This is a genomic window from Fluviispira sanaruensis (genome assembly GCF_004295685.1).
Taxonomy (GTDB): Bacteria; Bdellovibrionota_B; Oligoflexia; order Silvanigrellales; family Silvanigrellaceae; genus Silvanigrella; species Silvanigrella sanaruensis.
Window position 1 is genome coordinate 3,155,320 of the sequence record NZ_AP019368.1, and the last position, 172,181, is coordinate 3,327,500.

The window sequence follows — 172,181 nt, forward strand, 5'->3', positions numbered from 1 at the left end:
CAAATGCCAAAGAACCAGCGACTGTTAAATCAAAATTTATAGTTGAGCCTGTGAAATTTCCTCCTCCTCCCATTTTTAGATAGAGAGGAGTTCCGTTAGCTAGAGTTTTTTTCCCAGTAGAGTCATAAACCAATTCAGTCAGAGGTCTAAAAGTAATTTTATCGACTGGTAATAACGATATTTTTATATTTGGAGCATATTTTGTTTTATAAATCCTAATATAATTTATTTCATCACTGGAAAATCCAGCAATAATATTTGAAGTTAAAGAACCTCCATTCGAAGAAACTATCTGAGCTGTTGTTTCACGAATTCTATAATTTGTTGTCTCGATTGGTTCATTATCTGGGAGATTAAACGGAAAGCCTGCATATGAAAATAAATCAGATATTTTATTATTCAATGTTTTAACGAGTCCAACTGGTAATAAACTCGTATACTGATTATTTTTAATATTAATTGTATTTAGCTTATCTTCTGCCTCTTTCAAGTAAACTTTAAATCTATCAATTTTATCTTGATTATTTTCTCGTTTTGCTGCATCTAGTGCTAATTGCCACTGATCTCTTGAATTTAATGCCGTAAAGTATTCATCAACAATAATGCTACTTTTTTTGTCTGATATTTCTTTTATTTGTGAATAGCTTGAAACAGATTCTACATTATTTGTATAGGAAAGTGAGCCGTCTTCATAGTTAACCGCTTTAAATTTTGGAACATAATAATATTGATTTGGATCGCTTGAATCTTGATGAACCGAGAGACCTACTATAAAATTTATTGCCAATTTATCAGTCTCATCCATTTTTATATTTGTTGGCAATGGTAGTGAGGTTGTTTCAAACTTTGGTATTGCAAAAGACAAAGTCGGTATCAAAGCAAATATAGAACAAAACGTATAAAGCTTCATTCGGCTCTCCTATAAATTTTTAAAATAAAACTGTGAATAGATCATGCTAATATTGAAACAAAATTTGTCAACTAAAAGGATATGATTTATATAAATAAAATTTGGAAAAAATATTTAATAATTCATATAATTTTTTTTATTTAATTTTTAATATTTAAAAATTTATTGTTAATTTATCAATAAATATATACTAGAATAGTTTTAGATAAAAGTAATTGAACAATACTTGAAATAAAATCTTTTGCACTTGAATGTGCATGAAAAAAACCTGACCTACACCCAAGACTGTGCCCAGACAGAACGGAGCCTGCATTTATCAAAAGGCAAAAAGATACTTAAAAAATTAAATATATTTGTAATATTTAAAAATTTTCAGTTCTTTCTAAAATAAAAAATTTTTTAAATCTTTTTTCTTAAAAATATTTAAAGATTATGTGCAATATATTTATCCATAACCAGAATTTTTTCTTCGTGAAATAAGAGAAAAATTACAAATAAAAAAATTAGTGCTAAAACGAAATTAATAGTATGTGTTGGGCAGTAACAACTCTCTCATATTTTGCAACAGCTCACGAGGACGCAGAGGAATGAACCAACTATGAAGATTATAAAAAAACATTATATATTAATTTCTTTTGTTTTTTTAGCTCTGATTTTTTTCATTGTAAAAGCAAATATAAGCAATAGCAACCGAGAAATATTGACTATAAATATGTGCGGAGCGCCCTCTATTCCATGGCTTGACAACGAGACTCCAGTCCATGTGCTTGAGACTTTTGTCGAGGCTGTGCACGGCAATCTTATCCCTTTTGGTGATTTTAACATGGAAAATGCCGTCAATCAAAATACTTTAATGAGTGGTTCTTTTTGTACTGAAAAAACCTGTTATGCCAACGTCAAAAAGGGTATTTACTTTCACAATGGGCGTGAAGTTTCAGCTTATGACGTAGAGTTTTCGTTGATTAAAAATCTTTTTGCAAAAGCAGAAAATTCATTCACCCACGCTTTGTTAGAAGACTTAGAAGGCTTAGAAGATGCAAATGGAAATCAAATGAGTGCTTTGAAACGACAAGAGCCTGTGCAGAAAAATAACATACTGTACCCGACAGGACTGTTAAAAAGCATTGAGGTAATAGATAATTACAATATAAAATTTCATCTTAAGCGCAAGAATAAGTTTTTTTTCCAAAGAATATCATCTGCGCGTTTGCCCATAGTGCCGATTGAAGAATTGACTGACGACTATAAAAAGTGGAAAAAATACCCAGTTGGTTTTGGTAAATATAAAGTTGTCAATGCTAATATCACCAACCACGAGTATTTTTTAAAAAAGGTCAATCCTAATGAAAATATACCAAGCAATATAAAGTTATTTTACAGTGACAATGACATTGGCGACATAAAAATGCTCTTGGGTGGGACGCAACGCGGCGCTCAAGCAAATGATAAAGTCATTATTTTTCCAAATATATACTCCAATGGCGGCTTTCTTTTTAATTATCAAACAAAACTAGGGCAGGATCCAAACTTCCGCAAAGCCATTTCTCTTTCTTTAGACAGGGAAAAAATAGCTGCAAAGGGAATACATAAGGAACTTATTCCGGAAGATCAAATGTTACCCAATTTCGGTTGGCAAAAGAATTACCGCGCAGATATTCCTGTCCAGCAACAAGATCTTGCGCAAGCAAAGGAATTACTAAATAAAGTACCACATGAATTGTGGCAAAATAAAGTCTTAACAATCCCAAGCTATTGGGAAGATGTAAAGGATATAAATACTCTGCCATATATTCAAGAGATCAAAGCGGAATTAACAGATTTGGGATTGAAGGTTGAATTTCAAAGCAATGTGGAAGGCTATGATAAATTCAAGGATGGTGATGAAAATGTTCTCTGGTTCACAGGTTTTGCTTTTACCAGTGATGACCCTAACAAAAGTTTTGCCAACTTCCGCAATGGCTCTTACTTTGCCCATGAGTTCCCAAAGGATCCTGAATACGAAAGACTTTTTCAAGAGTCCTCAGCCAATTCTTCGAAAATTTCCGAACCAACTAAAAAATTGAGCGAGTATTTCACAAAAAATAATATTATGGTTATTTTATTTAACCAGAGAGTTTCCTATGCCTACGATAGTAAAAAAATAGCTTCCCTTGGCGAACAGTACAGTGGTATCAAGTTTGAAATTTGGAAGGTGAAGATGAATGATTAGATTGAAATTCCGTTTAATAATACTTTTGATATTTTTAGCTTTGACTTTAATTGCTGGATTAATATATTTTACAAACAAAAATAAAAGTAATTTATATACAGCCTTCGCTCAGACAAATAATAATGAAGTGATATCAGTCAATATGTCTGAATTTCCCCAAGTCCCTTGGGGGGATGATAACTCCATTACAGTGCATGTTTCAGAAACTTTTAGCACTGCTGTGCATGGGACATTAGCTAATATAAATTATTTGCGTAATATAGATAAAGCCAATGAAACGACTCTATTAAAAGACTATATCTGTGACTCCAAAAATTGTTTTGCTACTCTGAAAAAGGGAATGCGTTTTCACAATGGCCGCGAAGTCACCGCCTATGACGTAGAATTTTCTTTCTTAAGACAGCCGTTGATTAAAAAATTCGATTTTGCTACATCCATCTTAAATGACCTGATAGATATTGAAAATACAGCGAAGAACAAAATAAATTATATATTAGTAAACGGTATTCGCTACCCCTCGGGTATTATAAAAGGAATAAAGGTCAAAGATATCTACAATATTATTTTCTACTTCAAAAGAGAGAATAATTTCTTTTTTCAAAAAGCTTCGGAGGGTAGAATACCTATTGTACCCATTGAAGAATTCGATGATAAATACATACACTGGAAACACTTTCCTGTAGGTTTTGGCAAATATAAGGTGGTCGCCGCCGATTATAAAAATTACATATTTTCCTTAGAACGTTTTCAAAACGAAGAGAATATTCCAAAATATATTAAATTAATTTTCACCGATATGAATATCGGCGATGTTAAAATGTCACTTGAAGGCCCCAAACATGGATTCTCACCCTATGATAAGAAAATTATCTTTCCAAATATAAGTTCAAATATGGGTTTTATCTTTAACTACCAATCGGAACTTGGAAATAATCCCAACTTCCGCAAAGCCCTGTCTCTTGCCCTTGATCGTGAAAAGATAGCGCACCTTTCCCTGCATGGAGAGATGACTCCTGAAGATCAAATGCTTCCAAATTTTGGTTGGCACAAAGAGTACAGAGCAAAAATAGATATCCAAAAACAAAATGTAGCAGAAGCAAAAAAACTGCTTGAAAGAGTGCCCCACCATCTGTGGAAGAATAAAATAATAGCTATTCCAACTTTTTGGGCAAATATTAATTCATTAGATTATATTCTTGAAGTCAAACGACAACTCAGTAAAATAGGGCTCAATGTGGAATTTCTAGAAACCGATCCAAACTACACTGAGTTCAGAGAAAATGATCCGAATGCTATTTTTTGGTCGGGTTTTGCTTTTGCCAGCGACGATCCTAATCGTAATTTTGCCTTCTTTTATAAAAGCCCTATTTATGTGCGAGAATACCCGAACGATCGCAAATTCGATGAATTGTTCTTGGCATCCACACAATACATGAGCAATGGGCCTCTTTACACACAAAAACTTAGCGAATACTTTACCAAAAATAATATTATGGTCATAGTAGCAAATACTCGTATGGTGGTTTCATACGACACCCGAAAAATTGCGAGCCTAGGCTTACAACCCAATGGATCAAAGTTATTACTTTGGGAGATTAAAGCACACGATTAAAGAAAATAATCTAAAGGTATTGAAAATTTATGAGATTTAACATTCTCTATTTCATATACATATATATACCTTCGTTTGTTATTTCTGTCATAATTGTGGTTATGAATATTTTTTTCACATCCTCGCAGTTAAAAGATTATTATCTTTCAACCTATGGCTACACTGAATATCTCATGCAAAATAACTACTCCCTCGAAGCGTATAAACGCTTAGTTGAAGTGGCTTCATCTATCAATGTTTACGAAAGAGTAGAAAAGAGTAAATATTTTGCTGCAGAAATTTGGGAGTGCGAGCCTTGCGTGGAAGGAGATTTTCCTCTCTGGCATACGAATACTTCTTCTCTATATGAAAATGTTAAATATATTTTTGATTATGACTTTAGAAAAAAATATCCCTCAATGCTTATCTACAATGATTTCCTTATTATTTCTGTAAATTTTCCAATTTATTCTTATAAAATAAATGCTGATAAAGTGAGTAAAAATAAAAAATACACGCTTAAATTCTATAAAAAAATCTTAGATTTTGACTTCATAAAACATGACTCAACATTTATTGAAGCCTTTTTTATTTTGAATATTTATGTTTATCTGATATTACTAGCTATCTTACCCATCCCTATTTTTCTTTTCAAACGAAAAATTGAACGCAATACAGCCCGCGACCTTGCTTCACAAACACTTGAAAACGTAAAAAATATGATTGAACATGAGCTGATCAATCAAGAAAATATCTTAAAGTACCCATCTGACTTTGACACAACGATCCAAGCTGTCTTGCATCACAACAAAGTAGCTCAAATCACGTTAAAATCTATTTTAATTGAAAGTTTAAATCCACTTGATATTTTACAAAATGTTTGGAATGGAATAGGTAACAGTAAAATCAAACTCACTTGCAGTATTGCCATCAGAAATAAATTACGTTTTGATAAAACAACCTTATACTTAATTTACAATACGATTTTAAAAAATGCGACTCACGATAGCCTTGGCACAAAAAAAATTCATGTCGATATTAAGCAGTGCAGTTTTTTGCGCACTCATAAAAGAATTATTTTCAAAATAAGCAATGATGGCATACCCATTGAGAAAAAAAATCGCGAAAAAATATTTCAAGGATATTCGAACAAAAAAGAAGGACATGGAATAGGCTTGAAAAATTTAAAAGAGATATTAAAAAAATCTGGTAGTGATTTAATCTTATCGAAACAAGAGAAAACCTGTTTTATTTTTGAATTAAATGTTTCGGATGAAAGATTTATTCTAACAAAATCTCTAACTATCCCTTGCCTGTTTGAAAAAGAACTGCCTGTCGTTAATCCATTGATTTCCGAGAATTTACCTTGGGTCGTTATTCTCGAAGACAACGAAATGATATGGCGTGGATGGGAAAAACGTATGTCCGATGCAAAAGTTTTTTTATTTAAAACACCGGATGAATTCTTTTATTTTCTTGATGAAGAAAAAGTAAATGAACGTCCCTTTCTTTCGAAAGTAAAAGCAATAGTATCAGATTTTGATTTTGGCAACGGGGTTAATTTTATAAATTCCAATTTGATCGGCGGACTCGAAAATGAAGAAGAAGAATTTATTGGAAAGCTTATATTATGCACAGGATTTAATGAAAAAATACAAGAAAGTATTCCTATATACATGAGAGAAAAAATAGACTTATTTTTTCAGAAAAAACATATTTCATACTTTGAATTGAAAGCTATGATCGACGAGCAAGAGAAAGAAAAGATTTAGAAATTATCAACTAAATTTTTGATTCGTGTAAAGCTATCACCAAAAAAGCATTTTTTATGAATCATTTTTCGGGCAATTAAAGAAAACTTTTCCATAGGAATTTTAAGTCTTCTGATAAGAACCAAAATACGGACGAGCTCTCTCCGTGATTCTATAGATAATTCTTTATCAATTTGGATAATTTCCTTTAAAAACTCGGAAGTATTTTCGTTTAAATGTAACTCTTGATTTGTCGTTATGAAAAAAATTTGAATCAGTTCTGGATACGTGATCCCAAAATAATCACTTAACTTTGTCACAAGAATATAATCATCCAGAATTTTAATAGGGTTTTCATAGATCCTTTGTAAGGTCTTTAAACTGATTCCAAGTTTATGCGCCATTTCCTCTCGAGATTCTAAAGAAAATGTTAGAAAATATTCAACTTGCGAACTTGATTCCTTAAGGGCTTTAATTTTAAATTGATTGTCTGAGTTTCCCGAAATTACAAGCAGCATTTGGTTTAATTTATGTACAATATTGTTAGCGACAATTATTTCCATTTTAAACTCATATTTAGAATAATATTTGAAAAACGCGATTTAAAAGATAATCTCCAATCGAGAAAAAGCTATTTTTCTTACTCAGATTAAAACACAGACTTAACAAAAATACAAATATTTTTCTCCTTTATTGTAATACTACACGAAATAATTCAATTGATTTTTGTATTAATTCTTTTTGCATAGTCCAAGAAATGATCGATTTTCGATCATTTTGTATTTGTCGGTTCTTTAAAAACTACTCCTTGCAGTTCTCAATTTCATTCTTAAGATTTATACTTATAAAAATTTTTAATTTTTTGACAAATAAAGTGAATACAAAAATGGCTTTTTAATTTTACCTATGATTAAAAATAAATTTAAAATTTAATTTTTAATAAAGCCAAAATACTTTTTTTATATTTTAACCATATTAACCCTAGAACAGACAACTTTGTCTCCAACCTTACATATTCACTGATGAATTCTTGCTAACATTCGTCCTCGCAATTTATATTCTCAACAAAGGTAGACTTAAAAATTAAAATTTAAGTCCACCACAATAAATTCATACAGGATCGATACGCTTAGTAAGCCTATTGATAGAATTAATTAATAAAATACTTTTTAATAAAACATATTTAAATTTGATTTGTATTTAATATTGCCTTTAGGAGAATATAGTGGAAGCTTTAATCAATAAAATTTACGAAGATACTATTTGCTCTTTAAAAAATTTATCAAACCTGCAGCTTGATTATTTTTATAATTATTTTAAGCATGAGTATTTTTATCAGTCACATTACTCAAGCCAAGAATGCTTTAAAGATAAAAAGAAAGTGCTAAAAATTTATCGTTCAATTAAAAAAGAAAAGCTTAGACGTTTACCCGAAGCAATTTAATACACAATTAATTTACCCAAACTTCTCGAAGTACTTTAAGAGAAAGTTCTGCAATAATAGTTTCAAAAGAGTGTTCGCCGGAAACAACGAGATCGGCTTTATTCTTTCCTGGTTCTACGAAAATATTGTGCATTGGACTCACAGTGGCTTTGAATTGATTTTGCACAGACTCAGCAGTTCTTCCTCTTTCTCTCACATCTCTTTTTAAACGTCTTTCAAACCTCACTTCTTCAGGTGCATCAATAAATATTTTATGATTTATTCGTTTCTCAGTATCAGAATCATTAAATAATAACACTCCCTCAACAATAACGATCGGTTTAGGAGTTACAATTTGATTGCCAATTAAACGACAATGTTTGGCAAAATCATACATTGGCAAGGTCACACATTTGCCAATTGAAAGTTCATCTAAATGGGAAACTAACAGAGGAAATTCTATAATATCTGGATGATCAAAATTAATTTGTTGACGCTGTTCAAAAGAAAGGTGGGTTAAATCTTTATAATATGCATCTTGGCTGATATGTAAAACATGATCCTTTCCCAAAAAATTCACTAACTGACGACAGAAAGTGGTTTTACCACTGCCGGATCCCCCACAGACGCCAATTACATAGGGTTGAGAAATGCCACTATCACTTGCGTGCGTCATCCCCTTCGCTTTTCGCACTTTATGCTCAAGAGAATGCAGTTTGTATGCGTGTTTTTGCCACATAATTCAACTTCCTTTGTAAATATTTTCCAAAACAGCAGATTTTTAGCCCCAAATGCTTACAAATGCAAGTGACCTTTCTAAAATGTTGCAAAAATCAAATCAATAACTACACTTACCTTTGTACTCAGCTTTTATAGTTACTCAATACAGGGATCTTTATTTATGAAGTCAATCCTCTGCTCTACAGCAAAGTTTTCTCTGCAAGTATGCGCAAACCATGAAGATAATTCAGGAACTCATATTTTGGGTGGTGTTTCATTTAGCAAAATCCCACGTATTCTCATTGCCAAATGTGGACTTGATGGACATGATCGAGGAGCAAAATACATAGCCCGCGCTCTCCGTGATGCTGGCATGGAAGTCATTTACACAGGAATTCGTCAATCACCTGAAGATGTTGCAATGACCGCAGTGCAAGAAGACGTTGATCTCGTCGGTCTTTCCCTTCTCTCAGGAGCGCACAATACTCTTTTTCCTAAACTCCTCGCAGCTTTAAAATTGAATGGTGGTGAAGACATACCTGTATTTGGTGGCGGAGTGATTCCAGACTCTGACATTCCTCATCTTAAATCCTTAGGGATAAAGGCAATTTTCACCCCTGGCACCCGCGTCGAAGATGTAATTATTGAAATTAAAAAAATTCTTGAAGGATAAAAAAATGACACTTTCAACAGAAGGATCCATAAAAAAATTGAGAGAAGTTCGCGTTAAAACTTTTGAAGGCGGTGGGGCAAAAAGAGTCGATGCCCAGCATGAAAAAGGTAAAATGACCGCGAGAGAGCGTATTTATGAGTTGCTCGATCCCAGCTCTTTTGTTGAGCATGGTGCATTTGTAACCCACAATTGTGATCAATTTGGCTTAGAAAAGCAAAAGTTTTTAGGGGATGGAGTGATCACGGGTTACGGCACGATTGGAGGACGCGCTGTATATGTTTTTGCCCAAGATTTTACAGTTTTAGGCGGTTCTCTTGGTGAAATGCATGCAAAGAAAATCTGTCAGGTTATGGAGCTTGCCATCCAAAATGGAACACCCATTATAGGTTTAAATGACAGCGGTGGGGCACGCATTCAGGAAGGTGTTTCGAGTCTTGGTGGGTATGCAGACATTTTTTATCGCAACACACTTGCAAGTGGTGTCATTCCGCAAATCAGTGCCATACTTGGGCCATGTGCGGGTGGAGCAGTCTATTCACCTGCTATTACTGATTTTATAATCATGACCCAAACAACTTCACATATGTTCATCACAGGCCCAGATGTGATTAAAACCGTAACAGGGGAAGACGTCGATTTTGAAACGCTTGGAGGAGCGGATACGCATTACAGCAAAAGTGGTGTGGCCGATGCATCGTGTATAGATGAATATCAAACAATTTCTTTTATAAAAAAATTATTAAGCTATATCCCACAAAATAATTTAGAAATCCCCGCAATTATTCCAACAACTGATCCTGTCGATCGAGCCGATCCTGAGCTCAATTCTTTGATTCCAGATAATCCAAACCAACCATATAGCATGCGAGAAGTCATAAAAAGAGTTTGTGATATTGACTCATTTTTAGAGTTACAAACCTCATTTGCAAAAAATATGATTATTGGCTTCGCACGTTTGAGCGGAAACTCGATCGGAATTGTGGCAAATGACCCAATGAACTTAGCAGGTGTGCTTGATATCAATGCAAGTATAAAAGCTGCTCGATTTGTGCGTTTCTGCGATGCATTTAATATTCCACTTATTGTCTTCACCGATGTCCCAGGCTTTTTACCAGGGACAGATCAAGAATGGCGAGGGATTATTAAGCACGGAGCAAAATTACTTTATGCGTTTAGCGAGGCCACCGTTCCACGTTTTACTGTCATAACCCGTAAAGCTTATGGTGGCGCTTATGATGTTATGAATTCAAAACATATTGGTGCAGATTACAATATTGCTTGGCCGACAGCTGAAATTGCAGTGATGGGGCCAGAAGGTGCATGCAATATTATATTTAAAAATGAAATTTCTAAAGCATCCAATCCTGACGAAAAAAGAAAAGAATTAATTCAAAATTATAAAGACACCTTTGCCAATCCATACGTAACAGCACAAAAAGGATTTTTAGATGACATAATTGAGCCTAAGTTAACACGAAAATATCTTATAAATGCTCTTTCTGTAAATAAAAATAAAAGAAAAATATTACCTAAAAGAAAGCATGGCAATATTCCTCTTTAATAATTTTATAAATTTTCATTTTAATAAAAGGCAAAACGAATGAGTCAGAAAAAAAATTATGATCTAAAACATAAACCTTTTAAAAAAGTACTGATAGCAAATAGAGGAGAAATTGCAGTTCGTATTATCCGCGCATGTCGAGATTTGGATTTGAGCCCATTGGCTGTCTATTCCACAGCAGATCTCAACTCGCGCCATGTTGCACTTGCAGATGCCGCAGTCTGCATTGGTAACGGACCTAGCAACGAAAGTTATTTAAACATTGAAAATATTCTGAATGCTGCAAAAGAATTGGGCGCCGAAGCTGTTCATCCTGGATTTGGTTTTCTTTCAGAAAACTCTGAATTTGCCAATGCCGTTCTTTCTGCAAATCTTATCTGGATAGGTCCATCCCCCCTCGCAATTCAAACGATGGGCGATAAGACTGTAGCAAAAAAAAAGGTAACAGAAGCGGGAGTGCCTTGTTGCCCAGGAAAAAATGATCCTCTAAAAGAGATAAAGGAATTAAAAGAAATTGCGCAAAAAATTGGATATCCAATGATCTTAAAAGCCGCGGCGGGAGGGGGCGGAAGAGGAATGCGTGTCGTTCGTTCAGATAAAGAGCTCAGTGAAGCTTTTAACTCCTGCCAAAAAGAAGCATTAAGTTACTTTGGTAATGCAGATGTTTTTTGTGAAAAATATATTGAACACCCTCGGCATATTGAATTTCAAATTCTTGCTGATAGCTATGGAAATGTCGTGCATTTATTTGAAAGAGATTGCACGATACAAAGAAGACATCAAAAATTAATAGAAGAAGCTCCTTCGAGTTATATCAGCGAAGAAACTAGAAAAAAAATGGGGGAAATCGCAGTTAAAGCTGCAAAAAGTGTTGGATATGTTAACGCTGGAACGGTTGAATTTATTTTGGAATCCCCTACCCAATTTTATTTTATGGAAATGAACACTCGCATTCAAGTAGAGCATCCAGTGACTGAAATGATCTCAGGAGTAGATCTTTTGCAAATGCAATTAAAAATTGCGATGGGAGAAAAAATTCCCTTTGAACAAAAAGATCTCACAATAAGAGGTTGGGCATTTGAAGCGAGAATTAACTCTGAAGATCCCTATAATAATTTCAGACCTGACCCTGGTACAATTGAGGAAGTCGAATTCCCAGCAGGTCCTGGTATTCGAGTAGATTCGCATATTTACTCTGGATATAAAATTCCTGAATTTTATGATTCTATGATTGCAAAACTGATTGTATGTGGTTCCAATCGATCTGATGCCATGAATAAGTTGAAACGTGCATTAAATGAATTTCACATTGATGGCATCCAAACTACAATACCTTTTCATCAAGCTCTCCTAGAAAATAAAGATTTCCGTGCAGGAAATTACACAACAAGATTTATTGAAGAAAACGGACATCTACTAGAAGAAATTGAAGAAAAAAGAGATGACATATCTGTGTTTGAAGCATGTGCAATAGCCATAAAAATTGTTGAAAATAAAACACATGGCGAAGCCAGGCCACATACAATAATTGAAAGTCAAGAACCGTGGAAGATTGCTTTTCTTAGTGAAAGCACACGAAGATAAATGGAGTTTAATAAATGAAAATGAATGTGCAAAAAAATTCTAACACAAAGAATTTTCAAGTAGAGATTTCTTGTACAACAGATCTTACTCACTTAGCGAATGGCGACTACTTTAGTGTTTCTTTATCCGAAGAAAATGATAATCCTAAAAATTATTCAGTCTGTCTACTTGCTGACGGACGAAGTTACTTAATCAATAATAAAATAGTGCGCATAGAAAAAATTAAAGCAAAAAAAAGAAATGATTTTTATCGTATTGCTGTTAAGAATCAAGGTTTACTCACACACAATCATTTCCATGTCACTCCTATTAGAGCTGTTAACCCAAAAGTCACAGTTAGCAATTTTGGGGGTGGAGAGATGAAATCGCCCATGACTGGAAAAATTATTTCTATTCTTATTCAAAATGATTCATTTGTAAAAGAAGGGGATACTTTAGTTATTATTGAAGCAATGAAAATGGAAAATCGCATTCTTGCCGAATGTGATGGTAAAATAGCAAATTTAAATATAATTGCAGGTAATAATGTCAATGCAGGAGACTTACTTTTTAGTATTGTTCCTGCAAATTAAGGTTACAAAATGAAGATACAGCAATCCATAGAATTGAATTCACTTGTTGAACTGCTGATTGGTAAAAAAGCGTTACCAAATGTGGAATTATGGCGCTCACGTATCCGAGCTTTGAGCAAAGCAATTACTTTTGTCGAAAATGATCCATTGCTTGCGCCTAAGCTCCTTTCACACGCTGGCATTCAACTTGCAGAAAATAAATCTTCCAAAACGCGAGTTGTTGGTATAACGGGTTTACCCGGCGCAGGAAAATCAACTTTAACGAATCTATTTGTCAGAGAATTACGTGCGCATAATAAAAGTGTGGCTGTACTCGCCGTTGATCCTTCTTCCACTCTTTCAGGTGGAGCGATATTGGGCGATCGGATTCGCATGCAGGATCACTTTCGCGACACGCACGTTTTTATCCGATCGATGGGTTCGCGCGGTGCTCTGGGCGGAGTAGCAAAAGCAACCCGCAGCGCTATCCGTTTAGCAACTCTGCTAGAATTTGATTATATATTAGTAGAAACGGTCGGAATCGGTCAAAGTGAAAGTGATATCATCAATCTCGCCGACACCACTTTGCTTGTTCTTATGCCAAATAGCGGCGATGAAATTCAGCTGATGAAAGCTGGTATTTTACAATTAGCAAATATTTATATTATTAATAAGTGCGATTTATCGGATCCTTCAAGAATGGTGCAAGAAATTAAAGAAAATACTATGCCTCTCGACTCAGAAGTATGGTGCCCCCCTGTGTTAAAAAGTTCAGCTTCTCTCAATCAAGGGATTAAAGAAATAACTGAGCAAATATTCTTACATTCAGAATATGAAAATAAGCATAATAAAGGCAAAAATCTGCGCAATTTAAGATTAAGAAGAGAGATATTACAAAATATATTAATTTTGACAGAACTTAATTTCAAAGAGGAAACAGATAAAATCCCCGATTCTGAAATTGATGAGCTTGCTCAAGGGAAAACAACTGCTATGGCTTTGGCTCAGAACCTTTATACAAAATATATTCATAAATAAAGGATTAAATATGTTAATTAAAAGGATTAGTCATTTAGGAATTGTGCCAAAAGATGTAGAAAAGTCAGTAAAATTTTTCCATGGAATTCTGAATTTAGTCAAAGAGGGTTCAGAAATTGTTGAAGAACAAATGGTGAGTGTGCAATTTATCAGAGCTGAAAATTCGCGACTTGAGATTCTTGAGGCCACGTCAAGTGACAGCCCAATAGCTAAGTTCCTAGAATCAAGGGGTTCTGGCGTACAGCACGTCGCTCTTGAAGTTGATAACTTAGATGAGTGGATTGATCATTTGAAAAAAAACAATATTCGTCTTATTGATGATGTTCCACGATATGGCGCACACAACACACGCATCATATTTATTCACCCTCATTCAACCGGAGGGGTGCTCGTAGAGCTTGTCGAGGAACAAAATAAATAATTAATAGGCGTAGCTTATTGTCATAAGAAAAGAACTGAATATGAAAATCCGCAATTTAATAACTCTCATAGCTTTAAGCACTTCTGTACTTATCTTAAATGCCTGCCAAACGATCCCAATTGGGGAGATGTCACAAGATGAAGGTTTCACTCTTATTCGCAATTCATATAAAAGCGAATCGTGGACAGATGTTATTACAAGTGTAGATGAATATAAAATCCGTTATCCTTATTCAAAGTTTAATGTAGAAGCGGATCTCATGCAAGCCGATGCATATTATCAAGCGGATAGATACCCAGAAAGTATTGTTGCTTATGAAGATTTTATTCGAAAAAATCCAAATAACCCAAGCGTAGTTCTTGCCCATTACCGCATTGCTGTCGCATACGATTTCCAAGCACCTACCGCGGTTGACAAAGAACAACTCAATGCAAAAAAATCCATCGCGAAATATTCATTCTACGTTAAGAATTTTCAAAATGCCGAACATGTAAATGATGCTAAAAATCGCATTGAAGTCCTTACCCGTAGATTGGCTGAACATGAAAAATTTATTGCAGACTTTTATTTGAGAAAAGAACAATATTCAGCCGCGCTAGAAAGATATTTATCTTTAACAAAAAGTTACAGACAATATGCTGATCTCATAGCAGAAGCAAATGAAAAAATTGTAGAATGCTACGCTAATTTAGCCACTCAACTGGAGAAAGATCCTAAGTCCGAAGAGTATATTACCTTTAAAAATACCTCTCCTGACGAGCTCAGGAAAAAAGCTGAAGAGTACAAAAAGAAAATTTAACTCAAAAAATTGCGAGTGATTTCATGAAAATTTTACACACCTCAGATTGGCATTTAGGCGCTTCTTATGAAGGTGTCAGTAGAGAAGAGGATCATAAATTTTTTTTGAATTGGTTATTAAATACATTAAATGAACAAAAAATAGATGTTCTTTTAATTGCGGGTGATATTTTCGATCAAACTCAACCCTCTTCAGAATCTCTCAGAAGTTATTATCAATTTTTATTGCATATTTCTCAGTCGACAACTGTAAAAAAAGTAATTGTATTGGGTGGAAATCACGATTCTCCCTCACGTCTCGATGCACCCGCTGAGTTATTAAAACTTCTAGATGTTTTCGTTGTGGGAGGGATGACAAATGATCTTAATAATTTAGAAAAATATCTTTGCCCTATTTATTCTTCTGATAATAAAATTGAAATGATTATTGCTGCTGTGCCTTATATTCATGAATTTCGTCTAGGGGTAAGAACAGCTTTTTTATCTGAAAAAGAAATTCAAGCAGATTTTAAAAATAAATTCTCTGAACTTTATCGAAATTTAGCTGACAAAGCCGAAGAAATTGCTCAAAATGTTCCGCTCATTGCCACTGGACATTTGGCTTGCACTGGCAGTGAAAAAGATGACTCACCGCTCGAAGTTCATTTGGTAGGCACCATTGGCAGTTTACCCAGCGATATCTTCGACCCGCGCTTTTGTTACGTTGCTCTTGGACATGTACATAGGAGTTATAGGGTTGAAAAGTCAAACGCATATTATAGCGGTTCACCAATACCACTTTCTGTAAAAGAATCAAAAACAGATCGCGCTGTTTATGTTCTCAATTTCAATCAAAGACAAACAAGTCCAGAAGTAGAAAAAATATCGGTTCCTGTTCTTAGAAATATTGTAGAAATATCAGGAGAGCTAGAAGAAGTTTATGTAAAAATTAAACAATTGAAGTGGACAACTCCACTTCCACCCTTCTTAACTTTACAAATAAATGTGGAGTCTTTTTCTATTGGCATAGATTTTCAAATTCGTAAAGAAATTGAATCCTATTTTGCAAAAAAAATGGATAATAATTCTACACAGGATCAGTTTTCTATATCTTCATTTTCAAAAAATATTCCAATTATTTCACAAATAAAACAATACCCAATTCATAAAAAACAAAAAGCAAATATATTTGAGCACAATAAATCGTTAAAAGAATTAAGTGTTGAAGATGTGTTTGTAAAAATGTGTGAGCTAAAAAATCAAGCTCTTGATGAAAACTTACTCACAGCATTTAGAAGTTTAATTTCCAAAGATAATAAATAAAGGTAATTAAATTGAAATTGTTAAAAATTGAACTCGAAAATCTAAATTCTCTTTATGGACGCCACAGTATAGATTTTATCAAAGACTTACAAAGTGCACCTATTTTTCTTATCATGGGAGCAACAGGTTCTGGAAAATCTACATTAATGGATGCTATGTCTTTGGCATTATTTGGTCAAACTCCTCGCTTAGCTAAAAATAAAGCAGAGAAGGATCTTGAAAATGACAGCCGCCTAGTCATGTCAAGGGGCACATATTCTGCTTATGCACAATTGACCTTTCAAAAAACGGAACATGGGCAGATTAAAATCTATCGAGCCACATGGCAATGTGAGCGTGCTTTTAAAAAAGCAGATGGAAAGTTTAAAGATCCAAGAAGAGTTTTAGAAATATTTGATCCAATTTCAGAAAATTTTCTTGAACTCATTAGTGATCACAGACCTAAATTTTACGAGCCTTATTTTGAAAAGGTCTTGGAGAATTTAAGCGTCCATGATTTTAAAAGAATGGTTTTACTTGCACAAGGAGAGTTTGCAGCCTTTTTAAAAGCAAATGAAGACGAAAGAGCCGAAATCCTAGAACGCTTGACCAATACAGAGATTTATAAAGAAATTGGCAAAAAAGCTGCTGATAAAAAGAAATATCTTGAAGAAAAAGTACATACATTACGATCAAGTTTAACTGATTTAAACATCTTGTCGGAAGAAGATGAAGAAGTTTTAAAAAGCAATAAAATAAAATTAGAATTAGATATCGAGAATTCAGCCCAAGAATTAAAATCTATTGAAAACGGAATCAACTGGTTTCTGAGAGAAGAAGATCTCAAGCTGAGAGTCGAGCAAGCATCTGAAAAATTCAAAGAAATATTAATGGAAATCACTGACAATCAATATAATTTCGATCGCGTTGATTCCTATCAGAAAGCTAAAAAAGCAATTGATCTTATTTTAAGTGAAAGAAAATTATCCGAGAAAATCTCTGACTCTCAAGCAGATATTACTGATAAAAAACAACTTTTTTCCGATTTAAATACCCAGATTAACATGCTTAAATTAAAAATCGATTCATATAAAAGTAACTTTGTTCAAAACAAAAAAAAATATACTGAAATAAAAGATGAGATTTTAAAATCCCGATCACTCCATCAAGAAAAACAAAGAATCATCGAAGAAAATAAAACTAAATCCACTATGTTTTCCGATGTAATTTTAGAAAAAAATAAAAAACAAACCCAATTTTCAATTTTTTTAACTCAAAAGAATTTTCTTGAGCAAGAAAAATTAAAATTATTAGAATTTCTTAAAAGTGATCTCATCATAACCTATTACTCACAAAAGAATTCTCATCTTGAACTTGATATGGCAAGTGAAGCATTTAATCTTGTTAAAAAAGAGATTTTTGAAATTATATCTCCATATTCTCATCCAAATGAAAAAATGAATTCTTATGAACTTGAAAAAAATAATCTAATCCAGCTGCAAAAAAAAATATCAACACTTATTTGGGAGCAAAAAAATTTAGATGAAAAATCAGCGAAAATCCCAAAATACATCGATGAAATATCGAGCTTAGAGCAATTATGCAAAGATGAAAAAAGTAAAACAATACAATTAAAGAGTCTATTAAACGAAAAAGAAAGCGAAATTAAAAACTTAAATGATGAAATTTCTAACTTATCTTGGGCTATGGAAATCGCAAAGAACAGGAGACTGCTTCATGACAGTCAAGATTGCCCCCTCTGTGGAAGCAAAGAACATCCCTATTTTTTGCAGAAGACATTTGCAATCGTCGATCAAGCTGTTCTTGAAAAACATCAAAAATTATTGGCTATAAAAGAAAAATCTGAAAAAAATTATCTTGAATTTGTTGCAAAAATAAATTTTGTAGAAGCCACCCTAAAATCTCAGGTTCTAAATAAAAATAAGCTGAGTCTAGAACTCAATCAATTGACTGAACAAATCAGTTTACAATGCAGAGCAATCAAGAACTTTGCATTTGACACTTTGAAAGTACAGATAATGGGACAAGAGAATTTTCTCGATGTCTTATACAAAGCGGAAGTGGAAAATAAAAAACAATATGAATCCATTGAAAAGCTTCACAATATCCTTGTTAAAACCTATCACAATTATAATACGCAAAAAGACATTTATACTGAAAAAAAAGAAAATCATAATAAAAATTTAACTAAATATAATGAAATACTTGAAACAATTACAAGTCAGTGTGAAGATTTTGTTTTAGAATCTTTTCTACATGAAACTAGCGATAATCTTCACAATGATAAATTATACTTTAATTCTCGTAATTCTTTTTTGGAATTCAAAAAAGCAGACGATACCCTTAAATTATTAAATAATAATATTTTGAAAACATCTCTTGAACTTGACAATCTTAAAAGCAGAGAAAATAGCCTTGAACAAGAAATTCAAAGTTTACAAAATAGATTAAAAGATATCGAAATAGAATTAACAAAATATCTAAGCGGCGAAGATCCTGATAGTTTTGAAGCAAACTTAATCACTATGATCGAGGAAAGTGAAAATATATTAAAAACTGCTGAGCAAGATTTTGCAGAGCTAAATAATAAAATTTCCATTCTCAATTTTTCAATTGAGAATTTAACAAATTCTCTCTCAAAGCTTAAATTTGAAGAAAAAGAACTTGAAGAAAAAATTGAATCTGAACTTAAAACAATTCATATTCAAACAAAAGAATCTGCAATATCGCTCCATATTTCCGAAGAATTCAACCAAAATTATTCGAACTTAAAAAACAAGCTTGAAACTGAAAAATTTTCATTAAACGAAAATAAATTACAAAGAGAAAAAGATCTTAAAGATCATAATGTAAATTATCCATTTATGAATGATCAGGAGAATATGCTTACTTTGCAAGAGAAGAAAAATAGATTGGAACAATCCATTCTTTGTAAGCGCAACGAATACACGGATTTACATGCAAAAATGATAAATAATGATGTAAATAAATCCAAAATTTCGAGCAAACAAAAAGAACTTGAAAAAATTCAAGTTGAATATAATACTTGGCTCAAACTCCACCAACTTATTGGAATAGGCGAAGGCAATCAGTTTAAAAAATTTGCGCAGATTTTAAATTTAGAAGAACTGATCACAAAAGCCAATGCACACCTTGCTCGTTTTGAAAAGCGTTATTCCCTTGCCCCCGCTCTCGATGCCAATGGTGTCCCTCGTCTCGCCTTTGCAATTAAAGACGGTTATCATGCTGATGAAGCACGATCCTTTAAAACATTATCAGGTGGTGAAACTTTTTTAGTTTCGTTAGCTCTGGCACTTGCACTTGCTGATTATCGATCCGTAAAAATGCCTGTTGAAACGATATTACTCGACGAAGGCTTTGGTACACTTGATCCCATCACTCTGCAAACGGCTATGAGCGCGCTTGAGTCACTCCACTCAACAGGCACTCAAGTAGGCATTATCAGCCACGTAGAGGTGCTTAAAGAATCGATTGCTTCACGTATTATAGTAGAAAAGCTTGGGAATGGGCATTCCTGTTTACGAGTTGAAGTTTAGAACAAGGATAAAAAATGAATATCAATGAATATTTAAATAAAAAAATCATTTCTAGAGCTTGGTTACCTGGTTTTGGTGTTTTTGAACGAGAAGTGAGGCGTTTTTTTGCCGTGCCTGCTCAGACAATTCTAGCCCCGTTTGGCAGCTCGATCCTCTATTTTGCCCTGTTTGGATTATCAATTGGCAAGCTTCTCGCAACAGGCCATAACTCTATTTTAACTCATGGTTTTAATTATATCACTTTTTTAATTCCTGGCATTATGGCTATGGAAATCATCAATGCTGCTATCCAAAATCCTATGAGCAGTATAATGATTGCAAAATGGACCGGAACTATTGTCGATATGCTCATGGCCCCTCTATCTCCTTTTGCATTGTGGCTAGCTTTTGTCTCAGGAGCTATTATCAGAGCACTTATAGTTGGTATTGCTGTATTTCTATCAGGGGCATTGTGTGCAGGTACTTTTATTTTCTTTAACCCTTTTCCTTTAATCTTGGCAATTATACTTGCAGTTGGTATTTTTGGCAGCCTAGGAATAGCGGCAGGTGCAATATGCAAATCATGGGAACAAATTGGTGTTATTCTTTCATTTATAGTGCAACCTCTTGTCTTTTTCTCTGGAGTCTTTTTCTCTTTCAATTCCTTTCCAGAATGGATTCAACCTATCCGTTTTTTTAATCCTATTTTTTACATTGTAAGCATGTTTCGTTATTCTATTTTAGGTGTTTCAGACACAACACCTCTTATTTCTTATGGTATATCAACTGTATTTTTAATTATTTCCTCTATTTTTGCCATAATCGTGTTGAAATCTGGTTTTGGTTTGAGGTCGTAAAATGTTAAATCAATCAATTGCTATAGAATTAAAAAATGTTTCTAAAACCTATAAAATGCCAAAAGGTGAATCCTTTCAAGCTTTAAAACCTCTCAATTTATCTATAAAAAGTGGAGAATGTTTTGCGCTATTGGGACACAATGGAGCTGGCAAAACGACAATTATTAGTTTACTTGCTGGTGTAAATAAACCAACTTCAGGAGATGTTTTTATCAATGGTTTGAGCGTAACAAATCAATCAGAAAAAACAAAACGTATGATTGGCGTCGTTCAACAGGAATTGATTGCTGATTCCTTTTTTAATTTACCGACGATGCTAAATATCCAAAGTAAATTATCTGGTGTTATTCCTGATAAACACTGGATCGATTTTTTATTAGATAAGTTACAGCTTCAAGAACATAGTAAGAAAACTACTCGTGAATTGAGTGGAGGAATGAAACGGCGCATGATGATAGCGCGTGCACTTGTCCACAAACCAAAAATTTTAATTTTAGATGAGCCCACTGCTGGAGTTGACATTCAACTCAGACAAAGTATGTGGAAATTTATTGAAGAACTCCATCTCAATGGTCTAACAATTATTCTGACAACTCATTATTTACAAGAAGCGGAAGAATATTGCAGCCGAATTGCAATTATGAAAAGTGGAGAGATAGTGACTTTAAAAGAGAATAAGGAACTCCTCGCCCTTGGCGGAAAGCACAAAGTGTCCTGTCTTATTGAAGTACCAAATGTTCATCAATGGCTCGATAAGCACTCTGCCTACCTAAAAGAAAATTCTATCGGGTTTGAACCTGTTAAAAAAGTTTCAAACAGCACAGGAGATCTCAAACTTTCTCTCAACTATGAAAAGGGAGAAATGTCTTCGTTTATATCCTCTTCAAAAAAATTGAATGAGGTCTCTCATAAACTGTCCTTGAAAATTTCAGAAATATTCACAGAATCTCCGGGTCTTGAAGAAGTTTACATGAAAATCAATGAAGGGAACCTCAAGGTCTAACCCCACCCACCGATAAGCTCTTAGACTTAATATAGGAGCTTAATTTTATGAGAATATTTCGTACATTTTATATTTTTACCGCGCTCTTTATTACTTCCTGTGGTAAAGAAAAATCAGATACACCAGATAGCATGAGCGCTAACCGCTTAAAAGCATTTGGCACATTCAGTTCAAACATGCAGAAAGCAAATATTGATGGGGACTTTAATCGCCTCGATTCCGTGGGTAAAGGCTTTAAAAGCATCACAGGAGTCTCTGCAAACCGTTGTTTAGAAAACCAAACATCTTATTTCACCTTTGACCCCTCTGCAAATATAGACTATCAAACAGACCTAAGCCAACAACAGCTTCTCAATAAAATTGGTGTGGGCGTAAGTGCAACGATTCCCGTAAATGTGTCTGGAGTGCCTGTTACAATTTCACCAGAAGCAGGTTACGCAAGAGAAGCCAGTGTTGACAACCTTTCCCGCACAGGAACAGTGACTATCAAAATAGTTAAAGGGAAATATTCTTTAGGAAAAGTAAATCAAGCTAATCCATATAAGTTAAGTGATAAATATACACAAAGTCTTAATAATCATTCCGGTGAATTCTTTATGCTTTGTGGAGATAAAGTGATTACTCAACAAAATGCGGAAGCAAGTTTAGTGATTACAACAGTTTTTCGTTTTAACAACTCACAAACAAAAAATACTTTTGATGCTTCTTTAGGGGCAAAAATACCAATTCCATTCAGCTTTGGTGGTAAAAAAGCAGATTTGAAAACAGGAGACAAAACTGAAAGCAAACAAGTGGACTCATCTCCAAAAACTGCTGATGCATCTACAAATACAAATACTAAAAAAGTTGATGCATCTACAAATACAAATTCTAAAAAAGTTGATGCATCTACAAATACAGATGCTAAAAAAGTTGATGCATCCACAAATACAGATGCTAAAAAAGTTGATGCATCCACAAATACAGATGCTAATGACCAAAAGCCTAAAGGAAAAATCGCCGGAATAATAGATAAGGTTAAAGAAAGCGGAGTTATCGATAAAATTAAAGAAATGATTAGCCCCTCCAAAGAAGGTGGTGGAGGTATGTCTCCAGAATTGAAAATTAAATTTTCAAGTATGAGTCAAGAAACCTTAAAAAATGTCTCCATCGAAGTGAAGGCGATTCAAATTGGGGGAGACCCACGCGATTTACCAAAGATCATCGCTTCAGCTTGTTCCCCTGCCGATATGAATAGCTGTGATAAGATGTTTGCTGAGATCCAAAATTATGCAGCAAATAGCTTCCCCGCACAATTGGAAAATATCAGCACATACACCGATGAATCCAGCAATAATAAGTTCACACGCGGCGGGTATGTTGTTGCTAAATACAGCGATCTTGAAATAATTGATTCTTCTGGAAAACTTATAAGTGAATCCTTGAACAAATACACTCAAGACAGTCAAAGCTTTATCAGTTTAAAACACGATATTAGTGAAATTAGTCAAAGTATTGTAACAGAATATAACTTTGCACAAGGTATTAAAAATAAATCTTCATATGAAAGCTTAACAATTGATGAAAAAGAAACCGTTGTCAAAGCAATTAATATCACGCAAAGAGAAGAAGAATTAATCCAATTTGTTTCAGATTCTTGTTACCAAAATAAAGGAAGTTGCCAAAATAGTCTCGATGAATTTAAAAATAGAAGTAAAAATCAAAAAGAACAAGCTCACTACCTCACAGCAGATTTAAATAGCATAAAAGCTTGGAATTTAATTGCTTCTACTGAAGCTAATTGGAGACCTGTAAGATACGTACTTGGAGTTTATTCATCCGATCGAATGACAAGTGACTTTTTCTCTCCAAGCAATTTACGTGGATATAAGAAATTCTTTATCAAGTATGTTTACAATAATGGAGAAAAAAAAGGAATCAAAATTACTAAAGCGAATTCAAATGGAATTAGATTAAATACCTCCTTCAGATGCTACAACTGGTTCAGCGATGCGATTGGGACACTTTGGCTCCATGAAAGAGAACCAAATGAAACTATTGACCTTGGTAAAGGTGATGAACTCGTTAATCTCTGTGGCTCAAAAACTGCCTTTGCTTGTACATTTAACAGTGATTTACAACAAATAAGTCCATTTTTAATCCAGCTTTGGGCAGAATGAATTAATATACTTAGAGAAAATCATTCTTTATAGGCAGAGTTTCCGAACTCTGCCTATTTATTTTTACTTTACAACAAAAAGGACAAGACCCGACGACCAACTCATACCTACAGAGTGTACTCCACTTAAGTCTTTTAAACTTTCATAGACATCTTCTAAATTTTTAGTGTGTTCTTCCGTCCAAAAAGGCTGTGGGAGCATATCATCAATGATATAAAATCCACCTGGTTTTAACAAATTTAGAGATTCATTAATAAGATCGTATTTACCTGGAAAGGCATCTGCGAAAATAATATCAAAAGACTTTGGTTCTTGTTTTTTTAAAAAAACAAAGCCATTTTCATGGATAAGTTCAACGCGCTTATCGCCAATAAAGGCCTCGCGTGCTATGGATAAAACTTTATCGTCACAATCGACACTCAGTAATTTAGATTGATCATCCATCCCTTCTAACAACCAAGCTGCGCCGTATCCGGTGCCTGTTCCAAGCTCTAAAAATCTGCCTCTTGGCTTTGAAGCAGACAAGAGGCGAAGTAGGGCACCTGTTTGTGGATGAGAAGATCTGTCAAAACCTATTTCTTTTGACTTTCTTTTAATGAAAGAAATTATTTCTTGAGCATTGCTCTTGTTAAAATTCTCTAATTTAATATCCATTAAGCATTCTCCATGAAACTTATTCTAAATGAATTACATTATTTATTTTGAAATTCTGATTATAATTTAAAACAAATTATAATGCGGCTATTCAAATAGAAATACATTAGGTTCCTTACTCTGTCAAGGGGAGATTATACGTAAGGGTTTATAATTACTTTTAATTTTAAAAAATTTAAATTTTTCATTGGTAAAAGAAAATTTTTATAAATTTATTATTTTATTCAATATTATTAAATACAAAAATAGGAAAATCACTTTTTCGTATTCCTACCCAATTTGCTTGAGCAAAAACTTTTTATTACTGAAAAATTTTTTTTAGCTTATAGATCCCATGTTATTTTAAAAAGCTCTCTCTCTTTGAAAGGAATTTCAATGCGATTCACATATCCGGCTCATAATAGCCAAGAACTCAATGCCAAAAAAGTGCCTAAACCTAAAGAAAATCTTTTTATAGCAATCATCTTTAATGTAATCATCCCATTTTTTATCTTAAATAAGATGAGCGCCACTTTTGGTGCAGTCAATACTTTTTTTATTGCCCTGGCTTTCCCTCTTATTTATGCTGTTTATGATTTAGTCAAAAGGAAACAATTAAATCCTATTTCAATTCTTGCCATAGTGAGTATTGTGATTAAAGGAATTTTTGTTATTTATAAAGTTGATGGGTTTTGGTTTGCAGTAAAAGAAGCTGCTATTCCTTCCGTACTCGGAATTATAACGATTGTATCTGTATGGATTGGTCGACCCTTAATTAATTATTTTATATATAATGAAAATATCTTTAATATTGATCTTCTAGAAAGTAAACTCAAAGAGAATAATTCAGAGTCATTATTTAAAAAATTAATTTGGCAGGTCACTTTTATTTTAGGATTTGCCTTTTTCTTAGGCGGAATCTTGAATTTCTTTTTAGCGCTTAATATTATTGTCAGTCCAGCGGGAACTGAAAACTTTAATAAAGAAATTGCTGAAATGACTTGGAAGGGTTACCTTGTGGTGGCATTGCCAAAAACGCTTATTACCATATTTGGGTTATGGTGGTTTATAAAAAGATTAAAGGTAATTACAGGATTAGAAGTTAGCAAAATATTAAAGACTGAGTGAAACAAATTCTTTATGTAATATTTGAACCGCTTTATTTATGCATCCTCTATATATAAGGCAGCCTATTTTTATTTCAGAGGTTGTTACAAGTAAAACTTCGATATTATTTTCAGCAAGACAACGAAACATGCGTGCAGCAACACCTGCATGTGTGCGCATGCCAACACCTACAATTGAAATTTTTGCGACATCATTATTAACGTTTAACTCTAGGTTTTTAAATTCATTTTTTAACACTTCAGTAGACGCTGAGCAATCAGCTTGCGCAACTGTGAAGTGAAATTTATTACCTTTTTCGCAGACAATCTGATTGATAATATCAACATTGATTTTTTTCTCTGCAAGAGTTGTAAAAACATTTGCCAAATTAAATTGAGGATCCCTTGATGGGCCTGCAGTGATCCACGATTCATTTTGACTTGCTGCAACTCCTGACACGATTTCACCTTCTAAACTAGATTCTGACAATACCATTTCTGTTCCTTCATCTTGGCTGAAAGTATTTTTAACTACGAGCTTAATTCCCCATTTAGCCGCAAGTTGTACACTTCGAATATGCAAAACCTTTGAACCTTGACTCGCCATTTCAAGCATTTCTTCGTAATTTATTTTTCGGATAATATGCGCCTCGGGACAAATGCGCGGATCGGTGCTATAAACACCATTAACATCTGTATAAATCACACATTCTTTCGCACCAATGCCAGCAGCTATTGCTACAGCAGAAGTGTCAGAACCACCCCTTCCAAGCGAAGTCAATTGACCATCTTCAGTTACACCTTGAAATCCAGCAATGACGGGCATTTTCCCGCTCGTAATCGCTGCGTGAATTGAGCCACCATTTACCTTTAAAATACTTGCTTTTGAAAATTGAGCATCGGTTAAAACACCTGCTTTCGAAGCAAGCATAGGGGCTGGTACAATTCCGCGCTTTCGGAGTGCCAAACTCAGCAAAGAAACTGCAACTTGTTCGCCACTCGCAACCAACATGTCGTACTCTGGAACATCGATTTTAGTGGTGATTTTATTTGCCAATTCAATCAATCTATTGGTCTCACCTGCCATTGCAGAAACCACGATGGCAGAAGGTTTTAATCTAAGACAGATTTCTGCAACATGTTCAATGCGTTCCACTGAACCCATACTCGTGCCACCAAATTTGAACACAGGACCGACTGGTCTCTTTATGTTTTGGCTAAGCATTTCTGTTGAGTTTAAATTCATAAAAACTCCTTTTTATTGAATATTTGATATAACATAAGACTTATTGATTGTCAGTTGATGATTTGCTCAATTCATTATTGACTCTTATTTATTTTCATGATTTATATAAAGCAGCGCCGATTTGAAAATCAGCTTGCGGGCGCTTTTATTTTACAAGGTAAAAACAGCTAAAGCGGGAATAACTATGCCTCTTATTTTTTGTTTCAATAATCAATCCAAAAAATCACAAATACACTTCTTAAAAAGAATTCACATATTTGTCTGTTGTTGTTACATGCAAATCATTTATTATTAATTGAATTCAATTTTATCTTTTTTTTAGTTTCTTATTATTTTTTATTAGGTAAAATATATGATTAAACTCCTTGGTATTAAAAAATATTTTAACAGCAAGCAAGGTATTGTCCACGCACTGAAAGGCATTGACCTTGAAGTTTCAAAAGGTGAAATTTTTGGAATAATCGGGAAAAGTGGTGCAGGCAAAAGCACCCTTCTGCGCTGCGTTAATCTACTTGAACGTCCAAGCGAAGGAGAAGTCCTTGTTGACTCTGTTTCTTTATCATCTTTGAAGGAAGCCGATTTACGTTTTCAACGCAGAAAAATAGGCATGATTTTTCAACATTTTAATTTGTTATCTTCTGCAACAGTCTTTAAAAATATTGCACTGCCTTTAGAACTAGCAAATATAAGTAAACAAGAATTAGAACAAAGAGTCGATTATTTATTAGAAGTCACAAGTCTCAAAGACAAAAAAGACGCCTATCCTAGTCAATTGAGCGGTGGACAAAAGCAAAGAGTCGCAATAGCAAGAGCATTGGCATCGAATCCTAAAGTCTTATTGTGTGACGAAGCCACATCTGCTCTCGATCCAGAAACCACAAAATCTATTTTAAATTTATTAAAAGAAATCAATCAAAAATTTAATTTGACAATTCTTTTAATTACCCACGAAATGGAAGTTGTAAAAGCTATCTGCGATAAAGTAGCAGTGATAGAAAATGGAGAAATAATTGAGAGCTCTTCGATGGTAGAACTCTTTAGTAAGCCAAAAACAGCTTCTGCCAAAGCACTTGTCAGCTCAGCTTTTCACATAGCTTTGCCAGAGAGAATTGAAAGACAATTGCAACCAGAGCCTGGTATTGGCTTAAACCCGATTTTAAAATTCGTGTTTGTTGGAGAATCATCGACCGAGGCTATTATTTCTGCACTCGTAGTAAAATTTAATCTCCGCATAAATATCCTACAAGCTCATCTCGATGTCGTTAGCAATTCACCTATGGGTATTATGCTTTGTCAAATTCACGGAGAACAAAGTAACATTCATGCGAGTGTTCAATATTTAAATTCAACAAATATTTCTACTGAGGTTATTGGATATGTTTCAGGAAACATTAAGTCAATTGCTTGATTCCACTCTGGCCACAATCGTAATGGTTGCCATTTCTGGTTTCGTAGCCTTTATTCTTGGCTTACCTATAGCAATTGGCTTAACAGTCACTGCAAAAGGCATGTTTTATGAAAATATCGTCATTCATAAAATATTAAGCAGTATTGTTACGGTTGGCCGCTCTGTGCCGTTTGTTATTTTAATGGTCGCAATCATCCCGTTCACGCGCTTTATTGTAGGCTCATCAATTGGCACGGCCGCAGCGATTGTGCCTTTAAGCGTGGCTGCCGTACCTTTTTTTGCCCGCATTGTTGAAGGTAAATTTGCCAGTATCAACTCTGGGTTAATTGAAGCGGCTCAAGCTATGGGCTGCTCCCCTTTTCAAATCATTTATAAAGTTCTTCTGCCTGAGGCTGTTCCTGGAATTGCCAATTCATGCACAATTCTTTTCGTCAGCCTTGCTGAATACTCTGCCATGGCAGGTGCTGTGGGAGGCAGTGGCCTTGGTAATATGGCTATCCAATATGGCTACTATCAGTTCAATACGCCTGTCATGATGCAAGCTCTTGTTGCCCTTGTTCTTTTGGTACTCATCATTCAATTTACAGGCGACTATATCACCCGTAAAATTTCTCACCACTCAATTTGATTTGAAGGAGTTATATTAATGAGATCTATCAAGTTATTAGGCCTCTTACTAGGCTTTTTATTAGCACTTGTTTTGGGATTCATATTTTTCAATAAGTCTTACAATGAAAGATCGATTAAGGTCGGAATTTCAGCTGGCTCTTCTGTACAAGTTCTTAACGTCGCTAAGAAACTTGCAAAAGAAAAGTACGATCTTGACATTAAAGTAATCACTTTTGCTGATTACCAAATTCCAAACGAAGCTTTGAATTCAGGCGATATCGATGCAAATATTTTTCAAACTCGTTCTTTTTTAAAGCAGGCTGTTTTAAAAAAGAATTACAAAATTGTAGAAATTGGTCAAACTTTTATTTATCCAATGGGAATATATTCAAGAAAAATAAATAATATATCCGAAATTGGCGAGAATGCATCAATCGTTATACCAAATGATTCAAGTAACCAAGGCAGAGCGCTTATTCTGTTACAAAACGCTAAATTGATAACACTCAAAGCTGATGTTGGAGAGACTCCTACACCACGAGATATTATTGAAAATCCTAAAAAACTTAATATTCAGACTGTCGATGCGGCTCAAGTTGCAAGATCTGTACAAGACGTAACAGCAGTGGTTTTAAACAATGATTTCGTCCTCAATGCCAAATTCAAACCTTCGGATGCACTATTTAAAGAAAATCCAGATAGCGCTGAACCTTACGTCAATATAATTGTTGTAAAAGAATCTGAAAAAGGTAAGAAAGAATTTAAAGAACTTACGGCAGTTATGAACTCCGCTGAAGTTCTTAAAGAAACAGAAAAACTCTTTCCCGGTGCTGTTAAAGCTTGGAAATAGTTTTGCTTTAAGAATATTACAATTCTTGTTTTAAAGACCTGCTCCCTTTCTTTAAAACAAGAGTTTTTTATATGAGGAATATTTTATGGGATTGATGCGCATTTGTCTTATTTTAACAGGTATTCTTTTTCCAAGTTTGGCCCAAGCCGAAGCTCCATTAGGCTCTAGAAATAACCCTTTAAAAATAGCAATTATCCCTCAAGCCCAGGCCAGCAAGGCCATCGAAAACGCCAAACCCGTCATCAAATGCATTGAGCAGAAAACCAAACTCTTTATTCAAGTAGAAGTTCCAAATAGTTATATTGCTGTAACTGAAGCGCTTGGATCTAAACAAGTGGATGTCGCATTTAGCAATATTCTAGGTTATTTTTTAATGGCACAAAATTATGGGGCGGAAGCACTTTTTAAAGTCGCTCGCTTTGGCACAACCGATTACCAATCATTCCTCATTGTAAAAAGCGACAGTAAAATAAAATCTTTCTCAGACCTCAACGGCAAATCATTTGCTTATGGTGACGCGGGTTCTTTAACGGGCTATATTCTACCTAAGCTTGAAATGAAGAAAAACAAAATCAATTTCTCACAAGAACTTCCTACAGGCAGTATGGATGCTTCTATTATGGCACTCATGCAAGGTAAGGCCGACGCTGCCGCAGCCTTTTTCAATGATCCTGACCCAAAAACAGGAAAAATTCGCGATGCACGCGAAAGACTTCTCAGCATTTATCCTGATATTGTACAAAAAACAAACATCATCTGGAAATCAGAGCTTATCCCCAATGAACCAGTTGTTATCCGCAAAGGCATTCCAAAAGAAATTAAAGACAAACTTATAGCCTCTATGCCTGGTTGTATGCGTGAACACGCTCTACTGATCAATGATATAGACGATCTTTTGCCGATCCTTGAAAGCGACAAGAGCTATAAAGATCTTATTGAAACACTAAAAAAGTCAGATCTCGATGTAGCAAAAGTGTTAGGTAAAACTAAGAAAAAATAAAGAAACAACAACTCACTCAGCTTCAATCGTTTGAGAGGATTTATTTATGTTAAACAAAAGAATTTTATTTGCTCTATTTGCACTCTTTTCAATCACCAGTTCAAATGCGGCAGAGTCAACATCAAACACAAAAGCAAGATCAGAAGTCAAACTGGGTACACGAAATAATCCATTTAAAATTGCAATTGTTCCTTCTGGACAAGCAGCAAAAGCACTCGACAGCGCAAAACCTGTTGCCAAATGTATTGAACAAAAATCGAAAATCTTTGTCGATGTCCAAGTCCCTAATAGCTATATAGCAGTAGTTGAAGCCATTGGTGCGCAAAAAGCCGATCTCGCTTTTGGAGATATCGTTAGCTTTTTGATTGCAAAAAAACGCTTTGATGCCGAACCTTTTCTCGAAATCACCCGTTATGGTTCAACAAGCTATCAATCCGCTATTTTTGTCAAAGCAAATTCAAAAATAAAATCAGTGAGTGATTTAAATAACAAAAAGTTTGCTTATTCAGACGCAAGTTCTGCTTCAAGTTATATTTTCCCAGCTATTCTTATGAAAAAGAACAACAAAAAATTCTCACAAGAGCTTGCTACGGGCAGTATGGATGCATCTATTATTGCACTTATGCAAGGACAAGTAGACGCTACTGCTGCTTATTATAATAATAAAGATCCCCTGACTGGAAAAGAAAACGATGCTCGCGTGCGCGTAGAAAAAATCTATCCAAACATTTATAAAGAAACACGCATTATTTGGCTCTCATCCCTTATCCCGAACGAGCCTGTTTATTTAAGAAAAGGTATTTCCGAAGATATCAAACAGAAACTAGCGATAGCTATTCCTGAATGTATTAAGGAGTTCCCTAAGTATATAAACAATATCAGCGAGCTGAATCCTATCACTGCAGACAATAAAAACTATGAAAATTTTGTCAAAGAAGTGGAAACTTCTGGACTCGATATTTCAAATATTTTTAGTAAGAAATAAATACTGATTTTAACTTAAATACATCACTCTTATAATATTTAGAACTGATGTATTTTTTTTGTTCTAAATAAATCTTCCGATATATCTGCATGAATTATTATTATATTTTAACGTCCTTTTTATTTATGAATATCAATACACTTAGATACGGCCCCTAGACTAAGCCTCCTTAGACTCTATTTGTCATCACTAATTTCGCAATACTGTTAACGATCGCAAGAGTTCCTTCTTATTTAATCCTTTTTTCATCACTGCGAAAACCAGATCGCCACTTTTTATTAGAAAATAAAAACTCAATTTTAAGTATTTTCGCAAAGCACTCGGCCGTTTTTTAGAAAAAGACTCTCCTCCATTAAGCAAGGATCGTCTCGCAATATTCTTCCCAATTTTTTTACTTATTGTAGCTTTTTGTATTTTCCAAAGAATAATCTCTTTGATCTCATTTGGTATCCCATGAATAAAGCATCGGTGATGGAATATCGAGATCTCCGTCTACTAAGAAACCCCAGATTTTTCTATTTAACTACCACTTCAGATTAAAACAAATTTATGATTTTACTTATTTTCTCTATTTTGAGATAGATCCTAAATTTTATTTTTGCAACTATTTCATTTCTGAAATTTTTTTATCAATAATTTTTGAAGTTTCATTTCTGATTTCAACAATATTTTTTACTTGATTTTTAGTAAGAATAAACTCCTCAGCTGTAAGATACCAGCCATATATCTCAAAATAATTATTATATAAAATTATCTCACTAGCCTTGCTATAATTGCTTATAGAGTTTATCTTCTTGATAAGATCATTGTCCTTTTCTCTGGATGGATCATATTTTATTCCAGTTAAATGCTTTGACGCACCAGAGGAAAATGGGATTGATATAAGTTTTCCATCACTTGTAGTATATGATAAATTTTTATTTGCATAAATATATGATTCGATATTACTTTCCAATGGAATAAGTTTATATATAAAAGAGTTAGAATTTACCGTGTTATTCTTTTCAATCCATAATTTATCTTTATATTCAAAACTAATATCAATTCCTATTCTATAGTTTGGATTTTTATCATACTCAGTTTCTTCAGGTCTAATATTTTCAAAATCCCCGACAAGATATATTTTTTTTGTAAAATTATCTAAAAATAATAAATTATCTCCATTTCTATCTATTAAATTTATATCCAAAATTTTGTTTTTCATTCTAATATCAAATCTATCGCTAGAATCAACTTTAATTACGTCAGCATAAATATTTGGGATATTTATAAATTCACTATTTTTAACATCATACCATGCTCTATGCATAACATGACTTATGCTTTTGCTATATTCAATAGAAATAAATCCATCATTTTGTCCAAAATCATCAAGCATTTTTTTCATAAGATTTAAATTATATTTATCACTAAAATCAATAGAAATCATTGTTTGCTTCTTTGTAACAAAATCATATTTAGTCAGAATATTCTCTGGATGTCTTAATATAATAGAATAAGGTTTTCCTTCAAATTTAATATTGGTTTTGCCAATATTTATTAAATTATAATCAAAAATTAAATTTTTTTCTTCTGCATGACCATATGCTGATAAGTCTAAAATCCACGTTGATTTATCATTTTCATTCGCAATTATATGATAGGTAGCTGAGTTTTGAATTTGAATTTGATAAATAGGGCTATGATCTGCATATTTATTAGAGTCATTGGGACCATAGAATTTATAATTAATTACAGGCCCACGCCACAATTGCTTTTCAATATCTTTACTCCCTGAATAATAAGGATTTAATATTGCATTCATTATACTTTCTACATGTTCTTCTCGAGTTGGAGCATAGAAAACTCTATCTTTATTGTCTAAAATAATTTCAATATCTGTTTTTAAAAGTTCTGGAATAAAATACTTAACAATATCATTTTGAACGAAGGTACGCTCATGCTCAAATTTGAAACCACTATTGCTTTCTAATAATCTGACTGTGTGCATTTCAGCATCATTTCGACTCGTTAACGTAGGAGCTGTTCCGTATTCATAATCTAAATTCATTTTTGGTATCGTGGGAAGTACTAAGGGTTTATTAATCTTCAAAAAACTATAACCTTTCATAGATCTTTCACAACGTGTATTAAATAGAGTTCCACTTTCTGCAAAACAAATTTCTTTTCTTACACTCATCGGATCGATCTGTTTATTTGAAGTTGCTGGAGAAAGTCCGTGAAACATATCTTTAGGCGGAATTGATTTGTAAATATAATAATCTCCTAAATTAAAAATAGGAGTATCAAAATCAAATCGTATGGAATTGATGACAAGTTTATTTATTCCTTTAGCTGTAAAATTAATGAATTCCTTTTCATCAATTATATCATTTCGTTTTTTATCATTATCAACATTTTGTGTTTGCATATTATAGTCATTGAGGAGGGCGGCAGTATAAAGAGACTTATCTACTTCATTTTCGAAAGTATTCACAAGACCCGAAATCCCAATCCCCAATCCTGAAACAGGGACTGCTAAACTTCCAAGAATTGACCCAGCCGAGCTTGCCCCAATATACCCTGATATTTCACCCCCAACCGTCAAGCCTAAAGATGCAGTATCGAATCCAAGTTGTGTTCCGTAAATCGCTTTTTCATGACTTGTTCGTGCATTAAAAAGATTATAAATATCAATGCCAACATTTACTGTAGTAAGTCCCCCATCGACTGCTGAACTTACTTTAGCTAATTGAGTTATAAATAAAGGTACTTTTGCGTTTTTTAAAGATGAAACCGCGCTTAATGCAGAATGCACATCTGAAAAAACTCCAAAAGAAGATTGTGCAATATTTAAGCCCGATTGTATTTTAAAAGCTAAACTTAAGTGTGGATCTGAAAAAGTTTTATTTTTAATTGCTCCATATATACTCATAAAAGTAAAAGCAGAATTCAAAGTACTAATTTCTGAAGTATTAATAAATTCGAGAGAATATTTATTTAAATAAGGGCTTATATTATTTAAACTTTTAATATACAATTCCCTAAAGTTTTTGATGGCCATCTCTTGTTCCATACTTCCAATATTAACTATCTTTTGAACTTCAGGATTTCTTGGATCATAAAAAATCACTGCATTTGGTTCATTTTCTATATTTGCGAAAAATGGCACATAATCTTTGAATAACAGATTAGAAGTTTTCATTTCACTTATGGCCGATAAAAAATTTTCTGTTTTCATTTCAACTTCAACAGAGTTTACTATTTTATAAAGTGAAGATATTTTATCTGATGAAGTTAATTCTTTATAATCTTTATATATTTCAGATAATTTTTCAATTAAACCATCTAAATCTTTGTCAACTACAAATTTTGGGTAATTTTTATCATAACTTAGAGCCTCTTCTAAACGCTTAGGACCATCCGTAATTTTTTGTTTAAATTTATCATAAATATTATTATTTATATTTTTCATATATTCTAAAATCATTTCTACATGAGCAGAATTTAAAATTATTGCGTAACCTTTAGAATTTCTGAAATGTTCATAATTACTATCTTTAAATGTTTTATTTAATTTAAGAAAAAATTTTTCATCCAATTTTTTATATAAAGAACTAAAATAAATATCATGTATTTTAGTTACATTTTTGCCTTGTCCTATAACTGAAAAATAATAGCTCTTAAAATCTCTACTAGTATATTTAGCAATTTTATCTAAAAAAGATCTTGCTTCTACCTCATTAAGATTTCTTAAAAAACCGAAGCTAGGATCAAAAATATTATACTTAATGCTATTATTATCTCTTACTAATTGTAATGAAATTGCATGACCATATTTTTCCTTTACATCATAATATTCTTTGCGTATTTTATCAAACTTTTGATTTTCAAAGCCAAAATTAATACTATAATATTTCGCACTTTCTTTTCTATCACTCACTCTCTTGATATGAGCTAATATATCTTCTGAACTACTTAAACTTTTAGATCTCTTTTCTAACATTTGCATATCTTGCATGCCCTTAATAAGTTTTGCTTCATTAATAAAAACATCTTTAAGATATGTGTTTTTCTTTGATTTAAACTTATTTGATAATACATTAAGGTTATGTAAATATTTAAATCCACTATCAGTTTCTTCTCTTTCCATAAAATTGTAAATTTGTACTAATCCAGCACATACTCCTCCTCCTAAATATTTTTTCATTTCGGGCGAATTTTTTTGAAACAAAGAGTGAAAAACGTTATCATATACTATACCTTGTTTGAAACTTTTAAAATCTATATCAGAGGATGCAACTTTTGGATATATTTCCATAGTATTTTTTATTAATTTAATAGTATTTTTTCCTCCCAAGAAATATTTTTCTTTCTCTAATATTGCATATATTTTAGGGCTTCCAATATCAGGATTATTTATAATTTTAGTAACTATATTTTTAACATTTTCAGGTGATTTTTTTAATTCATCCAAATATTCTTTTAATGTTTCATTTAATTTTGTAACTGATTCCCTAGCATCTATAAGATTTTTATCGTTATCAAACATAATGAGATTTTTATCAATATATTTAATATAGCTATTATTATCTTGAATTATATTTATAATATTACTTCTTAAAATATTACTAATTTCTTTAAATTCTTTTTTCCCAAGATTAAATTCATCTGTAAAACTGAGATATCCCGCATCATTATCTGGTAAACTCTGAGAAGTCTGTACAGTATTATTAATATCTAAACTATCTGGTTTTTTACATCCTTCTACTATAATTATACTTAGTAAAGAAATAATTACGAATTTTAATTTATTTTGTGAAGAATTAACTTTCATATTGTTTCCTTTAAAAATAGTTTTTTACTCAATTATTGTTTCTTAAAGTATTGGTGAATATGTATAGCGACCCGAAAATAACATATAATCTACAAGATTTTCTTTAATTGATATGAATCGTTAAAATTAACTTAAACAATTATCTTTAATATTTAGATAGAACATTTATACTACAATATTCCTAATTTATTTATATTCTTATATTAAGTTTAAAGGTAATAAGGCTCCATCCAATCTTAAAGATCTCTCTACACTATATGAAACACCGGAATAGGTAGACATTGTAATCTTTTAAATTCAATACAGTTATCTTTTAAAAAATCTAAAACTTAATATATTTTTGTTTGCTGATTGATAATCTCCACTACTAGGAAAGATGCTTTATAAATTTATGACTATCATGGAAATAAACTAGCAAATAAAAAACTACTTCCCATTAAAAAAAATCGTATGCCGATTAAATAAATCATTTTTATGAGTTGATCATAACCCCCTTTCAAGTTGATACTTCTCAATTCTTCTTTGCAATTGGAAAAATAAAATCGAGAGGAGAGGTTCTCAATCTTTTTAAAATAGCCGCTCTCACACGTTTTCTTCCTAGGCTCTGCACTTTTCTTGCGCGAATAGCGACAGAAAGAGCAAGGGAAAAGCTCACAACTACGTTTAAAAAGCCGATTGCAGCTATACCTAAACACGCAAAAACAACATCTATCGTTTCGAAATCGGTAAATCCAAGTGAAGAAAGAGCAAAAGCAAATGACCCCGTAGATAACGTAACGTGTCTGACTTCAAGCGGAATACCAAAAAACATCCCAAAGACAGGTGTCATACCAAGCAAAAATCCCAATGAGATATTACCACCAAATCCAGAGATATTATGGACAAAGTAAGAAGATAATTTGCGAGTATTTCGTTTTCCCATCACATATATAAGACGTTTATTATTCGCAATGGCTTCGGGCAGTCTTCTATAAATAAACCAATTTTGTACCCAACCTGCAATTATGCTCGACACCCAAAGTAAAAATCCAGTTAATATTGCATAAAAAATACTTGGGCCAAAAATAGAAATAGAAAAGATAGAACTTATCGCTTTATCTTCATTTATAAAATGTGTGCCTGTGATCAATTTATAAATAAAATCGATCAAAAGACTGATAGGAAAAACCAAGGCTAAGTTACCAATGATAGCAGCAAACTGAGATCGTGTTAACTTAACAACTTCATCGACGAATTCATTTAATGATTCTTCATCATAGGTATTATTTAATTTTCCAGCCATACAGGCAGCGGTCATGGATGGCTGTTTTGTAGCTACAGTAAAGCCAAGCATTTGTATAAAAACAAATGTACTTGCGTAATTGATTGATGCAAAAAATCCTTCAAAAAAATGTGGCAAACGAATAGATACAATGATAAATTTTATGGCTGTCGCAAATGCCATTAAAATACCACCGCCGCTCGCAGATTTTAACAGTTCATTATATTCTTCTTTATTACTCGTTATATAATGCTCACCTGTTTTGCCAGATTGTTCCGCAATTTTTCGCGACATCTGGTTGAGATTTGTTTGAATGAGTGCTCTTACACTTTTTTTACCTAAACTTTCACGAATCAAACGGGATAAAAATACAGGTATTATTTCAATATTATCTTGTTTTTCTGCAGGATTTAAGAATGCCAATAATACTTCAAGTCGCGACAAATGAAAGGTCATTTTTTCTAATTGATAAACAAGAGCAACGCTCACACCATATTCATCAAGATGCTGAAAAACCTCTTGTACTGATTTCTTGCATTCTAAAATATACTGACTATAAAGTTGAGCATATTCTTTCATTTTTTCTTTATTTTTTTTATGGAAAAAATGAAGAAAAATATCGATACTATCACTCAAACCAATGAATGGAGAATCCTTTATTATTTTGTTATTTAATCTTCTTCTTATACCATCTGACAAACCCATCGCATGGATTTGACTGACCAGAACATAAATTGCATCTTCAATATCTTCTTCAATTGCTTGCCAGATTTTCTCACCTTCTTCAGCTTCAAATTGAATAAGTTCCTTAATTTTTTCTATGGTTTCTCTTGTTAGATTTCCAACCCAAATAGCATCTTCTTCATTGGGAAATATTTTTAAAAAAAGCTCAGAAAGCTCGGTATCATCGGGTGGAGTTGGGATAATTTTATTAACCACTCGGTCAGTCGCTTCTTGAAGAAAACCTCCTTCTTGAGGTAGTCCCGTATGACAAAAAAGCTGCAAAGATTTTGTTTCTTTTATGACAGAACGCAAAGTTGCTGAAACATTTTTTTTCCATTCAATATTTCTATCAAGTAACTGCAAAATAAAACGGACGCGCGCTGTATGAATCTGACCTGTTGTTGGATCGAACTGTGTGGGAATATGTTCTGTAGAACGTATCCAAACAAGAAGATTTTGTATCCAGTCAACCCTTTCTTCTAAACTTAAACTTGGATTTGCATTTGAAAGAATTGTATTGAGATCATATTTTAAATTACCTTGATTGAAATACTTCTCAACTCCTTTTATAAATTTTCTAATAATAATCAAAACTCCCCCCTTTTACTTCCTATCGCATTTCCGCAAATATATGATATACCCTATTGGGCTCTTGTAAATGAGGTTGTTTCCCTATGAATAAAGTGTTTAAAGAAATAAGATCGATATTAACTATTATAGCAGTTATTTTTATTTTTAGATCGTCCATTTTAAATTGGTATGTCATACCGACTGGATCATTAATGCCTACATTAAAAGTAGGAGATCACGTTGTTGTCAATAAACTTTCTTATGGCATAATGTTACCGCTCATGCAAACCCGTATATTCAGCTGGGATCAACCTAAAAGAGGTGATATCGTTGTCTTTGAAGGGCCTGAAACTGAAAAGAAAATCACATTAATTAAGCGGGTTGTAGGAGTAGGTGGCGATAGGGTCAAGTTTACAAATGGCATATTAACAGTTAATGGCATTCTCGCCAAACAGGAATTGCAAGCGGATCGCTCCATTCTTGAACGACTTGGCGGAAATGAAAACCCAGACAATTTAAATTTATATATTGAATCCGGTTTCAGTAAATATCCACACTTTATTCTTAAAAAGAAATGGGGTGGAATAACAGACAGTCAAACTCAAACTTGGGTTGTGCCAGAAGGTAAACTTTTATTAGTGGGTGACAATCGCGACAATTCTGAAGATGGACGTTTCTGGGGCTTTGTTGACGAAAAAAATATTTATGGCCGTGCTTTTGCCATTTCCTACTCCACTTATGACAAACCAGGATCATTCTTACCTGAATTTCGTAATGATCGTTGGTTTAAAGAAATCACGAATTGATTTCTTTTCTTAGAGACAAAATAAATCCATCCAAAGATCCTTATTGTTACCTTTTATTCAAAGTTGCAGCGCCGCGACCAAGGCTAAAAGAAGAGAAAGTCAAAGTAAGTAGAAGAGCCTGATCAAAAAGTCTTCTTGCTCAGCAGCAAGAAGACTTTCCAGAACCTGGAAGCGTCTCGTTTGACAAAATGCTTAAAATATATCTTATAGTATATTCATTCCTATTCAATAAGTTGAAGCACAAAACCTAAAATAATAAATGAACTTTAAGGTTTATCGAAAGAAACCCGTAGTAAATTTGGCGGTAACGTACTTGTAACGAGACTGGTAGATGGTAAATTTAAAGTCATAGAAGTTTTGAACTCATAAAAAAATTTACGATTAAGATATTACTAAAATAAAAGAATTAATATATGCAAATAAAAGCAATTAATTACACATTAAAATTCACATTCATAACGCATAAATTAATGTTTGAGTAACTATATTTATTTGTAAATAAATAATTTCGAGGATTATTTATCTATGCTCAATGATAATCATATGAACGAGAGTCATATTAACGAAACAGATACAGAAGGTTCTATCGATAATCGTTATCTTTGCTTCAGTCTTGGCCATGAACGATTTGCCATACCTCTTTTGCAGGTGCGAGAAGTCATTGGAGTGCCTGAATTTACTCGTATCCCTTATGCACCTAAATATTTCTGCGGAATTATGAATTTGCGTGGGAAAGTAATCAGTGTCATAGACTTAAGGGAAAAGCTCAATATCCAAAGCCGTGGAAAAGAAGAAAATTGCGTGATAGTTTGCAATTTAGATCATATTTTAATGGGTGCGCTTGTTGATTCCATCGATTTTGTTGCTAATATAAAAAAAGAAGAAATACTTGAAAAGCCAGAAACTCAAACAACTGTGCGAACCGATTTTATAAAAGGTTTGTACAATTATAAACATGAACTCATCGTCTTTTTACATTTAGCCAAGACATTAAGTATAGAAGATATATTACAAATACAAAAATCTAATGGAACTGAGCAAATATAGGAAATTTATGGAGCAGGCAGAAGAGCTCATCATACATGGAATATTAAAACTCACCCATGCAGAAACGGGAATGGTGTTAACTGAAGAAAATAAAAATATGCTTGAATCACGCATTAAAAAAAGAATGATAAATTTAGGAATTGATACGCTTTATCAATATGATCTTTACCTTAAAAAGAATTTAGAAGCTGAAAAACCATCGCTTATTTCTTTACTCACAACTCATCATTCTTACTTTTTTAGAGAATATTTTCATTTTGAAGAAATTGAGACGAAATATCTTGATAGTTTACTCGAAAAAAATAATCAACAAGAATTACAAATTTGGAGCGCAGCATGTAGCCAAGGACAAGAGCCTTATTCAATCGCAATGCTGATGGAGAAATTAAAAAAACAAAAAAAATACAGTAACTTAAACTATAAAATCTTAGCGAGTGATATTGATCAAGAGTCAATTAATTTTGCTAAAAATGGGGTTTATTATTTTAAAGATATTGAGAAAATTCCAAAAGTTTATATAACAGGTAATTGGCAAAGAGGCATAGGTGAATTAAGCCCGTATGTTAAAATTAAAGATCATATTAAACAAAAAATTGAATTCAAGAAAATTAACTTGCTTGATTCAATGTCATTATTTTCTAACAAAATTTTTGACATAATATTTTGTAGAAATGTTTTAATATATTTTAATACCGATCAAATAAATAAAATAATAAAAAGCATTTTAAAGTATCTCAAACCTAATGGTATTCTTATTCTTGGAATTAGCGAATCTATAAATAAAAATGAATTAATGCTAAACTTAATAGACAAATCCATTTATATGCATTTAGAGTTTACAAACTCATTGAGTGAAGAAGAAATAATAGCTATCCCTGAAAAAAAACTTATTCGTGTTTTCTGTATCGATGATTCCGTAACAATTCTTAGACAACTAGAAAGAATATTAACAAATGAACGTGGATTCAAAATTGTAGGAACAGCTTCCTCTGCAGCGGAAGCTCGCTGCTCTATAAGCAACTTGCCAACTATTGACGTCGTTATTTTAGATCTCTATTTACCAGATGAATCCGGTATTGACTATCTGAAATCGATTCCTAACATAGACAAACATCCCCCCGTACTTATTATGAGTTCAGTAGAACGTGATAGCAATCAAATGGCACTCGAGGCTCTCAAATATGGAGCTGTCGACTATGTCGAGAAAATTGGCCTTGAAAACATCAAGAAATTGAGTGATGAGTTGTGTTTTAAAATTGAAACAATTTATATTGAAAACAAAGATAATAATAAAATTATTCAAAAAAACACCCATTCTAAAAAAGAAAAAATAAAAATATTAATAGTTGAAGACTCAGAAACAATTCGTTATCAAATCAAAAAAATGCTTTCTGCAAATAATGATTTAGAAGTTATAGCAGAACTCAGCGATCCTTTACTAATTGAGGAAACTATTGAAAAATATAAACCCGATGTCTTAACACTTGATATTAAACTCCCAAAAATGAATGGGGTTGAAGTTCTAAAAAAACTGATACCTAAAAGAAAAATACCGACAATAATTGTCAGCTCACTCAATATGAATGAAGGCTCTTTGGTCATGGATGCTTTAGCATATGGAGCTGTTGATTATTTTCAAAAGCCTGAGCTAGCACGAATGGAAGAAGAGGCAAATATATTAATTGAAAAAATTCTCAATGCAAAAAATGCGCGAATTCGGGTTTATGATAAAAAAGGCACAGCAAAATCAAAATCTCAAACTGGAATAGTTGATAAAAATTTCTTGATTTGTATTGGTTCTTCTACAGGCGGAACAGAAGCAATCAAATATATTTTACAGGATTTACCTGAAAATATTCCGCCTATTCTTATTGTCCAACATATTCCAAAAATCTTTTCCGCCGCCTTTGCTCAAAGTCTCAATGCGCTTTGTCCATTTGAAGTGGTAGAAGCCAAAAATAACGATATCATTTATGCAAATAAAGTTTATATCGCTCCGGGCAGTTTCCAAATGAAAGTTGAACGAATACAGGATAAACTCGTTATTAAAATCTTTGACAGTACAAATGGACTCATCCACAGACCCTCTATCGATGTACTCTTTCACTCAGTTGCTAATCTTGGCCTTAGAAAAACAATGGGCATAATTCTCACGGGTATGGGCTCTGATGGAGCTAAGGGCCTTAAACATCTTAAAGAAACAGGTGCCATTACCATTGCGCAAAATGAAGCCAGTTGCGTGATTTTTGGCATGCCGAAAGAAGCAATCAATTTGAATGCGGTAGATTATATTGAGCCGCTAGAAAGTATTTCAAATAGAATTACAAATATAATCTCATCAAAGCAGCAGAGTGCTAGAATTATTAAAAACTAGTTTTAGTTGGAGAGCAATTATGGTCAAAAAAAGCAGTAAATCAAATAAAAATGATGACAATATCGATAACGAGATGCATAAAATTTTCTTCCAAGAAGCAGCTGTTAATTGTGAAGAATCTGAAAAGAATTATTTAGCTATGTCGACAGATCCTACAAATGAAACAATAGAGCAAGCAATGCGTTTATCGCATAATCTAAAAGGCAGTGCAAAAGCAGTGGGCTTTTATGATATCTCCGATATTCTTCATAATGTTGAAGAAGTATTGTTATTATTTAAGAATAATTTAATCGGATTCAGCCAAGAGTTTATAACATTACTACTCGAATGCAATGATAGAGTTAAATACATTGTTGAAAAACTAAAAAACGACCCTTCATACAAAGCAAATTATGAAGATATTTTATTAAAAATAAATGAATATAAAACAAAGTCTCCTTCTCTCCCTGTAGACAATGTTCTAGTCGATGACATAACATTTCTAGACGAAGTTGAAATAGAAAAAAAAGAAAATGTAGAAGAAATAGTTCTCAATACAACAAAAAGAAAAGCTAAAAAAATAGAAGATGCGGATGAAATGATTCGGGTTTCAATTGGAAAAGTCAATCAATTGCAAGAATATATTGGTGAATTGGTGATTTTAGAAAGCATGTTAAAGGAGCAGTTAAAAATTGACTCTTCAAATGCATTGAAAAATCTTTTTCGCCAGATGGACAAAATAACAAAGGAAGTGCAAGACAATGTCATGAGTCTCCGCTTGGTTCCTATACTGCCTGTTTTTCAAAAACTTATGCGTACCTCACGTGATATTTCAATTGAAATAAATAAAAAAATAATCACTGAATTCAATGGAGATAATACAGAGATTGATAAATCTATTTTAGATGAAATTTCCGATCCACTTATTCATATGATGCGCAATGCCATAGATCATGGAATAGAAAATGCTGAAGAGAGAGCTGCAAAAGGGAAAGATCCTGAAGGAAAAATTACTGTTTCTGCAATGCACGAAGGACGTTTTCTGGTGATAAAATTTGCCGATGATGGCAAAGGGCTCGATCCTGCATTAATAAAACAAAAAGCTATCGAAAAAGGGTTAATAGATAAAGACACAATTTTAAGTACTGACAAATGCTTCGATCTCATATTTTTACCCGGTTTTTCAACCAAAGCGATCACAACAGATATCTCGGGCCGTGGATTTGGCATGGATATTGTGAAAAATAATATTGAAAATATAGGTGGGAATATACAAATAATCTCCGAAATAAATAAAGGAACAGAGTTCATAATAAGAATACCTTTATCAATTGGTATCCTCGATGCATTTATTGTTCAAGTTAAAGAAGAAAAATATGTTATCCCTGTTCAGCAGGTCAGAGAAAGCATCAGTTTTAAAAAAAGTAATATTAATCATGTCCAAGGATTGGGCGATATTCTCACCCTCCGAGAAGAAGAAATACCTATTTATCATTTAGGCTATGGCCTCAGTACGCCCAAATACCAGCAAAATACGAATGAAGAAAAAGTCATCATGATTTTACAAAATAGAGATAAAAAACTAGGTGTTGTTGTAGATAATATCATAAACATACAATCAGTCGTAACAAAAACATTTGGTGATGAATTGCGCTGCGAACAAGGAATAACAGGCGGAGTTATACTTGGTGACGGAATACCTGTACCCATAATTGAAATCGCTGACTTGATTGAAGGAAATGAATTCAAGAAAAATATTGCAAAATTCTCATCAAACAATTCACAAAAGGATAATTGATTTATGTTTAAAACTTCATATGGACTCAAAGTAAAAATAGCATTTATCTGTATTAGCATAGCTGTGATCAGTTCTGTATTCTCTTTATTTTTAATATTTACGGGTTTAAATGACCAAGAAGATCTTATTAAAGATCAACTTATGCTTATTTCTAAGTCGATTAGCAATTCTATCCAGGATCAATTCTATGAGCGTTACTTAGGGACAACAGCAATTTCTGGGCGAGTGAATGGTTTTAAACTTAATAGCTCGGAAGCAATCGATCAACTCAATAAATATGTAGACAATTATCAGATATATGAATTGGTTTTAATCTGCGATTTTAATGGTAATTTACTCGCTGCAAACTCTAAAGATAAAGAAGGAAAACCTTTAAATGTAGAATATTTGTATAAATATAATTTTCGAAGTGAAAGTTGGTTTAATGCTGTATTACAAAAAAAATGGACCGAAGATAAAAGTAAAGGACTTGAAGGTGTGCATTTTGAAGATCCGAACTTTTATTCATATATCGATGAAACTTTTAAAGGAAAAAAGTTTTTCAATGCTTTATCCACTTATATTTATAATGCAAATGGCCAACCCATTGCGATAGTCGCTAACTTTGTCAATTTCGAATGGGCAGAGAATTCACTTCTTCGCTTGTATGCTGATTTCGAAAGAACCAATTGGAAAAGTGCGCAAATAAACTTATTAGATAAATCAGGAACGTTGATAATTGACTATTCACCTGTTCTGAACAATTGGAACAAAGAAATTCTCCACGATGACAAAGTCCTTAAAAAGTTAAACCTCGCAGAACGAGGCAATGTGGCTGCAATTGCAGCCCAAAAAGGGGGTGAAGGGAGCACGGAAACGCTCAATGTCAGAAGGCAGGTCAAACAGTTAGCAGGATTTACCCAAGTCACTGGCAAGAAATTTGTTGATGATATTGGTTGGAAAATATTGCTGCAAATTGATCGGAGTGAAATATATTCCAATATCAATTTTGTAAAAAATCTATTTATGACACTTTTTGCTATTGTTGTCACAACCACGATTATAGTGAGCTTACTTTTTAGCACACGATTAAGTAAAAGATTACTCGATCTCACACAATTGCTGAGCAGCAGCAATAATGTTTTAAATAGAACTGCACAAGAGATGGCTTCCTCGAGTGAACAACTCTCAACTTCTGCCAACGAACAAGCCGCATCCTTGCAAGAAACAGTTTCAAGTTTAAATGAAATCAACTCGATGGTGACAAAGACATCGGATATGGCCAATGTATCGAAGAATAAATCTGAAATAAGTAAAAACACAGTCAATTCTGGGAAAATCGCCATTGATAAAATGCTCAATGCCATTCAAAATATTAAAGTAAGCAATGACGCTGTCTTAAACACGGTTAATCAAGGTAACAGAAAAATTGCAGATATTGTAAAGGTGATCAGCGAAATTGAAAACAAAACGAAAGTAATTAATGAAATTGTTTTTCAAACTAAACTCTTGTCTTTTAATGCCAGTGTCGAAGCTGCGCGTGCAGGAGAACATGGCAAAGGATTTTCTGTCGTTGCCCAAGAGGTTGGGAATTTAGCACAGATGAGTGGTAATTCTGCCAGAGAAATTTCACAAATGCTCGACTCGAGCATCAGTAAAGTCAAAGCAATCTCCGACGAAATCGAAACAGAAATCGAAAAAATTATTCATGAATGTAAATTACGCGTTGATGAAGGAGAAAACGTCAGCCGCGATTGTGCAGATAAATTTGAAAAGATATTAACCACAAGTGAAGAGATAAACTCTTTAATAAATGACATTGCCTCATCCGCTAAAGAACAAGCCAAAGGTCTCACAGAAATAAATAAATCGATGCATGAAATAGATGGAATCACTCATCAGAATGCAATGGCAGCCCAGGAAACTTCGAAAGCGTCTCTTGCGCTCATAAAACAAGGTCAGGAGATCCATGATATCTCAAATGATTTACATGAAATCATCCAAGGATACACAATTGATAAAGTCAACTCAAAAGTAAATTATCCACCGAATTCTGGTGGAGAGTCATTTCGGCAAAGTGAATATAAAGTTGAGCATGAGAAAAAGCAAAAGAAACACACACCCATACCTGAAGATAAAGTACCATCAGCGAGTGATCCGCGATTTGAAGACTTGTAACTTTAACTTAGAAAAGCATTGTCTCTGAATGAAAAATTCAAAATCTTACTTTGCTCAATGCCTTTAATGAAAATAATGAAACAATTAAAAAGAGCGCAGAGGACACTATTACTAATTCGCGAAAATACTCTGCTGATCCACCAAATAGGGCAAGAGCTAAACCTGAAATAGGCATAAAAATAAAATTAAGTAACAGTATAATACCAATTGCACTTGAAAAAACATCTTTTGGTATGAGAGTGACTCGCACAGTCCGCATATACACTGTATAAAATCCATCTGCTAGAAAAAGACCCGCATATAATAAGCCATAAAGCCAAAAATTATGAGCCATCGGAATACTTATATTACAAATAAAGAATAAAACTACTCCCAAAAATCCTAAAGAGATTAAACTAAACTTTTTTAAATAATAAGGGATAATAATAAAGCCAATTAATCCTAACACACCGGCTGCGGTTCCGAGCACCCCTGCCATTTGAGCCGTACTGCCAAGCCCTTCTTTTAAATACCCCGCACTGCCTGACAGAACGATGCCAATGGAAAAATTCATTGCAATAGAAATTGCAATCAATGCCAAGATATTTTTTGATTTTAAGACAAACAATATCCCTTCACTTAATTGTTGCAAAGTTAACTTATGTAAAATTTTAAAGTCAATATTTTTAATATCATCAAGAGAAGCATTTTTTATCAGTTTACTTTGACTCGAAAATAAAAAACTGCTGAGAAATATAAACGATAAACATAAAATAAATGCAGTTGGACTAAAAATAATTAAGAGAAGTGCCGCAAGCCTGGGTGCTATTATTTGCGTGCCAAGATCGAGACCTTGTAAAAGAGTGTGTAACTTTGGCAAATCATGTAACGACACCAAACGAGGCGCTAAAGATTCAAAAGAAACAAAAGCCATTTCATGAAAAAATCCAACAGCACCGCCTAATATTCCAAAAATCAATGCAATTGTTGAGATAGAATTGAGGGGAAATAGCAAAATAAAACCCGCCAGTAATGTAAGCATAAAGCGAACAATATCTGAGCTTAAAAGCAATCTTCGTGGCCCAAAAATATCTGCGGCGGCTCCACTCAACGGCATAGCAATCAAGCGCGGAATCCATTCGATGGCAAATGCCATACCAGAAGCAGACATACTCCCTGTCAATTGAAAAACCAAAATGGGGATACCATAAACCAAAGCTTGATCCCCAAGAGAACTGCAAAACCTAACTGTTAATATAGGGAGAAGTTTTTTCATAGATGCTTTCATTCATTGCATAAATAGGTCTAAAATTTTCAAATGTCTTCTGAATGGCTGCTATTAAACTTTCGAGATTATTACTTTTGTATCTAAAACTCGCAAGCATTTTTTCATTTTCACCCGAAAAGCAATGAATATTTTCAGCTGACATTATTTTTGAGCTATAAATTTCTTGAATCCCATCATCGTTGAATTGCACCTCGATTAATTTTTTATCTTTTGGCAATGGAATCATAAGAAATCCAGCTACTGTATTCTGTGTGTTTTCTTCACTCACGATATTTTCTTTTTTTAAGAGAATTCGCATCCAAATATCAAATAAATTTACCTTAAAAACATCGCGCATCACCCAAGGAATTTCTCCTCCACCTATTCGCATACCGACTTCGAGAAAGATGGGTTCATCGGCAAAAAAAAGCTCCAAATGAAAAATATTGTTTTTTGCCTTTAAATGCTTCAAGCATGAACTCGCAAATTCAATTATTTTATTTGATTCTTTATTATTATCTAAAGTATATGAAGCTAAAGAATTTCCTTCTTGATAGGATAAACAGGTGCCAATATATTTACTGACTTTGGCAAATTTAACTTCACCCTCTTGAATATAACCATCCACATGCCCAATTGGCGCTGATATAAATTCTTCTACTTCATACTCTAAAAGATGCTCTTCAATTTTAGGATAGACATTTCCATTTTGGCACACGGATGCCAAATTTAGAGAGCTGTTCCTTCATTAAGTTTTTATCCCGCCAGAGGAGAACCTTCTCCAAATGATCGCCAGGAATATTAAAATAATCTCTTAATTGGGCTGCAACAATTAAGTCATATTCTGAAAAAGCAATTAACTCAGAAAAAATATATTCTTGTTTATTTATTGTATTTTTTATTAATAAATCTTCTATAAGATCTTTGCACGTATCAAAACTCAAATCAATTGCCAGGCGAAAATCAGTTGGCATATTGATCTCAATTGATTTTTCATTGCCAATTAAAATGAGCATGTAAATATCATATTGATCTTCTGAAAAATGCTTTCTATAGTCAGAAAATTCATCATCCCAACGATTTATGATCAGAATTTTTTTTTTCATATGCTCTACTTTTATAATTGATTCAGTTCATAAAATTGTTTCATCTCATGTTCAAGTTCAATAATATTCTCGCCATAAAAGCGAGCTGTACAGATACGATCTCTAAAATCACCGTGTATCTGAGTGTCGTGGGCTACAGTCCAATGCATTTCTTTTAAATATTTCCAATCTATACAGTCTAATTTCTGTTCAATTTTAGCAGTTAACTGATCCTGATTTCTTAATAAAAAGCAAATACCAGAAGCACCCTGCCACAATTGAGGTTTCTCAATATCTTGCATTAATAATGAGTTGAGTGCGGATTTAAAAAAAGATGTTCCACGCGCTTCGGAAATCAGTTCAGGTAAATGATCCCCCGCAAGACGAGCCCCAATTTCCATTAAAATGGGTTGTTTGCGCTTCTTACAAAAACTTAACTCTGCATGAAAAGGACCTTTGTCAATCCCCAATGCCAACACAACTTGTTTGGTATACGCAATCATCTGATCGGCATTGTCGAGCTTGCTAAAGTCGCTCACAATATGACCTATTTCCACAAAGCCAGAAGCTCCGCCTAAAAGTTTCCTTGTGACGGACCAAATATGAATTTCACCATTTAATGAATTTACGATTCCTTCAACACTAAATTCATCACCATCGATATATTCTTCAATTAGAAGTTCTTTTGAAACTGCGAGATCGAGATCATTGTCATTTGAATTTATTATTATTTTTATTTTTTCAGCTAATTCAGCACGGGAATAAACTTTATAAACATGCATGCTGCCTGACATATTTACAGGCTTAATGATTGCTGGAAAAGGAAACTCACTTGGGATGTCCTGTTCTGTTTGCTCTGATTTTAAAAATATAAAATCTGGGACATCGACTTTATTCTGCTTTAATCGCTCTCTCATTAAGTTTTTAAGTCGGCAGCATCTTGCATTTTCTACATCTAAGGAATTTAAACTCAAATCTTTAGCAACTTTTGCACACACATCCACATAATATTCAAATCCAGGAATAACAGCTTCAAAGTTTATGCCCTTCTCAACAGAAATTTTTTGCACTTCCTGAAAAATATTATCGGCTGACATAGAATCACAATGAATTATTCCTGCAATTTTATTTTTAAATGAATCTGGAATATTTCTCTCACCTATTTCAGCCGAGGCAAGCCACACTTGATATCCTTCTTCAAGGGCTTGTTCAACAAGTTTAAGTCCTGACGATTGTGGTTCTACAATAATAATATTTCTCATAACTTTATCTTTCTAAATTCGAACTGTTAATTCCAACCGAAAGAGCCAATTCATCAAAATACATGCCAATAAGTTTTATGCAGTTAACGATAGTATCTTTTGCTATTTGCGCATCTTCTTCGCTTTTAATCGCCCGTGAAACAATTTTATACATTAGTGCAGGATGATCTTCATTGATATCAGTATTTAAATGACTCTTAGCCCCTTTTGTCTTTTCTTTTCCGAGATTACTCATAGCTTTATCTGTTATAAAACCATTGTAACTTTGTCCATAATACTCTAATACCCAATCCCCAAGCGATGGCGGGCAAAGCGCCATATTTTGAAACCTGTAAATTAAGGTAACCCATCAATAAATCCGTTGAAAAAAATGTCTTTGTCTTTAACGCTTCATCACGGGACAATCCCATTTCTTTTAGATCATGTAAAAAGAGATCATCATGACAAAACTCATCATAAAGATAATATGTAAAATCTTTCGTAAGAATGTTATCTTTATTAATACGCTTTCCAATTGCGTAATTATCAAGTTCATTATTCATATTAATTCTATTGACACATTCAACCATATGCCTTCTATAGTATTCAGAATTGAATGTGTCTGCAGTATGAAAATCGTAGGTATACTTATTATTTTTAAACAGAATAGAAAACTCATTTTCAAACAACTTCTTAGCTTCTTCAAAGGTAAAGTATTGCATAAAACATCCCTTCTGCAATTGGTTTTTTCAGTTCAAGTTTTATGCCGTTCTCTTAAAGTTTGTCAATCACTTATCCTAATTTATTTTTACTATTTTATATTTAATCACAACTTTACAAAAAAGATATATGTTTGAATTACTTATAAAAAAATATTTCGAAACTAAAGTATAAGTGGATTTATGTATTTTATGATTTAATTTTTTTAATATTTCATTTTTAAAATTATAATATTCAGCAAAGATCAAACAATAAAAAAGAACAATTTCCTTCTAACGCTTCGAGCAAAAGTTCTTTTTCATCACTCATGGCAAGACCATCTCCTTGTGCAAGTTGCTGCCCATTTACAGTTAAACTGCCAGAAGCAAGTTGGAGCCAAACATGGCGAGAGGGCATAATTGTAAATTTTAAATTGTCACTTCTTGCAAAAATGCCTCGGTAAAGTTTCACATCTTGTTTTATAGAAAGAGAATCCTCTTCTCCGTTTGGGGAAACTACGAGTTTTAATTTTTCTTTGCACGCAGAAAAATCTTTTTGCGCATAACTGGGCTCTTTGCCATTGATAGATGGCTCAATCCATATTTGCAATAAATGCAATAAATTTTCTTTGGAATGGTTGAATTCGGAATGCTGAATACCTTTGCCCGCGCTCATAATCTGAACTTCACCCGGGCGAATCACCGAGCCTGTCCCCAGACTGTCTTTATGTTCAAGTGCGCCTTCAAGAACATAAGTGATAATTTCCATATTACGGTGCCCATGGGTTGGGAACCCTTGGGCTGGTTCCACAATATCTTCATTGATCACTTTTAAATTTCTAAAACCCATGTGCTCTTCATCATAATAGCTGCTAAAAGAAAAGGTGTGTTTGGCATGCAGCCAGCCGTGCTCAGCGCTGCCTCTGTCCTGACTTTTTCGCACACGCAGCATAGTTTGTTCCTAAGTGAGAGTTGCAAGCATAATGGCTTTTATAGTGTGCATTCTATTTTCCGCTTGATCAAACACCGCACTGTTTTTTGACTCAAAAACCTCTTCCGTAACTTCTAGACCTTTTACTGCTGGTAGGCAGTGCAAAAATAAAGTGGAATCTTTATCTGTAGCATGTATAAGTTGTTGGTTTATTTGATAGGGTTTTAAAATTTCTATTCGTTCTTTACAGTCAGGATTGTTTTCTTCACCCATTGAGATCCACACATCGGTATAGAGACAATCTGCATGTTTAACAGCACACTTTGGATCCGTTAAAAATTCTAATTTCGCCCCTGTTTCCTTAATTATTTTTTCGCATTGAATGATAATATCATCTGCTGGTCTCCGTGATTTTGGTGAACATATGACAAAATGCATGCCCATTTTGCAAGCTATAATCATAAGTGAATGGGCAACATTATTGGCTGCATCGCCTAAGTAAACAAGTTTTTTTCCCTGCAAATCGCCAAATCTTTCTTGCAAAGTCATAATATCTGCAAATGCTTGGGTGGGATGATGATCATCCGTTAAGGCATTCCACACGGGAACTTGTGAATATTGGATTAAGTCATTTAGAGTATCCTGCTTAAAACCTCTAAACATAATTCCATCATACATCCTGCCAAGCACTCTTGCCGTATCTTTTGTGCTTTCTTTTTTGCCAAAGTGAATATCATTTTTATTTAAAAATTCAGGATGCGCTCCTTCATCAAACGCAGCAACGGTAAAAGCACTGCGCGTGCGCGTACTCGATTTTTCAAAAATAAGAGCAATATTTTTATTTGCAAGTCGTTTGGGAAATATATTATTCATTTTTTCCATTTTAACTTTATGCGCTTGAGTCAAAATATATTTTATTTCATCGACTGAATAATCTAATAATGTTGATAAAGAGCGGCCTGTTAATTTCATATTAACTCCTTTTAGCTAGAAAAAATGTGGCTTCTGCAAATGCTTCAACTGAGCGCAGAGTAGAAAGGACAGACACTTTATGCTGAATTGCGCATTTAGCAATTTCAGAGTGCACCTGTGTGTTCTCACATATTTTCCTATTTAAAGGAGCGATGATCATTGCTATTTTTTGTGCTTTCATATTTTCTCTAATTTCATTTACTCCGTATTTATTTTCTGCAAAGGAAATAAACTCAAAGTTCTCAATATTTTTTCGATTAAAAATTTCTTTATAAAGTGCAAGATCTTTCTCCTCACCTAAGTAAAGAACAATCCCTTTGCTAGAAATATGTAAACCTGCAGATAAATAACCTTTATATAACATTTCAGCAAAACTGTTGGCGCTGGCCATCACTTCACCGATGGAGCGCATTTCTGGGCCCAGTATAGGAGTAAAATTCGGGAATTTTTGAAAGGGAAATACGGGAACCTTAAAACAAAATTTCTCTGCATGAGAATTATTAGAAATTAAATTTAACTCGTTTAATTTCTTTCCTAAACAAATATAAGCGGCAAATTTTGCCATGGGAATAGAAGTTGCTTTTGCCACAAAGGGCACAGAACGCGAGCTGCGTGGATTCACTTCAAGTACATAAATTTCATTCTGAAATAAAGCGTACTGAATGTTCATCAAACCAATCGTATTTAATTCTATGGCTAGATCTTTAGATATTGAATTAATTTTTTCAATATCTTTCTGACTTAAACTGTAGGGTGGAATGACACAGGAACTGTCACCGGAATGAATCCCAGCTTCTTCAATATGCTCCATAATTGCGGGAATAAAAATATCCTTTCCATCGCAGATTAAATCCACATCAAACTCAATTGCATTTTCTAAATATTTATCAATTAAAACTGGCTTAGTAGAGTCAATGTCAATTGCTGTTTTAAAGTAACTTAATAATTCTTTATCATTAAAAACAACTGCCATTCCCCTGCCGCCTAAAACAAAGGAAGGGCGCACTAAAACGGGATATGCAATTCTACTTGCAATTATTAAGGCATCTTCAATACAAGTTGCTGTACCAAAGGCAGGCGCTTTTATATTTAATTTATTTAATATATTGCCAAACAGTTTACGATCTTCTGCAAGTTCTATGGCAGAATAAGATGTGCCTAATATTCTATAGCCTTTTTGCTCAATTTTTTTTGCTAATTTTAACGGACTTTGCCCACCAAATTGAATAAAAACTCCATAAGGATTTTCTTCTTGGAGAATATCGAGAACATCTTCTTCAACAAGTGGTTCCATATAAAGTTTATCTGATATATAAAAATCTGTACTCACAGTTTCGGGATTTGAATTGATTAAAATAGCTTCATAGCCTAATTCCTGCGCAGCTTTTACGGCATGCACACAGGAATAATCGAACTCAACCCCTTGACCGATTCTATTTGGTCCACTCCCCAGAATGACGACCTTTTTATTTTGCGAGATCCGATTGTCATTTTGCTCTTCATAAGTTTTAAAATAATAAGGAGTTTGTGCTTCAAATTCTCCTGCACAGGTGTCAACCATTTTAAATGTCGGTTTGATTGCATATTCTACTAATATTTTTTCTATTTCTTCTGTCGTATTTTCTGTTAATTTAGCAATCTGCCCATTGCTAAACCCATTCTTTTTTGCTTGATGTAATTGAGATTTTTCTAAATTTTTTCCAACAGCTCTTAATTTAACTTCTTCCAGAATAAGATCTTTTAATTGATATAAAAACCACTTACCAACCCCAGTTAATTCATGAATTTTTTCAACAGAGAAGTCTAAATAAAAAGCATCTTTTATATATGAAAATAAGTTTGGAGTCGGTGTTTGTAATAATTTTTCAAGTTCCGTTTTTGAATATTTATTTTTTGAACCCTGCCAACCGTCGATATTTTTTTCAAGGGTTCTCCACGCTTTTTGAAAAGCATCTTTGAATCCTCTGCCAAAAGCCAAACCTTCTCCCACAGATTTCATTTGAATACCTAGGGTATTGTCTTTTTCATTGTACTTTTCAAAATCCCATCGAGGTACTTTAACGACCACATAGTCGATTGTGGGTTCAAATGCTGCCGATGTGACTTTAGTAATTTCATTTTTAATTTCATCTAAAGTGAATCCGACTGCAAGCTTTGCTGATATTCTTGCAATGGGATAGCCTGTCGCTTTTGAAACCAAGGCGGAGCTTCGCGAAACTCTCGGGTTCATCTCGATCACAACCATTCTTCCATTGAGTGGATTGATTGCAAACTGAATATTAGCTCCACCCGTTTCCATGCCTATTTTTTCAAAAATAATTTTAGAACATTCACGGAGCTTCTGATACTCTTTATCCGTTAATGTCATACAGGGTGCAACAGTCACGGAATCGCCGGTGTGCACACCCATCGGATTTACATTTTCAATTCCACAAATAACGACAAAGTTACCTACTCTGTCACGCATAACTTCGAGTTCATATTCTTTCCAACCTATGATCGATTCTTCAATAGAAATTTCAGCATGCTCACTGGCTGAAAAAGCCGCATCGACGAGTTGCACAAATTCGTTTTCGTTATAAGCAATTCCGCCTCCTGTTCCCCCTAATGTAAATGAGGCGCGAATAATAAGTGGAAAAGAAAGTTCTTCAGCAAGTTTCGCGGCATCTTTCTTTGTTGAAACGAGATCTCCACGCGCAACATCAAAACCAAGAGAGGTCACTAAATTTTTAAATTCTCTCCGGTCTTCTGCTTTGTCTACAGTTGCAGCTTGCACACCAATTGTTTTTATACTGTATTTTTTAAGGTCACCTTTTTTATGCAAATCCATAAATAAATTGAGTGCAATTTGTCCACCCATTGTAGGTAAAAGAGCATCGGGTTTTTCTTTTTCTATTATTTTGCAGATAGAATCCCGCGTCAGCGGCTCTATATAAACTTTGTCTGCTGTTTCTTTATCAGTCATAATTGTCGCAGGGTTCGAATTAATAAGAACCACTTCATAACCTTCATCCCTGAGGGCAAGACAAGCTTGTGTGCCAGAATAATCGAATTCACAACCTTGCCCTATTTGAATAGGACCTGAGCCAATAATAAGAATTTTTTTAATATCGTTAAATTTAGGCATTGATCACATCCTTCGTTTTATTCTTATTTATATTCATTGCATGGATAAAATCTTGAAAAATATATTCTGCATCCCTGGGGCCTGGGTTTGCTTCAGGGTGAAATTGCACTGAAAATATCGGCAAATGCTTATGCTGAATTCCAGCAAGAGTTCCATCATTTAAATGCACGTGCGATATAGAAAAGATTTCATTTATATCTTCTATATCTAAAATATAGTTATGATTTTGTGATGTGATTAAAACACGGGAATCATTTTTACCAAGAACTTTCACAGGGTGATTGGTTGCATGATGACCAAAATTCAATTTTTTTGTTTTGCCACCAAAAGCAAGACCTATCAATTGATGTCCTAAACAAATACCAAAACTGGGATAAAGCGGTAAAAGTTTTCTCATGACATTTAATATATTTGAATCTTTTGCAAGTTGCTCAGGATCTCCTGGTCCATTGCTAAAAAAAATGCCATCCGGTTGGATGGCATTGATATCTTCAACAGAACAATTATACGGAAATAAAACGGGATCACAGTTCAATGCAACCAAGGAATCGAGAATTCCTTGCTTAATACCAAAGTCGAATACAGCAATTTTATACTTCTTATTTTTATTTGCCACATTCTTTATAGATTTAATATTATTATTGCTATATATTTTGACAAGATTTTTTTGACTCAGCACAGGCGATTTTTCTAATTTCACTTTGAGGGAATTTATATCGTGATCAATATTTGAAATGATACCTTTAAGACATCCTTCATTTCTTATTTTTTGTGTCAGAAAACGAGTGTCAACTCCATAAAGAGCACATTTATTTTGTTTCTTTAAATATTCATCTAAAGATAATTTTGCCCGATAATTATCCGGAATTTGTGAAATATCTTTGCAAATAAGAGCTTCTGCTTGCATTTGACTGGATTCTAAGTCTTCAAAATTAATTCCAGTGTTACCTATATGACTTGTGGTAAAAATGACTATTTGTCCCAAATAGGAAGGATCCGAAATGACTTCTTCATAACCTGTCATAGCTGTATTAAAAACAATTTCACCAATAACTTCACAAGCCGCCCCTAAACTTTGCCCGTGCACGACCGTACCGTCCTCCAATAGAAGAATCGCTTGCATATTGACTCCAAATTTTCTGATTATTAATAAAGAGAAAGCCTTTTAGCTCAAGGGGATTGCAAATTCCAGCGAGCCAAAAATTGGAGTATTCTTACATCAACTATTTAAATAGTCAAGTTATTCCTTTTTAAATTTTCTTTTAAACTGGATTATAAAATCGGATAGTATTTTTAAAAGTATAGGCAAGAGTGCTAAAACAATAAGTAACAAAAAGAAATTGGGTGAAACAATATTGTTTAAATTTTGTATCTCTTCAATCTTACTTCCTGCATAAACATAGGCAATCACGTGCGGTAAAGTTCCAATTTGCGTCACTAAATAAAACTGCCATGTTGGAATTTGCGTGATTCCCATTCCTGTGTTCACCACCACACCAGGTATAATTGCTGAAAAGCGAATGGAAAGAAGATATATCCAACCATCTTTTTCAAAACCTTTTACTATTTTATGGATCTTAGACTGCGTTTTCGCTTTAAAAAACTTATAAAAAAGAATGCGAGTTAAAAGAAATGAACACGTATAAGCTAAAGTTAATAAAAAAGTAAAAAGGATGACTCCTTTATAAAAGCCAAACAAAGCTCCTGCAAATAAAACGTATGCGGACGCTGTAAAAGGAAGATAAAGAACGGTTAGAACAAAAAATGATAAACTAAATACGATTAAAACAGTTATTGGATTCTGCTCAAAAACAGATTTGAGAGTAGCAACACTCTGTTTGAATGATTCCATAATAAGCTCATTGAATTCATTATTTTGCCCACCAGTAGAATTTAAAAGATGGCTTAATGCAAAAAACATCAACAATATAATTATAAAATAAATATTTTTTTTCACTGCTTTTCCTTTGCAAAATTTTTGGGTGCATTCTTAAATTGACGATTGTATAGTTTAGGTTCATACGCAAGGAAAAAATATTTTCCTTGCGCAATAAGAATTATACTTAGAATTAAGGGAAAAATAATGTCGAGCGCAAAGCAATCCGATTCTTTTGACAAATGGCAGTCCCCCATTACAGCAGAAATGATTGCAAGTAAATCAATTTCTTTCAATGATATTCATATGGATCAAGGGATTCTCTATTGGTGCGAATCACGCCCGACCGACAAAGGGAGAAATGTGATTGTATCCTATAATGAAAACAAATATACCGATGAAACTCCAATTAATTATAATATTGGAACATCCGTCCATGGCTATGGTGGAGGTGCTTTTTACATTAAAAATGATACACTTTATTTTGCCGATTTAAAAACAGGTCTTGTTTATCAAAAAAATATTAAAACTCAAGAAATAAACCCCATCGTAAATCTTGGCGAATATCGCTATGCTGATTTCTGCTCTGATCCTAAGCATAAATATTTATATTGCATTCGCAAAGATGTCACTGGCAAAAGTCAATTTCCACCTACTGAGATCGTAAGAATTTCCGTCGCAGCGAAATCCGTAGATGTCTTATTAACAGGGGCTGATTTTTATAGCAATCCTACAGTCAGTCCCGATGGCAAAAAAATAGTCTGGTTACAATGGAATCATCCAAACATGCCTTGGGATGCCACGGAATTATGGCTTGCCGATCTATCGGAAGAGGGAACCCTTCTCAATAAAAAAAATATTTCCGAAGGACAAAATCAAGCCTATTATCAACCAACATGGTCACCTGACAATGAACTCTATGTCTCTTCAGACAAAACAGGATTCTGGAATATTTATCATTATACAAGTGAAAGTTTTATCAATATATATGAAAGAAAATGCGATTTTGGACGACCCATGTGGATCATTGGCACCCGCTGTTTCCAATTTTTATCGGTTGAGGAAATAATCTGCTGCTACTCTGAAAAAGGCATATGGCAGACAGGTATTGTTAATTTAAAAAATAAAAGCTTTAAAGAATATAATAATTCACTCACATGTATTTATAATATTGTTGGAGAAAATAATAAAGTTGGTTTTATAGGTGGAAACCCTACTTTAGCACCAGCTATTATTTTATCAGATAGAAATAACCTAGAAAAAATAAATATTCTCCGCAATTCCATAGATAGTTCTATTGATAAAGAATTTATTTCTCAGCCAGAATTAATTGAGTTCCCCACCCGTGATCAAAAAAAAGCTTATGCTTTTTATTATCCGCCAAAAAATCTTCATTATAAATATACAGAGAATGAACTCCCTCCACTGATTGTTAAAGTGCATGGAGGGCCAACAGCAAATGCAGATTTTATGCTCACGCCTAAAATCCAATATTACACCAGCCGTGGTTTTGCTTTTGTTGAAGTAAATTACAGAGGAAGTACGGGTTATGGGAAAATATATAGAGAGCATCTCAAAGGTCATTGGGGAATTATGGATGCAGAAGATTGCATAGATTGTGCTCTTTATTTATGTGAATTAAAAAAAGCCGATAGAAATAAGCTCATTATTTCAGGTAGCAGTTCTGGTGGGCTCACTGTTTTAGCGTCACTTGCTTTTCAAAATATTTATAAATGTGGTTCGTGCACATATGGTATTGCAGATTTAATTGCAATGACCGAACATATTCATAAATTTGAAGCTTACTATGATCAAGGTTTACTTGGCGGATCTGTCAAAGAATCAAGAAACATTTATTTCGATCGTTCTCCTATCAACTCAGCAGATAAAATCACAGCTCCTGTGATCTTTTTCCATGGCGACAGTGATTCTGTAGTGCATGTCAGTCAGACTTATAAAATTGCAGCGGCTCTGAAAAAAAATAATATATACAATGAGGTATATATTTTTGAGAATGAAGGACATGGATTTAAAAATGCAGATAATATTGTAATAGCTCTTAAAAATGAACTCACATTTTTTGCAAAAGTATTGAGATAAGGCTTGAGTTGCTTCCGGGAAGAGTGAGCTGTGCTCACTCTCTTTAAATTCTGATCTTATCCCTAGCATTTATGTATTAATTACTACTATAAAATATTTTATTTTACAAATAAAAATATGATAAAAAAAGAAGATTTCCTCATACATCTATTTAGATTAGGATTTATTTTATTTTCATAATAAATCTTATTTTAAATAAAAAATCATAAAGATCGGTTCTATAAAAATTTTTAAATTATATAAAAATAAGCAATTTATATCGAAATAATTAAGTATTTGCATTGATAATTTTTTTAATCATTTATATTTAAAAATAGAAAGAAAGAATACCAAAAATAAGTGAACATTTTCTTCTTAATGATTTATAAAATCGTTAGACAGACTATGGCTAAAGCAGTGTATGGAAGAGATCCTAAAAATAAATACAACGGACTTATTCCGTCTTCACCACAACTTTTATTTAATATCCCATAACCAATAGGATTGGGCGCATTGGCAATAACAGTCAATCCCCCTCCTGCAACGGCACCCGCCACTAAAGAATATTTAAATTCATCGGATAGGTTAGGCACGAGCGTTCCCAAATAAGTTAATGCTGCATTATCAGTAACAGCTGTCAATGCTGTTGCCCCAAAAAATAGAGAGGTTGGATTTAAATAATTCATCAGAGGAATCAACCACCATTGTTGCAAAGCTCCTAAAGTTACAATTCCACCTAAAAAGAAACCAACCAACAGACTTTCTCTAATTTTTAATGAATCTTGGTATTCTTTAGTAACTTCAAACCAACCAATAAAAAGTAAGAAGAGCGGAACTAAAAATGATACATATTTATGATAAACAATACTTAAAACAAGAAAACCGACATTGACACCTACTATCCAATAGGGAGTTCTTTGTTTCCGCTCACTCGTATTTGGAAATTTATTCGTCCTAATAATATCTTTGCGAAAATAAACTGCCGTTAAAAGAGTTCCTGTGACTATGGCAATAGCAGATTTCCAGCCAAAATTCATAAACATAAACGCAGCGTCCCAATCCCAATGCGCTGCTACAATTAAAACAGGAGGTGCAGCAAAATGAGTTAAGGTACCACCAATGGAAACATTAACAAATAAAAGACCTAGCATGGCATATTTAAATTTTGCATTATTTGTTTTTTGAAAAAAATGCTCATGCAGCAGCAATGCAGAAACTGTCATCGCCACTGGTTCTGTTAGAAGAGAACCACTTAAGGTACCAAAAATAAAAATAGCAGAAAATAATGCCAGTTTATATGGGACGAAAAATATTTTTGAGAAAAATTTTGAGATAAAATTAATTCCTCTATCTGCCATAAACATAACAGGTTTTGTTGCAGACATACACATAATTATAAAAACAAATATGGGTTCTTTAAAATCAATTCCATTTAAATAATCGAGCGAGGATTGCATCCCTAAATAAGCGGATAGGAGAGCAAGAAAAACAAAGGCCCAAAAACCAAAAACAACTTCCACTTCACCCAGGAAGTCGAGAACTTTTTCGGACATAGAACCCTTAGGTCTTTTATGCGCCAAAGCTACGATACGACTTGCACAAAATGTATGGATAACAGCCAGAACAAAAATAGTTGTTACTGAAAAAAGCACAACATTATTTTCAAGTAAAGTCGGTATGATAGAAGTTTTGTCAACACAATCAATAGTCATTCTGAAAAACTTTCCTTGCAGATTGAAAAGATCTTTGTAATCTAGGTATTCACTTTGACTTAACAAAGGATCTTTTGATGAAATACGATTTTATTCTTTTTGACGCTGATGACACTCTCTTTGATTTTAATAAATCTCAAGAAATTGCCTTTCGTGAAACCGTCTCACATTTTGCCATCAGTTACCATACCGATGTACTCTGTTCGGAATTTAAAAAAACAAATCGAGCTCTTTGGAAAGAACTTGAAAACAGATTAATTAGCGAAGATGATTTGAAAATTTTACGATTTAAAAAAATTTTTGACGCTCATAATATCAAACAAGATCCGTCTGAAGTGAGTAAAATTTATTTGCAAAAAATCTCTCAAAGTACTCATTTAAAGGCAGGAGCGCTCTCAATCTGTCAATTTTTAAAAGAAGCAAAAATAAAAATTGGAATCATAACAAATGGTTTTGAAAATATTCAAAAAAGCAGATTCTCACTGTCTGAACTCAATCCTTATTTTGATTTTATAACTATATCTGAAGAATGTGGCTATCGAAAACCTTATGCTGAGATTTTTCAAATTGCTTTGAATAAATTTGGCAATGCACGTAAAGATAATACTCTCATGGTTGGTGATAATTTAGAGGCAGATATTATTGGCGCACAAGAATTTGGTTTGGATAGTTGTTGGTATCATCCGCATGGTGGAAATCCACACAAGGATATTATTCCAACTTTTATTATTCATGATTTAATGGAAATTAAAAGAATTATAAACAAAAAATAAGAGATTAAAATTTAATCTCTTATTTTACGAAGTGCTAAACAAACATTGGTTCCACCAAACCCAAATGAATTTGAGATGGCCACATTCACTTCACGCCGGACGGCTTTGTTGGCAGTGAAGTTGAGATCACACTGCTCGTCAGGATGATCGAGGTTAATAGTTGGTGGGATAATCCCTGTTTTAATAGCCATCGCTGAGAAAACAGCTTCTATTCCACCTGCAGCGCCTAATAAATGACCTGTCATGCTTTTTGTTGAACTTACATTTAACTTATAAGCATGATCGCCAAATATGGTTTTGATAGCTTGTGTTTCGCACAAGTCACCTTGGCCAGTAGATGTACCATGAGCATTTATATAATCTACGTCCTCAGGTTTCAATCCAGATGTGCTAAGTGCTTGCTGCATAGCGCGCGCTCCACCTTCTCCGCCTGGAGCTGGTGAAGTAAAGTGATAGGCATCCCCAGATGCACCAAAGCCAACAAGTTCACAAATAATATTTGCTCCACGCGCCTTTGCATACTCGTATTCTTCAATAATAAGTATTCCAGAGCCTTCTCCCATAATAAAACCAGAGCGATCTTTATCGAAAGGGCGTGATGCTTTTTCTGGATGATCTGAAAAATCTGAAGAAAGAGCTTTCATCTGACCAAAACCAGCAAAAGCAACGAGGCTCAATGCAGACTCCGCTCCTCCGCAAATCATGGCTTTGGCTCTGCCTGTTTGAATGTACATTAGAGCATCGCCAATGGCGTGTCCTGCACTTGAACATGCTGTTGCTGTGCAAACATTTGGTCCTTTAGCTCCCGTTTCCAAAGAAACGACACCTGCAGCCATATTGCCAATGAAGCCAGGGATTGTGAATGGTGAAACTCTCTTAATCCCTTTGGTACGAGCGGTGAAGGATTGATCTTCAAGATATCCTAGAGCACCAATACCAACTCCAATAGCAACCCCAATGTCATTTTGATTGCTTAGGTCGAGCTTCAATTGAGCATTTTCTAACGCCATTTTTGACGCCGCAACGGCAAGATGAACAAAGCGTTGATTTCTTTTAGCTTCTTTTTCATCCATGAAATCAGCTGGATTAAAATTTTTGACCTCACCCGCAATTGTCACGCAATTTTCTGGGGGCTCAAACGTAGTAAGCTTGCCAATTCCACTTTTTCCTGCAATTGCATTCTCCCAGCATTCCTCTAAATTATTGCCGATTGGACATACGATTCCAAGACCAGTTACGACGACACGTTTCATCAAGCAAACCTCTCAAATAAAAAAAGGACTTATAAATCCTGACTAGATCATCATAAATAAACATGCTAGTTATCCATAACTGTAAGCCAGCCAGAGTACCAACAACTGTCGGTATACACTATAACAACTCTATGTGAAATACGCAGAGCAAGGAACTCACCAATGCTAAATCTAAAACACAAAATACTTTCCAAAAAGGCAATACTTTGGGATTTTGACGGATGCCTATGCGACTCTGAACGCATACACTTTTTAGCGTACGCAAAAGCATTTGCACATATCGGGCACACACTCAATGAATATGAATACTATGAGACGTTCACACACACAGGAGCAGGTGTCGCAAAGGAAATCGAAACATATAACATAAGTTGCAATCTTGAAGAAATAAGAACGGACAAAGCAAAACACTATTGGGAACTTATTTCAAAAGGAGCCGCTCAGATATATACTGAAATTCCAGAAATTCTATCTATCTTAAAAAGAAACGGCCATGTCAATGCTATAGCGAGCAATAGTCCTGCGAGTGAAATAAATCTTATCCTTTCTCAACAAAAAGAAAAATTATGTATTGACCACGTGATAGGTATTGAACCAGGTATGCGCAAAAAACCATACCCCGATCTTTACCTGAAAGCACTTGAGGTCTTAAAGATTTCGCCGAGCGAAGCACTCGTCATTGAAGACTCTGAACGTGGGCTCCTTGCAGCACAAGCCGCCGGTTGTGATGCTCTTTGGATAAAAACCAACTTAAACGAACGTTTTGAAACAAAAGCGGATCATCTTTCTCGCTTAACCCACGAACAATTACTCCAAATAATAAAGTGATCGCAAATATATGTGGATGGACAATTGGGTATTAAATTTACCTAAGAAATTATGGCCTGAGTTCTCACTCGATGCTGCAAATAAAGCACCTTTTCTCATTCGCTTTTTTGAGACTCAAAAAAATGTTGTTGTTTTATCGAGCTCAAATAAAGCAGAAAAAGAAGTAAACGAAATTGAATGCGTAAAAAATAATATTCCAATTCTGCAAAGAAAAGGAGGAGGAGGAACTGTTGTCTTAGGAAACGGATGTCTAATCCTTACGTTTGCATTTTATGGAAAAGATGTCTTTGGAAATAGTAAATATTTTCAAATGATAAATAACTTGTGGATCGATTCTCTCGAAAAAGCAGGGTGCCCAAAATTAAATCAACAAGGAATTAGTGATATAAGTTATATAAATAAAAAAATTGCAGGCACAAGTATTTTCCGCAAGAAACATTTACTTGTTTATCAAGGAAGTTTACTCGTAAATCCAAATTTGGATCTAATTTCTAAATTACTCTGCCATCCATCGCGCGAACCTGAATACAGAGAAGGTCGTTCCCATGAACAGTTTTTAACGACCACACAGACTTTAGGATGCCCTTTATCTGCTTCTGAACTTGCTTTGTTTTGCCAAAAATATTTTGAAGAAAATGTAGGGCAATATTTTAAAAATGATGTTCTAATATGAAGCAATTTTTGAAAGCCCAGAGTTAAAGATATCAACGCTTGGTTTTCCTTTGTAACGAATATGACAATTACCATATGCAGTGCCAACGAGTGTTTGTTTTGCACATAAGCTGATCTGTGAAGAATGATTGCATGATAATGAAATTGATTGAGCCTCTAATTCAACAGCATTAATATTTGCACTGCCAAACGCTGTTACCTTGAAGTTATCAACAAACCCGCTCATATAACATTCGCTTGCATCAGTTCCTTCAAAGACAAATCCCCCGCCATGTAAATCAAGTACACTTGCTTGAACGGTGTCCCTGATAAACAAGGAATTTAATACATGAGTGTGTATGATAACATGCGTTCTCGTAGGATGAGAAAAACCATCCTCCATATGGATAAATAGTTTACCAAAAGAGTTGACCTCAGTAACTATCCTTGGCAAAAAATCAGCCTTAGCTTTAACTTCTAACCCTTGTGCTTTGCCGACAAATATTTCTACATCAAAATTATTTGCAATAGCAATTGATGAAAAATATCGGACAACACGACTTTGATTAAATACATTCATTTCAATATCCTTCAATAATATTTATTAATAATTATTTATATAACTATTTATTTTTAAGAAGAGCTTATTAAAAAAACGGGTGCGTGCAGTCTGCATTACTAAGGTAACAAATGCTATTTTGATGTCAATAGCTTCTCCAAAATTTCTTAAAGGACACTCAATTAGAAGTTGACTCTCTTCTTTTCATTTGCTACTAGATTCAATCTTCGGATGCCGTCAATCACGGCATGAAGTTCATCACGCAAGTCGTACAAAAGCGTAAGCTATTACTAATACTGAGGTTTTTTCATGAAAGAAAACATTCATCCTAAATTTGGTCCATGCGAAGTCATTTGCGCTTGCGGTAGCGTATATCAAACTCGCAGCACAAAAAATACATTAAAAGTAGAAACTTGCAGCGTATGCCATCCATTCTGGACAGGCAAGCACAAGGTTCTCGACACAGCGGGTCGTATTGAACGCTTTAATCGTAAATACGCTTCTAAAACAGCGGGTCAAACAAGTAAGTAAAATTTACGCTTGCGTGTGCAATTAAATAGGGAGCATATCCATTAGTGGAGGCTCCCTTTTTGCATATACAGTAAATAAAGTCTCTTTTTTTAAATCCTTTATCATTTCTGACTGGAATTTTATCTTATGATGCTTCAACTTGCTAAAATTGAACGTAGATTTCTTGAACTGGAAAACCTTCTCTCCCGTCCTGAAATCATTTCAAACAACAATGAATTTCGCAAACTCAGCAAAGAACGCTCAGAACTAGAGGAAACAGTTAGACTTTATAGAGAATTTAAAAAAATAGAAGAGGATTCTAAGGCTACCGAGGAGCTTTACCAGGAGTCCACGGGCGAAATGCAAGATCTCGCTTTTGAAGAGCTCAAAGAGCTCAAAAAACGCTTTGAGGAGCTCGAAAAAACTTTATCTATCCACCTTCTCCCAAAAGATCCAAACGACTCCAAAAATATTTTCCTTGAAATCCGTGCCGGCGCAGGCGGAGACGAAGCCAGTCTTTTTGCAGGACAGCTCTTCCGCGCATATATGCGCTATGCCGAACGCAAAAGGTGGAAAGTCGAAATCATGTCGTTAAACGAAAATGAACTCGGCGGAACCAAAGAAGTGATTGCACTGATTGAAGGTGAGGGAGTTTATAGCATTCTCAAATACGAAAGTGGCGTCCACCGTGTGCAACGCGTGCCACAAACCGAAGCCCAAGGACGTGTTCATACATCCACAATCACTGTAGCCGTTTTGCCTGAAGCGGATGACGTTGATGTCACAATCAACGAAAATGAACTGCGCGTTGATACCTACCGTGCGGGTGGGGCAGGGGGGCAACACGTCAATAGAACAGACTCTGCTGTGCGTATTACTCACATTCCTTCGGGAATTGTTGTGGCCTGCCAAGATGAACGCTCACAAATAAAAAACCGCTCAAAGGCGATGAAAATTCTCCAAGCCAAACTTCTTGAAGCTGCTGAAATCGAGAAAGAAAAAGCCTTTTCCGAAGAACGTCGCTCGCAAGTGGGAAGAGGGGACAGAAGCGAACGCATACGCACCTATAATTTCCCTCAATCCCGCGTGACGGACCACAGAATTAACCATACCATTCACTCTATCGATGCATTTATGGAAGGCGACATTCAAGAAATGCTCGATTTATTGCGCCAACATTACCAAGCTGAAGCACTCAAGCTACAAGCTGAAGGCAATTGATATGCAAGTTGAGCAGGAAAAAAAAGAAAAACTCTGGACAATTCGAGAAATCCTCAATTGGACGAGCAAACATTTTCATGAAAAAAAGATAGAGACACCTCTTCTCGATGCTCAACTTCTCCTCTGTAAAGTTCTCAATTTATCCAAAGTTCAACTTTATATTGAAATGGATAAACCGCTCAATGAAACAGAAAAGCGAGACTATCGCGCTCTTGTCAAAAGACGCTTAAATGGTGAGCCCGTTGCTTATATTCTGAACGAAAAGTACTGGCATAATTTAAAATTATACGTCGATAAAAGGGTCTTAATCCCTCGTCCCGAAACGGAATCCATGCTCGACTTTGTCTTGCAAAATAAAAAGAACTGCGATCTAAAATATATCCTTGATTTATGCACAGGATCAGGCTGTCTTGCCATAGCTCTTGCCAAAGCATTTCCCACAACCATAGTGATTGGGGTTGATATTTCTACTGAAGCTTTGGCTGTGGCAAAAATAAATGCCGAACTCAATTCTGTCCACAATGTTGAATGGCTCCTAGCCGATTTAACCCAATTAGAAATATTTCAAGAATTAAAAACAAAATACAAAGCTTTCGACATAGTCGTAGCGAACCCACCTTACGTAACAGAAAAAGAATGGCATTCACTTGAACACACCGTGAAAGAATTTGAACCAAAATTGGCTTTAGTTGCTGCGGATGAAGGCCTCTTTATTGGCGAACAGATAGTAAAAAATATAGAAGATTTTTCTTTACTCAGTTCGAATTCCATTTTTGCCATGGAAATGGCCGATAAGCAGCCACAAAAAATAAAAAGCGAATGCAAAAAAATTATTCAGCACAATCATCCTATTTGGGAAATTCCAAAAAATGAATGGTTCACACTCTGCGATTGGGAAAGAAAAGAGAGGTTTCTGGTTAAGAACGTTGTGTGATTTTCCATTAATCACAATTTCTTTCAGCAACAGGTTTGCTCAAAATATTTATAGATTTAACTATTTCATCTGGAAAATCATTAATTGTTTTAAATTTTCTTTCAAATTTCATATCAAAAAAGCAATGTTCCACAACATTTTGCCAGCATTTTGTTCCTAGATTAAAAATACGTTCTAGTTCTTCGACAGGATTTTTGTGCTCATCGACATCGATTGTGCGAATTGGATACTCATGTTCCGATCTAAAATAATATAAAGCTGCCGATTGCCTGCCTCTAAAATCTGCTTGAGAAATATTACCGGCTTTAAGTGCCATCAATAATCGTGTGTCTAAGGATTCACTTGCTGAGCTCTTAAAACTATTTTCCATATTAGTGAGAGTTTCTATCGACAATAAACAGTTTCCAGAAATAATATAATTGTCTCCCATTATAATATCCCCAAATGTTTTTGAATATTCATTCGATGTCATTTTTAGATCTTCTCCCGTGTAACTGAAAAATTGAAATTTTTTCAGATCGAGAACAGCAAGTTGTTTTCGCTGAAATGAAGGATCATTTTTCTTAAGATAATTCAAAATATTTGTACTGTTCTCATTGTCATTCAATAAGTTTCTAATACTATATGCAGTGCAAGGATCTTGCTTACCTTGAGCCGCGATTAAACTTTGATTTTTAAAATGAAATGCAGCATACTTTCCTATAAAAGGGATAGCTGAGCAGATTGCAATTCCATATTCACTTTTATTTTTATCAAAAGCTATTATAGAGAATGTCATATAATTAATCCTTTATTTTAGTTTTTGTTAATCTTTTCCAACCAATAATTTTTGCATTATCATTAGTACTACTTCGTTAAATCTAAGAAGTATTTAAAATAAGCTTAGGAAAGCAAGGAAAAGTATTATCACAAAATGGACAAAAAATAGTTTGAAAAATACGATTTATATATCGCCTTACAGCAGAAAATGAGATCTCAAGTTTTTTTTTATCGAATTCATTTATAAAATAATATGCTAAAAAGCATAAAGCTATATGGTGATGCAATCCTAACCACGAACGCCCTTCATAATGATCAAGACCCAATTCTTCTTTTAAAATCTGGTATCCCTGTTCAATTTTCCATCTTTTATGCATGAGTTCTATTATTTCATCTTTTGGATAAGTTTTTGAATAATTTGAAATATAATATTTTAAAACTCCATCTTTTCTTTTTTCAACTAGAAGCCATCTTTCTTTTCCAACTTTTTGCCAAGGTCTTGAAATACATTCCATAACTCTTGTAGCAACATATTCTACTTTTATATTTTCATTTTTCCGTCGGATTTGAATTATTTTGATATTACTTCCTTTTGAAAATAACTCTTCTGCTATCCTTAAAGCAGAGCGGGGCTTATATCTATTATCTACAGGATTGTCATAATCTCTAAGTTTTGTTTGTAAATTGCGTTTTCTCGGAACTACACTTTTTATTGGAATATTCTTTGACCAAAATTTCTCGTTATTTCTAATATGTCCTACAAAATTTATTTTTCTCTTATCAAGTTCATTTAGAAAATTTCTATTACACCCATAAGCTGCGTCAAAAACTAATGATTTTATTTTGAATAACTGGATGCTTTCATCAATCAAATCAAGTGCTATTCTCCACTTTTCTTTGAAGTTTCTTTCCTCTAAAGGTACTTTTACTTTATCTAATTTTTTTGAATTTTTAATCCATCCATCTGGCAAATATAGCCTTGCAGTAACTGGAAAATGTATTTTATTAGAAATCGCATGTAAGGTAACAATTACTTGACAGTTAGAAATCTTACCTTGAACTCCACAATATTGTCTTGATACACCAACACTCTCATCCCCCTTTTTTGGAAGACTTGTATCATCGAGAGAAAAAATAAATTCATTCATTTTCAGTCTATTAATCATATATTTATTTAAACTTATAATAAGCTCATGAAAAGACCATTGACTTTGATTAACAAATTGCTGTAAAGACTGTTCATTTGCATTTGAAATTCTTGATGCCATTGCTCCTATAGATTTTCTCTCGCCATCTAATATCAATCCATATATGTAAGTTTTACACCAATGTACTCTATCATTTCTTTTAAAAACCGATCTAAAACCATCGATAAATTGTGAAACTTTTAATGAAAGATCTTTTATATTTGCTATTTTCATGATTCAACCTCAAAAAAATATTTCGAGGACTTAAATATAACATATTTTTAATTAACGAAGTAGTATTAGAAGCTGTCCAACATGATTTTTAGAGGAAATTGATTATTTTTAAGAGGATGTTACCTTTGTTTTCGACTAATAAAACCAAAAAAAGGTACCATCATGGAATATAAAGAAATTTTAAGCGCTTCGCAAGTCATGATTCAATTTTTACCAGAGATCAGATCAAGGAAACTTTTGTAAAAGCAGTTAAGAGTTGAGCCATGATAGGCAAGACTAAGATTGGAAAGGGAACAAAAAACATACAAATAGTAGATAAGAAGGAGCTCTTAGATTCTCTGTATATTGACTTTGCTAATCTTCATGAATCACATCTACTAATGAAAACTATAAAATGGAGTCGTCTGCTTAGACGCAATTTGCCGCAGTCTAAAAATAAAGATTAGATTACCAATAAAATATTAATATAAATTTGCAAAAAATAAATATTTTTATTATAGATTAATAATGTTTATTATGGAGGTTTGTAGTGAGAAAAGTAAACGAATATTTATATAGATATTATCTTGATTGAAGATAATATAATCAGAGTTTTTTCAATTAAAAAACTTTAAGATAGGCAGTATTTTTTTCTTATAAAGAGTCTTTATCTAGAATTATTTATATAAAAGCATTAAAGCTGTTTAAGGAGAATATATGAGTATTTTAAATACACTTGAAATAGTAATTAGATGGGTTGATTTAGATCCATATAATCACCTGAATAACTCTAAATATTTTGATTTCATGACAGAGGCAAGGGCTAAATATTTTTGGGAATATTCGTTGACAAATAAAACTCATTTAATTTTGCATGACTGTCATATATCATTTAAAAAACCGTATAGATATCCAAATTCATTAATTTTAGAGCAGTATTTAGAAAAAATTGATGGAGCAAGTTTCGATTTATTTTATGTATTTAAATCTAAATTATCTAATGATATACATGCTGAAGCTAAAATCAAAATGGTCACGTATGATGCAGAAAAAAATAGAGTTTGTAGAGTTCCAAAGGAATTAATAAGCTTATTAGAGAAAAAAAATGAAACATGATTTACTACTAAATAATGAACTTTCAAAAAAAATTCATAGATTAATATATGATATGAAATTACATCTTTACGATATTGACTATTTTTCCTTTGGGTTTAATGACTATAAAAGCAATTTAGCTTATTCTTTTACATCTCGTCCTGAGTGGTATGATTTTATGAAAAAAGATGAAGAAGCTGGAAAAATAATTTTTAAACATGATTATGTTTGGAAAAATTCTTTTAACTTCCATGATAATTGTATCGTTAATAAAATTAAACACAATGAGAGAACGTTTTTAATTTCTTCATTTGATTATTCAAGTAAGATGCATAAAGAAATATTGATTTATAAACAAAAGTTTGAAATAAATAGAGGCGTAAGTTATCTTGAGCATTCGAATTATAGATCTTTTTCGTCAAATTTTTATACAAATTATAAAAAATTTGATGAAATAGATTTCGCTATAAAAAAAAGATTCATTATGAAAAAAATACATCTGATGAGTAAAATTATTGTCATGAAACATTTTAAAATAGATTTCGAGTCCAAGTTACAGGAGCAACAGATTCAATTTGTGAAAAAGGGCATGTTATATTTGGATCATAGATCCCGTTGATCGGATTAAGTACAAAAAGTGTGCATAAATCTTTCTTATTTTTTATTAATCGCCTAAATGTCAACGTTTCGCTATCCACAAATTTAATGATGCAATCATGACCGAAGGATTCTGATAGTAGTTTTTTCCTTCCAATCAACCACGTGTTTGCAACATATCGAGGATTCATTGAATCATCTGACAAATACATATAAATACAGTCGCTATATAATGAGGTTATTTTTTTAATTTCGATCAATGCCCTGTGATCGTCGCTTGAGATTAACTCTAAATCTTTATTATTATCCTCTGGAATGTCATTTGTAACAGATAATTGCGGCAAATTTGGGATATTATCGCCACCTTCTTCAAGCCATTCAGTTGAAACATCAATTCCTTCATTATTGTATGCGTAAATCAGTGTTTCAATGCTCGTTTTTGATGGAACTATTTTGTCATGCTCCCATACTTTTAAAGAACTTGCCGAGATATTATATTTGTGTTGAAGGTAAGCTCTTGTTACTTGCAAAATTGAGCGAATGAAGTTTATTCTTTTACCTATTGTATCTAATTTATTATTATCTCTCATATCTCTCACGCATCTTACTTTAGTTTGTTTAATAGTGTGACAAATATATATAGTATATTCTCACGTATAAAAGTTATACTGAAAAAGAGCTATGATTGCTATTATTCTGACAAGATAGAATTTTAGGGATCAAAAAATTATTAAAAATTTATAAAAATAAAGAAATAAAAAAATATTTAAAAATATAAAAGCTTTTGAACAAAAATAGAACGTTAATATATTACCATATTTTGGTAATTGAGCTTGACATCTAAAAATGGTAATGGTAAAAATTTCTAAAGTATAAACACAATTATTTAACAAAAGGAGTTCAAGTGAAACTTTTTTTTAAAAAAATTCTATTTTATTTTTGCACATTCCAATTTTTAAATTCATATTCAGCAATTGGTAAAGATGTAGATATCAAAAAAGTTTTAATGTCTTCTTCAATGAATGAGTTAGTCATATTAGCTAATATTAACAAAGATCTATTAGATCTAAAATTTTCAAATGATCCAAATGGCAGTTTAAATAAAGAAATTTATTATAAAATCAGTGAACAAAATGAAATTTTAAAAAAAATTTCCACTACTTTATTGAAAATAGAGCAACAAAATTCAGAAAATAAATTATAAAAATTGATTTATTTATCTAAATAATTTATTTTTAAAAATTTTAGATCAGTCTACTTTAAGTAAAAATATGTCTATATAAATAATAATTTACAAACATTTTAACGTTATATAACATAGAAAATCTCATTATTTAATATCAAACTTAATAATTATATTCTGCTGAAATAATCTTCACAAAATCGATGTTTCATTACAATAATAATTTTTCCTGAGAATAGCTTACCAAAGCATACTGGTTATTAATATTAGTAAACTTGCTTAATTTACAAAAATATTTATTATGAAGCTGAGTTTTCTTATGAAAGGAGATCCTCATCAATGAAGTTTTTAAATTTTCTCAAAAAAGTTTTTTTCTTTTTAATATCCTTCGTAATCGCATCGATAGCCTATGTAATTATCACTCAAATAAATTCAGATAATACCAAAAATATAGCATCAAGTCTAGAAATAGAAAATATAAAATCAAATTCTGATAGCGAAAAAAATATCTTCATAAATGCAAACAGAGAAGAGGAAATTGCTCAAAATGAGCCCAATAATGCATACCAGAATTATTATAATGAGTTTTTAATCGAAATAAATAATAAATTCGGAGATTGTTTTTATGAAATAGAAGGAAATATAAAAAGTAAAAAAGCAATATTTTCTATAAAAAAATGTGAATTTACAACAAATCTCCCTGATTCAGTCAATACAATGCCCGCTTCACCTTTCAGAACTTTGCTATATATTTTGATGAACAAAGCAAATAATCTCTCACAAAGCGCATATCATACTAGCATGCCAGATAACAAAAAAAATCAAATCTTAAATATTAAAAAAACAAAAGAAAATTATGAAGATTATTTATTATTGAAAAACAAAATCGAAAAAGCAATTCAAAAAAATAATCATGATTATTTTAGAAATTTACGAGAAGATTCTGTCCCACATATGAAAAAAATTGATGAGTTGACCGAGCATTTAAATAATTTATTGAATGAGCAAAACTTAAAAGTTGATATTACGGACGGGTCAAAATTGTCTTTTCCTGTAACAGAATTTATATATAATCTCGAGGGCGGAGATATATCATTTTTCTCTAATGACAATGTATTTTACGGCGAAGACAGCAATAAATATGTTGATTCATTTGCAATGAAAAAAATGTTTTTTTCAAATAGATTTAGCGAGGAAGACTATCAAAAATATATAAATATTATGTTAAAAACAATTTACTTTATGTGTGATTCACCGAAAAATTTAAACATAATAAAAGATCATTTTCAAGTTAAAAAAGATCACACAAAAAATATAAGAAGTGCTCAAAAATTCGGAAAATGTTTCATAAATTATAGTAAATATTTAGATAAAAGTTTTAAAAACAATCCCATACTAAAGATTCATTTCAAAGCAGCACTTTCATTTGAAGAATTAAATAGCATTTAATATTTTATATAATGTAATCAATTTTTTAAAATATAAAACATAATACTCATTGTATTGTATTTAATTGGCTTTTTCGATGGCTCGGGAAAATCTGGAATATGATATATAAGATACTCTTTAATTCTTTCATAATCACTTATCGAGTTATATATAATTTTACTCTTAAAGTATGCAACATCTCTTAAAATTTTATTCTTGTCAATTGCTTGAATTTCTTGATATTGGTAACCAAACTGTTTTATACATTCAGCTCTCAAATTGATATATTGCGTCGCTCCAAATAATTCATTTCCATTGCTCAAATCAAAATAGAGTTTTGGGTTTTGCTGCCATATCCCATTTACTGTACCATCTAAAGCTTTTATATCAGTATATGAAGCTAAGCAGGCTATTTTAGCTTCATAAGCAAAAATAAATTCCTGAGTTAAAAGTAAGTTCAAACATAATAAAATCCAATTAATAAATTTCTGCAAATAAATTCTCCTTTAAAATGCGGATACCTCTCAAATAAATATTTAACTATTTAGGTAATAAATTTTATTTTTTAATTAAAAAAAAGTAATAATATATATAAATTTTCCAAAAAATAAAAATTTTATAGAAAATAAATATTATAAATATTATATAAACTATTTTTTTGCAAATAATTTTATCTTTTTATTTTTAATAGCCTACCAAAAAAATAAAATTTTATTTAAAAATTTGCATTCTCATTTTCATTAATAAAAAAACAATATTTCTTTTTTCACTTTGCAATATTTAATTTTCTTATACAGAGTTTAGTCCTTAAAATGAATGATATTTTTGTTAAAACTGATCGTATGCAAAATGGCAGTATGGTTATTCAAACCTCACAAACTCGTGTCCTTCTAAATGCTCTCCCCGTTGCCACAGTAGGTGACGATGTCAGTTGTGCATTGCATGGCTTATCCACACTCGTAGATGAAATGCTCAAAGATAGAACCTTTATTTGCAAAAAAAGCTTTGAAGAGAAAAAGCCATGGATCAAAAAAGTAAATAATAAAAACGTTCTTGTTTTAAAAAATGAGAGTATTTTGGAGCGAGTTCCAAATGGATTTACAGAAAATTATGTAAAAAAATGAATCTTAGATCCCTATTTAAAAGCATGCCTTGACATGCGCTTTAAGCAACTTTGGTCGATTATGGCTTTAGCAGACTATGGAAAATTCAACGTCAAACAATTCATGCAAAGTTTTACGCACAATCAGATGTTAAATTTCAATGAAGAAGAGCAGACAAAACTTATGTACTTAATGCAACATGATGGATTAGGAACCACCCGAAAAATTATAAATGGAACTTTTGAAGTGAGTATAGGAAAATATAAAAAAAATGTTCCTGAAGATTATTGGGATAAAGATGGAAATTATTATGATCTTTGTGGATAAGGCGTCTTCACAATAACGAAACATTATCTCGTATATATGTTCAAATATATAGATGATAAAATCGATTTTAAAAAATTCGCGCACAATCCAGAAAAAATTGAAAAGGCAAGAAGTTTAGCAGACCTAATAGAAATTTTAAAAAAGAGTAAATAAAAATGAAAAAAATAGTTCTTTTAACGTGCTTATTCATAAGTGCAGCAAATGCTGTGGAATTCAAAAGCGCACAAGGTGAGCCTTTATTTTACTGTTTTGAGTCCTCAAAAGAAGTGGAATCGGGATTATTTCTAAAATTACAGTGTCAGGATAAAAGCTTAAATCCTTACACACAGTTTTATCTAAATGATAAACTAACCCATGAAGTGAAATTTTTAGTGGGCAAGATCAGCATAAAAATTACCTCAAATACTTCCCCTTTTATTCGGTGAAAGAATAGCTTATCCTTCAGGAATTATATGTGAAATGAATAAATTTATAATTGACACATTACGTAAAAACCCTCAAATAGTAGAACTTGGATTGATAAAAACTTGTATTAGAGATGAGAAAAATGCATTTTAAAATGCTGAAAAATTTAAGATCAATCTTAAAAAAAAACATTCGCTTTATCTATCAAGATGGAAAAATGCTTTTGCCACCTCCACCTAAAGGCAATAAAGAATATAAACCTTTTATTGCCAAGGAAAATCCGTTTTATAAAAATGTGAAAAAAATGACCTCACTTGAGCGTTACAACTTATTTACGCCTTATGCTAATTATAAAAAAATTGATTTAAACTCAAACGACCCTCTGCTGAAAACCCGCAATGTTTTTGCAGCAAGCACCGAAATTTATGATCCAAAAAGCAAATGCCATATTATCAGAAAACTCAAGACTCCCAATGGAGAATTGATTGTGAAAGGTTGCTTTGAAAAAGGCGAATATTATTCTGGACAAATAGAGTTAAATAATAAAAAAATTCTTAAAGGTTTAATGGTATATCAAGATATTCTCTTTGCCAATAATAACAATTCCCTTTTAATTGGTTATCTTGAAGGTATTGTCAACAAAGCCGCTCCTCACTCATTTAAAAGTTGCGGCAATGGAATCTTTCTGATCGATGCAGCAAGCAAAACTCCAAGCCTTCATACTTTTTGACATCGATAGAGGCTGTGACAAAATTAAAAACGTTGAATTCAAAGACTATGAAGCAAGAATAACTTTAGCACCTGACCTTATTTTTAATTATACTAAAGGTGAATTTTATTTTGAAAAATATGATAACTATCGTATTAATGTAAACCTAAGAAATTATGAAATTGCCGATCTTGACTTAAAAAATAAAACTTCAGAAGAATTGTATAAACTCTTTCCTCCCTATGCTGAGAAAAAAGATCTCCCCTACGAGTATGAAGTATATTTCGATGAAACTCATGTCAAGTTAACCAATGATGAACTCGAAGAAATTGAACGTGAAAATGAAGATTATACTTAAGAATAGATGAAAATATTTGATTTATAAATAAAACATTTTTCCCATAACTATTAATTAATTTAAATTCAATAAAATAATTGACATTCAAAAATAAGTTGATAATTATAAATAACAATATTATTAGGGGTTTTTCTTTTGAAAAAAATAAAAAATAAAGCGTTTTATTTTAATCTCATTCCATTTGCTCTCTTTATTTGTATAGATGGATTTGTCAATGTCTCCTTTACTTGGATACTTATAGAGAAGTACAACTCCATTTTAAGTTTAGGAATATGTCTATCAATCTCAAGTCTTCTTTGCTATTTTATCCAAACAAAATCAAGCTTGATGAAAAGCTTCCTTTTGAAAAGAACGAATCTTTTTTTCTTCCTTAAAACTTTCATTTTAACTTTATTTTCCTTAGTAATCTTCTATTTAAATACAAATGATCTGTTTCAAAAATATTGGATTATGGGGGCAATGATATTCTATAACAGTTTTATTTTTATGAGCTATAACCTAATAGATGGATTTATAGCAAAAAATATTCTCAGGCAAAAAATCTCTTCAAGTCATGGGAGCCTTATCAGTCAAGTCTCGACTCAGATCGGCACTCTTCTCGGATACACAATTGGAGGGAGAGTTTTTAGCATTTATGGAATGACTGGAACAATTAAGTTAATTTTATTCTTTTTAGGTTTCATACTTATGGCTTCTTTCCTAACATTATTTAAGAAGGAACAAGATGTTAATAAAGATAGCACTAAACAAAATCAAAATAATTCAACTTTAATTGCGAATAAAGTGATCTCTCTCGAACTTTGAATTCCTTGCGCAGTACATTCAGAAAAAATATTTTTGCTGGGCTTGAAACTCAGGAAGATATATCGAAGTGGGTTTCTTTGAGTAATTTATTCACATTTATGCCAAGGGCAATCTTTCCACTTATTGCTTCCTTACTCATTGTATCGATTTCAGCAGATATCATACTTTCTGTTACGGGAATAATAGTTTTTCTTATGATCAGTATATTAACTTACATTTTAAGACAAAAACAAAGAAAAAATACTTTATTAAACAATATAAAAGTAGGGAAAAATACACATGTATGCAATCATAGTTGATCCGCTTTCAAGCGGATCAGAGTATTTAAATGAACTTCGTAATTATGCAATAAAAGTAATTTCTATTCTTTCGCGTCGAGCTCAAAATTCTATGAAAACCTCACACTTAAGCGATTATGTAACTGAGGAAGAGGATTTCTCTTCATTATTGCAAAATATTCTTGATATCACCCAAGGTGAAAAGATATTATTTTGCCTACCAGGTAGTGAAATTGGTGTTGAACTTGCTGAAAAAATAGCACAAAATTTAAAGTTGAAAACAAATAATAAGGACTTCAGTAAAGAAAGACTGAATAAATATTTAATGCAAGAAAGAATTAAGCACTGTGGCTTAAATGCCATAAATCAATTCCTCATCAAAAATAGCACATGCGAAATTCCCCATTTTTCCTTTCCAGTTGTCCTAAAGCCTACGCAAAGTGCGGGCAGTGATGGAGTTATCTTTTGTAAAAATCAGCAGGATATAAAAAACTATATTGATAAAAATTTTGGTAAAATCAATAAAATTGGCGTCAGGAACAATGAATTGCTTATGCAAGAGTTCATTGCGGGCACCGAATTTGTTGTCGACCTCGTCACTCTTGATAACCATTGCGAATTGGTCGCTCTGTGGGAATACGAAAAAATATTAAGCCCCGAAGGAAATTTCCTATATTCTTCGCTAAAGTTAATAGACTCAGAGCATAAGTATTTTAATATCCTTTTAAATTACGCAAAAAAAGTTATCAAAGCTTTGGGAATCTGTTTCGGGCCAGCTCATGTAGAAATTATGATTGATAAAGATGAAAAACCTATTTTAATAGAAGTTGGCAGCAGACCACATGGTGGGAAATCACAAGCAATTATGCGCGAATGTTTTGGTTATAATCAGATCACCCGCACCCTGGATAACATATTTAAAGAAACAAAAAATTTTACTTATGCACCTAAAAAATATGGAGAGCTGGTTTTTCTAATTTCACAAAAAGAAGGAAAATTTAAAATATTTGGTCGCATAGATGATATTAAGAAATTAAATGGGTATATTGATTTCTTTCCTTTTATTGCTGAAAATGAATATTTGCAGTCTACAAAAGATCTCTCAAATATACCTGGTATAGTGATGTTTGCGCATGAATCTGCTGAAGTTGTTACAAATAGCGTTAAAAAACTTCGCGATCTTGAAAAAGATGAAAACTTTTATGAAATTTATTTATAAAGTATAGATATAATATATGAATCTTTTGCTTTAAAAAAATCATTTTCACTTCCTTCTTTTACTACCTTTTTAGGTTTTGCTTCTTGCTTTAAATCGCGCGTGTTTTTCTGGACTGCAATCGCAGCAAATAGACTCACTCAAGAGCGTTTGAATAAAAAGTGCAACAATGTATTTAAAAAGGTAATTTTATTAGCGAAACGAAGTCCAAAATATATTTAGGATTATCCCAAGGTGCAGGAACAATAATACTGTCATTAATAGCCACAGAACTCCATTTATCTCCAACATTATTGACAGCTAAAACATATGTGTATTCATTTTGAAAAAGCTTTGAACAGCGCAACTTTAATTTTAAGTATGAATGAGCGCCACCGTTTAAAACAAAATAATGAGTCTCTGAAAAAAAACCTTCAGTCTTTCGCCAGGACCCGTTTTCCTTTTGGCTAAGCCAATTGTATTGATATTTTTTATTCACGCATAAGATATGCGCTTCATCGGAAAATGCACTAAGAGAGAGGATAGCTATCCAAAAGAAAAAAATTATTTTATATTTATTCATGCTTAATTATCCTAATTATATATAAAGGATATTGTTAATTAAGTATATTAATACAGATTTTTTTAAAAAGGGCAAGTATTTTCATTCTAATAATTTTAGTCTATAAGAAATTGGTCAGATCGTTTACTACTCACTCAGGAAGAAATTTATGTCCGCTAAATATGAATTAAAAGAAAATTTAAAAGTCATTTTCGATATGGATGGCGTAATTATAGACTCAGAACCTATATGGCAAGAAGCAGAAATAGAAGTCTTTAAGAGCGTTGGTTTAAATCTAGATCGCGCAATGTGTCAGCAAACTTCTGGATATAGAATGGATGCAGCTGTTGATTATTGGTTTAAAAGACAGCCATGGACAAATAAGTCGAAGCTGCAAGTTGAGAATGAAGTAAAAGAAATTGTTTGTAAAATGATTGTTGACCATGCACTCGCAAAGCCGGGCGCTATCAATCTTATTCATGAGCTCGCAAAAAATAAAATCACCATGGCTATTTGTTCATCCTCTTCAATGAAAATAATAAAGACCGTTTGTGAAAAATTAAATATAACTTCGTTCATGCAAATCTTTCAAACTGGAGAAGATTGCAGCTATGGTAAACCTCATCCAGAACCATATTTAGCAACCGCCAAACGACTCAATGCCCTTCCTTCACAATGTATTGTAATAGAAGATTCATTGACAGGAGCAATCTCAGGCAAATCTGCGGGCATGAAAGTGATAGCAGTTCCTGAAGAACACAACTTTCAGAAAACAATTTTTGATTTTTGCGATGCAAAATATTCAAGTTTAGAAAATTTAAAAATCGAAGATTTATTAAATATCATTTCGCATTAAAAATTTAATCTCATTCTCAAATAATCTCGAATTAAAATATTCTTAACTAAAATGACAAACAGGCCCAATACCATTTCCAATTTTGTAACATGAACCTCTCATGATAGATTTTGAAATATAATTTTTTGCTATTTGGAAAGAAGTTTCTCTGTCCATTCCTTTTGCCAAATTTGCAGCAATTGCTGCAGAAAAAGTACAACCTGTTCCATGGGAATTATTTGTGATAATTTTTTCAGATTCAAGCCAAATAATATTTACTTTATTACCTTCAGAAATAGCCATGCAATCAGATGATTTATTTCCGTTTTCAAAATGACCACCTTTTAAAATCACAGCACGTGGTCCTAATAAAAGTAGATCTATCGCAGCATTTTCCATATCTTTTAGAGAACTTATTTTCCTTGAAAGCAAGATTTCTGCTTCGGGTAAATTTGGAGTTAATATTTCTGCCAAAGGAAGTAAATCATTCAATAATGAATTTAGAGCATCGTCTTTCAGAAGTTTAAAATTATTTTTAGATAAAATCACTGGATCTAGAACAATATTTTTACATTTATATTTGACTAATTTTTCAGAAACTATTTTAATAATATCATCTGTAAATAGCATACCGATTTTTATTGAATCAAATCCAATATCGCTTAAAACACACTCAAGTTGCGTAGCAATTGAATTTTGCGAAATTTCCTGAATATTAAATACACCCATGGTATTTTGCGATGTTATCGCAGTAATAACTGAAGCGCCATAGCATTTGAATTCATGGAATGTTTTTAAATCTGCTTGGATTCCGGCTCCCCCTCCCGAATCAGAACCCGCAATACTCAACACCCTCGAATAGATCTTCACTTCCCCTAAATTTCGCATAGTAGACATCCTAAAATTTTAAAGTTATACGTTTAACGATCACCAGAGGTGCCCTTTATCGGGCTGAGATTGCCATTTCGGCAAGACTCTTGGAACCTGATCTGGATTATACCAGCGTAGGAAGAGTGATAAGTTTTGTTTAATCACAGTTTATATTTATATCCGCACATTTTTCTTTTCACAATCGCTTTCAAGCGATGTGTTTCCGCATTTTTAATTAAACACATCTTATTATCTCTTTCCATAGTTCCCGCTGGATTTCCAATAATTCTTGTAAAAGAAGGAATCCATCTATGGAAAATTTTAAACTTTTTGACCCAAAAAAAATATTTAAAGAATACCCAGAAAGTAAAAAAACTTATTTTGAAGGTAAGTTATTTAAAAATTTAAAAGTTCCCATGCGTGAAATTAAAATAAATGGGAATGGAAAAAAGGACATTTCAAAAAGCATTTACGTATATGATTCATCTGGTCCTTATTCAAATAAAGATACGAATATAAATATCAATGAAGGTTTGTTTCCTTTACGGAGAAGCTGGCTTTTAAAAAGAAAGCCAATCCAAGGAGGGATAACCCAAATGGGATACGCTAAAAAAGGGATCATTACGGAAGAGATGGAATATGCTGCCATTCGAGAATCGCACCATAATCTGAAACTTTTTGAAGAAAATATGGAACGTGAAAAAAGGTTACAAAGTAGAAATAAAAAATTTACTATTCCTAAAGTCATTACACCTGAATATATCCGTGATGAAATTGCCAATGGAAGAGCAGTCATTCCTGCAAATATTAATCACCCAGAGCTTGAACCCATGATTATTGGCAGGAGTTTTTTAACAAAAGTTAATGCCAACATTGGCAATTCTGCAATAAATTCTTCCATTGAAGGAGAAATTGAAAAATTATTGTGGTCCCTTAGATGGGGTGCTGATACCATCATGGATTTGTCTACTGGAAAAAACATTAAAGAAACTAGGGAATGGATTTTAAGGAATTCCCCAATACCTGTAGGCACTGTCCCATTGTACCAAGCATTAGAAAAAGTAGGTGGTATTGTTGAAGATTTAAACTGGGAAATTTATCGAGAAACCATTATCGAGCAAGCCGAACAAGGTGTCGATTATTTTACAGTACACGCTGGGATTCTATTACCTTATGTTCAATTAACACGAAATCGGATGACAGGAATCGTTTCCCGTGGCGGAGCCATCATGGCCAAATGGTGCACATCGCACCATAAAGAAAATTTTATTTATTCTCACTTCCAAGAGCTCTGTGAAATCATGCGCCATTATGACATCACCTATTCCCTTGGTGATGCGCTTCGTCCAGGATCTATTGCAGATGCAAATGACGAAGCTCAATTTGCAGAATTAAAAACCCTTGGTGAGCTTACAAAAGTCGCATGGAAATTCGATGTTCAAACAATGGTTGAAGGACCTGGACATATCCCAATGCATCTCATTGAAGAAAATATGGAAAAACAATTAGAGTATTGTCATGAAGCTCCATTCTATACCCTTGGGCCTCTCACAACAGATTTTGCTCCTGGATATGATCACATTACGAGCGCAATTGGTGCTGCCATGATTGGATGGTATGGATGCGCAATGCTTTGTTACGTTACTCCAAAAGAACATCTCGGATTACCAAATAAAGATGATGTAAAGCAAGGTCTCATTGCCTATAAAATAGCAGCTCATGCATCTGATCTTGCTAAAGGACACCCAGCTGCAAGGAGTTGGGACGACGCTCTTTCCTACGCTCGTTATCATTTTCATTGGGACGATCAATTCCATTTAGCACTCGATCCGGAAACTGCCCGCAAACATCACAATGAAAGCTTGCCTGATGAAAAAAACCTCCGCACACCCTTTTGCTCTATGTGCGGTCCCCGTTTTTGTTCCATGCGCATAAGTTCACAGATATTTGAGTCAAATAAAGATAATTGAGTCATAGCTATTATATATAAAAAAGGAATCAATAAAGTGCGCGTTGGAATTATAGGTGCAGGTATACTAGGTAGGCTCATAGCTCTTGAGCTTTTTAAAAGAAAATATAAAGTAACAATTTTTGAAAAAAGTGATGCCAATTCTTCCGGATCATGCACGACTACCGCTGCTGGCATGCTTGCACCTTGGTCAGAATCATATGAATCCAGCCAACTTGTTTTTGAATTAGGAGTTACATCATTAAAATTATGGCCTGATATTTTGAAAACATTAAACTCAACCCATTTATTTAACCGACAAGGCACAGCCCATCTTACTTTATATCGAGAAAGACATAAATTAGAGAATTTTTTTGAACACTTAAAAAAAAGAAATATCCATTTTGAAGCAATTAAAATCAATAATGAAAATAAAAAAGAATTCGTTGGAGAGTTTTCGCAAGAATATTCTTTTGGATATTATTTTCCTCAAGAAGCGACTTTAAATCCCATGGAGTTTATTTTAAAATGCAATGACTTTTTTAAAGAGAATAAAATTTCGTTTAATTATAATCACAATGTAAAATTTTATGTAAACAATAAAATTACTACAGATCAAGGCGATTTCTACTTTAATACCGTCATTAATACTATGGGATTGGGTGCTAAAAATGTATTTGAAAAAAGTAAGGAAAGTTTAAGAGGAGTCCGTGGATCTTTAGTAATTGTGCATGCACCTTTGGTAAACATCCATTCTGTCATCCGCCTTACCCATTTACGCTATCCCATTTACATTGTTCCAAGAGGAAATAATAAATATATCATTGGTGCCACAAGCCATGAAACTGAATGCCTAAAACCAATTACAGTTGAGTCTTTACTCGAACTCTTAAGCGTTGCTGCGCATTTTGATAAAGGGTTTTTAGAAGCAAATTTACTAGATCAAAGAGTCAATTTGCGCCCCACTTTTATGGATGGTTCTCCCCATTTTTTTAGTCAGAATGGAATTCATTACATAAATGGTCTCCATCGAAATGGGATTACCATTTCACCAGCCTTAGCGAATATATTTTGCAATTACCTTGAAAGAAAAAGTAACAATAACTTAGATTTTCCTATAGAAAAAAATAAAATTATGGAGGAATTATGGCTAAATTATTAATAAAAGTAAATGGAGATAAAAAAAATTACAATGTGGAAAAGTTAAGTATACAAATGCTTCTTGAAAAAGAACAAATTAAAACAAATGGAGTTGCCATTGCATTAAATAAAGTCTTTATTCCAAAACAAAAACATTCTGAGTTATTCCTTCAAAATAACGATGAAATTGAAATTATCACCCCTTCTCAAGGAGGATAAATGCTAGACTTATATGGAAAAAAGTTAAGTTCTCGATTTCTTATTGGAAGCGCCAAATACCCTTCTTTGAATATTTTAAAAGACTCAGTTATGGCATCCCAAGCGGAAGTGATTACCGTATCATTACGGAGACTATCTCCAAATTCAAAGCGAAAAAATGTATTTTGGGAAACTATAAAGTCATTAAATATAAATATATTACCAAACACCTCTGGCTGTTACCTTGCTAAAGATGCAATTACAACAGCGCATATAGCAAGAGAGTTATTTGAGACGAATTGGTTAAAGCTTGAAATATTTGGTGACAGCCTAACCTTACAACCAAACCCTTATGAATTATTAAAAGCTGCAGAACATCTTGCCAAACATAATTTTTCACTTTTTCCATATATGACAGATGATCTAGTTGTAGCGAATGAACTTGTAAATCTTGGATGTAAAGTACTTATGCCTTGGGCTGCCCCTATTGGGTCTGGCAAAGGAATAACAAATTCATTCCATTTGAAGGTTTTGCGGGAACGGTTTCCTTTCGTTACCTTAATTGTCGATGCAGGAATCGGTGCCCCTAGTCATGCAGCTTATGCCATGGAATTAGGAATGGATGCGGTTCTTTTAAATACAGCAGTAGCTGAATCCCACAACCCTACAGCGATGGCATCCGCATTTTCCATGGCCATAACGGCAGGCAGAAAGGCTTATTGTAGTGGCATGATCCCGCAAAGCGATTTTGCCATATCGAGTTCTCCCATCGTTGGCATTCCATTCTAGTAAACATTATTGAGGAACAAATGCTTGAAATAGATAAAAATAAAATGCGATTTTATCCCATAGTAGATAATTTTGAATGGGTAAGAAAATTGATCCAGTGGGGTGCAAAATCAATTCAACTTAGGATTAAAATAAATAATAATGTTCCAAATAATTACGAAGCAGGAGTGTATCTAGAAAATCAAATCAAATCCTCTATAGAATATTGTAAAAAACACCAATGCCAACTTTTTATAAATGATTATTGGGAACTTGCTCTTAAGTACAAAGCATTTGGCATCCACTTAGGTTACGAAGATTCACATCAAGCAGACCTTATGGCGCTTCAAAACGCAAAAATAAATCTCGGACTGAGTACCCATGATTATAACGAACTTAATTTTGCTTTAAAACTCAATCCTTCCTATATTGCCCTTGGACCTATATTCCCTACTCAAACAAAAATCATGCGCTTTGCCCCTCAAGGAATATCTAGAATTACAGAATGGAGAAATCTGATCCCTGCAAATATTCCATTAGTTGCCATTGGGGGTATTTCATTAGAACATGGATTCAGTATTTATTCAGCTGGCGCAGATAGTATTTCAGTCATAAGTGATTTTAAATCTTCACAACATCCTGAAGGACGTGTCAAAAATTGGATTCAAATAGGTGAGTGTTTATGAATATCAATAAATATTCAAGACAAATATCAATTCCTTTTGTTGGAATCCTTGGGCAAGAAAAAATAAAAGATACAAAGGTAACAATAATTGGCGCTGGCGCGTTAGGACATAGCACTTCGATTTACCTTGCTGCTTCTGGCATTGGGCATATTTCTATTTTTGATCATGATATTGTTGAAGAATCAAATCTTTCCAGGCAAATATTATTTTCAGATCAAGACATTGGAAAACCAAAAGCAAAATGTCTTACGGAATATCTTAAAAAACTTTACTCAGATGTTGAATTTCATTTTTTTGATAAAGAATTTTCTGTAAACAATAGTTATTTGCTTCCTTCTAACTGCAACTTCATTATCAATGCAAGCGATAATTATACAACGAGACATGCAATAAATTTAGTTAGCCTACAAAAAAATATCCCCTGGATTGACCTAGGGATTTTAAAAACTCAAGGGCATTTCTGTCTTTTTAATCCAGGCCTTGGTTGTTATGAATGCTTATTTTCAGACGCAACGGACACCATAGAAAATTGTTCTTTATCTGGAGTATTATCCCCCATCTGTGGTATCATAGGCTCATTTGCAGCAAATGAAGTTATTAAGTTCATACTTGGTAAACATACAAAAGACATCAACCACTTTTTTAGTTTTGAATTCCTAGAAAATAATTTTAAAAAATTCTACTGGAAAAGAAACTCAGATTGCCAATATTGTAATGCATTTTTAAAATTACGCCCAACCTCAATTCTTGAAAAAAAAATTTACGATGACTTTTTTATAGATGAGCAAAAATTTAAAGAAAAACAGCAAGACGAAAATAACCTAGCTGTTTTTTTAGATGAACCAACACTTCATTCCTCTTTGGATTCTGCTTTTGAAGAAAGCGATTTTCAAAACAAAAAAACAAAAATTCAATTTATTAATGAAAATATTCACTCGATATTAAATAAAAATTTTTTTCTGATTGATAAACCTAAAAATGAAGAATATTATTCGAAATTTAAACTTATTATTTTTTTATGTCGTAGTGGGATAAAAAGCAAAACTGCCTGTGAAATTTTTAGAAAACAAGGATTTAATGCGTATTATGCACTTAACAGATAATAATTTATTTTTTTAAAAGGTTTTAGGGAAATTTTTTAACTATTATATATCTTTAAAAGGGCGGATCTGTTCCTTACAGGAATTTTCAGAGTGAAAAAGTGTCCACTTGAAGTGGGGGGTGTGATTACAATATTTTCTATTTATTTGCACTCGCATAAATTTTTAATCCTCGATGCCATACAAACTCACTTAGAAAAAAAATGGGTATTAACGACATAAAAGATAAAATATGTAAGTATGGGTTAGGCTTTTGTAAAATAATTTCCGCTGGTACGTTTGCAACTAAAAAAATAGGAATCAACCACGAAAAAACAAAATGCAATATCTTCGGGTAGATAAATTTGGGTCTATTACCAAAATCAACCAATAATGAAAACCAATCTCTCAGTTCATCTATTTTACCCATCCAAAAAGCTAATGACATAAGGAAATATAGAGATCTATATAAGAACAATTGAGAACATATAATAGCAATTGCATAATTTAAAATTAAAAAAACATCAATTTTAATTTGTAATTTAAAAGTATAATAAATAACGATGCCAATTCCTAATAAAGAACTTAATAAACTGCCAATATCAATTTCACCTAATAATATTTGTAATCTTGGACTTATTGGTTGGGTTAAAAATTGATCGAGTTGCCCTTCTAAGATAAATTTAGGAAGTCGAGAAACACCATGAAATATAAGCCCAATATACAATGAATTCACAATGAGATAGCTTCCAGTAAGAATCATCATATGATCCAGCGTCCAGCCATTTAACTCGTTAACATGATTAAAAACTATTATATAAAATAGGATTATCATTGCGGAAGAAATAATATTGATAATTAAACCAGCAAAAAAATCAAACCGATATTGCAATGCAGTCAGAAGATTTAAGCGCATATAAGTTGAAATGAGACGTATATATCTAAAACCATCAGCTACCAAAAGCTTCATATTTTTTAATTCCTTTTTTCATGATCAAAATTGTTAAAACAATGAAAGCAATGATCCAAAAAACCATTAGGATTAATTCTTGAGCAATAGAATGAGCTTTGCCAGTCAAAATTGTTGCTTGAATATAAGCAAAATATCTGAAAGGCGACCATTGAAAAATTGTTTGCAATGCAGATGGAAAGAATTCATAAGGAAGCCATAAGCCTGCCAAAATCCAAAAAATCATTTCTTTTACAACAAACAAAAAATCACTTTTTTCAAACCAAAATGCGAGCAGACCAATCGTAATTTCCATTAAAAAATGTAGACTGACACCACCAAGACAAAAAAAACCTAGAGATAAGATCTGTAATAAGCTTATTGATCTAAAAAGATGAGTGTTAAAAAATAAGCTACTAAAAATAATTAATAATAGAAAAGGAATAAAAATGGTCGTTGCATAAGCAAGTCGATTGCCTAAAAGTTTCAAATATAAGATTAATATCATATTGCTCGGTAAAAGAAGGTATTTGTCTAATTCACCATAGCGAATAGAATCAGACATATTGATATCATCTGGCTGCAATAACGAATAGAATATTTGTGCTCCAACTAAATAACCAATAAAAGATGAAAAATCATAATTAGCAATTGTAGAATTTTGCCTATAGACAAAGAGCCAAAAATAATAATAAGCGGAGAGGCTTGCTAAAATTACAAAAAAACGAAGAAGAAAAGTTCCTCGAAAGACTATGCTATTGGCAAAAGAAATCATTATTATTGTTCGCAACATTTTAAGAAAGTTAATTTTGCGCATAATATTCCCGAATCAAATTCTCAAGTTTTACTGAATTTTCGCCAGTATAACTCTTATATATTTCTTCAATTTGTTTATCCAAGACAATTGATCCTTCGTTAATAATAACAAGTCTGCTGCATAAATTTTCAATATCTTCTAAATAATGACTCGTTAGTATTAATGTCGCTTTGGTATTTTTGTGATAATTAATAAAAAATCGTCGCAGGTTTTCTCTTGATATAAAATCCAAACCGATCGTGGGTTCATCACAAAATATAATTTTAGGCGAATGAATGAGAGAACCGATGATTTCCACTTTCATCCGCTCACCTAAAGAAAGTTGTCGAATAGGTTTATTTAAAAGATTATCAACTTCCAGCATTTCAGATAATTCTGTAACAGTTTTTTTAAATCGTCTTTGGTCAATATCATATATAACTTGATTGATCTTGAAACTATCGATAGCTGGAACATCCCACCAAAGATTGGCTTTTTGTGTGCCTATAAAGGCAATTTGTCTTAAAAACTCATGATCTCGTTTACTCGGTATGAAATTCATGACTTTGCAATACCCCGAAGTTGGGTGAATTACTCCTGAAAGCATTTTCAAAGTTGTCGTTTTTCCTGCGCCATTGGCACCGATAAATCCAACCATCTCTCCTTCTTTAATAGATAGACTCACTTTTTTTACAGCATCCACTAAAAAATATTTACGATTAAAAATGGATTTAATGGCATTAAAATACCCTTCTTCTCGATGAAATGTTTTAAATTGTTTTGTTAAATTTTTAATTTCAATCATTCTTTTCTCCGAAAAGAAATTTTTTCTATTAATATAAATCTATGACAGCTTAATAAGCCGACCAATATAAAATGTATACATAGCTTGGCTACCATAGACTTAATATACTTTGGACTCAAGATGCCAACTTTTAAATAAAGTGAATATATCTAAGTATAATTTAATTCCTTCAATCTTTTTTTCTGCTCAGTTATGATGAAAAAGATAATAGCCATTACAGTAAATGCAAGAACAACACATAAAGAATGCAGAGGCATAATTTCAAACACAGATAGACTTAATAATAGTATTCCAAAAAACTGGCCAATATCAGCGACCAAAGATGTCACAAGAATAATATGTCTTTTTAAATTTAATTCGCACTTATTTAACTCATCACCAATGATATAAATAAGAAGCGGATAAATAAAACCAGACAGAAGGCCTCCGCCAAAGCAGATTAAAAATCCGGAAATAAACAAATTACTTGTATAGATAGTTAACCAAGGCAAAAGTGCAATAAATGTTGTTGATATGCAAATAAACATTATTCCTATCGAATAATTCGTTTTAAAGTATTTTAAAATTTGAGTTAATAACCAATTTCCGACTAAAAATGCTATCGGTTGCATGACAAGTATAAGCTCTAAAGACTTTAATTGCTCAAACGATGGCATGAGCGATCTGACTTGAAAAGGGAATGCTATTATTAAAACCTTAAAGGCTGTCAAACTTAAGAGATAAAGAATGAGCGCCAATAAGAGCTTTGGCATGCGCAAGAAGAATTTAAAACCTGCAGTCAGTGATGCCTTCCCTGGCTTTTCTGAGCTTGGATTGATCTTATCTTTTTCATTATATGCTAAGAAATAAATTGCAAATGCAACAATAAAAAGAAGCATGGGAGTTAAAAACAAGATCGCTGAAAATGTAACTAATTCCTGCATACCTCCTGTTATCATTCCGAGTCTTGCCCCAAACCATCCGCCTAGAATAGTCCCGACGGATATTAAGATTTGGCTCCAAGACGATCGAGTCGCTAAATCCTGTACAGAAAGATTGTGCGCTTTAAACTCCATAAGCCATATTTTGCTGAGAGGCCTTAGAAAAGCAAGCACTCCTCCCTGTAAAAACCTTATGATTGCAATATTTGTCGGCTCAATTATTAAGAGTGAGGCAAATGAAAGTAAACTTACAATTATAATTGAAATGATAAGAGAACTTTTAATATTTAAACTACTCAATACTTTAGCAGCTAAAAACGTCATCACCAATGAACCTGTAAAAAACCAAGCGAAGTTCATGCTAATTTCATTCATGCTCGCTTTTCGTGCCTGCATGAGCCAAGGTAACGCTACAATCATGAGTTGAATAGAATATCGACTTAAAAATGAAGGTAAATAAAGCAAAATAAATTCTAAAAATCGGGCAAAACCGTTCCATCTACATATTTTATGCATTCTCTTTTCCTAAAATAAGTTTAATATTTAAACATATTTTTATTATTTTGCACAAATAAATATGCAGAAATGATAAATATAAAATTTAATTTTAAGACCTAAAATTATTTAAAAAGAATGTCAAATCATAATGACTTATTTAATTTCTCCCATAACCATAATTTTCTTCTAGAAAACCTGTTTTTCTTATATAATACTCTTCATAGACCTTACCTATATGCTTACTCACTCTTAATGTATGCCCAAATGGAGTTCCAGTAAAATCTAGGTTAATATTAAAACTTTCGTCTAGAAGAAAATCTGGCAGAATACTCACAGCTGTATGGCTGATATCAAGATCGACGAGGTTAGGGAAAGAATAAAATGAATCTGGGATATCGCTGATAATATTGTGACTCAAGTCCAGTTTACGCAATTTTGCTAGAGAAGTTAATGACTCTGGGATTGTTGTGATCTCTCCATGTTGTAGACCAAAAAAGCCAAAGCAATTGCTTTTAAAAGATTTTCTCGATTTCCCATTTAAATACAGCTCTTCTAAATTTGTTAATTGCGCAAAAAATTCTGGAATTACTTTAAGTTTATTTCGATTTAAATTGAGAACAATTAAGTTTGTCAATTGTGAAAAAGATTCTGGAATATCCGAAATATCATTTTTACTTAAATCAAGCTCTTTCAGCCGGGTAAGTTTACCTAAGGATTCAGGGATTACACTTATTTTATTATCTTGTAACCTAAGCTCGCGTAAATTTTCAAAGTTACTTAAGTACGATATATCTTCCACTTTATTATGATTAAGATTGAGTGGTTGAACAGATTTAATATCAATATCGTTCGCAGTAAAATACTCTTCAATATTTTTTAACTTTTTGTTAGATAAGTCGATATAGCTAATACTCTTTAAACATCTTTCTTCTTGAATTTCAGTCTTTGTTTCGCAAAGAGTTTGCGCGTAAGAGAGAGAATGAAAACAGCTTAGCAAAAGAATTGGGAATAATAATTTCTTTGCTTTTAAAAATTTAAGAAACATTAAAGTAACCTCATTAAACAGTTATTTCATTAGTTTATCACTAATAATGAACTTTATTTATATCATTATTAGTTACTTTATTAATTTGATCATTAAAGTAACATTGTAAAATAATTTTTATTATAAAATTATAAACATATATTCGAATTGATTTTTGTTTTTCTTTTTAAAAATATTACTTTTATTTATAAAAAAATTGCTTTATTGTAAAATATCATATTGCTTTTATTTTATAAAGTTAATATAAGAACTCTTGGCTCAGAAATGATACAAATTCAACATTATTTAGCAAAAGAGATCACTCTCATGATACTAATGACTTGCAACAACATAGTGCATTCTATAAATTCAACACCCCTTTTAAATAATATTTCTCTTTCCCTCCATGACACCGATAAAACAGCTCTCGTAGGGAACAATGGCTGTGGAAAATCCACTTTGTTAAAACTAATTTCGAATTTACAAAATCCCGATAAAGGAGAAATCACTTGGCGCCGTAACACACGCTTGGGTGTTATCGAACAATTTGTCGATGATAATATCCTTGATCTCACTATTCTTGAAGCGGTAAAACAAAACGCCTCATTCAATCTAAAAGAGTCTGAATGGGAACTCTGTCTTCTTCTCAATAAACTTGGCTTTGAAGATGACTCCTTTGGCACAAAGGTAACAGCTTTAAGCGGTGGTTGGAAAAATCGCTTGCTACTCGCAAGAGCGCTTGCTGCAGAACCCGATTTTCTATTACTGGATGAACCGACCAACCATATGGATGTTGCAACTTTACTCTTTTTTGAAGATTTTATTCGCGAATTATCTATTCCATATTTAATTATCAGTCACGATCGAGAACTTCTTGACTCATGTACAACGCGCACACTTTTTTTACGCGATGGTAACATCTTTGATTTCCCATATGCCTATTCACAAGCACGTCAATCTCTCTTTGAAATGGATGAAGCCGATAAAGCACGGAGAAAAAGTGAATTGAAAGAGATTGATCGTATCACTGCGAGTGCGAAACAATTGGCAACCTGGGGCAAGGTTTATAGCAATGAAAAATTCTCACGCAGAGCAGAAAGTATGTTTAAACGGATTGAAAAAATGCGAGTAAATATAACCGAAAATGCAAGTGTCGATAAAAGAAAGTTAACAATCGAAACAAGTGAATCGCGAGCAAAATATGCTGTTACTTTTGAAAAAACAAATATAAATATCATGAAAAATAATGAAGAAAGAAAACTTTTTTCCATTGAAAAATTATCTATTGCCCGGGGCGATCGCGTCGTTTTACTCGGTAAAAATGGCTGTGGAAAAAGTGTCTTTTTAAATAAACTTGCTGAGCACTATTACATGAATCTCACAAGTAATGGGATTCGTTTTAATCCGCAGTCGAATCTGGGTTATTATGATCAAATGCTCGGTGGAGTTTCACAAACGGAGTCACTTTTTAATATTCTGAGAGAAATTTCGAGTGGCTCCGATCTCAATGTGAAACAAAATTTAATCGCTGCGGGTTTCCCAATCGATGATCATCATAAAACTAGTGTAGAACTGAGCGGAGGACAGAGAGCGCGTTTACAGATTTTACTGATTTCAACTTTAAAACCAAATATTCTTCTCCTCGATGAGCCTACCAATCATATAGATATTGCTGGCTGTGAGGCTTTGGAACAGGAACTTCTTTCAACAAAAATAACCGTTTTTTTCTCATCCCACGACAGGCGTTTTATTGCAAATGTAGCAAATCGCTTTTTGTTTATTCACAACGGAAAGATGTTTGAGATAAATAATCCCGATGAATATTATGCTATGGAGCTTGCTGAAGAGGAGAAGTTTGTGGTTTAAAATTTACCTATAATATGTCCCTTATTACCTAGATTTTCTCCTGTAAAACAAGATATTAATCCACAATTTGATATTATTGCAATTTGCTTTTTTTGTATATGTTCATCTGCCTTCTTAAGTTAACCAGCCTTATCTTTTTTCTTTAATTCTTCAATTTTTTCTAGAAGCATCACTCTTGCTAATGTCTGGTAGCCAAGCCCCTTCTCTTTTCCTAGGGAAATAAGAGTTTTTATAAGATCTTCTGGTAATACTATACTGATTCTTTTTCCGATTGCTTTTCTTCCTTTTTTAGGAGGAATCCATGCAGCGTCTTTTAAGAGCTCATCTGTGATTTCTAGATTTTCAAGCTCTTCATCTAAGTTGTAGTTTTTTTGCTTTTTCATATGCCCTCTTTTCATTGTCTCTCATGCGCCTACATGAAATTGGCCTTACTTTTTCAGTTCTAATTGTGCAAATCAGAGTAAATCCTCTTCCATCTAAAATGATACCTAATAAAATGTATCTATTTTCTCCAAAGTTGACACCGTCTGGTTCAACGATTCTACCTAAGAAAACCATTTCATTTTGAATTATAGTTTCAATTTGCTCAGGAGTAACGCCATGTTTTGAGGTCTTTTGTGTATTACCCTCATCCCAATCAAACTCTCCATTCCAAACATTCGTAAGCCACGTTTCAACTTCTTTATCTGAAGCAATTTGCATCGAAAAGAACCTCCTTTTTCACAGAATCAGTATAGCATATATTTTATATATATACAATATATATAATAATGAATTTATTAATAATATTAAATACTTAAAAACAAGATTTATCTTTGATTTTTAATGCAAATACGCTGTCCATTAAGAATGTTCAACACATCGTTTTTTTGATTGAGAAAATCCAATGGATTTGACAATTTCATCTGTTAATTAATTCCATGAATTTCTCCCAGCTTGAACAATATCATCTATTTTTTCGTTTATTCTAAAAGACAAATGATTTCTCTTTAAATAACTCCACAATCTTTCTATATGATTTAATTGCGGACTATAGAGAGGAAAAAAGAGCAAAGTAATATTCTTCAGCAAACAATCTTGCAATTATTATGGGCACTTGAGCCATCCAATATCAAAAGTTCTTGTTTACATCAATTTATTTTTCTAGAAAATGCATTCAAAATATCAGCATATTCTCTCTTTTTAAAGCTGGCAGAAAAAGCCCTGAATCATTTTCCAGTATCAATATTTATTGTTCCGTATATCCAAGAATTTAAAATGCAATGTTTAATCTTATACTCAGGGCGAACACCTTTTGGACTCCAAATTCCTGACGTGATTGTCTTTTGCCCAAATCTAGTTTCATCTTGGTAATATTGAATAACTTTTTTATCTGGATGTTCTCTCTTTACCTTTTCTATTACTTTAGGAAAGTTTTTTCTGCATCCTGCAATGACTTCTGGATCATTTTTAACGCGCACTGGTCTCGGTTTGACTTTTCTTAAACCTATTTTCTTACAAAACGAATAAATGCTAGATCTACTAAACTTCTTGCCATTATTCTTAAATATAAGATTTTTAATAATTTCAACATGAACAACTTTTGCTTGAGATTCTTGAGAACTTTGCAATGAACATTAATATATTTGACAAATGATTAACATGAATTTTTTTACCAATGGAATTATTTTATAAAAATTTTTATAAAACGAGTGACTTTTTCTTCCAAAACATTAACTGAGTCATTATCAACAATATTTATTTTAAAATGGCGGATAAAAAACAAAGATCAATTAAAGATAATGAATAATAAAAAAAATTGAAACTATATAACACTCGCTTTGGTCGATACAGAATTTTTGTTGGCCTGCATAACATAATTTATAAGAGGGAAGAAAAACTGTTTCGATCTAATTTCAATTGAGTCAAGTGGGTTTAAAGAGCTAATAGAATCTCGACTCGATTTTGTTGCTCCATAAAAGACATAGTGAACTTGATCCGGAACACATAGCTGGGGATTTGAAAAAAGCATTTCCTCATAATCGACAATTGATTTACTTAAATAATTGCAGCCTGTCTTCATACTTTCCCACCAAAGCTTTTTGTTGGCTCGACTTATCTTAACTGAAATATCAATTTCAACTACAAGTGCTCTGAAGACACTGGGAAAAGAAATTACTTAGGGTAATTTTCCTATAATGAGCTTTTAATAAAGCTTCATGTAAAGTCATTGGCTCATTAATCCAATTAGGCTGCTTTACATTGCTTGCCCAAATAACAATGCGCGGGTGTCCCTTTACCAAAACATTAACACAGCGAGTTAATTCTTGCGTGAGCATAAAATTATCCCCAACACAATAAATATCGCACTTATGTAATGATATGAGTGCATTTGTTGATTTAAAAACAAAATACTGAAAATCGCCGCTGATAATGGTACTAAGTGAGTGAATATTTCACCTCGAGTTGCACCTATTGCTGCAATTCCTTTACTCCAGAAAAGATATGAAAGCCAGGATGAGAAAATGACCAGAAATAGTATCCCCATAATGTTTCCCAATGTTGGCAAAAAGGTCAATACAGTTGAACTTTTTGAAATCACTTCATAACCTGCGATAGGAACGAGTATAATTGCTGCTATAACTGCTGAAATCATGACAAAACTATTACCAGAAATCAGTTTATTTTTTATTCTTAAAAATGAGCAATAGAAAGCCCAACTGATTGCTGAAGCCATTGCCCAAATATCGCCTGTATTAATTTTTGAAAGCTGGGATAGTTCGGTAATTTTTCCGTTTAGAACAAGGTATAAAACACCAAATGAACTTAAAATGACTCCAACAATATTCAATCTTGAAATAAAGTCTTTAAAAACAAAACGATTTAGAAATAACACTAATGCAGGAGTTGCAGACAGATAAATAGCAGCATTAATTGGTTGTGTGGATTTAAGGCCTATGTATAAACATAACGAAAATAAAACTTGACCAAAGACTGCTAAAAAGAAGATATTTCGAAAATCTTTTTTTATTAATTTAAAATTATTTCGAATTCTTTGAAAGTAAAGACCAAGAAGTAGAATTGCTGTTAATGTCCATCTTAATTGACTTAATAAAATTGAGTTAATATTTTCAACTAAAATGTCTCCTACAACATCTGCACTCCTATAATTAAAAATATTAATTGCAAATATTCTAGGATACCAAAACCGTAAATTTACAAAAATTTTATAAATAACTATAATAATTGAAAATATATTTTAAAAGCAATTTTCTTCAGTACAACAATCTTGCAATTTTTATGGGCATTTGAGCCCTCCAATATAATTAGTACATTGTTTCTTCTTGGTAATTTTGCAATTTACTTCATCTCTTCAGTGTGTGCATTCTGTTTAAGATTTATAACATCGTTATCTTTGTCGAAGAATAATATTCTGATGATACTTTAATCTAAACTAGTATTGTTAAATATAAAATAATTTTAATTTAACAAGTGATTTGCATTATAATTAAAAAAAAATCTATACGTTTTCTTAACTCAGTAACAACCTGATAACCACTGGTTATCGGAGGAAGTATGAATTTAGATTTTAACAGACAAACAAATAGGCGTGTCTGATGCTGAGAAAGTTGCATAGGGAGAAATAATAAATGGACGCGATATTTTATGCCTTTGTCTCAGCAATGAGAAACACTTCAAACTCTCTTATAAGCACGCAAGTTCTAAGATTCAAGAGTTTGTCTGCGGGAAGTGTTACTTTAGTGAGTCTTGTTCCAGCTTTTTTGATCTCACTGGCATGGAGCATTCAATTTTGGAATTCTTTAACATTGGTCATTCTTAGCCTGATGGTTTTAAAGAACACGTTGTATGGTGTTGCGTTTTATTTGAGATTTCGTGGACTTTCGCACTTGGGAGGTTTTCAGGGATCGCTGTTGGCCGCAAGTCAGCCCGTTTTAGTGAGTGTTTTGTCGTTAGGTGTTTTAGGTGAACACCTTCTAATGAAACAATGGTTTGCAGTCGCGCTAATAACAGTCGCTTTATTAGTTCCTGCAAAGTTTGAAAAGGGCAAGCATTCTGACATCCTGAATTTCGCTCTTGTTCCGGCTCTCTTGTTATCCATCGTCATAGTGATTGACCGATGGATTTTGGTGAACTCTCTTAGCCCGCTAGAGTTCTTTGTTCTAGATAAAGCTATCCTGTTTCCAGTTGTCGTACTCACACTAGTTTTATCTGGTCAGCACCAACTCAAATGGACAGCTCCAGCAAAATTGAAAAGCTCAACCTGGTTTTGGATATGCTCTCTCGGACTGACTTGGGGATTGGCTTCATACACATATGGGGTGTCGTTAGCGGGAGAAAAAACAGCATTGGTGACCATGATTCGCAACTTAGCTTTCCCAGCGGCAGCTCTAGAAAGTGCTTTGCTATTTGGCGAGCAACTCAATAAATCACGAATCTTGAGTTTAGTTTTAGTTGATTCAGCTTGCGCTATAGCAATTTAGCTTCAACATAGCAGCTTTTGTTCTTTATCTTTTAATGTGTTTAATAACCCCAATCGACTTAACGAATTGAAGTTAAAATTTTTCATATGTGGAAATTTCGAACACGAACATTTTTCTTAAATTCAGTAAATATTTTTTCTTCTATACTGTCGGGCTCTGGTATCGACTGAGTCCCATCTCTTTGAGGAAAAAATGGGATTATTTTATAAAAGCTTTTAATAAAATTCGAAACTTTCTCTTCCAAAATTCTGACTGGGTTTATATCATCATCAATATTTATCTTAATGATAGGATAATCATTTTTAAAAGAATAAACATGCAAACCTGCCGATTGTCTACCTCTAATATCTGCTTTTGTTGAGTCTCCCATTTTAAGGGCATGAAGTAGTTTTAAATAAAGGTGTTTTTCATTTGATTTTTCAAAAGCTTCCTTCATTATTTCTAAAGTTTGGAGATCTTCTAAAGTATTTCCGCATGCTATAAAATTTTTCCCAATAATATGACCCTTCACTCCATTACCTAGATTCTCTCCTGTATAACAAGCCATTAATCCACAATTTGAAATTATTGCAATTTGTCTTTTTTGTATGAGTTCATCCGATTGCTTTAATTTAGCGATAATTTCATTTGGAGTTACTCCGTCTTTTAAATAATGAATTGATTTTAATCCATTATAGGGATTGCATGATCCTTGCGCTGCTACAACGCCTGCTGAGCCATCACCAAATGCAAAATATTCACCTATACATGGAATAGCAGAACATGTGGCTATGCCAAATTCTTTATTTTCTTGGTCGTACCCTAAGATTGAGAATGTCATATTAGCTCCTGTTTTTTGTTTATTTTAGATTTAAGAAGAAGAAATATTAGAAATACACCATAAGTGATAATAATTAAACTAGGTAATACATTAATTACATTATGATTAATAAGCAAAATAACTATAGCTGATGTAAGTGAGGGAAATATTGAAGTAGCAATATTACAAATTATACCAAAATTTGTGAGTCTATTTAAATCCTCTAATTGAGAACAAATGAGCATATAAATATTTCCAAAGATTGGTGCGCAAACTAAACCTGCGCTTAACTGTGCAATGCAAAAATTTAGAATATTTCCAGATCCTATCATATAGAAATAGAATGGCGCAAATATAATACATAATAAAATACCAATATAATAATTCCGCTTAAAGCCAATCTTTAAAGATATTTTACCAGAAACGAATGACAGCGCTGCCATAATAAATAAACTAAGTGAAATTATATACTGGATATTATTATGATTTTTATATACTTTATTAATATATACATTTGGAGTTATAACGAAATAATTCGCCATTAATGTATTACCGAAACCATATATTAGTATATAATTAGATAATTTTTTAAAATTATCTAAATTAAAAATCTTTACAAAATTGAAGTTATTATTTTTCTTTTTATGAATATAAATATATTTTTTTCTCATATAATAGGCAAGTAATGTTGAAAATCCTCCAATCATAAATGGAATTCTGAAGTAAATATTTTCTGGAAAAAAATATTTAAAATTAAGAAATAAAGAGGCAAATAACGACGCTACAGTTGAACCCATAGTAAAGCAAAAAAATAAAAATGATAAAGCAGATATTTTATCATCATTATTTTCAAAAATATAAACAACTGTAGTAGGCACATCTCCTCCGTTTGCAATGCCTTGGATTATTCTAATTAATACTAATAGAACTGTCGATAAAAAACCTATATCTGAATATGTTGGTAAAAATGCAATTCCAAGAGTTGATATAGATATTAAAAACAATATAGATTTGAAGCTTTTATCGATTCCGTATCTGTCACCAATAATTCCATATATAATCCCTCCAACCGGTTTTGCTATATATGAAAGTATAATTGTCATGATAGTAATTAACGTTGCTACAAATGAATTTGTAGTCTCAGGAAAAAATTTCTTGATTAAAACTGGATATAAATATATAAATATCATGAAATCAAAAAACTCTAGACTCCCACCAACAGATGAAATATATATTGTTTTTTTATTAATCATATACTGAACCTATCAATTTTTCTCCTCCAAATAACAGGAGCTGCCCAAACTAGTTTTACATTAAAAATTATTGGAGGCTTTATATCAGTGAATGGATTTAAAATATGCAAGTTTATTTCATTATTATCTGTGAAAATTAGACGTTTAAAAATAGGATTTTTCTTTCCAAAAATTTGTACTATACAATCAAGCCCATTAAGTAATTCAATTTTATTCCGATCTTTTTTGATACCACCAATCCATTCATCTGGCTCATAATATGGAGACATTTCATTACCAATGTTTCTTATTAATACAGAGTTTTCATTATTTTTTAAGAAAAATTTTTTTTCTATATTAATCGCTTCACTCGGACTAATTGCTTGCTCAATTTCAATGAAGCTCTCTTTTTCAAACATTTTTTGAGCATAATCAATATTAGGATTGCTTCCAATACCAGTTAATAACCACTCCTTCGTAATTTTTAAACCTTCTTGTTTCAGAATATTTAAGCAAGTGTTTACAGCTTGATCAGAAATTTTCTTTTCTGATCGTTCCCATGAGCCAAAAGTATTGATTGATACGTCATATTTTTCACATAAATATTCTCTATTCAGCCCTAATATTTTTCGTGACCATTTAATACGCTCTCCAATATTTTTTAAATTCATAAAATATCCTATTTTATTTAAGAGAATCAAAAATTAATTTTAAATTATTAAAATATTTTCCAATTATTTCTCTATTTCTAAAATATATAATTCTACTATCAACTAAAGTCAAATTCGAAGTAATATTAAAAGAATATTTAATGTTGTCATTAGTTATATTTAGAGAAACTAAGCTCTTATATCCATTATTTTGGCGATGTATTATTTCAATTTCTTCTGATGGATCTGTAATAGTAATGTCATCGTAAGTAATAATTTGATTAATTGAGCTTAATCTATTATTACGACAAACGGGCGATGATTTTAATTTTCCTCTGGCTTTTATTTCTTGTTTTAGCTCTTCACTTGAGCAAACAGAAGTGAAAACTTTTGATTGCTCATCATACTTACTAAATGATAAATAAAAAACACCTAATTCCGAAAAGTAAGAGTTTTTTACTAATTTATTTAAATGATTAATTACATTTTTATCTTTACACTCTAAATATTCAAAGTTCACATTTCTGCCTTTCATTGAAATTAAGCATGTTTGTATAAATATCTGATAAAAGAATTATTATATAGAGTAAACTAAAAAAAATCTCAATAAATCCAATAAGTTACATAATATAAGTAAATACATATCAATGCATATTGAAATGTATTTTTACATAAGCTATATTGCATTAATAAATAAATATTGATTAGTTAAATGTTATAATAATTATCTTTTATGTGACTGATTTTTTATTTATTTATATGACATTTAGAAAGAAATTGATCGCACTCGTTTAAGACACGAGAAAAGCGGAACTTTCGAGTTATGAAGTATGCGCATGACGCAGAAAAATAGCAATATTTGAAAACTATAAATTTTTATACATTAAAAATCAATATATAAAAGCATCATAATAAATATTAGAAAAATCTTTGTATTTTTTAAAATGTAAAAAAGCGGTACTCAATAGAAAAGAGTATTTATTTGACGATACTATAAAAATAGCAATTCTCTAAAATTTAGAAATTAAACCTGTTATAAATATTTTAGTTGAATTCTGATATATTAAGAATAATTTTTTTAGATTTCTTAAAAAAAATGATAAATAAAACTGTTTTAAAATGCAGTGTGATGAGTATCAAAAAATAAAAAACAATTCATATATTAAGTAGAATGAAAATTCCGTGAAATACGAACGTTAAATAACTTTAACATCGATTTTTTCTCCGAATATTTTAAATTTGAATAACAGTAAAGTGGAAGTAATATGAAAATCATTTTTAATAAAATTATACTTTTTACATATGCATCAATATTTTTAATTGAGTTCTCAGCGAACGCTGATGATCTAGATATTAAGAAAATATTAATGTCAAATTCAATGAATGAGTTAGTGATATTAGCTAATATAAATAAATCCATTTTAGAAATGAAATATACAGATGATTTAAAAAATAAATTAAATAGAGATTTATATGATAAAATAATTGAACAAAATGAGATTTTAAAGGAAATTTCTATTACACTATTAAGATTAGAGAGGCTTAAGAGAGAGATTAAGACATCCAATATTAAGTGATTTAGTAGACAAGTCTATTATTATTTTCTAAATTAAGATTCATTAAATAATTTACCTCCCATAGAAATAAAATCATATTTTATTTCTATGGGAGGTAAAAAAGCAATTCTTTTAAGAACAAAATTTTTTACTTTTATAAACTTATTTTCAAAAGATACAGAATAAAAAATAGATTTTAAATTTATCTCTTATTCAAAGGTAAAAATAACTTCATCGTCATAGCTTGAATTAACGAATTTTCTTTTTAGGCTTTATTTTATAAATATTTTCAGCACTAATATGTTCTACATCTGCCAGAAACATAAAATCGTGATTGAGAATTTTAACAAAAACTTTAGAACCGTGGACTAAAGTTTTTATGGATTTTTCAGAGGTCTTTTCAGCAACCTGATTTTCTCCTAAAACAATCACATTGCCAGAAGAAAGCTGTTTAAAGAATTCTTCGCTTAATTCTACTTTTGCAACCGTTGGAAGCATTTGTTCTGGTAAAATCAATCTGTCTAATAATTCTTGTTGACTTGGTTTTTCTTCAAAAGAAAAATAAATGGCATTTTCGACTGACCAAGGTTCAACATACTCTCTACGCAACTGCGTACAATGGCCAACAGTGCCAATGGCTTTTGAAATATCGCGTGCGAGACTCCGGACATAAGTGCCTTTTCCACACAAAACGCGGAGAGTTACGGAATTACTGTCTAAGTCACACTTAACAAGTTCTAAGTTTTCGATAAAAACCGAACGTTTTTTAGTTTCGATTGAGTCAGGAAGTTTCCCAGTGGCACGCATATATTCGTACAAAGGTCTGCCATTCATTTTCAGAGCACTGTAAACAGGGGGAACCTGCTCAATATTTCCAGTGAATTCTCTTAGGGCGCCAAGGATTTTTCTTTCAAAATCTTGGGGCACTTCAGCTTCAGCGACAACTTGACCTGAATAGTCCAGAGTGTCTGTTTCTTTGCCCAAAGAAATTGTAAATAGATATTGTTTTTTCCCATCCATAATTTCGTCGGAAAGGCGCGTAGACCCTCCCACCAAAATAGGAAGCAAGCCTGTGGCAAACGGGTCCAGAGTCCCCAAATGCCCTACTTTATCCATCTTTAATATTTTTCGCACAGAAGAAACGACAGCATGACTTGTTAAGCCAGCCGCTTTATCGACAAGAATCAGTCCGCTCAGACTGCTTGTTGTCGATAGGGTCTCTTCCGCTATTTGTTTAAAGCTCATATTTTATTTTACTTATTATTTGGAAGAATTGTCTTTGTCTGAACTTAAATCAGAAAGGTTTTCAGCGTTCCGATTTGACTCGTCTTCACGTCTTTCATCACTGATTTTGTTAATAAGTGCGCCCATTTTTACAGCATGCTCCACACTGTCATCATAAAGAAAGACGATATGGGGGGTGTAGCGAATTTGGAGCACTTTACCAATTTCACGTCTTATGTAACCAGAAGCTTGTTTTAATCCCACCTCTGCAGACTTACGCTGATTTTTATCCCCAAGAATGGAATAATAAACCCGCGCTATCTGCAGATCGGGTGTGAGTTTAACGGAATTTAAAGTGATGCCACGCACGCGGGGATCGGCAATTTCACCCCTCACGAACATCATAGCAATGTGTTCGCGAATCTGTTCACCAATTTGTAGCATTCTTTTCGTAGCCATGATCTTCTCTTACCTCACATTAATGTTGCTGCAATTTCTTCAACAACATAGGCTTCGAGAATATCGCCGACCTTAATATCGTTATAGTTTTCTACGCCAATACCGCATTCAAAGCCTTGTGCAACTTCTTTTGCATCGTCCTTGAATCTCTTAAGAGAACCAATACGACCGGTGTAGATAACAACGCCATCACGGACAATACGTACGTGAGAGTTGCGCACAACTTTACCGTCGGAAATCATACTACCAGCAATAACACCAACTTTTGGCACAGAGAACGTGTTGCGCACTTCTGCATGACCGATGATTTTATCGAGCTTAATAGGTGAAAGAGTTCCAACCATAGCAGCTTGAACTGCAGCAATTAATTCATAAATAATGCTGAAACATTGGATTTTGATCCCAGCTTGTTCTGCAACTTGCGCTGCAACCCGGTCTGGACGAACGTTAAATCCAACAATGAGAGCATTGGAAGCCTTCGCAAGAATGACATCTGTTTCTGTGATTCCACCGACAGCTGAGTGAAGAATTTTGGTCTTTACTTTCGCAGTGTCGAGTTTTTGCACAGAGTTACGGATTGCTTCAGCAGAACCATGCATGTCAGCCTTAATAATAATTGAGACTTCTTTTGCTTTTTCTTCTGCTCCGCCCATCATAGCCAAGAGCTCTTCCATAGAAGAACCACGTTGGTTAGCGAGTTCTTTTTGTCTTTGTTTTTCAATTCTGTAAGCAACAGCTTCTTTTGCAATTGCGTCATTGACAACACAGTTGAACTGGTCGCCAGCAGCTGGAACTTCACTCAAACCAATTATTTCGACTGGCATAGAAGGATCGGCTGAAGCGATTTTTGCTCCGAGGTCATTGCTCATGGCACGAACACGTCCCATAGAGGTTCCAACCACGATGTAATCTTGTTGTTTAAGAGTTCCTTTTGTGACAATAACGGTCGCAACAGGGCCTCTGGCTTTGTCGAGTTTTGCTTCAATAACAATACCTTCAGCAAGGCAATCTTTTGTCGCTTTTAGCTCAAGAACTTCTGCTTGAAGCAGAATGCCTTCGATGAGGTCATTGAGACCTTGACCCGTTTTTGCTGAAACTTGAATGAACATGGAATCTCCACCCCATTCTTCAGGCATAACACCTTGGTCTGACAATTCGCGGTTAATGCGCTCAAGGTTGGCACCAGGTTTGTCAATCTTGTTTATTGCAACAATGATTGGCACTTCAGCTGCTTTTGCATGAGCAATCGCTTCGATTGTCTGTGGCATCACGCCGTCGTCAGCAGCAACAACCAACACAACTATGTCAGTGACTTGAGCTCCACGCGCACGCATGGAAGTGAAAGCCTCGTGACCAGGAGTGTCAAGGAATGTTAATTTATTGCCTTTGTGTTCAATTTGATAAGCACCAATGTGTTGCGTGATTCCACCCGCTTCTTTTGCTGCCACATTCGCAGAGCGAAGAGCATCGAGAAGTGAAGTTTTACCATGGTCAACGTGTCCCATAATTGTTACAATAGGTGGTCTAGCAAGAAGACTATCTTCTTCGTTTTTATCCGTTTTACGAGATAAAATATCACCGATTGAAACACTCGAACTTTGGATTTCATAACCAAATTCTTGTGCAACAAATGTAGCTGTATCAATATCAAGTTGCTGATTGATTGTAGCCATCATTCCGAGCTTCATTAAGGTTTTAATGATAGCACTTGCTTTTTGGCTCAATTCTCCAGCAAGGTCATTGACGCTGATGGATTCATCTACGCGCACAATCTTTTTCGATGCCTTCGTTGGATTCGCAATTTCAGCTTTTTTAACTTCTTTTTTACGGATAGCAGAAGAGCTTTTTCTACGGTTTGGAATCATAGTGCGTACTGTGGTTTTTTGCTCACCACCTTCGCCCTCATTTTCAGCGTAGATATCAAATTCTTCTTCGACTTCGTCTACACGGCGAGCGCCTTTTGCACGCAAAAGGCCATTCCTACGTGCATCTTCTTCATCAGTAATTCTACGTTTTTCACGATCTTTATCTTTGTCACGATCTTTAAGACGTGATGGCATATCTTTTGTAGGAGCAGCTGGAGCTGCGTCAGGTAATCCAAATGGAGGACGGCCTGTTGAAGAAGGAGCTCCTCCTGGTCTTGGAGAAAACCCGCCTCTATCACCACCAAAGCCTGTTCCTTGTGGTCTTGTACCACCCGGTCCAGTTCTAAATCCAGATTGTCCTTGTGCTCCGTCTCTTTGGCCGAAGCCTCCGCCTTGCGGACGCACTCCGCCAGCTTGACCACCAGCGCCATTTCCACCTGCGCGTGGTTGGAAATCACGCCCACCTGTTTGTGGTCTGTTTGGATCACGTTGGCCATATTGTTGACCACCCGGTCCAGGCCTTCCTGCACCATCACGTGCAGCAAAATTTCCACGAGGGGCATTGTTGTCATCTCTGCGGTATGAATTTTGAGTGCTATAACTCGCAGTCGTATAACTTTGTGGTTTTACCTGTGGTTGAGGTGGAGTGGGCTCTGCTTTTCTAACAATAACTGCGCCACCTTCATTGGTACGTGTTGTTGAAGGAGAAGTTCGCGGCGCACTGGCTGCAGGTGTTTGCGCAGCAGGACGAACGATTTGAGCTGAATTGGAGGATACAGGATTTACAGGATTTGTGGTTTGCACAGGATTTTTCTCGTCACTCTCTTGAGAGCGCACAGCTGATGCACTGACTTCGGAACTTTTAGATGCCTTATTTTGTACATCTGCAGTTTTACCGGCACTTGCTTCTTGAGCTTCAGTGGAAGCGGCTTTTGTCTCTCGATTTTCTAAGGTTATTGATTGATTTTCCACATTTTCAGAGGAAGCTTTTGAAACTTTTACAATAGGTTGAGAAGCAACAGTTTTTTCTACAGATTGGTTTTCAGTCTGTTCAACTTTTGCCTGTTCAAGTATTTTCTCTTTTTGAGACACTTCGTCTTGAGCTTTTTCTACAGTTGCTGCTTTTTTAACAACCGTAGTCTTTGCAGCAACCGTTTTTTTAGCTGCTTGAGTATCGGCAGGACGGCTAGCAGAAATAGCTTCTGTTTTTTGCACAGATTCTTCGCTCGGATCATGCGGTGTTTCCACTTTCCTGCGAATAATAAGTTTATTTGCCGCAGCTTTTTGAGCAGCTTCCTTTTCTGGATTTTTGCCTGAACGATGAAATGCACGCAACTTAGCAGCCTCTGTTTCAGAGATGGCATTAAAATGGTTTTTTACCTGGATTCCGAGTTCTTGGAGCTTAATAATGGCAGCTTTGGTCTCAATCCCCAATTCTTTCGCCAAATCAAGTACTCTAATGCGACTCATCAAATGCAGCTCCCGATTATAATCACGCCATCATAGATGGCATAGTAGTAACAAAAATTAACTAGGCCATTATGACTATGACTCAGACATAACAGCGGACAATACTTTAATAACCGCATCTTTGCGATTGACTAGCAATGCTTTCACTGATTTTTCTTTACCGAAAAAAGTTGAACCAAGCAAAGCTGAATGCGCATTGACTTTAATACCTAAAACTCGACCACCATATTTATGGAGCAAAGCTTCGCAGTGACGGTAAAATCGTTCACTTCCATCGTTGGAAAAGATAAGCACTCTCGAAATACGATTTGGTTCTTTCAATTTTTTACGTGTACGCAAAGATGCTAAACCAGCTTCTTCTGTTTGCAACACAGTTTCAATATTTTCCAAACCACCACGGAGAGTACCGCAGCGCCGAGCAAAGGCAAGTGCTTGTATCAAATTATCACTCAATTCCACATGTGGAACTTTTACACTTCCTTCAGGAGAAAATGTACGAAATGACTTTTGCAGTGCATGAAATAATATTTCATTTTCAGAATCAGTTTCCAATAATCTTGGTAGTTTCAGCATGTAGCTTTCCAGAAAGTTTTACAGGTAGACCTGTTTTATAAGCAATTTCGTCTGCGTTTGAAGTCGCAACTGAGCTGAAATCAGAAAAACCAGCAGTATGAATAACGGCGGCAATGTGCTCAGCAACACCTTTCAATTGCATCCAATAGCGAAGACGTTCAACAGGTACCGATTTCACATCAACCTTTTCTGGGTCGAGAAGTGGTTGAGGACGAGTTTTAGCAACGATATCGTCAATGGCAGCTTCAGCTTCTTCAGTTTCACCAATTTCTTCATCGATAATGGGTTCACCTAAATGGAAACCTTCAAGATCTTCATCCGAAGCAAGATCGGATTGCTCATCTGACTGAGAAGCAAGCTCAGAGGCCCCTTGAATAACTTGTTCAGCTTCTTCAGGTGTTAAACGCAATAATTTTACCAGACTTCTTGGATCCATGCGAGAGATATCTGCAGGATCTTTATAGCCTTCGTTGACAAGAATTTCTGCGCGCATTTCACCTAGTGCAGGAATTTGCGCGATAACATTCTTATATTCTTGTACAAGTTCTCTCATTTTTGTTTCAGAACGGATGTCAACTTTCCAACCTGTTAATTGGGCTGCCAAACGCACATTTTGTCCTCTCTTACCAATCGCAAGAGAAAGATGTTCGTCGGGCACAACTACTTCCATGATATGGAGGCGTTCATTTACAATCACTTTTGATGGTTCAGAAGGAGCCAGAGCGTTGCAAACAAAGCGAGCTGGGTCACGATCGTAAGGAATAATATCTATTTTTTCGCCACGGAGTTCTTGCACAATCGCTTGAACACGAGCTCCCTTAATACCTACACAGGCACCAACGGGATCGATGGATGGTTCCGTGCTATAAACTGCAATTTTAGAGCGGCTACCAGGATCACGAGCAGCACTTTGAATAACCACAACACCTTCAGAAATTTCTGTAACTTCTTGTTCAAAAAGACGAATAAGAAGCTCTGGGTGAGCACGACTGAGCATTACCTGAGGTCCACGAGTCGATTTTTTGACATCGATGACGAAGGCAATCACTTTATCTCTGATTTTGTATTTTTCACCTGGGATTTGTTCACGCACAGGCAGAACACCTTCCGTTGGACCAAGATCGACAATTATGTCGGCTTTGTCGAAACGGCGCACCTGGCCAATGACAATCTGGTGTTTTTTATCACGAAATTCACGGACTATTTTTTCTTTTTCCGCTTCCATGACTTTTTGCACGATGGATTGTTTTGCAGCTTGCGCAGCAATTCTACCCAGTTGGTCAGTTGGAAGAGGCTCACCGATCTCATCACCGATTTGCAAAGAATCGTCCATTTGCAGAGCTTCAGTAGCAGGAATTTGTTTGCTTACATTTGTAAGTTCTTCATCTGCCACAACAGTTCTATAACGAATAAGTTCTATTTCTTCGGTTTCTTCATTGAAGCGTGTTTCAAAAACGCAATCACCAAAATGCTTGCGTGCCGCAGTCAGAACCGCTTCTCTCAATGCGCCAATAAGAAGTTGACGATCAATATTTTTTTCTTTGCCAACAGTTTCGATAACACGCTTCAAATCTATTTGCATTCAATGCACCTCAGAAAACAAGTCAAGAATTCAATGAGCCACTTGTAAAAGGCTCATACTATTTATATTTTTTAGAAGCACCTTGCCGCGCTTTTTTTCGCGCTGCCTCTTTTGCCAATTTGACAGATTTAGAAGCAGGATGAAATGGCAGCACAAATGCAGTTTTAATATTCTCAAGAGGAATTTCAAACCTATGAGCACCTTCAGCAAGTACAATAATTTTCATTCCATCTTTATCATAAATATCATTTAAAATCATTGTAAATTTGCTTCTGCCTTCAATAAGGTTCCAAGCTTCAACTTTAAGCATATTGCCTATAGATGCCTGATAATCTTCAAGATCATATAGGGTTGGCTCGGAGCCAGGAGATCCCACACGAATTTGTACATCATCTGCAATGAGATCGAGAGCGTCGGTTGTCATAAGAAACTCATGAAACTCGGCACACTCATCAAATGAAAGACTTGATTCAGCAAGCCTTGGCACAACAAAAGCTTCTACTTCCGCCAAAGAGTAGCCCTTATCTAGAATGATATCAACAATAGCTTCACCTTCTTCATAAAGGAAAAGCCAATTGCGCACTCGTAAATTCATAACCCCTGGATTTACCACTGGTTGTGACTTCAGCATGTGCAAAGCTGCCCTCAACGCTAATAGAATATTCGTATGAATCTGCTTAGTTAGAAGCTTTGGACTGTTTATTTTAATAGTATCATCGGCTGGATACAAGACTTCTCCAAAAATTCAATTGGTTTTTGCAATCCCAAACTTCTAAACAAAAAGTTCAAAAGCATGAGCAAAAAACGTTAATCAGATTGGGTATAACGTAATACGTCCAAAATCAAATCAAATTTTTAAAGAAGTGCTCAAAAATTTTATAAAACTCCTCTCCAGATAAAAATAGACTAATGAAACCTTAGGGCAAAGCACAGCTTTGAGGGAGTGCAGATGAAAGATACGAAATACCGAAAAAGGCTCGGAGAATGGGGGGAAACCCAGGTTGATATATGGCTTGAAAAACACCAATGGATACCTATACAAAAAAACCTTAAATTAAAAAGAGGAGAAATCGATCGCATATATTCCTCAAATAAAGAAGGTAAAGATAACCATTTATGTTTTGCAGAAATAAAAACAAATACTATTACATCATATAAAACACTATTTGAAATATTTTCCGAAATAGGTATTAAAAAATATATCAAATCCCATCAAATAAGGAACTTACGATATTTTTCCGAGAATTTATTTTTAAGATATCAAGCAAAAATATACATAAGAATATTCATTATACTTAAAATTAAATTTAAATTCAATAAGAGCTGTTTATTAAATTTAAATTCTTCCATAAAAATATGCTTTATATGCGATGAATTTATAATTCTCTCTATTGAACCTGAGTTTACAAATCTTAATATTAAAAAAAACATACTAGAAGTTTTAATTTAAAAAAAACTTCTCTTATTTAGACAACAAGAAAATCCAATCAATTAATTTATAAAAAATAATTTTCAATTAAATTTAAAAGACTTCCAATAAAATAAGCAAAAAAGTACTTGTAAATAATTGAATATGTTGATATTTTAATCATGCCCTGACAATCTATAAAAAAGGAACAAAAATGAAAATAAAATATATTCTATCTGCTCTAACAATTTTCTCATCGACTGCATTCGCTAATTCAACACACAATTTGAATACAGTTATACACAGTGGAAATATCGACAAAATTGTTACTTCATTAATTGATCTTTTTAATGTAGGAGTTCTTGATGAATCATATCCTATTCATCTTACCGGTTCTTATGAATTAGATTCTAATAATAAACTCGTATCTCTTAATGTACAAGAAAATTCATTTAAAATCAAAAATATTCCTCTTTTAGGAACTTATCAAACATCATATTCTTTGACAGGAAATATTCCTAACGGAAATTGCAATGAAGCTTATGTAACAAGTCATAATATTATTGACGGAAGCCCATCGTATATAAACCCTATTTTTTCTTCATTAATGAAAGCAAAAGGTAATAATGCTGTTCGTTTGGCAATAAAAAATTCCGGCTTAATTGCTTATTGCAATAATACACCAAGATATATTTTGCAAATAAATTAATTTAAAATCAGAAATATTTAAATTATAATTCCATAAAATTTGATATGAATCGCAGGGCAGAGTAAGGAGTTTTTCCTTACTCTTTTTCTTTAATGTTGAATACCTTCAATAAATTTTTCTGCTTGAAGTGCCGCTTGGCAGCCTCTTCCTGCTGCTGTAATAGCTTGACGATAAAGTTTATCTTCAACGTCACCAGCTGCGAAAATTCCCGGGATATTTGTATGTGTTCCGTTTTGGGTTAAAATATAACCTTTTTCATCCATCTGCACTAATTCTTTTACAAAAGTTGTATTTGGATGATGACCAATTGCCATAAATAATCCATCCACAGTTATGTTATCTATTTTTCCACCGTTTTCTTTTACTACAATTCCTGTTAGCCCTTGTTCATTAGCAAGGGTATCAACAACTTCAGTGTTATAAATGATTTTTATTTTTGGGTTTGCAATAACGCGTTCTTGCATAGCTTTGCTTGCGCGGAATTTATCACTGCGGTGAATTAAAATAACTTCGCTCGCAAGTTTTGCTAAATATGTTGCTTCTTCCATAGCACTGTCGCCCCCACCCACGACAGCAACTTTTTTATTGCGATAGAAAAACCCATCACACACTGCGCAAGTTGAGAGACCATAGCCCATTAATTTATCTTTATTTGGCAAAGGAAGTGTGATTGCAGATGCACCTGTTGCGATAATAACAACTTTTGCATGAATATCTTCTTCGTATTCACGCTTGATGACAAACGTACCATCCTTTGTTCTTTCGATATTTTTAACTTCACCCGTTTCAAAGCGCGCGCCGACTTTTTCTGCTTGCTCACGCATATCACTCATGAGTTTATTACCGTCAATACCATCCACAAAACCAGGCCAGTTTTCTATGACACTTGTCGTAGTCAATTGACCACCGGGTTGCATTCCACTGATGACAACAGGAGAGAGCGCTGCTCGTGCTGAATATATAGCTGCAGTTAGGCCAGAAGGACCTGAGCCGATTATGACGATTTTTTCCATTTTATCTCCATTTTATAATGACTGATACCACATGAGGTATCTCAACTGTATTCGTTATACAATCTAGACAGAGTCTAAACAAGGGGCTACAGAAACTGCTCAGTTTAATCATTCCACCGCAGATTCTAGTATTTTTATTTTCACATCACTTGTTGACGCATCCAATTTTATAGAAATCATTTGCGCCATTGTGTGCATGGGATGTGTATGACCACAATCGAAATGACTTATTATTGGATATTTTTTTGTGCCGACCACCTCCATGATTAATTCGTCATAATTAAAAGGTGCGCCTTGGCTATTTAATAATTCAGCTTTTCCAATTATGAGTCCTTTAATAATATTAAAAATACCCATTATTTTTAATTGAGTGAGCGAACGTTCTTCTTCAGCAAATGGAGCATCTTGTTCTTCAATCAATAAAATTTTATTATTCAAATCGGGAAAATATTTTGTCCCTGCAAGTGAACATAGGGTATTTAAATTCGCAATTACGACAGATCCATCGACAACTCCAGGTGACAGCACCTTGTAGCCTGCATTTGGAAAATACTCTCTATCAACGGATTTCCATTCATGCGTTGTAGCGTCGCGAAAATGATTGCTCCATTTTTCAAAAATAGGGAGCGTGTAATTTATCATACTGCTATCTGAACCCATCACAAAAAAAGATGCAAAACTTTCTTTTAAAACATGTGGCCATTCACCAAAGGTTGGCACAACAGCTGGGCCATAAAAAGTCGATAACTGGGCTTGGGTTAAAATAGCCATATGCAAAGCAGTCACGTCACTGTAGCCTACAATAATTTTTCTTTGTGTTCTTATTTCTTCAAAATCTAAATATTCAAGCATAGAAGAAGAATTATATCCACCAATTGTCGACATTAAAAAATCAACATTGCTATTTTTAATTAAATCCATAAACTCTTGTGCTCTTTCTTGCGGAGCGCCAGAACGATAACCTTGGTTAATGCTTTTTCTTGTTAAATCGCCTTCAATTACATTAAATCCAATTCTTTTTAATTCAGAAATACCATGTAAATATTTTTCTTTAAAAGTAACATTTGCTGGAAATGAAGGAGTAAATATTCCAACAGTGTCTCCCAGTTTAATTTTTTTAGGTTTTATAATTTTTATTGTATGCATTATTGTTTCCTTTATAATGAATTAAATCATTATTTTTATCTATGCTAACTTGCTTTGTCAATTTTGTATATTATATTATATAAAACATTTCTATTGGAGACCCCTATGAAATCTTTATCAAATGCTCTTTTCTGGTTAACAGGTGCGTCCTCAGGCATAGGTTATGCTGTTGCAAAAGAACTTGCTGAACAAAATGCAGGAATAATTATTTCGTCACGTAATGCCGACAAAATTGATGATAAAATTAGCGAATTAAAAGAATTGGGGGCAACGAGTGTTGAAACTGTGGCACTCGATTTAAGTGATGGAAAATTTGAAAAAAAGATAAAAGATATTTTACAGGCACGCAAATTAAATGGTGTTTTATTAAATGGTGGGGGTTTTCCAGGCAAGAAAACATCGGAACACGCCTTTCAAGACTTTATTGAAGGCAATAAAATAATGCTTGCAGGGCCAGCCCAATTTTTATTAAATATACTTCCCTATATGAAGCATCATAAATCGAGTGTTGTTGCTATAACAAGCACGTCTGTAAAAGAGCCTATTGCAACGCTTGATTTATCTGCCATTTATCGTTCTGGTCTAGTTATATTTCTGAAAAATCTTGCCCATGAAATTGGCCACACAGGTATACGCATAAATAATGTTGCACCTGGTGCAACATCCACGGAACACTTGGAGAATATAATAGAAAAAACTGCGCAGAATAATAAAACTTCAGTTAAGGAAGTTAGATCACAATGGGAAAATAGAGCTGCTTTAAAAAGAATGGCCAAACCAGAAGAAATTGCCAAAGTGGTTTGTTTCCTTATGTCAAAGGATGCTTCATTTATAAATGGCCAAACAATTGTTGTGGATGGATGTTCGACAAAATCGTATTTATAATAATTTTTACTTAATAAAGTTATCTGCTGCTTGCACAATAAGTTCAGAACTTAGGTCGCACTGAGTTTGAATAAATTGCGAAACTCCTCCCTGCTCAACCATTTCTTTTAAAAAGTTTTCCATTCTTCCCTTTTTAAAACTTTCAAGTGCGCTGGTTTTTTCATAATCACATTCAATCGATTCAATTACATTTTCATTAGCAATATTTTTTTCCTCAGAGAGCATCATCGCTATCATTGCCGCAAAAGTACCTGTTCTATCACGCCCTACATCACAGTGAAAAAGAAAACTTTTATTTTGCGTGATATCGACAAGAGCACTCTTAAAAAGTTGGCACATCGAGTTTTTAAATTCTGGTCTTTTCCAATTCTCAAGGTTTTCAATATCACTTATGACAAAATCAGTATTTGGATGTGAGCCAAAGAGTCGAGTTCCATCTTCTTTTTCACAGTAAAAAGAATGCGGATCCGATGGGCTAAAATTCAATGTATAGATTTTATCTGGATTGTTGATCTTATCGCAACTCCACCCTGAAAAATACTTATTCGATCGATAAACGAGACCTGTTTTGTATATATCCTTTTTAAGACACTGATTAAGACTCTCGCCAACATCTCTGAAGTTTAATCTATAATCCAATAAACCTACCCAAAGTTTGGGTTCATATTTGCTTTTATCGCGCTTATAAATATAGCCTATGAATGATACGAGGACTGCGGCAATCACTAGAACAGAAGTCAAAGCAATTATTATCTTTTTCTTTTTTGACATAGATCTCTCTGATTTTTTTAAATTAATAAAAATAAAACATTAAAAATCGTTTAACGAAGACTTTAAAAGTGCTTTACATAAAAGCATTTCGTAGATCTGAAATTTAATTTAACAAATGAAATGAATAAAGAAAAGGATAGAGAGACTTAAAGAAGTTGGTGCTCATGACCAGAATCGAACTGGTACACCCTTGCGGATACAGGATTTTAAGTCCTGTGCGTCTACCTATTCCGCCACATGAGCACGAAACACTACATATAGCATGAATTCGCAGATGACAAGCCTCAAAGGACTATTTGCTGTTTTTTTTTTTCATGGTAGCGTCACTTCGTAAGTTTTGGAAATCCGTATGAATGATTTAATAGAGGCAATAATATGGAAAACATCGAAAAGAAGTCTACAGAATTAGCTGATGTAGCTACTGTTATGAAACAAATATATGCTCCTACTTTGCTTGCAGGCAAAGTTGCACTGGTGACTGGGGGATCCCGTGGAATAGGAAAGGCCATTGCTCTTGCTTTTGGCGCATTGGGAGCAAAGGTCATCATAAATTATGCTGGAAATGCTCAGGCAGCTGAAGCAACAGTCGGAGAAATCGTCCGCAGTGGTGGTATTGCGACCTGCGTCCAGTTCGATGTTTCTGATTTTAATCTCGTCCAAGACACAGTAAAAGCCCTTGAAAAAGAACATGGTAGCATAGAAATCCTTGTGAATAATGCCGGAGTCTCGCGCGATAATCTTTTTGTTAAATTTAAAGAAGAAGAATGGGACAATACCCTAGATACAAACTTAAAAGGCACTTTTAACTGCTCCAGAGCCCTTGCTATGAGCATGATGCGCAAACGTGCAGGTAAAATTATTAATATTTCTTCCGTTGTTGGCTTAACAGGCAATGCTGGACAATCGGCTTATGCTGCTAGTAAAGCGGGAGTAATAGGCTTCACCAAAGCCCTTGCTTTGGAATTGGCAGGCAGAAATGTGCAAATCAATGCTATAGCACCTGGATATATTTCAACAGATATGACAAGTGCTTTGAGCAATGAAGTTTTGGCAAAAATTATCGAAAAAATCCCTGTACAAAAAGTTGGTGACCCAATTGAAGTGGCAAAAGCAGCCGTCTTTTTAGCAAGTCCATCGTCGAGTTATATGACAGGTCAGACACTTGCTGTGGATGGCGGAATGACCATGCATTGAGATTTGGCGTAGGGGCATAATGCACTCAGTTCATTTTGGGTTTTTTAGTCCAATAGCCAAACTCGCCTCCACAAAATCCCTGTGGTTTAATCCCTTGCAAAGTTGTCCAAGAAAGAGCACCAGTATAAGTTACTAAACGACTCGATCCATTTACTTTTACAATTCCTGTGTACCAACTCAATAAAATTTCTTTTGAAAGTTTTTTTAAATCTTTACGAAAATCGGGGATTTTTAAATTTAAATAAGAGTGTAATTCAAATATTTTTGCTCTATTGTTTTTATCTATCATGAAATATTCTAAATATTTCTTACCTAACTCTATATCTAATTCCGAATTACCAGTGAGTTTTTCTGAAATCTTCATAAATTTATTCAGAAGATCAATATCGTCTTCCGCAAATGTTGAAAATTGAATCGCAAACGAAGTTACAGAAAAAGTCATTACTAAATTTGATAAAAATTCTCGCCTTTTTAAACAGTTCATACTTTACACCTTATAATGTTGTTTAAGAATATAGTGACTGCATTTTAGTGACAAAGCGGCTATAGTAAGTGTGGGATTGGCAGTGCCAGTCGTAGGCATTACACCTGCCCCTAGAATAAAAAGATTGGGATGATCATGACTTTTTAAATTTTCATCTACAACAGATTTTTTGGGATTTTTACCCATTCTATGCGTGCCCATCACATGACCAGCACCAAAAAAATCCTCGATCGTTAGAATATTTTTACAATTTGTCACTTTTAATATTTCAGACATTTTCTTTTTTGAGTCTTTAAAAGAATTATGTGTGTAGTTATCGAGTGAGTAATATATCTCTGGACGTGGAATTCCAATTGAATCTAAATTTTCATATGAAGGAAGTATTCGATTCTCTGGATCTGGCAATTGCTCCGTCATAGCAGAAATTGCAACCTGACGATAGACACTTTCTCTGTAAGTCTTTTCTAAATCTTTACCTGTAAAGCCTTTCTCTATTAAAGATTCAATAAAAGGATTCAAGCCCCCTATTGGAAATGTCCAACCATCATTGCCAAACTGCAATCGATAAGATGCAAAGCTATTTCTAAAGGTACCATCACGCGTATCGTCAATCCCAGAAGTAGATAGTGGGGAACGATAAGGAAACACAGGTTCAGGAGTCAATGCATAAGCTAACACGATTGGATGATCCATAAGGTTACGACCAACCTGATCACTTGAATTTGCAATGCCATTTTTGTATTTTTCACTTTTAGACATTAATAATAATTTTGCATTTTCAATTGCATTTGCTGCTAAAATAAAAGTTTTACCTTTTACCAAATATTTTTTACCATCCTTCGTTTTAAATTTAATCTCTGATATTTTACTTAATGTATCGGCAATTACTTCACAGGCAACTGCATTTGTAATGAGTCTTGCTCCATTTTTTATTGCTTTATTCAAATGGACAGTGGCATCATATTTAGCTTGGACGGGGCATATTGGTATACAACTTGCACTTCCACAACATGCAGAACGCAAATCATAAACTATAGAATTGCGCGCTTGAGGAGTATGGACAATTTTATATTCTGATTTTTTGAGAGATTTAAGCATAAATTGATCTAAATTAGAAAATGGAATTTCAGGCAGAGGGTATTTATTTTGTCTGGGAGAACCTAAATCTTCACCATTAAAACCTGCCGTACCAAGTTCAACTTCAGCCTCTTCATACCATTTCTCTAAATCTTTATATTCTATTGGCCAATCCAAGGCTACATTGAATTTACTTTTCATTTTAAAATCATTTGGCAGAAGACGGAGGGTAGCTCCTTGCCAATGCCAGGTTGTTCCTCCAGCAACTCTTAAATAAGTACTTTTAAATATTTCTTTTCCTTTTTGAATAAAATATTTGTCGTTTAACGTTGTTGGAAACGGTGCATGCGCTTGTTCCATATAAGCTGATTCGGGAATTTTCAGAACTGCATTTGTATATCTATTGAAAGCCTCGCCTCTATCAACATTATCTCCTGCTTCCAATATAAGTACTTTAATACCTTTATGAGTCAATCGTTCCGCCATGAGTGAGCCAGCTATTCCAGATCCGACTATAACAATATCAGAACTCAAATTTTCCATATTTCTCCTTTGAGTTTTTTAAAATATGTAAAAATCATAATTTATTTGTTTCGAATAATTTTAATATACGATTTTCTGAACAAAAAAATATCTAAATATATATGCATGAATATAAACATTAAGTATAATAATTAATTTAATGAAAAATTCAAGGGTTATTTAAACAAATTTATTTTTTAAATCTTTGAATTAATTTATAAATTACAAAATTCACGTGGAGCTTCAAGAGATATTCCGGTAGGATAACCACGATATTTAACATTATATACATTATAAATAAAAGATAAAAAACCTTTTTCACCACAGCCCAAACGATGAATTAAACTTTGCCAATTTGTCTTTAAATTAGCTTCTGTGGTAAAAGTTACAGATGCCCAACTGGCTTCTGCCAATCCAGTCATTTTTGGCAATGCCATATACGTTAAATGAGCATATGTTGGAAGATTTTCTGACCAAAGTGTTCCTTCGATACCAAGGATATTTTCTGGATAATATGTCATCTCCTGAGTAATTTTAGAACTCAAACTTGATCTTAATGCGCTTTCAGTATCAGAAAATTGTGTCGCCCAACTAAAGCCCGGTTCATTTCTATCTGGATTATAAGCTAAATCAAAATAAGTCTGATCCGCAAAAGCAAGTACTACAGGATAAGAATTATTTGCTAAGTTTACTGCTTGCAATATACCATTTTCAGTTGTGTTCCAAAGCCAAACTCGGCCTGTTTTGTCTGCTTGAACTCTTTCACTGCCTAAAGATTGATCGTCATTTTGAACAAATTGTTGCCATCCTGATATTTTTATATTATTTAATTTATTTGATATCTCTTTAAAAAATTTATGCGACTTTCCAAGCGAAGTTAATTGAGCCCAATCATTTTGACAAGTACTTGACTTATTCCAAGCATCCTCACTGACTTCATCTCCGCCAAGGCTTATTTCATTTTTTATAAAATAAAGGGTAGATTGATTCGAAAACATATCAGCTATCTCATAAATTATTTTATTTAATCTATTTGTAAAATTAATTCCAAATTCACTTTTATCCCCATATGCACATACAGGAATGACATTATCTGTATAGCCCTGCACAGACATAAATTCTGATTTATCATTTTTATCATAAAAAATATTAGGCATTGCTTTTATGAGCGCGCGCGAATGGCCAGGTAAATCAATTTCAGGAATCACAGTGATTTGATGACTATTTGCAAATTGAATTATTTCTAATATTTCACTTTTAGTGTATGTTTTAGTATATTGTGTAACTGCCGTTGGATATTTATATCTATATGTATTTGTTTTATCTAAGTTTCCTTGGACGAACATTAAAGGTCCAATATTTTTCCCATACCCACGACTGTCTGAAATTTTGTTAAAACTATCAAAGTCTGTTAACTGAATTCTAAATCCTTCATCATCTGCAAAATGCAAATGAAGACTATTTAATTTATGCACTGACATTATTTCTATAAAATTTTTAATTTCTTCTACTGAAAAAAAATGGCGAGCAAGGTCCAATGCTATCCCTCGATATTTAAAACGTGGATAGTCAATTATGGTCGCAGTTTTTAAACCTGTTTGGTTTAAACTCTTTATATCTGCTTGAAACCAGAGTTGGCGCAATGTTTGCACAGCATAAAAAAAACCAGCATTGTGCAAAGCTTCTACTAAAATAAGATTTTCTGAAATCGAAATTTTATAGCCTTCGGGATTGTGTAAAATTTCATTAGGATTCTTTATTCTTTTAAAAATAATTCCAGAATTTATATTATTAAACTTTTTTGTCATTTCTGCTATTTTCAAGTCTGAAACTAAAATATGATTTAAATAATTTTCAATTCTCGGATCAAGTCCCGCAAATGCATTTTCAAAACCTAACTCATCCGTAAAAAAAAAATATTTTTCATCGCTACTGCTAATATAACTGACTGGAGAGGGAATAATAGGATGATTTGACAATGTTTGGCTAGAAGAATTCCAGTTTTTAATATTATGGTCACTTATTAATGCATCTACATTTTTTTGATTGTAACCTTGAATATGATATGATGATTTATTTGTAGATAAATTATAAATTTTATTTGCATTATTCTCATGTACAACTAAAAACAAATTTTGTGGTACAGCTGAAATATTATTTGGACGCCACTGATTATTTCTTATCAACCTTATTTCATACTGACTTCCTGGTTTTAGCTCAAAATCTCCTTCTGGTTCTAGTACGGTAGTATATCCTACACTCTGATCCTTTCGATATACCGATGTCTCTTTCGAATATTTTAATTTTTGGCAATTGTGCGTAGCATCGCAAATATCCATTGTTAGATTATTATTTATTTTACCATGGCGGTTAAAACTCCGCGGCATATAAAAACCAAATTTCCAGTTTTGAATTAAGGAGCCTGTATTTGTTAATTTGATAAGAGCAAAAAACTCGCTTACCTGTGCATTCTCAAAACAAGGACTGTTTTTATTTGTACAAGAACCAATTAATACAGATTCTATAATCAAAGTTTCGTTTATTTTATTTTTATTTGCATAATTAAAATCTGAGACTTCAACAAAATCAAAGAGCGAAGGAATATGCTCGGTTAAATCATCATAAGCAGATAGCCTACTCCCATGCGCTAGAGTAAAAACGCACATGGATATAAAAAAAACTACAAAGTGTAAAAGATTTAACACTCTCATGGCAAATACTCCATATTAAATGGATACCAATCCAAAGATACAAAAATAAATTTTCTTATTTAGCTATATTAATAGATTTAAAATAAATTGCAATTAAACTTCGAGAAAGGTGTTAACTTTCTCGTTTCAGGACTGCTGCAAACATTGTGTCAGCATTTTCGTTTGGAGAACCTAATAAATTTTGCTTAACTAAAGTGTAGAAAGTATTTTTTTTAAGAAATTCTAAAATGATTCCTTCATTTTCATCATAAATCCAACTGCAAGTAGAATATACCAAATGTCCACCCACTCGTACACCACGACTGGCATTTTCTAATATGCTCAATTGCAGACGAGTCAAACTTTCGATATTTGTATGACTCACTCGGTATTTTGCGTCTGGGTTTCTTCTCCATGTTCCCGATGAAGTGCATGGTGCATCTACTAATACCCAATCAAATCCATGTCTATTTTCAACTTCTTTTTGAAAATTTGGGAGATTTTCTCCATTCCATGGAAGGCAACGGATATTAAAAAAACCTGATTTACGCGCACGCTTTTTGACTTCTTCCAGTTTATATTCACGAATGTCAGATGCATAAATGACACCTTTATTTTTTAATAAACTGGCAATTTGCTGAGTTTTACCTCCACCGCCTGCACAACAATCCCAAACAAATTGGCCATTTTTAACTTGAATATTTTGCCCAATTCTTTGGCTTGCTAAATCCTGAATTTCAAACAGACCTGACCGGTATGCTTGCAAAGCAAAAACACCTTTTGCACCTGTTACTTTTAGAGCTGAATCAAATTGTTCAAATTCAAAACCTTCTTTAACAAGTTCTGCTTTTACAATATCTATTTTTTCTAAATCATTGATTCTAATCCATAGAGGAGGACGAATTTCGAGTTCCGAGAAAAACTGTTTTGTTTTTTCATTTTCCCACGAAGACTCATGAATTCTTTTTTCTATAGCCTCTTTAAACCAAATTGGTATACTAGAAATCAATAATTGAAATATAATATTTTCTGAATTTTCTATAAGATTAACTAAATTAACAAAAAATTGAACTTCTTCTTGAAATTTTTCATCGCCTAATTCAAGAGAAAGCGTATTTGGTTTATTTTTATAAGCCAATTCATAGCGCAAACGAATCCAGACAAAAAAACGTTCTGGAGATATTTCATTCCATTTAGAAAGAACTTGATTCCCAGTTTGAAAGTTTTTGCTGAAATCAGAGATAGACTCATCCAGTGATAATTTGTCTATTTTTTTTGTCTTATTACTTTTAAAAAACTCTTCACAAAACAAGGCAAAATATCCAAAACGGATTCCAGCAAATAAACATTCACTGTACCAACGTCTATCGCGACTGCCATATTTTGAATTTTTTGCAAATTCCTGGGATAACCATCTATCAAATTGTGGCAAAGGTTCTTGCTGAAGAGCAGAACACCATAATTTATACAAATGTGCCCATCTGCCATCATAATGTTTCACACTTTTATTTTTTTGTTCAAACATTTTTATTCCTCGGAGTCATCATCGAAAAATTCGATATCAGCTCCGTCTAAAGCCTTACTGTCATCAAAAACCATACTACGAATGTCATCATCATAGTTCCGATCTCTTTGAAAACGAGCTGTTCCTTTAGATTTAATTCTTTCCCCATTATCATCTAATGGTGACCTTGTTCTCTCACGGAAAATAATAGAAATTGGAATATCTTTATAATTAAAAGCTTCACGGAATTCATTTTCTACAAATCTTTTATAGCTAAAATGCAAATCTTTTGGATGTGAGCAGAATATAACAAACCGCGGTGGGAGAGCTCCCACTTGCGTTGCATACAGAAACTTAATACGTTTTGACTTATTTTTAACCATCGGTGGAGTGTGCTTTAAAAGAATTTCTTTTAAAGTGTTATTCACTTGAGAAGTAGAATTTCTTTTACTTCCTTGATCAAATAAATCAAGACACATTGGAATAAGTCGACTGACTCTTAAGTTTTCTAGTGCACTGACAAACACGATGGGTGCATAACGAATATAACGTAAATCAAGATGTAATTTTTCAGTAAAATCTTTAACTGTTTTAGATGTTTTATCTTTAACAAGATCCCATTTATTAACAACAATTAAAATAGGTTTTCTAAGTTCAAATGCATAACCTGCAACGCGAGCATCGCCATCAGTTGCCCCATCTTCAGCATTGATAACCAGAACAGCAACATCGCAGTCTTCTAGGCAAGACACACTGCGAAAAGCAGAAAATTTCTCGAGTTTATCGACCATACGACTTTTCCGACGGATTCCAGCTGTGTCGATCACTTTAATTTCACGTCCATGGTACTTTAATGAAACATCAACTGAGTCGCGCGTCGTTCCAGGGCGATTGTCCACGATTGACCGAGCTTCTCCTACGAGTCTATTTAAAATAGAGGATTTACCCACATTGGGACGACCAATGATAGCGAGTTTAACGGGAGGATTTTCTGGATCCTCCTGTTTAGCTTTTGGTGCACTGGCAAAAATTTCTGTAGCGGCATCCAATAAATCTGAGACTCCGCGGTTGTGCTCCGCACTCACGGGATAAACATTGGGCACGCCAAGTTTACGAAATTCTTCAATAAATATGTCATCTTTTGGTAAGTCACATTTGTTTACACATACGACAAAGTTTTTTTCGGATTTGCGCAAACGACGAATGAGATCGCTGTCGACAGGATGCAAACCTTCACGCCCATCCACCACAAAAATCACAGTTTCTGCTTCTTCAATAGCCATTTCAGCTTGTTCAACGAGCTGAATTTTGATGTTATCTTTAGACGTTGGCTCAAAACCACCTGTATCGCACAAGTAAAAAGCCTCACCATTGTGCTCAGCACGGCCAAAAATTCGATCTCTTGTCACGCCTGGTTCGTCATGGACGAGGCTCTTACGTTCACGAATAATACGGTTAAATAGAGAGCTTTTGCCAACATTGGGACGACCAACGAGGGCAACAAGGCGAGTGTAGGTTCTTAAAGTCATTATAGCGAAATCCTGTGTCTGTACTGTAAAGTATGCTAGAAGCTTTTCAAGATGCCATGATCTTCAAATCATCACTGCGGCGAAAAATAGGGCAAACAGAAGGCATCATAGCCAATCCACCTGCATAACGGAATTTTTGTGAAACATAAAGTGATTTTTAAAAATAAGAAGTTTAGACCCTTCTCCAATGTGAGAAAAGCCCCCATATTCCTTGCGGCAAAACAAGTCTGTTTAACTCTCCAAAAGAGTGGCTATGATGCTTATATTGTTGGTGGAGCCGTTAGAGATCTTCTCCTTAATCCCAACAAAATCCCAAAAGATATTGACATAGCTACTTCGGCAAAACCTGAAGAAGTCAGAAACTTATTTAAAAACTCAATCTTTGTTGGACAGACATTTGGAGTGTGTCTCATCAATTTAATGGGTCAGCACTTTGAAGTTACAAGTTTTCGCAAAGAAGGCAGATACTTAGACAAAAGAAGACCCGAAAATATTCAATTAGGCACTTTTAAAGATGACAGCAATCGACGCGATTTTACGATAAACAGCATATATTTTAATCCTTTGCAGCAATTCATAATTGACCCTCATTTAGGTATGATAGATCTCAAACAAAAACTCATCCGCTGTGTTGGTTCAGCAGAAGATAGGTTGCAAGAAGACGCGTTAAGAATTCTTAGAATGATACGCTTTGCAGCTAATCTAAATTTTACTCTTGATATTGTAAGCTTAACTGCAGCAAGAAATCATTCTGCGGGCCTCCTTGAATTGAGTAAAGAAAGGATTATTCTTGAGTTTCAAAAAGTAAAAAGAGGAAAATTCTATATATTTTGTGAACACCTAGAAAACATTATAGATCTAACAGAAATAATTTTTCCCAATGGAAGCTATAAATTCTCTAAATATAATTTGCACAGCAAGAATCAGCTTGCAATAAGTAAACTAAAATTGGACACTCATTTACCATTTTTTAATTTATTAAAATTCTTTTTATTTAAAAACAGAGTGAATAAAGAATCTTTCTCAAATATTTTAACCGCGATTGATCAATGGCCAATCACATCAGAGGATAAGAAAATTTGCTCACTTTTTCTTAAATGTATTTTCTTTAAAGAACTTTACAGCAAAGAGATTGATATAGAACTTTATGATTTTCTCTTTTATGAATTAATTACTCAGATTGACTTAATATCAAAGCAATCTTCACGTATTATTTTAATAACTCTCTCTGTATTCATAAATGATAATTTACTGAAAGAAACTCTCTATAAAATGATCGATGGTATTTCAAAGAGCAACATTACGAGTATAAAGTCAAACGATGTCGTATTACTCGTTGAAAATAGTCAATTAGATAAAAAATATATTTCAGTTATAATTAAATATATACAATACATTTACATAAAAAAAGGTCAAGCGCCAAAACTTGAAAATCTACTTCAATTTAAAGCGGACTTATTCAAAGAATACTTTGCTATCGGAAACATAAATGTCTAGTGCCCTAAAAAAAAATAAAGAAACAAGTAAAAATTTTACCAAAAATATAAGTGTTGTCCTAGTTGAACCTGAACATCCAAACAATGTTGGAGCTGTAGCGCGGGCAATGAACAATATGGGTTTTACAAAGCTAATTCTGATTAAACCTTGCGATTATTTAAGTGGAGGTAACGATGGTGCAAGGACATTAGCCATGCATTCACAAGATATCTTACAGTCGGCAAAAGTCTACTCAGATTTACGGAGCGCTCTCCTAGAGCAAAATTTTGTTATAGCCCTCACAAATCGAGTGCGTGGACAACATAAAATTTTAGAAAATAGCTGGAATTTAGAATATGTATTCAAGCAAATTCAAAACGAGAACAATATTGCTCTCGTCTTCGGAAGAGAATCTTCTGGTCTAACAAATTCAGAAGTGGATCTTTGTGATTTAATAATGACCATCCCGACCTTTGGCCAAAATACTTCATTAAATTTATCACAGGCTGTAATGGTAATATTATATGAAATCAGTAAACCATTAAATAAACAGGAATCATTTCAAGAACAAAAAGTTATCTTAGCAACTTCGCGACATATCGAAAGTTTAAAACACAATTTATTTTCTGTTCTCGAAAGAATAGGGTACATAAAAATTGGCAATGAATCTAAAAGATGGAGTGTTTTTTCTAAATTGATCTCTGAAAAGTATCTAAGCGAGAAAGAGGTTAATATCCTGCAAGGTGTTCTTAATAAGATAAAAGAAAATATTAAATAAGACTCTTAAAATTTAACCCTCATATAATCCAAAATACAGCAATAAGCCTCTGAGCTTTTATTTTCACTCATAATAAAGTCAATACTCGTTAAAATATTATATGAAAAATAGCTTTTATATGAGCTCTCATTTATAAAACTCAAATTATAATTCAACGAATCACTCAATTTATGATCATTGCCAAAATACTGAGTAAATTCGATATGACAATCCAAAAGCTCATTTGGGCTCAGCATAATACCATCAAAATTATCGTGATTTGAAAAAAAAGATATTTTATTCATACCATATCGATTAATAAACATCTCTTTTACATGATCAAGGGAGTGGGTTGGCATTGCAATACGAGCATTGTATACAAGCCCATAAGCTAAACTTTTAAACTTTTTTCGACAAAAAACGATTCTAAAGTTCTCGTCATCTGAAATAAGAAATGTTTTGCCGTTTTCATCCCAATAGGGATTAAAGGATTTGACGGTTGGAACCCCATTTTTTATCAATACTGAACAAATATTACTATAAATCATTTCATTTTCTAAGTAGAAAACTAAGACATTGTCATCATCAAGCTTAACAACGTCATTTTTCATATCGCTATTTTCAACAATAGTTATAAAAAGATCTTTGCTTAATTCACTGTTGTGAAAAACAATATTATAAGAGTTTTCATAAATAATTTCAAAATCTAAAATTTGACAGAAGATATTTTTATACAAATTCATATTTTTTACCACCAAATCCAATGATAATGCTGATATATTTTTTAAATCATATTTTTCATACATAGCTTATACCTTTTCCAATAGGAAGATTTATTTACAATAATTCCTTAAAATTATTTATTACTAAAATTTTTTTTCTAAACAATTTTATAATACTATCATTCATAAATTATTTCACAAAAAAACTCAAAATACAAAAAATGAATCCGAAAAAAGATCTTGTTATATAAAACATTAAAGGATGACGAGAAAAACGATGATTTTTAAAATGTCAGGAATTTATAAGATTTTTATCATTATAATCTCTATAAGTGTGTTTTTCCCAAAGTCAAATTTAGCTATTGCCAAAGAAGTAAATTTAAAGTTTAGCAATATTACAAATAAATCTCTTGGTGATTTCGATAGCATGAAACAAAGGCGTATGATCCGAATATTTATGCCTTATAGCAAAACTTTATACTATATTGACAAAGGAAAAGAAAGAGGCTTAAGCATAGAATTAGCTAGAGATTTTGAAGCATATATCAATAAAAAATATAAAAAAGAACTTGGCAATAGACCTATCACAGTTTTCGTTATCCCAACTTCAATTGAATATCTTGTAGAGAATATCTTAACTGGCATGGGAGATATTGCAGCAGGAAACTTAACATTTACGCGCGAAAGAGCAAAGCTCATCGATTTCGTAGGAGCAAAAGTGCAAAGAGGAAATACAGAGTATGTCGTCACAAATAAAAATGACCCTCCCATCACCTCTATTGAAGAGCTCTCTGGTAAAACAGTCAGTATTAGAAAACATACAAGCTATTATGATAGTCTTTTAAAACTCAATAAAAGTTTTCAAGATGCTGGTAAACCTATTATGAAATTTCAATTTCTGCATGAAGACTTAGCAGATGAAGACAAATTAGAAATGCTCAATGCACGAATATTAAAAATCGTCATTGTTGATGATATTATTGCAAAAACTTGGGAAAAAGTATTACCTAACATTAGAGTAAATTACAATGCTTTTGTTCGTGATAAAGGAAAAAGTGGCTGGATGATTCGAAAAAACAGCCCGTTACTTGATGCAGAACTTGAAGATTTTTTCTTACATTATGTAGAGAAAACCAATGTAAATGACGTTAGATATTTACAAACAATAGAAAATTGGAGCAAATTTAAAAATAATATACAAGACACAGAAACCGAAAAATTTCAAAATATCCTGCAGATTTTTAAAAAGTATGGAGCAAAATATAGATTTGATCCCCTCATGCTTTCTGCACAAGGTTACCAAGAGTCTAAACTCAATCAAAATGCAAGAAGTCCTGTTGGTGCAATTGGAGTTATGCAAGTCATGCCTGATACAGGTAAGCAAATGAAAGTTGGAGATATTACAAATATCGAAGCAAATATTCATGCAGGTACAAAGTATATGAACTTTTTAATGAAAACATACTTTAAAAATGCAAAATTTAATGATTATAATAGAATGCTATTTGCACTTGCAAGTTATAATGCGGGTGCAGGAAAAATATTAAAAATGAGAGAATTAACAGCTGCTTGTATGTGCGGATTAGATGAAAATAAATGGTTTAATAACGTCGAAATGATAACTGGAGAGCTGATAGGCCTCGAAACAACCACCTATGTCAGAAATATTTTAAAATATTATGTCTCATATCAAATGATCAATGACAAGAAGAATAAAAAAAGAAAAGTCCTAAAATAATATATTGAACACAAATCCATTTTAACTATAATAAATTCTAACGAAATAATATTAAAATCAATTAATAAATTCTATTAGATTTCACAAAAAGAATATTTAAACTCACTTAAAATTGGACTATTTTTTCCATTGCTGTTGGTGTCGTAGAGCGCACATGTCTGCGGGTTATTAATCCTTGTGAGACAAAGTTTAATAAATACCACTTACCACCCGCTTTACCGTTGGTTCCACTGGCACCATCACCACCAAATGGTTGCATATTTACAATAGCCCCAGTTGTTTTTCTATTAACATAAAAATTACCTGCATATTGACTTAGAATGGGGATTGCCTTTTCGAGGAAAGTTTCATTTCGACTGATTACACTGCCTGTTAAACGATAATTGTGCAGTTCAATAATAGGAACAATTTCTTCGAATTTCTTGTAAGTTTTAATTGCAATGACGGGTCCAAATATTTCTTCGGAAAGAAGTTCATGTTTATCAGCATTAACTTCAATAATAGTAGGTGAAACATAAAATCCATTTTTCTTATCACAATTGCCACCGACTATAACTTTACAATTTTTATCATTTTTAGCACGCTCAATAAATGATGCAATTTTATCGTACTGACGCTCATTGATAACAGGCCCTACATCACATTTTTTTTCTACAGCATTACAAATATTTAATGCATTAGTTTCTTTAATAAGGATTTCTTTTAATTCTGGCCAAATATGTTCATCAATAATTCCAACACTGTTTGCTGAACATTTTTGTCCACTGCGGCCAAAAGCTCCTTGCACAATACAGCGAGCTGTATCTAAGATATCTATTTCTTTATCTGCAACTAAAAAGTCTTTCCCACCTGTTTCTGCAACGTAACGAGGAAAGTTTTTTCTAGAATATTCAGAACTGTATAAATAATTACCAAATGCCTTTGCTGTTGCAAAACTACCTGTGAAATTGACCGCGGTTAATTCAGGGTGTGTCAATACTGTAGGAAGACAAGGCTTGCCATCACCCGAGATCATATTGATAACCCCAGGAGGAAAGCCAGCTTCATCGAGGGCTAGCATTAAAAGATATCCGCTCAAAACAGAATCATCGGATGGCTTCCAAACCACAGTATTCCCAGTTAATGCCATCGACAAAGGCAAATTATAGCCAATTGCTTGTGGAAAATTAAAAGGAGAAACTGCGCAGGTAAAACCTTTTAACGGTCTAAGCTGCATTTGATTTGTTTCTCCCCAACCATCTCCCATTTGTTCCATTAATAATTCTGCATAATAATAATTATTAAAACGGACAAAGTCTAAAAGTTCTGCCCATTCTACATAAGTTTCAAATGAATTATAGCCACATTCCACGCTTGATGTTGCACATAATTCATATTTCCATTTTACAAGAATGACTTCAAGATCACGAAATTTTTGAATCCGCGCCGAAGGCGACAACGCAGCCCAACTCATTTTGGCATTTAATGCTGCTTCGATTGCTTGTTGTGCATGGGAGGAGTCGGCTTGTTGATATGTTCCAATAGCTTCGCCATTTGAAGGATTTAAATTTTTGACTTTTTTTGTCGAATAAACTTTTTTCCCATTAATGATCATTGGAATGTCTAAATTTTTTGGAACTTTCTGAACTGCTTCAGAATACTTTTCCCATTCTGCAGCAATATCTTTAGGATTGATTATAATTTCATTATTTGGAACTTTAATTGATAATTTATGCATACTAGAATTACCCTCCGAACAAAACAGAAGTGAAAAAAGATTTCTCATCAGTTTACATATTACAGGACAAAGGAATTAACAAGGAGGATGAAATGCTCTTGAATTTACAATAATAATATTTAGTTTTTTAATTATTTTTTGCAAAAATTCTTTCTGCATCGGGAAAGCACAATTCAGGAAGAGGTCTTTCAGAAATATAACCATTTAAAGGACTTGGCTCTGCCCAAGGTATTTTATTCAATTGTTCCACAATAACATTTTCACCTTCTCTTGCTAAAACATGATTTGGTGAAAGAGGAATTTTACCTGTTGGAGTGTCTAAAACATATTGTGGATTGGCAAAACCAGTGGTAGATCCTCTTAAGCCTCTCATTATATCAAGACCTTTTTCTATAGGTATACGAAGGTGTTCAGATCCCTCAACGATTTGTGGATGATAAATATAATATGGTCTTGCTCTCAAACGAACAAGGCCATTCACCAGCGCACGCATTTTTTCTACAGAATCATTAATGTCTTTTAAAAATACGGATTGATTACCAACCGGAATTCCTCTTCTTAGCAACGTGTCAATGGCACTCGCAGCTTCTGGTGTTAATTCCTGCACAGAATTAAAGTGAGTATTTATCCAAATGGGATGATATTTTGCAAGCATATCTGCAAACTCTTCTGTGATCCGATAAGGTAATGAAACGGGGGTTCTTGTTCCAAATCTTATTATTTCAACATGTGGTATTTCGCGCAACCTTTTTAATAAATTTTCAATCGTTGTATCATGCCCAATAAAAGGATCTCCTCCTGTTATAAGCACGTCACGAATATTTTTATTCGATGAAATATATTCTATACCTTTATCAATAATTTTTGGATTAAAATGTAATCCTTCTTCCCCATCACGACGTTTCCGAAAGCAATAGCGACAATAAACAGGACAAAGTTGAGCGACACACCAAGCAATCCGATCTTTATAAACATGCACAACTTCTTTTACAGGTGAGTTCATCACTTCATTGAGAGGATCAGGCACTCCATATTTGTCTTTTAACTCTTCCATCCTTGGCATCAATTGCAATCGAACGGGATCAAATTCGTTGGCAAAGTCCATAAGAGCAATGGCATAGGGGCTAATGCCCGCATGAAATTTATCTTTTAATTCTAGAAAGGCTATTTTTTCATTTTCAGATATTTTAAGAATATTGACTAGATCTTCGGCAGATTGAACTTGATTTTTCATCTGCCAACGCCAATTTGTAAAGTTTTCTTCAGAAACTCCAAAAAGTTTAGCTCCAATTCGTGAAATATTCTTTTTATTTGATGCAGTGTTGTTGTGAAGTTCGTTCGGAGTTACAAAAGGCATACTTAATTTCTTTCCTATATATCTAAAATAGAAGCCTTATCAGTGATAATTTGAAACAAAAAATAAGAAGATAAAAATAACTTCTTCTCCTTTTTAGTGCTTCCATCTTGTACACTATTGCCGAACCTTGTAAACACATATTGATGTTCATTCGCTATCCTCATAGCACTTTTTTTAGGGAAATAGAATGACTGCAAATTCAAAAGCAATACGTTTTTTACTCCATCGCTATCTCATATCTTCTTGGGCAAGTAAGTCGCGCAGAAGCGCTTCGGCAATAGGAGTCCTGCTGCCCGTTCTCGGTGTTGCAATCGGTGTTTTTGCCTTTACCGTCGTCTTGAGCGTTATGGGAGGGTTTGTTACAAACATAAAATCTCATCTCCTAAACATGCAAGCACACATTGAAGTCGTTTCAAGTGAAAGAGCTAAACAAATTCCAGAAAATACTGAACTTATGGAAAAAATTCGTTCTCTATCTGACGAAATAGTTGCCATCTCGCCCTATCAAAGCGGAGATGTTATTCTGCAGTCAGGATCTCGTGGCGCAATGGCACGATTAGAAGGAATAGATCCGACACAAGCAGAAGGAACTCTAAATCTGCAAAAGTATATTTCTGATGATATTACATTAAATATTTTAAATAGAAAATTACCCGCTGAAAATATCACAAAATCGGATCTATTTCCAACGGTTATCTTAACTCTTGATCTTATGAATCAATTAGGCCTTCATGTTGGTGACAGTTTAACTTTAGTTTCCACTGTCCCAGATGATGGTATTGGTGGGTTTGCTCCGACTCAATTTCCTGTTGTCATTGCGGGTTATATCAATTCAGGTCACTTTTCTTTTAATCAAAAAAGAGTTTTCACTTCACTTAAAACTGCTAATCTTTTTTTTCAAAATGATAAATCTTGGCTTGGTCTTCAGTTAAAATTAAATAAGCCACTTGAAGCCGAGCATATTGCAAAAGTTCTAGATAAAACTTTATTGCCACAAGGGCTTCGCAGCAAACCATGGACAGAGTCAAATAGCGCTTTACTAAAAGTGCTTACATTGGAAAGATTTGGTATGAGTTTTGTCATGCTTATGATCATTCTAGTCAGTTGCTTTAGCATTTCCATTTCTCTTCTCCTCACAATCCGGAGAAAATCAAATGAAATGGCGATTTTAAGAAGTTTAGGCTTTGAACAATCAGATTTAAGCAAACTCTTTCTTTGGCAAGGATTCCTCATCGGATTTGCGGGCGTCCTGCTTGGGCTTTTACTCGGGGGCATTGCTCTTTATTTTATTCATAATTATCAAATTCCTTTTATTACAACATCTTATTCTAGCAAACCTTTACCTGTTCTCATTGATATTTATGAGATCATTTTCATTTCTCTAGGGAGTATTCTTTTGGCTATGCTTGCCGCTGTTTGGCCCGCAATTGAAGTGAGAAATCTTGATGTGATTGAAGTTCTTTCAGTGAGAAATTAATTTTTATTGGAGCAAAAGTGATAGCAGTTCAAGTAGAAAGCTTACGTAAAAGCTACCAAGTAGGAGAGGGTGTTCTCAATGCACTTGCAGGTGTTTCTTTTAAAATTCATAAAGGAGAAGTTGTTGCTGTTGTTGGAGAAAGCGGATCCGGCAAAAGCACACTCTTACATATTTTAGGAACTTTAGACTCACCTACTTCGGGAAAAATATTAATTGACGGGAAAAACCCATTTGAGAAAAAAGACAAATCAGTTAGCACTTTCCGTAATTTACATATTGGTTTTGTCTTTCAGCATAACAATTTACTACCAGAATTCAATGCACTTGAAAACACAATGATGCCCGGTTTAATTGCTGGTTTCTCAGAAAAAAAAGTAAGAGAAAAAGCCAAAGTTCTCCTTGATAAAGTTGGATTAGCAAAAAGAGAATCACATTTCCCAAGTCAATTGAGTGGTGGTGAACAACAGAGAGTGGCTATAGCACGCTCACTCATTAATGACCCTATTCTTTTACTTGCAGATGAACCTTCTGGAAACTTAGATTCAAAAAATGCTTCACATATTCATGCACTTTTTAAAGAAATAAATCTAAGTTTAAAATCGACCGTTTTAGTCGTGACACATAATAAAGAATTTGCTGCTTCTCTGCCACGTCGAATTAGCTTACGCGATGGCCTAATCCTTTCTGATGAACAAAGTAGCTAACTCAGCATATTGCCTCAATCTGAACTTATGTGCAGCAAGTCATAGTTTGCAAAATAAACCTAGATGGTGAATAGTGCAGCTTCGTTGAACTCTTTTCCGTCTTGTTGATGCGAGTATTATAGAAATGTTTGGCTTAAAAAAATACCGGTTCTTAGATAAAACGTTCATTTTTGGTACATCAAGCCTTGTTCTTGCGCTTGCAGGACAAGTCGTCGCACAAACACCTCTCCAGCAACCAACTGCACAGGCTCTGCATGGTGTGGTTTCTAAGATTACCATAATTGGTAATAAGACTGTAACAAATGAAGCTATATTAAACTTAATGTCTATTAAGCAGGGAACAAACTTAACTGCAAATTCTGTTGCAAAAGATATAAAGAGCATATTTTCGAGCAGCTATTTCCAAGATGTTAAATTTGACCTAGGCTTAAATGGTGAACTCATTATTTCAGTCATTGAAAAACCTACGGTCCATGATATTTTGTACGAAGGTTTTGATATTGTAAGTTCATCTTCGCTAAAAGATAAAATTGTTACCAAAAAGTATACAATTGTTGATGAAAAAAAACTGTCTCAAGATTTAAGATCCATTGAACAAGCGTATATTGAAAAAGGATACTATTTAGCAAAAGCTTCATATACTCTTGAATCTACTCAATCAGGTTCTGTTAATATTGTTTTTAAGATAAAAGAAAATAGACCCATTGAAGTCCGAAAAGTGAATCTTTTAGGGAACGATTATTTTAGTGATTCAGAATTGCAGTCCTTTATGGTAACAAAACCATTTTCATGGAACTCAATATTAACTTCGTCTGGATTATTTAGAGATGAATATGTAGCAGCAGATCAGCAAAATATCACGTATTATTATCGCGACAATGGATATGCAGAAAGCACTGTTATTGCACCTATTTCACGGCTCACGAGAAATAAAAAAGACATTAATGTTTCATTTTTTATTGAAGAAGGTGAGCGGTTCAATATAGGAAGTATTAAAATACTTGGAGATCTTATAGAGAATGAAGAGGAAATAAAAAACAAACTCCTTCTCAAAGAAAAAGAAATTTATCGTATTTCAAAATTTAATTACGATATGAAGAACTTAAAAGTCATATATGGTGACCAAGGATATGCGTTTACATATATTTACCCGACATTTAACATAGATAGAGCAAAAAAATTATATAATATAAATTATACCATTACTAAAGGTGAAAAAGCTTATATACGTAAAATCACTATTGAAGGTAACGTAAAAACGCGTGACAATGTCATTCGAAGAGCAATTAAAATAAATGAAGGCCAATTATTTAACGCCACTAAAATCGAAAAAAGTAAAAGCTTAATAGAAAAACTTGGTTACTTTGAAACTGTGCAACTTGTCCAAGAGCCTGACCAAGCACACAATGCCGTAGATATTAAAGTGCTTGTTAAAGAAAAATCAACGGGCTCACTTTCTGCTTCTTTAGGTGCCTCACCAGATACAAATGGCTCCTCAGGACTCTCCTTTTTTGGCCAATTGCAGTATCAAGAACGTAATCTAATTGGAAAAGCTTACGGTGTAGGCGCTAACGTACAAATCAGTCCAAGCCCGCGCGGCAATGGATCTGTAAACTACACTTTAAGCCTTAATTTTGGCAACCCGAGCATATATGATGGCCCATGGAGTTTTGGAACCAACTTAACTACTTCTTTAAATGAACAGTCAGTGACGACGTCATCGTCAATTGAACAAGTATACATAACTCAAACAACCAATTCATTCGGCTTCAGCATTGGTAGAGAAATTCTTGAAAATCTTCGCTTTAATTTAGGTTATAATATTTCAGAAACAAATACGGACCCAAGTGTTCCACTAACCCAAAAATTTTATGCTTCAGGTAGAACTGAAAAAATTTCTCAAACTCTTACATATGACATCACCGATAACTATGTGAGCCCAACCTCTGGTCTCTTTTTATCCGGTACCAATGCATTTGGTTTTGAACTCTTCGGTGGTCAATATAAATTTGGAACCATGTCTGGCCTTGGAGCCTTGTATATTCCTCTTGATTTTAGTGAAAATTATAGAACAAATTTTAGAATTGCATTTCAACCAAAATATGTTTACCAAACGAGCAAGAGTAATTCTGTTCCCTACTGGGAACGCCTTACTCTAGGAAACTCCTATTATATGAAAGGTTATTCTGGTCCTGGAGAAGCTCTTACTACCACTGCTGCAGTTGCGATTTCACCTATAACAGGGCAAACAACAACCTTTACAATTGGTGGTAACAGAAGTTTCTACGGGGTGATTGAATATTTTGTTCCTATTATTCCGCAAGCTGGTTTACGTTTAGTTACATTTGGTGAAGCTGGTACGGTATTGGATGACTATGATACTTTTTCATTTGATAAAATTAAATACGACATCGGATTTGGCTTTAGATGGACGACACCAATTGCACCTTTTCGCTTTGAATGGGCATTCCCTATTGAACAAGGAAATATTGGCAAAGCTCATTTTATCTTCTCAATTGGAACTGATAGTTTTAACAACAACATGTGATAGAATTAAAAATCGATTCGCAAAATCCGGAGGTATTTATTATGTTTAGCAAAAAGAAAAATTTTTCATTTATTTCATACGCAATATTAACACTGTCCAGCGCAATTAGCATTCATTCATATGCTGCAGATAAATCTCCTAAACTTAAACTTGGTGTCGTCGATGTCCAAGCTGCTATTCTTCAGACTGATGAAGGCAAAGCAGAAAAAGCCGTCATGGAAAAAGATTTTGAAGAAAAAAGAAAAAATATTCTTGCTCAACAAAATGATCTTAAAAAACTTGAAGAAGAATTCCAAGCTCAACAATCCATTCTTTCTGACTCAGACAAGCAAGCTAAGCAAAAAGAATTCCAAGCTAAACTGCAAAAAATGCAAAGTTCACAAATCAGCTTCGAACAAGAAATTCGTCAAAAAGAGCTTAAAGCAAGCCAACAAATATTTCAAAATATGATTGGTATTATTAGAGAAATTTCAGAACCTGAAGATTACGATGCTGTCTTTGATAGAGGCGCTGGAGTAGTGTTATATGCTAAAAACGCTGTCGATCTCACTCCAAAAGTAGTTGCTTCCTATAACAAAAAATACAAAGTTAAAGCCAAAGCAAAAGGGACGAACTAAATGAACAACTTATCAATAAATGATATTATTCAAATATCAAATTGTGAAGTTATTAATTTACAATCCAAAGATATAAAATTCTCAGGCATAGCTCCATTAAATCGAGCCAATAAAGAACAAATATCATTTCTAATAAATGATAAATATATTGATGAAATCTTTAGTTCACAAGCAGGGGCAATTATTTGCTCAAAAAAAACCGCAGAATTATTAGGAAATAAGGTTGCTGCAGGACTGATCGTAAGTGATAATCCTCATGTCACTTTAGCAAAAGTCTCACAAAAATTCTTTAAGCCTTTACACCCATTTCATGGTATATCAGAACTTGCGATTATTGATAAATCAGCAGAAATCCACCCTTCTGCAACTATTTTTCCATTCGTCTTTATAGCTCCTGGTGTACGCATTGGAGCTAACTCAGTTATTTACTCTAATTGTTTTATTGGTGCTGCAAGCACAATAGGTGATGATTGTATTTTATATCCCAATGTTGTAATCCGTGAAGGCTGTCGTGTTGGTGACAGATGCATTTTAAATCCAGGCGCTGTAGTCGGTGGTGATGGCTTTGGTTTTGCGGCAGATACAAATGAAAATGTTAAAATACCCCAGATAGGTGGAGTTTTAATTGAAGATGATGTTGAAATTGGCGCAAATTCGACTATAGATAGAGGCGCTCTGTTTGATACTAAAATTGGCCGTCAAACAAAAATTGATAATTTAGTAATGATTGCACATAATGTAGTAGTAGGTGAACTTTGTTTTATAGCAGCACAAGTTGGAATTGCTGGATCTACAATTGTTGGAAATAAAGTTGTAATGGCAGGACAAGTTGGTGTCGCAGGACATGTAAAAATAGGTGATAAAGTAACAATTTCTGCTCAAAGCGGTGTTTCAAAAAATATACCCCCTGAACAATTTTGGGGAGGTTCACCTGCGCGCCCTTACAAGGAATGGGCGATTTATGCTGCAACTCTCAATAAAATCGTAAAGCAAACTAATAAAAAATCATAAAATGATTAGAGGAGAAAATTTTATGAAAGAATCTCAGCCCAAAGTATTTATGGATCTTGAAAGAATTAAAAAATATATTCCCCACCGAGATCCCTTACTTTTAATTGACACAATAAATGAGATTCCGAATAGAGATAAAATTATCTCCAGTAAAACACATCGCATCACGGATCCCGTTTTTGCGGGGCACTTCCCTAAAAATCCTATTTATCCTGGGGTGTATTATATTGAAGCTATGGCTCAAACTGGAGCTGTTTTAATTGCCTACATTCGCGAAGAGGAGCAGCTGTTCGAAGTAAAATTAGGCGTTCTTGCCACAATTGATGAAGTACGCTTTCGCAAACCAACAGGTCCTGATGACACGGTTCGCTATGAAGTCACAGTTGAGAAAAGAAGGGGGCCTTTTATTTGGTTCAAAGGGACAGCATTTGTTCAAGATGAAATTGCAGTTGAAGGTAAATTTTCAATCGCTTTAGGCGTTCTTAAGAGGAATTAACAATGAATCATTCATCAACGCAAATACACCCAACCGCCGTGATCGAAGACGGAGCTGAACTTGATTATGGAGTTGTTGTAGGTCCTTATGCTATTATTGGAAAAAGCGTAAAAATCGCGAAAGGTTCTCAGGTCCATGGGCACGCTCTTGTCACAGGCAAAACCACAATTGGTGAAGATAATATTATTTTTAGTTATGCGTCCGTTGGGAATATTCCTCAAGATTTAAAATATAAAAATGAAGATACAGAATTAATAATTGGAAATCGTAATCGGATCCGCGAGTTTACAACTCTACAGACAGGCACAGTGCAAGGAGGAGGAGTCACTCGAATTGGCAGCGACAATCTTTTGATGAACTATGTGCATGTGGCTCATGACTGTACTATTGGTGATCAAAATATATTGGCCAATGGTACTCAACTCGCAGGACATGTAACGATTTATAATAAAGTTACACTCGGCGGATTGAGCGCTGTACACCAATATGTCCATGTGGGTGACATGGCCATGCTCGCAGCGGGCGCAGTCACTGTTAAAGATATTCCTCCTTATTGCACTGCAGAAGGCGGACGAGCTGTTTTGCGTGGTTTAAACATGGAAGGGCTTCGGCGCAGAAATGTGACGACCGAAGCAAGAAATGCTCTTAAAGCTGCATATAAAGTGTTTTTCTATCACGGACATCCCACCATTGAAGAATCTATCTCATCATTAGCAGATTTACTTCACTTTCCTGAGGTGCAAAATTTTGCTGATTTTATTAAGTCTTCAAAAAGAGGGGTTGCACACCCACAAAATATTCACAGAGAACCTTCCTTTGAAGGATAAAAAATGGAAAAAATTTTACCCGGCGGAATTTGCATAATTGCAGGAGAAGCGAGTGGAGACGCTCAAGCATCTCTCCTTATTAAAGCTCTAAAAGCAGAGATAAAAGAACGAGGCCTCCCAGACAAAAGTTTTTTTGGCTGTGCGGGTCCTCTTATGCGCAATGAGGGGGTAGAATGTGTCGTAAATGTTGAAGATTTAGCAGTATTTGGCTTAACTGAAATTATTTCGCACTATAACACAATTTCAAAACTGTATAAAAAAATACTGCAAGAAATTAGAATTCGCTGCCCTGAAGCTGTTATTTTTGTAGACTATCCTGGCTTTAATTTAAGACTTATCCAAGAAGTGTATGCATTAGGTATAACGACTATTTACCATATTCCTCCAAAGGTATGGGCACATGGCAGTAAAAGAACAAAAGTTTTACAAGAGAATTCCTATTTAGTTACAAGCATTCTCCCCTTTGAAATTCAGTTTTTTAAAGAACGAGGAGTGAATGCAAAATTTATTGGTAACCCATTAAAAGATGCTGTTGATGATTATTTAAAAACCAATATTAAAAGTAAAGTAACTAATAAAATTGCAATTCTACCTGGCAGTCGGAAGAATGAAATTAAAAATCTTTTGCCTCTGTTAATCGAGTCATTTATAAACTTACATGAACGCCTCGATAAAGTAACAGGCGCAATACCCATTGCGAAAACGCTTGATCCTAATTTCGTAAAAAAAATTGCATACCAAACTGCAGAAAAATTTGGTCGTACGAAAGAATGGATTGACGATAAAATTTCTTTTGGCATAGGCAATGCTTATGAAGTGATGAACTCATCAAGCTATGCTTGGGTTTGTTCTGGAACGGCAACGCTTGAAACCGCATTTTTTAGTACGCCCATGTCCGTGTTCTATAAAGTTTCTCCTATAACAGGTTTAATTCTTAAAAAAATACTTAAAGTTAAATATATTTCACTTGTGAATCTCGCCACTAATCGCGAAACCATTCCAGAATATATACAAGAAAATGCTTTAGCAGTTAATCTTGTTAATCATGCATTAAAACTTTTAAATGACTCTGAAATTAGAACTGATATGATCAATGAACTTGTTGAAGTTCAAAAAATGTTTCCAAAAAACTCCGCTAAAAATGCTGCGCAAGCCATGCTAAACACAATCGAACAATATAATATACCTTATGAGTATAAATTTAAACTTCATAAGGAAACTTGGAATCAATTATGAAGCAAGAGAATTCTTTCTTAAAAATAATTTGGAAAGCAGGAAAGAAAGATATTCTCTTCAGTATTCCATGGCTCCCAATTTATTCACTCTCTGAAATTATCCTTGCATTGTCTGCAGGAACCATTCTCCAACTTGTCTTCGTAACCACTCCACGTATACAAGTATCAGAACTGATTCCTGGAAACTTCAAAGATTATGTCCATTTCCACCAAGTTATTGATAGACGTGACCTTATTTTTATTATTCCAATATTTATAATAATAGCAGCTCTTATTAAGCTCATTTCTGGATTTATGAGTTCATATTTAACAGAAAGAGCCGGCCATAAAGTGGCACATTCTTTGCGTGAAGAAATGCTAAAAGGTTTTTTATCATCTCCTGGCAATATTCTCGATCAAAAAAATCCAGACGCTACAGCCAATCAGCTTATGCAAGACACTGCTCTTTTGCAGGGAGCTGTTAGCAAAGGAACAATCAGTGCCGCAAGAGACTTTGTTGTCCTCGTTGGGATTATCATTTCTATGTTGATCATTTCCTGGAAAACATTCTTCATTGGCATAGTTATTGTAGTTCCTATGGCTTATTCCTTAAGAAAAATTTCGCAAAAGCTTAATTTTTACACTCGAGAAGGGCAAAAAAAGCAAATTGGTATATCTACAAGAATATTATCTACACACAATGGTCTTTTAACAATAAATGCCTTAAGAAGTCACGAAAGAGAAAAAAAAGATTTTGAAAATTTAAATATTAAAAATTATTATTTTATGAAAAAAAGTCTTTTTGTAAGAACATTTTTCTCTCCTGGCATGGAATTTTTTGCCACTTTTATCCTTGCTGCAATTTTTTCTTGGCGACTTTCATTTACGGAAAATTTTCAATCGGGCACTTATTCTTCCATGCTCATCTTACTTGCTTTTTCATTTAAATATATTAAAAATATTGCAGGAACTATAACATTTTTTAGCGAAATAAAAGTTGTTTTACATAGAGTCAAAAACTTTATAGGAGATTTCTCAAAAACGGGTCATTACAAACGCCCTTCTCCATTACCAAATCACTCAAAAGAAGCTGTTATAGCTCATAATGTTACTTATAAAACCGAAAGCGGCAAAATAATATTAGAAAACTGTTCCCTTAAAATTGAAAAAGGCAAAAAAATTGCTTTTATCGGTGAAAGTGGTGCTGGTAAAACTACCTTTTTAAGATCACTTGCAGGACTTATTATTCCAAGCGATGGTGAGATTTCTTTAACAGCAGACTTTTTATTAGCATCTCAATCTCCATATATTTTCCGTGGAACTGTTAAAGAAAATATCATTTATGCAGAGCAAGGAATCCCTGAACATATTTCGGATGATAAAGCCAAAGAACTTGTTCTTGCTCTCATGCTTTCTTTTTCAGATAGTGGCTCACAATTGATTCTTGATAAAAAATTGGGATTTCTTGGCGATGGTTTATCTGGCGGGGAAAAAGCCAGGGTAGCTTTGGCAAGAACATTATTTGCTTCTCCAAAATTAATTTTGTTAGATGAACCCACCGCAAATTTAGATTCAATTTCTGCAAATCTTTTTTGGCAAGCCATTCATAAATGGAAAGCAAAAGACTCAGAGCATACTGTTATCGCTGTCTCACACTCTTTAAATGAAGTTAAAGATTTTGATTTCTGCTATGTTTTTGAAAATGGGACGATAGCAAAACAGGGAACTCCGCAGGAGATATTAAATTATGTCTGAATCCTTCGGACAAAAAATAAGAAATATTCTTGATAAATCCCTGTTAGAGAAGGGTCTCTTTTTTTTATATCTATCCCCAATTTTCTTTCTATTATCTTATTTCATTTATTTAGTCGCCAGAAAAAGACGATATAATGGGTATAATCGATTAGACGAATACAATTTAGATGCAGCTAAAATTAAAATTATCTGTGTTGGAAATATCCTTATAGGTGGCAGCGGAAAGTCGCCCGTAGTCCAAAAAATTGCCCTTGAATACTTAGCTAAAGGCTGGAATGTTGCAATCGCTGCGAGAGGCATTGGTGCAAATATTAAAAGCGTTTATATTAGCAGTACATCTCCGAGCGAAATCAACCAACTTTCGGATGAAAACCGAGAACATTTTGAGATTTTAAGCAATTTAAAAAGTAATAATTCAAATGTATTTTATATTTTACAGAATAAAAAGAGAAAAGAATCACTCCATTATTTAATCCAAGATTTAAATAGCAATAAATGGAAAGAAAATAACACTTTGTTACTTTTAGATGACGGACTTCAGCACTTTGCTTGTCCTAGAAATGTAAATCTTTGTTTATGGTCACCCTATTTATTACTCAATAGTCCATCTTTTGCAATGCCTATTGGCCCTTACAGAGAAGGATTTGGCAATAATTCTTTTACTACATTACTTGAAAGTTTTGATTTTCGACTTTGGTCCCGAACGCAAGAAGAACAAAATATTGAATTTAAAAATACTATACAAAATTCTTTGATGAAACATAATATTTTGCCAAATGATAAAGATATTATTCTAAATTATCAAATTTTTTTCTGGGAAATATCCATAATCAATCATAATATTCGGTTAAAAGAACAGATTTCCCAAGAAGATGTTTTTACCAAATACTCAAAATTTACTCAATCTTTGTTGATTACAGGCATAGCTCACCCCAAAATATTTTTTTCTGACTTATCTTTTATCTTAAAGAATAAAAATGTGGATTATATATTTTTAAACGATCATGGAAATCTCTCAGACTCCAATTACAAATCTATTCAAAAATCTGATTTTATAATTATGACCCTCAAAGATTTATTTCGTTGGGGCAATGATCCTCTTTTTACTGAATCAATTAAAGATAAAAATATTTTGACTTGTTCCGTCGGAATAAAATTCTTAAAATACGATTCGTTGCAAACCTTATCAATATCTCAACTCCTTAGTTTGAAGGAATAATTATGTTTAGAGAAAATGTTGCTGCTCTTATAAAGTGCAATAATATGTTTTTAGCATGCAACAGAACTGACCACAATATGTGGCAAAATGTGCAAGGTGGAGTTGAAAAATTCGATAAGTCATTACGACATGCCATCATACGAGAAACGGTAGAAGAGCTTGGAGTGAAAGAAGAGGATTTTAAAATTACATATCAATCAAAGTTCTGGCGGCGCTATTATTTTCCAAAAGAGATATTAAAACGCGATCGTTTTAAGGGCAATTTAGGGCAAGAACAAATGTGGTTTTTACTTGAACTAAATGATATTAAAAGTATACATTTAGAAAAATCTGCTGGCGAATTCAAAAAAGTAAAACTCCTAAATATTGGAGAGTTTTTAAGCATTTACTCCGAATGGAAACTCGCCTCATTTTATGATTTTTGTCGTGAAATCAATTTAATAAAAGAATAACCAAAGAAAGTATACTTAAATATGTTCTTCAATTCTTAACATAAGATCTCGTAAAATATTTCCAGTTGCTCCCCAGATATCAAACTTTCCCAGATCGTCAATATCTATCGGGTAATGCCAGACTTCACGTTTAAACGTTGCTAAAGTCCGAGTTTCACTCCAAGATTTTAAATTTAATATCTCTTGAATCGTTAAGAAAAAAACTTCGTTTACTTCATCTTTATTTATTTTTAATTTGAAATCATTAGATATAAGTGCACAATAAGGTATGATATGATAACCAGAACGAGCAAAAGAATTATTGAGCTGAAAATAAGATAGGATTTGTTCTTTTCCAAGACCTATCTCTTCTTCAGCCTCTCTTAATGCTGTCTGAAAAGGTGCTTCGTTTTCTTCTATTCTTCCACCCGGAAATGCGATCTCACCCGCATGCTCTTTTAATTTCTCAGAACGGATTGTAAAAAGTAAACTCCAATTTTTAATATCAGTTGAATTATTATGCCAATCAGTCTCTGGACAAAAAATAGGAATTAGGATTGAAGAACGTCTGTGCATTTCAGGAATATCTTCAACTAAGCCTGTTGATTTAGCAATTTTTTGAAATATGTTTAAAATATTCTCTTGATTCATTAAATCCGTTCTTTGGCTCGCATGTACAATTCGTCACTCTCTTTTATTCTACGTCCCCTACGGTACTCTTTTTGCTCAGGATCTGCAATCATAAATGCAGATTCAAGCGCACCTGTCTGTGTACACAATAAAATCTTTTGCAGCCCCCCTTCATACTGAGTCATTTCAATAAATTCTTCTTTATCCCCAGAGGATAAGTTGTTTGTAAAATAATCAAATTGTGCTTTATTTCCCTTTAAATCCAAAGCAAATTCATCACTCACACAACGGGCAAAATAATTTTCTGCAGAACGGATTTTATTTTTTTGTAAAAATAAATATGAAAAATTTAATTCATGGTGATCAATTTTGGAGTACTTATCTATTAATTTTAAAGATGTAGGCGGATTCCATGAGTGCCTAAACCAGCACCAATCTTTCCGCCCTGTATTTTGTGAAAGCGGACAAGGTTTATTATGTGCACAGGGTGAGATAATTTCACAGTTTTCAGAATTTTCTATGAAATGATCTCGCAAAGCACCTAAAGCTTTTGCATGTTCTTCTTGCCCTGGTTCCATAATCAGTAAAAGAGCACCTTCATGGGTATTATCATAAATTGATTTCAACGTTTTGAATCTGTGCTTTTCTGGAATTTCATTAAAAACATTTATACACAAAGCAATATCGATCTCTTTACTTATTTTAGCAGGAGATGTTAATCTTTCAATGCTTATGGAATTATCAGTTATAATAGAATTTTTAACAAATTTTGCCCCAAGCTCTACAACCTTTTCAGATCTATCTATCGCGTAAATACATATTTTTTTCGGAGCAAATAATTTCGAGTTTTGCGCTAATAAATACTCAACCAAGGCAAGAATAGCGACGCTTCCACTGAGTGGGCCACAACCAAAATCGCTTATAACTAACTCTTCTTTTTCTGTTACTAAAAGACTTTCAATTGCAAATATATTCTCGTCTCTTACTAAAAGCGAAAAAACTCGTTCTATATTAGGCAATAAAAAAGATGAGATATATGCCTGTAAACCAATTGCTGTTTCCATATAATGTTTATCAAGCTGGCTGCGATCTTCGTTAAAGTTTTTCCATAGTTTTTGTACATGCGAACCTAAACTTTGTGCAGATCCTTTTTTTTCAGTTCCATTTTTGTCATAAATACCTATATATTTTTCCCACTCAACCATATACTTTTCGATATTAAAAAAAACATTACCATTGACTTCATAGAAATTTCTCATTCTTTAATTACTTTCCTTTTTACTCTTTTTTAAAAAAATAACATAATTACGTACTGCTTTATTATGATCCACCAAATTTTTAGAGAAAATATGCGAACCATCCCCTTTCGCTACAAAATATAAATCATTAGAAACAGGAGACAATGTTGCTTTTAAACTTGCTAAACCTGGATTTGCAATTGGCCCTGGTGGAAGCCCGTATTGGGTATAAGTGTTATACGGCGTTGGGGTCACAAGATCTTTACGCGTAAGAGACCCTTTATAAGTTTTCCAAACCCCATAGATCACGGTTGGGTCTGCCTGAAGTTTCATTTTTATTTTCAATCTATTCCAATAAACTCCAGCAATTCTTTCTCTTTCAGTGGGCAAACCAGTTTCTCTTTCAACAATAGAAGCCAAAGTAACATATTGCAATTGTGACAAACCTAACTGCTTTGCTTTATCAAGCATTTCTTGGGTAACATTTTTTTTGAATTCAGTTAAAAATGTCTTTACAATAAATTTTGGAGGTGAACTGGGATTGAAAACATAAGTTTGTGGAAAGATAAACCCTTCCAAAGAATTTACTTTAGCCTGAGGCGATACGTATTGAATAAGTTCCTTCGAATGCATTAAATCAATCCAAATTTTATAATTTACTTTTGGGAAATATTGACTTAATAATTCAGAAATTTGATAAATATTCAAACCTTCAGCTATCGTAATCCGTGTGGTAATTATATCTCCACGCACCAGTTTAGATAAAACTTGATCGGGTGAGATATCAACTGGAAATAGATATGAGCCAACTTTTAAATCGCCAGTGACTTGGATAATTTTTGCATAAACTGAAAATAATTTTGGGTGGGATATTACATTTTGCCGTTCCAAGTCATAAGCAACTTTTGTAAATGTTGAGCCTTCAATCAAACTGTACTCAACTGGCTCTTTGTGCAATGGATTTGAACTTTTTAGCCAATACATAAACCAAAGAAATGAGAAGACAAGAAAGGAAGAGAAGATAGTTAATAATAAAAAAATAAATCTTTTAATCATTTAAACATCCCATAATTTATGTGCAATAGATTTCCTAATACTTGCCATATCTGGATAACTTCTTAAAACACCCGTATCCCATATCCTATGAGAATATCCACTCAGTTCTTGGCATAAATCATGAACTTCTGAAAAAGGGATAAGTGAAATATCTTTATTCATGAATTGAAAATACTGAGTGGAGTTATTTTTAATTTCACTCACAATTAAAATTCGTGGACATTTCAAAACACCCATTTTTTTTCTTTCAGAAGTACGATTTGTCAATAAAATATGATAATCATCAGAAACTTTTTTATTCAATTGATTGTAAAACCAAAACGAAGTACCCGTATAACCCAAGTGCCCAAACACGTCGCCGAATTGAATGGGCCAATTTTTTATACCGGCAGTTGTCGTCTTTGTTTCAGGTGTATCGAGCCCAGCAATAAATCTTCTCTTTTCTTTTGCTGAATTATTTCGCACTATGTATTGACTTCTTGAAAGTGCGGTTACAGCCTTCGCCAGATCACTTATATTACCAAATAATCCAGCATGCCCAGAGACAATATTCGATTTTTCACCGAGAGCTGATAGAATATTGGCATTGCTATCATGCACAGAGCCAAAATGAAAACTTTTAAACTGGTGAGATACCAATTCTGAATTATAAGAAGAAATATAAGGATAATATGGCACACAATTTTTTAAGTAAGAAGAATTAATACTTGCATGAGAAAATTCGGTGTCTAAATAGTTATTTAAAAAAAATAACCTTTTTTCCCAAGTCTCGTTTTCATCATCTATCATTTCAATAATTCTTGCTAGAATATAATAATTAATATCGGAATATATCATGGATGAAAAATTCTGCTCATTCAAATCATTGATCGCTTTTTTATTCAAATTGCCCAATACGTTTTCATGAAACAAAGGATCTTTATTATCAAGGGTAGAATAATAGACATTAGCATTATTATGATGCGATGTCGCTTTTTGCAACCATAGGCAACTTCCCATCCAGTGCCAGTTTTTAGCACCTGACATATGAGAAAGGAAAGAATCTAAGGTAAAATGTAAATTCTTCGGATCATTAAAAAAATAATAAAAATCTTTATTGCCAATATCACACTGTTCTAATTTAATTAAATTCTTAATTGGCTCATGAATCAATGACGCAAAATCATTTTTTAATAAATATCTTAAATATAAATTAATAAAAATCGGCTTTGTTAAACTTGCTAAATCAAAAGTTGGATGAATAGATGGACGCAAGCCATCTGCAGATTTTATTTCAGAAGGTTTAAATTCGTCTGCCCAAAAGCAAGATACTTGATAGTCATTATTAGCAAACGACCAAGCAGTGAATAATCCTTGCTCAACCTTTTTTTCAAGTTCGTTTAGACATTCAATAATGTTTTTTGGTATAAAACCTTCTAAATATTTTTGTCTTGCTTTTTTCATGTTATGAGTATCCGGCCGTGTCTGTTCAAGGCAATTAAAATATTATTTATAGGGTGCACCATGGAACTGACTAAAGTAAAGCCACACTGTCCATATTTGATGCCAAAAAATGAGCTTTTGCAAATAGACTTTATTGACTTTTGCAACTCAAAACTTGGTGTATCACCCAATCGTGTCAGTGCAGATATAACTCTTTGGCTAGATGAAGACCATGGCTCTGGAGACTCAACTCTCTTTGCCGGCTTCCCCAAAAACCCTATTGTGAATTTTTTTGTGGTCGCCAAGCATGATTTCATACTCTCAGGATTGCATATAATGCAAGAGGTCTTTAGACAAACCTCCGGCGGATACACAAAAATATTTTCAGATTTTAAGGATGGAATGTCACTTAAAAAAGGCGATATTGTCATTGCAGGCAATGGCAGTGCAAGCTCGATTTTACTTGCAGAACGGGTTGCTCTTAATTTTGCTGCAAAAATGAGTGGAATAACGAATAAGACGCAGCACATTTCTGCTGAAATAAAAAAAATCAATAAAGATATTGAATTACTAGAAACTCGCAAAACCACTCCTGGGCTGCGCATGTATGAAAAATACGCAACGCGTGTAGGTGGAGCAAGAAATCACAGACATGCTCTCGATTCTGGCGCAATGCTAAAAGAAAATCACTTAAGAAGTATTGGTAGTATTGAAGAAGCTCTCGATAATTTAAATAAAAATCTTCCTATTTTAACGAAAATTGAAATTGAAGTGAGCGATTTAGTTGAATTTAGAACAGCTTTGAAAAAACGCCCCGACGTCATTATGCTTGATAATTTTCCATTAAGCGATGTGCGAACGGCAATCTTTGAGAAAAATATTTATGATAAAAATATAAAAATTGAATTGAGTGGTAATTTAGATGAAAAAAATCTATTAGAAATTAGTTCTTTAGAAGTTGATTACTTAAGTATGGGTGCTTTGATACACAAGGCAATATGGGTTGATATGAGCTTGCAAATCTGTCGGCCTTAAAATATTAACTTGATATTTATTGAATTATTAAAATAATTTCGTAAAATCCGACTGCAAAAGAACTGCTTACTCTTCAAGCGAAGTTCACTCCGCTTGTATTAGCTTTAAAAATGGAATTAAAATGTCACATTCTGAAATTATTACGTATTTAACCGAACAGACTGACTCAACTATGGATCTTGCAAAAAAAATTGCGCGAGAATCCAATGAGAATAAAATATTTGCAGTATTTGCAGAAAAGCAAACGGGGGGCAGAGGCAGAAATGGCAGTTCCTGGCTTCAAACAGAGCATCCGGCAATTTCTTTGCACCCATCGGAAAATATATCAATATTTCAGAATTTAGCGGAAGCCCTCGCTCAGCAAACTGACTTTTTACCTTTAACTCTCGTAATTCCGAGTCAAAAAATCAAAGTTCCTTTTGAATGGGTAACAACCCTTGTTGGCTGTGCTGTTTTCGACTCATTAAAAAAAACAGAGTCTTTTTTGCTCTCACATTTTCAAGATTTACCATTTCAAAATAATAAAAATATTTATATTAAATGGCCAAATGATATTATTTCTTATCAAAACAAAAACAAATTAACAACAGATCCAATATATTACAAAAAAATATGTGGAATTCTTTGTGAAACATCTTCTGTCCAAAACAATATTGGTGATTTTTTTATTGGTATTGGCTTAAATTTCTTTAAGCATCCTTCAACTGAAAAATCTACTTCTTTTTGGGAAAGTCTATTTCCACTTGAAATCAATAAAACTGAAAAAAGAAATATAAATAAATTCTTAAATACCAAATCATATATTCAGACTACAATATCGTATTTTTCAGAAACTTTATTAGATGAGCTTAATGAATATTTATTTGTAAAAAGAGACGTTCAACAACTAAAAAATTTAGCAATTGAAAGATCTCTTCCACTTGGCACAATTCTCTCCGTAAATAAAGGCACAAGAGTTGGGGAGTTTTTAGGTATCGATGACAATGCAGCTCTTTTATTAAGTGGCTCTAAGGATCCGATTTTATCTGGAGAAGTTTCTATAAAAGAGAAAAATGTTAATAAAATCGAGCAAAAAAATATTAAAACAACTCCTTCAATTTCAAATTTATCCGTTGCAAAAATTTCACCCACTCTAGCAATTGACTTTGGCAATACAAGAGTGCACATTGGTTTTCAATCTTCTGATTCTAAAAAATATCAAATTGACATTCCATACGATGTTTTCTTAACTAAAAATATACATAACGTTAGGGATGCTTTACGGCCAATTTTAGAAGGATTTATAGCTGATAGAAATAAAAAAATTGATTTCATTTATACCTCAGTTAATTCACCTGAAAAGACTCAAGAAACAATGAAATCAATTAAAAACTTTTTAACCACAACATTCCCTGAGATTATTTTGAAAGAAAATAAATTCACAGAACAAGATATTTTAAGCGCAATTGAAATATCTGGTGATTTTGACAAAAAAAGGCTAGGCGCAGATAGAGCATTAAAATTTATTTTTGCGGCAAAAGAAGCGCAAAAAACCAAAAGAAATACGATTATTTTTTCATTTGGCACTGCAGTAACATGTGAAGGAGTTTCTGCAAATTTAAATATTTTAGAAAATTTTATTTTTCCGGGCTTACAAATGGCTTTCAATGCTATTCATCATTATACTGCGTTGGTTCCACAGTTTTATGCCAATCCTGAATTATTTTCACCAAATAATAGACATTGGAATCAAGAAATCTATGTTCAACGCGGAATATTTCTTTCCACAGCATCGACTTTATTAGCTACTTTAAAAATGCATTCTCCTTGTAAATGCTATTTAAGTGGTGGTAATGCTGAAGAAATTATAAAAATAATCAATGAAGTTGATCCAAATAACAATCTCGATATCGAAATATTCCCAAGTATTGAAACAGATACTTTATTAAATATAAAAGATCATTTATTAAAGACAAAAAAAGAAGTTCAAATACCACAAATTGATTATTTTAAAAAAATAAAATACACTAAAGTAGAACATATTTCTAACGAAAACTCTTTAAATGAAGAAACGGATTTAACCCATACTGACGAAAATATAGATCAAGTTATGCAATCTATGTTAAAAGCGCGCTCGCCTATTCATAAAGAAAGAGATCTTATTCCTAAACAAGAAGAGTTTAGAAGAATTGGCAGCCGGATGGAAAATGTGGATGAAAATGAACGAATTGATGCATATATGTCACGTAAATTTCAATTCCACAACCGAGAAACATGGCGTGAAAGAATTCAGAACAATGAAGTTTTGATAGAACATGGAGCGCATAGAGAAAAAAATCAAGGCTACGAAGTCAAACTAAATAAAATTAAACCTACTTATAAATTAAAAAATTATGATCAAATTTGGCTCTTTCATCCACCTGAATATGAACCAGATGTTATAGAAAAAATTGATGTTGTGTTTGACAATGAAGATGTTTGTATTTTTTCTAAGCCGCCAAATATGGTCATACATGCTGCGGGTCTCTATGGGAAAAATACTTTTGTAAATATTGCTGCTAAAATGGGTTATGCTGACTGTGCAGCTGTGCATCGTATTGATCGTGAAACAAGTGGGATTTTGGCTTGTGCACGTAAATCATCAACGCGGGGAATTATTTCAGAAGCTTTCAGACAAGGCAACGTAGATAAAATGTATATTGCTGTTACGAAAGGCAGCAGAGCATTACCTGAAAAATTTAGAGTCAATTTACCTATTGGAGAACCAGAAAACTCACTCATCCGTTTAAAACTTTGGGTAGAAGGCAAAAACCTTCAATCTGCAGAAACTTGGTTTGCAAAACTTGCTACATATAATGACTACACATTATTTGCTTGTTTACCACAAACGGGTAGAACAAATCAAATTCGCATTCACTTAGCCGCTATCGGTCATTGGATCGTTGGTGATAAAATGTATCATGCAAATGAAAATGTTTTTATCGAATTCTACGAAAAAGGCTATACGAAGTGGGTAAATGATCAGACTTTATTTCCAAGACATATGCTGCATAATACTGGAATAATGATCCATAGCAATGATTTGCCCGAGTTAAATGATAAACCAATCATCTGCGAACTTCCCCAAGATATGCTCAATTCAGATATTGTAAAAAATCTTTTAAATAATTCTTCCGTTCCTCTTAATTCAGAAATACAAAAAGAATATTTATCTCGATTATTTCTTGAACTTCATGAAACAGACTTTAACCTTTTTCCAGAAATTTATCAAAATTAAACTTGGAGACATCATATGATTAAGAAAAATTTCGATACATTGTGTGTGCATGCAGGCGTTGAACCTGAACAAACTACTGGGGCAATCATGACCCCAATTTTTCAAACATCAACCTATGTGCAAGACTCACCTGGCAATCCTAAAATTTATGATTATTCACGCGCCGGAAACCCAACGCGCACAGCTCTTGAAAGTTCACTTGCAGCCCTTGAAGGCACAAAACATGCAATTACTTTTGCTTCAGGCTTAGCTGCAGTTCAAGCTGTAGCTCAATTATTAAATCCTGGCGACCATGTTATTGTTTGTGATGATGTTTATGGTGGTACGGGAAGAATGTTTAGAAAAATATTTTCTAAATACAATATTGAATTTGAATTTGTTGATATGTCAAATCCTAAAAATATTGAGCCTTATTTCAAAAAGAATACAAAATTAATTTGGATAGAAACACCAACCAACCCTTTGCTAAAAATAATAGATATTTCAGCTGTAACAAATTTAGCAAAGAAATTTAACGTAACAACTTGTGTAGACAATACGTTCTCATCACCTGTTTTTCAAAATCCAATCGATCACGGTGCGCAAATTGTTTTGCACAGCACAACAAAATATATTGGAGGACACAGCGATTTAGTGGGAGGCTGCCTTATGCTAAATGACGACTCGCTTGCCGAACAACTTAAATTTTTACAGTTTGCAGGCGGTAGTGTAAATGCGCCGATTGAAGCATTTTTATTATTAAGAAGTATAAAAACTCTGTCGTTAAGAATGAAAAAGCACCACGAAAATGCGCTGTATCTTGCACGTGAAATGCAAAGTATGAAAATATTTTCTGAAGTTATTTTTCCGGGTTTAGAAAGCCATCCTCAATTTGATATCGCAAAAAAACAAATGCGTGGATATTCAGGCATGATATCTGCCAGAATCAAAGGCGATTTTAATACAGTAAAAATATTTTTATCTAAACTAAAATACTTCTCATTAGCAGAAAGCTTGGGAGGAGTTGAATCCCTTGTCAATCATCCAGAAACAATGACGCATGCAAGCGTTCCTCCTGAACTCAGAAAAAAACTTGGTATCACTCCAGATCTTTTAAGATTTTCGGTTGGTATAGAAGATGCTCAAGACCTTTTAAATGATTTGACGCAAGCTGCAAAATCTATCTGAGTTCATTTAATTAATATAATATCTCCTCCGATATATAAAAAGGGGATATTATATGGCAAAGCAAGGTAATCTTAAAAAGAATATAAATTCAAAAAAAATGCGCGGAACAGATGAATTAGATCTCTTAAAAATTATTTTAGATGAAAATAAAGAACTTAAGAAGAAAGTCATGCGTTTTATTCAAAAAAGTTTAGGAAAGACATCTTCTGGCACAGCGAAAGCTGGCAAAAAAGGTGCAAAACCTATTTAATTCTTGCAAATTTTCTCTTTTAAAGCAATTATACGATAGTGTACCTATTTAGATAGAACATTTTATAAAGAGAAAAATTTAAATGAATATAGATGTTTTAAAATATCTCGAACCAGCCAAATTAAATTTTAATGCCAGAGCAGAATCAATCGCTTCTAATTTTTCAAAAATATCCTTAAATTCTAAAAATAATCATTTCATTACTGAGCAAATATCAGATAAATTTATTATCATAGGTATTCCAGATGATCGTGGTGTCATCGCGAATTTAGGAAATCCCGGAGCGAAAGAAGGGCCAAAATTTTTTCGCGAATCTTTCTATAAAATGTATGACACGAAAATCATGCAGAAGATAACAAACTCAAAAAAATTATCGCAAAATTTACCCTCAACCAGTGTTACTCAAGATTTTCTATCCGATAAGATTACCGATGTCGGAAATATTATTTTAGCAAATACAATTGAAGAAACCCATGACAGACTTGCTGACGTTATTGAGTTCCTATTAAGCAATAATCCTAGACTCATTTTCGTAATAGGAGGCGGCCACGACTTCACATATGGAAGTTACAAAGGTCATGTAAAAAGTAAAGAAAACGAAATTATTCCTATTATCAACCTGGATGCACATTTTGATTTACGCCCCGTTATAAATAACGAAATAAATAGCGGCACAGCGTTTTATCGAATAATTAAAGATTTTAATAAAAACATTGCAAATGGCAAAGCCCTTTTAGAAATTGGCATTCAAAGGGAGCGCAACCCTCATTCTCTTTTTAACTACGCAATGCAAAATGGAATTAAAACTGTCGAATATATTTCCCTATTAAATATTTGGAAAGAAAATATAAGTGGAAATATACAAATACCTTCCGAGCATATCCATGATCATATTGACGATTGCTCTAAATTTGGCTTTGAACGAAAAACGGGAAGCTTGCACATTTCACTTTGCTTGGACATATTTGATCAAGCGCTTGCTCCTGGAACAAGCGCTTCGACTCCCATTGGAGCGCAAATGAAAGATCTTTCTCAAACATTCGCATATTTTGGAAAATCAAATACATGTCGCATTATGGACATTGCAGAACTTTGCCCAGCAAGAGATACTCTTGATCAGACAGCACGTCTTTGCGCTTCTATAGTTTATCGCATCATTCTCTTAAGAGAAGAATATTCTAATAGATAAAATCTAGCGCTCTCTTGTCGCATTCATGAATATGAGTTACTGGAACACGTTGAGGAGGAACTTGTTTATGGAGCATTCCGTACAATATATTGGTATGAACCCATATTTACCAATATTGCTCATTTTAATTTTTGGACTGGCACTTGGCTTGGGAGTGAGCGGTGTTTCATTTTTATTAGGCCCCAAAAAACCTAATCAACATAAACTCGAAGTCTATGAATGCGGCTTGCCAATCACAAGCACGGCTGAGAGACGTTTTTCAATCAAATTCTATTTGACAGCAATACTTTTTATTCTTTTTGATATTGAAACCATCTTTATGTACCTTTGGTCAGCAGCATTTGATTATTTAGGTTGGTTTGGAATTGTTGAAATTGGAATTTTTGTTGCAACACTTGCAATCGGCTATATTTACGTGCTCAAACGTGGCGCGTTACGTTGGGATTAAGGAGATATAGAATGATTGAATTAAGTATGACACAAATTTTGAGCACAATTCTTCTTATGCTTCTGGGCATTGCAGTCGGAGCACAAGTCGCTCCTATAATGAGCTGGGTCGAAAGACGTCAATGTGCGATTTTACAACGCCGAGTGGGTCCCAATCGAGTCGGCTTTTTTAAATTTAGAATATTTGGTCTTGGCCAACCTATTGCCGATGCTATAAAATTGCTTTTTAAAGAAGACTTTGTTCCTCCATATGTACATAAAGCATTTTACGTTATGGCTCCCGTTATCCCTGTCATAACTGGATTAGCCGTGACTGTTGCTATTCCATGGGGAAGTCATCTGATTGTAAATAATCAGATTGTTACCTTACAGGCTGTTAATTTAAACTCTGGATTTTTACTTATATTTGCGCTTTCATCTCTTGCAGTATATGGTGTTACTTTAGCCGGTTGGTCTTCCAATAATAAATATTCACTACTTGGAGGCTTACGCGCTTCCGCACAAATGGTGAGCTATGAAGTCGCTATGGGCATGAGCATCATACCACTCGTGTTTATTTGGGGAACTCTCGATCTGCAAGTTATGATTGCCCGCCAATCCGAAATTCTGTTTGGCTTTTTACCAAATTGGGGACTATTTCATGCCCCAGTATCATTTGTAATTTTTCTCGTCACAATTTTTGCAGAAACAAATCGTCTTCCATTTGACCTCGCTGAGAGCGAAGGAGAGTTGGTCGCTGGATTTTTAACCGAATATGGAGCAATGCGCTGGTCACTCTTTTTCCTCGGTGAATATTCCATGATGTTTGTTATGTGTGTCTTAACTGTCTCAATGTTTTTTGGTGGTTATGAAATCCCATGGATATCTCAACATCTCCTTTTGGAATATCTCACCCCAACATTAGGTGAAGCTTTAACAAGATGGATTCTTTTCCCAATTGGTCTTGGAGTTCTTTTATTAAAAGTAGTGTTACTTATGTGGTTTTTTGTACAAGTACGTTTTACTATTCCACGTTTCCGCTACGATCAACTCATGAAATTAGGTTGGGTTTATCTTCTCCCAATTGCTCTTGTTAATTTGGTTGTGACTGCAATTATAACTGCATTTATAAAATTTCACTAAGAGGCTAGGGAGAGTTTTTCAATATGGCAATTCAAATTTCTTTCATGATCATGGGAATTCTTGCGGTGTTCTTGTCCGCGGCAATGATCACACGCAAATGGCCTGTTACAGCCGCAATGCTCCTCATCATTATTATGATGCTTCTTGCAGGAATGTATGGACTTCTTGGCGCTCATTTTTCTGCAGTTGCCCAAATAATTGTTTATGCTGGCGCTATTATGGTTGTGTTCGTATTCGTCATTATGCTTTTAAATTTACCACCTGAAGAATTGAGATATGGTAGAGTTACCTTAAATGAAATTATTTTAATTGCTATCGGGTTTCTTGGAGCGCTCTTTTTGGGAACAAAAGTTGGCCAAGGTTATCTCACATCAGGTCTCAATTCTACAACACTTATCAATGCTCGTCCTCCTTATTACCCTGCTCAAATGAATGAAAATGTTAAAAATGTTTCCTCCCTTTTGTTTACAGATTACCTTTGGGCTTTTGAAATAGTTAGCTTTTTAATTTTAGCAGCAATTGTTGGATCTATTGTTATAGCAAAGAAAGCGAAGGTGAATGATGCCAAGTCTTCCTGAATTAGGTATATATTTTTCATTATTATTATTTATTGTCGGTATTTTTGGCGTCATGTTCAGAAAAAATATTATTTTTATGATGCTCAGTGTTGAAATTATGCTGAATGCAGCTAACCTTGCATTTATTAGCGCAAGTACACTTACAAATACCATTGATGGCCAAGTTGTTATGTTTTTCGTTATGGCAGTTGCAGCATGTGAAGCAGGAATTGGCTTGGCTCTTATCATTTCTCTTTACAGAGCTAAATCAAGCATTGAGATCGATGATCTCAGAATGCTAAGAGGTTAAAATGCACGATCAAACTCTTCTTGCTCTTATTGTACTCTTTCCACTCATTGGCGCATTACTAAATGCATTTGTATTTAGACACATGAGCGTTGTCGTTTCTTGTTTAACAGCAACTTTAGCGGTAGCAATCCCTTTTATATTATCACTTATTTTATTTTTTGGTCCAATCGCTAAGGGAACACCTGTTATTGCAGAATTATTTGATTGGATTAGTGTTCCGTTAATTAACGGAAAAGAATTTAATATTTCTTTTGCTTTGACAGCTGATAGATTGTCGGGATTATTTTTACTTGTAATTACCGGTGTAGGTACTCTTATTCATCTGTATTCAGGTGAGTATATGCATCATGAAAACCGCCCTTATCGTTTTTTTGTTTATTTAAATTTATTTATTGTTTCAATGCTTCTCCTTGTTCTTGGCTCAAATATGCTTGTTACTTTCTTGGGCTGGGAAGGTGTGGGAGTATGCTCTTATCTTTTAATTGGCTATTGGTATGAAGACACAGCAAACTCTATGGCAGCAATCAAGGCATTCATAGCTAATAGAGTAGGTGATGCTGGGTTTCTAATTGCTATGTTTCTTTGCTATATGCTCTTTAAAACCATTAATTATAGTGAAATTGCCACTATTATTGCTGCAACACCACAAAATTTCTATACAGAACACTCATTAGAAATCACTTTAATTGGCCTTTGTCTTTTACTTGGCGTAGCTGGTAAATCGGCGCAAATTCCACTTTACACTTGGCTTCCGGATGCCATGGCAGGTCCAACACCTGTTTCAGCCCTTATCCATGCGGCTACGATGGTGACTTCTGGCATTTATCTTATGAACAGAGTGAGTTTTGTTCTTGTATTAAGTCCAACCGTTATGACAACAATTGCGATTGTTGGCGCAGCCACTGCTATTTTATCTGCAACAATTGGATTTGCTCAAACAGATATTAAAAAAGTTTTAGCTTATTCAACATGTAGTCAACTCGGTTATATGGTTTTAGCTTGTGGCGTTGGCGCATTTCAATATGGTGTTTCTCACGTCATCACCCATGCATTTTTCAAAGCCTGCCTCTTCCTAGGAGCAGGAAGCGTCATTCACGCTATGCACCATGAACAAGATATTCGTAAAATGGGTGGTCTTTTCAAAAGAATGCCAATAACAAGTATTACATTTATAATTGCGACTCTTGCTATTATTGGTTTCCCAGGGTTTTCAGGGTTTTTCTCAAAAGATGCTATTTTAGCAGCAGCTTGGTCAGGACCATTTGGCAACCCAATCCTTTGGTTTGTCGGCTGGATTACTGCAGGATTCACCGCGTTTTATATGTTGCGCCTCACTTGGTTGGTGTTTTTTGGCGAATCGAGAGCTGAACATCCTGAAAAAATACATGAAACAAATTATGTTATAACTTTGCCACTCATTATTCTTGCAATTTTTTCTGCCTTAGGAGGATTGATTGCAATTCCAGAAGTTTTCACTGGCAAAGAAGATTTTATTACAAGATTTTTATCTCCCGTTCTTATGCAATCTGAAGAGATTTTAAAAGCAAGTGGTATTCATGGAAATCCACTAAGCCATTCCATGGAATTTGGCCTAATGGGAGCATCAATTATTATTGTGTTTATTGGTGCCTTGTTTGCGATCACTGTATACAAAAATGGACCTCAAGGCGGCGAACGCTTTGCCAATGCATTTGGTGGTTTTTATAGATTAATCAGAGATAAATGGCGTGTTGACGAACTTTATAATCTCGTAATTTATCAACCATTAGCTCATTTTGGTAGTTTTCTTTACAGAATTATTGATCGGAAAGTTATTGATGGTGTTGTAAATGGCATCCCTGAAACTCTATACACTGGCACAAGCGTCGCAAGCGACGCTCAATCAGGTATGGCAAGAAATTACCTCAAGTTCATCTATATTGGTGTTTTTGTTTTTGGGTTAATTCTATTTCTTTGAGCAGGTGAGAGGATACAATGATAGATGAAATTTCGCAGTGGATTTTATCCCTGCTCATAGTTTTTCCAGTTTTAGCAGCTTTGCTAATATTAGTGATTCCAGGAAAAGATGACTCCCGAATTCACAGACATATTGCAATGGGTGCAACAATTCTTGAATTTATTTTTTCACTCCATCTGGTGAGACATTTTGTTCCAAACACAGCACAGTTTCAATTTTCACAAGTTGCAAACTGGCTACCTAATTCAACAGGAATAAAATATATCGTTGGTGTTGATGGAATTAATTTAATACTCGTACTTTTATCGACTTTATTTTGCGCCATCGTAATGATAACAACTTACACATCACTCAAAACAAAAGTAAAAGGTTTTCTTGCTTTATTTTTGTTACTTGAATCTGCAATAATTGGTGTATTTGTTTCTCTCGATGTTGTTTTATTTTATGTTTTTTGGGAACTCAGCCTTATCCCTGTTTACTTTATGATCGGAATTTGGGGCGGAAAAGACAGGATCTATGCGACTTTAAAACTATTCATTTATGGAGTAATTGGCAGTTTACTAATGCTCGTTGCTCTCATATATTTATATTTTGCACACGCAAATAGTCATGGTGGACTTTATTCTTCAAATATTCTAGATTTATATTCAACCGCTGTTACTCTACCATTTAATACTCAAGCCTGGCTATTCCTTGCTGTTACTTTAGCATTTGGAATAAAAGTTCCAATTTTCCCATTTCACACTTGGTTACCTGACACATATGAACAAGCTCCAGCGACATATACACTTATGTCAGGTGTTATTCTAAAGTTAGCAACGTATGGCCTTATTCGCTTTAGCCTGTGCTTATTTCCAAGTGCTGCAGCCTATTACGCAAAGCCAATTATGCTCCTTGCTGTGATCGGCATTCTTTATGGTGCACTTATTGCTTGGAAACAATCAAATGTTCGAAGAATTATGGCATTTTCTTCTCTAAGCCATTTAGGCTTTATCGTCATAGGGATTTTTTCTTTAAATACGCTTGGTCTCCAAGGTGCTCTCTATCAAATGCTCAATCATGCTATTACAGCTGGAGCACTCTTTATTTTATTTAATATTTTATATGAAAGAAAAAATTCTTTTGAACTTGACGACTTCGGTGGTCTTGCCAAAGTTATGCCATGGTATGCTTTTTTCTTTGTCATAGCAGCGATGGGTTCAGTAGCATTGCCAAGTACAGGAAGTTTTATTGGTGAATGGCTTATTTTGATAGGCGCATTTCAAGCAAATCCAATTTTAGGCTCTCTGGCCACAATTGGAGTTATTATTGGTGCTGTTTATATTCTTTGGGCTACCTATAAAATATTATTTGGGCCTATCACTCACGAAGAAAATAAAAAACTTGCCGGAATGCACAAGCACGAAGTTTTTCAATTAGTAATATTATCAATATTTATTTTTGTCCTTGGCTTTTCTTCATCTGGAATTCTTGAGCACACAAAACCAACTCTTGTTAATATTGAAAGATGTATAAAAAATAATTCAGCTTACTCGTCTGAACTGGCCAATACAAAAAATGGAATTCTTATGCCTTTGAGTAAATTCTCTTTAGAAATTAAACAAGGAGTAAAATGATGTCGTCAAATTTTATGATGTCTCGACTCCCAGAAATTGTAAAAGATGCAATTCAAAATAGATTGTGGAACGATATTTTACCAAGTTCTTCTTTCTATCTTCTTGCAGCGCCCATTTTATTGTTACTAATTGGCTCACTTATTACCATGATTTTGGGAGTTTTCAAAACAGACCCAGAAAAACCTTGTTACCCTTCATGGTACGTTGCAGTTTTCATATGTTTTGCTTCTGCTGCTCTTGCAATCACTGCAAAAATTGAAACTCCTGTCGCTTTTCTTGGTAGCGGTGTTTTAATTGATGAGATTTCTTCGGTATCTTTTTCAGTTATTGCTATTGGTACTTTATTCACTTTAATGGCAAGTTCGATGACAGCAATTGGAAAACAATTGTTACGTTCGGAATTAATTTCTCTTTTATTAATGTCAGCAGCAGGACTCATGATAATGTGCTCTGCTGGAGAGTTTCTAGGATTTTTTATTGGCCTCGAATTAACAAGTATTTCACTCTATGTTCTTGTTGGCTACCAAAGAAAAAGCTTTCAAGGTATGGAAGCAGCCATTAAATATTTTATTCTGGGTGCAGCAGCTTCGGCTATTATATTAATGGGTGCAGCCCTTATTTATGCAAGTATTGGTTCATTGCGTTTTTCAGACTTTAGAAATTTAAATATTTCAATTGACCATCCCTTTTCTCTCCTCGGAGTTCTCCTGTTATTTAGTGGCCTCTCTTTTAAACTTGCCATTGCCCCATTTCACTCTTGGGCACCTGACGTTTATCAAGGAGCTAATTCTCATCTGACAGGCTTTATGGCTTCTTTAGTCAAATTCAGTATTGCTATTGTTTTTATGAGAATCTTAAGCTCAAGTTTGGGAGAAGGCAGGCACACAAGTTTAATCGTAATGTTCTGGGTTTTGGGAGCATTCTCAATCGTAGTGGGCTCACTTTTTGGCCTTGTGCACAACAGTCTAAAACGCATGCTTGCTTATTCATCTGTTGCCAATGCCGGTTACTTTTGTCTTGCTTTTGCTTCTCTTGCGTCCAATCCCACGAGCCTAGAAGCGAAACAATCCCTTATGTCTTACGCAGTCATTTATGCTGTGTTAAGCATGGGTGCATTTACAGTGATTGCTTGGTTTGAAGACCATAATAGAGAAGATCTTCTGAAAGAAGAACTCGCTGGAATGGGTTCTAAAAAACCTTTCGCTGCTTTTGCTCTCACTATTTTCCTTTTTGGTTTCGCAGGAATTCCTCCCGTAGCAGGCTTTTTCGGAAAATTCTTTTTAATTCTCTCTGCAGTAAATCAAGGACTTATTGGTTTATCCATTATTTTAGTCGTATTTAGCTGCTTGTCACTTTATTACTATCTTTCTGTGATGGTTGAAATGTGGTTTAAACCATCCACTCGTTATTCTGCACAAAGTAATCAAGATTCAGAAACAAATTCTGGGATGCTTATTTTATCGTTAATTGCAGTGATAGCTTCTTTATTTATCGGTATTTTTGGCCCACGTTGGGCAATTAATCTCGATTATTCACAAGCCGTAGAAAAAAATACGAGAATCATTAATACTGCGGATACGATTGAAGAACAAACCCAAGCAGACGCTTCGGTTATTCATTTTTCTCGCTAATAATAACTCTCTGAAAAGAAAGTAAACTAAGCCTTGCACTGCAGGGCTTTTGCTTTACAAGGACAAAAAAAATGAGCATTTTTTTTGAAAAAATGACCCAAGCATTTGCAGATGAAAAGATAGATCCCATTGCAAATAAAAAAATACCCATACAATACTGCTGCCATAATTATGAAGATTTTTCTGAAAAAATCACACAGATTTTATCTAAATACAAAAATAATAAAGTATTTATTTTACATGATGGAAAAAATAAAAAATCTGACAAAGACTCTAATACAAATATTTTAGAAAAAATATCTAAAATTCTCGCTAATACATTCTCTGTTATTGAAAAAAATCTTGCAACAGAAAGCAATTCCAACTGTGACGAAATCCATGCTTCGGAATATTTTTTAAAAAAAACAACCGACCTTATTCTAAATGAAACAGATTGTGAGATTTATATTGCTTTGGGCAGTGGAACGATCACCGATCTTTTAAAACATTCGCTTTTTTTAAATAAACCCAATGCTCTTTTTATTTCAATACCGACAGCAATGACAGTAACTGCATTTTCCTCGTCTTTTTCTGTCGTGGACATTTCCGGAGCAAAAAGAACAAGGCAATCAAAGGATATCTATGCTACTTTTTGGCTTACCCCCCTTTTACAAGCAGCACCGATGGAACTTTCCCGTGCTGGCTATGGAGATCTCCTCGCACGTTTCGTGGCCTATGGTGATTGGTACTTAGGATTTAAATTAGGAATTTCTGAAAAATATGATGAACTTGCCTTTCGTTTGATGGAAGTTTTTGCTGAACCACTTAAGCAAGTTGCTTCTGAATTTGGACAAAAAGAGCTTTCTACCCGCGCCGTTGAAATTTCTGCGGCTGCACTCGCTATGGCTGGCATAGCAATGTCTCTTTCGGGCGAAACGACTCCTTTAAGTGGATATGAGCACGTGATAAGCCATGCCCTCGATTTTCTCCGTTTGAGTTCAGATCGCCCTCTTGTTTTACATGGAGAGCAGGTTGCATTGGCTTCTCTGACAAGTGCAATGAGTTTTGAATGGCTTTTAGAAATTGAAAATTTTGATTTGAAAAAATTTCGCAGCATGAATGAAAAAGATACAAATCAAATCATCAATCACTTTTTTAGTGCTGCACCTTTTTTTGGTAAAGATGAAGATAAATTCTCTGAATCAGAAAGAAAGAAAATCGATATAAATTTATCTGCAAAATTACATTCTGCAAAAGAAATATTTATTTCAGATTATCTTAAAAAAAGTCAAAAGTGGGATATAGCAAAAGAAAGATTTACTGATTTTATCCATGAATGGCCAGAAATAAAAGCACATTTAAAAAAATTGACCCTTAGCTCCCACTCAATGCAAGCGCTGCTAGAACAAGCCCAGTTGCCAATATTTCCTGAAGCAACCACACCAAATACCACTGCGCTTGAATATCGTTGGGCCATTCGCTTTGCACCGTTTATCCGCTCACGCTTTTGCCTTGCTGATTTCATTTTTTGGATCGGTGAAGATTGTTGTATTGCTGCAGCTACGTAAAGATATGTTAAAATAAAATTTTATTTTACTTATTTAAATCTTTCACTCCTAGCGACATCAATAACACTTAAGATCCGTTCTGTACTATCTTATATTATCAACTTTCACGGTATGGAGTCCCTCAGAGGAACTATTAATGATGAACAATTAGAGATAGCACTCAAAAATAAAAAAAATCGCACTTATTATTTCATTAAAAAATATGGTTTAAGTGAAGAAAAAAACAAATAAATTTTGTTTTTTTCTATCTCATAATTGAAAAATTTTTTTCTTGAATAAGAATAGATTCATTTCTTAAATGAAGATAATAATCTATAAATTTTTTTGTACGCTTTATAATCCATTTTATCGAAACCTTCTCTAAAAAAGATTTTATTAGAATCCATTTCAGTATAAGCCATAATATCTTCCCATGGCACTCCTCCAGCTATAACAACCTCCTTATTGTCATATTTTACGAATTTTATTTTAGGAGCTTTTGTTATTTTATAATCTGGATCATTAGATTCAGGCATTTCAAACCCACCTTCTGTATAAATGACATAAATCCAGCGACTTCCTTTCGGCATTATATATGTACTAGTGCCCTCGATAGTTCTAGATGCCCAATCATGAACAAATTTAGCTTGATAAGAAGTAGAAATGAAACCTTTAAAATCATAGTTTTCATGCACATGTGCAGATAAATTTAATTGATTTTGTAAATACCAATTCAATATTAAGGTCATTTTCCCAAAATCAGTGGGGATATAACCACGATTACTTTTTTTAAAATCTTTAGAATTGGGAGCCTCAGGTAAATCATCTATAGGTTGTTTTGTAATATCAAAATCTTCTCCTGTCATCTTCTTATACCTTATTAACATTTCATTAATATATTTTAAATCATTGGGAAAAGTTGTTCGTGGCCAAAATCCTCCAACGTCTTCCACTCCACAGTTAATTTTATTGCCGAATTTATCGACTTGCTTTTTATATTCAACTTCTGTTCCAGTCATAGGGTCATTAAGCTTATAACCATTTTGCCATTCATCTAGACAATCTTTAAATTGAACCGAAGGGCCCCTGGTATCAGATCGAAATACATATCCAATCACACGGGGAACTTTTAATTGTAAATCCCATACTTCATGGCCTTTATTTGCTTTATCTTGGAAAAAATCATCATAAACAAATTTGCGTGAATGGTTTTTCTCTAAAATACTTTTTATAAATTTATTCTCAGCAATTGGTTTGCCTTTGACATTATAATCTGCAAATTTAATTATAAACTTATTACCTAGCTGCGATAAAAGTTTATGAGTTTCAGTTTCTTCTTTTCCCTGTCCAGAAATCTGAAACTTAAAACTACTTATTCCTCCATTAATTTCATAATCTACTTCAATAAATCCAATTTCAAAATTTGTATTACTTGGTTGAAATATAACTGATAATAAGCATTTTTTTTCACTTTCAAGTTCACTCGAACAAGATTGAATTTCATTACTTGTTACTGTCGTATCCGGATTAGGTGATTCAAGTTTAAAATTACTATTTGAAATTGTTATGTTTTTAATTATAATTTTTTCAGAATAAAAATTCTGTAATTCAAAAGTCCTTTTAAACTTATAACTCATTGTTATCAAACCAAAGTTACCACTTAAGTTTATAATTTGAAGTTTAGAAGCTACTGATTCAGAATTGCTATCTTTTTTACAAGAACTGAAAATCAAACTTAAAAACATCACTAAGATAAATATTTTATAATTTTTCATTTTAAATCCAAAAAATTAGATAAATTTTAAAATCCGTCTAATCAATCGGAATAATTTGTAAAACCTTAAATATAAAAAAAGTTAACTATATATTATTTATAAGATATTTTCAGTAAAATCACACTTATTGACCTATGTTCCTTCTTTGCAAAATTTGAAGCGCTCAAAAAGTTTGAAAGCTGAATAACTATTTGCTACCCAGAATCGAGCACAGTGCTCCATTAATTTCCGCTTGGCATGGTCAAAGGTTTAGGAAGAGTGGAAGTGCGAGCTCAATAGAACTAGCTGTAATAACAACGAAGTCCACTTCTTAATGAGCTGTTACCGATGCCAACTAAGCCTCGCAAATGTTAAATATTATAATGGCGAATTTGATTCTTTAATCCGCTAGTTTGTATCCATCCAGAAATACGTAATTTTAAATATTTATTTATCTAAAAATTAATTGATATTTTATAAGCGCTAAACTCAACCCATTTTACTTGCAAGTCATTATCTTTAGCAGTTGCAATGAAAAAATAAAGAATGGCACTACCTTGACCGCCATGAACAACTGGGAAAAGAGCCAATTTTTTCTTCCAATTGCAAAAAGTCTGATGCAATTTTCTCCCCTGTTATTTGACAAAGAAACAAGTCCATTGATCATAAAATGAAGTAAATGAGGCCATTCGTGAGAAATATAACCTAAGGCAATATTTTATAAACATTATCATCAATAGTTTTCTAATATTATATATGATAATAGCAGATTTATTTTTTTGATTTTCAATTTTTTCTTCTGGTGATAAAATTTGATTATGATACATTTATACTTAATTATTCAATCGATCGTCAATGCTAAAAAGCTAATGACAGTGATCGCCCATCTTTTATAGTACAAATTACACATCAATCTCAGCTCATTGATGCAGTCTTTAAATCTCTTTAAGACGCAGATGAAGAAAAATTTATTACAGCAACTGTTAAGTTAGCAGCTGCACATCTAGCCCATAATCAAAGAAACATTGTTTTAAAAAGTTTTCCTGAACTTTTTAAAACAAAAGAATTTAGAAATTATCGAATCCTGTCGATCTATTTGCATTATTTATTGAATTGTTCCCAGTTTTTCTAAAGTTTAAAATTCTTTATTTTGCCCGCTTCTTTTGCATCATTTCCCAATCTTCGGTTTTCATAGATTTTAAAAAATTAAATTCCCCAGCGCCTTGCAACCACTCACCACCATCAATGGTAACGACTTCTCCATTGATAAATGCAGCGTAATCCGAAACAAGGTATGAGGCTAAATTTGCTAATTCAATATGCTGACCAGCTCTTCCTAGTGGGTTTTTTCCTTCTAATTGTTCACCAAGATTCGCATTGGGTACAAGCCTTTCCCAAGCTCCTTCTGTTGGAAAAGGTCCTGGTGCAATTGCATTCATGCGTATTCCTTTTCCTCCCCATTCCACTGCCAAACTTCTTGTCATAGCTAGTACACCTGCTTTTGCCATTGCAGATGGAACAACAAATGCAGATCCAGTTGTGGCATATGTTGTCACTATATTTAAAACTGCAGCTTTTTGCTGTGTTTTTAACCATCTTTTTGCACATGCTAGAGTCACATAACTTGTGCCATGCAAAACTATATTGAGCACAGCGTCGACTGCTCTTGGTGATAAATCTTCTGTACGAGATATAAAATTCCCTGCAGCATTATTTACTAAAATATTCAATCCACCTTCCGAAAAAATACTTTCAATCATGTTTTCAACAGATGCTGCATCTTTCACATCACACACTTTATACGAAGCCTTTTCACTTTTGAATTTATTATTAAATTCTTTACAAGTTTCTTTGAGAACTTCTTCTCTTCTTCCACAAATAACTACATGTGCGCCAAGAGATAAAAATCGTTCTGACATACTTTTACCAAGTCCAGTTCCACCCCCAGTTACTAATATTTTTTTACTTTCTAAAAGATTTGACTCAAACATAAATTATCTCCTCTGTCTGTGAATTTATAAAATACAGTACAATGGAAAAAATAAGAGATCAAAACTCTTTATATTTTTATTTATTATGCTTTTTAAAAAGCGGTGAAATAAGATATTTTTTATTTATTTTGCAATAAATAATAGTTAAATCATATTTAAAAAAGATTATTCGAGCTCTTTGAATAATTTTTTCTAAACAAACCCTCAAACTTTCTTTACGCTGCGGTGAGGAATTCGCATAACCTTCATAAAATGCAGCAAGGAGATCATTACGAGAAAGTCCATATGGAAATTGTGAAAGCAATATCATAAGTCGGCCTGGTTCTTTTGCAGATTCAACAGGAGAAACAAATTCAACATAGGATAAGCAGAGTTTTACCCATCTTTTAGCAACATAAGGTGATGACGCCACTTCGTTAAGGGCAAGCGCCAAAGATTCCTGCATTTTAGTATATTTATCCCCACTTCTCAGTTTTTTCCGAATTATTCTTATGCTTTTATCCGCCACAGATACTTTTTCGTTTTTAATTAATTCAGAATTTTGCAGATTTTCGTAATTCATTGAAACCTCTTTTATTTTACGATTAAAAAATTCATGGAAATAAATATTTCTTCCATATTTTAATTAATGCAATATTTATGCCAGAGTTAAATGTTTTATATAATCATGTATTTATAAATTTCAGCCAAAAATACTTTGAATTTTACTGCCCGATATTCAGACGATTTTTAAAATTTATAATTGAATATCGGTCAATATTTTTTTTCTTTTTTAATTTTATGCTATTATAAAGTAAGAATTTTTAAATAAAAGATTGATTTTAAGACATTTATTTTCTTTGTAATCTCAATTACATTTTTATTCTCTATAAAAAATAAAAGCCTATAGAACTAATTTCTATAGGCTTTTATTCTGTTTGTTGTCTGCATTTTTAGAAAATACTACTGATTTTACACTGATGCCTTAAGCTCTTCTGCAGATACATAGCGACTCGAAATACGAGCAGCTTTACCGCGAAGCTTACGGATGTAGTAAATTCTGGAACGACGAACTTTACCACGAACTTTAATATCAACATGGTCGATAAGTGGTGAGTGCGCAAAGAAGTTACGCTCAACACCAATAGCCCCAGCAGACATTTTACGAACGAGGAAAGTAGAATTCGTTGTACCCTTGCGGTAACGAATCACAGTTCCTTCGAAAGATTGTAAACGGTATTTTGGAGTTCCGTCTTTTTCAGTACCTTCTTGGATTTTTACCCAAACGCACACAGTGTCACCAGCCTTGAAATTAGGCAATGGCTTTGCGCGCATGTACTTTGATTCAAAAGATTTAAGAATAGGATGCTTCATAAACTAATCCACCTATAGCGAGAATTGCCTAAAATCGGATTCTCTAAAA

152 protein-coding genes, 1 tRNA gene, 1 pseudogene and 1 riboswitch (1 of these 155 running past the window's edge) are annotated in these 172,181 nt (G+C 33.5%); of the genes and pseudogenes, 85 read left to right on the plus strand and 69 right to left on the minus strand.

Annotated features, from left to right (window positions below):
- Positions 1 to 910, minus strand: the 5' portion of a protein-coding gene (locus tag EZS29_RS13365) for a hypothetical protein (protein WP_130611742.1). 788 nt of this gene lie to the left of the window's left edge; 910 of the gene's 1,698 nt are visible here — the first part of the coding sequence; it begins with the start codon at positions 908 to 910; the stop codon falls past the left edge of the window.
- 598 nt (positions 911 to 1,508) lie between these two features.
- Between EZS29_RS13365 and EZS29_RS13370 the strand changes: the two genes are divergently transcribed.
- The 3 genes from EZS29_RS13370 to EZS29_RS13380 are packed head-to-tail and all read left to right on the plus strand — an operon-like array spanning position 1,509 to position 6,482.
- Positions 1,509 to 3,119 carry an ABC transporter substrate-binding protein gene (locus tag EZS29_RS13370; protein ID WP_130611745.1) on the plus strand — a complete coding sequence of 537 codons (1,611 nt, stop codon included), beginning with the start codon at positions 1,509 to 1,511 and terminating at the stop codon, positions 3,117 to 3,119.
- Complete coding sequence (locus EZS29_RS13375; RefSeq protein ID WP_130611748.1) at positions 3,112 to 4,731, plus strand: ABC transporter substrate-binding protein; 1,620 nt, start codon at positions 3,112 to 3,114, stop codon at positions 4,729 to 4,731. The genes EZS29_RS13370 and EZS29_RS13375 overlap by 8 nt, the downstream gene beginning before the upstream one ends.
- A gap of 29 nt (positions 4,732 to 4,760) precedes the next feature.
- Positions 4,761 to 6,482, plus strand: coding sequence for an ATP-binding protein (locus EZS29_RS13380; RefSeq protein WP_130611751.1), 1,722 nt, complete (start codon positions 4,761 to 4,763; stop codon positions 6,480 to 6,482).
- Here EZS29_RS13380 and EZS29_RS13385 read toward each other — a convergent pair.
- A complete protein-coding gene (locus EZS29_RS13385) occupies positions 6,479 to 7,024 on the minus strand; it encodes a hypothetical protein (protein WP_130611755.1) in 546 nt (181 codons plus the stop codon). The two genes, EZS29_RS13380 and EZS29_RS13385, sit on opposite strands and share 4 nt — an antisense overlap.
- A 662-nt stretch (positions 7,025 to 7,686) precedes the next feature.
- Here EZS29_RS13385 and EZS29_RS13390 point away from each other — a divergent pair.
- The gene (locus EZS29_RS13390) at positions 7,687 to 7,905 is read left to right on the plus strand and encodes a hypothetical protein (protein WP_130611758.1); all 219 of its coding nucleotides are present in this window, start codon (positions 7,687 to 7,689) and stop codon (positions 7,903 to 7,905) included.
- Positions 7,906 to 7,912: 7 nt separating this feature from the next.
- On the opposite strand, the gene udk is transcribed toward EZS29_RS13390, so the two are convergent.
- Complete coding sequence (udk, locus tag EZS29_RS13395; RefSeq protein WP_130611761.1) at positions 7,913 to 8,623, minus strand: uridine kinase; 711 nt, start codon at positions 8,621 to 8,623, stop codon at positions 7,913 to 7,915.
- 162 nt (positions 8,624 to 8,785) lie between these two features.
- Here udk and EZS29_RS13400 point away from each other — a divergent pair, with 162 nt between their 5' ends.
- The 12 genes from EZS29_RS13400 to EZS29_RS13455 are packed head-to-tail and all read left to right on the plus strand — an operon-like array spanning position 8,786 to position 24,087.
- On the plus strand, positions 8,786 to 9,277 hold the full coding sequence (locus tag EZS29_RS13400; protein ID WP_130611763.1) for a cobalamin B12-binding domain-containing protein: 492 nt from the start codon (positions 8,786 to 8,788) through the stop codon (positions 9,275 to 9,277).
- A gap of 4 nt (positions 9,278 to 9,281) precedes the next feature.
- Positions 9,282 to 10,838 (plus strand): acyl-CoA carboxylase subunit beta, encoded by a 1,557-nt coding sequence (locus EZS29_RS13405; protein ID WP_130611766.1) that lies wholly within the window; start codon positions 9,282 to 9,284, stop codon positions 10,836 to 10,838.
- Positions 10,839 to 10,877: 39 nt separating this feature from the next.
- The gene (accC, locus tag EZS29_RS13410) at positions 10,878 to 12,422 is read left to right on the plus strand and encodes an acetyl-CoA carboxylase biotin carboxylase subunit (RefSeq protein WP_130611769.1); all 1,545 of its coding nucleotides are present in this window, start codon (positions 10,878 to 10,880) and stop codon (positions 12,420 to 12,422) included.
- Between the two features lie 14 nt (positions 12,423 to 12,436).
- Entirely contained in the window at positions 12,437 to 12,994 is a 558-nt protein-coding gene (locus EZS29_RS13415; RefSeq protein ID WP_130611772.1) for an acyl-CoA carboxylase biotin carboxyl carrier protein subunit, read from the plus strand.
- A gap of 9 nt (positions 12,995 to 13,003) precedes the next feature.
- Positions 13,004 to 14,011: a methylmalonyl Co-A mutase-associated GTPase MeaB gene (meaB, locus tag EZS29_RS13420; protein ID WP_130611775.1), complete on the plus strand. Its 1,008-nt coding sequence runs from the start codon at positions 13,004 to 13,006 to the stop codon at positions 14,009 to 14,011.
- Between the two features lie 10 nt (positions 14,012 to 14,021).
- Positions 14,022 to 14,432: a methylmalonyl-CoA epimerase gene (gene mce, locus EZS29_RS13425; RefSeq protein ID WP_130611778.1), complete on the plus strand. Its 411-nt coding sequence runs from the start codon at positions 14,022 to 14,024 to the stop codon at positions 14,430 to 14,432.
- Between the two features lie 40 nt (positions 14,433 to 14,472).
- On the plus strand, positions 14,473 to 15,231 hold the full coding sequence (gene bamD, locus EZS29_RS13430) for an outer membrane protein assembly factor BamD (protein ID WP_130611781.1): 759 nt from the start codon (positions 14,473 to 14,475) through the stop codon (positions 15,229 to 15,231).
- A 23-nt stretch (positions 15,232 to 15,254) separates the two neighbouring features.
- Positions 15,255 to 16,532 carry an exonuclease subunit SbcD gene (gene sbcD / locus EZS29_RS13435; protein ID WP_130611784.1) on the plus strand — a complete coding sequence of 426 codons (1,278 nt, stop codon included), beginning with the start codon at positions 15,255 to 15,257 and terminating at the stop codon, positions 16,530 to 16,532.
- 11 nt (positions 16,533 to 16,543) lie between these two features.
- A complete protein-coding gene (locus EZS29_RS13440; protein WP_130611787.1) occupies positions 16,544 to 20,089 on the plus strand; it encodes an AAA family ATPase in 3,546 nt (1,181 codons plus the stop codon).
- Between the two features lie 14 nt (positions 20,090 to 20,103).
- A complete protein-coding gene (locus EZS29_RS13445) occupies positions 20,104 to 20,925 on the plus strand; it encodes an ABC transporter permease (protein WP_130611790.1) in 822 nt (273 codons plus the stop codon).
- A gap of 1 nt (position 20,926) precedes the next feature.
- The gene (locus tag EZS29_RS13450; protein ID WP_130611793.1) at positions 20,927 to 21,928 is read left to right on the plus strand and encodes an ABC transporter ATP-binding protein; all 1,002 of its coding nucleotides are present in this window, start codon (positions 20,927 to 20,929) and stop codon (positions 21,926 to 21,928) included.
- Between the two features lie 47 nt (positions 21,929 to 21,975).
- Positions 21,976 to 24,087 carry a hypothetical protein gene (locus EZS29_RS13455; protein WP_130611796.1) on the plus strand — a complete coding sequence of 704 codons (2,112 nt, stop codon included), beginning with the start codon at positions 21,976 to 21,978 and terminating at the stop codon, positions 24,085 to 24,087.
- A 63-nt stretch (positions 24,088 to 24,150) separates the two neighbouring features.
- On the opposite strand, the gene EZS29_RS13460 is transcribed toward EZS29_RS13455, so the two are convergent.
- Positions 24,151 to 24,741, minus strand: coding sequence for an O-methyltransferase (locus EZS29_RS13460; RefSeq protein ID WP_130611799.1), 591 nt, complete (start codon positions 24,739 to 24,741; stop codon positions 24,151 to 24,153).
- Positions 24,742 to 25,116: 375 nt separating this feature from the next.
- Here EZS29_RS13460 and EZS29_RS13465 point away from each other — a divergent pair, with 375 nt between their 5' ends.
- Positions 25,117 to 25,848, plus strand: coding sequence for a VC0807 family protein (locus tag EZS29_RS13465; RefSeq protein ID WP_130611802.1), 732 nt, complete (start codon positions 25,117 to 25,119; stop codon positions 25,846 to 25,848).
- Here the strand turns inward: EZS29_RS13465 and EZS29_RS13470 are convergent.
- A complete protein-coding gene (locus tag EZS29_RS13470) occupies positions 25,834 to 27,072 on the minus strand; it encodes an aspartate kinase (RefSeq protein WP_130611805.1) in 1,239 nt (412 codons plus the stop codon). The two genes, EZS29_RS13465 and EZS29_RS13470, sit on opposite strands and share 15 nt — an antisense overlap.
- Before the next feature lie 352 nt (positions 27,073 to 27,424).
- On the opposite strand from EZS29_RS13470, the gene EZS29_RS13475 reads away from it, so the two are divergent.
- From EZS29_RS13475 to phnD (EZS29_RS13495), 5 genes are all read left to right on the plus strand, one after another.
- On the plus strand, positions 27,425 to 28,480 hold the full coding sequence (locus EZS29_RS13475) for a methionine ABC transporter ATP-binding protein (RefSeq protein WP_130611808.1): 1,056 nt from the start codon (positions 27,425 to 27,427) through the stop codon (positions 28,478 to 28,480).
- A complete protein-coding gene (locus EZS29_RS13480; RefSeq protein WP_130611811.1) occupies positions 28,449 to 29,108 on the plus strand; it encodes a methionine ABC transporter permease in 660 nt (219 codons plus the stop codon). The genes EZS29_RS13475 and EZS29_RS13480 overlap by 32 nt, the downstream gene beginning before the upstream one ends.
- 18 nt (positions 29,109 to 29,126) lie before the next feature.
- A complete protein-coding gene (locus EZS29_RS13485; RefSeq protein ID WP_130611814.1) occupies positions 29,127 to 29,939 on the plus strand; it encodes a MetQ/NlpA family ABC transporter substrate-binding protein in 813 nt (270 codons plus the stop codon).
- Positions 29,940 to 30,024: 85 nt separating this feature from the next.
- Positions 30,025 to 30,939, plus strand: a complete 915-nt coding sequence (gene phnD, locus EZS29_RS13490) for a phosphate/phosphite/phosphonate ABC transporter substrate-binding protein (RefSeq protein WP_130611817.1) — start codon at positions 30,025 to 30,027, stop codon at positions 30,937 to 30,939.
- A 46-nt stretch (positions 30,940 to 30,985) separates the two neighbouring features.
- Positions 30,986 to 31,924 carry a phosphate/phosphite/phosphonate ABC transporter substrate-binding protein gene (phnD, locus tag EZS29_RS13495; RefSeq protein ID WP_130611820.1) on the plus strand — a complete coding sequence of 313 codons (939 nt, stop codon included), beginning with the start codon at positions 30,986 to 30,988 and terminating at the stop codon, positions 31,922 to 31,924.
- Between the two features lie 604 nt (positions 31,925 to 32,528).
- Here the strand turns inward: phnD (EZS29_RS13495) and EZS29_RS13500 are convergent.
- Both EZS29_RS13500 and EZS29_RS13505 read right to left on the minus strand, forming a co-directional pair.
- Complete coding sequence (locus EZS29_RS13500; protein ID WP_130611823.1) at positions 32,529 to 36,740, minus strand: TcdA/TcdB pore-forming domain-containing protein; 4,212 nt, start codon at positions 36,738 to 36,740, stop codon at positions 32,529 to 32,531.
- Positions 36,741 to 37,251: 511 nt separating this feature from the next.
- Positions 37,252 to 39,315, minus strand: a complete 2,064-nt coding sequence (locus EZS29_RS13505) for a site-specific recombinase (protein WP_130611825.1) — start codon at positions 39,313 to 39,315, stop codon at positions 37,252 to 37,254.
- Positions 39,316 to 39,398: 83 nt separating this feature from the next.
- Here EZS29_RS13505 and lepB point away from each other — a divergent pair, with 83 nt between their 5' ends.
- The 5 genes from lepB (at position 39,399) to EZS29_RS13530 (ending at position 47,455) form a co-directional block, all read left to right on the plus strand.
- Positions 39,399 to 40,100: a signal peptidase I gene (lepB, locus tag EZS29_RS13510; RefSeq protein WP_130611828.1), complete on the plus strand. Its 702-nt coding sequence runs from the start codon at positions 39,399 to 39,401 to the stop codon at positions 40,098 to 40,100.
- Positions 40,101 to 40,625: 525 nt separating this feature from the next.
- Positions 40,626 to 41,147 carry a chemotaxis protein CheW gene (locus tag EZS29_RS13515; protein ID WP_130611831.1) on the plus strand — a complete coding sequence of 174 codons (522 nt, stop codon included), beginning with the start codon at positions 40,626 to 40,628 and terminating at the stop codon, positions 41,145 to 41,147.
- A gap of 7 nt (positions 41,148 to 41,154) precedes the next feature.
- Positions 41,155 to 43,521 carry a chemotaxis-specific protein-glutamate methyltransferase CheB gene (gene cheB / locus EZS29_RS13520; RefSeq protein ID WP_172603960.1) on the plus strand — a complete coding sequence of 789 codons (2,367 nt, stop codon included), beginning with the start codon at positions 41,155 to 41,157 and terminating at the stop codon, positions 43,519 to 43,521.
- Positions 43,522 to 43,540: 19 nt separating this feature from the next.
- The gene (locus EZS29_RS13525; RefSeq protein ID WP_130611837.1) at positions 43,541 to 45,298 is read left to right on the plus strand and encodes a chemotaxis protein CheA; all 1,758 of its coding nucleotides are present in this window, start codon (positions 43,541 to 43,543) and stop codon (positions 45,296 to 45,298) included.
- 3 nt (positions 45,299 to 45,301) lie between these two features.
- The gene (locus EZS29_RS13530) at positions 45,302 to 47,455 is read left to right on the plus strand and encodes a methyl-accepting chemotaxis protein (RefSeq protein WP_130611840.1); all 2,154 of its coding nucleotides are present in this window, start codon (positions 45,302 to 45,304) and stop codon (positions 47,453 to 47,455) included.
- Between the two features lie 37 nt (positions 47,456 to 47,492).
- Here EZS29_RS13530 and EZS29_RS13535 read toward each other — a convergent pair whose 3' ends face one another.
- The 11 genes from EZS29_RS13535 to EZS29_RS13585 form a co-directional block, all read right to left on the minus strand.
- Positions 47,493 to 48,710: an MFS transporter gene (locus EZS29_RS13535; protein WP_172603961.1), complete on the minus strand. Its 1,218-nt coding sequence runs from the start codon at positions 48,708 to 48,710 to the stop codon at positions 47,493 to 47,495.
- The gene (locus tag EZS29_RS13540) at positions 48,679 to 49,428 is read right to left on the minus strand and encodes an ATP-grasp domain-containing protein (RefSeq protein ID WP_130611846.1); all 750 of its coding nucleotides are present in this window, start codon (positions 49,426 to 49,428) and stop codon (positions 48,679 to 48,681) included. Before EZS29_RS13540 ends, EZS29_RS13535 begins: the two co-directional genes overlap by 32 nt.
- Entirely contained in the window at positions 49,391 to 49,807 is a 417-nt protein-coding gene (locus EZS29_RS13545; RefSeq protein WP_130611849.1) for an ATP-grasp domain-containing protein, read from the minus strand. Before EZS29_RS13545 ends, EZS29_RS13540 begins: the two co-directional genes overlap by 38 nt.
- A gap of 11 nt (positions 49,808 to 49,818) precedes the next feature.
- Positions 49,819 to 51,048, minus strand: coding sequence for an ATP-grasp domain-containing protein (locus tag EZS29_RS13550; protein WP_130611852.1), 1,230 nt, complete (start codon positions 51,046 to 51,048; stop codon positions 49,819 to 49,821).
- Between the two features lie 4 nt (positions 51,049 to 51,052).
- Entirely contained in the window at positions 51,053 to 51,283 is a 231-nt protein-coding gene (locus EZS29_RS13555) for a hypothetical protein (RefSeq protein WP_130611855.1), read from the minus strand.
- A gap of 4 nt (positions 51,284 to 51,287) precedes the next feature.
- Complete coding sequence (locus EZS29_RS13560; protein ID WP_130611857.1) at positions 51,288 to 51,749, minus strand: hypothetical protein; 462 nt, start codon at positions 51,747 to 51,749, stop codon at positions 51,288 to 51,290.
- Between the two features lie 232 nt (positions 51,750 to 51,981).
- On the minus strand, positions 51,982 to 52,677 hold the full coding sequence (locus tag EZS29_RS13565) for a pirin family protein (RefSeq protein ID WP_130611860.1): 696 nt from the start codon (positions 52,675 to 52,677) through the stop codon (positions 51,982 to 51,984).
- Between the two features lie 9 nt (positions 52,678 to 52,686).
- Positions 52,687 to 53,628, minus strand: a complete 942-nt coding sequence (gene argF, locus EZS29_RS13570; protein ID WP_130611863.1) for an ornithine carbamoyltransferase — start codon at positions 53,626 to 53,628, stop codon at positions 52,687 to 52,689.
- A 1-nt stretch (position 53,629) separates the two neighbouring features.
- On the minus strand, positions 53,630 to 56,755 hold the full coding sequence (carB, locus tag EZS29_RS13575) for a carbamoyl-phosphate synthase large subunit (RefSeq protein ID WP_130611866.1): 3,126 nt from the start codon (positions 56,753 to 56,755) through the stop codon (positions 53,630 to 53,632).
- Entirely contained in the window at positions 56,748 to 57,878 is a 1,131-nt protein-coding gene (gene carA, locus EZS29_RS13580) for a glutamine-hydrolyzing carbamoyl-phosphate synthase small subunit (RefSeq protein WP_130611869.1), read from the minus strand. Before carA ends, carB begins: the two co-directional genes overlap by 8 nt.
- 117 nt (positions 57,879 to 57,995) lie before the next feature.
- A complete protein-coding gene (locus tag EZS29_RS13585) occupies positions 57,996 to 58,712 on the minus strand; it encodes a TVP38/TMEM64 family protein (RefSeq protein ID WP_130611872.1) in 717 nt (238 codons plus the stop codon).
- 126 nt (positions 58,713 to 58,838) lie between these two features.
- On the opposite strand from EZS29_RS13585, the gene EZS29_RS13590 reads away from it, so the two are divergent.
- Complete coding sequence (locus EZS29_RS13590; protein WP_130611875.1) at positions 58,839 to 60,731, plus strand: S9 family peptidase; 1,893 nt, start codon at positions 58,839 to 58,841, stop codon at positions 60,729 to 60,731.
- A 362-nt stretch (positions 60,732 to 61,093) separates the two neighbouring features.
- Here EZS29_RS13590 and EZS29_RS13595 read toward each other — a convergent pair whose 3' ends face one another.
- Positions 61,094 to 62,422 carry a putative Na+/H+ antiporter gene (locus EZS29_RS13595; protein WP_130611878.1) on the minus strand — a complete coding sequence of 443 codons (1,329 nt, stop codon included), beginning with the start codon at positions 62,420 to 62,422 and terminating at the stop codon, positions 61,094 to 61,096.
- A gap of 77 nt (positions 62,423 to 62,499) precedes the next feature.
- Here EZS29_RS13595 and EZS29_RS13600 point away from each other — a divergent pair, with 77 nt between their 5' ends.
- Positions 62,500 to 63,195, plus strand: a complete 696-nt coding sequence (locus tag EZS29_RS13600; RefSeq protein ID WP_130611881.1) for a YjjG family noncanonical pyrimidine nucleotidase — start codon at positions 62,500 to 62,502, stop codon at positions 63,193 to 63,195.
- 11 nt (positions 63,196 to 63,206) lie between these two features.
- Here the strand turns inward: EZS29_RS13600 and fabF are convergent, their stop codons facing one another.
- Complete coding sequence (fabF, locus tag EZS29_RS13605) at positions 63,207 to 64,451, minus strand: beta-ketoacyl-ACP synthase II (RefSeq protein WP_130611884.1); 1,245 nt, start codon at positions 64,449 to 64,451, stop codon at positions 63,207 to 63,209.
- A 159-nt stretch (positions 64,452 to 64,610) separates the two neighbouring features.
- Here fabF and EZS29_RS13610 point away from each other — a divergent pair, with 159 nt between their 5' ends.
- Both EZS29_RS13610 and EZS29_RS13615 read left to right on the plus strand, forming a co-directional pair.
- Positions 64,611 to 65,276 (plus strand): HAD family hydrolase, encoded by a 666-nt coding sequence (locus EZS29_RS13610; protein ID WP_130611887.1) that lies wholly within the window; start codon positions 64,611 to 64,613, stop codon positions 65,274 to 65,276.
- Positions 65,277 to 65,286: 10 nt separating this feature from the next.
- Positions 65,287 to 65,949, plus strand: coding sequence for a lipoate--protein ligase family protein (locus tag EZS29_RS13615; protein WP_130611890.1), 663 nt, complete (start codon positions 65,287 to 65,289; stop codon positions 65,947 to 65,949).
- Here EZS29_RS13615 and EZS29_RS13620 read toward each other — a convergent pair.
- Positions 65,941 to 66,507: a GIN domain-containing protein gene (locus tag EZS29_RS13620; RefSeq protein WP_130611893.1), complete on the minus strand. Its 567-nt coding sequence runs from the start codon at positions 66,505 to 66,507 to the stop codon at positions 65,941 to 65,943. The genes EZS29_RS13615 and EZS29_RS13620 overlap by 9 nt on opposite strands.
- Positions 66,508 to 66,795: 288 nt before the next feature.
- Between EZS29_RS13620 and rpmE the strand changes: the two genes are divergently transcribed.
- The 3 genes from rpmE (at position 66,796) to prmC (ending at position 69,151) form a co-directional block, all read left to right on the plus strand.
- Positions 66,796 to 67,017 (plus strand): 50S ribosomal protein L31, encoded by a 222-nt coding sequence (gene rpmE / locus EZS29_RS13625; protein ID WP_130611896.1) that lies wholly within the window; start codon positions 66,796 to 66,798, stop codon positions 67,015 to 67,017.
- Between the two features lie 126 nt (positions 67,018 to 67,143).
- Positions 67,144 to 68,217 carry a peptide chain release factor 1 gene (gene prfA, locus EZS29_RS13630; protein ID WP_130611899.1) on the plus strand — a complete coding sequence of 358 codons (1,074 nt, stop codon included), beginning with the start codon at positions 67,144 to 67,146 and terminating at the stop codon, positions 68,215 to 68,217.
- Position 68,218: 1 nt separating this feature from the next.
- Complete coding sequence (gene prmC / locus EZS29_RS13635) at positions 68,219 to 69,151, plus strand: peptide chain release factor N(5)-glutamine methyltransferase (RefSeq protein WP_172603962.1); 933 nt, start codon at positions 68,219 to 68,221, stop codon at positions 69,149 to 69,151.
- Positions 69,152 to 69,158: 7 nt separating this feature from the next.
- Here the strand turns inward: prmC and EZS29_RS13640 are convergent, their stop codons facing one another.
- Both EZS29_RS13640 and EZS29_RS13645 read right to left on the minus strand, forming a co-directional pair.
- Positions 69,159 to 69,929 (minus strand): DUF1028 domain-containing protein, encoded by a 771-nt coding sequence (locus EZS29_RS13640; RefSeq protein WP_130611906.1) that lies wholly within the window; start codon positions 69,927 to 69,929, stop codon positions 69,159 to 69,161.
- Positions 69,930 to 70,011: 82 nt separating this feature from the next.
- Complete coding sequence (locus tag EZS29_RS13645; protein ID WP_130606299.1) at positions 70,012 to 71,331, minus strand: IS701 family transposase; 1,320 nt, start codon at positions 71,329 to 71,331, stop codon at positions 70,012 to 70,014.
- Positions 71,332 to 72,027: 696 nt separating this feature from the next.
- Here EZS29_RS13645 and EZS29_RS13650 point away from each other — a divergent pair.
- Positions 72,028 to 72,426 (plus strand): acyl-CoA thioesterase, encoded by a 399-nt coding sequence (locus tag EZS29_RS13650; RefSeq protein WP_130611909.1) that lies wholly within the window; start codon positions 72,028 to 72,030, stop codon positions 72,424 to 72,426.
- A gap of 509 nt (positions 72,427 to 72,935) precedes the next feature.
- On the opposite strand, the gene EZS29_RS13655 is transcribed toward EZS29_RS13650, so the two are convergent.
- A complete protein-coding gene (locus tag EZS29_RS13655) occupies positions 72,936 to 73,592 on the minus strand; it encodes a helix-turn-helix domain-containing protein (RefSeq protein WP_130611912.1) in 657 nt (218 codons plus the stop codon).
- Positions 73,593 to 73,906: 314 nt separating this feature from the next.
- On the opposite strand from EZS29_RS13655, the gene EZS29_RS13660 reads away from it, so the two are divergent.
- Entirely contained in the window at positions 73,907 to 74,206 is a 300-nt protein-coding gene (locus EZS29_RS13660; protein ID WP_130611915.1) for a hypothetical protein, read from the plus strand.
- A 318-nt stretch (positions 74,207 to 74,524) separates the two neighbouring features.
- A complete protein-coding gene (locus EZS29_RS13665) occupies positions 74,525 to 75,634 on the plus strand; it encodes a hypothetical protein (protein WP_130611918.1) in 1,110 nt (369 codons plus the stop codon).
- A 17-nt stretch (positions 75,635 to 75,651) separates the two neighbouring features.
- On the opposite strand, the gene EZS29_RS13670 is transcribed toward EZS29_RS13665, so the two are convergent.
- Complete coding sequence (locus EZS29_RS13670) at positions 75,652 to 76,107, minus strand: hypothetical protein (protein ID WP_130611921.1); 456 nt, start codon at positions 76,105 to 76,107, stop codon at positions 75,652 to 75,654.
- 318 nt (positions 76,108 to 76,425) lie between these two features.
- On the opposite strand from EZS29_RS13670, the gene EZS29_RS13675 reads away from it, so the two are divergent.
- From EZS29_RS13675 to EZS29_RS13705, 7 genes are all read left to right on the plus strand, one after another.
- The gene (locus tag EZS29_RS13675; RefSeq protein ID WP_130611924.1) at positions 76,426 to 76,737 is read left to right on the plus strand and encodes a PAAR domain-containing protein; all 312 of its coding nucleotides are present in this window, start codon (positions 76,426 to 76,428) and stop codon (positions 76,735 to 76,737) included.
- A gap of 33 nt (positions 76,738 to 76,770) precedes the next feature.
- Positions 76,771 to 77,043 carry a hypothetical protein gene (locus EZS29_RS13680; protein WP_130611927.1) on the plus strand — a complete coding sequence of 91 codons (273 nt, stop codon included), beginning with the start codon at positions 76,771 to 76,773 and terminating at the stop codon, positions 77,041 to 77,043.
- Between the two features lie 155 nt (positions 77,044 to 77,198).
- A complete protein-coding gene (locus EZS29_RS13685) occupies positions 77,199 to 77,468 on the plus strand; it encodes a hypothetical protein (protein WP_130611930.1) in 270 nt (89 codons plus the stop codon).
- A 122-nt stretch (positions 77,469 to 77,590) separates the two neighbouring features.
- The gene (locus tag EZS29_RS13690; RefSeq protein WP_130611933.1) at positions 77,591 to 78,178 is read left to right on the plus strand and encodes a hypothetical protein; all 588 of its coding nucleotides are present in this window, start codon (positions 77,591 to 77,593) and stop codon (positions 78,176 to 78,178) included.
- Positions 78,141 to 78,515 (plus strand): hypothetical protein, encoded by a 375-nt coding sequence (locus EZS29_RS13695; RefSeq protein ID WP_130611936.1) that lies wholly within the window; start codon positions 78,141 to 78,143, stop codon positions 78,513 to 78,515. The genes EZS29_RS13690 and EZS29_RS13695 overlap by 38 nt, the downstream gene beginning before the upstream one ends.
- A 135-nt stretch (positions 78,516 to 78,650) precedes the next feature.
- Complete coding sequence (locus EZS29_RS16020) at positions 78,651 to 79,319, plus strand: hypothetical protein (RefSeq protein WP_130611939.1); 669 nt, start codon at positions 78,651 to 78,653, stop codon at positions 79,317 to 79,319.
- 279 nt (positions 79,320 to 79,598) lie between these two features.
- A complete protein-coding gene (locus EZS29_RS13705) occupies positions 79,599 to 80,816 on the plus strand; it encodes an ATP-grasp domain-containing protein (RefSeq protein WP_130611942.1) in 1,218 nt (405 codons plus the stop codon).
- A gap of 172 nt (positions 80,817 to 80,988) precedes the next feature.
- Here the strand turns inward: EZS29_RS13705 and EZS29_RS13710 are convergent, their stop codons facing one another.
- The gene (locus tag EZS29_RS13710) at positions 80,989 to 81,375 is read right to left on the minus strand and encodes a hypothetical protein (protein ID WP_130611947.1); all 387 of its coding nucleotides are present in this window, start codon (positions 81,373 to 81,375) and stop codon (positions 80,989 to 80,991) included.
- A 148-nt stretch (positions 81,376 to 81,523) separates the two neighbouring features.
- Between EZS29_RS13710 and hxpB the strand changes: the two genes are divergently transcribed.
- A complete protein-coding gene (gene hxpB, locus EZS29_RS13715; RefSeq protein WP_130611950.1) occupies positions 81,524 to 82,210 on the plus strand; it encodes a hexitol phosphatase HxpB in 687 nt (228 codons plus the stop codon).
- A 42-nt stretch (positions 82,211 to 82,252) separates the two neighbouring features.
- On the opposite strand, the gene thiD is transcribed toward hxpB, so the two are convergent.
- Positions 82,253 to 83,077, minus strand: coding sequence for a bifunctional hydroxymethylpyrimidine kinase/phosphomethylpyrimidine kinase (gene thiD, locus EZS29_RS13720; protein ID WP_216678684.1), 825 nt, complete (start codon positions 83,075 to 83,077; stop codon positions 82,253 to 82,255).
- 34 nt (positions 83,078 to 83,111) lie between these two features.
- A riboswitch (TPP riboswitch) is annotated at positions 83,112 to 83,218 on the plus strand.
- Positions 83,219 to 83,370: 152 nt separating this feature from the next.
- On the opposite strand from thiD, the pseudogene thiC reads away from it, so the two are divergent.
- The 6 genes and pseudogenes from thiC to EZS29_RS13750 form a co-directional block, all read left to right on the plus strand.
- Positions 83,371 to 85,023, plus strand: a pseudogene (gene thiC / locus EZS29_RS13725) (phosphomethylpyrimidine synthase ThiC); the annotation flags it as partial.
- A 42-nt stretch (positions 85,024 to 85,065) separates the two neighbouring features.
- Positions 85,066 to 86,169 carry an FAD-dependent oxidoreductase gene (locus EZS29_RS13730; RefSeq protein ID WP_172603963.1) on the plus strand — a complete coding sequence of 368 codons (1,104 nt, stop codon included), beginning with the start codon at positions 85,066 to 85,068 and terminating at the stop codon, positions 86,167 to 86,169.
- A complete protein-coding gene (gene thiS, locus EZS29_RS13735; RefSeq protein ID WP_130611957.1) occupies positions 86,154 to 86,366 on the plus strand; it encodes a sulfur carrier protein ThiS in 213 nt (70 codons plus the stop codon). The genes EZS29_RS13730 and thiS overlap by 16 nt, the downstream gene beginning before the upstream one ends.
- Positions 86,367 to 87,134, plus strand: coding sequence for a thiazole synthase (locus tag EZS29_RS13740; RefSeq protein ID WP_130611959.1), 768 nt, complete (start codon positions 86,367 to 86,369; stop codon positions 87,132 to 87,134).
- A 20-nt stretch (positions 87,135 to 87,154) separates the two neighbouring features.
- The gene (locus tag EZS29_RS13745; RefSeq protein ID WP_216678685.1) at positions 87,155 to 87,799 is read left to right on the plus strand and encodes a thiamine phosphate synthase; all 645 of its coding nucleotides are present in this window, start codon (positions 87,155 to 87,157) and stop codon (positions 87,797 to 87,799) included.
- Entirely contained in the window at positions 87,796 to 88,902 is a 1,107-nt protein-coding gene (locus EZS29_RS13750; protein WP_130611961.1) for a ThiF family adenylyltransferase, read from the plus strand. Before EZS29_RS13745 ends, EZS29_RS13750 begins: the two co-directional genes overlap by 4 nt.
- A 136-nt stretch (positions 88,903 to 89,038) precedes the next feature.
- Here the strand turns inward: EZS29_RS13750 and EZS29_RS13755 are convergent, their stop codons facing one another.
- The 5 genes from EZS29_RS13755 to EZS29_RS13775 all read right to left on the minus strand — a co-directional run bounded on the left by EZS29_RS13755 (position 89,039) and on the right by EZS29_RS13775 (position 93,891).
- A complete protein-coding gene (locus EZS29_RS13755) occupies positions 89,039 to 89,848 on the minus strand; it encodes an ABC transporter permease (protein WP_130611963.1) in 810 nt (269 codons plus the stop codon).
- Complete coding sequence (locus EZS29_RS13760) at positions 89,829 to 90,644, minus strand: ABC transporter permease (RefSeq protein WP_130611965.1); 816 nt, start codon at positions 90,642 to 90,644, stop codon at positions 89,829 to 89,831. The genes EZS29_RS13755 and EZS29_RS13760 overlap by 20 nt, the downstream gene beginning before the upstream one ends.
- Complete coding sequence (locus tag EZS29_RS13765; protein WP_130611967.1) at positions 90,631 to 91,428, minus strand: ABC transporter ATP-binding protein; 798 nt, start codon at positions 91,426 to 91,428, stop codon at positions 90,631 to 90,633. Before EZS29_RS13765 ends, EZS29_RS13760 begins: the two co-directional genes overlap by 14 nt.
- 149 nt (positions 91,429 to 91,577) lie before the next feature.
- Entirely contained in the window at positions 91,578 to 92,864 is a 1,287-nt protein-coding gene (locus EZS29_RS13770) for an MFS transporter (RefSeq protein ID WP_130611969.1), read from the minus strand.
- Positions 92,865 to 93,003: 139 nt separating this feature from the next.
- Positions 93,004 to 93,891 carry a leucine-rich repeat domain-containing protein gene (locus EZS29_RS13775; RefSeq protein ID WP_130611972.1) on the minus strand — a complete coding sequence of 296 codons (888 nt, stop codon included), beginning with the start codon at positions 93,889 to 93,891 and terminating at the stop codon, positions 93,004 to 93,006.
- A 264-nt stretch (positions 93,892 to 94,155) separates the two neighbouring features.
- Between EZS29_RS13775 and EZS29_RS13780 the strand changes: the two genes are divergently transcribed.
- Positions 94,156 to 95,736: an ABC-F family ATP-binding cassette domain-containing protein gene (locus tag EZS29_RS13780; RefSeq protein ID WP_130611975.1), complete on the plus strand. Its 1,581-nt coding sequence runs from the start codon at positions 94,156 to 94,158 to the stop codon at positions 95,734 to 95,736.
- Between the two features lie 119 nt (positions 95,737 to 95,855).
- Here EZS29_RS13780 and EZS29_RS13785 read toward each other — a convergent pair whose 3' ends face one another.
- The 6 genes from EZS29_RS13785 to EZS29_RS16235 form a co-directional block, all read right to left on the minus strand.
- The gene (locus EZS29_RS13785; RefSeq protein ID WP_130611978.1) at positions 95,856 to 96,119 is read right to left on the minus strand and encodes a hypothetical protein; all 264 of its coding nucleotides are present in this window, start codon (positions 96,117 to 96,119) and stop codon (positions 95,856 to 95,858) included.
- Positions 96,088 to 96,438 (minus strand): BrnT family toxin, encoded by a 351-nt coding sequence (locus EZS29_RS13790; protein WP_130611981.1) that lies wholly within the window; start codon positions 96,436 to 96,438, stop codon positions 96,088 to 96,090. The genes EZS29_RS13785 and EZS29_RS13790 overlap by 32 nt, the downstream gene beginning before the upstream one ends.
- A 210-nt stretch (positions 96,439 to 96,648) precedes the next feature.
- The gene (locus EZS29_RS16375) at positions 96,649 to 96,819 is read right to left on the minus strand and encodes a transposase (RefSeq protein WP_130611984.1); all 171 of its coding nucleotides are present in this window, start codon (positions 96,817 to 96,819) and stop codon (positions 96,649 to 96,651) included.
- A 125-nt stretch (positions 96,820 to 96,944) separates the two neighbouring features.
- Positions 96,945 to 97,346 carry a winged helix-turn-helix domain-containing protein gene (locus EZS29_RS13800; protein ID WP_130611987.1) on the minus strand — a complete coding sequence of 134 codons (402 nt, stop codon included), beginning with the start codon at positions 97,344 to 97,346 and terminating at the stop codon, positions 96,945 to 96,947.
- Between the two features lie 194 nt (positions 97,347 to 97,540).
- Positions 97,541 to 97,798, minus strand: a complete 258-nt coding sequence (locus EZS29_RS13805; protein WP_130611990.1) for a hypothetical protein — start codon at positions 97,796 to 97,798, stop codon at positions 97,541 to 97,543.
- Between the two features lie 237 nt (positions 97,799 to 98,035).
- Positions 98,036 to 98,971 carry a DMT family transporter gene (locus EZS29_RS16235; protein ID WP_342777865.1) on the minus strand — a complete coding sequence of 312 codons (936 nt, stop codon included), beginning with the start codon at positions 98,969 to 98,971 and terminating at the stop codon, positions 98,036 to 98,038.
- A 394-nt stretch (positions 98,972 to 99,365) separates the two neighbouring features.
- Here EZS29_RS16235 and EZS29_RS13815 point away from each other — a divergent pair, with 394 nt between their 5' ends.
- Positions 99,366 to 100,217, plus strand: coding sequence for an EamA family transporter (locus tag EZS29_RS13815; protein ID WP_130611996.1), 852 nt, complete (start codon positions 99,366 to 99,368; stop codon positions 100,215 to 100,217).
- 82 nt (positions 100,218 to 100,299) lie between these two features.
- On the opposite strand, the gene EZS29_RS13820 is transcribed toward EZS29_RS13815, so the two are convergent.
- The 4 genes from EZS29_RS13820 to EZS29_RS13835 are packed head-to-tail and all read right to left on the minus strand — an operon-like array spanning position 100,300 to position 103,418.
- Complete coding sequence (locus tag EZS29_RS13820; protein ID WP_130611999.1) at positions 100,300 to 101,037, minus strand: DUF1028 domain-containing protein; 738 nt, start codon at positions 101,035 to 101,037, stop codon at positions 100,300 to 100,302.
- A complete protein-coding gene (locus EZS29_RS13825) occupies positions 101,034 to 102,269 on the minus strand; it encodes an MFS transporter (protein ID WP_130612002.1) in 1,236 nt (411 codons plus the stop codon). Before EZS29_RS13825 ends, EZS29_RS13820 begins: the two co-directional genes overlap by 4 nt.
- Positions 102,266 to 102,919: a hypothetical protein gene (locus tag EZS29_RS13830; protein ID WP_130612005.1), complete on the minus strand. Its 654-nt coding sequence runs from the start codon at positions 102,917 to 102,919 to the stop codon at positions 102,266 to 102,268. Before EZS29_RS13830 ends, EZS29_RS13825 begins: the two co-directional genes overlap by 4 nt.
- Before the next feature lie 13 nt (positions 102,920 to 102,932).
- Entirely contained in the window at positions 102,933 to 103,418 is a 486-nt protein-coding gene (locus EZS29_RS13835; RefSeq protein ID WP_130612008.1) for a hypothetical protein, read from the minus strand.
- 745 nt (positions 103,419 to 104,163) lie between these two features.
- Between EZS29_RS13835 and EZS29_RS13840 the strand changes: the two genes are divergently transcribed.
- Positions 104,164 to 104,475 (plus strand): hypothetical protein, encoded by a 312-nt coding sequence (locus EZS29_RS13840; RefSeq protein ID WP_130612010.1) that lies wholly within the window; start codon positions 104,164 to 104,166, stop codon positions 104,473 to 104,475.
- 228 nt (positions 104,476 to 104,703) lie between these two features.
- Here the strand turns inward: EZS29_RS13840 and truB are convergent, their stop codons facing one another.
- The 6 genes from truB to EZS29_RS13870 form a co-directional block, all read right to left on the minus strand.
- Complete coding sequence (truB, locus tag EZS29_RS13845) at positions 104,704 to 105,699, minus strand: tRNA pseudouridine(55) synthase TruB (RefSeq protein WP_130612013.1); 996 nt, start codon at positions 105,697 to 105,699, stop codon at positions 104,704 to 104,706.
- 15 nt (positions 105,700 to 105,714) lie between these two features.
- Positions 105,715 to 106,137, minus strand: coding sequence for a 30S ribosome-binding factor RbfA (gene rbfA, locus EZS29_RS13850; RefSeq protein WP_130612016.1), 423 nt, complete (start codon positions 106,135 to 106,137; stop codon positions 105,715 to 105,717).
- Positions 106,138 to 106,151: 14 nt separating this feature from the next.
- Positions 106,152 to 109,472, minus strand: a complete 3,321-nt coding sequence (gene infB / locus EZS29_RS13855) for a translation initiation factor IF-2 (RefSeq protein WP_130612019.1) — start codon at positions 109,470 to 109,472, stop codon at positions 106,152 to 106,154.
- 75 nt (positions 109,473 to 109,547) lie between these two features.
- Positions 109,548 to 110,045 (minus strand): hypothetical protein, encoded by a 498-nt coding sequence (locus EZS29_RS13860; protein ID WP_130612022.1) that lies wholly within the window; start codon positions 110,043 to 110,045, stop codon positions 109,548 to 109,550.
- A complete protein-coding gene (nusA, locus tag EZS29_RS13865) occupies positions 110,014 to 111,627 on the minus strand; it encodes a transcription termination factor NusA (protein WP_130612025.1) in 1,614 nt (537 codons plus the stop codon). The genes EZS29_RS13860 and nusA overlap by 32 nt, the downstream gene beginning before the upstream one ends.
- A gap of 58 nt (positions 111,628 to 111,685) precedes the next feature.
- Positions 111,686 to 112,357 (minus strand): LSm family protein, encoded by a 672-nt coding sequence (locus EZS29_RS13870; protein WP_130612028.1) that lies wholly within the window; start codon positions 112,355 to 112,357, stop codon positions 111,686 to 111,688.
- Between the two features lie 219 nt (positions 112,358 to 112,576).
- Between EZS29_RS13870 and EZS29_RS16380 the strand changes: the two genes are divergently transcribed.
- A complete protein-coding gene (locus EZS29_RS16380; RefSeq protein ID WP_130612031.1) occupies positions 112,577 to 113,077 on the plus strand; it encodes a YraN family protein in 501 nt (166 codons plus the stop codon).
- A gap of 172 nt (positions 113,078 to 113,249) precedes the next feature.
- On the plus strand, positions 113,250 to 113,744 hold the full coding sequence (locus tag EZS29_RS13880; RefSeq protein ID WP_130612034.1) for a hypothetical protein: 495 nt from the start codon (positions 113,250 to 113,252) through the stop codon (positions 113,742 to 113,744).
- Positions 113,745 to 113,833: 89 nt separating this feature from the next.
- On the opposite strand, the gene trxB is transcribed toward EZS29_RS13880, so the two are convergent.
- Positions 113,834 to 114,757: a thioredoxin-disulfide reductase gene (trxB, locus tag EZS29_RS13885; RefSeq protein ID WP_130612037.1), complete on the minus strand. Its 924-nt coding sequence runs from the start codon at positions 114,755 to 114,757 to the stop codon at positions 113,834 to 113,836.
- A gap of 108 nt (positions 114,758 to 114,865) precedes the next feature.
- Complete coding sequence (locus EZS29_RS13890; RefSeq protein ID WP_130612040.1) at positions 114,866 to 115,903, minus strand: S66 family peptidase; 1,038 nt, start codon at positions 115,901 to 115,903, stop codon at positions 114,866 to 114,868.
- Positions 115,904 to 116,008: 105 nt separating this feature from the next.
- Here EZS29_RS13890 and EZS29_RS13895 point away from each other — a divergent pair, with 105 nt between their 5' ends.
- Positions 116,009 to 116,788, plus strand: coding sequence for an SDR family oxidoreductase (locus tag EZS29_RS13895; RefSeq protein ID WP_130612043.1), 780 nt, complete (start codon positions 116,009 to 116,011; stop codon positions 116,786 to 116,788).
- A gap of 6 nt (positions 116,789 to 116,794) precedes the next feature.
- Here EZS29_RS13895 and EZS29_RS13900 read toward each other — a convergent pair whose 3' ends face one another.
- Positions 116,795 to 117,559: a tyrosine-protein phosphatase gene (locus tag EZS29_RS13900; protein ID WP_130612046.1), complete on the minus strand. Its 765-nt coding sequence runs from the start codon at positions 117,557 to 117,559 to the stop codon at positions 116,795 to 116,797.
- Positions 117,560 to 117,715: 156 nt separating this feature from the next.
- Positions 117,716 to 117,802 (minus strand) — tRNA-Leu (locus EZS29_RS13905).
- A gap of 183 nt (positions 117,803 to 117,985) precedes the next feature.
- On the opposite strand from EZS29_RS13905, the gene fabG reads away from it, so the two are divergent.
- Positions 117,986 to 118,753, plus strand: a complete 768-nt coding sequence (gene fabG / locus EZS29_RS13910) for a 3-oxoacyl-[acyl-carrier-protein] reductase (RefSeq protein ID WP_130612924.1) — start codon at positions 117,986 to 117,988, stop codon at positions 118,751 to 118,753.
- 25 nt (positions 118,754 to 118,778) lie between these two features.
- On the opposite strand, the gene EZS29_RS13915 is transcribed toward fabG, so the two are convergent.
- From EZS29_RS13915 to der, 5 genes are all read right to left on the minus strand, one after another.
- Positions 118,779 to 119,237, minus strand: coding sequence for a sugar dehydrogenase complex small subunit (locus EZS29_RS13915; protein ID WP_130612049.1), 459 nt, complete (start codon positions 119,235 to 119,237; stop codon positions 118,779 to 118,781).
- A 3-nt stretch (positions 119,238 to 119,240) separates the two neighbouring features.
- Positions 119,241 to 120,857 (minus strand): GMC family oxidoreductase, encoded by a 1,617-nt coding sequence (locus EZS29_RS13920; RefSeq protein ID WP_130612054.1) that lies wholly within the window; start codon positions 120,855 to 120,857, stop codon positions 119,241 to 119,243.
- Between the two features lie 194 nt (positions 120,858 to 121,051).
- Positions 121,052 to 123,547, minus strand: coding sequence for a family 20 glycosylhydrolase (locus EZS29_RS13925; RefSeq protein ID WP_130612057.1), 2,496 nt, complete (start codon positions 123,545 to 123,547; stop codon positions 121,052 to 121,054).
- A 112-nt stretch (positions 123,548 to 123,659) separates the two neighbouring features.
- A complete protein-coding gene (locus tag EZS29_RS13930; RefSeq protein ID WP_130612060.1) occupies positions 123,660 to 125,051 on the minus strand; it encodes an RsmB/NOP family class I SAM-dependent RNA methyltransferase in 1,392 nt (463 codons plus the stop codon).
- Between the two features lie 2 nt (positions 125,052 to 125,053).
- Positions 125,054 to 126,559, minus strand: coding sequence for a ribosome biogenesis GTPase Der (gene der / locus EZS29_RS13935; RefSeq protein WP_130612063.1), 1,506 nt, complete (start codon positions 126,557 to 126,559; stop codon positions 125,054 to 125,056).
- 138 nt (positions 126,560 to 126,697) lie between these two features.
- On the opposite strand from der, the gene EZS29_RS13940 reads away from it, so the two are divergent.
- Both EZS29_RS13940 and EZS29_RS13945 read left to right on the plus strand, forming a co-directional pair.
- Positions 126,698 to 128,056: a CCA tRNA nucleotidyltransferase gene (locus EZS29_RS13940; RefSeq protein WP_172603965.1), complete on the plus strand. Its 1,359-nt coding sequence runs from the start codon at positions 126,698 to 126,700 to the stop codon at positions 128,054 to 128,056.
- Positions 128,049 to 128,813: an RNA methyltransferase gene (locus tag EZS29_RS13945; RefSeq protein ID WP_130612069.1), complete on the plus strand. Its 765-nt coding sequence runs from the start codon at positions 128,049 to 128,051 to the stop codon at positions 128,811 to 128,813. The genes EZS29_RS13940 and EZS29_RS13945 overlap by 8 nt, the downstream gene beginning before the upstream one ends.
- 5 nt (positions 128,814 to 128,818) lie before the next feature.
- Here the strand turns inward: EZS29_RS13945 and EZS29_RS13950 are convergent, their stop codons facing one another.
- The gene (locus tag EZS29_RS13950; protein WP_145987954.1) at positions 128,819 to 129,598 is read right to left on the minus strand and encodes a hypothetical protein; all 780 of its coding nucleotides are present in this window, start codon (positions 129,596 to 129,598) and stop codon (positions 128,819 to 128,821) included.
- 193 nt (positions 129,599 to 129,791) lie between these two features.
- Between EZS29_RS13950 and EZS29_RS13955 the strand changes: the two genes are divergently transcribed.
- Positions 129,792 to 131,252: an MltF family protein gene (locus EZS29_RS13955; protein WP_216678688.1), complete on the plus strand. Its 1,461-nt coding sequence runs from the start codon at positions 129,792 to 129,794 to the stop codon at positions 131,250 to 131,252.
- Between the two features lie 106 nt (positions 131,253 to 131,358).
- On the opposite strand, the gene EZS29_RS13960 is transcribed toward EZS29_RS13955, so the two are convergent.
- The gene (locus EZS29_RS13960; RefSeq protein ID WP_172603966.1) at positions 131,359 to 132,969 is read right to left on the minus strand and encodes an aldehyde dehydrogenase family protein; all 1,611 of its coding nucleotides are present in this window, start codon (positions 132,967 to 132,969) and stop codon (positions 131,359 to 131,361) included.
- A gap of 127 nt (positions 132,970 to 133,096) precedes the next feature.
- Complete coding sequence (locus tag EZS29_RS13965) at positions 133,097 to 134,326, minus strand: KamA family radical SAM protein (RefSeq protein WP_130612079.1); 1,230 nt, start codon at positions 134,324 to 134,326, stop codon at positions 133,097 to 133,099.
- 187 nt (positions 134,327 to 134,513) lie between these two features.
- On the opposite strand from EZS29_RS13965, the gene EZS29_RS13970 reads away from it, so the two are divergent.
- From EZS29_RS13970 to EZS29_RS14020, 11 genes are all read left to right on the plus strand, one after another.
- The gene (locus EZS29_RS13970; RefSeq protein ID WP_130612082.1) at positions 134,514 to 135,803 is read left to right on the plus strand and encodes an FtsX-like permease family protein; all 1,290 of its coding nucleotides are present in this window, start codon (positions 134,514 to 134,516) and stop codon (positions 135,801 to 135,803) included.
- 17 nt (positions 135,804 to 135,820) lie between these two features.
- Positions 135,821 to 136,507 carry an ABC transporter ATP-binding protein gene (locus EZS29_RS13975; protein WP_130612085.1) on the plus strand — a complete coding sequence of 229 codons (687 nt, stop codon included), beginning with the start codon at positions 135,821 to 135,823 and terminating at the stop codon, positions 136,505 to 136,507.
- Positions 136,508 to 136,631: 124 nt separating this feature from the next.
- Positions 136,632 to 139,055, plus strand: a complete 2,424-nt coding sequence (gene bamA, locus EZS29_RS13980; protein ID WP_130612088.1) for an outer membrane protein assembly factor BamA — start codon at positions 136,632 to 136,634, stop codon at positions 139,053 to 139,055.
- Between the two features lie 41 nt (positions 139,056 to 139,096).
- Entirely contained in the window at positions 139,097 to 139,672 is a 576-nt protein-coding gene (locus EZS29_RS13985; RefSeq protein WP_130612091.1) for an OmpH/Skp family outer membrane protein, read from the plus strand.
- Positions 139,673 to 140,683 (plus strand): UDP-3-O-(3-hydroxymyristoyl)glucosamine N-acyltransferase, encoded by a 1,011-nt coding sequence (gene lpxD, locus EZS29_RS13990; RefSeq protein ID WP_130612094.1) that lies wholly within the window; start codon positions 139,673 to 139,675, stop codon positions 140,681 to 140,683.
- Positions 140,684 to 140,705: 22 nt separating this feature from the next.
- The gene (gene fabZ, locus EZS29_RS13995) at positions 140,706 to 141,179 is read left to right on the plus strand and encodes a 3-hydroxyacyl-ACP dehydratase FabZ (RefSeq protein ID WP_172603967.1); all 474 of its coding nucleotides are present in this window, start codon (positions 140,706 to 140,708) and stop codon (positions 141,177 to 141,179) included.
- A 2-nt stretch (positions 141,180 to 141,181) separates the two neighbouring features.
- Positions 141,182 to 142,006, plus strand: coding sequence for an acyl-ACP--UDP-N-acetylglucosamine O-acyltransferase (gene lpxA / locus EZS29_RS14000; protein ID WP_130612100.1), 825 nt, complete (start codon positions 141,182 to 141,184; stop codon positions 142,004 to 142,006).
- 3 nt (positions 142,007 to 142,009) lie between these two features.
- A complete protein-coding gene (gene lpxB, locus EZS29_RS14005) occupies positions 142,010 to 143,242 on the plus strand; it encodes a lipid-A-disaccharide synthase (RefSeq protein WP_130612103.1) in 1,233 nt (410 codons plus the stop codon).
- Positions 143,239 to 144,975 carry an ABC transporter transmembrane domain-containing protein gene (locus EZS29_RS14010; RefSeq protein WP_130612106.1) on the plus strand — a complete coding sequence of 579 codons (1,737 nt, stop codon included), beginning with the start codon at positions 143,239 to 143,241 and terminating at the stop codon, positions 144,973 to 144,975. The genes lpxB and EZS29_RS14010 overlap by 4 nt, the downstream gene beginning before the upstream one ends.
- A complete protein-coding gene (locus EZS29_RS14015) occupies positions 144,968 to 146,194 on the plus strand; it encodes a tetraacyldisaccharide 4'-kinase (RefSeq protein WP_130612108.1) in 1,227 nt (408 codons plus the stop codon). Before EZS29_RS14010 ends, EZS29_RS14015 begins: the two co-directional genes overlap by 8 nt.
- 2 nt (positions 146,195 to 146,196) lie before the next feature.
- On the plus strand, positions 146,197 to 146,646 hold the full coding sequence (locus tag EZS29_RS14020; RefSeq protein ID WP_130612111.1) for an NUDIX domain-containing protein: 450 nt from the start codon (positions 146,197 to 146,199) through the stop codon (positions 146,644 to 146,646).
- Between the two features lie 15 nt (positions 146,647 to 146,661).
- Here the strand turns inward: EZS29_RS14020 and EZS29_RS14025 are convergent, their stop codons facing one another.
- The 4 genes from EZS29_RS14025 to EZS29_RS14040 are packed head-to-tail and all read right to left on the minus strand — an operon-like array spanning position 146,662 to position 150,992.
- Positions 146,662 to 147,276 carry an NUDIX hydrolase gene (locus EZS29_RS14025; RefSeq protein ID WP_130612114.1) on the minus strand — a complete coding sequence of 205 codons (615 nt, stop codon included), beginning with the start codon at positions 147,274 to 147,276 and terminating at the stop codon, positions 146,662 to 146,664.
- Positions 147,276 to 148,514 (minus strand): small ribosomal subunit Rsm22 family protein, encoded by a 1,239-nt coding sequence (locus EZS29_RS14030; RefSeq protein WP_130612117.1) that lies wholly within the window; start codon positions 148,512 to 148,514, stop codon positions 147,276 to 147,278. The genes EZS29_RS14025 and EZS29_RS14030 overlap by 1 nt, the downstream gene beginning before the upstream one ends.
- 3 nt (positions 148,515 to 148,517) lie before the next feature.
- Positions 148,518 to 149,549 (minus strand): endolytic transglycosylase MltG, encoded by a 1,032-nt coding sequence (mltG, locus tag EZS29_RS14035; protein ID WP_130612120.1) that lies wholly within the window; start codon positions 149,547 to 149,549, stop codon positions 148,518 to 148,520.
- Entirely contained in the window at positions 149,550 to 150,992 is a 1,443-nt protein-coding gene (locus EZS29_RS14040; protein ID WP_130612123.1) for a serine hydrolase family protein, read from the minus strand.
- Between the two features lie 60 nt (positions 150,993 to 151,052).
- On the opposite strand from EZS29_RS14040, the gene nadC reads away from it, so the two are divergent.
- From nadC to EZS29_RS14105, 13 genes are all read left to right on the plus strand, one after another.
- Positions 151,053 to 152,006, plus strand: a complete 954-nt coding sequence (nadC, locus tag EZS29_RS14045; protein ID WP_172603968.1) for a carboxylating nicotinate-nucleotide diphosphorylase — start codon at positions 151,053 to 151,055, stop codon at positions 152,004 to 152,006.
- Positions 152,007 to 152,127: 121 nt separating this feature from the next.
- A complete protein-coding gene (locus EZS29_RS14050; protein WP_130612129.1) occupies positions 152,128 to 155,262 on the plus strand; it encodes a type III pantothenate kinase in 3,135 nt (1,044 codons plus the stop codon).
- A 15-nt stretch (positions 155,263 to 155,277) separates the two neighbouring features.
- Positions 155,278 to 156,429: a trans-sulfuration enzyme family protein gene (locus EZS29_RS14055; RefSeq protein WP_130612132.1), complete on the plus strand. Its 1,152-nt coding sequence runs from the start codon at positions 155,278 to 155,280 to the stop codon at positions 156,427 to 156,429.
- Between the two features lie 52 nt (positions 156,430 to 156,481).
- Entirely contained in the window at positions 156,482 to 156,679 is a 198-nt protein-coding gene (locus EZS29_RS14060; RefSeq protein WP_130612135.1) for a hypothetical protein, read from the plus strand.
- 82 nt (positions 156,680 to 156,761) lie between these two features.
- Positions 156,762 to 157,868, plus strand: coding sequence for a formimidoylglutamase (locus EZS29_RS14065; RefSeq protein ID WP_130612138.1), 1,107 nt, complete (start codon positions 156,762 to 156,764; stop codon positions 157,866 to 157,868).
- 67 nt (positions 157,869 to 157,935) lie between these two features.
- A complete protein-coding gene (locus EZS29_RS14070; protein ID WP_216678689.1) occupies positions 157,936 to 158,316 on the plus strand; it encodes an NADH-quinone oxidoreductase subunit A in 381 nt (126 codons plus the stop codon).
- 11 nt (positions 158,317 to 158,327) lie between these two features.
- Positions 158,328 to 159,437, plus strand: coding sequence for a complex I subunit 1/NuoH family protein (locus EZS29_RS14075; protein ID WP_130612141.1), 1,110 nt, complete (start codon positions 158,328 to 158,330; stop codon positions 159,435 to 159,437).
- A gap of 23 nt (positions 159,438 to 159,460) precedes the next feature.
- Positions 159,461 to 160,015, plus strand: coding sequence for an NADH-quinone oxidoreductase subunit J (locus EZS29_RS14080; RefSeq protein ID WP_130612144.1), 555 nt, complete (start codon positions 159,461 to 159,463; stop codon positions 160,013 to 160,015).
- On the plus strand, positions 159,996 to 160,304 hold the full coding sequence (gene nuoK, locus EZS29_RS14085) for an NADH-quinone oxidoreductase subunit NuoK (protein WP_216678690.1): 309 nt from the start codon (positions 159,996 to 159,998) through the stop codon (positions 160,302 to 160,304). Before EZS29_RS14080 ends, nuoK begins: the two co-directional genes overlap by 20 nt.
- A 1-nt stretch (position 160,305) precedes the next feature.
- Positions 160,306 to 162,261 carry an NADH-quinone oxidoreductase subunit L gene (nuoL, locus tag EZS29_RS14090; protein WP_130612147.1) on the plus strand — a complete coding sequence of 652 codons (1,956 nt, stop codon included), beginning with the start codon at positions 160,306 to 160,308 and terminating at the stop codon, positions 162,259 to 162,261.
- 17 nt (positions 162,262 to 162,278) lie between these two features.
- Positions 162,279 to 163,877: a complex I subunit 4 family protein gene (locus EZS29_RS14095; protein WP_130612150.1), complete on the plus strand. Its 1,599-nt coding sequence runs from the start codon at positions 162,279 to 162,281 to the stop codon at positions 163,875 to 163,877.
- On the plus strand, positions 163,877 to 165,508 hold the full coding sequence (locus tag EZS29_RS14100; RefSeq protein WP_172603969.1) for an NADH-quinone oxidoreductase subunit N: 1,632 nt from the start codon (positions 163,877 to 163,879) through the stop codon (positions 165,506 to 165,508). Before EZS29_RS14095 ends, EZS29_RS14100 begins: the two co-directional genes overlap by 1 nt.
- 71 nt (positions 165,509 to 165,579) lie before the next feature.
- Positions 165,580 to 167,055, plus strand: a complete 1,476-nt coding sequence (locus EZS29_RS14105) for an iron-containing alcohol dehydrogenase (RefSeq protein ID WP_130612158.1) — start codon at positions 165,580 to 165,582, stop codon at positions 167,053 to 167,055.
- A 287-nt stretch (positions 167,056 to 167,342) separates the two neighbouring features.
- Here EZS29_RS14105 and EZS29_RS14110 read toward each other — a convergent pair whose 3' ends face one another.
- The 5 genes from EZS29_RS14110 to rplS all read right to left on the minus strand — a co-directional run bounded on the left by EZS29_RS14110 (position 167,343) and on the right by rplS (position 172,132).
- Positions 167,343 to 168,809 carry a hypothetical protein gene (locus EZS29_RS14110; protein WP_130612161.1) on the minus strand — a complete coding sequence of 489 codons (1,467 nt, stop codon included), beginning with the start codon at positions 168,807 to 168,809 and terminating at the stop codon, positions 167,343 to 167,345.
- A 434-nt stretch (positions 168,810 to 169,243) separates the two neighbouring features.
- Positions 169,244 to 169,411: a hypothetical protein gene (locus EZS29_RS14115; protein WP_246035203.1), complete on the minus strand. Its 168-nt coding sequence runs from the start codon at positions 169,409 to 169,411 to the stop codon at positions 169,244 to 169,246.
- Between the two features lie 522 nt (positions 169,412 to 169,933).
- On the minus strand, positions 169,934 to 170,779 hold the full coding sequence (locus tag EZS29_RS14120) for an SDR family oxidoreductase (protein WP_130612167.1): 846 nt from the start codon (positions 170,777 to 170,779) through the stop codon (positions 169,934 to 169,936).
- 76 nt (positions 170,780 to 170,855) lie between these two features.
- Complete coding sequence (locus EZS29_RS14125; RefSeq protein WP_130612169.1) at positions 170,856 to 171,341, minus strand: hypothetical protein; 486 nt, start codon at positions 171,339 to 171,341, stop codon at positions 170,856 to 170,858.
- Between the two features lie 389 nt (positions 171,342 to 171,730).
- Positions 171,731 to 172,132, minus strand: coding sequence for a 50S ribosomal protein L19 (gene rplS, locus EZS29_RS14130; RefSeq protein WP_130612172.1), 402 nt, complete (start codon positions 172,130 to 172,132; stop codon positions 171,731 to 171,733).
- Positions 172,133 to 172,181: the final 49 nt, after the last annotated feature.

What these genes read in the sequence shown, in the direction of transcription:
- EZS29_RS13650 (WP_130611909.1), top strand. Translation starts at nt 72,028, where the DNA reads ATGAGTATTTTAAATACACTTGAAATAGTAATTAGATGGGTTGATTTA.
- lepB (WP_130611828.1), top strand. Translation starts at nt 39,399, where the DNA reads ATGAATAAAGTGTTTAAAGAAATAAGATCGATATTAACTATTATAGCA.
- EZS29_RS14065 (WP_130612138.1), top strand. Translation starts at nt 156,762, where the DNA reads ATGAATATAGATGTTTTAAAATATCTCGAACCAGCCAAATTAAATTTT.
- EZS29_RS13685 (WP_130611930.1), top strand. Translation starts at nt 77,199, where the DNA reads ATGAAAAAAATAGTTCTTTTAACGTGCTTATTCATAAGTGCAGCAAAT.
- EZS29_RS13750 (WP_130611961.1), top strand. Translation starts at nt 87,796, where the DNA reads ATGAATATCAATAAATATTCAAGACAAATATCAATTCCTTTTGTTGGA.
- EZS29_RS16380 (WP_130612031.1), top strand. Translation starts at nt 112,577, where the DNA reads ATGAAAGATACGAAATACCGAAAAAGGCTCGGAGAATGGGGGGAAACC.
- EZS29_RS13445 (WP_130611790.1), top strand. Translation starts at nt 20,104, where the DNA reads ATGAATATCAATGAATATTTAAATAAAAAAATCATTTCTAGAGCTTGG.
- EZS29_RS13375 (WP_130611748.1), top strand. Translation starts at nt 3,112, where the DNA reads ATGATTAGATTGAAATTCCGTTTAATAATACTTTTGATATTTTTAGCT.
- EZS29_RS13780 (WP_130611975.1), top strand. Translation starts at nt 94,156, where the DNA reads ATGATACAAATTCAACATTATTTAGCAAAAGAGATCACTCTCATGATA.
- EZS29_RS14055 (WP_130612132.1), top strand. Translation starts at nt 155,278, where the DNA reads ATGATTAAGAAAAATTTCGATACATTGTGTGTGCATGCAGGCGTTGAA.
- phnD (WP_130611820.1), top strand. Translation starts at nt 30,986, where the DNA reads ATGTTAAACAAAAGAATTTTATTTGCTCTATTTGCACTCTTTTCAATC.
- EZS29_RS13830 (WP_130612005.1), bottom strand. Translation starts at nt 102,919, where the DNA reads ATGAATTTAAAAAATATTGGAGAGCGTATTAAATGGTCACGAAAAATA.
- EZS29_RS13740 (WP_130611959.1), top strand. Translation starts at nt 86,367, where the DNA reads ATGCTAGACTTATATGGAAAAAAGTTAAGTTCTCGATTTCTTATTGGA.
- udk (WP_130611761.1), bottom strand. Translation starts at nt 8,623, where the DNA reads ATGTGGCAAAAACACGCATACAAACTGCATTCTCTTGAGCATAAAGTG.
- lpxD (WP_130612094.1), top strand. Translation starts at nt 139,673, where the DNA reads ATGAACAACTTATCAATAAATGATATTATTCAAATATCAAATTGTGAA.
- EZS29_RS14120 (WP_130612167.1), bottom strand. Translation starts at nt 170,779, where the DNA reads ATGTTTGAGTCAAATCTTTTAGAAAGTAAAAAAATATTAGTAACTGGG.
- bamA (WP_130612088.1), top strand. Translation starts at nt 136,632, where the DNA reads ATGTTTGGCTTAAAAAAATACCGGTTCTTAGATAAAACGTTCATTTTT.
- EZS29_RS13500 (WP_130611823.1), bottom strand. Translation starts at nt 36,740, where the DNA reads ATGAAAGTTAATTCTTCACAAAATAAATTAAAATTCGTAATTATTTCT.
- EZS29_RS13695 (WP_130611936.1), top strand. Translation starts at nt 78,141, where the DNA reads ATGCAGCAAGCAAAACTCCAAGCCTTCATACTTTTTGACATCGATAGA.
- EZS29_RS14125 (WP_130612169.1), bottom strand. Translation starts at nt 171,341, where the DNA reads ATGAATTACGAAAATCTGCAAAATTCTGAATTAATTAAAAACGAAAAA.
- EZS29_RS13465 (WP_130611802.1), top strand. Translation starts at nt 25,117, where the DNA reads ATGCGATTCACATATCCGGCTCATAATAGCCAAGAACTCAATGCCAAA.
- lpxA (WP_130612100.1), top strand. Translation starts at nt 141,182, where the DNA reads ATGAATCATTCATCAACGCAAATACACCCAACCGCCGTGATCGAAGAC.
- EZS29_RS13560 (WP_130611857.1), bottom strand. Translation starts at nt 51,749, where the DNA reads ATGCAATACTTTACCTTTGAAGAAGCTAAGAAGTTGTTTGAAAATGAG.
- EZS29_RS14110 (WP_130612161.1), bottom strand. Translation starts at nt 168,809, where the DNA reads ATGAAAAATTATAAAATATTTATCTTAGTGATGTTTTTAAGTTTGATT.
- EZS29_RS13970 (WP_130612082.1), top strand. Translation starts at nt 134,514, where the DNA reads ATGACTGCAAATTCAAAAGCAATACGTTTTTTACTCCATCGCTATCTC.
- EZS29_RS14060 (WP_130612135.1), top strand. Translation starts at nt 156,482, where the DNA reads ATGGCAAAGCAAGGTAATCTTAAAAAGAATATAAATTCAAAAAAAATG.
- EZS29_RS13950 (WP_145987954.1), bottom strand. Translation starts at nt 129,598, where the DNA reads ATGTATGAAAAATATGATTTAAAAAATATATCAGCATTATCATTGGAT.
- EZS29_RS13690 (WP_130611933.1), top strand. Translation starts at nt 77,591, where the DNA reads ATGCATTTTAAAATGCTGAAAAATTTAAGATCAATCTTAAAAAAAAAC.
- sbcD (WP_130611784.1), top strand. Translation starts at nt 15,255, where the DNA reads ATGAAAATTTTACACACCTCAGATTGGCATTTAGGCGCTTCTTATGAA.
- EZS29_RS13370 (WP_130611745.1), top strand. Translation starts at nt 1,509, where the DNA reads ATGAAGATTATAAAAAAACATTATATATTAATTTCTTTTGTTTTTTTA.
- EZS29_RS13475 (WP_130611808.1), top strand. Translation starts at nt 27,425, where the DNA reads ATGATTAAACTCCTTGGTATTAAAAAATATTTTAACAGCAAGCAAGGT.
- EZS29_RS13450 (WP_130611793.1), top strand. Translation starts at nt 20,927, where the DNA reads ATGTTAAATCAATCAATTGCTATAGAATTAAAAAATGTTTCTAAAACC.
- EZS29_RS13535 (WP_172603961.1), bottom strand. Translation starts at nt 48,710, where the DNA reads ATGAAAAAACTTCTCCCTATATTAACAGTTAGGTTTTGCAGTTCTCTT.
- EZS29_RS13745 (WP_216678685.1), top strand. Translation starts at nt 87,155, where the DNA reads ATGCTTGAAATAGATAAAAATAAAATGCGATTTTATCCCATAGTAGAT.
- der (WP_130612063.1), bottom strand. Translation starts at nt 126,559, where the DNA reads ATGACTTTAAGAACCTACACTCGCCTTGTTGCCCTCGTTGGTCGTCCC.
- EZS29_RS14095 (WP_130612150.1), top strand. Translation starts at nt 162,279, where the DNA reads ATGATAGATGAAATTTCGCAGTGGATTTTATCCCTGCTCATAGTTTTT.
- EZS29_RS13415 (WP_130611772.1), top strand. Translation starts at nt 12,437, where the DNA reads ATGAAAATGAATGTGCAAAAAAATTCTAACACAAAGAATTTTCAAGTA.
- nadC (WP_172603968.1), top strand. Translation starts at nt 151,053, where the DNA reads ATGGAACTGACTAAAGTAAAGCCACACTGTCCATATTTGATGCCAAAA.
- truB (WP_130612013.1), bottom strand. Translation starts at nt 105,699, where the DNA reads ATGAGCTTTAAACAAATAGCGGAAGAGACCCTATCGACAACAAGCAGT.
- EZS29_RS14025 (WP_130612114.1), bottom strand. Translation starts at nt 147,276, where the DNA reads ATGAATCAAGAGAATATTTTAAACATATTTCAAAAAATTGCTAAATCA.
- EZS29_RS14070 (WP_216678689.1), top strand. Translation starts at nt 157,936, where the DNA reads ATGGAGCATTCCGTACAATATATTGGTATGAACCCATATTTACCAATA.
- EZS29_RS13710 (WP_130611947.1), bottom strand. Translation starts at nt 81,375, where the DNA reads ATGAATAAATATAAAATAATTTTTTTCTTTTGGATAGCTATCCTCTCT.
- EZS29_RS13760 (WP_130611965.1), bottom strand. Translation starts at nt 90,644, where the DNA reads ATGCGCAAAATTAACTTTCTTAAAATGTTGCGAACAATAATAATGATT.
- thiD (WP_216678684.1), bottom strand. Translation starts at nt 83,077, where the DNA reads ATGCGAAATTTAGGGGAAGTGAAGATCTATTCGAGGGTGTTGAGTATT.
- EZS29_RS13680 (WP_130611927.1), top strand. Translation starts at nt 76,771, where the DNA reads ATGCGCTTTAAGCAACTTTGGTCGATTATGGCTTTAGCAGACTATGGA.
- EZS29_RS13595 (WP_130611878.1), bottom strand. Translation starts at nt 62,422, where the DNA reads ATGACTATTGATTGTGTTGACAAAACTTCTATCATACCGACTTTACTT.
- rpmE (WP_130611896.1), top strand. Translation starts at nt 66,796, where the DNA reads ATGAAAGAAAACATTCATCCTAAATTTGGTCCATGCGAAGTCATTTGC.
- EZS29_RS14010 (WP_130612106.1), top strand. Translation starts at nt 143,239, where the DNA reads ATGAAGCAAGAGAATTCTTTCTTAAAAATAATTTGGAAAGCAGGAAAG.
- EZS29_RS13555 (WP_130611855.1), bottom strand. Translation starts at nt 51,283, where the DNA reads ATGAGTAATCTCGGAAAAGAAAAGACAAAAGGGGCTAAGAGTCATTTA.
- EZS29_RS13460 (WP_130611799.1), bottom strand. Translation starts at nt 24,741, where the DNA reads ATGGATATTAAATTAGAGAATTTTAACAAGAGCAATGCTCAAGAAATA.
- EZS29_RS13545 (WP_130611849.1), bottom strand. Translation starts at nt 49,807, where the DNA reads ATGAAAAAAAAAATTCTGATCATAAATCGTTGGGATGATGAATTTTCT.
- EZS29_RS14100 (WP_172603969.1), top strand. Translation starts at nt 163,877, where the DNA reads ATGTCGTCAAATTTTATGATGTCTCGACTCCCAGAAATTGTAAAAGAT.
- nusA (WP_130612025.1), bottom strand. Translation starts at nt 111,627, where the DNA reads ATGCAAATAGATTTGAAGCGTGTTATCGAAACTGTTGGCAAAGAAAAA.
- argF (WP_130611863.1), bottom strand. Translation starts at nt 53,628, where the DNA reads ATGAAATTAACAGGCCGCTCTTTATCAACATTATTAGATTATTCAGTC.
- EZS29_RS13525 (WP_130611837.1), top strand. Translation starts at nt 43,541, where the DNA reads ATGGTCAAAAAAAGCAGTAAATCAAATAAAAATGATGACAATATCGAT.
- EZS29_RS13470 (WP_130611805.1), bottom strand. Translation starts at nt 27,072, where the DNA reads ATGAATTTAAACTCAACAGAAATGCTTAGCCAAAACATAAAGAGACCA.
- meaB (WP_130611775.1), top strand. Translation starts at nt 13,004, where the DNA reads ATGAAGATACAGCAATCCATAGAATTGAATTCACTTGTTGAACTGCTG.
- EZS29_RS13965 (WP_130612079.1), bottom strand. Translation starts at nt 134,326, where the DNA reads ATGCCTTTTGTAACTCCGAACGAACTTCACAACAACACTGCATCAAAT.
- EZS29_RS13655 (WP_130611912.1), bottom strand. Translation starts at nt 73,592, where the DNA reads ATGAGAGATAATAATAAATTAGATACAATAGGTAAAAGAATAAACTTC.
- nuoK (WP_216678690.1), top strand. Translation starts at nt 159,996, where the DNA reads ATGATGCCAAGTCTTCCTGAATTAGGTATATATTTTTCATTATTATTA.
- lpxB (WP_130612103.1), top strand. Translation starts at nt 142,010, where the DNA reads ATGGAAAAAATTTTACCCGGCGGAATTTGCATAATTGCAGGAGAAGCG.
- EZS29_RS14105 (WP_130612158.1), top strand. Translation starts at nt 165,580, where the DNA reads ATGAGCATTTTTTTTGAAAAAATGACCCAAGCATTTGCAGATGAAAAG.
- EZS29_RS13825 (WP_130612002.1), bottom strand. Translation starts at nt 102,269, where the DNA reads ATGATTAATAAAAAAACAATATATATTTCATCTGTTGGTGGGAGTCTA.
- EZS29_RS13705 (WP_130611942.1), top strand. Translation starts at nt 79,599, where the DNA reads ATGTATGCAATCATAGTTGATCCGCTTTCAAGCGGATCAGAGTATTTA.
- EZS29_RS13530 (WP_130611840.1), top strand. Translation starts at nt 45,302, where the DNA reads ATGTTTAAAACTTCATATGGACTCAAAGTAAAAATAGCATTTATCTGT.
- EZS29_RS13600 (WP_130611881.1), top strand. Translation starts at nt 62,500, where the DNA reads ATGAAATACGATTTTATTCTTTTTGACGCTGATGACACTCTCTTTGAT.
- prfA (WP_130611899.1), top strand. Translation starts at nt 67,144, where the DNA reads ATGATGCTTCAACTTGCTAAAATTGAACGTAGATTTCTTGAACTGGAA.
- mltG (WP_130612120.1), bottom strand. Translation starts at nt 149,549, where the DNA reads ATGATTAAAAGATTTATTTTTTTATTATTAACTATCTTCTCTTCCTTT.
- EZS29_RS13895 (WP_130612043.1), top strand. Translation starts at nt 116,009, where the DNA reads ATGAAATCTTTATCAAATGCTCTTTTCTGGTTAACAGGTGCGTCCTCA.
- EZS29_RS13455 (WP_130611796.1), top strand. Translation starts at nt 21,976, where the DNA reads ATGAGAATATTTCGTACATTTTATATTTTTACCGCGCTCTTTATTACT.
- EZS29_RS14015 (WP_130612108.1), top strand. Translation starts at nt 144,968, where the DNA reads ATGTCTGAATCCTTCGGACAAAAAATAAGAAATATTCTTGATAAATCC.
- EZS29_RS13400 (WP_130611763.1), top strand. Translation starts at nt 8,786, where the DNA reads ATGAAGTCAATCCTCTGCTCTACAGCAAAGTTTTCTCTGCAAGTATGC.
- EZS29_RS13405 (WP_130611766.1), top strand. Translation starts at nt 9,282, where the DNA reads ATGACACTTTCAACAGAAGGATCCATAAAAAAATTGAGAGAAGTTCGC.
- EZS29_RS13815 (WP_130611996.1), top strand. Translation starts at nt 99,366, where the DNA reads ATGGACGCGATATTTTATGCCTTTGTCTCAGCAATGAGAAACACTTCA.
- trxB (WP_130612037.1), bottom strand. Translation starts at nt 114,757, where the DNA reads ATGGAAAAAATCGTCATAATCGGCTCAGGTCCTTCTGGCCTAACTGCA.
- EZS29_RS14030 (WP_130612117.1), bottom strand. Translation starts at nt 148,514, where the DNA reads ATGAGAAATTTCTATGAAGTCAATGGTAATGTTTTTTTTAATATCGAA.
- EZS29_RS13775 (WP_130611972.1), bottom strand. Translation starts at nt 93,891, where the DNA reads ATGTTTCTTAAATTTTTAAAAGCAAAGAAATTATTATTCCCAATTCTT.
- rplS (WP_130612172.1), bottom strand. Translation starts at nt 172,132, where the DNA reads ATGAAGCATCCTATTCTTAAATCTTTTGAATCAAAGTACATGCGCGCA.
- EZS29_RS13675 (WP_130611924.1), top strand. Translation starts at nt 76,426, where the DNA reads ATGAATGATATTTTTGTTAAAACTGATCGTATGCAAAATGGCAGTATG.
- EZS29_RS13890 (WP_130612040.1), bottom strand. Translation starts at nt 115,903, where the DNA reads ATGCATACAATAAAAATTATAAAACCTAAAAAAATTAAACTGGGAGAC.
- EZS29_RS13960 (WP_172603966.1), bottom strand. Translation starts at nt 132,969, where the DNA reads ATGCATAAATTATCAATTAAAGTTCCAAATAATGAAATTATAATCAAT.
- EZS29_RS13880 (WP_130612034.1), top strand. Translation starts at nt 113,250, where the DNA reads ATGAAAATAAAATATATTCTATCTGCTCTAACAATTTTCTCATCGACT.
- EZS29_RS13485 (WP_130611814.1), top strand. Translation starts at nt 29,127, where the DNA reads ATGAGATCTATCAAGTTATTAGGCCTCTTACTAGGCTTTTTATTAGCA.
- EZS29_RS13915 (WP_130612049.1), bottom strand. Translation starts at nt 119,237, where the DNA reads ATGAACTGTTTAAAAAGGCGAGAATTTTTATCAAATTTAGTAATGACT.
- EZS29_RS13770 (WP_130611969.1), bottom strand. Translation starts at nt 92,864, where the DNA reads ATGCATAAAATATGTAGATGGAACGGTTTTGCCCGATTTTTAGAATTT.
- thiS (WP_130611957.1), top strand. Translation starts at nt 86,154, where the DNA reads ATGGCTAAATTATTAATAAAAGTAAATGGAGATAAAAAAAATTACAAT.
- EZS29_RS13620 (WP_130611893.1), bottom strand. Translation starts at nt 66,507, where the DNA reads ATGAATGTATTTAATCAAAGTCGTGTTGTCCGATATTTTTCATCAATT.
- fabZ (WP_172603967.1), top strand. Translation starts at nt 140,706, where the DNA reads ATGAAAGAATCTCAGCCCAAAGTATTTATGGATCTTGAAAGAATTAAA.
- EZS29_RS13550 (WP_130611852.1), bottom strand. Translation starts at nt 51,048, where the DNA reads ATGAGAAATATTATTATTGTAGAACCACAATCGTCAGGACTTAAACTT.
- EZS29_RS13925 (WP_130612057.1), bottom strand. Translation starts at nt 123,547, where the DNA reads ATGAGAGTGTTAAATCTTTTACACTTTGTAGTTTTTTTTATATCCATG.
- EZS29_RS13985 (WP_130612091.1), top strand. Translation starts at nt 139,097, where the DNA reads ATGTTTAGCAAAAAGAAAAATTTTTCATTTATTTCATACGCAATATTA.
- EZS29_RS13590 (WP_130611875.1), top strand. Translation starts at nt 58,839, where the DNA reads ATGTCGAGCGCAAAGCAATCCGATTCTTTTGACAAATGGCAGTCCCCC.
- EZS29_RS13610 (WP_130611887.1), top strand. Translation starts at nt 64,611, where the DNA reads ATGCTAAATCTAAAACACAAAATACTTTCCAAAAAGGCAATACTTTGG.
- EZS29_RS13930 (WP_130612060.1), bottom strand. Translation starts at nt 125,051, where the DNA reads ATGTTTGAACAAAAAAATAAAAGTGTGAAACATTATGATGGCAGATGG.
- EZS29_RS13640 (WP_130611906.1), bottom strand. Translation starts at nt 69,929, where the DNA reads ATGACATTCTCTATAATAGCTTTTGATAAAAATAAAAGTGAATATGGA.
- EZS29_RS14050 (WP_130612129.1), top strand. Translation starts at nt 152,128, where the DNA reads ATGTCACATTCTGAAATTATTACGTATTTAACCGAACAGACTGACTCA.
- carB (WP_130611866.1), bottom strand. Translation starts at nt 56,755, where the DNA reads ATGCCTAAATTTAACGATATTAAAAAAATTCTTATTATTGGCTCAGGT.
- EZS29_RS13790 (WP_130611981.1), bottom strand. Translation starts at nt 96,438, where the DNA reads ATGCAAATTGCTTCAGATAAAGAAGTTGAAACGTGGCTTACGAATGTT.
- EZS29_RS13665 (WP_130611918.1), top strand. Translation starts at nt 74,525, where the DNA reads ATGAAGTTTTTAAATTTTCTCAAAAAAGTTTTTTTCTTTTTAATATCC.
- hxpB (WP_130611950.1), top strand. Translation starts at nt 81,524, where the DNA reads ATGTCCGCTAAATATGAATTAAAAGAAAATTTAAAAGTCATTTTCGAT.
- EZS29_RS13820 (WP_130611999.1), bottom strand. Translation starts at nt 101,037, where the DNA reads ATGACATTCTCAATCTTAGGGTACGACCAAGAAAATAAAGAATTTGGC.
- accC (WP_130611769.1), top strand. Translation starts at nt 10,878, where the DNA reads ATGAGTCAGAAAAAAAATTATGATCTAAAACATAAACCTTTTAAAAAA.
- EZS29_RS13615 (WP_130611890.1), top strand. Translation starts at nt 65,287, where the DNA reads ATGTGGATGGACAATTGGGTATTAAATTTACCTAAGAAATTATGGCCT.
- EZS29_RS13945 (WP_130612069.1), top strand. Translation starts at nt 128,049, where the DNA reads ATGTCTAGTGCCCTAAAAAAAAATAAAGAAACAAGTAAAAATTTTACC.
- phnD (WP_130611817.1), top strand. Translation starts at nt 30,025, where the DNA reads ATGGGATTGATGCGCATTTGTCTTATTTTAACAGGTATTCTTTTTCCA.
- EZS29_RS13920 (WP_130612054.1), bottom strand. Translation starts at nt 120,857, where the DNA reads ATGGAAAATTTGAGTTCTGATATTGTTATAGTCGGATCTGGAATAGCT.
- EZS29_RS13860 (WP_130612022.1), bottom strand. Translation starts at nt 110,045, where the DNA reads ATGCTGAAACTACCAAGATTATTGGAAACTGATTCTGAAAATGAAATA.
- rbfA (WP_130612016.1), bottom strand. Translation starts at nt 106,137, where the DNA reads ATGGCTACGAAAAGAATGCTACAAATTGGTGAACAGATTCGCGAACAC.
- EZS29_RS13805 (WP_130611990.1), bottom strand. Translation starts at nt 97,798, where the DNA reads ATGAAGACAGGCTGCAATTATTTAAGTAAATCAATTGTCGATTATGAG.
- EZS29_RS13380 (WP_130611751.1), top strand. Translation starts at nt 4,761, where the DNA reads ATGAGATTTAACATTCTCTATTTCATATACATATATATACCTTCGTTT.
- nuoL (WP_130612147.1), top strand. Translation starts at nt 160,306, where the DNA reads ATGCACGATCAAACTCTTCTTGCTCTTATTGTACTCTTTCCACTCATT.
- EZS29_RS13765 (WP_130611967.1), bottom strand. Translation starts at nt 91,428, where the DNA reads ATGATTGAAATTAAAAATTTAACAAAACAATTTAAAACATTTCATCGA.
- cheB (WP_172603960.1), top strand. Translation starts at nt 41,155, where the DNA reads ATGGAGCAGGCAGAAGAGCTCATCATACATGGAATATTAAAACTCACC.
- carA (WP_130611869.1), bottom strand. Translation starts at nt 57,878, where the DNA reads ATGCAAGCGATTCTTCTATTGGAGGACGGTACGGTCGTGCACGGGCAA.
- mce (WP_130611778.1), top strand. Translation starts at nt 14,022, where the DNA reads ATGTTAATTAAAAGGATTAGTCATTTAGGAATTGTGCCAAAAGATGTA.
- EZS29_RS13645 (WP_130606299.1), bottom strand. Translation starts at nt 71,331, where the DNA reads ATGAAAATAGCAAATATAAAAGATCTTTCATTAAAAGTTTCACAATTT.
- EZS29_RS13840 (WP_130612010.1), top strand. Translation starts at nt 104,164, where the DNA reads ATGAAAATCATTTTTAATAAAATTATACTTTTTACATATGCATCAATA.
- prmC (WP_172603962.1), top strand. Translation starts at nt 68,219, where the DNA reads ATGCAAGTTGAGCAGGAAAAAAAAGAAAAACTCTGGACAATTCGAGAA.
- fabG (WP_130612924.1), top strand. Translation starts at nt 117,986, where the DNA reads ATGAAACAAATATATGCTCCTACTTTGCTTGCAGGCAAAGTTGCACTG.
- infB (WP_130612019.1), bottom strand. Translation starts at nt 109,472, where the DNA reads ATGAGTCGCATTAGAGTACTTGATTTGGCGAAAGAATTGGGGATTGAG.
- EZS29_RS13480 (WP_130611811.1), top strand. Translation starts at nt 28,449, where the DNA reads ATGTTTCAGGAAACATTAAGTCAATTGCTTGATTCCACTCTGGCCACA.
- EZS29_RS13515 (WP_130611831.1), top strand. Translation starts at nt 40,626, where the DNA reads ATGCTCAATGATAATCATATGAACGAGAGTCATATTAACGAAACAGAT.
- bamD (WP_130611781.1), top strand. Translation starts at nt 14,473, where the DNA reads ATGAAAATCCGCAATTTAATAACTCTCATAGCTTTAAGCACTTCTGTA.
- EZS29_RS14080 (WP_130612144.1), top strand. Translation starts at nt 159,461, where the DNA reads ATGGCAATTCAAATTTCTTTCATGATCATGGGAATTCTTGCGGTGTTC.
- EZS29_RS13785 (WP_130611978.1), bottom strand. Translation starts at nt 96,119, where the DNA reads ATGAAAAAGCAAAAAAACTACAACTTAGATGAAGAGCTTGAAAATCTA.
- EZS29_RS13565 (WP_130611860.1), bottom strand. Translation starts at nt 52,677, where the DNA reads ATGCTGCGTGTGCGAAAAAGTCAGGACAGAGGCAGCGCTGAGCACGGC.
- EZS29_RS13900 (WP_130612046.1), bottom strand. Translation starts at nt 117,559, where the DNA reads ATGTCAAAAAAGAAAAAGATAATAATTGCTTTGACTTCTGTTCTAGTG.
- EZS29_RS13755 (WP_130611963.1), bottom strand. Translation starts at nt 89,848, where the DNA reads ATGAAGCTTTTGGTAGCTGATGGTTTTAGATATATACGTCTCATTTCA.
- EZS29_RS13385 (WP_130611755.1), bottom strand. Translation starts at nt 7,024, where the DNA reads ATGGAAATAATTGTCGCTAACAATATTGTACATAAATTAAACCAAATG.
- EZS29_RS14020 (WP_130612111.1), top strand. Translation starts at nt 146,197, where the DNA reads ATGTTTAGAGAAAATGTTGCTGCTCTTATAAAGTGCAATAATATGTTT.
- EZS29_RS13955 (WP_216678688.1), top strand. Translation starts at nt 129,792, where the DNA reads ATGATTTTTAAAATGTCAGGAATTTATAAGATTTTTATCATTATAATC.
- EZS29_RS14040 (WP_130612123.1), bottom strand. Translation starts at nt 150,992, where the DNA reads ATGAAAAAAGCAAGACAAAAATATTTAGAAGGTTTTATACCAAAAAAC.
- EZS29_RS14075 (WP_130612141.1), top strand. Translation starts at nt 158,328, where the DNA reads ATGATTGAATTAAGTATGACACAAATTTTGAGCACAATTCTTCTTATG.